General features: G+C 55.8%; 201 protein-coding genes, 2 tRNA genes, 3 other RNA genes, 5 pseudogenes and 1 other annotated feature (2 of these 212 running past the window's edge). Of the genes and pseudogenes, 121 read left to right on the top strand and 90 right to left on the bottom strand.

What is annotated here, in order from left to right:
* From KCG39_RS08340 to KCG39_RS08315, 6 genes are all read right to left on the bottom strand, one after another.
* Nucleotides 1-503, bottom strand: partial view of a fimbria/pilus outer membrane usher protein gene (locus tag KCG39_RS08340; RefSeq protein ID WP_142468187.1) — the start only. It extends 1,828 nt beyond the left edge of the window; the window shows 503 of its 2,331 coding nt (coding positions 1-503); its start codon is at nucleotides 501-503; the stop codon falls past the left edge of the window.
* A 2-nt stretch (nucleotides 504-505) separates the two neighbouring features.
* Entirely contained in the window at nucleotides 506-1,270 is a 765-nt protein-coding gene (locus tag KCG39_RS08335; RefSeq protein ID WP_142468186.1) for a fimbrial biogenesis chaperone, read from the bottom strand.
* Nucleotides 1,271-1,288: 18 nt separating this feature from the next.
* Nucleotides 1,289-1,807, bottom strand: coding sequence for a Csu type fimbrial protein (locus KCG39_RS08330; protein ID WP_004122022.1), 519 nt, complete (start codon nucleotides 1,805-1,807; stop codon nucleotides 1,289-1,291).
* 22 nt (nucleotides 1,808-1,829) lie between these two features.
* A complete protein-coding gene (locus tag KCG39_RS08325) occupies nucleotides 1,830-2,381 on the bottom strand; it encodes a Csu type fimbrial protein (RefSeq protein WP_142468185.1) in 552 nt (183 codons plus the stop codon).
* Between the two features lie 577 nt (nucleotides 2,382-2,958).
* Nucleotides 2,959-3,102, bottom strand: a complete 144-nt coding sequence (locus KCG39_RS08320; RefSeq protein WP_142445585.1) for an Ecr family regulatory small membrane protein — start codon at nucleotides 3,100-3,102, stop codon at nucleotides 2,959-2,961.
* Nucleotides 3,103-3,213: 111 nt separating this feature from the next.
* Nucleotides 3,214-4,158, bottom strand: coding sequence for a VirK/YbjX family protein (locus KCG39_RS08315; RefSeq protein WP_142445586.1), 945 nt, complete (start codon nucleotides 4,156-4,158; stop codon nucleotides 3,214-3,216).
* Between the two features lie 165 nt (nucleotides 4,159-4,323).
* Between KCG39_RS08315 and pphA the strand changes: the two genes are divergently transcribed.
* Nucleotides 4,324-4,977, top strand: a complete 654-nt coding sequence (gene pphA, locus KCG39_RS08310) for a protein-serine/threonine phosphatase (RefSeq protein WP_049114590.1) — start codon at nucleotides 4,324-4,326, stop codon at nucleotides 4,975-4,977.
* Here pphA and KCG39_RS08305 read toward each other — a convergent pair.
* From KCG39_RS08305 to yebS, 5 genes are all read right to left on the bottom strand, one after another.
* Complete coding sequence (locus tag KCG39_RS08305; protein WP_004122014.1) at nucleotides 4,974-5,165, bottom strand: YdfD/YebW family protein; 192 nt, start codon at nucleotides 5,163-5,165, stop codon at nucleotides 4,974-4,976. The two genes, pphA and KCG39_RS08305, sit on opposite strands and share 4 nt — an antisense overlap.
* 97 nt (nucleotides 5,166-5,262) lie before the next feature.
* Complete coding sequence (locus KCG39_RS08300; protein WP_004103329.1) at nucleotides 5,263-5,502, bottom strand: YebV family protein; 240 nt, start codon at nucleotides 5,500-5,502, stop codon at nucleotides 5,263-5,265.
* A gap of 115 nt (nucleotides 5,503-5,617) precedes the next feature.
* Nucleotides 5,618-7,051, bottom strand: a complete 1,434-nt coding sequence (rsmF, locus tag KCG39_RS08295; protein ID WP_075208585.1) for a 16S rRNA (cytosine(1407)-C(5))-methyltransferase RsmF — start codon at nucleotides 7,049-7,051, stop codon at nucleotides 5,618-5,620.
* 78 nt (nucleotides 7,052-7,129) lie between these two features.
* Nucleotides 7,130-9,763 carry a PqiB family protein gene (locus KCG39_RS08290; protein ID WP_004122010.1) on the bottom strand — a complete coding sequence of 878 codons (2,634 nt, stop codon included), beginning with the start codon at nucleotides 9,761-9,763 and terminating at the stop codon, nucleotides 7,130-7,132.
* Complete coding sequence (yebS, locus tag KCG39_RS08285) at nucleotides 9,732-11,015, bottom strand: membrane integrity lipid transport subunit YebS (protein ID WP_032741884.1); 1,284 nt, start codon at nucleotides 11,013-11,015, stop codon at nucleotides 9,732-9,734. The genes KCG39_RS08290 and yebS overlap by 32 nt, the downstream gene beginning before the upstream one ends.
* A gap of 132 nt (nucleotides 11,016-11,147) precedes the next feature.
* Here yebS and KCG39_RS08280 point away from each other — a divergent pair.
* The 4 genes and pseudogenes from KCG39_RS08280 (at nucleotide 11,148) to htpX (ending at nucleotide 15,613) form a co-directional block, all read left to right on the top strand.
* A pseudogene (locus tag KCG39_RS08280) lies at nucleotides 11,148-11,661 on the top strand (GAF domain-containing protein).
* An 81-nt stretch (nucleotides 11,662-11,742) separates the two neighbouring features.
* Nucleotides 11,743-12,426, top strand: coding sequence for an RNA chaperone ProQ (proQ, locus tag KCG39_RS08275; protein WP_004122005.1), 684 nt, complete (start codon nucleotides 11,743-11,745; stop codon nucleotides 12,424-12,426).
* A gap of 19 nt (nucleotides 12,427-12,445) precedes the next feature.
* Nucleotides 12,446-14,494 (top strand): carboxy terminal-processing peptidase, encoded by a 2,049-nt coding sequence (gene prc, locus KCG39_RS08270; RefSeq protein ID WP_142468184.1) that lies wholly within the window; start codon nucleotides 12,446-12,448, stop codon nucleotides 14,492-14,494.
* Between the two features lie 237 nt (nucleotides 14,495-14,731).
* Complete coding sequence (gene htpX, locus KCG39_RS08265) at nucleotides 14,732-15,613, top strand: protease HtpX (RefSeq protein WP_004122003.1); 882 nt, start codon at nucleotides 14,732-14,734, stop codon at nucleotides 15,611-15,613.
* A 74-nt stretch (nucleotides 15,614-15,687) separates the two neighbouring features.
* On the opposite strand, the gene KCG39_RS08260 is transcribed toward htpX, so the two are convergent.
* On the bottom strand, nucleotides 15,688-17,061 hold the full coding sequence (locus tag KCG39_RS08260; protein ID WP_142468183.1) for an MFS transporter: 1,374 nt from the start codon (nucleotides 17,059-17,061) through the stop codon (nucleotides 15,688-15,690).
* A gap of 177 nt (nucleotides 17,062-17,238) precedes the next feature.
* Between KCG39_RS08260 and kdgR the strand changes: the two genes are divergently transcribed.
* Nucleotides 17,239-18,030 carry a DNA-binding transcriptional regulator KdgR gene (gene kdgR, locus KCG39_RS08255; RefSeq protein WP_004122001.1) on the top strand — a complete coding sequence of 264 codons (792 nt, stop codon included), beginning with the start codon at nucleotides 17,239-17,241 and terminating at the stop codon, nucleotides 18,028-18,030.
* A gap of 44 nt (nucleotides 18,031-18,074) precedes the next feature.
* Here kdgR and KCG39_RS08250 read toward each other — a convergent pair whose 3' ends face one another.
* A complete protein-coding gene (locus KCG39_RS08250; protein WP_004122000.1) occupies nucleotides 18,075-18,314 on the bottom strand; it encodes a YobH family protein in 240 nt (79 codons plus the stop codon).
* Nucleotides 18,315-18,473: 159 nt separating this feature from the next.
* On the opposite strand from KCG39_RS08250, the gene mgrB reads away from it, so the two are divergent.
* From mgrB to rlmA, 6 genes and pseudogenes are all read left to right on the top strand, one after another.
* On the top strand, nucleotides 18,474-18,617 hold the full coding sequence (gene mgrB / locus KCG39_RS08245; RefSeq protein ID WP_002911375.1) for a PhoP/PhoQ regulatory lipoprotein MgrB: 144 nt from the start codon (nucleotides 18,474-18,476) through the stop codon (nucleotides 18,615-18,617).
* 74 nt (nucleotides 18,618-18,691) lie between these two features.
* A complete protein-coding gene (locus KCG39_RS08240) occupies nucleotides 18,692-18,982 on the top strand; it encodes a YebO family protein (RefSeq protein ID WP_142468182.1) in 291 nt (96 codons plus the stop codon).
* 615 nt (nucleotides 18,983-19,597) lie between these two features.
* Nucleotides 19,598-19,743: pseudogene (locus KCG39_RS08235) on the top strand (DUF2627 domain-containing protein).
* A 12-nt stretch (nucleotides 19,744-19,755) separates the two neighbouring features.
* The gene (gene cspE / locus KCG39_RS08230; RefSeq protein WP_001062678.1) at nucleotides 19,756-19,965 is read left to right on the top strand and encodes a transcription antiterminator/RNA stability regulator CspE; all 210 of its coding nucleotides are present in this window, start codon (nucleotides 19,756-19,758) and stop codon (nucleotides 19,963-19,965) included.
* A 190-nt stretch (nucleotides 19,966-20,155) separates the two neighbouring features.
* Nucleotides 20,156-21,901, top strand: coding sequence for a peptidoglycan glycosyltransferase FtsI (gene ftsI, locus KCG39_RS08225; RefSeq protein WP_004121995.1), 1,746 nt, complete (start codon nucleotides 20,156-20,158; stop codon nucleotides 21,899-21,901).
* 60 nt (nucleotides 21,902-21,961) lie between these two features.
* The gene (rlmA, locus tag KCG39_RS08220; protein WP_049123223.1) at nucleotides 21,962-22,756 is read left to right on the top strand and encodes a 23S rRNA (guanine(745)-N(1))-methyltransferase; all 795 of its coding nucleotides are present in this window, start codon (nucleotides 21,962-21,964) and stop codon (nucleotides 22,754-22,756) included.
* Nucleotides 22,757-22,759: 3 nt separating this feature from the next.
* Here the strand turns inward: rlmA and mntP are convergent, their stop codons facing one another.
* The 5 genes from mntP to manX all read right to left on the bottom strand — a co-directional run bounded on the left by mntP (nucleotide 22,760) and on the right by manX (nucleotide 26,955).
* Nucleotides 22,760-23,326 (bottom strand): manganese efflux pump MntP, encoded by a 567-nt coding sequence (gene mntP, locus KCG39_RS08215; RefSeq protein ID WP_004121993.1) that lies wholly within the window; start codon nucleotides 23,324-23,326, stop codon nucleotides 22,760-22,762.
* Nucleotides 23,327-23,749: 423 nt separating this feature from the next.
* The gene (locus tag KCG39_RS08210) at nucleotides 23,750-24,208 is read right to left on the bottom strand and encodes a DUF986 family protein (RefSeq protein ID WP_049114330.1); all 459 of its coding nucleotides are present in this window, start codon (nucleotides 24,206-24,208) and stop codon (nucleotides 23,750-23,752) included.
* A gap of 53 nt (nucleotides 24,209-24,261) precedes the next feature.
* A complete protein-coding gene (locus tag KCG39_RS08205) occupies nucleotides 24,262-25,113 on the bottom strand; it encodes a PTS mannose transporter subunit IID (protein ID WP_004103307.1) in 852 nt (283 codons plus the stop codon).
* Between the two features lie 12 nt (nucleotides 25,114-25,125).
* Complete coding sequence (gene manY / locus KCG39_RS08200) at nucleotides 25,126-25,926, bottom strand: PTS mannose transporter subunit IIC (RefSeq protein WP_004121991.1); 801 nt, start codon at nucleotides 25,924-25,926, stop codon at nucleotides 25,126-25,128.
* A 60-nt stretch (nucleotides 25,927-25,986) separates the two neighbouring features.
* On the bottom strand, nucleotides 25,987-26,955 hold the full coding sequence (gene manX / locus KCG39_RS08195; RefSeq protein WP_004121990.1) for a PTS mannose transporter subunit IIAB: 969 nt from the start codon (nucleotides 26,953-26,955) through the stop codon (nucleotides 25,987-25,989).
* Between the two features lie 446 nt (nucleotides 26,956-27,401).
* Here manX and yoaE point away from each other — a divergent pair, with 446 nt between their 5' ends.
* Entirely contained in the window at nucleotides 27,402-28,961 is a 1,560-nt protein-coding gene (yoaE, locus tag KCG39_RS08190; protein WP_004121989.1) for a CNNM family cation transport protein YoaE, read from the top strand.
* Nucleotides 28,962-28,997: 36 nt separating this feature from the next.
* Here yoaE and KCG39_RS08185 read toward each other — a convergent pair whose 3' ends face one another.
* The 4 genes from KCG39_RS08185 to pabB form a co-directional block, all read right to left on the bottom strand.
* A complete protein-coding gene (locus tag KCG39_RS08185) occupies nucleotides 28,998-30,563 on the bottom strand; it encodes an EAL domain-containing protein (protein ID WP_142468181.1) in 1,566 nt (521 codons plus the stop codon).
* Nucleotides 30,564-30,694: 131 nt separating this feature from the next.
* Nucleotides 30,695-32,059, bottom strand: coding sequence for an L-serine ammonia-lyase (gene sdaA, locus KCG39_RS08180; protein ID WP_004121987.1), 1,365 nt, complete (start codon nucleotides 32,057-32,059; stop codon nucleotides 30,695-30,697).
* A 162-nt stretch (nucleotides 32,060-32,221) separates the two neighbouring features.
* Nucleotides 32,222-32,800: a CoA pyrophosphatase gene (locus KCG39_RS08175; protein ID WP_004121986.1), complete on the bottom strand. Its 579-nt coding sequence runs from the start codon at nucleotides 32,798-32,800 to the stop codon at nucleotides 32,222-32,224.
* A 3-nt stretch (nucleotides 32,801-32,803) separates the two neighbouring features.
* Nucleotides 32,804-34,159 carry an aminodeoxychorismate synthase component 1 gene (gene pabB / locus KCG39_RS08170; RefSeq protein WP_211811581.1) on the bottom strand — a complete coding sequence of 452 codons (1,356 nt, stop codon included), beginning with the start codon at nucleotides 34,157-34,159 and terminating at the stop codon, nucleotides 32,804-32,806.
* Nucleotides 34,160-34,249: 90 nt separating this feature from the next.
* Here pabB and KCG39_RS08165 point away from each other — a divergent pair, with 90 nt between their 5' ends.
* Entirely contained in the window at nucleotides 34,250-34,429 is a 180-nt protein-coding gene (locus KCG39_RS08165) for a YoaH family protein (protein WP_004103292.1), read from the top strand.
* A gap of 1 nt (nucleotide 34,430) precedes the next feature.
* On the opposite strand, the gene KCG39_RS08160 is transcribed toward KCG39_RS08165, so the two are convergent.
* Both KCG39_RS08160 and KCG39_RS08155 read right to left on the bottom strand, forming a co-directional pair.
* Nucleotides 34,431-36,461 carry a heparinase II/III domain-containing protein gene (locus KCG39_RS08160; RefSeq protein ID WP_112166200.1) on the bottom strand — a complete coding sequence of 677 codons (2,031 nt, stop codon included), beginning with the start codon at nucleotides 36,459-36,461 and terminating at the stop codon, nucleotides 34,431-34,433.
* On the bottom strand, nucleotides 36,461-37,699 hold the full coding sequence (locus tag KCG39_RS08155; RefSeq protein ID WP_142468180.1) for an alginate lyase family protein: 1,239 nt from the start codon (nucleotides 37,697-37,699) through the stop codon (nucleotides 36,461-36,463). The genes KCG39_RS08160 and KCG39_RS08155 overlap by 1 nt, the downstream gene beginning before the upstream one ends.
* Nucleotides 37,700-38,224: 525 nt before the next feature.
* Between KCG39_RS08155 and KCG39_RS08150 the strand changes: the two genes are divergently transcribed.
* The 5 genes from KCG39_RS08150 to KCG39_RS08130 are packed head-to-tail and all read left to right on the top strand — an operon-like array spanning nucleotide 38,225 to nucleotide 43,568.
* Nucleotides 38,225-39,514: an ABC transporter substrate-binding protein gene (locus tag KCG39_RS08150; protein ID WP_049114342.1), complete on the top strand. Its 1,290-nt coding sequence runs from the start codon at nucleotides 38,225-38,227 to the stop codon at nucleotides 39,512-39,514.
* 11 nt (nucleotides 39,515-39,525) lie between these two features.
* Complete coding sequence (locus KCG39_RS08145; protein WP_228299432.1) at nucleotides 39,526-40,467, top strand: carbohydrate ABC transporter permease; 942 nt, start codon at nucleotides 39,526-39,528, stop codon at nucleotides 40,465-40,467.
* 9 nt (nucleotides 40,468-40,476) lie between these two features.
* Entirely contained in the window at nucleotides 40,477-41,316 is an 840-nt protein-coding gene (locus KCG39_RS08140; protein WP_004121979.1) for a carbohydrate ABC transporter permease, read from the top strand.
* Nucleotides 41,317-41,326: 10 nt separating this feature from the next.
* On the top strand, nucleotides 41,327-42,421 hold the full coding sequence (locus KCG39_RS08135) for an ABC transporter ATP-binding protein (RefSeq protein WP_004121978.1): 1,095 nt from the start codon (nucleotides 41,327-41,329) through the stop codon (nucleotides 42,419-42,421).
* A gap of 7 nt (nucleotides 42,422-42,428) precedes the next feature.
* Nucleotides 42,429-43,568 (top strand): alginate lyase family protein, encoded by a 1,140-nt coding sequence (locus tag KCG39_RS08130; protein WP_004121977.1) that lies wholly within the window; start codon nucleotides 42,429-42,431, stop codon nucleotides 43,566-43,568.
* A 171-nt stretch (nucleotides 43,569-43,739) separates the two neighbouring features.
* On the opposite strand, the gene KCG39_RS08125 is transcribed toward KCG39_RS08130, so the two are convergent.
* Complete coding sequence (locus KCG39_RS08125; RefSeq protein ID WP_004113724.1) at nucleotides 43,740-44,084, bottom strand: RidA family protein; 345 nt, start codon at nucleotides 44,082-44,084, stop codon at nucleotides 43,740-43,742.
* A gap of 132 nt (nucleotides 44,085-44,216) precedes the next feature.
* Between KCG39_RS08125 and KCG39_RS08120 the strand changes: the two genes are divergently transcribed.
* From KCG39_RS08120 to rnd, 5 genes are all read left to right on the top strand, one after another.
* Nucleotides 44,217-46,127, top strand: coding sequence for a DNA repair helicase YoaA (locus KCG39_RS08120; protein WP_087828988.1), 1,911 nt, complete (start codon nucleotides 44,217-44,219; stop codon nucleotides 46,125-46,127).
* A gap of 67 nt (nucleotides 46,128-46,194) precedes the next feature.
* Entirely contained in the window at nucleotides 46,195-46,890 is a 696-nt protein-coding gene (tsaB, locus tag KCG39_RS08115) for a tRNA (adenosine(37)-N6)-threonylcarbamoyltransferase complex dimerization subunit type 1 TsaB (protein WP_142468178.1), read from the top strand.
* 43 nt (nucleotides 46,891-46,933) lie between these two features.
* Nucleotides 46,934-47,518: a Slp family lipoprotein gene (locus tag KCG39_RS08110; RefSeq protein WP_004121973.1), complete on the top strand. Its 585-nt coding sequence runs from the start codon at nucleotides 46,934-46,936 to the stop codon at nucleotides 47,516-47,518.
* Between the two features lie 208 nt (nucleotides 47,519-47,726).
* Nucleotides 47,727-49,412, top strand: a complete 1,686-nt coding sequence (fadD, locus tag KCG39_RS08105; protein ID WP_087828987.1) for a long-chain-fatty-acid--CoA ligase FadD — start codon at nucleotides 47,727-47,729, stop codon at nucleotides 49,410-49,412.
* Between the two features lie 81 nt (nucleotides 49,413-49,493).
* On the top strand, nucleotides 49,494-50,609 hold the full coding sequence (gene rnd / locus KCG39_RS08100) for a ribonuclease D (RefSeq protein WP_004121971.1): 1,116 nt from the start codon (nucleotides 49,494-49,496) through the stop codon (nucleotides 50,607-50,609).
* Between the two features lie 66 nt (nucleotides 50,610-50,675).
* On the opposite strand, the gene minE is transcribed toward rnd, so the two are convergent.
* From minE to minC, 3 genes are read right to left on the bottom strand one after another with little or no spacing between them, the layout of a single operon-like run.
* A complete protein-coding gene (gene minE / locus KCG39_RS08095) occupies nucleotides 50,676-50,945 on the bottom strand; it encodes a cell division topological specificity factor MinE (protein WP_002910902.1) in 270 nt (89 codons plus the stop codon).
* Nucleotides 50,946-50,948: 3 nt separating this feature from the next.
* A complete protein-coding gene (minD, locus tag KCG39_RS08090; RefSeq protein ID WP_004121970.1) occupies nucleotides 50,949-51,761 on the bottom strand; it encodes a septum site-determining protein MinD in 813 nt (270 codons plus the stop codon).
* A 23-nt stretch (nucleotides 51,762-51,784) separates the two neighbouring features.
* Nucleotides 51,785-52,483, bottom strand: a complete 699-nt coding sequence (minC, locus tag KCG39_RS08085; protein WP_004121969.1) for a septum site-determining protein MinC — start codon at nucleotides 52,481-52,483, stop codon at nucleotides 51,785-51,787.
* Between the two features lie 126 nt (nucleotides 52,484-52,609).
* Here minC and KCG39_RS08080 point away from each other — a divergent pair, with 126 nt between their 5' ends.
* The 3 genes from KCG39_RS08080 to KCG39_RS08070 all read left to right on the top strand — a co-directional run bounded on the left by KCG39_RS08080 (nucleotide 52,610) and on the right by KCG39_RS08070 (nucleotide 54,108).
* The gene (locus tag KCG39_RS08080; protein ID WP_004121968.1) at nucleotides 52,610-52,891 is read left to right on the top strand and encodes a YcgL domain-containing protein; all 282 of its coding nucleotides are present in this window, start codon (nucleotides 52,610-52,612) and stop codon (nucleotides 52,889-52,891) included.
* 16 nt (nucleotides 52,892-52,907) lie between these two features.
* Nucleotides 52,908-53,567 (top strand): fumarylacetoacetate hydrolase family protein, encoded by a 660-nt coding sequence (locus tag KCG39_RS08075; protein WP_004121967.1) that lies wholly within the window; start codon nucleotides 52,908-52,910, stop codon nucleotides 53,565-53,567.
* A gap of 94 nt (nucleotides 53,568-53,661) precedes the next feature.
* Nucleotides 53,662-54,108, top strand: coding sequence for a YcgN family cysteine cluster protein (locus KCG39_RS08070; RefSeq protein ID WP_004121966.1), 447 nt, complete (start codon nucleotides 53,662-53,664; stop codon nucleotides 54,106-54,108).
* An 8-nt stretch (nucleotides 54,109-54,116) separates the two neighbouring features.
* Here KCG39_RS08070 and KCG39_RS08065 read toward each other — a convergent pair whose 3' ends face one another.
* The 3 genes from KCG39_RS08065 to nhaB form a co-directional block, all read right to left on the bottom strand.
* Nucleotides 54,117-54,461 carry a TehB family protein gene (locus KCG39_RS08065; protein WP_004121965.1) on the bottom strand — a complete coding sequence of 115 codons (345 nt, stop codon included), beginning with the start codon at nucleotides 54,459-54,461 and terminating at the stop codon, nucleotides 54,117-54,119.
* 116 nt (nucleotides 54,462-54,577) lie between these two features.
* Nucleotides 54,578-55,108 (bottom strand): disulfide bond formation protein DsbB, encoded by a 531-nt coding sequence (gene dsbB / locus KCG39_RS08060; protein WP_004121964.1) that lies wholly within the window; start codon nucleotides 55,106-55,108, stop codon nucleotides 54,578-54,580.
* A 129-nt stretch (nucleotides 55,109-55,237) separates the two neighbouring features.
* Nucleotides 55,238-56,791: a sodium/proton antiporter NhaB gene (nhaB, locus tag KCG39_RS08055; RefSeq protein ID WP_032742139.1), complete on the bottom strand. Its 1,554-nt coding sequence runs from the start codon at nucleotides 56,789-56,791 to the stop codon at nucleotides 55,238-55,240.
* A 245-nt stretch (nucleotides 56,792-57,036) separates the two neighbouring features.
* Here nhaB and fadR point away from each other — a divergent pair, with 245 nt between their 5' ends.
* Nucleotides 57,037-57,756, top strand: coding sequence for a fatty acid metabolism transcriptional regulator FadR (gene fadR / locus KCG39_RS08050; protein WP_004121962.1), 720 nt, complete (start codon nucleotides 57,037-57,039; stop codon nucleotides 57,754-57,756).
* A 58-nt stretch (nucleotides 57,757-57,814) separates the two neighbouring features.
* Here the strand turns inward: fadR and KCG39_RS08045 are convergent, their stop codons facing one another.
* Nucleotides 57,815-59,347: a SpoVR family protein gene (locus KCG39_RS08045; RefSeq protein ID WP_004121961.1), complete on the bottom strand. Its 1,533-nt coding sequence runs from the start codon at nucleotides 59,345-59,347 to the stop codon at nucleotides 57,815-57,817.
* A gap of 321 nt (nucleotides 59,348-59,668) precedes the next feature.
* Here KCG39_RS08045 and KCG39_RS08040 point away from each other — a divergent pair, with 321 nt between their 5' ends.
* Nucleotides 59,669-60,967: a D-amino acid dehydrogenase gene (locus KCG39_RS08040; RefSeq protein ID WP_004121958.1), complete on the top strand. Its 1,299-nt coding sequence runs from the start codon at nucleotides 59,669-59,671 to the stop codon at nucleotides 60,965-60,967.
* Nucleotides 60,968-60,979: 12 nt separating this feature from the next.
* Nucleotides 60,980-62,050 (top strand): catabolic alanine racemase DadX, encoded by a 1,071-nt coding sequence (gene dadX, locus KCG39_RS08035; RefSeq protein ID WP_004121954.1) that lies wholly within the window; start codon nucleotides 60,980-60,982, stop codon nucleotides 62,048-62,050.
* An 82-nt stretch (nucleotides 62,051-62,132) separates the two neighbouring features.
* Here the strand turns inward: dadX and KCG39_RS08030 are convergent.
* Together KCG39_RS08030 and ldcA are read right to left on the bottom strand one after the other, a co-directional pair.
* Nucleotides 62,133-63,800: pseudogene (locus KCG39_RS08030) on the bottom strand (potassium/proton antiporter); the annotation flags it as partial.
* 92 nt (nucleotides 63,801-63,892) lie between these two features.
* A complete protein-coding gene (ldcA, locus tag KCG39_RS08025; RefSeq protein WP_049114350.1) occupies nucleotides 63,893-64,807 on the bottom strand; it encodes a muramoyltetrapeptide carboxypeptidase in 915 nt (304 codons plus the stop codon).
* Nucleotides 64,808-64,902: 95 nt separating this feature from the next.
* On the opposite strand from ldcA, the gene emtA reads away from it, so the two are divergent.
* Nucleotides 64,903-65,514, top strand: coding sequence for a membrane-bound lytic murein transglycosylase EmtA (gene emtA, locus KCG39_RS08020; RefSeq protein ID WP_009651970.1), 612 nt, complete (start codon nucleotides 64,903-64,905; stop codon nucleotides 65,512-65,514).
* A 93-nt stretch (nucleotides 65,515-65,607) separates the two neighbouring features.
* Here the strand turns inward: emtA and KCG39_RS08015 are convergent, their stop codons facing one another.
* The gene (locus KCG39_RS08015) at nucleotides 65,608-67,356 is read right to left on the bottom strand and encodes an alpha,alpha-trehalase (protein ID WP_142468177.1); all 1,749 of its coding nucleotides are present in this window, start codon (nucleotides 67,354-67,356) and stop codon (nucleotides 65,608-65,610) included.
* Between the two features lie 514 nt (nucleotides 67,357-67,870).
* Here KCG39_RS08015 and KCG39_RS08010 point away from each other — a divergent pair.
* The 7 genes and pseudogenes from KCG39_RS08010 to KCG39_RS07980 all read left to right on the top strand — a co-directional run bounded on the left by KCG39_RS08010 (nucleotide 67,871) and on the right by KCG39_RS07980 (nucleotide 77,827).
* Nucleotides 67,871-69,229 (top strand): glycoside-pentoside-hexuronide (GPH):cation symporter, encoded by a 1,359-nt coding sequence (locus KCG39_RS08010; RefSeq protein ID WP_004121943.1) that lies wholly within the window; start codon nucleotides 67,871-67,873, stop codon nucleotides 69,227-69,229.
* Nucleotides 69,230-69,331: 102 nt separating this feature from the next.
* On the top strand, nucleotides 69,332-70,723 hold the full coding sequence (locus tag KCG39_RS08005; RefSeq protein ID WP_087829051.1) for a carbohydrate porin: 1,392 nt from the start codon (nucleotides 69,332-69,334) through the stop codon (nucleotides 70,721-70,723).
* A gap of 83 nt (nucleotides 70,724-70,806) precedes the next feature.
* Nucleotides 70,807-73,587 (top strand): annotated as a pseudogene (locus KCG39_RS08000) (beta-glucosidase).
* Nucleotides 73,588-73,881: 294 nt separating this feature from the next.
* Entirely contained in the window at nucleotides 73,882-75,321 is a 1,440-nt protein-coding gene (locus KCG39_RS07995) for a circularly permuted type 2 ATP-grasp protein (RefSeq protein ID WP_004121936.1), read from the top strand.
* Complete coding sequence (locus tag KCG39_RS07990; protein WP_004121935.1) at nucleotides 75,315-76,244, top strand: alpha-E domain-containing protein; 930 nt, start codon at nucleotides 75,315-75,317, stop codon at nucleotides 76,242-76,244. Before KCG39_RS07995 ends, KCG39_RS07990 begins: the two co-directional genes overlap by 7 nt.
* The gene (locus KCG39_RS07985; RefSeq protein WP_004121934.1) at nucleotides 76,241-77,056 is read left to right on the top strand and encodes a transglutaminase family protein; all 816 of its coding nucleotides are present in this window, start codon (nucleotides 76,241-76,243) and stop codon (nucleotides 77,054-77,056) included. The genes KCG39_RS07990 and KCG39_RS07985 overlap by 4 nt, the downstream gene beginning before the upstream one ends.
* 18 nt (nucleotides 77,057-77,074) lie before the next feature.
* On the top strand, nucleotides 77,075-77,827 hold the full coding sequence (locus KCG39_RS07980; RefSeq protein ID WP_004121932.1) for a proteasome-type protease: 753 nt from the start codon (nucleotides 77,075-77,077) through the stop codon (nucleotides 77,825-77,827).
* On the opposite strand, the gene KCG39_RS07975 is transcribed toward KCG39_RS07980, so the two are convergent.
* The gene (locus tag KCG39_RS07975) at nucleotides 77,812-78,579 is read right to left on the bottom strand and encodes an AraC family transcriptional regulator (protein WP_087828981.1); all 768 of its coding nucleotides are present in this window, start codon (nucleotides 78,577-78,579) and stop codon (nucleotides 77,812-77,814) included. The genes KCG39_RS07980 and KCG39_RS07975 overlap by 16 nt on opposite strands.
* A gap of 94 nt (nucleotides 78,580-78,673) precedes the next feature.
* On the opposite strand from KCG39_RS07975, the gene KCG39_RS07970 reads away from it, so the two are divergent.
* The gene (locus tag KCG39_RS07970; RefSeq protein WP_211811580.1) at nucleotides 78,674-79,813 is read left to right on the top strand and encodes an MFS transporter; all 1,140 of its coding nucleotides are present in this window, start codon (nucleotides 78,674-78,676) and stop codon (nucleotides 79,811-79,813) included.
* Between the two features lie 121 nt (nucleotides 79,814-79,934).
* Here KCG39_RS07970 and KCG39_RS07965 read toward each other — a convergent pair whose 3' ends face one another.
* Both KCG39_RS07965 and KCG39_RS07960 read right to left on the bottom strand, forming a co-directional pair.
* A complete protein-coding gene (locus KCG39_RS07965; protein WP_049113028.1) occupies nucleotides 79,935-80,255 on the bottom strand; it encodes an AzlD domain-containing protein in 321 nt (106 codons plus the stop codon).
* Nucleotide 80,256: 1 nt separating this feature from the next.
* On the bottom strand, nucleotides 80,257-81,000 hold the full coding sequence (locus KCG39_RS07960) for an AzlC family ABC transporter permease (RefSeq protein ID WP_004121919.1): 744 nt from the start codon (nucleotides 80,998-81,000) through the stop codon (nucleotides 80,257-80,259).
* A 129-nt stretch (nucleotides 81,001-81,129) separates the two neighbouring features.
* On the opposite strand from KCG39_RS07960, the gene KCG39_RS07955 reads away from it, so the two are divergent.
* Complete coding sequence (locus tag KCG39_RS07955) at nucleotides 81,130-81,954, top strand: AraC family transcriptional regulator (protein WP_004121916.1); 825 nt, start codon at nucleotides 81,130-81,132, stop codon at nucleotides 81,952-81,954.
* Here the strand turns inward: KCG39_RS07955 and KCG39_RS07950 are convergent.
* Both KCG39_RS07950 and KCG39_RS07945 read right to left on the bottom strand, forming a co-directional pair.
* Nucleotides 81,951-82,637, bottom strand: coding sequence for an RluA family pseudouridine synthase (locus KCG39_RS07950; RefSeq protein WP_142468175.1), 687 nt, complete (start codon nucleotides 82,635-82,637; stop codon nucleotides 81,951-81,953). The two genes, KCG39_RS07955 and KCG39_RS07950, sit on opposite strands and share 4 nt — an antisense overlap.
* 59 nt (nucleotides 82,638-82,696) lie before the next feature.
* A complete protein-coding gene (locus tag KCG39_RS07945) occupies nucleotides 82,697-83,590 on the bottom strand; it encodes a LysR substrate-binding domain-containing protein (protein WP_004121910.1) in 894 nt (297 codons plus the stop codon).
* A gap of 315 nt (nucleotides 83,591-83,905) precedes the next feature.
* On the opposite strand from KCG39_RS07945, the gene pckA reads away from it, so the two are divergent.
* Together pckA and KCG39_RS07935 are read left to right on the top strand one after the other, a co-directional pair.
* Nucleotides 83,906-85,546 (top strand): phosphoenolpyruvate carboxykinase (ATP), encoded by a 1,641-nt coding sequence (gene pckA, locus KCG39_RS07940; protein ID WP_049115016.1) that lies wholly within the window; start codon nucleotides 83,906-83,908, stop codon nucleotides 85,544-85,546.
* Nucleotides 85,547-85,775: 229 nt separating this feature from the next.
* A complete protein-coding gene (locus tag KCG39_RS07935) occupies nucleotides 85,776-86,261 on the top strand; it encodes a hypothetical protein (protein WP_004121904.1) in 486 nt (161 codons plus the stop codon).
* A 96-nt stretch (nucleotides 86,262-86,357) separates the two neighbouring features.
* Here KCG39_RS07935 and KCG39_RS07930 read toward each other — a convergent pair whose 3' ends face one another.
* On the bottom strand, nucleotides 86,358-86,885 hold the full coding sequence (locus KCG39_RS07930; RefSeq protein WP_004121901.1) for a lipocalin family protein: 528 nt from the start codon (nucleotides 86,883-86,885) through the stop codon (nucleotides 86,358-86,360).
* Between the two features lie 238 nt (nucleotides 86,886-87,123).
* On the opposite strand from KCG39_RS07930, the gene uraH reads away from it, so the two are divergent.
* Nucleotides 87,124-87,534: a hydroxyisourate hydrolase gene (gene uraH / locus KCG39_RS07925; protein WP_004121899.1), complete on the top strand. Its 411-nt coding sequence runs from the start codon at nucleotides 87,124-87,126 to the stop codon at nucleotides 87,532-87,534.
* A gap of 79 nt (nucleotides 87,535-87,613) precedes the next feature.
* On the opposite strand, the gene KCG39_RS07920 is transcribed toward uraH, so the two are convergent.
* Together KCG39_RS07920 and KCG39_RS07915 are read right to left on the bottom strand one after the other, a co-directional pair.
* Nucleotides 87,614-88,048, bottom strand: coding sequence for a PTS mannitol transporter subunit IIA (locus KCG39_RS07920; RefSeq protein WP_004121893.1), 435 nt, complete (start codon nucleotides 88,046-88,048; stop codon nucleotides 87,614-87,616).
* On the bottom strand, nucleotides 88,045-89,484 hold the full coding sequence (locus tag KCG39_RS07915; RefSeq protein ID WP_142446627.1) for a sugar porter family MFS transporter: 1,440 nt from the start codon (nucleotides 89,482-89,484) through the stop codon (nucleotides 88,045-88,047). The genes KCG39_RS07920 and KCG39_RS07915 overlap by 4 nt, the downstream gene beginning before the upstream one ends.
* A gap of 1,006 nt (nucleotides 89,485-90,490) precedes the next feature.
* Here KCG39_RS07915 and KCG39_RS07910 point away from each other — a divergent pair.
* The 3 genes from KCG39_RS07910 (at nucleotide 90,491) to KCG39_RS07900 (ending at nucleotide 94,845) form a co-directional block, all read left to right on the top strand.
* Nucleotides 90,491-93,703 carry a molybdopterin cofactor-binding domain-containing protein gene (locus KCG39_RS07910; RefSeq protein ID WP_142468174.1) on the top strand — a complete coding sequence of 1,071 codons (3,213 nt, stop codon included), beginning with the start codon at nucleotides 90,491-90,493 and terminating at the stop codon, nucleotides 93,701-93,703.
* Between the two features lie 12 nt (nucleotides 93,704-93,715).
* A complete protein-coding gene (locus KCG39_RS07905) occupies nucleotides 93,716-94,174 on the top strand; it encodes a (2Fe-2S)-binding protein (RefSeq protein WP_004121880.1) in 459 nt (152 codons plus the stop codon).
* A 65-nt stretch (nucleotides 94,175-94,239) separates the two neighbouring features.
* Nucleotides 94,240-94,845 carry a nucleotidyltransferase family protein gene (locus KCG39_RS07900; protein ID WP_139530694.1) on the top strand — a complete coding sequence of 202 codons (606 nt, stop codon included), beginning with the start codon at nucleotides 94,240-94,242 and terminating at the stop codon, nucleotides 94,843-94,845.
* A gap of 64 nt (nucleotides 94,846-94,909) precedes the next feature.
* Here KCG39_RS07900 and fdhF read toward each other — a convergent pair whose 3' ends face one another.
* Nucleotides 94,910-97,057, bottom strand: coding sequence for a formate dehydrogenase subunit alpha (gene fdhF, locus KCG39_RS07895; protein ID WP_142468173.1), 2,148 nt, complete (start codon nucleotides 97,055-97,057; stop codon nucleotides 94,910-94,912).
* A gap of 136 nt (nucleotides 97,058-97,193) precedes the next feature.
* Nucleotides 97,194-98,666, bottom strand: coding sequence for a nucleobase:cation symporter-2 family protein (locus KCG39_RS07890; protein ID WP_004121868.1), 1,473 nt, complete (start codon nucleotides 98,664-98,666; stop codon nucleotides 97,194-97,196).
* 635 nt (nucleotides 98,667-99,301) lie between these two features.
* On the opposite strand from KCG39_RS07890, the gene ygfT reads away from it, so the two are divergent.
* Nucleotides 99,302-101,242 carry a formate-dependent uric acid utilization protein YgfT gene (ygfT, locus tag KCG39_RS07885; RefSeq protein ID WP_087828977.1) on the top strand — a complete coding sequence of 647 codons (1,941 nt, stop codon included), beginning with the start codon at nucleotides 99,302-99,304 and terminating at the stop codon, nucleotides 101,240-101,242.
* Nucleotides 101,239-101,715, top strand: coding sequence for a 4Fe-4S dicluster domain-containing protein (locus KCG39_RS07880; RefSeq protein ID WP_004121863.1), 477 nt, complete (start codon nucleotides 101,239-101,241; stop codon nucleotides 101,713-101,715). The genes ygfT and KCG39_RS07880 overlap by 4 nt, the downstream gene beginning before the upstream one ends.
* A 99-nt stretch (nucleotides 101,716-101,814) precedes the next feature.
* On the opposite strand, the gene ssnA is transcribed toward KCG39_RS07880, so the two are convergent.
* Together ssnA and ygfK are read right to left on the bottom strand one after the other, a co-directional pair.
* Nucleotides 101,815-103,152 (bottom strand): putative aminohydrolase SsnA, encoded by a 1,338-nt coding sequence (gene ssnA, locus KCG39_RS07875; protein ID WP_087828976.1) that lies wholly within the window; start codon nucleotides 103,150-103,152, stop codon nucleotides 101,815-101,817.
* The gene (gene ygfK / locus KCG39_RS07870; RefSeq protein WP_142468172.1) at nucleotides 103,149-106,253 is read right to left on the bottom strand and encodes a putative selenate reductase subunit YgfK; all 3,105 of its coding nucleotides are present in this window, start codon (nucleotides 106,251-106,253) and stop codon (nucleotides 103,149-103,151) included. The genes ssnA and ygfK overlap by 4 nt, the downstream gene beginning before the upstream one ends.
* A 533-nt stretch (nucleotides 106,254-106,786) precedes the next feature.
* Between ygfK and KCG39_RS07865 the strand changes: the two are divergent.
* Nucleotides 106,787-107,563, top strand: a pseudogene (locus KCG39_RS07865) (XdhC family protein); the annotation flags it as partial.
* Nucleotides 107,564-107,675: 112 nt separating this feature from the next.
* Here KCG39_RS07865 and arcC read toward each other — a convergent pair.
* The 5 genes from arcC to ygeW all read right to left on the bottom strand — a co-directional run bounded on the left by arcC (nucleotide 107,676) and on the right by ygeW (nucleotide 113,800).
* Entirely contained in the window at nucleotides 107,676-108,608 is a 933-nt protein-coding gene (gene arcC, locus KCG39_RS07860) for a carbamate kinase (RefSeq protein WP_004121856.1), read from the bottom strand.
* Between the two features lie 12 nt (nucleotides 108,609-108,620).
* Entirely contained in the window at nucleotides 108,621-110,027 is a 1,407-nt protein-coding gene (gene hydA, locus KCG39_RS07855; protein ID WP_004121850.1) for a dihydropyrimidinase, read from the bottom strand.
* Nucleotides 110,028-110,077: 50 nt separating this feature from the next.
* The gene (locus KCG39_RS07850) at nucleotides 110,078-111,289 is read right to left on the bottom strand and encodes a YgeY family selenium metabolism-linked hydrolase (RefSeq protein WP_004121846.1); all 1,212 of its coding nucleotides are present in this window, start codon (nucleotides 111,287-111,289) and stop codon (nucleotides 110,078-110,080) included.
* A 63-nt stretch (nucleotides 111,290-111,352) separates the two neighbouring features.
* Nucleotides 111,353-112,552, bottom strand: coding sequence for a diaminopropionate ammonia-lyase (dpaL, locus tag KCG39_RS07845; protein WP_004121843.1), 1,200 nt, complete (start codon nucleotides 112,550-112,552; stop codon nucleotides 111,353-111,355).
* Nucleotides 112,553-112,612: 60 nt separating this feature from the next.
* Nucleotides 112,613-113,800: a knotted carbamoyltransferase YgeW gene (ygeW, locus tag KCG39_RS07840; RefSeq protein WP_004121840.1), complete on the bottom strand. Its 1,188-nt coding sequence runs from the start codon at nucleotides 113,798-113,800 to the stop codon at nucleotides 112,613-112,615.
* Between the two features lie 489 nt (nucleotides 113,801-114,289).
* On the opposite strand from ygeW, the gene KCG39_RS07835 reads away from it, so the two are divergent.
* Entirely contained in the window at nucleotides 114,290-116,074 is a 1,785-nt protein-coding gene (locus KCG39_RS07835; RefSeq protein ID WP_142468170.1) for a sigma-54 interaction domain-containing protein, read from the top strand.
* A 72-nt stretch (nucleotides 116,075-116,146) separates the two neighbouring features.
* On the opposite strand, the gene ychF is transcribed toward KCG39_RS07835, so the two are convergent.
* Complete coding sequence (ychF, locus tag KCG39_RS07830) at nucleotides 116,147-117,241, bottom strand: redox-regulated ATPase YchF (protein WP_049113556.1); 1,095 nt, start codon at nucleotides 117,239-117,241, stop codon at nucleotides 116,147-116,149.
* A 117-nt stretch (nucleotides 117,242-117,358) separates the two neighbouring features.
* The gene (gene pth / locus KCG39_RS07825; protein ID WP_004121831.1) at nucleotides 117,359-117,943 is read right to left on the bottom strand and encodes an aminoacyl-tRNA hydrolase; all 585 of its coding nucleotides are present in this window, start codon (nucleotides 117,941-117,943) and stop codon (nucleotides 117,359-117,361) included.
* A gap of 271 nt (nucleotides 117,944-118,214) precedes the next feature.
* Between pth and ychH the strand changes: the two genes are divergently transcribed.
* The gene (gene ychH, locus KCG39_RS07820; RefSeq protein WP_004121828.1) at nucleotides 118,215-118,490 is read left to right on the top strand and encodes a stress-induced protein YchH; all 276 of its coding nucleotides are present in this window, start codon (nucleotides 118,215-118,217) and stop codon (nucleotides 118,488-118,490) included.
* 210 nt (nucleotides 118,491-118,700) lie between these two features.
* The gene (locus KCG39_RS07815) at nucleotides 118,701-119,747 is read left to right on the top strand and encodes a MerR family transcriptional regulator (RefSeq protein ID WP_004121826.1); all 1,047 of its coding nucleotides are present in this window, start codon (nucleotides 118,701-118,703) and stop codon (nucleotides 119,745-119,747) included.
* Here the strand turns inward: KCG39_RS07815 and dauA are convergent, their stop codons facing one another.
* From dauA to lolB, 4 genes are all read right to left on the bottom strand, one after another.
* Complete coding sequence (gene dauA, locus KCG39_RS07810) at nucleotides 119,748-121,427, bottom strand: C4-dicarboxylic acid transporter DauA (protein WP_029669642.1); 1,680 nt, start codon at nucleotides 121,425-121,427, stop codon at nucleotides 119,748-119,750. It lies immediately after the preceding gene.
* A 249-nt stretch (nucleotides 121,428-121,676) separates the two neighbouring features.
* A complete protein-coding gene (gene prs, locus KCG39_RS07805) occupies nucleotides 121,677-122,624 on the bottom strand; it encodes a ribose-phosphate diphosphokinase (RefSeq protein WP_004103157.1) in 948 nt (315 codons plus the stop codon).
* Between the two features lie 182 nt (nucleotides 122,625-122,806).
* Nucleotides 122,807-123,655 carry a 4-(cytidine 5'-diphospho)-2-C-methyl-D-erythritol kinase gene (gene ispE / locus KCG39_RS07800; RefSeq protein WP_162626066.1) on the bottom strand — a complete coding sequence of 283 codons (849 nt, stop codon included), beginning with the start codon at nucleotides 123,653-123,655 and terminating at the stop codon, nucleotides 122,807-122,809.
* Nucleotides 123,655-124,266, bottom strand: a complete 612-nt coding sequence (lolB, locus tag KCG39_RS07795; RefSeq protein WP_004103154.1) for a lipoprotein insertase outer membrane protein LolB — start codon at nucleotides 124,264-124,266, stop codon at nucleotides 123,655-123,657. Before lolB ends, ispE begins: the two co-directional genes overlap by 1 nt.
* A gap of 273 nt (nucleotides 124,267-124,539) precedes the next feature.
* Here lolB and hemA point away from each other — a divergent pair, with 273 nt between their 5' ends.
* The 6 genes from hemA (at nucleotide 124,540) to kdsA (ending at nucleotide 130,068) form a co-directional block, all read left to right on the top strand.
* Nucleotides 124,540-125,796 (top strand): glutamyl-tRNA reductase, encoded by a 1,257-nt coding sequence (gene hemA, locus KCG39_RS07790; RefSeq protein ID WP_004121817.1) that lies wholly within the window; start codon nucleotides 124,540-124,542, stop codon nucleotides 125,794-125,796.
* Nucleotides 125,797-125,839: 43 nt separating this feature from the next.
* Entirely contained in the window at nucleotides 125,840-126,922 is a 1,083-nt protein-coding gene (gene prfA, locus KCG39_RS07785; protein WP_004851884.1) for a peptide chain release factor 1, read from the top strand.
* Nucleotides 126,922-127,761 (top strand): peptide chain release factor N(5)-glutamine methyltransferase, encoded by an 840-nt coding sequence (gene prmC, locus KCG39_RS07780; protein WP_087828966.1) that lies wholly within the window; start codon nucleotides 126,922-126,924, stop codon nucleotides 127,759-127,761. Before prfA ends, prmC begins: the two co-directional genes overlap by 1 nt.
* On the top strand, nucleotides 127,758-128,150 hold the full coding sequence (sirB2, locus tag KCG39_RS07775) for an invasion regulator SirB2 (RefSeq protein WP_004121807.1): 393 nt from the start codon (nucleotides 127,758-127,760) through the stop codon (nucleotides 128,148-128,150). Before prmC ends, sirB2 begins: the two co-directional genes overlap by 4 nt.
* Before the next feature lie 3 nt (nucleotides 128,151-128,153).
* Nucleotides 128,154-128,966 (top strand): invasion regulator SirB1, encoded by an 813-nt coding sequence (sirB1, locus tag KCG39_RS07770; protein ID WP_004121806.1) that lies wholly within the window; start codon nucleotides 128,154-128,156, stop codon nucleotides 128,964-128,966.
* Nucleotides 128,967-129,213: 247 nt separating this feature from the next.
* The gene (gene kdsA, locus KCG39_RS07765) at nucleotides 129,214-130,068 is read left to right on the top strand and encodes a 3-deoxy-8-phosphooctulonate synthase (RefSeq protein ID WP_004851877.1); all 855 of its coding nucleotides are present in this window, start codon (nucleotides 129,214-129,216) and stop codon (nucleotides 130,066-130,068) included.
* Nucleotides 130,069-130,158: 90 nt separating this feature from the next.
* Here the strand turns inward: kdsA and chaA are convergent, their stop codons facing one another.
* On the bottom strand, nucleotides 130,159-131,259 hold the full coding sequence (gene chaA, locus KCG39_RS07760) for a sodium-potassium/proton antiporter ChaA (RefSeq protein WP_004121802.1): 1,101 nt from the start codon (nucleotides 131,257-131,259) through the stop codon (nucleotides 130,159-130,161).
* Between the two features lie 265 nt (nucleotides 131,260-131,524).
* On the opposite strand from chaA, the gene chaB reads away from it, so the two are divergent.
* Entirely contained in the window at nucleotides 131,525-131,755 is a 231-nt protein-coding gene (gene chaB / locus KCG39_RS07755; protein ID WP_004121799.1) for a putative cation transport regulator ChaB, read from the top strand.
* Nucleotides 131,756-131,905: 150 nt separating this feature from the next.
* Nucleotides 131,906-132,586, top strand: a complete 681-nt coding sequence (locus tag KCG39_RS07750; RefSeq protein WP_004121796.1) for a gamma-glutamylcyclotransferase — start codon at nucleotides 131,906-131,908, stop codon at nucleotides 132,584-132,586.
* A 35-nt stretch (nucleotides 132,587-132,621) separates the two neighbouring features.
* Here the strand turns inward: KCG39_RS07750 and KCG39_RS07745 are convergent, their stop codons facing one another.
* Both KCG39_RS07745 and KCG39_RS07740 read right to left on the bottom strand, forming a co-directional pair.
* Complete coding sequence (locus tag KCG39_RS07745; RefSeq protein WP_002910387.1) at nucleotides 132,622-132,864, bottom strand: DUF1883 domain-containing protein; 243 nt, start codon at nucleotides 132,862-132,864, stop codon at nucleotides 132,622-132,624.
* 238 nt (nucleotides 132,865-133,102) lie between these two features.
* A complete protein-coding gene (locus tag KCG39_RS07740; RefSeq protein ID WP_004121785.1) occupies nucleotides 133,103-133,456 on the bottom strand; it encodes a DsrE/DsrF/TusD sulfur relay family protein in 354 nt (117 codons plus the stop codon).
* Between the two features lie 68 nt (nucleotides 133,457-133,524).
* On the opposite strand from KCG39_RS07740, the gene nasR reads away from it, so the two are divergent.
* The 7 genes from nasR to KCG39_RS07705 all read left to right on the top strand — a co-directional run bounded on the left by nasR (nucleotide 133,525) and on the right by KCG39_RS07705 (nucleotide 146,067).
* Entirely contained in the window at nucleotides 133,525-134,715 is a 1,191-nt protein-coding gene (gene nasR, locus KCG39_RS07735) for a nitrate regulatory protein NasR (protein WP_049112945.1), read from the top strand.
* Nucleotides 134,716-134,963: 248 nt separating this feature from the next.
* Nucleotides 134,964-136,220 (top strand): CmpA/NrtA family ABC transporter substrate-binding protein, encoded by a 1,257-nt coding sequence (locus KCG39_RS07730; RefSeq protein ID WP_049122879.1) that lies wholly within the window; start codon nucleotides 134,964-134,966, stop codon nucleotides 136,218-136,220.
* Between the two features lies 1 nt (nucleotide 136,221).
* Complete coding sequence (ntrB, locus tag KCG39_RS07725) at nucleotides 136,222-137,106, top strand: nitrate ABC transporter permease (protein WP_004121776.1); 885 nt, start codon at nucleotides 136,222-136,224, stop codon at nucleotides 137,104-137,106.
* A 10-nt stretch (nucleotides 137,107-137,116) separates the two neighbouring features.
* The gene (locus tag KCG39_RS07720) at nucleotides 137,117-137,905 is read left to right on the top strand and encodes an ABC transporter ATP-binding protein (RefSeq protein WP_004121766.1); all 789 of its coding nucleotides are present in this window, start codon (nucleotides 137,117-137,119) and stop codon (nucleotides 137,903-137,905) included.
* A 9-nt stretch (nucleotides 137,906-137,914) separates the two neighbouring features.
* Nucleotides 137,915-141,985, top strand: a complete 4,071-nt coding sequence (gene nirB, locus KCG39_RS07715) for a nitrite reductase large subunit NirB (protein ID WP_142468169.1) — start codon at nucleotides 137,915-137,917, stop codon at nucleotides 141,983-141,985.
* Nucleotides 141,985-144,585 carry a nitrate reductase gene (locus KCG39_RS07710; RefSeq protein ID WP_049112896.1) on the top strand — a complete coding sequence of 867 codons (2,601 nt, stop codon included), beginning with the start codon at nucleotides 141,985-141,987 and terminating at the stop codon, nucleotides 144,583-144,585. The genes nirB and KCG39_RS07710 overlap by 1 nt, the downstream gene beginning before the upstream one ends.
* Nucleotides 144,586-144,747: 162 nt before the next feature.
* Nucleotides 144,748-146,067: a YchO/YchP family invasin gene (locus KCG39_RS07705; protein WP_142445660.1), complete on the top strand. Its 1,320-nt coding sequence runs from the start codon at nucleotides 144,748-144,750 to the stop codon at nucleotides 146,065-146,067.
* Here KCG39_RS07705 and narL read toward each other — a convergent pair.
* Together narL and narX are read right to left on the bottom strand one after the other, a co-directional pair.
* On the bottom strand, nucleotides 146,064-146,714 hold the full coding sequence (gene narL, locus KCG39_RS07700; protein WP_004121757.1) for a two-component system response regulator NarL: 651 nt from the start codon (nucleotides 146,712-146,714) through the stop codon (nucleotides 146,064-146,066). The genes KCG39_RS07705 and narL overlap by 4 nt on opposite strands.
* Nucleotides 146,715-146,724: 10 nt before the next feature.
* Nucleotides 146,725-148,503: a nitrate/nitrite two-component system sensor histidine kinase NarX gene (narX, locus tag KCG39_RS07695; RefSeq protein ID WP_112166097.1), complete on the bottom strand. Its 1,779-nt coding sequence runs from the start codon at nucleotides 148,501-148,503 to the stop codon at nucleotides 146,725-146,727.
* 311 nt (nucleotides 148,504-148,814) lie between these two features.
* Here narX and KCG39_RS07690 point away from each other — a divergent pair, with 311 nt between their 5' ends.
* From KCG39_RS07690 to narI, 5 genes are all read left to right on the top strand, one after another.
* Nucleotides 148,815-150,203, top strand: a complete 1,389-nt coding sequence (locus KCG39_RS07690) for a NarK family nitrate/nitrite MFS transporter (protein WP_142468168.1) — start codon at nucleotides 148,815-148,817, stop codon at nucleotides 150,201-150,203.
* Between the two features lie 396 nt (nucleotides 150,204-150,599).
* A complete protein-coding gene (locus tag KCG39_RS07685; protein WP_004121749.1) occupies nucleotides 150,600-154,343 on the top strand; it encodes a nitrate reductase subunit alpha in 3,744 nt (1,247 codons plus the stop codon).
* Nucleotides 154,340-155,875 (top strand): nitrate reductase subunit beta, encoded by a 1,536-nt coding sequence (gene narH / locus KCG39_RS07680; RefSeq protein WP_087828934.1) that lies wholly within the window; start codon nucleotides 154,340-154,342, stop codon nucleotides 155,873-155,875. Before KCG39_RS07685 ends, narH begins: the two co-directional genes overlap by 4 nt.
* Nucleotides 155,872-156,582 carry a nitrate reductase molybdenum cofactor assembly chaperone gene (narJ, locus tag KCG39_RS07675; protein ID WP_004121742.1) on the top strand — a complete coding sequence of 237 codons (711 nt, stop codon included), beginning with the start codon at nucleotides 155,872-155,874 and terminating at the stop codon, nucleotides 156,580-156,582. The genes narH and narJ overlap by 4 nt, the downstream gene beginning before the upstream one ends.
* A complete protein-coding gene (gene narI / locus KCG39_RS07670; protein ID WP_004121739.1) occupies nucleotides 156,582-157,259 on the top strand; it encodes a respiratory nitrate reductase subunit gamma in 678 nt (225 codons plus the stop codon). Before narJ ends, narI begins: the two co-directional genes overlap by 1 nt.
* Here narI and KCG39_RS07665 read toward each other — a convergent pair.
* Nucleotides 157,256-158,152: a DMT family transporter gene (locus tag KCG39_RS07665; protein WP_004121738.1), complete on the bottom strand. Its 897-nt coding sequence runs from the start codon at nucleotides 158,150-158,152 to the stop codon at nucleotides 157,256-157,258. The two genes, narI and KCG39_RS07665, sit on opposite strands and share 4 nt — an antisense overlap.
* A 107-nt stretch (nucleotides 158,153-158,259) precedes the next feature.
* On the opposite strand from KCG39_RS07665, the gene KCG39_RS07660 reads away from it, so the two are divergent.
* Nucleotides 158,260-158,703 (top strand): Lrp/AsnC family transcriptional regulator, encoded by a 444-nt coding sequence (locus tag KCG39_RS07660; protein ID WP_032721858.1) that lies wholly within the window; start codon nucleotides 158,260-158,262, stop codon nucleotides 158,701-158,703.
* A gap of 105 nt (nucleotides 158,704-158,808) precedes the next feature.
* Here KCG39_RS07660 and KCG39_RS07655 read toward each other — a convergent pair.
* From KCG39_RS07655 to KCG39_RS07630, 6 genes are all read right to left on the bottom strand, one after another.
* Nucleotides 158,809-158,939: non-coding RNA, RtT sRNA (locus KCG39_RS07655), on the bottom strand.
* Nucleotides 158,940-158,983: 44 nt separating this feature from the next.
* Nucleotides 158,984-159,068: transfer RNA gene (locus tag KCG39_RS07650), tRNA-Tyr, on the bottom strand.
* 35 nt (nucleotides 159,069-159,103) lie between these two features.
* Nucleotides 159,104-159,234, bottom strand: a non-coding RNA gene (locus tag KCG39_RS07645) — RtT sRNA.
* 43 nt (nucleotides 159,235-159,277) lie between these two features.
* Nucleotides 159,278-159,362 (bottom strand) — tRNA-Tyr (locus KCG39_RS07640).
* Nucleotides 159,363-159,519: 157 nt separating this feature from the next.
* A complete protein-coding gene (gene purU, locus KCG39_RS07635; protein WP_142468167.1) occupies nucleotides 159,520-160,362 on the bottom strand; it encodes a formyltetrahydrofolate deformylase in 843 nt (280 codons plus the stop codon).
* Between the two features lie 42 nt (nucleotides 160,363-160,404).
* A complete protein-coding gene (locus tag KCG39_RS07630; protein WP_004121730.1) occupies nucleotides 160,405-160,863 on the bottom strand; it encodes a YchJ family protein in 459 nt (152 codons plus the stop codon).
* A gap of 112 nt (nucleotides 160,864-160,975) precedes the next feature.
* Here KCG39_RS07630 and rssA point away from each other — a divergent pair, with 112 nt between their 5' ends.
* From rssA to galU, 3 genes are all read left to right on the top strand, one after another.
* Nucleotides 160,976-161,875, top strand: coding sequence for a patatin-like phospholipase RssA (gene rssA / locus KCG39_RS07625; RefSeq protein WP_142468166.1), 900 nt, complete (start codon nucleotides 160,976-160,978; stop codon nucleotides 161,873-161,875).
* Between the two features lie 89 nt (nucleotides 161,876-161,964).
* Nucleotides 161,965-162,978, top strand: a complete 1,014-nt coding sequence (rssB, locus tag KCG39_RS07620; RefSeq protein ID WP_004121725.1) for a two-component system response regulator RssB — start codon at nucleotides 161,965-161,967, stop codon at nucleotides 162,976-162,978.
* Nucleotides 162,979-163,175: 197 nt separating this feature from the next.
* Nucleotides 163,176-164,078 carry a UTP--glucose-1-phosphate uridylyltransferase GalU gene (gene galU / locus KCG39_RS07615; RefSeq protein ID WP_004121722.1) on the top strand — a complete coding sequence of 301 codons (903 nt, stop codon included), beginning with the start codon at nucleotides 163,176-163,178 and terminating at the stop codon, nucleotides 164,076-164,078.
* A gap of 134 nt (nucleotides 164,079-164,212) precedes the next feature.
* Here the strand turns inward: galU and hns are convergent, their stop codons facing one another.
* On the bottom strand, nucleotides 164,213-164,620 hold the full coding sequence (gene hns, locus KCG39_RS07610) for a histone-like nucleoid-structuring protein H-NS (protein ID WP_004121719.1): 408 nt from the start codon (nucleotides 164,618-164,620) through the stop codon (nucleotides 164,213-164,215).
* 556 nt (nucleotides 164,621-165,176) lie between these two features.
* Here hns and tdk point away from each other — a divergent pair.
* Nucleotides 165,177-165,794 (top strand): thymidine kinase, encoded by a 618-nt coding sequence (tdk, locus tag KCG39_RS07605; RefSeq protein WP_049112157.1) that lies wholly within the window; start codon nucleotides 165,177-165,179, stop codon nucleotides 165,792-165,794.
* Between the two features lie 177 nt (nucleotides 165,795-165,971).
* On the opposite strand, the gene adhE is transcribed toward tdk, so the two are convergent.
* Nucleotides 165,972-168,647: a bifunctional acetaldehyde-CoA/alcohol dehydrogenase gene (gene adhE, locus KCG39_RS07600; RefSeq protein WP_004121712.1), complete on the bottom strand. Its 2,676-nt coding sequence runs from the start codon at nucleotides 168,645-168,647 to the stop codon at nucleotides 165,972-165,974.
* 478 nt (nucleotides 168,648-169,125) lie between these two features.
* On the opposite strand from adhE, the gene KCG39_RS07595 reads away from it, so the two are divergent.
* The 7 genes from KCG39_RS07595 (at nucleotide 169,126) to KCG39_RS07565 (ending at nucleotide 176,990) form a co-directional block, all read left to right on the top strand.
* Nucleotides 169,126-169,773: a YchE family NAAT transporter gene (locus KCG39_RS07595; protein WP_004121708.1), complete on the top strand. Its 648-nt coding sequence runs from the start codon at nucleotides 169,126-169,128 to the stop codon at nucleotides 169,771-169,773.
* Nucleotides 169,774-170,519: 746 nt separating this feature from the next.
* Complete coding sequence (gene oppA / locus KCG39_RS07590) at nucleotides 170,520-172,151, top strand: oligopeptide ABC transporter substrate-binding protein OppA (protein WP_004134042.1); 1,632 nt, start codon at nucleotides 170,520-170,522, stop codon at nucleotides 172,149-172,151.
* 88 nt (nucleotides 172,152-172,239) lie between these two features.
* Nucleotides 172,240-173,160: an oligopeptide ABC transporter permease OppB gene (gene oppB, locus KCG39_RS07585; protein WP_004121700.1), complete on the top strand. Its 921-nt coding sequence runs from the start codon at nucleotides 172,240-172,242 to the stop codon at nucleotides 173,158-173,160.
* Between the two features lie 14 nt (nucleotides 173,161-173,174).
* Nucleotides 173,175-174,083 carry an oligopeptide ABC transporter permease OppC gene (gene oppC, locus KCG39_RS07580; protein ID WP_004121697.1) on the top strand — a complete coding sequence of 303 codons (909 nt, stop codon included), beginning with the start codon at nucleotides 173,175-173,177 and terminating at the stop codon, nucleotides 174,081-174,083.
* Nucleotides 174,084-174,094: 11 nt separating this feature from the next.
* Nucleotides 174,095-175,108 carry an ABC transporter ATP-binding protein gene (gene oppD, locus KCG39_RS07575; protein ID WP_004121695.1) on the top strand — a complete coding sequence of 338 codons (1,014 nt, stop codon included), beginning with the start codon at nucleotides 174,095-174,097 and terminating at the stop codon, nucleotides 175,106-175,108.
* A complete protein-coding gene (gene oppF, locus KCG39_RS07570) occupies nucleotides 175,105-176,109 on the top strand; it encodes a murein tripeptide/oligopeptide ABC transporter ATP-binding protein OppF (RefSeq protein ID WP_004121693.1) in 1,005 nt (334 codons plus the stop codon). The genes oppD and oppF overlap by 4 nt, the downstream gene beginning before the upstream one ends.
* Before the next feature lie 44 nt (nucleotides 176,110-176,153).
* Complete coding sequence (locus KCG39_RS07565) at nucleotides 176,154-176,990, top strand: ion transporter (RefSeq protein WP_004121691.1); 837 nt, start codon at nucleotides 176,154-176,156, stop codon at nucleotides 176,988-176,990.
* A gap of 67 nt (nucleotides 176,991-177,057) precedes the next feature.
* On the opposite strand, the gene KCG39_RS07560 is transcribed toward KCG39_RS07565, so the two are convergent.
* Both KCG39_RS07560 and cls read right to left on the bottom strand, forming a co-directional pair.
* Entirely contained in the window at nucleotides 177,058-177,387 is a 330-nt protein-coding gene (locus KCG39_RS07560) for an HI1450 family dsDNA-mimic protein (RefSeq protein WP_004103097.1), read from the bottom strand.
* Nucleotides 177,388-177,421: 34 nt separating this feature from the next.
* The gene (gene cls / locus KCG39_RS07555) at nucleotides 177,422-178,882 is read right to left on the bottom strand and encodes a cardiolipin synthase (protein ID WP_004121688.1); all 1,461 of its coding nucleotides are present in this window, start codon (nucleotides 178,880-178,882) and stop codon (nucleotides 177,422-177,424) included.
* Between the two features lie 143 nt (nucleotides 178,883-179,025).
* Between cls and KCG39_RS07550 the strand changes: the two genes are divergently transcribed.
* Nucleotides 179,026-179,199, top strand: coding sequence for a YciY family protein (locus KCG39_RS07550; RefSeq protein WP_004121687.1), 174 nt, complete (start codon nucleotides 179,026-179,028; stop codon nucleotides 179,197-179,199).
* Between the two features lie 58 nt (nucleotides 179,200-179,257).
* Here the strand turns inward: KCG39_RS07550 and KCG39_RS07545 are convergent, their stop codons facing one another.
* Complete coding sequence (locus KCG39_RS07545; RefSeq protein ID WP_004103089.1) at nucleotides 179,258-179,554, bottom strand: YciI family protein; 297 nt, start codon at nucleotides 179,552-179,554, stop codon at nucleotides 179,258-179,260.
* Nucleotides 179,555-179,774: 220 nt separating this feature from the next.
* Between KCG39_RS07545 and tonB the strand changes: the two genes are divergently transcribed.
* The gene (gene tonB, locus KCG39_RS07540) at nucleotides 179,775-180,503 is read left to right on the top strand and encodes a TonB system transport protein TonB (protein WP_004121685.1); all 729 of its coding nucleotides are present in this window, start codon (nucleotides 179,775-179,777) and stop codon (nucleotides 180,501-180,503) included.
* Between the two features lie 19 nt (nucleotides 180,504-180,522).
* On the opposite strand, the gene KCG39_RS07535 is transcribed toward tonB, so the two are convergent.
* The 3 genes from KCG39_RS07535 to pfkB form a co-directional block, all read right to left on the bottom strand.
* Nucleotides 180,523-181,395 (bottom strand): fructosamine kinase family protein, encoded by an 873-nt coding sequence (locus tag KCG39_RS07535; protein ID WP_049114188.1) that lies wholly within the window; start codon nucleotides 181,393-181,395, stop codon nucleotides 180,523-180,525.
* 106 nt (nucleotides 181,396-181,501) lie between these two features.
* Complete coding sequence (ghoS, locus tag KCG39_RS07530) at nucleotides 181,502-181,786, bottom strand: type V toxin-antitoxin system endoribonuclease antitoxin GhoS (RefSeq protein WP_004121679.1); 285 nt, start codon at nucleotides 181,784-181,786, stop codon at nucleotides 181,502-181,504.
* 92 nt (nucleotides 181,787-181,878) lie between these two features.
* Entirely contained in the window at nucleotides 181,879-182,811 is a 933-nt protein-coding gene (gene pfkB / locus KCG39_RS07525; RefSeq protein ID WP_004121677.1) for a 6-phosphofructokinase II, read from the bottom strand.
* Nucleotides 182,812-183,099: 288 nt separating this feature from the next.
* Here pfkB and KCG39_RS07520 point away from each other — a divergent pair, with 288 nt between their 5' ends.
* From KCG39_RS07520 to btuC, 11 genes are all read left to right on the top strand, one after another.
* Complete coding sequence (locus tag KCG39_RS07520; protein WP_004121674.1) at nucleotides 183,100-183,858, top strand: DUF481 domain-containing protein; 759 nt, start codon at nucleotides 183,100-183,102, stop codon at nucleotides 183,856-183,858.
* Nucleotides 183,859-184,128: 270 nt separating this feature from the next.
* Nucleotides 184,129-184,362: a hypothetical protein gene (locus KCG39_RS07515; RefSeq protein WP_004121671.1), complete on the top strand. Its 234-nt coding sequence runs from the start codon at nucleotides 184,129-184,131 to the stop codon at nucleotides 184,360-184,362.
* Nucleotides 184,363-184,810: 448 nt separating this feature from the next.
* Nucleotides 184,811-186,739 (top strand): threonine--tRNA ligase, encoded by a 1,929-nt coding sequence (gene thrS, locus KCG39_RS07510; RefSeq protein WP_004102966.1) that lies wholly within the window; start codon nucleotides 184,811-184,813, stop codon nucleotides 186,737-186,739.
* 3 nt (nucleotides 186,740-186,742) lie between these two features.
* Nucleotides 186,743-187,285: a translation initiation factor IF-3 gene (gene infC / locus KCG39_RS07505; protein WP_071830666.1), complete on the top strand. Its 543-nt coding sequence runs from the start codon at nucleotides 186,743-186,745 to the stop codon at nucleotides 187,283-187,285.
* 96 nt (nucleotides 187,286-187,381) lie between these two features.
* A complete protein-coding gene (gene rpmI / locus KCG39_RS07500) occupies nucleotides 187,382-187,579 on the top strand; it encodes a 50S ribosomal protein L35 (RefSeq protein ID WP_001124225.1) in 198 nt (65 codons plus the stop codon).
* Between the two features lie 50 nt (nucleotides 187,580-187,629).
* Nucleotides 187,630-187,986 carry a 50S ribosomal protein L20 gene (gene rplT / locus KCG39_RS07495; protein WP_004102963.1) on the top strand — a complete coding sequence of 119 codons (357 nt, stop codon included), beginning with the start codon at nucleotides 187,630-187,632 and terminating at the stop codon, nucleotides 187,984-187,986.
* A 118-nt stretch (nucleotides 187,987-188,104) separates the two neighbouring features.
* Nucleotides 188,105-188,230 (top strand) — a sequence feature (Phe leader region).
* Nucleotides 188,110-188,154 carry a pheST operon leader peptide PheM gene (pheM, locus tag KCG39_RS07490; RefSeq protein ID WP_001386830.1) on the top strand — a complete coding sequence of 15 codons (45 nt, stop codon included), beginning with the start codon at nucleotides 188,110-188,112 and terminating at the stop codon, nucleotides 188,152-188,154. Its footprint overlaps the feature before it by 45 nt.
* Nucleotides 188,231-188,384: 154 nt before the next feature.
* Nucleotides 188,385-189,368, top strand: a complete 984-nt coding sequence (gene pheS / locus KCG39_RS07485) for a phenylalanine--tRNA ligase subunit alpha (protein WP_004119126.1) — start codon at nucleotides 188,385-188,387, stop codon at nucleotides 189,366-189,368.
* A 15-nt stretch (nucleotides 189,369-189,383) separates the two neighbouring features.
* Entirely contained in the window at nucleotides 189,384-191,771 is a 2,388-nt protein-coding gene (gene pheT / locus KCG39_RS07480; protein WP_211811579.1) for a phenylalanine--tRNA ligase subunit beta, read from the top strand.
* A 4-nt stretch (nucleotides 191,772-191,775) separates the two neighbouring features.
* On the top strand, nucleotides 191,776-192,075 hold the full coding sequence (gene ihfA / locus KCG39_RS07475) for an integration host factor subunit alpha (RefSeq protein ID WP_004102960.1): 300 nt from the start codon (nucleotides 191,776-191,778) through the stop codon (nucleotides 192,073-192,075).
* Between the two features lie 96 nt (nucleotides 192,076-192,171).
* Nucleotides 192,172-193,158 (top strand): vitamin B12 ABC transporter permease BtuC, encoded by a 987-nt coding sequence (btuC, locus tag KCG39_RS07470; protein WP_032742109.1) that lies wholly within the window; start codon nucleotides 192,172-192,174, stop codon nucleotides 193,156-193,158.
* A gap of 24 nt (nucleotides 193,159-193,182) precedes the next feature.
* Here btuC and KCG39_RS07465 read toward each other — a convergent pair whose 3' ends face one another.
* Entirely contained in the window at nucleotides 193,183-193,983 is an 801-nt protein-coding gene (locus KCG39_RS07465) for a MetQ/NlpA family ABC transporter substrate-binding protein (protein WP_004119129.1), read from the bottom strand.
* A gap of 224 nt (nucleotides 193,984-194,207) precedes the next feature.
* Here KCG39_RS07465 and KCG39_RS07460 point away from each other — a divergent pair, with 224 nt between their 5' ends.
* The 4 genes from KCG39_RS07460 to selO all read left to right on the top strand — a co-directional run bounded on the left by KCG39_RS07460 (nucleotide 194,208) and on the right by selO (nucleotide 197,624).
* Nucleotides 194,208-194,759, top strand: a complete 552-nt coding sequence (locus KCG39_RS07460) for a glutathione peroxidase (RefSeq protein ID WP_004119130.1) — start codon at nucleotides 194,208-194,210, stop codon at nucleotides 194,757-194,759.
* Nucleotides 194,759-195,508: a vitamin B12 ABC transporter ATP-binding protein BtuD gene (gene btuD, locus KCG39_RS07455; protein ID WP_049114189.1), complete on the top strand. Its 750-nt coding sequence runs from the start codon at nucleotides 194,759-194,761 to the stop codon at nucleotides 195,506-195,508. Before KCG39_RS07460 ends, btuD begins: the two co-directional genes overlap by 1 nt.
* Nucleotides 195,509-195,589: 81 nt before the next feature.
* A complete protein-coding gene (locus tag KCG39_RS07450) occupies nucleotides 195,590-196,054 on the top strand; it encodes a C40 family peptidase (protein ID WP_004119135.1) in 465 nt (154 codons plus the stop codon).
* A 127-nt stretch (nucleotides 196,055-196,181) separates the two neighbouring features.
* Entirely contained in the window at nucleotides 196,182-197,624 is a 1,443-nt protein-coding gene (gene selO / locus KCG39_RS07445) for a protein adenylyltransferase SelO (protein WP_112166903.1), read from the top strand.
* 34 nt (nucleotides 197,625-197,658) lie between these two features.
* Here selO and hemP read toward each other — a convergent pair whose 3' ends face one another.
* The 3 genes from hemP to ppsR all read right to left on the bottom strand — a co-directional run bounded on the left by hemP (nucleotide 197,659) and on the right by ppsR (nucleotide 200,038).
* Nucleotides 197,659-197,838, bottom strand: coding sequence for a hemin uptake protein HemP (hemP, locus tag KCG39_RS07440; protein WP_176690148.1), 180 nt, complete (start codon nucleotides 197,836-197,838; stop codon nucleotides 197,659-197,661).
* A 165-nt stretch (nucleotides 197,839-198,003) separates the two neighbouring features.
* Nucleotides 198,004-199,050, bottom strand: coding sequence for a 3-deoxy-7-phosphoheptulonate synthase AroH (aroH, locus tag KCG39_RS07435; protein WP_004119140.1), 1,047 nt, complete (start codon nucleotides 199,048-199,050; stop codon nucleotides 198,004-198,006).
* A gap of 154 nt (nucleotides 199,051-199,204) precedes the next feature.
* On the bottom strand, nucleotides 199,205-200,038 hold the full coding sequence (ppsR, locus tag KCG39_RS07430; protein WP_004119141.1) for a posphoenolpyruvate synthetase regulatory kinase/phosphorylase PpsR: 834 nt from the start codon (nucleotides 200,036-200,038) through the stop codon (nucleotides 199,205-199,207).
* Nucleotides 200,039-200,380: 342 nt separating this feature from the next.
* Between ppsR and ppsA the strand changes: the two genes are divergently transcribed.
* Complete coding sequence (gene ppsA / locus KCG39_RS07425; RefSeq protein ID WP_049114193.1) at nucleotides 200,381-202,759, top strand: phosphoenolpyruvate synthase; 2,379 nt, start codon at nucleotides 200,381-200,383, stop codon at nucleotides 202,757-202,759.
* Between the two features lie 81 nt (nucleotides 202,760-202,840).
* Here the strand turns inward: ppsA and rprA are convergent.
* Nucleotides 202,841-202,948: antisense sRNA RprA (rprA, locus tag KCG39_RS07420), an RNA gene on the bottom strand.
* 212 nt (nucleotides 202,949-203,160) lie between these two features.
* Nucleotides 203,161-204,282, bottom strand: coding sequence for an AI-2E family transporter YdiK (gene ydiK / locus KCG39_RS07415; protein ID WP_004119143.1), 1,122 nt, complete (start codon nucleotides 204,280-204,282; stop codon nucleotides 203,161-203,163).
* 203 nt (nucleotides 204,283-204,485) lie between these two features.
* Here ydiK and ydiJ point away from each other — a divergent pair, with 203 nt between their 5' ends.
* The 3 genes from ydiJ to KCG39_RS07400 all read left to right on the top strand — a co-directional run bounded on the left by ydiJ (nucleotide 204,486) and on the right by KCG39_RS07400 (nucleotide 208,535).
* Nucleotides 204,486-207,542, top strand: coding sequence for a D-2-hydroxyglutarate dehydrogenase YdiJ (ydiJ, locus tag KCG39_RS07410; RefSeq protein ID WP_211811578.1), 3,057 nt, complete (start codon nucleotides 204,486-204,488; stop codon nucleotides 207,540-207,542).
* Nucleotides 207,539-207,949, top strand: coding sequence for a 1,4-dihydroxy-2-naphthoyl-CoA hydrolase (gene menI, locus KCG39_RS07405; protein WP_142468165.1), 411 nt, complete (start codon nucleotides 207,539-207,541; stop codon nucleotides 207,947-207,949). Before ydiJ ends, menI begins: the two co-directional genes overlap by 4 nt.
* Nucleotides 207,950-208,286: 337 nt before the next feature.
* Nucleotides 208,287-208,535 (top strand): GlsB/YeaQ/YmgE family stress response membrane protein, encoded by a 249-nt coding sequence (locus tag KCG39_RS07400; protein ID WP_004102935.1) that lies wholly within the window; start codon nucleotides 208,287-208,289, stop codon nucleotides 208,533-208,535.
* A gap of 532 nt (nucleotides 208,536-209,067) precedes the next feature.
* Here KCG39_RS07400 and KCG39_RS07395 read toward each other — a convergent pair.
* Both KCG39_RS07395 and KCG39_RS07390 read right to left on the bottom strand, forming a co-directional pair.
* Nucleotides 209,068-209,697 (bottom strand): helix-turn-helix domain-containing protein, encoded by a 630-nt coding sequence (locus tag KCG39_RS07395; RefSeq protein ID WP_004119146.1) that lies wholly within the window; start codon nucleotides 209,695-209,697, stop codon nucleotides 209,068-209,070.
* A 78-nt stretch (nucleotides 209,698-209,775) separates the two neighbouring features.
* On the bottom strand, nucleotides 209,776-210,435 hold the full coding sequence (locus KCG39_RS07390; RefSeq protein WP_004119148.1) for a winged helix-turn-helix transcriptional regulator: 660 nt from the start codon (nucleotides 210,433-210,435) through the stop codon (nucleotides 209,776-209,778).
* A gap of 432 nt (nucleotides 210,436-210,867) precedes the next feature.
* Between KCG39_RS07390 and KCG39_RS07385 the strand changes: the two genes are divergently transcribed.
* The 12 genes from KCG39_RS07385 to ldtE all read left to right on the top strand — a co-directional run bounded on the left by KCG39_RS07385 (nucleotide 210,868) and on the right by ldtE (nucleotide 223,251).
* Nucleotides 210,868-211,398, top strand: a complete 531-nt coding sequence (locus KCG39_RS07385) for a fimbrial protein (protein WP_049114198.1) — start codon at nucleotides 210,868-210,870, stop codon at nucleotides 211,396-211,398.
* Nucleotides 211,399-211,456: 58 nt separating this feature from the next.
* A complete protein-coding gene (locus tag KCG39_RS07380) occupies nucleotides 211,457-212,134 on the top strand; it encodes a fimbrial biogenesis chaperone (protein WP_142468164.1) in 678 nt (225 codons plus the stop codon).
* Nucleotides 212,135-212,178: 44 nt separating this feature from the next.
* Nucleotides 212,179-214,722 carry a fimbria/pilus outer membrane usher protein gene (locus tag KCG39_RS07375; protein WP_142445608.1) on the top strand — a complete coding sequence of 848 codons (2,544 nt, stop codon included), beginning with the start codon at nucleotides 212,179-212,181 and terminating at the stop codon, nucleotides 214,720-214,722.
* A gap of 2 nt (nucleotides 214,723-214,724) precedes the next feature.
* Nucleotides 214,725-215,672 carry a fimbrial protein gene (locus tag KCG39_RS07370; protein WP_049114202.1) on the top strand — a complete coding sequence of 316 codons (948 nt, stop codon included), beginning with the start codon at nucleotides 214,725-214,727 and terminating at the stop codon, nucleotides 215,670-215,672.
* 11 nt (nucleotides 215,673-215,683) lie between these two features.
* Nucleotides 215,684-216,196 (top strand): fimbrial protein, encoded by a 513-nt coding sequence (locus tag KCG39_RS07365; protein WP_142468163.1) that lies wholly within the window; start codon nucleotides 215,684-215,686, stop codon nucleotides 216,194-216,196.
* A 442-nt stretch (nucleotides 216,197-216,638) separates the two neighbouring features.
* Complete coding sequence (gene sufA, locus KCG39_RS07360; protein WP_004119171.1) at nucleotides 216,639-217,016, top strand: Fe-S cluster assembly scaffold SufA; 378 nt, start codon at nucleotides 216,639-216,641, stop codon at nucleotides 217,014-217,016.
* A 2-nt stretch (nucleotides 217,017-217,018) separates the two neighbouring features.
* Nucleotides 217,019-218,506: a Fe-S cluster assembly protein SufB gene (gene sufB / locus KCG39_RS07355; RefSeq protein ID WP_004119173.1), complete on the top strand. Its 1,488-nt coding sequence runs from the start codon at nucleotides 217,019-217,021 to the stop codon at nucleotides 218,504-218,506.
* A 16-nt stretch (nucleotides 218,507-218,522) separates the two neighbouring features.
* On the top strand, nucleotides 218,523-219,269 hold the full coding sequence (gene sufC / locus KCG39_RS07350) for a Fe-S cluster assembly ATPase SufC (protein WP_004119176.1): 747 nt from the start codon (nucleotides 218,523-218,525) through the stop codon (nucleotides 219,267-219,269).
* Complete coding sequence (gene sufD / locus KCG39_RS07345; RefSeq protein WP_087828230.1) at nucleotides 219,244-220,518, top strand: Fe-S cluster assembly protein SufD; 1,275 nt, start codon at nucleotides 219,244-219,246, stop codon at nucleotides 220,516-220,518. Before sufC ends, sufD begins: the two co-directional genes overlap by 26 nt.
* On the top strand, nucleotides 220,515-221,735 hold the full coding sequence (sufS, locus tag KCG39_RS07340) for a cysteine desulfurase SufS (protein WP_142468161.1): 1,221 nt from the start codon (nucleotides 220,515-220,517) through the stop codon (nucleotides 221,733-221,735). Before sufD ends, sufS begins: the two co-directional genes overlap by 4 nt.
* An 11-nt stretch (nucleotides 221,736-221,746) precedes the next feature.
* Nucleotides 221,747-222,163, top strand: coding sequence for a cysteine desulfuration protein SufE (gene sufE / locus KCG39_RS07335; RefSeq protein ID WP_004119181.1), 417 nt, complete (start codon nucleotides 221,747-221,749; stop codon nucleotides 222,161-222,163).
* 101 nt (nucleotides 222,164-222,264) lie between these two features.
* Nucleotides 222,265-223,251, top strand: a complete 987-nt coding sequence (ldtE, locus tag KCG39_RS07330; RefSeq protein ID WP_211811577.1) for a L,D-transpeptidase LdtE — start codon at nucleotides 222,265-222,267, stop codon at nucleotides 223,249-223,251.
* A 64-nt stretch (nucleotides 223,252-223,315) separates the two neighbouring features.
* Here ldtE and lpp read toward each other — a convergent pair whose 3' ends face one another.
* From lpp to ynhH, 3 genes are all read right to left on the bottom strand, one after another.
* Nucleotides 223,316-223,552: a murein lipoprotein Lpp gene (lpp, locus tag KCG39_RS07325; RefSeq protein ID WP_003029373.1), complete on the bottom strand. Its 237-nt coding sequence runs from the start codon at nucleotides 223,550-223,552 to the stop codon at nucleotides 223,316-223,318.
* 311 nt (nucleotides 223,553-223,863) lie between these two features.
* Nucleotides 223,864-225,276: a pyruvate kinase PykF gene (pykF, locus tag KCG39_RS07320; RefSeq protein WP_004119183.1), complete on the bottom strand. Its 1,413-nt coding sequence runs from the start codon at nucleotides 225,274-225,276 to the stop codon at nucleotides 223,864-223,866.
* On the bottom strand, nucleotides 225,273-225,473 hold the full coding sequence (gene ynhH / locus KCG39_RS28065; RefSeq protein WP_418772212.1) for a protein YnhH: 201 nt from the start codon (nucleotides 225,471-225,473) through the stop codon (nucleotides 225,273-225,275). The genes pykF and ynhH overlap by 4 nt, the downstream gene beginning before the upstream one ends.
* A gap of 312 nt (nucleotides 225,474-225,785) precedes the next feature.
* Between ynhH and fumD the strand changes: the two genes are divergently transcribed.
* Nucleotides 225,786-225,998: a fumarate hydratase FumD gene (gene fumD, locus KCG39_RS07315; RefSeq protein ID WP_004119184.1), complete on the top strand. Its 213-nt coding sequence runs from the start codon at nucleotides 225,786-225,788 to the stop codon at nucleotides 225,996-225,998.
* Nucleotides 225,999-226,024: 26 nt separating this feature from the next.
* Here fumD and KCG39_RS07310 read toward each other — a convergent pair whose 3' ends face one another.
* Nucleotides 226,025-226,663 carry a TetR/AcrR family transcriptional regulator gene (locus KCG39_RS07310; RefSeq protein ID WP_004119185.1) on the bottom strand — a complete coding sequence of 213 codons (639 nt, stop codon included), beginning with the start codon at nucleotides 226,661-226,663 and terminating at the stop codon, nucleotides 226,025-226,027.
* A 126-nt stretch (nucleotides 226,664-226,789) separates the two neighbouring features.
* On the opposite strand from KCG39_RS07310, the gene KCG39_RS07305 reads away from it, so the two are divergent.
* From KCG39_RS07305 to KCG39_RS07295, 3 genes are all read left to right on the top strand, one after another.
* On the top strand, nucleotides 226,790-228,643 hold the full coding sequence (locus tag KCG39_RS07305) for a bifunctional sugar phosphate isomerase/epimerase/4-hydroxyphenylpyruvate dioxygenase family protein (RefSeq protein ID WP_142468160.1): 1,854 nt from the start codon (nucleotides 226,790-226,792) through the stop codon (nucleotides 228,641-228,643).
* A gap of 79 nt (nucleotides 228,644-228,722) precedes the next feature.
* The gene (locus KCG39_RS07300; protein WP_004119189.1) at nucleotides 228,723-230,042 is read left to right on the top strand and encodes an MFS transporter; all 1,320 of its coding nucleotides are present in this window, start codon (nucleotides 228,723-228,725) and stop codon (nucleotides 230,040-230,042) included.
* 23 nt (nucleotides 230,043-230,065) lie between these two features.
* Nucleotides 230,066-230,686, top strand: the 5' portion of a protein-coding gene (locus KCG39_RS07295; protein WP_004119191.1) for a shikimate dehydrogenase family protein. The gene runs 216 nt beyond the window's last position; 621 of the gene's 837 nt are visible here — the first part of the coding sequence; its start codon is at nucleotides 230,066-230,068; the stop codon falls past the right edge of the window.

Below are 230,686 nucleotides of genomic sequence, written 5' to 3'. Positions count from 1 at the left end.
GGCGGGCCAAAAAGACGCGTTTCGGTGAAGGTGCTGGTGGTTTGCGTGCCGCCGGATGAAAAGAGGCTGTAAGCGTCGTAGTTAAATAAAATCCCCGGACTGCCGATCGCGGCCTGGTATTGTTGTCCCGTGGTTTCCCCGATGCGCTGTTCGGGGAGCCACTGGTCCGGAACCTGAAGCTTAAGCACTTGCCCCGGCTGGTCATATTCGACCTTAACCGAGGGGAGCGCCGTGACATCCACCAGCGCATCATGGGTTTGCAGGGGAATATGCGCTTGCCGTAGAACGCTGGCCGCAACCCAGTAGTGACCAGCGTTGACCTTGACCGGAACGGCGCCGGCAAGAATATTGCCATTGACCGATAAGCTGAGGTACAGCTCATACTCCTGCCTTTCGCTGTAGGATGCCGCAGGCGCAGGCAGGGAATCATAGGTCGCGGCGCAGGCCGTCACCGACGCCACCGCCAGCAGCCCCCCGGACGCCGTTCTTTTCAGATCTCTCATTTTTAACGATTCGCCGGAATTTCCACCGCCTGACCGTTATCCGTTAACTTCGCGAACAGATGTATTCCTGATGGCGCGGAAGCGTTTCCGGCGTTCGGGAAACAGGCCTTTTTCTGCGCCAGAACGTAGCCGAGAAGGCCATTAGCCACGGGAATTTTGCCGTTGCCGCTCGCGTTCGCCCAGTAAACCGTACTGAGCCGCGCATGTTGATTGCCTCTATTATCGATGCATAGCGTCTGGCGGTTATTTTGCTGCGCGAGCGACCAGCGCAGCGTCATCCTTACCGATTCGACTGAACCCGCGTTCTTTAGCGGCGTGAGCCCCTGCCCATAGGTAAACAGCGGCAGGACATAGCGCATGCGCATTTTCAGCCCGGCGGAGTTCTGTTCCGTCTGCGTTACCGGCTGCGCGGCAGGGATCTCATCGATAACAATGCGGTAGGACTGCTCTTTGCCATTGGCGATAGGGGCAACGCGCATGAGCCTCACCAGTTGCCGCTGCCCCGGCGCTACCGTGGTAAAAGGGGGGCTGGCGACAACATCGCGCTGGTCGGCGTAGACGTCCGCTGACCCTTTTTGATCCCAGGCAAAAACGCGCAGCTGCAAATTAACCGGCGAACTGCCGCGATTCTCCAGCCACAGTTCAGAACCTTTTTCGTGGCTTTCGATAGTTTGAAAGATCGGCCATACCAGGACGGAGCTTGCGGCCAGAACCGATGAGGGAAGAGATAAAGCGAATATAAACGGCGCAAATCTACAGCGAATCATAGTTAACCTGTGGATTATCTAATAGGTCAGCGTGACGGTGACCGTGTCGGTATAGGAGCCCACCGCCGGGAAGCCATTCGTGGCAAAAAGGCGGCCATAAACCGTGTAGGTTTGCGTGGTGCTCGGAAATGATGCGACGCTCAAGGCCTGCGTACTGTTGCCCCAAACGTTAGCGCGGTTGGCGTCCTGATAAAGCTGATACGCCAGGGTGTTGTTGTTGCCGTTCGACATATAGCGCTGGCTGGCTGAGCCGCCGTTGACGCCATAGTCGAGGGCGATTGAAATAGCGGTGCCGGGCGTGCAGGTGACGATGATTGAGCCTGCGCCGGAGGTACTGGCGACATCAACGTTGTTGTAAAGCGATGACAGGGTGCCAAAACTCAGGGTACCGAAATCCGTCGTTTGGGAGCCGTCTCCGGCGCCAAGCGCGCAGCCTGCTGCGATCTGCGCGGAGACTTTGAACGTCTTCTGGACAACGGCGGCATGGGCGCCTGAGGTAAAAAACAGAATTAATGTAAGCCACTCGGGTCGAAGCATGACGCCCACTTTCCTTATGCGATTACCAGGTTAACGTCGCAGTGACGATGTCGTCATACACATCGGCCGTCGGCGCATTGACGCTCTGGTCTTCGGGGCGGATTCGGGCAAAAACTGGAATAGCCTGGGGATTGCCGGTGCCAACGATAGGTATCGTGCCGCCGGGCAAAATTTCATTACTGCGGCCGGCATCCGAATAGAGTCGATAGGCAATCTGCTGGGTGCCGGCGGCGTTTTTCATATAGCGCAGCGCTGCATCGCCAGACTGGCCGCCGTCCAGCGTCAGGGTCGAGTCAAGGTCCTCGGTGCAGGTCACTGTTAGCGCGCTTCCGCCGCCGCTGCCGGTGACTTCCGCATCAATGGAGTTGGCTAAATCGCCATAGGCGCCGAAATTAATGTTGCCCCAGCGGTTATTCTCGCCATTGCGGATGTTCGATACGCTGCACCCGCTGCCGAGCGTCACCTGGACGCCAATCTGGCCGCTTAAGGTTCCCGCTGCGAAAGCCGGTTGACTAATAACGATGGCGCTCAGTAAGCCGCCCAGCACACTGCGCGAGATGGTTTTGACGTTCATAGAGAACCTCTTAGTGGAAAGCCGCTGAAGATAAACAACAATGTAGCGATAGACGTTGGTCACCGAGTAACTGCCGCGGTTTTGTTGGTTAACGTATAACTACTCCTGCAGAATATGTGTAATTGTATATTTCTGACTGATTATTATCTTTTTATTGGATTTTTATCCGGTTTTCATGCTTTTTATTTGGAGTTAGATTCTTTATGTTAATTGATTGTTGGTTTTATGTTTTCTTTTTGCTTTTCAAAGGGGGCGTAAAAATAAGGGGATTTTTTTAAAATCACAATCTGGTGCAAACTTTGCAACAAAAAATCTGGACAAAAAGCCGGGTGTAGACACTGGGTGACTCTCAGAGAGGGAAAGGAGAAAACACCTGCACGAAATCAGGCCCATAGTGCAGGTGAAATGTACGGGCCAACATCGGAAGAGACTCAGTATACACATTTGTATGACAAATGAAATAATAGACAAGATACGGCTTTAAGTTTTTTAGCGGGTATTTATCTGACCGCCTGACGGGTTATTAGCGGATGAAAGGAAAACCGTAACTTGCGGGATAAAAATAATCGGTAAAGATTTATTCCGGCGCGACGAAGGAGGGATACAACCATGTTTCCAGAAAGCTCACCAGGAACCATATTTGTCCGCTAAAAATAAACCACAAAGCAGCGGCCAAAATAATCAGCAGGATAGCCAGCAGGAGTGTTTCAGTTTTGCTCATAACTTCATTAGCCGTCCGCAAGGAGTACAACGAAGTTATGATAGTAACTAAAGCGCCGCAGAAGATGCAAACGCCGTCGTGCTAAACGGCGTTGGCGAAGCGGCTGGAGAGCTACTCCATGAGTATCTCCATCTTAGCGGCCATATCATCCAGAAGCTGAAAGCGGCGACGATATTCAGCGCGCTTCTTGCTGGCGATGCTCTCAAGCGTCTTTCTTTCCAGCTGGAGCGGTAAGCGCCAGCGCCAGGCGCCGTCGGCGACGCCATCGATAGATTGCCAGAACTCATCATAGCTGGCGTGAAAATGACGTCCCTTGCTCAACCGATAGCGCAGCGCGCGGAAGACGTGGCCGTTGTCGCTGACCCCGTAAATGTGATTAATGTTGCTGCGCGCCGCCATTAACCAGATAAATTCCATCAGCAGGCGTTTCGGGAACAGGCCGTAACAGGCGCGGGTCGCTCGTTTAATCACTTCGTGCGGAACAGTGCTGCGCGGCCCCTGTAGACCGCCGATGGTCAACTGCCATTGCTCCTGCTGGCGGGTGACGCTAAAGGTCGCGCTGGCCAGTACAATCTCATCGCTATCGCGCAGCCACAGCGTCGTTTCGCCCTCGCGTTCGGCTTTGCCCGCCGAGGAGGCGGAGAGCGTAAACCGGCTGTCGTCTTTGCCCGTCAGCTCAAGCAGCGGTACATCTTTCGCTGCGGTCATGGCCCCGGCGAGGCACGAGCCTCCCAGAGAATCGACAAACTGGTAGTGGCTGATAATGGCCTGCGCGCGCTGGCTGGCATTTAATCCGCGGGTCAAATACTGGCGATGAACTTTGCCCGGCAGCGTCACCTGAGCGGCCAGCAGCTGATTGAAGTCCGCACGCCCCGCCAGGCTTTCCAGCATGCTGCGCGTTGGCGCATAAAATAATGCCGTGCGCAGTAAAAACTTAAGCCGGTAATGACGTTGTTGCCAGATGGGGGCTGGGGTGAGCCGACCCATCACCAGATCGGCAATAAGATTTGGGCGTCGCTCAACTACGCTGGCTGAATGCAGGCTGTTATCCGTCACGATGAATACCTCGGAGTTATTTAGCCTCTATTCTATGGATATATCGTGGAGAGCTTAATGCCCCGCCGGACTATATTTGCCTTTCGTTTAAAGTCGATTGAGGTGTCCATATTACGGGCGTTGAAGTGGCGGATTTTTCCTATAATTGTGCGAGGAGGACATAATATGTATCAGCGCATTGACGGTTCAGCCTGGCGTAATATCTGGCTGGTGGGCGACCTGCACGGCTGTTTCGCACGCCTGATGGCGGCCCTTCGCGAGCACAGGTTTGACCCTTATCAGGACCTGCTTCTCTCGGTGGGCGATCTGATCGACCGTGGACCACAAAGCGCGCAATGCCTGGATTTACTGCGCTATCGCTGGGTTTGCGCGGTACGTGGAAACCATGAGCAGATGGCGCTGGAGGCGCTTGCGGGCAGCGATATGCGGCTCTGGGAGATGAACGGAGGCGACTGGTATACGCAATCTCCGCAGAACCAGAGGCGGCGCCTTACGGAGCTTATCGCCCGCTGCCGCGACCTACCGCTGATTATCGAACTCCACAGCGGTGGGCAGGTGCACGTCATTGCCCATGCTGATTACCCCGCGGCTGTTTATTGCTGGCAGCGCGCTGTCGATGAGCATCAGGTGTTGTGGCGTCGGCAGCGGCTTGCCGACCATTTCGCCGGGCGTCACGGCGCGATTGCCGGCGCCGATCATTTCTGGTTCGGCCATACGCCGCTCAAACGGCGCTATGACAGCGATAACCAGCATTATATCGATACAGGGGCCGTATTTGGTGGAGCGCTAACCCTGGTGGCGCTACAGCTGGCGGGCTAAAAATCGCTGTATTCTCGGGCGGGGAGCCAGAAACTGTCGATAAAATCTTCTACCGGAAAGCAGCCGCCGTGGCGTATCCGCTGATCGTCCATGGCCGTTGTGCACTGCCGCTCGTTATCGTAAACATCGACAACGATATCTTCACAGCCGCCGTCCAGGTAACAAATAAACAGTACTAAGGCAAACATCCTGGCCTCATATCCTGAAAAACATATTGTTAAGTGTAGGAGATGTCAGAAAAGCGGGGAAATAAATAACCCGTCTCAGGCGACGGGTTCATTGGAATCAGGCGAGGCGCATGATCCAGGCATCGGACTGGCGATCGTAGTGCTTACGGTAGAGGACGGAATGTTCACCATCAAGTATGGCGGGCACGCTGGTGTCCGCGTCCCATGCATCAAGCTGCATGCATAAATCCGGATCGGATTTGCAGGGGATACTTAACGTTCGCTCTCCCTGCTGTTCGCCGTGCAGTTCGGCGTCGTCTATTTCAAACGCGCCGATACGTACGCTAGTTTTACTCATAAATTCACCCCGTTTGTCTGCTGATTTGTGGTACGACCAGTTGAGGCCGACATTTTTGAGCGTAGACAAACGGGCGTAAAGCGCCAGTGAAAAAGTGCTGTTTTTCGAGGCACCATCACGCTTTTTTGCTAAAAAGCTTACCGTCACGCACCAGTTCGCGGGGATAGCTGTTTTTTAAACGCGACCCGACTTTTTTCGCCAGCCCGAGCGGCGCGCCCTGATAGGTGACAATCGCATCATCCTTCTCCGGGAGCGTTTCCGGATAGACGTCGCGGCCGCGGTACCACTCTTCCGCTTCTGCCTGAGTCAGCGCAAAGGGCGCGGCCGGGGCGGCAAGCGCAATCACCGCTTCGTGCTGCCAGCGATAGCCTTTGTTGTGGGTTTCGGCGAGCCGGATCCCGATGCGTGAAAAACGCACTTTACCGAAGAGCGCTTCGAGCGCCTGTGGGAAGAGCCAAATTTCTTTATCACGCTGCCAGAGCGTATGGTCGGCGGTCCACTGCAAACCGACGGCGGCAGCGGCGGCAATAACGGCGGCGGATTCGCGGGTTTTAAGCGGCGTGAAGGGAAATTTCCCGACTTTATAGCCCGGCGCCGGGAGCGGCTTGATGGCGGCGGTTTTGCGTAAGCGGGCGACGAAGAACCCTTCGCAGTCAAAAATCTGCGGGAAGACGTGCAGGAAACCCTCGTCGGTCAGCGCTTCGCTGGCCTGGGGGAACAGCGAGCCGAGCGGCAGTACTTCCACCGCCTGCGGGTAGCGCGCTAGCAGCCCGTTGACCACGTCTTCGTTTTCTTGCCGGTTCAGGGTGCAGGTGGAGTAAACCAGCGTCCCGCCGGGGCGAAGGGCGTGAAACGCGCTGTCGATAAGTTCGCGCTGGGTTAGCGCGATCTCCGCGTTGCTTTCCGGCGACCAGTTTTTCAACGCATCGGGGTCTTTACGTACTACCCCTTCGCCAGAGCAGGGGGCGTCGAGCAGGATCGCGTCAAAGCATTCCGGTAGCGCGGCGCCGAATACCCGGCCATCGAAATGGGTTAACGCCACGTTGCTAATTCCGCAGCGGCTGATATTGGCGTGCAGGACTTTAACCCGGCTGGCGGAATATTCATTGGCCAGAATGCCGCCTTCATTGCCCATGCGCGCGGCGATTTGCGTGGTTTTAGATCCCGGCGCGGCGGCGACATCCATCACCCGCTGCGGCGTTTCACCGCCGGCAAACAGCGCGGCGACGGGCAGCATGGAGCTGGCTTCCTGAATGTAAAACAGCCCGCTAAGATGCTCGGCCGCGCTGCCCAGCGGCAGGTCGTCTTCGTCTTCACGCTCGATCCAGAAACCCTCTTCGCACCACGGAACCGGCGTGAGCTGCCAGCGATAGGGGGCGACCAGCTGCAAAAAATCAGCCACCGTGATTTTCAGCGTATTGACGCGAATGCTCCGCCGCAGCGGGCGCTGGCAGGCGGCGATAAAGTCGTCGAAAGAGAGATGCGTCGGCATTGCCGCACGCATTTGAGCGAGGAATTCTTCAGGAAGATAGACAGCGTTTTGAGCCACGGGGAGCGCACCACAACGAAAAAAGGGGGCGTAGTTTACCACAAAGGCTCCGGCGGCGGACACCGGAGCCTTTTACGCTTAGCGCGGCAGGGCGGTGCCCCATTCGCGCCACTCTTTCGGTTCGCTCTCCAGCAGCAGGAAGTGTTTGCCATCCTGCGCTTTCGGCGCCAGCGGCGTACCCGGAGGCGTCGCAAACGCGATGCCGCCGCGAATGAACTGATTAAAGGTACCGGTTTTCACCACCCCGCCAATCAGGCCAAAGTCGAGACTATAGCCGGAAGCCAGCCAGAACACCGAGTTGTTGCGCACCAGATACTGATAACGCTTGCTGATACGCAGCTGTACCATCACGCGATCCGACATCGAACCGAGCATCAGACCGGTCACCGTGCCGACTTCGAGCCCGCGGAACAGCACCGGCGTGCCGATACCCAGCGAACCCGCTTCCGGTACTTCGACGATAATGCTCAGGCCGTCGATATAACGTGAATCGCTGATCGTGGTTTCCTGAATTTCGAAATCACGGCGCGGTGAACCGCGTCCCGGCTCGACGTTGATATAGGCCTGGAATAGGGTATCCAGATGTTCAACGCCCGCCGCGGAAATCTGCGGCGTAATCACCGAGAAACGCGTCCCGGCGCGGGCAAAGGTATTGACGTATTCCGGGTAGAGCACCGCTTTCGCCTGCACTTCGTTTTTCGCGGTAATTAAATTCAGCGACTGGATCTGGCCAATATCAATCCCCAGGTAGCGAATCGGCATCCCTTCGGCGATTTTACCGGCGTCGAAGGCGTGGAGGGTTATCTGCCCACCCACCGCGCGGGCAGCGGTTTCCGAAGCATACAGCACGCGTTTATTATCGATCCGCGCGCTAGCGCTGGCGCCGCTGAGGTTATCAAAGCTAATCGCGCCCTTCAGCGCGCGGGAAAGCGGGGAAGCCTGCACCGTCAGACCGCTACCGTTAAGCTGCACTTTGGCGCCGCCTTCGGCCCAGAACACGCTGTTGCTGGTCAGCAGATGGCGATATTCCGGCTTGATATGAATATTGATTTCAAAGGCGTTTTTGCGCGGCTGCACGGTGATGATTTCCCCGACCGCAAATTTACGGTACAGCACCACGGAGCCGGCCTGCACGTCCGGCAGCGTCTCGGCTGAGAGCGTAAGCGTGGTGGTCGGCAGATCGCTCATGCTGTTTTCCAGCGCCTTTTCCTGGTTCGCATACAGCGGATAGCGGCTTTGCATCGCCCCCTTGTCGCCCGGAATAATGCGGATCCCGCCGTTGACCCATTCGCTGGCGCTGGCGCCGAGGAACTGCACGCCGTCGATGCCGACTTTGACGTCAATCCGGCTGTTGACCACGAATTTGCTATCGCCGCGAACCAGTGAACGGTACTCCGGCATAATCGCTACCTGGAACGTGACGCCATCGGCATTCAGCTTGCGCTCCAGAACCTGGCCAATCTGGACGCCGTGCAGAATTAGCGGCTGCCCGGCGTCGATACCGTAGCTCTCCGGCGCGGTGAGCGTAACGGTCGCCACATCCGGTTCTTCCAGAATGGATTTATCGGCAGGCAGCACCGCAAACTGGTTACGCGGCTCACCTTCACCGGGAACCAGTTCAAAGGTGGTGCCGGTCAGCAGGGCGCTGACGCTGGGGTTATCCAGAGAGATTTTCGGCTTCTTCATCTGAATCAGCGTCTTCTCACGCAGCAGGCTGACGACGCTCGGATCGACGGTCATTTCGCCGGTCACTTTCCCGTCGGAATTGAGATTCATCTTGCTGAGCTGGCCAACCTCGAGTCCCTGGTACATCAGCGGCGTAGAGCCGGCTTTTAAGCCCGCGCCGTCGGGAAGATCCAGTTTGACCACCACCCCACGCTGACTGTGCGCCAGGTCTTCATATAAGTGATAATCCGTGTTCTGCTGAGCCTGCGCAGAGTCATCGGGGGAATCAAAGGCAATAGCGCCGTTCACCAGCGCTGAGAGGCTATCGAGCTGGACCTTCGCGCCGCTCAGGCTGACATCCGCTTTTACGCCGGAGACGTTCCAGAAACGGCTCTCTTTTTTCACCAGGTTCGTGAAACGGCGCTCGATCAGTACGTCAATGGTGACGCCCTGATTGTTCGGATTAATCGCGTAGTCATACACCCGGCCGACCGGAATTTTGCGGAAATAGACCAGCGAGCCGCTGGTTAACGAGCCCAAATCCGCAGACTTGAGATGAATCATTAGCTCGCCGTTATTAATGTGATACTTCGGCTGGGTGTCGAGAGCGACAAAGTGATCTTCAGGCTCGCCCTGACCGGGCATCATGCCGATATAGTTGCCGCCAACCAGCGCATCGAGGCCCGACACGCCGGCGAGAGAAGCTTTCGGCGTCACCAGCCAGAACTGCGTCTCCTTGCGCAGCGCATCTTTCATATCGCCTTTGACGCTGGCTGAAACCTCAATTTTGCTCAGATCTTTACTCAGCGAGATATTCTCGACCGTACCGACTTCTACTCCCTGATAGCGGATGGGCGTGCGCCCAGGAACGATACCGTTGGCCGACTGGAAGTCGATAACGATCGTCGTACCGCGATCCTGATAGCTGGTCCATATCAGCCAACCGGCAATCAGTAGCGCAATGACCGGCAGCAGCCAGAAGGGCGAGATGCGGCGTTTAGTTTTAATTTTGGCTTCAGTCGGCGAAGCGGGCGTTTCCTGACTCATGTGCGTCCCAAAGTAAGCGGCTGTCCAGCCATTCAACAGCAAGGATAGTTAATATTACCGCGGCGCCAAAATAGACCGCGGCGGGCCCCATCGTAAACGCGAGGAGCTGATCGCGGTTGATCAGCGACATGGTTAATGCGATGACAAAAAGATCCAACATAGACCAGCGGCCGATCCAGGTAATCAGCCGCAGCAGCAGGATGCGGGTACGTAACCCCTGTTCACACTTGAATTGTATGCTGACCAGCAGGGTAAACAATACAATAACTTTGGTGAATGGGACCAGAATACTGGCGATGAACACCACTCCGGCGATGGCCACGTTGCTGCTGGCCAGCGACATAATGCCGGAAAGAATAGTGTCGTCCTGGCGCGCGCCGTTGACGTAAATAATCGAGATTGGCAGCAGGTTGGCAGGCAGCAGGAAAACCATCGACGCGATCAGCGCGGCCCAGCTCTTTTGCAGGCTTTGGCGACGTCTGTGGCGCAGAGGCGTGTGACAGCGGCGGCAGCGCCCGCGGGAATCACGATGTCCGGTATAATGACAGCCGAGACAAACCTGGAGATTATTATCCGGCCGCAGCGCCGGGCGCTGGGGATAAAAACGCTCCCACAGCTCCTCAACGTTCATATGGATAAGCGTCAGGATGCTGAGCAGGGTGAGCGCGATATAGGCAATAAGCCCGATGCCGGGCTGCAGAAAGGCGTAATCTTGTACTTTGATGGAGGCGACGCCGATACCGACCAGGTAAATATCCAGCATCACCCACTCTTTGAGCCGCTCCAGCATCAGCAGTATCGGGCGCAGATTCATGCCCAGCACGTTACCCAGCCACAGGTAGGCGATTGAGACGACCAGCAGCACTGGCGCGACGACCGCGCAAAACAGCACCATCGCCGCCGTGAGCGGATCGCCCTGGCCGGTCATTTGCCAGATGCCCTGAAGGACGTTAGCGTCGATGCGTACGCCTAAGAGATGTAAACGCAGAAGCGGTTCGCTCCAGGCAAAAGGCATCAGCAGCAGCATCGCGATCGCCATACTGCCCAGTCGGGTAAGCGACCAGTCACGGCCATCGCGCACTTTGGCATTGCAGCGAGGGCACCAGGCGCTCTGATTCTTTTTGAGGACCGGTAAACGAAACAGCAGATCGCACTGTGGGCAGCGCTGATAGTGAGCGTGCGCAACAGGCGCGCTGACCGAGTAGACGATCATCTTTTTTGCTGGCGTAACCCTGGGTGTTTTTAGTGGCATTTATAGCTTACAGAAATGAGTGTATCTCTCTATCTTAACTCAGGAATGAATTCATCTTGAGCATGAATGCATTTAAAGCTTATTTTATTAGGCTGTAAGTGTAAGGTAGTAAGACAACTAAGCGAATAAATAATGAACAAACAAGAATTCTACGCGGATCTGAACCGCGATTTTCAGGCGTTAATGGCAGGCGAAACCAGTTTTCTGGCCATGATTTCAAATACCAGCGCGCTGCTGTTCGAGCGGCTGGCTGAAGTGAACTGGGCCGGTTTTTATCTCCTGGAAGGCGACACGCTGGTCCTTGGCCCGTTCCAGGGCAAGCTGGCCTGCGTGCGTATTCCGGTAGGGCGCGGCGTATGCGGCGCTGCCGTCGCGCAGAATCGCGTGCAGCGGGTAGAAGACGTTCACGCGTTTGATGGTCACATCGCCTGTGACGCCGCCAGTAATTCGGAAATTGTCTTCCCGTTGCGGGTGAACGATCGAACTATCGGCGTCCTGGATATCGATAGCACAGCCTATTCCCGCTTCACCGCTGAAGATGAGCAGGGGCTGGCAGAACTGGTCGCGCATCTGGAAAAACTCATTTCTGCGACTGATTATCAAAAAATATTCACCCGCGTCGCAGGATAATCAACGGATAACGTAGCATTTACCGATGACGTCATTATAATGACGCCTGTTCATGCCTGCGGCTTGTTGGCTACGTCCGTTGTAATCAGGAAATTTCATGGAAAATCAACCTAAGTTGAATAGCAGTAAAGAAGTCATTGCGTTTCTGGCCGAACGCTTCCCTCAGTGTTTTAGCGCTGAAGGCGAAGCTCGCCCCCTGAAAGTCGGTATTTTTCAGGATCTCGTTGAGCGCGTTGGCGGAGAGATGAATCTCAGCAAAACCCAACTTCGCGCTGCACTGCGTCTTTATACTTCGAGCTGGCGCTACCTGTACGGCGTTAAGCCTGGCGCAGTCCGCGTTGACCTCGACGGCAACCCGTGCGGCGAGCTGGAAGAGCAGCATGTTGCTCACGCCCGCCAGCAGCTTGAAGAAGCAAAAGCCCGCGTTCAGGCGCAGCGTGAAGCGCAGCAAGCGAAAAAACGCGAAGCCGCCGCCGCCGCTGGCCAGCCGGAAGAGGGGGCTCGTCGCGAGCGTAAACCTCGTCCTCAGGCTCAGGCGCGTCGTAAAGAAGGCGCTGAGCAGCGTAAACCGCGCCCGGCACCAGCAGCCAAAGCGCCGCGCGAAGAGCGTCATACCCCTGTATCAGATGTGTCTGTATTGACCGTTGGCCAGGCACTGAAGGTGAAAGCAGGTAATAATGCAATGGACGCCACTGTCCTGGAAATCACCAAAGATGGCGTTCGTGTACAGCTGACTTCTGGTATGTCAATGATTGTACGCGCAGAACACCTGGTGTTCTGAAACGGAGGCCGGGCCAGGCATGAACAAATTCTTTAAGCTCACCGCGTTGGCGGGCCTGCTGGTAATCGCAGGCCAGTCGTTCGCCGTGGACAATATAACCCGGATTGATCAAATCCCCGTGCTGAAAGAAGAGCCGCAGCACGCAACGGTGAGCGAGCGCGTGACATCGCGCTTTACCCGTTCCCACTACCGCCAGTTCGATCTCGACAATGCCTTTTCGGCAAAAATTTTCGATCGTTATCTGAACCTGCTGGATTACAGCCATAACGTGCTGTTGGCCAGCGACGTGGCGCAGTTTGCCGCGAAAAAGAATCAAATCGGCGATGAGCTGCGCAGCGGGAAGCTGGACGTTTTTTACGACCTGTATAATCTGGCGCAGAAACGTCGTTTCGAGCGTTATCAATATGCATTGAAAGTGCTGGAACGTCCGATGGACTTCACCGGCAATGACAACTTCAACCTTGACCGCAGCAAGTCGCCCTGGCCGAAAGATGAGGCCGAGCTGAATGCGCTGTGGGATGCCAAGGTGAAGTTCGATCAGCTCAGTCTCAAGCTGGCTGGCAAAGATGATAAAGAGATTCGCGAGACCTTAACCCGTCGTTACAAGTTTGCCATTCGCCGTCTGGCGCAAACCAACAGCGAAGATGTTTTCTCGCTGGCGATGACCGCCTTTGCGCGTGAAATCGACCCGCATACCAACTATCTCTCACCGCGCAATACTGAACAGTTCAATACCGAAATGAGCCTGTCTCTCGAAGGTATCGGCGCGGTATTGCAGATGGATGACGACTACACGGTGATCAATTCACTGGTGGCCGGTGGGCCTGCGGCGAAGAGCAAAGCCATCAGCGTGGGTGACCGTATCGTTGGCGTTGGCCAGCCGGGTAAGGCCATGGTCGATGTGATCGGCTGGCGTCTTGATGATGTGGTAGCGCTGATCAAAGGTCCAAAGGGCAGCAAGGTTCGCCTGGAGATACTCCCGGCGGGTAAAGGCGCGAAAACACGGATTGTGACCCTCACGCGCGAACGTATTCGTCTTGAAGACCGCGCGGTTAAGATGTCAGTCAAAACCGTCGGCAAAGAGAAGGTTGGCGTACTGGATATTCCAGGTTTCTATGTTGGCCTGACGGATGACGTGAAGGTTCAACTGCAGAAACTGGAAAAACAGAACGTTAGCAGCATCGTTATCGATCTGCGCAGCAACGGCGGCGGGGCGCTGACCGAAGCGGTTTCGCTTTCTGGCTTGTTTATTCCATCCGGTCCGGTTGTTCAGGTGCGCGATAACAACGGTAAAGTGCGCGAAGACAGCGATACCGATGGCGTGGTGTACTACAAAGGCCCGCTGGTGGTGCTGGTCGACCGTTTCAGCGCGTCGGCTTCTGAAATTTTCGCCGCCGCGATGCAGGACTACGGTCGCGCGCTGATCGTCGGGGAGCCAACCTTTGGCAAGGGGACCGTCCAGCAGTACCGTTCGCTGAACCGTATCTACGATCAAATGCTGCGCCCTGACTGGCCGGCGCTGGGCTCCGTACAGTACACCATTCAGAAATTCTATCGCATCAACGGCGGTAGTACTCAGCGTAAGGGTGTGACGCCGGACATCATGATGCCGACCGGAACGGAACAGCGTGAGACCGGCGAGCAGTATGAAGATAACGCGCTACCGTGGGACAGCGTCAATGCGGCAACCTACGTTAAATACAGTGACCTGACGCCGTTTGGGCCGGAGCTGCTAAAACGCCACGATGCGCGTATCGCTAATGATCCTGAATTCCAGTACATCATGAAGGACATTGCTCGCTATAACGCGATGAAAGACAAACGCAACATCGTCTCCCTGAACTACGCGCAGCGTGAAAAGGAGAACGAAGAAGATGATGCGATTCGTCTGGCTCGCGTTAACGATCGCCTGAAACGCGAAGGCAAGCCGTTGCTGAAGAAACTGGAAGATCTGCCGAAGGATTACCAGGAGCCCGATCCGTATCTTGATGAAACGGTTCATATTGCGCTCGATCTGGCCCATGAGGAAAAGGATCGGCCAGCGGTAGAGCCCCCGGCCAGTAAATAAATCCCCAACGGGCACACTAATTTGTGCCCGTTTTCTTTTCTGTTCTTGCGCAACTTTGCCGGCCTGAATTCAACAAAATGTCAACGCTATTGCCCAGCGTCAGCAATATGCTACAAAATGTAAAGTTGTGTCTTTCTCGTGACTTAGCGGGGCCTGATGGTTGAAAATTGGCGCTCTACCCATACCATGTGGGTAATCGCATAGTGCGTTTTGTTAAATCGAGGTTAAAAGAAAATTATGATGCGAATCGCGCTTTTCCTGCTGACCAACCTGGCAGTGATGGTGGTGTTCGGGCTGGTGCTAAGCCTGACGGGAATTCAGTCAAGCAGCATGACCGGGCTGCTGATCATGGCGCTGTTGTTTGGTTTCGGCGGTTCAATCGTTTCGCTGCTGATGTCGAAATGGATGGCGCTGAAATCGGTGGGTGGGGAAGTCATTGAGCAGCCGCGTAATGAAACCGAGCGCTGGCTAATGAATACCGTCGCGCAGCAGGCGCGGCAGGCGGGCATTGGTATGCCACAGGTGGCTATCTACCATGCGCCGGATATTAACGCCTTCGCGACCGGCGCGCGCCGCGATGCGTCGCTGGTGGCCGTCAGCACAGGGCTGTTGCAGAACATGAGCCGTGATGAAGCGGAAGCGGTCATTGCGCATGAGATTAGCCACATTGCCAACGGTGACATGGTTACCATGACGCTGATTCAGGGGGTGGTGAATACCTTCGTTATCTTTATCTCGCGCGTTATCGCGCAGATTGCAGCGGGCTTCCTCGGCGGCAATCGGGATGAAGGTGAAAACAGCAACGGCAACCCGCTGATCTATTTTGCGGTCGCTACGGTGCTGGAGCTGGTGTTTGGTATTCTGGCGAGCATTATCACCATGTGGTTCTCCCGCTACCGCGAGTTCCATGCCGACGCCGGTTCAGCAAAACTGGTCGGGCGTGAGAAAATGATCGCCGCGCTGCAGCGCCTGAAAACCAGCTATGAGCCGCAGGAAGCCAGCAGCATGATGGCGTTCTGTATTAACGGTAAAGCGAAATCCATGAGCGAGCTGTTTATGACTCACCCGCCTCTGGATAAGCGTATTGAAGCCCTGCGCAGCGGCGAATATCTGAAGTAACGCTCCGTTCCCGGCTGTAAAAAAATAAAAATCCGCAACCTTCGGGCTGCGGATTTTTTTATGTCGATTAAGGGCTACAGCCTGGCGCGCGGCTGCGTGACGCGCAGCCCGCTGACGGCCGCGGCGACAACGGCAAGGATCCCGGCCAGCATAAGAGCGGTGTGGGTTCCGCTATTCCCTGACAGATTAAACAGCAGCGCCACCAGCGCGGCGCCGGTACTCTGCCCAAGCAGGCGCGCGGTACCCAGCATGCCGCTTGCGCCGCCGCTACGATGAGCCGGCGCTGAAGAGACGATGGTGTGATTGTTGGGCGACTGGAACAGACCAAAGCCCGCGCCGCAGAGCGCCATTCGCCAGATAATATCCAGATCCGTGGGGGCGGAGGGCAGTAAAGCCAGGCCGAACAGGCCACAGGCCATGACGAGAAGGCCAATCGCGCCCAGCAGCCCGGCGTGAACTTTCTCAATCAAATAGCCTGCCAGCGGCGCCATCACCATTGTGGCCAGCGGCCACGGCGTCAGGAGCAGACCGGTTTCCACCTCGCTGCGTCCCATCATTGACTGCAGGAAGAACGGCAGCGAAACCATGGCCAGCATCTGGGCGCAGAAGGAGCATATGGAGGTACAAATTGAAAGAGAGAACAGCGGGATACGCAGCAGGTCAATCGGCAACAGGGGGACCGGCATCCTGAGCTGACGACGGACAAAAAAGAAACCGACGACCAGCATGGCAACGATCTCCGCCGCAACCAGTTCGCCGGACTGGCCCTGGGCGAAACCGCCGAGAGCGGTAATCAGTAAGCCAAAGGTTAAGGCATTCATGATGGCGCTCGGCAGGTCGAAGCGGGTGACCTTGCTGCGGCCCACGTTGGCGGGCAGATAGCTTATCGCGAGAAGCAGGGAAATAATGCCCAGCGGAACGTTAATCAGAAACAGCCATTGCCATGAAGCCATCGAGAGAATCGCGGCGGCGATGGTCGGACCCGCCGCGGAGGAGACCGCCACCACGAAAGAGTTGATCCCCATTCCGCGGCCGAGAAAACGCTGGGGATAAATCAGGCGAATAAGCGCGGTGTTAACGCTCATCAGTGCCGCGCCGCCGAGGCCCTGCGCCACGCGCGCCAGGGTCAGCATTTCCAGGCTTGTGGAGAGGGCGCAGGCCAGCGACGTGAAGGTAAAAAGCGCCAGGCCGATTTTATAAATACGCCGATAGCCGACCATATCGCCGAGGAAAGAGAGCGGCAGCAGGGCGATAACAATGGCGATTTGGTAGGCATTCACTATCCAGATAGAGGATGCCGGGGAGGCGTTTAAATCGCTGGCGATGGTCGGTAGGGCGACGTTGGCGATCGCGCCATCCAGCACCGCCATCGACAGGCCTAATACAATGGTCAGAATGGCGCCGTAACGCTGCGGCAAAGGTAACCCATCGGAGAGGTTTTTATCCATGTGAGGTCTGTATCTTATCGGGGACTATTAACTGGGTAATAATTTTAGCATTGATTATTCAGCGGCATGTCGCAGATTTGTAACGAATAGGCAGAAGAACGATTGCGGGTCGCGGGATGCGAATTTATAATAAAAACCGGTTCTAATTTTTATAAAACAGTTGCGATGAGGTGATAAATGGCAGTTGCAGATTTGGATAAACAGCCAGATTCTGTCTCTTCGGTATTGAAGGTTTTTGGCATTCTGCAGGCGCTTGGCGAAGAGCGTGAAATTGGCATTACCGAACTGTCCCAGCGCGTCATGATGTCAAAAAGCACCGTTTATCGCTTTTTGCAGACCATGAAATCGCTGGGGTACGTAGCTCAGGAAGGCGAATCCGAGAAATATTCTCTGACCCTCAAACTCTTCGAACTTGGCGCGCGGGCTTTGCAGAACGTTGATTTGGTACGCAGCGCTGATATTCAGATGCGCGAGCTTTCACGTCTGACGAAAGAGACCGTCCACCTGGGTGCTTTGGATGAAGACAGCATCGTTTACATCCACAAAATCGACTCAATGTACAATTTGCGCATGTACTCGCGCATTGGGCGTCGTAACCCGCTGTACAGCACCGCGATCGGTAAAGTGCTGCTGGCCTGGCGCGATCGTTCCGAGGTTGAACAGATTCTGGAAGGCGTGGAGTACAAACGCAGCACCGACCGGACCATCACCAGCACCGAAGAGCTGCTGGCGGTTCTGGATCAGGTCCGCGAGCAGGGGTATGGCGAAGATAACGAAGAGCAGGAAGAAGGGCTGCGCTGCATTGGGGTGCCGGTTTTCGACCGCTTCGGCGTGGTTATCGCCGGTCTGAGTATCTCTTTCCCGACGCTGCGTTTCTCGGAAGAACGCCTGAACGAGTATGTCGCGATGCTGCACACGGCGGCACGTAAAATTTCCGAGCAGATGGGCTATAACGATTATCCGTTCTGATCGGGTGCGTGAAGCGGGCTACAGAATCTGTAGCCCGCTCGTGACTAGCCGTTATCAACAACCGTGGCGCTTTTACGCAGAATAGGGCAATCGGTGATGCCGATAATACCGCTGCTGGAATGAACATATTGTGCGGTACTGATGCCGCGAGCCGTGAGATATTTACACTGCAATCCCAGCCCTCCTGCGTTCTCACTGCTGCCCATTAATACACCATAACCGCTTAATAACACGCCAATCCACAAGATAGCCAGCACCACAATGGTACGAATGATCAATCGCATTGTTGCCTCATTATTTGTATTATCCTTGCGTCCATTCTGGCATGAACACCAGTTGAAACAAGTCTATGATTCCTAAACTTGCCTTTCGTATTACAGTTAGCCGCGGTTTAAGAAGGTCATGTTATCCTGGCGACATCTGATACTGATGCGGAGTGTGGAGTGAAAAAATTACGGTGGGTTTTGCTGATAGTCATCATTGCAGGTTGCTTACTGCTATGGACTCAGATGCTTAACGTAATGTGCGATCAGGATGTACAGTTCTTCAGCGGCATCTGCACTATCAATAAATTTATTCCCTGGTAAGACATTTTTAATATGATTGATTTTCTTCTGCTGCGCGGGTGGTAGAATAAGCGCCTTCTCTTTGAGGTGGTGAAATGAGTGAGTTACTAAATCCTGGGATTGTAAGCCTGGCATCCGTGGCGCTATCTGTTGTGCTGCTGCTTGTCGGCCTGTTGTTATGGTTTTTTGTTAATCGCGCCAGTTCGCGCGCCAATGAGCAGATAGCGCTGCTGCAGGCGCTGCTGGATCAGCAAAAGCGGCAAACCGCGCTGCTGCGTCGTCTCTGTGAGGCCAATGCGCCTGAGAAGGAGAGCGTCGCTGAACCTTCAGTAGCCGAAAAGGGAAAAGGCGACGACGATTTTATCCGTCTTGTTGCAGAGCGCTGATCCGACCGACAGGTGTGCACGTTTGCGGTGTGCGCCTGTATCTCACCCGGCTGTATAACTTAATCTTATCTATAAACCTCTTCAGCTTTTTCCGCGCGCACGGGCCAGCGGAAGCGGCTTTACCACGCCGCCTTATATTGCTTTGTTTAATTAATCAAATAAAAGAATAGTTGGACTTAACTGTCATCAGCTCTTCATTATTGTCGTGGAATATCAGTATAGACAATATTTTAAGCTCTTCAATTTACGTGTTTTGATATTATGAAATGCCCGCATTAAAGCAATTTTTCGTCTATCGTTATGAGCTTTTATATGCATCTTTATGCAGTGGTTTTTGTCTCCCCCTAAAATTGGCGGTTTCACTGCGGCCGTGGGTGGGAGCACTGAAGTTGTTGAGCTGTGACGGATAAGTGGCCGCCAGAGAGGATATCCTGGGGGGGCAAGCAGGGCGCGATAAGGATAAGCCAGAGCGAGCAAAGTCGCATAAATGTGCAGGCGATCAAATGATTCCCTTATAATCTGTGCGAGCGATCGAGACCCGTCTAAAAATGGCTTGCCATTATTTACGTAGTATGTGATAACACGTTTCGGGTTAAACGAGGTACAGTTCTGTTTATGTGTGGCATTTTCAGTAAAGAAGTCCTGAGTAAACACGTTGTCGTTGAATACCGCTTCTCTGCCGAACCTTATATTAGTGCCTCATGCAGTCATGTGTCAGTTTTATCTATGTAAGCGCCCTACGGGCGAAGAAAACAGTCTAAGGAATTTTGCAAATGGCAAAGATTAAAGGTCAAGTTAAGTGGTTCAACGAGTCTAAAGGTTTTGGCTTCATTACTCCGGCTGATGGCAGCAAAGATGTGTTTGTACACTTCTCCGCTATCCAGGGTAACGGTTTCAAAACTCTGGCTGAAGGCCAGAACGTTGAGTTCGAAATTCAGGACGGCCAGAAAGGTCCAGCTGCAGTTAACGTAACTGCTATCTGATTTAAGACCACTGAATCTTGTAAGAAAGCCTCGCAACTGCGGGGCTTTTTAGTATTTATTGCAAAACATGTCCATTTACCACCCTCCGTTGCGCTTTGTTGCAAATCAACACCATTATTAGCACTGTTTAGCAACCTGTTTTGTCTATTTCTGTTAAATCAGATGCTTGCAAAACAATGATGGAGCTAAGGTGCAAAAGAACAAACTCAAGTCAGCCGCCAACTTTACCCCGCTTAGGTTTGGGTTGTTGTGCGTGGCGATTCTTTGCTGTATGGGACTGCTGTTGGTCCGGGTCGGCTGGCTACAAATTGTCTCCCCTGACAATCTGGTTAAACAAGAGGACATGCGATCCCTGCGCGAGGAGCCTATTGATGTGCAGCGCGGCACGATTAGCGACCGCGAGGGCCGACCGCTGGCGGTCAGCGTGCCGGTGAGCGCCGTCTGGGTCGATCCGCAAACCACGCTCGAAAAGGGGGGCGTCGGCTACGGTCCGCGCTGGCAAGCAATGGCGCAAGCTTTACATCTCAACCTTAGCGAGCTGGCCCACCGCGTCGAAGCGCACCCTCACGCGCGGTTTCTCTACCTGGCGCGCCAGATCAATCCGGAGCAGGCGGAGTGGATTGATAAGCTTCATCTGCCGGGGATCAATCTGCGCGATGAGTCGCGCCGCTTTTATCCGGCGGGGCACGTTGCCGCTAACCTGCTGGGTTTTACCAATATCGATAACCAGGGTATTGAAGGCGTTGAGAAAAGCTTTAACGTTCAGTTGACCGGTCAGCCCGGGCGTCGCCTGGTGCGCAAAGACCGGCACGGCAACGTCATCGAAAATATCACCGAAGTCCCGGCGGTTCCGGCCCACAATTTACAGCTCAGTATCGATGAGCGCCTGCAAACGGTGACAGAGGACGCGCTGGATAACGCTGTTCGCTGGAACAAGGCGGAATCAGGAGCGGCGGTATTAATTAAAATCGATACCGGGGAGATTCTGTCGATGGCCAGCTACCCGGACTTCAACCCGAACAATCGCGATGATGCGAAGCTGGATGATTTTCGCAATCGCGCCATTAGCGATACTTTCGAGCCGGGGTCGACGGTTAAACCGCTGGTGCTGATGACCGCGCTCCAGCAGGGCATTGTTCAGCCGGATAGCGTGGTGGATACTCATCCGTTTGTCCTCGATGGCCACCGTATTCGCGACGTGGGTTACTATCCCGAGCTCTCCCTCACCGGTATTCTGCAGAAATCCAGCGATACCGGGGTTTCACATTTGTCGCTGGCGATGCCAATTCAGCATCTTATCGATACCTATAAAGCGTTCGGTTTTGGCGACTCTACTGGCCTGGGATTGACCGGGGAGAGCGCCGGGTTGATGCCGCAGCGCCGCTATTGGGGCCAGTTGGACCGGGCGACATTCGCCTTCGGCTACGGCCTGATGGTCACGCCGCTCCAGCTGGCGCACGTGTATGCCACTATCGGCAGCTACGGTATCGAGCGTCCGCTATCAATAACCCGTATTGATCCGCCGGTGATGGGTACTCGGGTAATGCCGGAGCAAATCGTGCATGAAGTCGAACATATGATGGAGAGCGTCGCCTTACCGGGCGGCGGCGGGACCAAAGCGGCGGTACGCGACTATCGGGTGGCGGTAAAAACCGGTACCGCCAAAAAAATTGGACCGGATGGTAAATATATCGATAAGTACGTTGCCTATACCGCCGGCGTTGCGCCCGCCAGTAACCCGAAATTCGCGCTGGTGGTAGTGATGAACGATCCCAGTAACGGTTCGTATTACGGCGGAGCGGTTTCGGCGCCGGTATTCAGCCAGATTATGGGCGATGTGCTGCGCCTGGAAAACGTCATGCCCGATGGGATGCCGCAGGGGGCGGAAAATCTTATCGTGATGCATCGTGACGGAGCCCCGTCGCCTGCGCTGTAACGGTGGCCTGGAGGGGCGAATAGCGCTACACTTTCGCCCTTTCAGCACACCGGAGTTGTCATGTCTTACAGTTGCCCCCTTTGCCACGCGCCGCTTGAGCGCCGCGATAATAGCTATATCTGCCCGCAGCGGCATCAGTTCGATCTGGCGAAGGAAGGGTACGTCAATTTGCTGCCTGTGCAGTTTAAGCGCTCCCGCGATCCGGGCGACAGCGCTGAAATGATGCAGGCCAGGCGCGCGTTCCTTGATGCGGGGCATTATCAGCCGCTTCGCGGGGCTATCTGCGCTTATCTGCAAACCTTCGCGCCGACGGATTTATTGGATATTGGCTGCGGAGAAGGCTACTACACGCACGCTTTTGCCGCCATCGCGGCCCATAGCTGGGGCCTGGATGTGTCGAAATCGGCTATCCGCGCGGCGGCAAAACGTTATCCGCAGGTCAGCTTTTGCGTCGCTTCCAGCCAGCGTCTGCCGTTTGAGAACGCGAGCCTGGATGCGATAGTACGTATTTATGCTCCCTGTAATGCCCTTGAACTGGCGCGCGTTGTCAGGCCCGGCGGCTGGGTTATCACCGCGACGCCGGGACCTCGCCACCTTATGGAGCTGAAAGGGTTGATCTACGACGACGTGCGCTTGCATGAGCAGAGCAGGGAAGAGATGGAAGGATTTACGTTACGTCACCAGCAGCAGTTGGCCTATCCGATGCAGCTTAACGGCAGCGAGGCGGAAGCTTTACTGCAAATGACGCCGTTTGCGTGGCGGGCGAAGCCGCCGGTGAGGGAAGCGCTGCGCCAGCAGGCGCTGTTTGACTGCCAGACCGATTTTGCTATTCACTGCTGGCAGCGCGATGCCTGAGGATTAGCCAGCGAAATGGCTCCAGAGGATCTGGGCGCCAATGCCGATCAGCACGATACCGCCAAGGATTTCCGCCCGTTTGCCGAGCAGCGGGCCGATAAAACGTCCTACCATTATGCCCAGCGTCGACATCATCAACGTGGCGCAGCCGATAGCCAGCGCGGTGGCGATAATATTGACCTGCAGGAACGCCAGGCCAACGCCGACGGCCATCGCATCCAGGCTGGTGGCGAAAGCGGTGGTCACCAGTAGCCAAAAACCATGACGGCGCGGAGCTTCGCACTCATCGCTATCGCCGCCGCGTAACCCTTCGATAACCATTCGACCGCCGAGAAAAACCAGCAGCACAAAGGCAATCCAGTGGTTCCATTCGAGTACGAACTGGCTGGCGAGCATCCCCAAACCCCAGCCGACAAGCGGGGTGAGCGTTTCGATAGCGCCAAAGATCAGACCCGTCCGCAGGGCTTCAGAAAATTTAGGTTTATGGAGGGTCGCGCCTTTTCCAATAGAGGCCGCAAAGGCGTCCATGGACATGCCGAAGGCAAGAAGAATTGTAGCGGATACATTCATGAGAGCGTCCTGACCGGGGATAATCCATATGACACATCGCTGCCCCCAGTAAAAATACGCAGCACACCTAATGATAAAGTGCTGCGTACAGCAGTGATGCGTCTATGGTCTCGCCTGATTGAATACGTTCTGCTTCAACCCGCACGTGCCACGTTTTGCAACGAGTATGTTGACACGGACATTTTCTGCCAGGCAGAAAATTGGCTACTCCCCAACGACGGGCGCAACCTTAACATAATTTTAGAATATAAAACAATAACAGGACGCGGTTATTTTTCCAATCAAATGATAACGATTTTCATTTCAATTTATAGGTAAATGATTAGTTAATAAATATCGTTGAAGTGAACGTCAGGAATATAGCCGTGGCTATATTCCAGACGTGGGGGAAGGGGTAAATATAGCGTTGGCTATATTTTTAAGCTATTGAGTGGAAACGAGAAGTTTGTATATACTTTCCAGATCGTCGATATTTCGTACGCGAATAAGCAGGCGCCGTTGTTCTAATTGCATGACCAGTACGCCATCTTCCGATAAATTCATCTCTTTAATACGCTTATATTCGATCCAGATATTGGCGAAAAAAAAGCCCTGCTGCTTGAAAATGATTTTGGGTGAGCGGATCCAGAACAGATATAACCCCATTAAGGCCAGGGCAGATAATAACCAGGTGGTGATAAGTTCGCCGTGGTTGGCAATATTGTTATAAATCAGGATAGCTATGAGGCCGACGAAGATAATGCCATCGACGCGGTTGCGGCGGAGCAGGGGGATAGCCAGTAAAACTGGGCCATTACGGCGCGGCATGATGAACTGGTCGTAAACCGCAAACGCGAGCAAAACGAGAATAAACAGGATTAACACCAGGTCCGTGATTGTCATCCATCCTCCAAATAAAAAAGCCGGGGGCAAGCCCCCGGCGCACAACGTGTTGATTACTGACCCAGCAGTCCGACAGCGTAGCCGGCGATACCGATGACGAAGAAGCCCACGATGATCCACAGGGCGTTAACTTTCTTACGCAGCAGCCACATACAAGCGAAGGTCAGCAGCAGCGGTACCAGGCCCGGCATCAGCTGGTCAAGGATCGTCTGCACGGTAGTGACGCGAGTCTGGCCATCCTGACCGGTGATGGTGGAAACCACCAGCGGGATGTTCACGTGCGTCCACTTGTTAACCAGCGCCCCCATGACAAACAGGCCGAGAATTGACGCCCCCTCGGTCAGTTTCTGCAGGAAGCCGCCGCCCATATCTTTAACGATGTCGATACCTTTACGGTAACCGTAAGCGACGCCGTAATAGCGGGTCAGCAGACGCACCGCGTTAAACAGGATAAAGAACAGCAGAGGGCCGAGCAGGCTTCCGCTCATGGCGATACCTGCGCCCAGTGCGGCGAATACCGGACGAACGGTACCCCAGAAGATCGGGTCGCCTACGCCGGCCAGCGGGCCCATCAGACCAACTTTGATACCGTTGATGGCGCCATCGTCGATTTCTGCGCCGTTAGCACGCTGCTCTTCCATCGCCAGCGTTACGCCGAGAACCGGAGCCGCAACGTAGGGATGGGTGTTAAAGAACTCAAGGTGACGCTTAATCGCCTGTTTGCGCGCATCGTTGTTCTCCGGATACAGGCGACGAATAGCCGGTACCATGGAGAAGCAGAAGCCCAGCGCCTGCATACGTTCGAAGTTCCATGAACCCTGGAACAGGTTAGAACGAATGAACACGCCACGAATATCACTCTGAGTGAGTTTTTTCTCGGTGGTATTTTTAGTCATATCAACCATTTCGCTCACCTGTTAGTCCAGTTCGTTGTCGAGATCGTTATTACCAGCAGCCTGCGCAGGCGCACCCGCGACGCGGTTATATTTCGGGCTCAGCTGAATGTAGAGGACAGCCATTACCGTACCAATCACACCCAGAGCAACCAGGTTGAAATCGGTGAACGCGGCGGTAACAAAGCCAAGGTAGAAGAACGGCATCAGGTAGCCGGCGCGCATCATATTGATGACCATCGCATAACCCACTACCACGATCATGCCACCCGCGATGTTCAGACCGCCGGTAACCACTTCAGGAATGGCGTTCAGCAGACCTTGTACTTCGCTGGTACCGACGGAAATCGCCACGATAACCGCAGGAATAGCGATACGCATCGCCTGCAGGAACAGTGACGAAACGTGCAGCCAGGAGATGGCCGTCAGGTTGCCATTTTCCGCCGCTTTATCCGCAGCGTGCTGGAAAGCAACGGTAATGGTACGGACGATAATGGTCAGCACCTGGCCCGCTGCCGCCAGCGGAATTGCCAGCGCGATACCGGCACCGATGCTTTGGTGGCCCGCGATAACCAGAACGGTTGAGATGATGGATGCAAGCGCGGCATCAGGCGCAACGGCGGCGCCGATGTTCATCCACCCCAGGGCGATCATTTCCAGGGTACCACCGATGATAATACCGGTTTTCATATCCCCGAGAACGGCGCCAATCAGCGTACAGGCCACCAGAGGACGGTGGAACTGAAATTCATCAAGTACCGACTCCATACCCGCAATACACGCGACGATGAACACCAGCACAATCTGAAGAAGGGTAATCTCCATTGTACTTCTCCTGTTGATTAAGTCTTAAGTTGAAAATTGAGTTGCGATCCGCAGAGAGGCTTATTTCACCTTGCCGATCAGATCCATCATTTTCAGTTTCTGGTCGGTGGAAACTTTGCGGGCTTCCAGTTCGATACCGCGGGCGTTCAACTTCTTGAACGCTTCAATATCTTTCTCATCGACCGAAATGGCGTTATTCACCTGCGTTTTGCCCTGACGGAAAGCCATGCCGCCGATGTTGACGCTGGTGATTTTCACACCGCCTTCAACAACACGTTCAACGTCCGTTGGGTTAGTGAACAGCAGCATAATGCGCTCGCCTGCGTATTTGGGGTTGTTATAGACGCGAATCATCTTCGCCACGTCTACTACGTGGGCGGTAACGCCCGGAGGAGCAACCTGGGTCAGCAGCGTTTTACGCACGGTATCCGCCGCCACTTCGTCGCTGACGACGATTATGCGCGAAACATTGGTCTCTTTGGTCCAGCGAGTGGCGACCTGGCCGTGAATTAAACGGTCATCGATACGCGCCAGCCCAATAACCATGTAGTCGTTTGGACCCATTGGCTTCAATGGCGCTGCCGCTTTCGGTGCCGCAGCCTGAACCGGAGCAGGGGCGGCCTTTTCCACCGGCTTCGCTTTCAGTGCCTTCACGCCTTCACGACCGGTTTCCACCGCCAGGGCGACCAGTTCATCAAACGAGGGGTTGTCGTCGCGCGCCATCAGCGTTTCGACCAGCATCGGGATATTGACGCCCGCGATGACTTCATAATGTTCTTTATCGACGACAATACGGCTGGCCGCGTTAAACGGGCTGCCTCCCCATGTATCGACGAGAAATAACACGCCTTTAGCCGTATCCAGCTTTGCCAACTGAACGTTGTACTTCTCGATTAACGTTTCTGCATTTTCGCCAGGAACGAAATCGATCCAGCCAACGTTTTCCTGTTCGCCCAGCAGCATTTCTGCCGTTTTTAACAGCTGTTCTGCAGCCCAACCATGTGTGCCTATTACAATAGCAATCGTCACTTGCTACCTCCTTTATAATCGTGAATGCATCATCTGTTGTGATACATCCTGAATCACTCTTGCGAACAAAATCGATTCAGTAAGGGTGTAAGATATAAAGTAATTACTACAGCGAATTATTTTAGACAGTGAAAAAATAATTAATGTGATGAAGCTCCGCTAATTATGCATCGGGTGCTAATTATTTTGCAGCGCAAAAAATAGCCTTAACTATTGCAAAGACAGGTAAATTTTTTCCAATAATGCTCTATATTTTGCTATGTTTACGTTCCGTTTAATTACTCAGGAGTATAGGGCATAGCCCGCTATATGGACCGTCACCGACGTCATTTCACCTTCCGGCACGCGCGTGCCGCAGTCACCTGCTACGTCTTTTCACCAGCAACAAGTGTCTCGTCTGTGCATGACACAGCGATGACTATGCCTGTCGTTAACTGGAGCTGCTCATGGAATTCTTAATGGATCCCTCTATTTGGGCCGGTTTGCTGACGCTTGTCGTCCTTGAAATCGTACTGGGTATCGACAACCTGGTGTTTATCGCCATCCTTGCCGACAAGCTGCCGCCAAAGCAGCGCGATAAGGCGCGCCTGATCGGCCTTTCGCTGGCGCTGTTTATGCGTCTGGGGCTACTGTCGGTCATTTCGTGGATGGTGACCCTGACGAAACCGCTTTTCAGCGTTGCCGATTTCTCGTTCTCCGGGCGCGATCTTATTATGCTGCTCGGCGGGATATTCTTGCTGTTTAAGGCGACCACCGAACTGCATGAACGGCTGGAGAACCGCCAGCATGACTCCGGTCATGGTAAAGGATATGCCAGTTTCTGGGTGGTGGTACTGCAAATCGTCGTACTTGACGCCGTGTTCTCGCTGGATGCCGTGATTACTGCGGTCGGGATGGTTAACCACCTGCCGGTGATGATGGCGGCGGTTGTGATTGCGATGGCGGTGATGCTGCTGGCTTCGAAGCCGTTGACTAATTTTGTCAACCAGCATCCGACGGTGGTGGTGCTCTGCCTGAGCTTCCTGCTGATGATCGGCCTGAGCCTGGTGGCGGAAGGATTTGGTTTCCATATACCGAAAGGTTACCTGTACGCCGCGATTGGCTTCTCGATAACCATCGAGTTCTTTAACCAGGTTGCGCGCCGTAACTTTATTCGCCATCAATCGACCCTGCCTCTGCGCGCGCGTACTGCCGATGCGATCCTGCGCCTGATGGGCGGGCGGAAGCAGAGCGCCCCGGCGCACGATAGCGACAGCTCGTCCGTGGTGCCAATACCGGAAGGCGCGTTTGCGGAAGAAGAGCGCTATATGATTAATGGAGTACTGACCCTGGCCCAGCGTTCGTTGCGCAGTATTATGACCCCACGCGGGGAAATTAGCTGGGTGAACGCAGAGCAAAGCGAAGATGAAATTCGCCGCCAGCTGCTCTCTTCCCCGCACAGCCTGTTCCCGGTCTGTCGCGGCGAGCTGGATGAAATCATCGGTATCGTACGGGCAAAAGAGATGCTGGTGGCGCTGGAGGCGGGTGACAACGTTGCCGCGCTGGCTTCCGCCTCGCCGGCGATTGTGGTCCCGGAAACGTTGGACCCTATCAACCTGCTCGGCGTGCTGCGCCGCGCCCGCGGTAGCTTTGTCATCGTCACTAACGAGTTTGGCGTGGTGCAGGGGCTGGTTACGCCGCTGGACGTACTGGAGGCGATTGCCGGTGAGTTCCCGGACGCCGACGAAACGCCGGAAATTGTCATCGATGGCGATGGCTGGCTGGTGAAAGGTTCAACCGACGTGCATGCGTTGCAGCAGGCGTTGGGCGTAGACGATCTGGTCGATGAGGACGAAGATATCGCCACGGTTGCTGGCCTGGTGATTGCCGTCAACGGCCATATTCCTCGTCCGGGCGACGTGCTTGAACTGTCGCCTCTGCAGTTCACCATCATTGAAGCCAACGACTACCGCGTCGACCTGGTGCGCGTTGTCAAGCTGCGTCAGTACAACGACGAAGAAGAGTAACGTTGATGCCCGCCGGCCTCATGCCGGCGGGCATTTTTAGGCGTTCATTTCCCGACGCTTTTCCGCCGCCAGCCACTGCGGAAAGTCCTCTACCGGCATCGGCCGGGCGTAATAAAACCCCTGCAATAAATCAACGCCGTTGCCGCGCAGATACCCTTCCTGATCCTGGGTCTCGACGCCTTCCGCGACGGTAACAATTTTCAGACGATGGGCGAGAGCAATGATCATGTCGGTCACCGTCGCATTAACGCTATCAATCCCAATTGCGCTGGTAAACGATTTATCAATTTTCAGGACATCAGGGCGCAGCTTTTCCAGCCACGAAAGGGAGCTGTTGCCGGTACCGAAATCATCGATAGCCAGCTGGACGCCTTTGAAATGAAGATGCTCGGCCATATGGTGGTCGCCATCCTGCAGTACGTCACGTTCGGTGAGCTCAACGATCAGTTGCTGTATGGGATGGGCGCTAAACCAGTAGTGATGCAGATCGCGCAGCAGCTCGCCGTTGGCAAAATGGCGGGCGGCGACGTTAATGCTGATGTGAAAATGTTTGTCCTGAGGGAAGAGGGATAATTTGTGCGCTGTTTGCGAAATGACATAGCGGGTCAGGGGGACAATCAAATTATATCTTTCCGCGATGGGTATAAAAACATCTGGTGAGATAGTCCCTCTGCGCGGATTATTCCATCGCAGCAAAATTTCCACGCCACAGCATTGTCGGGTGCGTAAGTTCTGCTGGGGCTGACACCAGAGGGCGAACTCGTGCGCGGCAATGCCGAGATTAATTTCGCGGGAAAAGCTCATTCTTCCGGCGGTCGCCAGCCAGGCGATGCCGGTCATTAACAGGCTGATTACCAGCGCCAGCGGAAGCTCGGCCGGTAGTTCATTAAGGGCGACCGCCGAGGCTCCTGGCCCGCTGACGCTAATGGTAAAGGGAAACTCGGTCGACGGCTGGCGGTAGATGATTTGCTCGCCCGGCAGGGCTTCCTGTTTACTCAGCCCTGAACCGCTAATAAAGCTTTTTTCGCCTACGCTAAGGCCAATTCCGCTGATTAGCGCTGATTTTGCGTTGAAAATTAACTCGCCCAGCAGCTCAATGTTGATCACCAGCAGCACGCCGTCAGCGCCGCTAAGCGACGCGGGATACCACTGGATAAGTACCGGCGTCCCTTTGAGCAGCGAGGAGTCGTAGCTGAAGGTGAGCAGGGGATGATGGGTTGGTAATGCCGGCTGTAGCTGGTGTATTGGAATATTGCGTTGGCCAAAAATACTCGAGCAGTACAGCAGGTTCGACTGGACCAGCGCAATTGAACGCACCGTTTGCAGCGATGCCGCCAGCTTACGTAACGTGAGGTGGACGTCCTGACAAGGCTGATTGACTAGATGCAGTAGCGCAACGTGCTGGGCCGCCAGAGGCCGCAGGATATTATCCATAGCGGCCACCATCTTGTTGGTGCTCATCTGAACGCGTTGCTGATTTAAGCTACGCTGCGAAATAAATCGTATTACTAAGGTTGTTGTCAGCGTCAGTAGTGCGACCAGCAGGCAAACCAGAATGCGTTTCCGGCGATAGGTTGTGATGACTTTTTGTGCAGTCTGCATGCGCGACGCCCTGTCGGCTAAAAGTGTTAATGAGAGTAACAGCCGTTATAGAGCAAGTGTAGAGGGCGCAGATAATAATATAGAGCGGAAAAAGGAGAATGCGCCCTTAGGCGCATTCTGTTGAGTAATGTTTAGTCGCACTGAACTTTGATAGCCAGGCCGCCGCGCGACGTTTCCCGGTATTTGGCGTTCATGTCTTTACCGGTTTCATACATGGTCTCAATAACCTTATCCAGTGAGACGCGCGGCTCGCTGGTGCGGCGCATTGCCATTCGGCTGGCGTTAATCGCTTTGACGGAGGCAATCGCGTTGCGTTCAATGCACGGAACCTGTACCTGTCCGGCCACCGGGTCGCAGGTCAGTCCCAGATTGTGTTCCATGCCGATTTCCGCCGCCACGCAGACCTGCTCCGGGCTGGCGCCAAGGATTTCAGCCAGGCCCGCGGCCGCCATTGAGCAGGCTACGCCCACTTCGCCCTGACAGCCCACTTCCGCGCCGGAAATGGAAGCGTTCATTTTGTACAGCGTGCCAATAGCCCCTGAAGCCAGGAAATAACGAATATAGATATCCGGACTGACGGGCTCGATAAAGTGGTCATAGTAGGCCAGCACCGCCGGAACGATGCCGCAGGCGCCGTTGGTGGGGGCCGTCACCACCCGGCCACCGGCGGCGTTTTCTTCGTTGACCGCCAGCGCAAACATATTGACCCAGTCCACCACGTTCATCGGGTCGTTAGAGAGCTTATCGCTGGCAACCAGCATCCGCCGCAGCGCCGAGGCGCGACGAGGAACGCGCAGCGGACCAGGCAGGACCCCTTCGGTATTCATCCCACGATCGATACAGGCGCGCATGGTCTGCCAGATATTGGCAAAATAGTCTTCAATCTCTTTTTTGCTGTGCAGCGCCAGCTCATTCTGCATCACCATGCCGGAGAGCGACATGCCGGTCTGTTTGCAGTAGCCCAGCATCTCCTGAGCGGATTTAAACGGATACGGAACGGCGAGTTCGCTGGCGCTCTCTTTGCCGAAATGTTCTTCATCGACGATAAAACCGCCGCCAATAGAATAATACGTTTTACTGTAGATCTCTTTCTCGCCAGCCCAGGCGTGAATGGTCATGCCGTTTTCATGCAGCGGCAGGTTGTCGCTACGAAAACGCATGCCGTCATTTTTCGGGAAGTCGACTTCATGTTGCCCTTGGGCCAGCAGCAGGCGTCCGCGCTCTTCAACGTCGCGGATAAACGCCGGAATCGCGTCGATATCGACCGTATCGGGCTGATTGCCCGCCAGCCCCATAATAATGGCGATATCCGTGTGGTGGCCTTTGCCTGTTAATGACAGTGAGCCGTAGACGTCAACCGCCAGGCGAGTCACTTCATTAAGCAATCCCTTTTCGACCAGGTCATCGACGAACTGTTTACCGGCCTTCATCGGGCCTACAGTATGGGAAGATGAGGGACCGATCCCCACCTTGAACATGTCGAATATACTAATCACGCTAACACTCCTGACAGGGTTGCCGCGGGTGCGGCAACGATGCAATAACTGCGCATAGTGTAAGAGGGAACCGGGCCATCAGCTTAAGTATTCACATGAATTAAACTAATGGGTAACCATGGATTTACTAATGCTGAGAACGCCGTCTCAGTTTTAGTATAGCTAAGGGCGGGAGCCTATCTGTAGCGCCAGTTCACGGATAATGCCGGCGGTCATTCCCCAGACAAAATAATGCTGATACCAGGATAGCCAGACGCGATGCGAATTGCCGCGGCGATGGATATCCAGCGGGTGGTAGCGTCCCAGGCGCAGCGCTTCGGCCAGCGGCATTTCGAAGACCGCGGCGACTTCATCCTGGCTGGCGTGATAGTGCAGGTCAGGCGGAATAATGCCCACTACCGGGGTGACCTGAAAACCGGTTACGCTATCGACCGGGGGCAGAACGCCGATCACCTCGACCGACTCCGGCGGGATCGCCACCTCTTCGTGGGCCTCGCGCAGCGCGGCGGCGATCAGGGTCGCATCGCTGTTATCCACCGCGCCGCCGGGGAAGGCGACCTGACCCGCGTGCTTGCGCATCAGCGGCGAACGCTGGGTCAGCAGCAGCCCCGGCTGCGGGCGGCGCACAATCGGTACCAGCACCGCCGCCTGACGCTGGTTGAGCGCGTGGCGCGTCGGCTGCGGGCGCAGGAGCTGAAAACGCGAAAGGAAATCGTCAAGTTCGAGGGCGCTGTCCGCCATGTGCTAGCTCTCCAGTTGATGCAGAATACGATTAACTTTATCAAAAGTTTCCTGATATTCCGCCGCCTCTTCGCTATCGGCCACAATTCCGCCGCCGGCGGAGCAGTAGATCCGCCCCTGGCAGGCCGTCAGCGTACGGATGGTAATGCTGGTATCCATATTGCCGCAGAAGCTGAGATATCCGATGCTGCCGCACCACGCATTGCGCCGCTGCGGCTCCAGTTCATCGATGATTTCCATCGCTCTGACCTTCGGCGCGCCGGTGATTGAGCCGCCGGGAAAGGCCGCGCTCAGCAGGTCGGCGGCGTGCAGATCAGCGGGCAATCGGGCGGCCACGGTGCTCACCAGATGATGCACGGCAGGGAAGGGCTCCACCACAAACAGCTCAGGAACGCGAACGCTACCGGGGACAGCAACCCGGCCAATATCGTTACGCATTAAATCGACGATCATCAGGTTTTCGGCGCGGTCTTTTGCTGAGTTCGCCAGCTTTTGCGCCTGCAACGCATCCTGCTCAGGATCGGCCAGCCTGGGCAACGTCCCCTTAATGGGCCGGGTTTGAATTTCGCCTTGCCGGAGCTGAATAAAACGCTCGGGCGACAGGCTTAATATGGCGCCCTCCTGGAGGCGAATAAAGGCGCTGAACGGTGCGCGATTGACGCGGTTTAGCTGACGGAAGGCCTGCCACTCATCCCCGCGATAGCTCGCCGTAAACCGCTGCGCCAGGTTAACCTGATAGCAGTCGCCGCTGTGCAGATAAGCCTGAACCTGGCGAAACTTCTTGCCATACTCCGCGCGGCTCATATTTGAGCGCCACCCTGAGGTGAGGGCAAAGGGAGCAGCGGCAGGCTCAGCCTGCGCTTCCAGCCACGTCAGCCGCGCCTGCGGGTCGTCATAGCTGAATAACGACACTTCCCGGCGCTGATGATCGACGACTAACGCCCAATCATAAATGCCTACCGCCATATCCGGCAGATCGATATCCGCCTCGGCCTGCGTCGGCAGATTTTCAAAGCGGCGACCCAAATCGTAACCGAACAGCCCCAGCGCCCCGCCGAGAAACGGCAGCTGCGGATGAGCGTGCGGCTGCAGGTTAAAGCGCGCCAGCTGTTGATGCACGAGGGTGAGCGGATCGGCGGCAGAGGTTGAGAGGGTATCCCCTTCGTTTATGAAGGTCATATCGCCGCGAGTCACCAGCGTTGCGCGCGGCTGGGCGACAACAATGTCAAAACGATTATGCGGATGTTCGGCAAAACCGGAGTGCAGCAGCATCGCCCAGGGCTGTGAACTTAATGGGCTAAAATAGTATTCAGCGGCATCCGGACGCCAGGGCAGGGAAATCATAGCGGGGGACAACATGGTCTTCATTAATCCTGATCGTGACCGCCCGCTGGTATACGAGAGGACGGCGTGAAATAATTACGCCCCACAATGTAGCAGGAGTAAGTGATGTTTGCAGGTTTACCTTCGCTGAGCCACGAGCAACAGCAAAAAGCAGTTGAACGAATTCAGGAGCTGATGTCGCAGGGCATGAGCAGCGGCCAGGCCATCGCTTTGGTGGCAGATGAACTGCGCGCCTCACATACCGGCGATCGGATTGTGGCGCGCTTTGAGGATGAAGACGAGTAAATTACTCTGCGTACTGAGGTGAGACGCCGCTTTCCGCGAGCGGAAGGATCGCATCAGGTCGTTTTCCTGGCTCGTCGTATAGCGTCACGTGCGTCACGCGATCGCCGCGCCAGAAGGTAATTTGCGTACCGACTGGCGTATGATGCACGTTCACTTCCGTCAGCGGCGCGCTGTTTGCCAGATCCCACAGACACACAAAACGCGCCTGCGGCAGGTGATTACGTATTACCAGATAGCTAAGATTGCGAATCGCCGGGTTATCGGGCGCCAGCCCTTGCCAGAGTTCACCATCACCGGATAGCCAGAGCGCAACGGTATCGCCGCCGCGCGCAAAGTGGCGCGGCTGACAGCCGTTCAGCGGCGTCACGGTTGCTTCGGTCATTCGCCGCAGCGGCCCGCTGAGCGAAAAAGGTTGGGCCAAGCCGCTCTGGTCCAGCGCCTGTGCCGCCAGATGCAGCGTCCAGTCGAGCTGCTGGCGATGCGGGTTCTCCACGGAGGACAGATCGATCAGCACATCTTCAAGCCACAGCAGGCGACGGCGGAAGCGCACGTCCCGCCAGGCCGTATCGTCCCACTCGACGCGGCTATGGCTGTTGAGCTCCGGCGGCGGTTTGCCCCAATCAACCTCGCTATCCAGCCACAGAAAGTCGTCATCCATATGCCAGCCCAGCACCTGCGGGTTGGCCGGAGGCTGGTTGCTCTGATTAACGCAAAGCGTATTGTGGGTGGCGCTGTTTTTGTAATAGTCGTAGTGCATTTTCGCGCCGTATCCTGTGGTGCCCATATCCGTGAGCAGCCAGCCGTCGCGATGCCAGAGCATCAGCCCCAGCCGGTCGTAATGGTCGTGCTCGCCGCCCCAGGGACTGTGCTTAATCAGCAGCGCCTGCTGCGGCCGTCGCCATAGCGTCAGACCCGCGCCCGGCGCAAACAGCGACTGCCGTGGGATGAGCGGCAGGCGGGATTCCGGCAGAGGCCGTTCGCGCCATAGCAGGGTTTCACGCTCATCGGGTGCCGTTTCGGTAAACTGCAGGACCGCGGCGTACTGCGGGTCACGCCAGATAAACCAGGCGAACTCGTACAGATCCCGGTGATGGAGTTTCTCCTGCCCGGCGAGGCAGTCATTAAGCCGGGGGAAAGTGCCGTCCGGCAGCAGCAGCGACAGTGGGAACTTCAGCATCGCCTGATACCAGGGACCGTCCAGCAGGCTCCAGCGGCTGCCGCGCGCCAGCTTTTCGAAGGCAAAAAAACCCTGCAGCGCGTAATAGTGGTAGTGAATCGAACCTTCAAACCAGATCCCTTCCGCCAGCAGGCCGTTTTCCAGCTGCCAGCGCAGGCCATACGGCTGGTTAACGGCAAACTCCAGCAGGGTTTCATCTTCGAGGACGAAACCCAGTACGCCAAGCGCCGCGCTGATTTTGACCTCATGGTTATGGATCTGCGGACTACGATGGTCGCGCAAAAACGTGGCCGCACAGCGCAGCAGGTTTTCACTGATATGCCGCTGTTCGCCGGGCGTCAGGCTGTCGCGAATAAAGTCATAACCCAGCGCCATTTCCAGAATGCAGTTGGCTTCGCACAGCGTCTGGGCGTTCATCTTTCCCGGTCCGTTGTTGGGAATATCGCCGTGAATCTCATAGCCGGGATAGACATCCGCGTAACCCATCAGCAGCGTGCGAACTTTATCGCGATACGCTGTTTCGCCGGTCAGCCGCCAAAGCAGGCCAAGCTGCTGACAGGCGCTGGCGTTTCGGCCATTCATCTCGCGCCACCAGGCGCCGTCCCACGGTTCGCCGCTAAATAGTTCCCCATCGACCGGGCAGGCATGCTGGTGGGGCGTATCCGCCCGCCACGTCAGGCGTACGCCGTGGCGCGGACAAAAGTAGTAGAGATTCCAGCTGGCGATGCCTGACTGCGGAATGCGAACCGCTGCCTGAAGTACCGGCTGCGCATCTTTCACCAGCCGCTCAAGCAGTCCGCTATTCGCGGCTGCGCGTCCGACAATGTCGGGCCAGAGCCCAGAAAATTGTTTCATTAGCGGTTATCCCTGACCTCTGACGATGCGGAAAGCGGGGCGATGAGCGTCGTGATATCGTCGGGATACTTCGCCCGCAGCCACTGCGCTTTGTCACGGAACAGCGGATCTTCCGGCCAGGCGTGCGCGGCGGTGGCGATATTGCGCAGCGCTTTCTTGTCATCCATTTTATCGAGGTCTTTCCAGGGCCATGGCGTATCGCTGTTAATAAACCCGGCGATGTACTGATAGCCTTTGCGCAGGCTATGGTCGTCGAGGGTGAAGTTCCAGATATCGACGCCCGCTTTTTCGCCCAGTCGCCCGAGGCGGTTGTAGGCTTCGAGGTTGAAATTGCTGTAGTGCCACGGACGCGTGCGTTCCAGTTCGGCCATCTGGCGGCCTTCAATATCAAATTGTCCCGCAATACGCCGCAGCTGGGTGATGTACAGGCGCTTTTTCGCCTCGTCGATTTTACCGCTGAACAGGGCGAAGGCGGCGGCCTGCATATCAAAATAGCTGCCGTGATTGTTATGCCAGTTCTCTTCTTCAAAGCCGTTCTGGCTGGTGGTCATCCAGTGGTAATAGTCACCAAACCACTGCTTTAAAGCGCTAACGTCGTTATCGTTCAGCGCAGCTGAGGATTGCAGCAGGGCGATCGCGTCAACGACGTCAACCAGCGCGCGGCTATCAATAATGCCGATACCGCGTCCGGTATTAATACCGGGAATGGCCTGGGCATGCTGCAGGTTGGGGTTCATGCGCGTTTTGGGATCGAGAAACCAGCGCTTTAACTGCGCCGCCGCTTTTTGCGCGTAGCGATCGTCGTGAGAGAAGTACCACGCCAGCGCCAGCGTTGACACGTCGTTACTCATCTTCACCAGCCGGTTCTTATCGGTAGCGTCGCTATTGGCGTCAGGGTTGGTTTGCCCATCTTTGCGGATATAGGGAAGCCCGTCCTGGGTATCAGGGTTTGGCCACCAGTAAGGTGGAAAACTGTAGTAGTCGTGCTTGTTGCCGCTGGCGGCGACCAGCGTTTTATCCATCACCGAGAACAGCGGATGTTTGAGCGCCAGGTCGGCTTTTTTTAGCAGAGCCGCTTGCGCCTGAACAAATAGCGGGTCTTTCGCGGCAATCTGCTGGCGGCTGAAGGCTAAATCCTTTACGTCTAGCGTGTACGGCTCAGCGGCATATGAGGAGGCGCTCAGGCCGGAACAAAACAGCGCAATGCCTAACAAACCTCGGCGAGGTATTGAGTTCATCGTGATAACCCTTCTGCAAATATGAGAAAAGATAACAAAAAAATTATACCTGACGCGTATTTAAAGGACGCGAAAAACAGGCGGTGTAATTAAAAGCAATATATTTAAATATTCGATGGCGAGCAGTGTAAAAGACAAAGTGATTTTTTTTGTGACCTCCTTCAAGTTTAACGCCCTGGATAAATAATGACGCTATTAATGCAGTGTGCATCACGTATTTTGCCATTTTTCTATACTTTTTGATTTTTTTAACAAAAACAGTAAATTTATAAGTTGTTGATTTTTGTTATTATTTATTTTTGGTCACTTTTATTGTCACTTTTTGGTGTGATCTGTCTCAATTTTCTGATTTTTGAAACGCAATTTCTTTTTTGCATGGTTGTATTGGGAAATACATTTCTATCTAATGAATGGAAATATTTCTTGCGTCAGCTGTATTAACGCCTGAGCGATATTCAAATTTCTTTTTATGTATTAATTGAGAATTTAATTACCTTTGTGCCCTACAATAAAGGATATGCCATCATGTCTGCCAATAAATTGCGTTCATTGTTACTTCTTACCGCGCTCGGGCTCGGCGTTAGCCAAAGCTACGCCGCGACTACGCTCAACGTCTGGATCCGCGCCAGCAATGACTCGAAGAATATCTACAAACAAGAGGCGGAAAAGTTTGAAGAAAAAACCGGTATCAAAATTGAGTATTTCAACGCCACTACCGACTTTGAACAGCGACTGGCGCGCGCTACGGCGGGAAACGCCTTACCCGATCTGATTTTTAACGATGCGGCGTCGCTGGGGCAGTTTATCCAGTTGGGTATTGCTGAAGAAATTGACCCGCAGGCGATCGCGGGCGGCGACCAGCTATTCCAGACGGCATGGAAGAGTACCCGCTATATCGACGGTAAATACTATGGCGTACCGACCTCCGCGCAAACTTTCGCCCTGTTTGTGCGCAAAGACTGGCGGGAAAAACTGGGGCTGCCGCAGCCGAAGAGCTGGGATGATATTCAGGCCCTGGCAAAAGCCTTCACCACCCAGGATCCCGATGGCAACGGTAAAAATGATACCTACGGATTTATCGTTCCCGCCTCCACGACGCGCGGCTACGCCAGCTGGTTTATGAGCAGCTTTATCTGGCAGGCGGGCGGTGATTTCGTGACGGAACGCAGCGGAAAATTCAGCGCCTCGCTCAATACGCCGGAAGTGGCTCAGGCGATGAACTTTATGCGCACTATGATGTGCGACAAAGTCACGCAGCCGGGTGCGATTAACGCCACTACCGCCGACGTTATTCCCTCCTTCCGCTCCGGGCAAAGCGGCATGTTCTTCAGCGGCCCGTACCATATCGCGCTGTTCGATAAAGACCCTGGTAAAGACAACTTTGAAGTGATTCCGGTGGTGGGGCCGAAAGGTGAGGCCACCCTCGCCGAGGGCACCACGGTCTTTATGATGAAGAGCAGTGTACAGAAAGAGGCGGCGCGTCAATTTATCGAATTTATGATCTCCCCGGAAGGTCAGGAAATCGGCATGGGTAAAGGCAGCCAGCATATACCGGTGGTGCGCCTGCCGGTGAATAAGAACGTCGACGTCAAAGCCGTTTATCAGGACGCGCGCTGGGAGACTTTCGCCCGACTTTACAATGAACAGGGGCGCTACGTACCGCAAATTCCCAACTGGACGCCGGTACGTCAGGTGGCAGCCGAAGGCTTTAACCGCATTTTTGCCGACTGCGGCAGCGATATTGCCGCTGAGCTGAAGACGCTCGACGGCAAGGTGAACGCTGAGCTGAAAAAACAAAATGTGCTGGCTAACTGAGGACATAGGTTATGACGCTGCATGAGACGAAGTCCTCGCCGATAAAGCAGGCCGCTTCGCCTGACTCGGCCGGATGGCTGAGCGCAAAGCGTAAGCGGGCGCTGATCCCGTGGCTGTTTTTAGCGCCTGCGCTAATTATTTTCAGCTGGTTTAAGTTTATCCCGATGATTCAGGGTCTGGTGATGAGCTTTTACAAAGTCAACTTTAATCAGCCGAACGAGTGGGTAGGGCTGGATAACTTCACCCGCGCTTTTGCCGACGCCGAGCTGCACGCGGCGGTGGTGAACACGCTGCTGTACGTTGTGGTAACGATGTTCGCCGCGGCTATCCTGGCCTTTTTTCTCGCCATGTTGCTGGAAGGCCCGGCGCGCCATCTGCGTTTTATTCGCACCGCCATCTTTTTACCCGCGGTCACCAGCGCAGCGATCGTCGCCGAAATGTGGCGAATTTTATTCAACCCAACGCCCAACGGCGTGGTTAACCACATCCTGAGCTGGTTTGGCGTCGCCGACCAGGGCTTTCTTGCTAGCTCCGATCAGGCGTTGGGGGTCATCATGCTGCTGCATATCTGGAAGGCGGTGCCTTACAACATGGTGATTTTTATTGCCGGCCTGGCGGGGATCAGCCGCGATTTATACGATGCGGCGAACGTCGACGGCGCCAGCTGGTGGAACCGCCTGCGCTGCGTCACGCTGCCTGGCATGATCCCGGCGCTCTCGGTGGTGCTGATGCTCTCCTTTATTCGTGGTTTTCGCGTGTTTGCCGAGGTGTATGCCACCACCGGCGGGGGACCGTCTAACGCCACGGAAATGGTCATGACCCACATCTATAAATTGGGTTTTGAGCAGTTTGACTATGGCTACGCTTCGGCGGTGTCGTTTCTGCTGTTCACCTTCACGGTGTTGTTAACCATTTGTCATCTGACGCTGAAAAAACGTATCGCCCGTTACTAAGGAGCCGCGATGTTAAGTAAACGTTGGGATACCGCAGGACGCTGGTGCATCTACGCGCTGCTGCTGATTGTCTTTGTCGGTCCGTTCTGGGGCATCGTCGCCACGGCATTCAGCGGTGCGCCGGTGAAACCGGGCGAACTGCTGGCCTGGCCGAATCAGTTCTCATTTGAAAACTTCATCTTTGCGTGGATGGATATTGGCGTCTGGCAGTATCTGCTGAACTCCATTCTGGTGGTGTTCTTCGGCACCGTTCTGCAGGTGTCGGTCAGCGCGCTGGCGGCCTATGCGCTGGCGCGTAAGAAGTTTCGCGGCGTGGCGCTGGTGAGCCTGGTGATTTTGTCCACCATGATGCTGCCGGAAGAGGTTATCGCCATTCCGCTGTACATGATTATTAACTGGCGGCTGCCGTTCATCGACGCCTCGCTGTACAACAGCTACCTCGGGATGATTTTACCGGTTGTCGGCTGGGCGTTTTCTATCTTTGTCCTGACTGAATTTATGTCGGCGATTCCGAAAGAGCTGGAGGAGGCGGCGCGGATTGATGGCGCTAACGAGTGGCAGATTTTCTTCCACGTCATCCTGCCGCTGGTGAAACCGGCGCTCGGAACGGTGGTGACCTTCGGCTTTATTATGATTTGGGACCAGTACCTGCTGCCGCTGATCGTGGTCAACCAGGACAGCCTGAATACCATTCCGGTGATCCTTGGTACGCTGCGTACCGATGAGAGCATCACGCCGAACATTTTTATCGCTATAACGCTGCTGGCGATGCTGCCCAGCATCATCGTCTACCTGGGTCTGCAAAAACATTTCAATCGCGGGATTATGTCCGGCGCGGTCAAAGGATAAGGAGTTACCGATGGGATCTGTTGTACTGAATAGCGTCCGTAAATCGTATGGTGATGCGCACGTGATTAAAGACGTGTCGTTGACAATCCCGGACGGCGAGTTCTGTGTCCTTGTGGGGCCCAGCGGCTGCGGAAAGTCAACGCTACTGCGCATGATCGCCGGACTGGAGGAGATCTCCGGCGGGGACGTGCACATCAACGAGCGTAACGTCACGGAAGTGGAGCCGAAGCTACGCGACATTGCGATGGTGTTCCAGAGCTATGCGCTCTACCCGCAGATGACGGTGCGTGAAAATATGGGCTTTGCCCTGAAGATGGCTAAACTGCCAAAAGCGGAGATCAATCAGAAGGTTAATGAAGCGGCGGCGCTACTGGGGCTGGAGCCGCTACTGGAGCGCCTGCCCAAAGATCTCTCCGGCGGCCAGCGCCAGCGCGTGGCGATGGGGCGGGCGATCGTGCGTAAGCCGCAGGTGTTTTTATTCGATGAACCGCTCTCCAACCTGGACGCCAAGCTACGTACCCAGGTGCGCGGCGAGATCCGCGAACTGCATCGTCGACTGAAAACTACCTCGGTGTACGTCACCCACGATCAGATTGAGGCCATGACCATGGGACAGATGATCGTCGTCCTGCGCGATGGGCGAATTGAACAGGCGGGTACCCCGCTGGAGCTGTACGACCGGCCGGCGAATCTGTTCGTGGCCGGATTTATCGGTTCGCCGGAGATTAACCAGCTTCCCGGCGAGGTTGTGCTGAACGGCAACGCGACCAGCTTGCGTCTGAAAGATGGCTCGCTGCTGGCGTTGCCTGCGGGTTTACGGGTGATCGACGGCCAGCAGGTGGTGTACGCCATTCGCCCCGAGCAGGTCAACGTGGTCCATGAAGCGCGCGACGATGCGCTGGCGGCGACGGTGACGGCGGTGGAGAACACCGGTTCGGATATGCAGCTGTTCTGCGATACCGGCGGCGGGGCGTTTACCTCGGTGTTCAAACAGCGTCTGGCAGTAAAAGAGGGGGATAAGATCTGGCTACAGCCGAAACTCTCGGGCGTGCACCTGTTCGATGCGCAAAGCGGTCAACGCATAGCGTGCCGGGAGGTAAATTAAGGTGGCGATGAAGCTGTACACCCTTGATGAAACCTGCCTGGAAAACGCCCGGGCGGGCTTAAAACAGCCGTTTTCGCCGCTGCAGCTGGCGCTGAGCAAGCTGGTGTCGGAGGCTGACATTCTGCGCCGTGAAGCGCCGGAAAGCGTGGTGCACAAAAAACTGCGCCCGGCGAGCGGCGATGCGCACGATTACTACAGTCTGGGGACCTACTGGTGGCCAAACCCGCGGCGTCCCAACGGGTTACCCTATATTCGCCGCGACGGGCATATTAATCCGCAGTGTGAGAACAACGATACCGACACCTCGCGCATTATCCGCATGTGTGAACGGTGTCTGACCCTGGGACTGGCGTGGTACTTCACCGGCCAGCGCCAGTACGCGCAGGCGGCGGCCGCGCAGATCCGCTGCTGGTTCCTCGATGCCGACACGCGAATGAATCCGCATCTGAACTATGGCCAGGCAATCCCGGGGATTGTTTCCGGCCGCGGCACCGGGCTGATTGACACCCGCTTAATGTGGATGGTGGTGGACACCATCGGTTTGATTAACACGGCGAGTGTGCTTGATACCGACGATATAATCGGCCTGCACCAGTGGTTCCGCGATTTTAACCACTGGATGTACTACAGCGACATCGGCCACTCAGAGTACGTCTGGCACAACAACCACGGCACCTGGTACGACGCCCAGCGGACGGTTAACGCGCTTTTCTATGGCGATAAAGGGCTGGCGGCGCGGATCATCGAGCAGGGGATCACCCAGCGGATGGCGGCGCAGATTGATCAGGATGGCAAACAGACCATGGAGCTCGAACGTACCATCCCTTTCCACTACTCGTTGTTTAACCTGGAAGCGCATCTGCTGCTCAACCGCTATGCCGAGCACGTCGAGTTTGACCGTTGGAACGCCATCCGCGATGGGCGAGGCGTGAAGCAGGGGATCGATTACCTGGTGCCGTTTATTCGGGAACCGGATCTCTGGCCCTACAGCGACCTGCAGGGAATCGTGTGGGATAGCGCGCTGCGCGTGCTGCTGCAGTCAGTGAGGGGCTACGCAAAACAATCTGCCAGCTATCGTGAAGCGCTGAAATGTGTGCCGCAGGAGACGCTGCAGCTGAAGGAACAGCTCATGTGGTGTCCGGGCTGATAGAACAATGCTTCTTGCCTCCTGACGGCGCCGTGGCTGGTCGGCCTGGCTGGTATGTAGCCCGTAAAAGGCGTTTACGCCGCTATCCGGGGAATGCGCCGGATAGCGGCTTTGGCGCGGCTTCTTCCCGGGCGGCGCTACGCTTGCCCGGGCTACGGGGCCACGGCTGTCTTACACTGCGGCGATGATTTTAATCTCGACTTTGTACTTAGGATTCATCAGCTTCGCCTGTACCGTACAGCGCACCGGGGCATGACCGGCGACGACCCACGCATCCCACGCCTGGTTCATCGCCGCAAAGTCTGCGCCATCGGCAAGGAAAATCGTCGCATCAAGAATACGCGACTTGCTGCTGCCCTGTTTCTCCAGCACCGCGTCAATCTGCGCCAGGGTATCGGCGGTTTGCGCGCAGGCGTCGGCATCCAGGTTGGACGGCACGCCGGTGTAGTACAGCGTCTGGTTGTGGATCACCACATCAGACCAGCGGGCTTCGGCATCAATACGCGTAATGGTCATGTTTATTTCCTCTTTGTTCCGGTTCATTAAGCTGCGGCAAGACTGCCACAATGTTGCACCTGCGTCACTACCCGCACTGGCGAAAACCCCTCCACCCTGACATAATCACTGTCCAAATAACCAGGGGGTAATGTGATCGACGATTTTGCAGCAGACGGCCAGCTGGCCAGCGCGATTGCGGGATTTAAACCGCGCGAGCCGCAGCGCCAGATGGCTTTTGCCGTCGCCAGCGCGATTGAAGAAACCCGTCCGCTGGTGGTTGAAGCGGGCACTGGGACCGGGAAAACCTACGCCTACCTGGCGCCGGCGCTGCGCGCCAACAAGAAAGTCATTATCTCCACCGGCTCGAAAGCGCTACAGGATCAGCTCTACAGTCGCGATTTGCCGACCGTCGCCAAAGCGCTGAAGTACACCGGCAAGCTGGCCCTGCTGAAAGGGCGGTCGAACTACCTGTGCCTTGAGCGTCTGGAGCAGCAGGCCCTTGCCGGGGGAGACCTGCCGGTGCAAACCCTCAGCGACGTTATTCTGCTGCGTTCATGGTCTAACCAAACCGTCGATGGCGATATCAGCACCTGCGTTAGCGTCGCCGAAGATTCCCAGGCCTGGCCGCTGGTCACCAGCACCAACGACAACTGCCTCGGCAGCGACTGCCCGTTATATAAAGACTGTTTTGTAGTTAAGGCGCGGAAAAAGGCGATGGATGCCGACGTGGTCGTCGTCAACCATCATTTGTTCCTCGCCGATATGGTGGTCAAAGAGAGCGGCTTTGCCGAGCTGATTCCCGAAGCGGAAGTGATGATCTTCGACGAAGCGCATCAGCTACCGGATATCGCCAGCCAGTACTTTGGGCAATCGCTCTCCAGCCGCCAGCTGCTGGACCTGGCGAAAGATATCACGATTGCTTATCGTACCGAGCTCAAAGACACCCAGCAGCTGCAGAAGTGCGCCGACCGACTGGCCCAGAGCGCGCAGGATTTTCGCCTGCAGCTGGGGGAACCAGGCTATCGCGGCAATCTGCGCGAACTACTGGCTGACCACAACATTCAGCGCGCGCTGCTGCTGCTTGATGATGCGCTCGAACTCTGTTACGACGTGGCAAAGCTGTCGCTGGGCCGCTCGGCGCTGCTTGATGCCGCCTTTGAGCGGGCAACCCTTTATCGCGGCCGCCTGAAGCGGCTAAAAGAGACCAGCCAGCCGGGCTTTAGCTACTGGTATGAGTGTACTTCACGTACCTTCACCCTGGCGCTGACCCCGCTGACGGTGGCGGATAAATTTAAAGAGGTGATGGCGCAAAAATCGGGAAGCTGGATCTTTACCTCGGCGACGCTCTCGGTCAATGACGATTTACGTCATTTCACCGATCGCCTGGGCATCGGCGAAGCGCAAACGCTGCTGCTGCCCAGCCCCTTTGATTATGCCCATCAGGCGCTGCTGTGCGTGCCGCGAAATCTGCCGTTACCCAACCAACCTGGCGCGGCGCGGCATCTGGCAGCGATGCTCAAACCGCTGATTGAGGCCAACGACGGGCGCTGCTTTATGCTTTGCACTTCCCACGCCATGATGCGCGATCTGGCGGAGCAGTTTCGCGCCACCATGACCCTGCCGGTGCTGCTGCAGGGGGAAACCAGTAAAGGTCAGCTTTTACAGCAGTTCGTCAGCGCCGGAAATGCGCTGCTGGTGGCGACCAGCAGCTTCTGGGAAGGCGTGGACGTGCGCGGCGATGCCCTCTCGCTGGTGATTATCGACAAACTGCCGTTCACCTCGCCGGACGATCCGCTACTCAAAGCGCGGATGGAGGATTGCCGTCTGCGCGGCGGCGATCCCTTTGATGAGGTGCAACTCCCGGACGCGGTGATTACCCTTAAACAGGGCGTGGGGCGTCTGATCCGCGATGTTACCGATCGTGGGGTACTGGTTATCTGCGACAACCGTCTGGTGATGCGTCCCTACGGTGCGACCTTCCTCGCCAGCCTGCCGCCCGCGCCGCGCACGCGCGACATCCGCCGGGCGGTACGCTTTCTTGCGGTGCCGCCGGCGAGGTAATCCGACGCAAAATGTGATAAGCTGCGCGCCATTTTGTCAATCTGCTAGAGCGAGAGCGCGACAACCCATGCGAATTTTAGCTATCGATACCGCCACGGAGGCCTGCTCCGCGGCGCTGTGGAATGATGGCACCCTCAGTGCTCATTTTGAAATCTGCCCCCGTGAACATACCCAACGTATCCTGCCTCTGGTGCAGGAGGTCCTCAATGAAAGCGGCACGCAATTAACCGACCTTGACGCGCTGGCTTTTGGCCGCGGGCCGGGGAGCTTCACCGGCGTGCGTATCGGTATCGGTATCGCCCAGGGGCTGGCGCTGGGAGCCGAGCTGCCGATGATCGGCGTGTCCACGTTGGCAACCATGGCGCAGGGCGCGTGGCGCAAAACCGGCGCAACCCGCGTACTGGCGGCCATCGACGCCAGAATGGGCGAGGTCTACTGGGCGGAATATCAGCGCGATGAGCAGGGCGTCTGGCACGGCGAAGAGAGTGAAGCGGTGCTTAAGCCGGAAGCGGTTCGCGAGCGTCTGCAGCAGCTGGAAGGCGAGTGGGCCACCGTTGGCACCGGCTGGCAGGCGTGGCCGGATCTGGCTAACGGCTACGGTTTAACGCTCGCCGATGGCGCTATTCAGCTGCCTGAAGCGCAGGATATGCTGCCGCTGGCCTGCCACCTGTTTACGGCGGGAAAAACCGTGGCCGTCGAACACGCTGAACCGGTTTATTTACGTAATGAAGTGGCGTGGAAGAAACTTCCTGGCCGCGAGTGAATCTCAGTAACTATAAGTCTGAGAAGAAGGAAGGGGTCGCGTCATGGCGGGTCAAAAAAGGGTAGTGCGTTGGTTAGTCGCGGCGGCAGTGGTCGCTGCGCTGAGCGGGTGCGCTTCGGTACCGGATGCCATAAAGGGCACCACTCCGACGCCGCAGCAGGATTTAGTCCGGGTGATGAACGCGCCGCAGCTGTATGTCGGTCAGGAAGCGCGTTTTGGCGGCAAGGTGGTTAGCGTGCAGAACCAGCAGGGTAAAACCCGCCTGGAAATTGCCACCGTTCCGCTCGACGGCGCCGCGCGCCCGGAGCTGGGCGAACCGTCGCGTGGGCGTATTTTTGCCGACGTGAACGGCTTTATCGACCCGGTGGATTTTCGTGGGCAACTGGTCACCGTGGTTGGCCCCATCGTCGGCGTCGTCGACGGCAAAGTGGGGAATACGCCGTATAAATTCATGCTGATGAATGCGACCGGCTACAAGCGCTGGAACGTTGTGCAGCAGGTGGTCATGCCCCCGCAGCCAATGATGGACCCGTGGATGTTCGGCCCGCGGCCTTGGGGCTACGGTTACGGCGGCTGGGGCTGGTATAACCCGGGCCCTGCCGAAGTCAGAAACGTCGTAACAGAATGATTTTGTAGATATTGTAAGCAAAAAGAAACAGCGGCTGGTCCGCTGTTTCTTCGTTTTCAGTCAAATAAGAAAAATAAATAGTGACGCGCTTCGCAACCTGTACAACGCCTAATTAATAAACTGGTACGCTGAGTTAATATAATGTTAACAGAATGTTTGTTGATCAGGGGCTGTGATGACGACGAATAACTATTTCAGAGGTGATGCAGTGAAAAAGGTTTGGCTAAACCGTTATCCCGCGGACGTTCCTGCGGAGATAAACCCTGACCGCTATCAATCCCTGGTTGAACTGTTTGAACACGCCGTGCGCCGCTATGCCGACCAACCGGCATTTATCAATATGGGCGAGGTGATGACCTACCGTAAGCTGGAGGAGCGCAGCCGGGCGTTTGCCGCTTACCTTCAGGAAGGGTTGGGCCTGCAAAAAGGCGACCGCGTCGCCCTCATGATGCCGAACCTGTTGCAATATCCGGTGGCGCTGTTTGGTATCCTGCGCGCGGGGATGATTGTGGTGAACGTCAATCCGCTCTACACCCCACGCGAACTGGAGCACCAGCTCAACGACAGCGGCGCCGCCGCCATCGTGATTGTCTCTAACTTCGCGCATACCCTGGAAAAGGTGGTCGATAAAACCCAGGTTAAGCACGTGATTTTAACCCGTATGGGCGATCAGCTTTCCCCGGCGAAAGGCACTCTGGTTAACTTTGTGGTGAAGTACATCAAACGGCTGGTGCCAAAATACCATCTGCCGGACGCCATTTCGTTTCGCAGCGCGCTGCAGCACGGCTACCGTATGCAGTACATCAAGCCGGAAATCGTCTCTCAGGATCTCGCCTTTCTCCAGTATACCGGCGGAACAACCGGCGTGGCGAAGGGGGCGATGCTGACGCATCGCAATATGCTGGCGAACCTTGAACAGGTCAACGGCACCTACGGACCGCTGCTGCATCGCGGCAAAGAGCTGGTCGTTACCGCGCTCCCGCTGTATCACATTTTTGCGCTGACCATGAACTGCCTGCTGTTTATCGAGCTGGGCGGGCAGAACCTGCTGATCACCAACCCGCGCGACATTCCGGGCCTGGTCAAAGAGCTGGCGAAATATCCCTTTACCGCGATGACCGGGGTCAACACCCTGTTTAACGCGCTGCTCAATAACAAAGAGTTTCAGCAGCTCGACTTCTCCTCCCTGCATCTCTCCGCCGGCGGCGGCATGCCGGTGCAGCAGGTGGTGGCCGAACGCTGGGTTAAGCTGACCGGGCAGTATCTGCTTGAAGGCTATGGCCTGACCGAGTGTGCGCCGCTGGTGAGCGTCAACCCGCACGATATTGACTATCACAGCGGCAGCATCGGCCTGCCGGTGCCCTCCACCGAAGCGAAGCTGGTGGATGACGACGATAATGAAGTGCCGCCGGGGGAGCCGGGGGAGCTGTGCGTGAAAGGGCCGCAGGTGATGCTGGGATACTGGCAGCGTCCTGATGCCACCGCGGAAATTATTAAGGACGGCTGGCTGCATACTGGCGACATCGCGGTGATGGATGAAGAGGGCTTCCTGCGCATCGTCGACCGCAAAAAAGATATGATTCTTGTCTCGGGCTTTAACGTCTATCCGAATGAAATCGAAGATGTGGTAATGCAGCACGCCGGGGTACAGGAAGTGGCCGCGGTAGGTGTGCCGTCCGGCAGTAGCGGTGAAGCAGTGAAAATTTTCGTGGTCAAGAAAGACCCGACGCTGACGGAAGAGATGCTGATTACCTTTTGCCGTCGGCAGCTAACCGGCTACAAGGTCCCGAAGCTGGTGGAGTTTCGCGATGAGCTGCCGAAATCTAACGTCGGGAAAATTTTACGTCGAGAACTGCGTGACGAAGCCCGCGCTAAAGTAGACAATAAAGCCTGAGCTAAGAGTGAATCGCCAGACGCCGGCTAAGCCGGCGTTTTTTATGGGCGCAAGTTAAGAGAGTATGATTTGAACTATCAGATGATCACCACCAACGATGGCCTTCGCGCCGTCTGTGACGCGGCAAGCGCGGTTTCCGCCATTGCGCTGGATACGGAGTTTGTCCGTACTCGCACCTACTACCCACAGCTCGGTCTGCTCCAGCTGTTCGACGGCAACCAGGTTTCGCTGATCGACCCGCTGGTCATCACCGACTGGGAACCGATGCGCGAACTGCTGCTGAATAAGGACGTGACCAAATTTCTGCACGCCGGTAGCGAGGATCTGGAAGTATTCCTTAATGCCTTTCATCTGATGCCGCAGCCGCTGATCGATACGCAAATTCTGGCCGCCTTTTGCGGTCGCCCGATGTCCTGGGGCTTTGCGTCGATGGTGGAAGAGTTTACCGGCGTGGCGCTGGATAAAAGTGAATCCCGTACCGACTGGCTGGCGCGTCCGCTAACCGAACGCCAGTGCATTTATGCCGCCGCCGATGTCTGGTACCTGCTGCCGATTGCCGAAAAGCTGATGGCCGAAACCGACAGCGCAGGCTGGCTCTCCGCCGCGCTGGATGAGTGTCAGCTGATGCAGCAGCGTCGCCAGGAGGTGCAGGATCCTGCCGAGGCGTGGCGCGATATCGGTAACGCCTGGCAACTGCGGACTCGCCAGCTGGGCTGCCTGCAGCTGCTGGCGGACTGGCGCTTGCGTAAAGCGCGGGAGCGCGACCTGGCCGTCAACTTTGTCATTCGAGAAGAACATTTGTGGAACGTGGCGCGCTATATGCCTGGCAGCCTGGGGGAACTTGATAGCCTGGGACTGTCGGGCAGCGAAATTCGTTTCCACGGCAAGACGCTGATCGGCCTCGTCGAGAAAGCGCAGGCGCTGCCGGAAGAGGCGCTGCCTGAGCCGCTGCAGAACCTGATCGATATGCCGGGCTACCGCAAGCTGTTTAAAGATATTAAAGCGCTTGTGCAGACCGTGAGCGCCGAGAAAGGCGTCAGCGCCGAGCTGCTGGCCTCAAGAAGGCAGATTAACCAGCTGCTGAACTGGCACTGGGGATTAAAAAGCGGCAACGGGCAGCCTGAGCTGGTTTCCGGCTGGCGCGGCGCATTAATGGCCGATCGCCTGAATGCGCTATTAAGCGAGTACCCGCGCTAGCGTGTAGTCTGCAAAGTAAAAAACCGGCTACGCATCGCGTTGCCGGTTTTTTTAACGCTTACAGGCTCAGGATTTCGACTCTTCAGTTTCCGGCAGGGTCACGTTCAGCTCCAGAATCGAAATATCACCGTCTCTCTGCTCAAGCTGCACGCTGACCATCTCCGGGTCGATTTGCACATATTTGCAAATCACTTCAAGAATGTCTTTACGCAGCTGCGGAAGATAGTGCGGTTCCGCGTCGCCGCGACGGCGCTCCGCGACGATGATTTGCAGGCGCTCTTTCGCAATGTTGGCCGTGTTCTTTTTCCGCGAGAGAAAAAAGTCGAGTAATGCCATAATTTATCCTCCGAACAGGCGTTTGAGGAAACCTTTCTTCTCTTCTTCTACGAAGCGGAAAGGACGTTCTTCTCCGAGCAGACGTTCAACGGTATCGGCATAGGCTTTGCCCGCGTCCGAGGTATCATCCAGAATAACCGGTTCGCCCTGGTTAGACGCGCGCAACACGGACTGATCTTCCGGAATCACGCCCACCAGATTGATGCGCAGAATTTCCAGCACGTCTTCCATGCTCAGCATGTCGCCTTTGTTGACGCGGCCTGGGTTATAGCGGGTCAGCAGCAGATGCTCTTTAATCGGATCTTCACCTTTTTCCGCACGGCGGGATTTAGAGGCCAGGATGCCGAGGATACGGTCGGAGTCGCGAACGGAGGAGACTTCCGGGTTGGTGGTGATAATGGCTTCATCAGCGAAGTACAACGCCATCAGCGCACCGGTTTCGATGCCTGCAGGGGAGTCACAGACGATAAAATCAAAATCCATTTTTTTCAGTTCTTCGAGAACTTTGTCTACGCCTTCACGGGTCAGGGCGTCTTTGTCACGCGTCTGGGAGGCCGGGAGGATATAGAGGTTCTCCGTGCGCTTGTCTTTGATAAGCGCCTGGTTCAGCGTGGCATCGCCCTGGATGACGTTGACGAAGTCATAAACGACCCGGCGTTCACAGCCCATGATCAGGTCAAGGTTACGCAGGCCGATGTCGAAGTCGATAACGACCGTTTTCTTTCCCTTCTGGGCCAAACCAGTAGCGATGGCCGCGCTGGAGGTGGTCTTGCCAACGCCTCCTTTACCCGAAGTCACAACAATAATGCGTGCCATAGAAATTCCTTGTTAAAAAGGGATTAATTCAACGATTGAATCGTCAAAGCGCTATCGTCTAAACGTAGACGTGCCGCTTTGCCATAAAATTCGGCCGGAATGTTATCACTCAGCCAGTATTCCCCAGCGATGGAAACCAGTTCCGCCGAGAGGTTCGTACAAAATATTTGGGCTTCTCTGTCGCCACCAGCGCCGGCAAGCGCTCGTCCCCGCATCATGCCATATACATGGATATTACCATCGGCAATAAGTTCAGCCCCGGCACTCACATGGTTTGTAACAATTAGATCACAGTGTGGCGCATAAATACGCTGACCGGAACGTACCGGCTGATCAATCAAACGCGTTTTTGTGATCTGATTAACAACTGGCGGCGGTGCGACAGGTTCTGGCGGGGCCTGACGGGTGGTTTTTTCTTTCCCTTCGGTTAATAACGGTATCCCGGCGCGGTCAATTTCGGTTTTCAACCGAGGAAGTTTACATCCGCTTACGCCCATAATACGCAGCCCGGTGGCCGCAATAGCTTCATGGAGAGGGCGCCAGTCGACGTCATCTTCAATGCTGCTGATATTCACTACCACGGGGGCATGACGTAAAAAGGCGGGAGCCTGGGCGATTTTGTCTTCTAACGCCTGACGAATAACCTCGGGATTTGCATCGTGCAAATGAACCACAGATAAGGTGAAGCTACTGCCCTTAAGTTCGATTGGCGTATTTGACATCCTGGCCTTACTCAATTTGCTGTTTATCACTCGCTGAAGTGCGGTGATATTCCGAAGACTAAAAGGCATGTTATAGTCACTCATATATAGAGGCAAGTGACCGCAGGTCTAATTCCGAGTAAAACTATGTTTTGTGTGATCTATCGAAGTACTAAACGTGAACAAACCTATTTATATGTCGAAAAAAAGGACGATTTCTCCCGCGTTCCTGACGAATTAATGTATAGCTTCGGTACGCCTAAACTGGCAATGATTCTGCCGCTTGATGGACGAAAAAAACTCATCCACGCCGATTTGGATAAAGTGAAGCAGGCGCTGACCGATCAGGGCTATTACCTTCAACTCCCTCCGCCATCTGAAAATTTACTCAAGAAACACCTGGCGGAACAGGGGAATAAATCTGATTAACCCACAGAGGTAAAAAATGTACCAACATCATAACTGGCAGGGTGCGCTACTGGATTATCCGGTAAGCAAAGTGGTTTGCGTGGGCAGCAACTATGCAAAACACATCAAGGAGATGGGCAGTGCGACGCCGGAAGAGCCGGTGCTGTTTATTAAACCTGAGACGGCGCTATGCGATATCCGCCAGCCGTTGGTGCTTCCTGAGGGCCTGGGTTCGGTGCACCATGAAGTTGAGCTGGCGGTGCTGATTGGCGGCACGCTGCGTCAGGCGACGGAAGATCACGTGCTCAAAGCCATTGCCGGCTATGGCGTGGCGCTGGACCTCACCCTGCGCGATCTGCAGGGTAAACTGAAAAAGGCCGGTCAGCCGTGGGAAAAGGCGAAAGGCTTTGATAACGCCTGTCCGATTTCCGGGTTTATTCCCGCCGCCGAATTTCACGGCGACGCGCAGAATACGCCGCTGAGCCTGAAGGTAAATGGCGAGGTGCGCCAGCAGGGCACCACGGCCGACATGATTCATAAAATTGTGCCGCTGATCGCCTATATGTCGCGCTTCTTCACCCTGAAAGCCGGTGATGTGGTGCTGACCGGTACCCCGGAAGGCGTGGGGCCGCTCGCCAGCGGCGACGAGTTGGAAGTGGGTTTTAACGGCTTATCGCTGACCACCCGCGTACTGTAACGACCTCTTGCCGCCATCTCCGGGCGGCAAAACTTGCAACGGCGTGCCAGACTGGTTATAAGGTGCACCCTGAATTGCAATGACGGACATCCCAATGAGCGAACAACCTTTCTGGCAACAAAAAACACTGGATGAAATGAGCGATGCGGAGTGGGAATCACTTTGCGACGGCTGCGGACAGTGCTGCCTGCATAAGCTGATGGATGAGGATACCGACGAAATCTATTTCACCAACGTCGCCTGCCGTCAGCTGAATATCAAAACCTGCCAGTGCCGTAACTATGAGCGCCGTTTCGAATATGAACCGGACTGCATTAAGCTAACCCGCGACAACCTGCCTACGTTTGAATGGCTGCCGCCGACCTGCGCCTATCGTCTGCTGGCGGAAGGTCAACCGCTGCCGCACTGGCACCCGCTGTTAACCGGTTCGAAGGCGGCGATGCATGGCGAACGCATCTCGGTGCGCCATATTGCGGTGAAAGAAGCCACCGTGGTTGACTGGCAGGATCATATTTTAAATAAACCAGACTGGGCGCAGTAGGCGCTCAGTTAGTTTTTCTTCGCGTGGAACAGCCCGCTTTCACCGTCGGTGTCGTCAGCAACCCAAAAGTTAATATTGAACTGCGCGTCGTCGCTGAGCTCAATGCGGTGCCAGTACTGCGGCGGGCTGGTTGCGAACTGCCCGGCGTTGATCACCACTTTTGCCTCCGGTTCTGTCGCCTGTTCATCGGCGAAACCATAGTAGGTTACCGTGCCTTCCATCACGCAAAGCTGGCCGAAAACACCCGCAGCGGTGTTGTGATGCGTCAATAGAGCGGCAGGGACAGTCTGTTTGGTAAAGAATGGCGTGGAGCGTTTTACTTTCCAGCTAGCGGGAATACGCAGATGAGACATGATTTGCTCCTTGGTTGATATCTATAAGATGCATTTAATATGCATCTTTATCTAACTGACGTCAACGCGCGGGCAAAAAAAACGCTCCCGGAGGAGCGTTTTATCAGCAATCGTTTTTAGCGACCGAACAGATCGCGTTTTTTAGGTTTAAACGGCTGAGCGATAAGCACCAGCGCGCCGACAACCAGATAGGCGGCGAAGATGCCGACCAGCCACTGCGGCATTTCCAGCGTCAGGAATTCCCACTGGCGCACGGAGCAGTCACCGGTCGCGACGAAGACCTGAGGCAGCCATTTATCCAGCGGCAGCCACGTTGGGAAACGGGCGGCGAAATCGCAGGTCTGGAAGGGGGAAGGGTGAAGCTGAATCATGGTGTGTTCCCATGCCAGCTGCAGTCCGCGCACGGCGCTGTAGAGCCAGATAATTATCGCCACATAGCGCAGAGGCGATTTCGGCGCGATGGCGCCAACAATGCCCGCCCCCATAATGCCAAATAGCGCACAGCGTTCGTAAATACACAGTACGCAGGGTTGCAGCAGCATGACGTGCTGGAACCACAAAGCAACCAATTCAAGAATAAACGCGGTTAGCGCCATCAGGAGCCAGGCACCGCGTCCCCTTGAGCACTGGTTTAAATATCGCAACATAATCATTTCCCTGGAACATGCTAAATCATGGCAGTGTAAACGAAAACCGAAGCGACGCCAGCAGCTAGTCTGAAAATATTACGTAAGCGAATATAGAATACCCGGGTTTTTGATCCGGGCATTGCTTTTTTATTTGAGCAACTGAGGCGTCACCAGCCAACCATGCTCCAGCATCCACTGGGTAGCCGGCATCAAGGTAAACTCGACGCATGCCAGTCCGACCAGGGTCAGAACGATGGTATACGGCAGCGCCATCCACACCATACGGCCGTAGGAGAGACGAATCAGCGGGGCCAGCGCGGAAGTCAGCAGGAATAGAAAAGCGGCCTGACCGTTCGGCGTGGCGACCGATGGCAGGTTGGTGCCGGTATTGATCGCGACTGCCAGCAGCTCGAACTGCGACAAACTGATGGTTCCCTGCTCCAGCGCAGACTTGACCTCGTTGATATAGACGGTGCCGACGAAGACGTTATCCGAAATCGACGACAGCAGGCCGTTAAACAGGTAAAACAGCGACAGCTGGGCGTGCGGCGAGGCCTGGAGAACAAATTCGATCACCGGCGCAAACAGGTGTTGATCGATAATCACCGCCACAACGGCGAAAAAGACCGTCAGCAGCGCGGTAAACGGTAGCGCTTCGGTAAACGCTTTGCCGATGGCGTGTTCATCGGTGACCCCGGAGAACGTGGTCGCCAGAATGATAACCGACAGGCCAATCAGGCCGACTTCCGCAAGGTGTAGCGCCAGGGCGATGATTAGCCAAACGCCGATAACCCCCTGGGCGATAAGACGCAGGCGATCCTGACGGCTGCGGCTCAGACGGCTACGATCGTCAAAATCCTGGAGGACTTTACGCACCGTTGGCGGCAGCGGTTCGCCGTAGCCAAACAGGCGGAATTTCTCAAGCATCATGCAGGTGAGCAGGCCACCGAGCAGCACCGGTAAGCTTATCGGCAGCATCCGCATGAAAAATTCGCCGAAGTGCCAGCCCGCGGCTTTGGCGATAATGAGATTCTGCGGTTCGCCGACCATCGTCATTACGCCGCCGAGCGCGGTGCCGACCCCGGCGTGCATCATCAGGCTGCGCAGGAAGCCGCGAAACTGCTCCAGGACATCGCGATAGTGCTGCTCAATATGGCTGTCGTCGAGCATATTGTCATCGTCCGGCCGCGCCGAAGCGACTTTGTGATAAATACCGTAGAAACCCACGGCAACGCTGATCACGACCGCGACAACGGTCAGCGCGTCGAGGAAGGCGGAGAGGAAAGCGGACGCGATGCAAAAGGCCAGCGACAGCAGCATTTTGCTGCGGATGCCAAGCAGCAAACGGGTGAAGATGAACAGCAGCAGTTGCTTCATGAAGTAGATCCCCGCCACCATAAACATCAGCAGCAGCAGGACTTCAAGATTAGCGGCAACTTCTTCGCGAATATGCCCGGGCGTGGTCATCCCGATAAATACAGCTTCGATTGCCAGCAGGCCGCCCGGCAGCAGCGGATAACATTTGAGCGCCATCGCCAGGGTGAAAATAAATTCGATAACCAGCAGCCATCCGGCAAAAAACGGATGAAGATAAAAGACCAGCGGATTAACGATTAAGAAAATGATAAGAGTGAGTTTGTACCAGTCCGGGGACTGACCAAGAAAATTGCGCCACAGGGCGCGGCCATACGACATTTCCACGACAGACATCCTTTCTCCGCCAAATTCTGAAACATGATTTTATGCGTAACTATACGCAAGATTACCAGTTGCGCAAAACAGGGCGCAACTTTCTTCGCATCACATTCTTTAGCCGTAGATAGTGTGAAATGAAAAGTTGAAAATGAAACGGCGATCCCTTTTTAATTACTTTCTGGCGCTATCTGCCTTATGGCCGCTCTGGTATGATGAGTCGAATAGCAACGCTGTGTAATGGAAATCTTATTATGGTCATTAAGGCGCAAAGCCCTGCGGGTTTCGCTGAAGAGTACATCATTGAAAGTATCTGGAATAACCGCTTTCCTCCTGGTTCAATTCTTCCCGCTGAACGTGAACTTTCTGAACTGATTGGTGTTACCCGTACAACCTTACGTGAAGTGTTGCAGCGTCTGGCGCGCGATGGCTGGTTAACCATTCAGCACGGTAAGCCTACCAAGGTGAACAACTTCTGGGAAACTTCAGGCCTGAATATTCTCGAAACCCTGGCGCGTCTCGATCATGACAGCGTACCCCAGTTGATTGATAATCTGCTGTCCGTACGAACCAATATTTCGACGATTTTTATCCGTACCGCTTTCCGCCAGCATCCTGACAAGGCGCTGGAAGTTCTGGCGAGCGCGCGTGAAATTGAAGATCACGCCGACGCTTTTGCTGAACTCGATTATAACATTTTCCGCGGTCTGGCCTTTGCTTCAGGAAATCCCATTTACGGCCTTATCCTCAATGGAATGAAAGGCTTATACACTCGGATTGGCCGTCACTATTTTGCCAACCCGGAAGCGCGTAGCCTGGCGCTCGGCTTCTATCACCAGCTGGCGAAGGTATGTGAAGAAAAGCTTCATGAACAGGTTTATGAAATCGTGCGCCGCTACGGGCATGACAGCGGTGAGATCTGGCACCGTATGCAGAAGAATTTGCCGGGTGACCTGGCGATTAATATGCGCTAGACCCGCCAATGAATAAAAAACGCCCGGCGCTATCACCGGGCGTTTTGCTTATCAGGCGCTACAGCGGATTGGGCCGCGGCGGCGTGCGTTCTAGCAGCTCAACGCTACCATCGGCGTTTTGCTGCTCAAGAAGAACGTCAAACCCCCACAGGCGGTGGACGTGTTTAAGCACCTCTCGACGGCCTTTATCCAGCGGCACGCGGTTATGCGGCACATAGCGCAGGGTGAGCGAGCGGTCGCCGCGCAGGTCAACGTTCCATACCTGAATATTCGGCTCGAGGTTGCTCAGGTTGTACTGCGCTGAAAGCTTCGAACGAATCTCACGATATCCCTCTTCATTATGAATAGCGGATATTTCCAGATAGTTGTTGTGATCGTCATCGAGCACGGTAAAGAAGCGGAAATCACGCATGATTTTCGGCGACAGGAACTGGCTGATAAAGCTCTCATCTTTGAAGTCGCGCATCGCGAAGTGTAGGGTTTCAAGCCAGTCTGAACCGGCAATATCCGGGAACCAGTATCGGTCCTCTTCCGTCGGCGACTGACAAATACGTTTGATATCCTGGAACATGGCGAAACCCAGCGCGTAGGGGTTAATGCCGCTGTACCACTGGCTGTTATAGGGCGGCTGGAACACTACGTTGGTGTGACTGTGCAGAAACTCCAGCATAAAGCGCTCTGTCACTTTTCCTTCGTCATAGAGATGATTAAGGATGGTGTAATGCCAGAAGGTCGCCCAGCCTTCGTTCATGACCTGAGTCTGCTTCTGCGGATAAAAATACTGGCTGACCTTGCGCACGATGCGCAGGATTTCACGCTGCCAGGGTTCCAGCAGCGGCGCGTTTTTCTCCATAAAATAGAGCAGATTTTCCTGCGGCTCTGAAGGATAGCGGCGCGCCGCCTCAATCGTCCTTTCCTCTTCGCGCTTTGGTAGGGTGCGCCACAGCATATTCACCTGACTCTGGAGATACTCTTCCCGGCTTTTTTGCCGCGCCTTCTCCTCCTGCAGGGAGATTTTCTGCGGACGTTTATAGCGGTCAACGCCGTAATTCATCAGGGCGTGGCAGGAGTCGAGCAGCTTCTCGACTTCATCTACGCCATAGCGCTCTTCACATTCGGTGATGTATTTCCGCGCGAAGATGAGATAGTCGATGATTGAACTGGCGTCGGTCCAGCTGCGAAAGAGGTAGTTATTTTTGAAAAACGAGTTATGCCCGTAACAGGCGTGCGCCATGACCAGCGCTTGCATGGTGATGGTGTTCTCTTCCATCAAATAGGCGATACAGGGGTTGGAGTTAATGACGATTTCATAGGCCAGTCCCTGTTGACCGTGCTTATAGGCCTGTTCGGTCTCAATGAATTTTTTACCGAACGACCAGTGCGGATAGTTAATCGGCATCCCGACGCTGGAGTAGGCATCCATCATCTGTTCAGAAGTAATGACTTCGATTTGGTGCGGATAGGTGTCAAGACGATACAGCTTCGCCACCCGGTCGACTTCTGCCAGATAGGTCTCCAGCAGCTCAAAAGTCCAGTCGGGTCCATCGCTTAAACGGGTTGTGTCCTTGTTCATGGAATCAATCGTAGCCATTAGCGCGCCCTCGTTGTTGATGGTTCTCTCTGTACGGAAAACCTCTTAACAAGCATAGAACACGGCGTCGCAAACTGCGTCCATCCGCATTTTCTTTTCTTCGCGATTTCACCATCTGAAACGCGATATTCCACGATTTAAACAGAATTTTATTCTGTAGAAAAATGAGGCGCAGCAGGAGATGGTAAACCGACGGGGGCTGCGCTGGCGCAGAACCCTGTGAGATAAGTCACCATAAATAAAGCGTATGTTGAATAATATTTTCATCTGAGTTATCAATTTGTAATCAGATGATTGTTCTTTAACGATTACGGAGCCGCTATGCGCGTCGTCATACTGGGAAGTGGGGTAGTAGGAGTCGCTAGCGCCTGGTACTTAAGCCAGGCAGGACATAAAGTGACGGTTATCGATCGTCAGCCGGGGCCGGCCGAAGAAACCAGCGCCGCTAACGCCGGGCAGATCTCTCCCGGCTATGCCGCGCCGTGGGCGGCGCCGGGCGTACCTTTGAAGGCGATAAAGTGGATGTTCCAGCGCCACGCGCCGCTGGCCATCGGGCTGGATGGCACCCCGTTCCAGCTGAAATGGATGTGGCAGATGCTGCGCAACTGCGACACTCGCCACTATATGGAAAATAAAGGACGCATGGTGCGCCTGGCGGAGTACAGCCGCGACTGCCTGAAGGCGCTGCGCGAGAGTACCGGTATACAGTATGAAGGCCGGCAGGGCGGCACGCTGCAGCTTTTTCGCACCAACAAGCAGTTCGAAAATGCCACACGCGATATCGCGGTGCTGCAGGATGCGGGCGTGCCTTATCAGCTGCTGGAGGCGAACCGCCTGCTGGAAGTTGAACCGGCGCTGGCTGAAGTGAGCCACAAGCTGACGGGCGGTTTACGCTTACCCAATGATGAAACCGGCGACTGCCAGCTCTTCACCACGCGTCTGGCCCGGATGGCGGAACAGGCGGGCGTGACCTTCCGTTTTAATACCCCCGTGGATGAACTGCTCTATGAAGGGGATCTCATCTCCGGTGTGAAGTGCGGCGCTGAAATCATTAAAGCCGACGCGTACGTGATGGCGTTCGGTTCATATTCGACGGCCATGCTGAAAGGGCTGGTGGACATTCCGGTTTATCCGCTAAAAGGCTATTCGCTGACCATACCGATCGCTGAAGAGGACGGCGCGCCGGTATCGACTATCCTTGATGAAACGTACAAAATCGCCATCACCCGTTTCGACAGGCGTATTCGTGTTGGCGGAATGGCGGAAATTGTCGGTTTTAATAAAGAACTGCTGCAGCCGCGGCGTGAAACCCTGGAGATGGTGGTGCGCGATCTGTTCCCGCGCGGCGGTCACGTTGAACAGGCGACCTTCTGGACCGGACTGCGTCCGATGACCCCGGACGGTACGCCGGTGGTGGGCCGCACGGCGTATAAAAATCTGTGGCTGAATACCGGCCACGGTACGCTGGGATGGACCATGGCCTGCGGTTCAGGGCAACTGATTAGCGACCTGATCTCCGGGCGTACGCCGGCGATCCCGTATGACGATCTTGCCGTCGCCCGCTACGGCCGCGGCTTTACACCGGCCCGCGCTCAGCATCTGCATGGCGTCCACAATTAACAAGGAGCTTTCATGTCTCGTCCTGTAAAGGCCAGCATTGATATGTCAGCCTTACGCCAGAATCAGCACATTGTTCGTCGCGCGGCACCCGGTTCGCGCCTGTGGGCGGTGGTCAAAGCCAATGCTTATGGCCACGGTCTGGCGAGGGTCTGGAACGCGCTTAGCGCCGCGGACGGTTTCGCGATGCTGAATCTTGAAGAGGCGATCCTGCTGCGCGAGCTGGGCTGGAAAGGGCCAATACTGATGCTGGAAGGCTTTTTCCACGCCGATGAGCTGGCCCTGTTTGATAAGTACCGTTTGACCACCAGCGTGCACAGTAACTGGCAAATCAAGGCGCTGCAGCAGGCGAAGCTGCACGCGCCGCTCGATATCTACGTCAAGGTGAATAGCGGGATGAATCGGCTGGGGTTTATGCCGGATCGTCTGCACGTCGTCTGGCAGCAGCTGCGAGCGCTGCATAACGTCAGTGAAATGACGTTAATGTCACATTTTGCCGAAGCGGAAAACCCGGACGGCATCGTGGAGCCGATGCGGCGTATTGAGCAGGCGGCGGAAGGACTGGATTGCCCGCGCTCGCTGGCGAATTCGGCGGCCACCCTGTGGCATCCGGAGTCGCATTTTAACTGGGTGAGGCCGGGGATCGTGCTGTACGGCGCTTCGCCTTCCGGCCTGTGGCAGGATGTGGCCAACACCGGGCTGAAGCCGGTGATGACGCTAAGCAGCGAAATTATTGCCGTACAGAACCTGAAAGCCGGTGAAGCGGTCGGCTACGGCGCAACCTGGCGTACGGCGGAGGAGCGGCGCATCGGCATCGTTGCCTGCGGCTACGCCGATGGCTACCCGCGTCTGGCGCCAAGCGGTACGCCGGTGCTGGTTGACGGCGTTCGCACCGCGACGGTAGGGCGCATCTCGATGGATATGCTGGCAGTGGATTTGACTCCCTGCCCGCAGGCAGGGATCGGTGCCCCGGTCGAGCTGTGGGGCAAAGAGATTAAAATCGACGATGTCGCATCCGCCTGCGGCACCGTCGGGTATGAGTTAATGTGCGCGCTGGCGCCGCGCGTACCGGTTGTGACGGTGTAACATGTGCTGAGGCGGATCACTCCGCCTCATCTCCCGCCATACGTACGCCCACCCTCAGGACATGATCCTCTTCTTTTTCCGCCACCGTCCACACCATGCCGGCAAATTCCACCTGGTCGCCGACGACCGGCGCGGCGCCCAGCAGCTGTTGCACGACATCACCCAGCGACTGCTGGCGATCGCGGAACTCCTCTCCGCCATCGATGCCGTAAATCTGCGCGACGTCGGCGAACTTGGCATTAGCGTCAAGGATAAAATCACCAAAGAAGCGCTGATCGAGCGCGACCGGCGGGGACTGGCTGAACAGTTTACCCAGCGCGGGTAAATCGCGCTCGCGGCCGATAACGCAGAGAATATCGCCCTCCAGCAGGCGGGTGCTGCCGGTAGGATGCAGGAGTACGTTGTCGCGGAACAACGCGGCAATCCGCGTTTCCGGCGGCATATGCAGGTCGCGCAGCGCTGCGCCGACGCACCATTTTTCGGCGCTAAGCTGGTAAACGAACTGCTCCCACGGGTTTTCCGGGTGAATATCCAGCCCGACGCGAGAGATGGGCGAGCCGACCGGCGGCACCACCACTTTGGCTTTCTTCGCCGCCCAGGAGAGCGAGGTCCCCTGTAAAAGCAACGACACCAGCACCACGAAGAAAGCCACGTTAAAGAACAACCGCGCATTGTCCAGACCGGCCATCATCGGAAAAACGGCGAGAATAATCGGTACCGCGCCGCGCAGGCCCACCCAACTGATAAATATCCGTTCGCGCAGGTTAAAGCCGCGAAACGGCAGCAGGCCGGCAAATACCGACAGCGGACGGGCGATAAAGATCATCCACATCGACAGAATGAGCGCCGGGATAGCGATAGGCCACAGGTCGGACGGCGTCACCAGCAGCCCGAGCACAAGGAACATGGCGATCTGCGCCAGCCACGCCAGGCCGTCGAAGTTTTGCAGGATGCCGTGGCGGTTGCGAATCGGCCGGTTGCCGAGCAGGAAGCCGCACAGGTAGACCGCGAGAATACCGCTGCCGTCCAGCGAAGTGGTCGCGGCAAAAATCATGATCCCGCCGCTCAGCGCCAGCAGCGGGTAAAGCCCGGCCGGCAGCACAATGCGGTTAATCATCTGCAGCAGTAGATAGCCCCCGCCGAGGCCGATAGCGATACCCAGACCGAACTGCTGCACGATATGCACCGCGAACATCCAGCTCAGGCCGGTCTCATGCTGCTGAATCATCTCGATAAGGGTGATGGTCAGGAACACCGCCATCGGGTCATTGCTGCCGGATTCAATTTCCAGCGTTGAGCCGACGCGTTCATTCAGCCCTTTACCGCCGAGCAGGGAGAACACCGCCGCCGCATCGGTCGAGCCGACGATAGCGCCGATCAGCATTCCTTCGATCAGGTTGAGATGAAACAGCCAGGCCGCCATCAGTCCGGTCAGGGCGGAGGTGATCAGCACCCCGACCGTGGCGAGCGACAGCGCGGGCCATAGCGCTACGCGAAAGGAGCTGGCCTGAGTGCGCATCCCGCCGTCGAGCAGGATAACCGCCAGCGCCAGGTTACTCACCATATAAGCGAAAGGGTAGTTGTCGAACGGAATGCCGCCAATACCGTCAATGCCCGCCAGCATCCCGATCGCCAGGAAGATAACCAGAATCGGGATGCCGAGGCGTGAGGAAAAGGAACTTAATAAGATGCTACAGGTTACTAAAACAGAACCCAGGATAAACAGACTGATGACCGCAGCGGCGTCCAATGTTGACGTACTCCTTACCGGCGTGAAGATAAATTAAAAACTACACCATTTTAACAATCCGACGCCGATCGGGATATGTGTTAGAGGAATTTTTATTCTGCCAGAACCGGGTGGCCGCTGATGCTTAACGTGGTGATGGATGCGTTGTTGACCAGCAATGCTCTGGCGCCTAGCGGCAGGGTGACAGTACGCTGTTCGTGGCCAAAATCCAGGCCGCTGATGACCGGAATGTTAAGCTGCTGGCGAAGGTAGTCGTATACCATCGGCAGATCGTAACCGGCATCGTAATCGTTAGCATTGGCGCCGGTGAAACTGCCGAGGATAATCGCCCGCTGGCGCGCCAGAATACCGCTGCTAAGCAGCTGTAATAGCATTCTTTCCACGCGGAACGGGTGTTCGTTAATATCTTCCACCACCAGAATTCCGTCGCTAATTTGCGGCATCCACGCGGTGCCGATAAGCGAGGTCAACATCGCCAGGTTACCGCCCCACAGAGTGCCATCGGCGCGGCAGTCCGGGCCTTCGCCGTGCCATTCGAGGGTAAACGCCGGGTCGCGCAGCGCCTGCCAGAAATGGTGTTCAGTAAATTCGTTCAGCGTTTCGGCGCCGAAGTTTCCGGCCAGCATCGGCCCGCTAAAAGTGATTATGCTACCCTTTGCCAGCAGGCCCATCTGAACGGCGGTGAAATCGCTGTGGCCGCAAATAAGCAGCGGATCCTGCTGCTGGCGGGCGATCAGCGCCTGCCAGTCAATGTGCGGCAGCAGGCGAGTCGCGCCGTAGCCGCCGCGTACCGCCAGCACGATACGGTTTTTGCCGTCGAGGGCGGCGAGCTGGTTGATATCGTCAAGGCGTTCATTCTCAGTTCCGGCAAACCGCAGCGCCCGGCGGGGAATGACCTGCTGGTGCGCGACCTGATGCCCGGCCTCCTGCAGACGCTGCACGCCGCGGTACGCCGCCTCTTGGTTGATGCAGTAACCGGAAGGGGCGATGAGATAAAACTGAGACATGACAATTCCTTGCTAAGAATGAAAGGGTTATCATGCCGCCTGGAGCGTTTATTGTCATCTCCGTGCGGCAAACTTCAGCCAATAAGGATAGATGTGTGAAATTGAGATGGTGTGTTTTTTTATGTGTATTGTTGGCCGGTTGTAGTTCAAAACACGATTATCGTAACCCGCCGTGGAACCCGGAAGTCCCGGTTAAGCGGGCGATGCAGTGGATGCCAATCAGCGAAAAAGCCGGTGCGGCGTGGGGCGTTGACCCGCAGCTGATTACCGCGATCATCGCCATTGAGTCTGGCGGCAACCCGACGGTGGTCAGCAAATCCGGCGCGGTTGGCCTGATGCAGCTGAAGCCCTCGACCTCCGGTCGCGATGTTTACCGGCGGATGGGCTGGAGCGGGGATCCTTCGGTGAGCGAGCTGAAAAATCCCGAGCGTAATATATCCATGGGGGCCGCTTATTTAAGCATTCTCGAAAACGGTCCGCTGGCGGGAATTAAAGACCCGCAGGTGATGCGCTACGCGGTGGTCGTCTCCTATGCCAACGGCGCGGGCGCGCTGCTGCGGACGTTCTCGTCCAATCGCCAGGATGCGATCGAGGAGATTAACGATATGGACGCCGATGATTTTTTTGAGCATGTCGTGAAGAAACACCCGGCTCCGCAGGCGCCGCGCTATATCTGGAAGCTGCAAAAAGCGCTGGACGCGATGTAAGGGGGCTCTCACCCGGCATCGTTTGCCGGGGAGTCATCAGCTTACACGTATAAGATGAAGAAAGATGCGCGGCGGGGCCCGCCGCGCAAAGGTTTACCGGGTGGCTTTTTCATCCCCAGGCGCAACAGGATCGTTGGCCGCGGGCTGAGCCGCCTTATCTGTCGCCTTACTGGTATCGTCATTCGCTGCCGGGCGGGTGGCTGGAACCGAATCACAGGGGTTCTCTTTCGGGCACACCAGGTCCAGCATCTTCAGGGTGACGCCGTTGGTCCAGCCAAAGCCGTCCTGTAGCGGATACTCTCCGCCACCGCCGCCGGTTCCGGTCGAGCTGACATCATATTTTTCCACCAGCTTCTGTTCGCTGTTGTAGGTATGCTGAACGTTGCTGAGGAAACGCCAGCTCACCTCCATTGCGATCTTCTGCTGGCCATACTTTTGCAGGCCTTCAGCGGCGACCCACTGCAGCGGCGCCCAGCCGTTCGGCGCATCCCACTGCTGGCCGCTATTGACGGTCGTGGTGGTCAGGCCGCCGGGTTTGAGCAGGCGCGCTTCGGTGGCGGCGGCGACTTTAGCGGCGCGCTCGCTGGAGGAGGCGTTGACGTACAGCGGGAACAGCGCCGCGGCGGTTAGCTGATTGCGCACCTTATGACTTTTCAGATCGTAATCGGCGTACCAGCCCTCTTTATCGTTCCACAGGTATTTCTCCAGCGCTTTCTGTCGGGCGTTGGCCAACGCGTCGTACTGCGCGGCTTTCGCGTTATCGCCAGCTGCTTTACTGGCGCGGGCGATGGCTTTTTCCATATGGAACATCAGCGAGTTGAGGTCGACCGGTACAATCGAGGTGGTGCGGATGGTGCCGAGCTGCTGCGGATTATCCATCCAGCGGGAGCTGAAGTCCCAGCCGGATGCTGCGGCGGAGCGCAGATCGCGGTAGATTTCAGTGGCCGGGCGGTTGGGATTGTTTTTAGCGGTGGTGACATCGTCCAGCCAGGATTCCGGACGCGGCGTGTCGTTATCATCCCAGTAGCGGTTCAGCAGCGAACCATCGGCCATACGCACCACGCGCTTACTGGCGCCGCCGGGCTCAAGCGCTTCGGCGCCATCCATCCAGTACTGGTACTCTTTCTCCATCTGCGGCAGCCATTTTTTGAGCGCCTCATCGCCATCGTGCGTGGCCAGCAGTTCGACCATAAACGGGAAGAACGGCGGCTGCGAGCGGCTCAGATAGTAGGTACGGTTGCCGTTGGGAATATGGCCCCAGGCGTCGATTTCCGCGGCAAAGTTAGTCACCATATCTTCAATTTTATCCCAGTGGCCGCTCTCCGCTAGTCCTAGCATCGTGAAGTAGCTATCCCAGTAATAGACTTCGCGAAAGCGTCCGCCGGGCACCACGTAGGGTTTTGGCAGCGGCAGCAGAGAATCCCACTTTTCCACCTCGACGGTGCTGCGGGTCAGCACCGGCCATAAACCGTTGATATGCTGGCGCAGCGTTTGTCCTTTTGGCGGAACGTACTGGTCGTTTTCGCGGGGCAGGGTAAAGTTGAGCTCGACGAAGTGCCGCAAATCAAAGCTGGTCTGACTTTTCTGCATACGATAATCGGCCAGGATCATCAGCGGGTCGCCGTTAGGGATGGCGTCGGCAAACGTCTTCTGGTCGGAAAAAAGTTTTGCGCTTTGCACATCGTTAAATAGCGGACCAAGCAGAATATCGGGTGATTGCGGGATTGGGCGGGTTTCTTCAGCCTGAGCCGTCAGCGTCGCCAGGGCGACAAACGCGCCCCCCAGCGCAAGACGAAGAGCATAGGGCAGGGTGGCTGGGCGACGGGAAACGTGACTCGTCATAGGTTGTTCTCCTTATCATTGCAGACTATGTGCCACTGCATTCGGCCATCAGAAAACCTTAGACGAATATCCGCCGCTGCGCGTGTCGAAGCTAACATTTTGCAGTAAAACAGAGAAATTACCTGCCTCGGAAGACACCCGGGAGGCCATATCCTGAACAGTACAATATTATATTTTTAATTATATGAAATCAGGTGATTTATATTTGCGGTGTGAATATTTTGTATAAATAAAAAACGCCGTTCCTGCCTCAAGTGAAAAATAGAGAACGGGCTGATGTTTATATATACGGGTGCTGTTTTCACTTGTCGCGTATTAAAAAATGCGCAAAGGAATAAAAGCTGTGATCTGTCAGGCAAAAAGCCTCGGGATAATACGGCTGAAGGTTGACCGGATCACATAAATTAAAAAACATAAATAATTAATAAAAAAACATAATGGCGCCAGCATAGCGGATAAGTAAAAAATGCAGACATGACCGAAACCGGTTTCATTTTACATAAAGGAGTGGTGTATGTCCGCTGGCGACAAAATTTCAGTCAGAGAAAAAGTAGGCTATAGCCTCGGGGACGCGGCAAGTCACATCGTGTTTGACTCGTCCGTGGCTATCCTCGCTTACTTTTATACCGATATTTATGGCCTGCCGCCCGCCGTAATGGGGACAATGTTTTTGCTGGTTCGTCTGCTGGATGCGATTACCGATCCGATCATGGGGGCGATTGCTGATGCCACCTCTACCCGCTGGGGACGCTTCCGTCCGTGGCTGCTGGCGATCTGCGTGCCCTTTGCGGTGAGCTGCGTGCTGGTGTATTCCATTCCGTCCTTTTCCGACTCGGGGAAAATTGTCTACGCCGTTGCGGCTTATATATTCATGACGTTGATGTATACGGCGATTAATATTCCCTATTGCTCGCTGGGGGCGGCCCTGACCTCCGATCCGCGCGAGAGCCTCTCTCTACAATCCTGGCGTTTTGCCATTACTCCGATCGGCGGCGCGCTCGGTACCGCGTTTATTTTGCCGCTGGCTGATTTTCTCTATCCTGGCGACCGCGCTACCGGTATTCAGGTCTCCATGGCGTTATTCGGCGTGATTGGCTGCCTGATGTTTGTTACCTGCTTTGCCACCACCAAAGAACGCGTGCAGCCGATCAAAGAAGAGAACCTGAATATCGCTCGCGATGTGAAAATTCTTTTTCGTAACGATCAGTGGCGTATTCTTTCCGTTTACAACTTTATGATGCTGGTTGCCGTGGTCATTCGCGGCGGTGCGGTGGTGTATTACGTTAATAACGTGCTGAATAAAGGCTCGGACGTTATTACGATATTCATGCTCGGCGGCATGTTTGCCTCAATGCTGGGGTCGGTGCTGGCCAAACCATTCGGTACCCGTTTCTGTAAGGTCAGATTTTCGTTCTGGATTAATCTGCTCACCGCTGCGCTGGGCGTCGTATGCTTTATGCTGCCGGTGCAATACTGGATTGCGGTTCTCGGCGTGCATATTCTGATTTCCATCATTCAGGGCGGCAACGGCGCGCTGCAGTGGTCGATGATTACCGACGTCAATAACTATGGCGAATGGAAAACCCAGCGGCGTATAACCGGTATGAACGTCGCGGCAAATATCTTTGTCATTAAGCTGGGCGTGGCGGTCGGCGGGGCGATTCTTGGCTGGGTGCTGGCCTATTACCACTACGCCGCTAATACCGCGGCGCAGCCAGCCTCAGCCATCCAGGGCGTGGTGCTGTTATTCACGTTAGTCCCTTCCGCTTTTTATGTTCTTACCGCTATCTCTATTAAATTTTATGGCTTAACGGAAAATAGAATGAACGGCATCGTTGATGACTTGAAACACGGAACCTTCGCCGAATCCTGATAATTCAACGCTGTATTAAAAGGGCTATGCAGGTTATTTCCCTGGATAGCCCCGGTTATACCCAGGATGAAACAAATAATAATGTAATTAGGGATGTTAATCATGAAAGTAAAATATATAGCTCTGGTTATTAGTGGCGTATTCTCCTCTGGTCTTTTGGCAGCGACAAATTATCAATCTGCGGATATTGAAAATCGGTTAGCCCAACTGGAACAGCGTTTAATGAACGCTGAGCAACGGGCGGCCGATGCGGAAGCGAAAATCCAGACGTTAACCCGGCAGCAGGCCGTCGCGGCGAAAAGCGCGCCAACGGTGAAGGTGCAGTCCGCGGAGCCTGCCGCACCGGGCGCTGAGCCGACGAAACTGACGCTCTCCGGCTACGGCGATATCAAGTTTTATGGCGATGTCGAATTCAATATGGACGGCGCCAGCAGCAGCGGAAGCCTGACCTCGGTAAAAACCACGGCGAATAAAGACTGGGCGCCGGGCAATAACGAACGCTGGGATATTAACGGCCGACTGCTGTTAGGTTTTGACGGCATGCGCAAAATGGATAACGGCAATTTCGCCGGTTTTTCCGTCCAACCGCTGGCGGACCTGAACGGCAAAATGAACCTTGATGATGCGGTGTTCTTCTTTGGTCAGGAAAATGACTGGAAGGTGAAGGTTGGGCGCTTTGAGGCTTACGATATGTTCCCGCTGAACCAGGATACGTTCGTGGAATACTCCGGGAACACCGCCAACGATCTTTACAGTGACGGCTACGGCTATATCTACATGATGAAGGAAGGGCGCGGCCGTAGCAGCAGCGGCGGCAACTTCCTGGTCAGCAAAACCCTTGATAACTGGTATTTCGAACTCAATACCTTGTTGGAAGACGGCAGCACGCTGTTCCAGGATAAGCAGTATCACGGGACTGAGTTGGAAAATGAGAAAAATGTGGCCTATTTGCGCCCGGTCGTCGCGTGGAACAGCGGGCGCTTCTCCACCGCCATCGCGATGGAAAGCAACGTGGTCAATAACGCCTATGGCTATCACGATGCGAAAGGGCACTGGGTCGATCAGTCCAGCCGTACCGGCTATGGCTATACGATGACGTGGAACGGGCAAAAAACCGATCCGCTGGATGGCGTGGTGAGCAACCTTAACTTCGCCTGGATGGATGCCGAGGATGAAACCGACTTCACCGTGGGGGTGAATTCTCTGTGGCGCGGCTTCGAGCTTGGCTACATTTACGCGCATAACAAGATCGACAGCTTTAACACCGCTAATTTTATCGCTGACTGCGACGATAGCTGCTGGATCGCCGATCCGGGCAAATACGATATCCACACGATTCATGCGTCGTACCTGTTCCCGAACGTCATGAATATGAAGAACTTCAACATCTATCTTGGCGCCTACGCCTCGTGGATTGAATCCAATCCGACCAGCGGCGATGGTCAGGAAGACTCCCGCTACGGCGGTCGTCTACGCTTCAAATATTTCTTCTGATCAAAGCAGAGCCCGCATCGTGCGGGCTCTGTTCATTATGTGATTAAGCCTCCCGCAGAGGCATGAGTTAACAGGACAACACCATGTTTGACAGTAAAGCGGGGACCCCGCTGGAAGGGTTTGCCGAATTTGCCGCCGCCGCTGCCGCCGAAGGCGCGGTGCTGCTGAGAAACGATCGCCAAATGTTGCCGCTCGATCCCGAGCAGCCGGTTTCGTTGTTTGGCCGTACGCAGATTGACTACTATCGCAGCGGCACCGGGTCAGGCGGGGCGGTTAACGTGGTGAGCCGGACAACCCTGCTGCAGGCGATGCGCGCGCGAAACGGGAAGAGGCTGAATGAGCAACTGGCCGGGCTCTATGAACGCTGGATTGCGCAGCATCCTTTTGACAACGGCGGGGGAGCCTGGGCCGCCGAGCCCTGGCATCAGCAGGAGATGCCGCTTAGCGACCAGCAGATTCGCCAGGCGCGCGCCGTCTCCAGCCAGGCGGTGATTGTGCTTGGCCGTACCGCGGGGGAGGACCAGGACAACGCCGATGTAGAAGGCGGCTATCGGCTAACCGCAGACGAGATAACGCTGCTGCGCCAGGTCTGCCGCGAGTTTGATGACGTGGCGGTGGTGCTGAATACCGCCGGGCTAATCGATCTCTCGTGGGCTGACGATCCTCTGTTGCGTAAACGCGTTCGTGCGCTGCTGTACGTCTGGCACGGCGGCGCCGACGGCGCCCGGGCGGCTGCATCGCTGCTGTACGGCGATGTAACGCCGTCCGGTAAGCTGGTGGGCAGCATTGTCGCCTCCCTGGACGACCACCCGGCATCGCCCTGCTGGGGAGCACAAGCGCAAAACCTCTATCAGGAAGATATTTACGTCGGATATCGCTACTTCGAAACCTTTTGTCCCCAGCGCCTGCAGTATCCTTTCGGATTTGGTCTCTCATACACCCGCTTCACCCTGTCATCGGCGCGGGCGCAGGCCTTCGGCGATCGGATCAAGGCGACCGTTACCGTCACTAACCGCGGCGACCGCTTTGCCGGCAAAGAAGTGGTGCAAATCTACCTCCAGGCGCCGCAGGGAGCGCTCGGCAAACCGGCCCGGGCACTGATGGCCTTCGCTAAAACCTGCCTGCTGCAGCCGGGTGAAAGCGAAACCTTAACGCTATCGATCCCGCTGGAGCGTTTTGCATCCCTGGACGATAGCGGGGCGACAGGTCACCCGCATTGCTACGTGATGGAACCCGGCCTTTACCGTTTGCTGATCGGCAACAGCGTGCGCGAACTGCAGCCGTTACCGATTGACGGAGAGGCGGGGTATTCGCAAAAGACGCTGCGGGTGCTGTCCCGTCACCAGCAGGTGCTGGCCCCGACGGTGCCTTTTGTCCGTATTAAACCGGTTGCCGATGGTGACGATGGCCGCTATGAGATCGAATGGGAAGACGTGCCGCGCCGGGAGATTAATCTGCGCTCAAGGGTTGAGGCGCGCCTGCCGGAGACAATTTCCCTCACCGGCAACCAGGGGCTTACCCTCAGCGACGTTGCTGAAGGGCGCGCCACGATGAATGCCTTTATTGCTCAGCTGTCAGTGGAGGAGCTGGCCTGCCTGGTGCGCGGAGAAGGTATGTGCAGCCATAAAGTCACCCCCGGCGTCGCGTCGGCCTTTGGCGGAGTGGCCGATAGCCTGCTGGAAAAAGGGATCCCGCTGGCGTCCACCGCCGATGGGCCTTCCGGCATCCGTATGGATAACGGCGCGAAGGCCACACTGCTCCCCAGCGGGACGCTGCTGGCCTCCAGCTGGGATCCGATCCTCGTTGAGCGTTTATACGTGATGGAGGGAAAAGAGCTACTGCGCAACGGTATTGACCTGCTGCTGGGGCCGGGGATGAACATCCAGCGCCATCCGCTCAACGGGCGTAATTTCGAGTACTTTTCCGAAGACCCGCTGCTTACCGGAATGATGGCGGCGGCGGTGGTTCGCGGCATTCGCAGCGGCGGCGGGATAGCGACCCTTAAGCACTTCGCCTGTAATAATCAGGAATTCGCCAGAGCCAGGGCGGACTCGGTGGTATCGGAGCGCGCGCTGCGCGAAATCTATCTGAAAGGTTTCGAATACGCGGTGAAAACCGGCGGCGCCAGCGCGGTGATGACCGCCTATAACCCGCTCAACGGCTACCATGCCGCATCCAACTACGATCTCACCACCACCGTACTGCGCGAGGAGTGGGGCTTTCGCGGAGTCGTCATGACCGACTGGTGGGCTACGATGAACGACCCCATCGATGGCGGGGCGGCGAGTACCCACAACACCGCGGCGATGATACGCGCGCAGAACGATCTCTATATGGTGGTCAACAATAACGGCGCGGAGATTAACGCGGCCGGGGATAATACTCTTACGGCGCTGGCGAAAGGTGAACTGACGCTCGGCGAACTGCAGCGGTGCGCGGCAAACATCCTCAATTTTATGCTGCAGACCCAGGTGTTTAAGCGCGGGGAGAAGCCGCGCGCGGATATCATTCGTCTGGCGGCGGAACCTGGCTGCGTCGCAGACTGCGAGGGGGCGATAAAAATCGCCGAGCAATCGCGTCTGCGCTGCGACGAGGATCTGGTGCTAAGCGTTGAGCAGGCCGCGCGCTACGATGTTCTGGTCAATGTACACGCTAACGGCGCGCCGCTGGCGCAAACCGCCTGAAATCTGCTGCTCAATAACCAGTTTGTGGCGACCATTCAGACCAACGGCACTCTTGGCCGTGAGAGCGTGCAGAAGCTGTGTCGGATCGAGCTGCAGCCGGGGAAATATCGGGTGGGCTTTGATTTTATCAAACCGGGTCTGGTGGTGCATTGGCTGGAGCTAAGGCATGTTAACGACTGACCGCAGCTGATGTTTGGCCAGAGTAGCGCCTTTTGCCGGATGGCCCGACGGGTGGGGTACTCTCGGCGATGTGGGACGGGCGCAGGCGGCAAAGCCGAAACGGACGCCCCATATTGGTGCATTTCGGGCGTCCAACAAACCATAAATAAGCAAAGCATCTGGTTGTTTTTTATTCAATTCGGCGCGGCGGCGCGATAACGTTACGCCCCATCGCCGCGCTGCGCTACCTGGCATAATTAATGCTTATCTCTTACCGGGATTACCTCAAAGTGAGTACAACCGGAGGAGACGGCCATGATAAAAATAACGCTTCCTGACGGGCATTATTATGATGAGATGCTTACCGCACAGGGAGAGCAGCGTCAGCACTATAACGCCTGGTGGCAATGGTTTCGCAGCACCGATCAATTCTCTATCCGGCAGAAAAAAGAGCAGGCGGAGCTGCTCTTTCACCGTATCGGCATCACCTTTAACGTCTACGGTGAGGATGAGGGCACCGAACGACTGATCCCTTTCGACAGCGTGCCGCGCATTATTCCCGCCGGCGAGTGGCAGCGGATTGACCGCGGCATCCGCCAGCGGGTGAAAGCGCTCAACGCTTTCCTTTATGATATTTACCACGATCAAAACATCCTCCGCGCCGGGCTGATCCCGGCCGAGCAGGTGCTGGCTAACGAACAGTATCAGCCCTGTATGCAGGGGATAAATTTACCCAATAACACCTATGCCCATATCACCGGGGTCGATATGGTGCGCAACAGCGACGGCCAGTATTACGTGCTGGAGGATAATCTGCGCACGCCTTCCGGCGTCTCCTATATGCTGGAAAACCGCAAAATGATGATGCGGCTGTATCCTGAAATGTTTGAACAGCACCACATTGCGCCAGTCGAACGCTACCCCAGTTATCTGCTGCAAACGCTGCGTGAAAGCTCGCCGGTGGACGATCCGTGCGTGGTGGTGATGACGCCAGGACGATTTAACAGCGCCTATTTTGAACACAGCTTTTTGGCCCAGCAGATGGGCGTTGAGCTGGTGGAAAGCGCGGATCTGTTTATTAAAACCGGGGCGGTGTACATGCGTACCACCGAGGGGCCGCGGCGGGTGGACGTCATTTACCGGCGTATCGACGACGCGTATCTTGACCCGCTGGCCTTCAAGGCCGACTCCATGCTAGGCGTTCCGGGCCTGCTGTCGGTATATCGCGCTGGGGGCGTGGTGCTGGCCAACGCCATCGGCACCGGCGTCGCCGACGATAAATCGATCTACCCCTTCGTGCCGGAGATGATCCGCTTCTATCTGGGCGAACAGCCGATCCTGAGCAATATTCCCACCTGGCAGTGCCGTAAAGCGGAGGATCTCAGCTACGTGCTGAGCAATCTTGAACTGATGGTGGTGAAGGAGGTTCACGGCGCGGGCGGCTACGGGATGCTGGTCGGTCCGCGCTCGACTAAAGAGGAACGCGAAGCGTTCCGCCAGCGCCTGCTGGCGAATCCGGCCAACTATATTGCCCAGGACACCCTGGCGCTCTCGACCTGCCCAACCTTTGTCGACGAGGGGCTGGCGCCGCGCCATATCGATTTACGTCCCTTCGTGCTCTCCGGCCAGGAGATCCGCCTGGTTCCCGGCGGCCTGACCCGGGTGGCGCTAACCGAAGGCTCGCTGGTGGTGAACTCGTCGCAGGGCGGCGGCACCAAGGATACCTGGGTGATGGAGGATGATGAATCATGTTAAGCCGCACAGCGAGTGAACTCTTCTGGATGGCGCGCTACCTTGAGCGCGCGGAAAGCTATGCCCGGGTGCTCGACGTGACCTGGAAGCTGTCGATGATCCCCCGCCACAGCCAGCAGTCGCGGGATTTAGCCTTACCGCTCAATTTGTCGCTGACTCACGAGCTGTTTCAGGCGCGCCACGCGCGTTTCACTATGAGCAACCTGCTCAATTTTTTCGCCCTCGACGGCAACAACCCGTACAGCATTTTCAGCTGCGTCGAGATGGCGTGGAACAACGCCCACGCGGTGCGCGGCAGCCTGTCGGCGGAGGTGTGGGAAAGCATCAACGCCACGCGTATTGAGCTGCGGAAACTGCGCCAGCAGGGGATCGGCGAGCTGGGCAATGACGCTTTTTTTGAATGGGTCAAAGAGCGGGTGCATCTGTTTCGCGGGGCGATTCTCGGTACGCTGCTGCGCAATGACGCCCTGAGCTTTATCGGCATCGGGACGCTGATCGAACGGGCGTCCGCCACCGCGCAGCTGCTGTTGATTAAGGATCAGCAGTTGACCAGCGATCCTGACCCGGTACGCGAGTACTACCGGCTGGATACGCTGCTCAACGCGGTCAGCGCCCGCGAGGCCTATAACAGCATCTACCGCCAGCCGGTAAGCCGCGAGACGGTAATGGAACTGCTGATCCTGCGCGATGATGTACCGAGATCGCTAAGAGCGAGCATCTCCGACCTCGTCGGGCAACTGGAGCAGATTGCCAACGATCGCTCGCACCTGCCGCTGCGCCTGGCGCACCAGCTGAACGTCGACCTGCGCTTCAGCACCCGTGACGATCTGGCGCAGGCCGATTTACAGATCACCCTTAATGCACTGCTGGCGCGGATTAACGCGCTTTCTGACAGCATCAGACAAACCTATCTGGAGGCGTTATGAAACTGGTTATCGATCACCTGACCCGCTACGGCTATGATGAAGAAGTGAAGTTTTCGACCCAGTATCTGCGCCTGACGCCGCGCAGCACCGGCCGCCAGAAGATCACCGCCTGGTCATTGACCTTGCCGGACGGTTCCGCCGTCGCTACCACCGACGCGTGGGGCAACGTGCTGCACGTGCTGACGCTGGATAATCCGCATAAAGAGATAACCATTCGCGCCAGCGGGATCGTCGATATCGCGGAAGAGGGGGACGATATCGGCGCGGAGCCGCAGGAGCTGCTTTCGCCGCTGGTTTTCTTGCGTTGTACGCCGCTTACGCGCGCTGACGGCCCGATCCGCGAATTCGCCCAGCGCTGGTATCAGCCCGAGGCGCAGGAAGAGAGCCTGAACCAGTTAATGGGCGAACTACTGTTGAGAATGCCCTATTCGCCGGGCGCCACGCAGGTGCAGGATTCCGCCGCCGATGCCTTTGCGCGCGCGAAGGGCGTTTGCCAGGATCACACCCATGTGTTTCTCGCCTGCTGCCGGGCGCTGGAGATCCCGGCGCGCTACGTCAGCGGCTACGTCTACAGCGATAATGCCGAGCACGTCGCCATGCACGCGTGGGCCGAAGTATGGCTCAACGAGCGCTGGCAGTCGTTTGATATCACCAATAACACGCGCAGCCTGAATCAACATTTGCGGCTGGCGACCGGGCTGGACTATCTTGATGCGTGCCCGGTTCGCGGCACCCGCCTCGGCGGCGGGGGAGAAATCATGTTAACTAACGCTGAAGTGCGCGAGCATTCGCAGCAGGCGCAGCAGCAATAACGGCAGGAACGAAAAACGATGACCTACTGTGTGGCCATGTGTTTGTCAGATGGACTGGTATTTGCCTCAGACTCCCGCACCAACGCGGGAGTGGACCATATTGCAACGTTTAAAAAACTGCACGTTTTCCATCAGGATGGCGAACGGGTCATGGTGCTGCAGTCGGCGGGAAACCTGGCCACCACGCAAAGCGTGATTAGCCTGCTCAGCGGCCGCATTCGTACCCAGCAGGAGCCCAATCTGATGCAGGTGACCTCGTTATACGACGCGGCGATGCTGATCGGTAAAACCTTGCAGGAGGTGATTCAGCGCGACAGCAGCAATCAGCAGAACTGCGGCAATACCAACTTCAACTGCAACCTGCTGCTCGGCGGGCAGATCGCCGGGGAAACGCACCGGCTGTTTCATATCTACCCGGAAGGCAACTTTATCGAAGCCACACGCGACACGCCCTATTTCCAGATTGGCGAGAGCAAATACGGCAAGCCGATCATCGACCGGGTGTTGACCATCGATACTCCGCTGGAGCAGGCGATGTGCTGCGCGCTGATTTCGATCGACTCCACCCTGCGCAGCAATCTTTCGGTGGGGCTGCCGCTGGACACGCTGCTGTACCGCAGCGGGAGCCTGAGCAGCGCCGAACAGCATCGGATCACCGAAAGCGATCCCTATTTCAATACCATTCGCAAAGCGTGGTCCGAGGGGCTGCAAAGCACCTTTCTCAAGCTGCCGCCGTTTACGCCGGGCGGCCAGAATCAGGCGGAAAAATAACGCCCCGGCGTCATGCCGGTCATGGTGCGGAAAAAGTAGATAAAAGCGCTATCGCTGGCGAAGTCGAGCGCCTGCGCCGTATCGGTGATGCGCTCCCCGGTTGCCAGCATCTCGACCGCTTTCATTAATCGCCACTGTTGTCGCCACTGCTGGTAGGTCATCCCGGTATCGCGGCGGAACAGGCGGCTGATGGTTTTTTCGCTGGCGCCGCAGCGGGCAGCGAGCGCCCCAAGCGCCGGCGGCAGCGCGTCGCCGCAAAGGCTTGCCAGCCGTTTATCCTGTGGCAGCGCGAGCATCATCGGCTCCTGGGCCGCGAGGCGAATTTCCGCCTGGCACAGGGCGGCAAGATGCCGCGCCGGTTCGGCTTCCCAGTCGGTATCCCAGGGGCTGGCGCTGATGCGTTCTAATAGTTCGCGCAGCAGCGGCACCACGTTGAGTATCGCCGACTGTGTTGGCAACTGAGGGTAACGCTGCGGCTGAAACCAGACGGAACGATAATCGACAATGTTTTTCATCTCCGCGCGATGGCTGACTTCAGCGGGGATCCAGGCCGCGCGTCCCGGCGGAAGCAGGCACAGAAGGGCGCCATCGTTGAGGGTCAAACGAACGCATCCCTGACGGGTAAACAGGATCTGCGCCATCTTATGCCGGTGGCTGCCGGAATCGTGATCCCCTAACGCCGACTGTACGCCAATCAGGCGAGTTTTTAAGGTATCCGGATCGAATGCGGCATCAGCGTCAAGCCAGGCCATAATGTCTGATTTCCGATATTTAAAGTCATTATGTTTATAATGTTCGAAAAACGGCCTGCCTACAATAGCGCCTCTTGTTTATCCGGAGGTGGATATGTTGGGACGTGCCGCGCTGGTGCTGGTTACCGCGCTACTGATGTTTCCGCAAATAGCGGAAACGATTTATAGCCCGGCGTTGACCGATATCAGCGCCCAATTTTCCGTGAGCGCGCCGCAGGCGGCGCAAACCCTCTCCGTCTACTTTATCGGTTTTGCCGTCGGCGTACTGCTGTGGGGCGGTTTCAGCGATCGCTACGGCCGGCGTCCGGCGCTGCTGGCCGGGCTGGGCGTTTATGCGATGGGATGCCTGATGGCGCTGTGGGCTGCGGATTTTTCGTTGCTGTTGGCGGCACGGATAGTGACGGCTATTGGCGCGGCAACCGGCTCCGTAGTGACGCAGACGGTCCTGCGGGACTGCTATAGCGGGCGGCAGCTGGCGGGGATTTTTTCTTTTATCGGCATGGCGCTGGCGGTGAGTCCGGCCGTCGGAGTCTATATCGGCGGCGCACTGACCGCCATCTGGGGGATGCGCGGCGTCTTCAGCGCGCTGGCGCTTCTGGCCGCCGCGCTCCTGCTGGGCTGCCTGCGGCTGATGCCGGAAACGCGTCCGCAAAATCGCGCTGGGGAACCGTTTCTTCGCGTGATGCGGCGGATGGCGGGGGATAAATATGTCGCGCTGGCGGCAATACTGGTGGCGGCATTTAACGTCAGCCTGTTCAGCTACTACAGCCTGGCCCCGTTTCTGTTCGCCCGATTCAATCTTGATGCCCTGGCCTTTGGCTACAGCGGCGTGGCGCTTGCCGCCGGTTCGCTGCTCCGCGCGCTGCTTAACCGCCTGCTGCTGCGTCAGCATGTCCCACTGGGCCGAATACTGTCGATTGCCTGCATTCTGCACTTCGTCGGCGGCGTCGCGGTGTACGTGCTGCGGGAATCGATCTGGTTTGTGGCGCCAGTGGTGCTGGTGACCCTTGCCTATGCCATGGCGATCCCGCTGGTGCTGGGGTCAGCGCTGAGCGCCTACGGCGACTGTCGGGGCACCGCTGGCGCCTTTTTCGGCCTGTTTTATTATGTGCTGATTGGCGCCGGTCTGCTGGCGGCCGGGTGGGGGCAATCGCTGGGAGCGTCGCTGCTGGTTTGCGCAGGCGTGAGCATTTTTGCCGGGTGGCGCTATATCACCGTGTTCGACAGAGAATAAGGTCAGTTTCTGGCAAAGCTAAGCGATTTAACTTCTTTGTTATTTAACGCGATATCTCACACTTCGGGGGAGTAAAACGGTTAACGCGAAAAGGCAGTGGCAGATGACCACTGCCCGGAGGCTAGAGCAGGAAATAGCTGAAGGATGAAAAGGCTACCATACCAACGATCACGGTGGCGAAAAGACTGCGCGTGATCAGCCCAACAAGCGTCGCGGCAAGAGCGGCCAGCGCTGAAATACTGATACCCGATGGGGTTAATACCGGCTTGCCAACCAGTTCTGCCGTCACAATAGCCGCCATAATGGCAGATGGAATAAAGCTAAGCCATTGCTGCTGAGCCGATGGCAGACGAAAGCGTGAAAGGAGAAGAATCGGCGCCGTACGCATGAGCGCCGTTACCAGCGCTGAAGCAAGAATGGCCAGGATAATATTGCGATCCATTTTATTTCTCCTCTTTGTTACTGAACAGATACAACCCAGCGGTAGCCAGCGTTGCCGCTACAGAGGCTGCGGCGATAACGACGAGACTCATATCGATATGTCCAGAGGTAAATAGCGTGATGAGGACCGCGATACTAATGCTGAACAGTTCCAGCATTTTACGTTGGCTGGCAAACCACAGGGCCAAAACCAGGCCGATGAACATCGACACCAGACTAAAGCTCAATCCTTCCATCAACGATGATGGAAGCGCTGAGGCTAATACGGCGCCTGACACGCAGGCGAGGATCCAGTTTAACCATGCAGTCAGATTGAGTCCGAGCATCCATGGGTAAGTGATACTGTTTTTCCCTCCACCATGTTGTACCGCTACGCCGAAGGTTTCATCCGTCAGCAGCAGTCCGCTGATGATTTTTTGCAGCACCGTGTAGGGACGAAAGAAGATGCTTATGGCTGAACTCATCAACAGATAGCGCAGGTTAACCAGCAGTATGCTTAACACAACGGATGCAATTTCTGCACCGGTCGCCCAAAGCGAATAAAACAGGAACTGCGCCGAACCTGCATACAGGGCGCTGGCCAGCAGCGCTGTTTGAAGAGTGGAAAAACCGGATAGTGTCCCGATAGCGCCGGCGGCGAAACCGATGCTCCAGTAACCGGGAATGGTGGGGAGACAAGCGATGACGCCCTCACGGAATTGCGCTGATGCCCCATTCTTTGCCGAAGTTTTGATTGTAATTAACATTGATGACTTCCATTTTATGCGTTGCTGAATGGTAATCTTAAGAATTGGCCAGGGGCGCGATAGTAAAATCCTGCGCATTTGCGCAACGATCACGATATATATGGGAAAGGTACAAACTGGGGAGATGAGATGCGTGACGATATCAAACTCTGGCGGGACAGCAAACTCCACGGTGGTATGGAGATCCTGCGAGCATCCTGCTATGAACATAGCTATCCGCCGCATTTCCATAATGAATATGTGATCGCTGCTTTTGCACGCGGCGCACAGCGTACCCGTATTTGCCGTGAACGAGGCGTTGCGGCTGCGGGTACGGTGATGGTCATCATGCCTGGCGAGGTGCATACCGGTGAAGCAGTGCAGCGCGATGAGGGGTGGGATTACTGCGCTTTTTATCCCTCCGCAAGCCTGATTGACGAAGTCGCGGAAACGGTGATGGGTGGAAAGGGAGAAGTCAATTTCGGTGGTGAAGGAATGCGATACGATCCGCTTATGGCACGGAGCGTACTTAAGGCTTCCGCCGTGCTAGGCGCCAGCCGCGATTCACTGGAAAAAGAGTGCACTCTCTATCAGGTGCTTAATCAACTAGTGGGGCGCTATGCCGAACGCAGCGTGCGCGGAGGGCGACGACCCGCTGTGAGGGCTGATATTCGTCGGGCGATAGATTTTTTGCACTGCGCATATCAGCAGTCGCTGTCGGTCAAAGAGATCGCAACGGTCGCCGGGCTGAGCGAGTTTTATTTTATGCGCACTTTTCAGGCGCAGACGGGGTTATCGGTGCATCAATATTTGACCCAACTGCGACTGGTCAGAGCAAAAGGATTATTAGCGAAAGGTGCAGGTGCTGCGCAGGTCGCAACGGAGGTCGGTTTTTATGACCAAAGTCATTTGATTAAGTACTTCCGCTTGCATTTTGGCACCACTCCGGGCCTCTTCGCCGCCGCGTCTATTTAAAACCCGCTGGAACTTATCGCATCGATCCGCTCTCCGCTAACCGGATGCACGAAATGCAGTTCGCTGGCGTGTAGCATCAGGCGCGGCGCCTGTTCTGTTCCCGGAAGTAGCAGACCGCCGTACAGGTCGCAGCCCAGAATAGGGTGGCCAAGCTGCTGGCAGTGAATACGCAGCTGGTGGGTGCGGCCGGTTTCCGGCGTCAGTTGGACCCGCGTCACCGGCACGCTATCTTGATAACGCAGGCGCTCAACCACCCGATAGCCGGAACGGGCTGGCTTGCCGCGGCGCGGGCAAACCGTCATCAGCGGAAACAGCGCCGGATCTTTGGCTATCGGGGCGTCAATGGTACCTTCATCGTCCACCAGATGCCCGCACAGCAGCGCGCTGTAAACTTTGCTCACCGTACGCTGGCTGAACTGCTGGCAGAGGGCGGCGTTGATGGCCTTGTTGCGCGCAATCACCATCAGCCCGGAGGTGCCGAAATCAAGACGATGCGCCAGAGTGCAGCCGGGAAACTGCTGTACCAGCCGATAATGTACCGAGTCGAGATTGCGCGGGTTTTTCCCTGACAGGCTGAGCAAGCCTGCGGGTTTATCGATCAGCAGCAGATGCTCATCCTGATAGAGAATGTCAATTTCAGCGTGGCACGGCGGGGCGATAAAGGTATCGATAATCGTAGACATCAGGCTGCGCGAATAGTAAGTGGAGGCGGATGATAGCGAATTTTCCACCGCCAGGCGAATTATGCGCTCACGGCGCTCGTAGACTTAATATGCTGCCAGAAACGCTCGGCGGACTGATTAAGCCGCGCGCCGGAGCGATAGATGTAGGCGCCGATGGGCAGCGAGAGGCTCTCATCCATGATCGCCAGGCGGCCTTCCTCAAGCTCACGTTTGATCGAGTACTGCGGCAGCCAACCCACCCCGTCGCCGTTGAGGATCATGCGTTTTAATAGCTCGCTCATGGAGGATACGAAGGTCAACGAGAAGGTAATCTCCGGCTTGCGGTCGATAACCTGGTTCACCTGGCGACCCATATAGCTGTCGTTGGCATATTTCATCAGCGGCAGCACCCCGCGGTGCAAATTAAAAAGCGGCCTGCCGTGTTTATCACAGGGGGAGACGAGATGCAGCGCCGAGTCGAATATTTTGTGATTGATAAACGGATAGTTCATCAGTTCTTCATTATAAAACGACAGGATAAAATCACTCTTGCCTTCTTTCAGATTGAACACGGCGTCGTTAACGTTAATCGATTCAACATGAAAAGTTTTATTCTTTCTGTCGGTATAACCGGCGATAATTTCGGGGAGCAATAAAACGGAAAGGGAAGGCGCCGCGTCGATTCTTATTTTCTGGGTCGTGTTGTTCAGCCCTTTAATTCGGCTGATCTGGAAATCCATATCATCGAGCATATTACGCGCATAGCCGACAAATATCTTCCCCCGGTTGGTGAGCTGGAGCGGGTTCGCCGAGCGGTCGAAGATGCTGAAGCCCAGCGAGGCCTCAAGCGCCTGAATCCGGCGGCTGAAGGAGGATTGTGAGATATTCCGGCTTTTTGCCGCCAGCGTAAAGCTTCTGGACTCCTCAAGGGCAATCACATCGTAAAGCCATTTTACTTCAAGATTCGCCAGCACAGACTCTTTCCCCACCCCTGCAATAATAGCTATGCAATTTTAGCATAACGCATAGAAACTATGCAATTAACATAATTATCTACAGGTGTTAACATTTTCTGCAGAGTTAGCTTATGACTTATTCGTGCAAGCGATATTTCTAAAGTACAGGCGACACCCTACACGAGCACGATTTTACATCGCCGGCTCTGGTCTTCTCATCCTGTTTATTTAATTTTACGATGGTTTTTTTATTAAAATAAATCCATCCGTTTCACTGACAGGTTGAAATAGCCTAATAGCATCTTATCCAGCCAATAGTTTGTCAGGAGTGCCATGTCACGTATTGAATCAGTAAAAGACGCTCTTCTTTCGCTCGGTATTCAGGAGAGCAGCGAGCTGTTTTATAACCCCGATTACGACTTGCTGATTACGCATGAAACCAGCCCGGAATTAACCGGCGCGGCGCGCGGCGTCATGACCGAGTCCGGGGCGGTTGCTGTGGATACCGGGATCTTTACCGGGCGCTCGCCGCGCGACAAATATATCGTCAGAGACGAGCTGACGCGTGATACCGTCTGGTGGGCCGATTCTGGTCTGGGTCGCAACGATAATAAGCCGCTGAGCCGCGAAATCTGGGCTGACCTGAAGGCGCTGGTCGCCGGGCAATTGAGCGGCAAGAAACTTTATGTTGTTGATGCCTGGTGCGGCGCCAGCCCGGCGACGCGGCTGGGCGTCCGCTTTGTCACCGAGGTGGCCTGGCAGGCGCACTTTGTGAAAAACATGTTTATTGCGCCGAGCGCAGAGGAACTGGCTGAATTTACGCCGGACTTCGTTGTCCTCAATGGCGCCGGCTGCACCAACGATAAATGGCAAGAGCAGGGGCTTAACTCCGAAAACTTTGTCGCATTTAACCTGAGCGAAAAAATTCAGCTGATCGGCGGCACCTGGTACGGCGGCGAGATGAAGAAAGGCCTCTTCTCGGTGATGAACTATCTGCTCCCGCAGCAGGGAATCGCCTCGATGCACTGCTCGGCGAACCGCGGCGAAGCGGGCGACGTGGCGCTGTTCTTCGGCCTTTCCGGCACCGGTAAGACCACGCTTTCCACCGATCCGCTGCGTCAGCTGATCGGCGATGACGAGCACGGCTGGGATGATGATGGCGTGTTCAACTTCGAAGGCGGTTGCTATGCCAAGACCATTAATCTTGACCCGCAGGCCGAGCCGGAAATCTATCGCGCGATTCGCCGTAACGCGCTGCTGGAAAACGTGGTGGTCAGAGCCGATGGCAGCGTGGATTACGCCGACGGCAGTAAGACTGAGAATACCCGCGTCTCTTATCCGTTATCGCATATTGAAAACATCGTGAAACCGGTGTCGCGCGCGGGCCATCCGTCGAAGGTGATTTTCCTCGCCGCCGATGCGTTTGGCGTGCTGCCGCCGGTATCCCGCCTGACGACCGATCAGATGCAGTATCACTTCCTGTCCGGTTTCACCTCGAAGCTGGCCGGCACCGAGCGCGGCATTACTCAACCGACGCCGACGTTTTCCGCCTGCTACGGCGCGGCGTTCTTGCTGCTGCACCCGACGCAGTACGCCAGCGTTCTGGCGGCCAAAATGGCGGAGGCCGGCGCTGAAGCCTGGCTGGTTAACACCGGCTGGAACGGCGAAGGCAAGCGTCTTTCGCTGCGTGATACGCGCAATATCATCAGCGCGATTTTAAACGGTACCACCGGCGAGCTGCGTGAAGAAACCGTGCCGGTGTTCGGTCTCGCTATCCCGCAAAGCGTGCCTGGCGTCGACAGCACGCTGCTCGACCCGCGTAGCGGCTGGCCTTCTGCCGATAAATGGCAGGAGAAGGCCGAGAGCCTGGCGCAGTTGTTTATGGATAACTTTAAGCAATATAGCGATACCGACGCCGGGGCCCGGCTGGCGCTAGCCGGCCCGACGCTGGTCAAATCCGCCGTCTCCGCATAAGCTATTTTTTCCGCGTACAAGCCCGGGCAGCCGCCCGGGTTTTTTTATATCCGCAGCGTCCCTGGACCAGGAACTTGACTCTGCCTGGTTAGCGATTATAAATAAAGGGATGCGGGGTTAAGTATTGGGGCTAAATAACTTCATGGCACAATTGTCATGAGAATTATCCTGGCAATCCTGCTGCAATGCTCTCCCCGCTACGGGGGTACGGATAAATAAAGGAATGACTATGAAACTCTGGAGTAAAACGCTGATCGCTTCTGCCGTATGCTTATTTCTTGCAGGCTGTGATGATTCATCAAAAGTTGATGCCAATCTGGATAAAGCTAAAGATAATGCGCAACAAATTAAAGAGGCGGCGGCCGATAAAGCCGAGGCAATTAAGGATCAAGCCGATAAACACATCGACGCGATAAAAAAACAGGCGGCGGACGAGGCGAACAGTCTCAGCAGCCAGGCCTCCAGCATCAAGGCGGAAGCGGATAAAAAAGCGGAGGCTATAGCCCAGCAGGCGCAAGCTCAGGCTGATGCGGTTAAGCAGGATGCCCGACAGAAAAGCGACCAAATTGTCCAGGAAGCGGGAAAAATTAAAGACAACGCGATTGTTGACGCGAATAATCTTGCCAGCGACGCCGCGAATAAAACCAAAGAGATTAAAGAGAGTATCGCTCCCGCGAAAAGCGCTGACGATGCGACTGCAACTCCCCAACAATAACTCTGTCATTATCACCACCTTTTACGACATTATCTTCAGACCTCAGGTTGGCTGAAGATAATGTTCGTAAAAGAGGCCCGCGAACTATCCCCGGCGTTATCGATGATTCACCCAGACGAGCTTTTCGACCGGGAAACCGAGTTCCCGCGCAATGCTGAGATACTCCTGCTTCACGGATTCCGGGATGGTCGGCGTGCGCGACAGGATCCATAAATAGCCGCGATCGGGGCCGCTGACCAGCGCATATTGATACTGGCTATCCAGCGCAATCACGTTGTAGCCGCCGTAAAACGGACCAAAAAAGGAGACTTTCAGCGCGGCAGTGGTCGGCGCGCCGGTGAAATACGCTTTACCTTCGCTCTCGCTCCATTTCTGTTTCCGCGGATCGTAACCGCGGTTGAGAACGCTGATTCCGCCGTCATTCCGTTGACCGTAGGTTGCGGTTACCCGTTCCAGGCCCCGTTCAAAGCGGTTTTCAAGCCGGGCAATCTCATACCATTTCCCCAGATAACGGCTCGCGTCAAAGTTATTTATCGGCTGAACGCCCTTGGGCGGCGTAGGGGATTTACAGGCGACGAGCGTTAATGCAATAGCAACACCCGTCAGAACAGGCCATATCTTCATGAGAAGTCCTTTTGTGAACGCGGAGGAAAATAAGTATAGCGCAAACGAGCGGGCCTTTATTCACGCCCCGGGGATGCACATTATATTCAGATAATTCTATAACTTCGAATGGGCTGTTGCCCTGCTCGCTATTTTCCTCGTCCTGCTTTCGTTAAGGTGATTATCACAAAAAGTTGAATATATTTTAGCGGCCCAGGTGCTAACGTTTGAACGTTATTATTCACAACGGGAAAACATCGTGAAAAAATTATCCAGTTTGATTCTGTTATCTGCTATGTCTGTCGCTCCAGCCGCGTTTAGCGCCCCTGTCGGGACGCTCAGCGTGCATATTCTCAATCAGCAGACGGGGCTGCCTTCGTCGGGTGTGACCGTTACCCTCGAAAAACAGCAGGCGGATAAATGGACGGCGCTGGCGAGCGCCGTCACGGATAATGATGGACGTATTAAATCGCTGTATCCAGCAGAAGGGGATATGCAGCCGGGGATTTATAAAGTGACCTTTAAAACCGGCGATGATTTCAGCAAACAGAAGCTGGCGACGTTTTTCCCTGAGATCCCGGTACTGTTTACCGTGACGCGTACCAATGAAAAGCTGCATATTCCGCTGCTGCTCAGCCAGTACGGCTACTCCACCTACAAAGGCAGCTAATCGCTACGTCCATCCTGAATAAGCAAAAGCCTGCGCGAAAGCAGGCTTTTATCGGGCGACTATCGGGAGAGAGCCGTGCTTAGTGATTCTGCTGGAGGATCCTTAAAAAATCCTCTTTATTGGCAATCAACGACAGCGCTCTGGCGATGACTTCGTCGCTAAAGATCGACGCCACCTCTCGCAGCACATCAATATGCTCACTCTCTTTGGCGATCACGCCAATGGCAATAAACATAACGTTATTTCTGTCCCAGATCACACCGTCAGGGAACTGATAAATCTCCACTCCCGTTTTGACAATGATGCTGGTGGCTGATTTAGGCAGATGCGGTAGCGTAATGCCGTTACCTAAAAAGGTGGAGACCTGGCGCTCTCTTTCGGCAAGAAACGCCACGCAATCTTCGCTGACATACCCTCTGGCTTTGAAGTCCGCGCCGATCATGGCCAGCACTTCCGCTTTATTTTTCGCCCGGCACGACAGATGGAGATTATCCTGCGTAATAGTATCGATCATAATCCGCTTTCCTTGGTGGCCGTATTGAATCCTGCAGTAGATTTATTTGCCGACAGCTCCTCTTCCAGCTGCTCCAGCGATTTATTCGATGTTTCTGGCAGCGCCGTTATCACAAAAATAATCGCCAGGTAGTTGATCGCGGCAAAAATCAGGAAGACCGGACCTAAACCGAGCTTGGCCTGCAATAATGGGAACAGATAGCTGACGATGGCGTTCATCACCCACATGAAAAATACCGATATGCCCATCGACAGTCCGCGAAACTTCAGCGGGAAAAGTTCCGCCAGCACCACCCAGGTGATAAAGCCCATGGTGCCCTGCATCACGCCAACGAACATCGCGCCGAGCAGCCAGATTGCCGTTGCTTTGATGTCGCCGACCAGCATGTAGTCTACACCGGCAATGATAAGGTGCAGGGTGGCCATCAGCGCGAAACCATAAATAATGATGGTTTTACGTTTAAAACGGTCAACGAGGAACAGCACCCCAAAGAGCATGCCGCCGACGGAGAACACGCCATTGAGTACGTTGCAGATTAAGGACGTTCTTTCTGAGAAGCCGGCGCTGCTGAGGATCTCAGTACCATAGTACATGATGACGTTGACCCCGGTAGTTTGCTGCAGCGCCGCCCAAATCACGCCGACCAGCAGGAGTTTCAAAATCCACGGCGTCTGGAGAATGGTGATAAAGGCGTTCTGGGAATGCAGCTTTTTGTCCGCCTCGGCCTTAATCAACGTGGTGATATCGTTGAACTCTTTGGTTGCACGTTCAAGTGGGCGGATTTGTTTTAATATTTCCAGCGCTTCTTCATGGCGGTTTTTACTGATTAGCCAGCGCGGGCTTTCCGGCGACCGCAGCATACCGATAAACAGGCAGATGGCGGGGATTGTCTGCACCATCAGCATATAGCGCCAGACGTCCGGTAGATGGCCCCAGAGAATGCCAATAATGGCGTTGATGGCAAAGGCGGCGAGCTGTCCGATAACAATGGCGACTTCGTTTAAGCCGGTCAGCTTACCGCGCATTTCGGTGGGCGCCACTTCAGAAATAAAGGTGGGGGCGGTGACCGAGGCTCCGCCAACGGCATAGCCGAGGATGAAGCGTGAAATCAGCAGTACGGTAATGTCCGGCGCCAGCGCGGACATTAAGGCGCCGATGAAAAAGATGAAAGATAAAAAGAGCAGGTACTTTCTTCTGCCAAAGAAATCCGCGAATTTTCCGCCGAAAACGCTACCTAGCGCGGCGCCGATCAGCAACACGCTCATGACCAGGCCTTCTGTGGTTGGGGTCAAGGCCATATATTGTTTCAGTGAAGAAAATGCGCCATTAATAACGCCGGTGTCATAACCGAATAACAGGCCACCGAATGTCGCTACTAAGGTTATTTGGTGTAGTCGCTTTCTCTGCTGTAGGTTCAGATTCATAATAAGAGACATTTTTATACCTTTTGTTTTGATTAACGGCACGAGATAAAAATGTGTCATCCCATCCCAACCACGCTCTGTCTTTTCGCTTTATGAAGCCTGGCTGACATAAAATGGTTTTTTGCCCTGAGTGCTCCTATCCAGCGCGATTGCAGCGCGCTAAATAAAACCGGTTAAAGAGGTTTCTTTTTGATGAATGAGGAATCATCGGTATACGCGGGGTTTTGTCCTCCGGGATGGGTGAGGTTCAACATGTCCCGGGCAGCGTTGTGGTATGAACGGATGGTATGGCATGGGCCAACATAAACGGTTCTGATAACTCCTGATCTCACTTCCTTCATTGCATCCTCCGGGGTTAGGATTTCTGCTGCACCATCAAGGTGGTCAGGGTGCGTTTAGTGAGAAGGTATTATTACCGCTGCAACTGAAACAAAAATACAAACAGATCACATTTTGAAAGTTTTATTTCGATTTGTCGTTGTGGCTTATCTGTAACATCTATGTGTCTATAATAGCTATTTTTATAATTAACTGATATATAAAGTAATTTTTAGGATTGATTATGCCCTTTAACGGCGATAGCAGGGAAGTGAATTGTTAAAATTATGATATATATCACATTTGTTAGTATGCCTGGTTATGGAATTTAAATTTCATTATTGAGTTTATTTTATTTTTTATTCGAAATTTGAGAGGTGCAGCGGTAAGGGAAAATTTCAACGCATCGCGCCATCTGCGCGCTTTTTGACGCCGGTTGATGGGGTGAATAATACTTATGGTCAATATCTGGCGGTAGACCCCCTCTGAGTAATACCATCGAGAAGCGCCAATTATCATTGTGATACGCACGCTCTCTTTTTGATAATCCCTCTGACGATATCATCCGCCTTCGATGGTTTAACCTGCCGCTATTTTTAGAGACGCCTCACATAACTCAGCCTGAAATAACCCTTTATTTATAGATGGCATAGCCATTGCTTGATTCCGTTATCTTTCTTTGTGAGTGGAGACTGAAAATATGGATACATTGCTAGTTGGCAGTGAGGTGCCCCGCGTCGATGGGCTCGCCAAGGTGACGGGTAAAGCGGTCTATGGCGATGACATTATTATGAACAATATGCTATATGGCGTATGCCGCTACGTGGATATACCCGCCGGGCGCATCGATGCGCTCGACCTGTCGGAGGCGGAAAAAGTGCCCGGCGTCGTGCGTATTGCCACCTGGAATGATATCCCCGGCCAGCGCAAACTGGGGGCGATCGTTCCCGATCATCCGCCGATTATCGACAAGGAGATCGCCTATCGCGGCGACGTGGTTGCCGTGGTGGCGGCGGAAACCTACGAGGCAGCCTGCATCGCGGTCGATAAAATCAAAATCACCTACACCCCGTGGGAGCCTATTACCTCCCCGGAAGAGGCGATGAAGCCCGGGGCGCGCCTTATTCACAGCGAACTCGATAGCAACATCATTAACCGCCACCATACGGCGAAGGGCGATATCGACGCCGGATTCGCCGCCTCCAGCCATATTTTCGAACGCGAGTATGAGGTGGGTTTCCAGGAGCACGGCTATATTGAGCCGGAATCGATCACCGCCTACCTGGATAATAATGAACAGATAATGACCATCGAGGGGTCGATTCAGAATGCTCACCGTACCCGGGCGGTGATTGCCAAATACCTCGACCTGCCCCAGGCGAAGGTGAACATTAAGCGCTCCGTGCTGGGCGGTTCCTTCGGCGGCAAGGATGACATTATTGATAACGTCTCCTGCCGCGCGGCGCTGCTGGTGCACCTGACCGGGCGGCCGGTTAAGATCTCATATAACCGCGAACAGTCGATGCGCGAGAGCTACAAGCGCCACCCCTATAAAATGAAATACCGCATTGGCGTGGACGACGACGCGCACATTCAGGCGATTAAAATCGACATTATCGCCGATGGCGGCAGCTACTGCGGCCAGACGGTGTTTGTCACCTGGCGCAGTTCCGTGCAGGCCGCGGGCCCCTACAACATTCCTAACGTACGCGTCGATCTGGTGGGCGTTTACACCAACAACAACTACACCTCGGCCTACCGCGGCTACGGCGCGCCGCAGGTCATTTTCGCCAACGAATCGCTGATGGATGAGGTGGCGGGCGAACTGGGCCTGTCGCCCGTCGAATTCCGCCTGCGCAACATACTGAAGCAGGGCGATACCAGCATGGCCGGACAGGTCTTCAGCGAGCATACCGTCTCCGCGCAGGAGGTGCTGGAGAAAACGCTGCTCAAGGCCGAATACGAGGCCAAACGCGAGCACTACAAAAAGCTTAACGCGGAAGGCGGCCCGATCCGCTACGGGATTGGCTTCGCGCTGAGCCACCGCGGCTGCTCTCTGGGGGCCGAGGGGCTGGATGCGTCCTCGGCGCTGATTCAGGTGAATGCCGACGCCAGCGTCAACATCTCTACCTCGGTATCCGAGAACGGGCAGGGACTGCAGACCACCATGTCGCTGCTGGCGGCGGAAGCGTTCGGTATTGCGCTCGATCGGGTAATGTTTAGCGAACCGGCCACGGCGATGATCGCTGACGGCGGCTCAACGGTCGCTTCGCGCGGTACCCTGATGGGTGGCCAGGCGATTCTGAGCGCGGCGAACAAAATTAAACAACGCATGGCGGACGCCGTGAGGGAAACGCTGAAAGCGCAGAGCCTCGACGATATCGCCTGGCAAAATGGCAAAGTGTTCAACCGTCACAGCCCGGCACTTAGCCTCAGCTTCCAGCAGGTGTGCGATATGACCCGGGCTACCGGGGCAAACCTCTCCGCCTACGGCTGGCACGTGGCGCCGAATATTCACTGGGATGAGGAGAAGGGTTGCGGCAGCCCCTATTTCACCTGGGTGTACGGCTGCCAGTTGGCCGACGTGGCGGTGGATACGCGCACCGGTAAAATCACCGTCAATAACGTCGTCGCCACCCACGATGTCGGTAAAGTCATTAACCCGGTTGGTTTTAGCGGCCAGGTTTACGGCGGCGTGCTGCAGGGGATGATCGGTTACGGCATGCTGGAGGATTTCAACACCGAGCACGGCGTGGTGAAATCGGAAAACTTCGATACCTATCTGCTGCCGACCATCAAGGATATGCCGCACATCGATATCATTGCGGTGGAAAACTACGATCAAGCGGGGCCAATGGGGGCGAAGGTTATCGGCGAACCGGTACTGGAACTCGGCGCCGCGGCCCTCAACAACGCGGTGAGTTTCGCCATCGGGCGGCCTAACCGGACCCTGCCGCTAACCCTCGAGCAGGTTCGCCTGGGTTACAACCTCAAAAAACCGGAGCGCCAGAGCGAGCAGATGCTGGAGTCGGGTGATAAGAAACAGGTTCATCGCCTCAATACCCTGTCGCTGAGCGTACCGCAAACCCTGAAACAGGCCCTGACGCTGATGGCCGAGAAGGGGGCGATGCCCATCGCCGGCGGCACCGATGTGCTGGTGCAGGCGCGGATGCTGTCCGGCGAGGTGCCGCTTGTCAATATCGCCGGGCTGGCGGAGCTGAAGGAGGTCTTTGACGTGGAGGGCGGCGTCTCGATTGGCTCCGGTGTCTGCTTTACCGACCTGGTTAAGCATCCGTTGATTCAGCAGCGCTATCCGCTGCTGGTTACCGCCTGTAAAACCGTCGGCTCCCTGCAGCTGCGCAACCGGGCGACAATCGGCGGCAATATCGTTAACGCCGCCCCGTGCGCGGACTCCATGCCGCCGTTGATTATTTACGAGGCGGAGGTGGAGCTGCGCAGCGCGCGCGGAACGCGCCGGATGCCGGTCAGCGAATTTGTCGTGGGCGGCTATCGCACCCTTCTTGAGCCCGATGAGCTGGTTGTCCGCTTTATCCTGCCGGCGCCGACGCAGCAGCCGCTGATCAATCGCTATCTGCAGCTTGGCCGGCGCAATGCGTTGAACATTACGCGCCAGAGCCTGACCGGGCAGTTTATGGTCGATAAAGGCGTGGTTCGCCTGTGCCGTCTGGTGGATGGCGCGCTGATGGCCAAACCGCAGCGGCTGCTCGAGGTTGAGCAGGCGCTCATCGGCCGGACGCTGGACGCCGCCACCATTGACTATGCGGCCGGGGTGCTTCACGACAAGGTAGAGAAAGCCATCGGGGGACGCTGGTCAGCGCCTTATAAGGTCCCGGTATTTATCGATATGTTCCGGCAGATGCTGCAGGAAGTTATGACAGAGCAGAAAAAATAAGGAGCCATGAACATGAACCATATTGAGCTAAAAGTGAATGGCATCCGCATTGCCCGCGATGTGAAAGACAATGTCCGCCTGATCGATTTTCTCCGTGAAGATCTCAAGTTAACCGGCACCAAAGAGGGCTGCTCGGTGGGCGAGTGCGGAGCCTGCACCGTCATTATGGACGGCAAATCCGTCTGCTCCTGCCTGCTGCTGGCCGCCCAGTGTAACGGGGCGGAGGTTACCACCGTCGAAGCGCTGCATCACGATCCGGTCGGTAAAAAATTGCAGAACGCCTTTATTCGTCACGGCGGCGTTCAGTGCGGCTTCTGCACGCCCGGCGTGTTGATGAGCGCCAAGGCGCTGCTGGATGCTAACCCTAATCCCAGCGACGATGAGTTGAAAGAGGCGCTGGAGGGGAATATCTGCCGCTGTACGGGATATCAGCCGATCATTACCTCGATTAAAGCGGTGCTGAAACCCTGATCGCCGCAAGCGCCGCCTTCGCCAGCCGACGGCGGCGCTTTTTCGGCTGCAGGAGGAGGATGACGATGAGCAAAAAAATGGATAAACAGTGCATTATACTAGCCGCCGGGCTCTCCAGCCGGATGGGGAAATGGAAAATGATGCTGCCGTGGGGCGAAGGAACGATTCTGGATAGCGCCCTTGCCGGCGCCCTGGCGTTCTGCGATCGGGTGGTGCTGGTGACGGGGTTTCGTGGCGATGAGTTGGCCGCATGCTATCAGGATCATCCGGGCGTAGAGGTGGTCTTTAACCCGCGATATCAGGACGGCATGTTCTCTTCGATTCAGTGCGGGGTGGGCCATATCAGCGCTTCGCGTTTCTTTCTGGCGCTGGGCGATATGCCGGAGGTGACGCCGGGCGTCTACCGCCGGCTGTGGGACAACGCCGACGCCGAGAGCTGTCTTATTCCGGCCTACGAGCGCGGCAAAGGCCACCCGGTTCTTCTGCCGAAGCGGGCGATCTCGCTGATTCGTCGCGCCCCGCAAGGGGCCACCCTGCGGGACGTTATCGGTCAGATGGCGGTGCGCGTTATTCCCGTGGCGAGCCAGGGGATTCACTGGGACGTTGATACTCCGCAGCAGTATCTTGAGGTCGCGCGACGCTGCCGTAAGGATCAGGTCGCTTTCGGTTAGCGTTGGAGAAGGGAATAAGAAGAGACAATATCGCCCCGGGGTGCGCGCCGCGGGGCGATATTTTTTACCCCGCGGCGCTTTCGCGCAGGCGGGTTTTCAGCTGGTTGTATTGATCAATAACGTACCGTTCGGCGGCTTGCCGATCGGCAATGCGCTCAACGTTAACCGCGCAGTACTTGTACTCGGGGGTTTTGGTTATCGGGCTGAGATTCTCGGTGACCAGCTCGTTGCAGGCGCCGATCCACCACTGATAGGTCATATAAACCGCCCCTTTATTCGGCCTGTCGCTGACCTTCGCCCGGGAAATCACCTTGCCTTTGCGCGAGTTAACCCACACCAGTTCTTCGTCCTCAATGCCGAGCCGTTTGGCGTCGGCGGTGTTGATCTGGATGTAGCCCGGTTCGTCCGCCAGTTTGGCCAGCGCCGCGCAGTTGCCGGTCATCGAGCGGCAGGAGTAATGGCCCACTTCGCGCACTGTGGAGAGCACCAGCGGATACTTGTCGCTCAGCGTATCGATCGGCGCCTGCCATTCGCAGGTGAAGAACTGCGCCAGTCCGTTTGGGGTGGAGAAGCGCTCCGCAAACAGATACGAAGTGCCCTGATCCGCCTCGGACTCGTCGCGGCACGGCCACTGCACGTAGCCCAGCTCTCCCATCTTCTCATAGGTCGCGCCGAAGAAGTTGGGGCACAGCTGGCGGAGCTCATCCCAAATCTGCTGCGTGTTGTCGTACTTCATCGGATAACCCATGCGGGTGGCGATCTCGCAGATGATCTGCCAGTCGGTCTTCAGATCCCACTTCGGCTCAACCGCCTTGAAAAAGCGCTGGAAGCCGCGGTCCGCTGCGGTATAGACGCCCTCATGCTCGCCCCACGAGGTCGAGGGCAGAATCACATCGGCCGCCGCGGCGGTTTTGGTCATGAAAATATCCTGGACGATAACCAGTTCCAGATCCTCGAAGGCCTGACGCACGGCGGAAAGCTCGGCGTCGGTCTGCAGCGGATCTTCCCCCATGATATATGCCGCCCGCACTTCACCGTGCGCCACGCGGTGTGGCAGCTCGCTGATGCGGTAGCCGGGGTTCTCCGGTAGGCTCTCGACGCCCCAGGCGTTGGCGAACTTTTCCCGGTTTTCCGGGAATTTCACATACTGATAGCCCGGAAAGGTGTCCGGCAGCGCGCCCATGTCGCAGGCCCCCTGAACGTTGTTCTGACCGCGCACCGGGTTAACGCCGACGTGCGGTTTCCCCAGGTTGCCGGTGAGGATCGCCAGGCTGGTCAGGGAGCGTACCGTTTCGACGCCCTGCCAGAACTGTGTCACCCCCATTCCCCACAGAATCATGGCGTTTCCGGCGGTGGCGTACAGCCGCGCGCATTCGCGAATCTGCCCGGCGCTGATGCCGGTGATGGCTTCCACCGACTCCGGCGTATAGCCTTCGACGATGTTGCGATACGCTTCGAAGCCTTCGGAACGCCCGGCGACGAAGGGTTTATCGTACAGATCCTCTTCGATAATGACGTGCCCGAGGGCGTTGAGCAGCGCAATATTGGAACCGTTTTTCAGGGCAAGGTGCAGATCGGCAATGCGCGCGGTTTCGATTTTGCGCGGATCGCAGACGATAATTTTCGCCCCCTTGCGTTTGGCGTTGAGGATATGATTCGCCACGATAGGGTGCGAATCCGCCGGGTTATAGCCGAAAATAAACACCAGATCGGTATCATCGATCTCGGTGATAGCATTACTCATCGCGCCGTTGCCGACCGACTGGTGCAGACCTGCAACCGAAGGGCCGTGTCAGACGCGTGCGCAGCAGTCGACGTTATTGGTACCAATAACGGCGCGCGCAAATTTTTGCATGATGTAGTTGGTTTCATTGCCGGTGGCGCGCGAAGAGCCGGTGGTCTGAATCGCGTCCGGGCCATATTTCTCTTTAATGGCGCTCAGACGGGTGGCGACGTAATCGAGCGCCTCATCCCAGGAGACGGATTCTAGCCTGCCGCCGCGCTGGCGGCGGATCATCGGGGTTTTCAGGCGCGGCGTGAGGATCTGGGTATCGTTAATAAAATCCCAGCCGTAGTAGCCCTTCAGGCACAGGGTACCCTGATTGTTTTTTCCCATAGCGGCATCGGCGCGGGTAATCTTTCCCTCTTCTACCGTGAGCTGCATTTTGCAGCCGGAGGCGCAGTAGGGGCAGACGGTCGTTACTTTCTTCATAGTAAGGGTCCTTAATCTTAGAACAGCAGGGCAAAACTAAAGCGGCCGTTCAGGCCCTGCGCGATCCCCTGCTGTACGACGGGGATCGCCAGCAGCAGAAGGGTTAGCAATGCGAACAGGAGTCTGGTGAGCATCGTTACCCCTCCTGGGCTTCTTCCGGCTGTTTCTCCTTTTGAACTTTGCGCAGCAGGAGCCACATTCTGACGGTTCTGACGGCCATGTTGCGTGCCGCCGAACTTGGCGGGGCCGGATCGGGGACCGGCGTTTCGTGGTTAACGCGCAAAGGCACGCTGCCGTTGAGGGTGAGGTTGGCGACAATAGCCGTCAGGGTACCGATCGTAATCCCGCTGTGCAGAAACAGCTGAACCATCGGCGGAAACTGGGTGAATAAGTTGGGCACCAGTACCGGCATCATGCCGAGGCCGAGCGTTAATGCCACCACCATACCGTTATTATTGTTGCGGTAGTTGACCTGTCCCAGGGTACGAATACCAGACACCGCCACCATACCGAACATGACAATGCCTGCGCCGCCGAGGATCGGTTTCGGTATCAGCACCACCAGCGCCGCCATCCTCGAGAACACGCCCATCAGAATCAGAATGATGCCGGAGACCGACACCACAAAACGGCTGCGCACCCCGGTTAAACCGATCAGGCCGACGTTCTGCGCGAACGCGGCGTAGGGAAACAGATTGAAGAAGCCGCAGATGGTGGTCGCGATACCGCAGGTGTTGAGGCCGTTGCGCAGCATCTTCGCGTCCACCTTTTTCCCGACGATATCCCCGGTCGCCATCATCGAGGACATGGTTTCCACCATCACCACTACCATCACCATCGACAGCAGGGCGACGGGGATAATATGAAACTCAGGTTTGGCGAAGGGCATCAGGGTCGGCAGATGGAGCCAGGGAGTGGCGTGGACCAGACTGAAGTCGAGAGGCTTAAAGCAGCTCCAGAGTACGGTGCCGATAATAAGACCGATCAGCACCGACGTGTTTTTCACGACGCCGGAGGCGAAGGTGTAAATATTGAGAATAATCACCAGCGTAATCGCCGCCATCAGCAGCGAGAAGGGGGCGCCAAAGCCGCTCATTTCGCTGCTGCCGCCACCAATCCACCCGCCTGCCACCGGCATAATTGACATGCCGATAAGCGTGACGATACTGCCCATCACCACCTTGGGAAAGAAGCGGATAAGCTTACTAATCCACGGCGCGCAGCAGAGGATGAATATACCGGACACGATCACCGCCCCGGAAATCCCGCCGATCCCATACTCCTTACCGATCAGCACCATCGGAATCAGCGCCGCGAAGGTACAACCCTGGATAAGCGGCAGCCGGCAGCCGAGCCATTTACCAACCCCCAGCGACTGCACGATGGTGGCCGCGCCGCAGATAAACAGGTCGGCGCTGATGAGTAAAATAATGTGTTCCGGCGGGAGCCCTACCGCGTTGCCCACTACCAGCGGAACCGCCACGGCGCCGGCGTACATCACCAGCACGTGCTGTAGCCCATAAAGAATCATTTGCGTAACGGGTAAAACTTCATCGACCGGCGCGGTCGAGCTCCCGTTTCGTGAGGCGGAATTGGCGATATCTTTCATGAAGTTGTTATCTCCTGTACGACTTCACTCCGTATATACCCTTCATACTTCAAGTTGCTTGTGCGTTGGCTTTCCTCGCTCACCCCAGTCACTTACTAGAGTAAGCTCCTGGGGATTCGCTGTGTCGCCGCCTTCCTGCAACTCGAATTATTTTGGGTATAAGCGTGAACAGAGCCGAAGTTACGATTCGAAGGCCGCTGCCTCCCTGAGCTGATGCGTTCACCAGCGTGTTGCGCGCACGTTGAGTGATATGCGTAAGCTGTGCCAAAAATAAACATCCGGAGAAACGAAGAGGAATTGTGTGAAATAACTCACGGGAAAAAGGGCGGAATATCTCTCTGAGGGCAATATCTTTAAATAAGACGCGTTGGCAAAAAATGTGCGCTATCACATTGAGATAGGGACAATCTCATTTTGGTATTACGCACGATACGTTGAATTATCAACATGATTAAATCCAGAACGCAGCGAATAATCTTCGCTCAGCGCGCGTGGATAATTATCTCGCCGTTACGCTGAGGGGCACTTTTTTTTGAGGTGGCTCGCAAAAATGAGCAGCATATGAATACCCTGAAAAAAATCGCCTGATTATTGCATCGCTTCCCGGTGAGTCCTGAAATAATAAAGGGAAGCAAATGAATAAATTTATCGTTGCCGATTCTGCAAACTGTATTGGCTGCCATGCCTGTGAAGTGGCCTGCGTCACCTCTCATCGCCAGGACCGCTGGCCCCAGCAGCGCAGCGACTTTCTTCCACGCATCCGCGTGTTCTTCAACCGTAAGGCCAGCAGCGCGACGACCTGCCGCCACTGCAACGACGCGCCCTGCGTCGGCTCCTGTCCGACCCAGGCGCTGCGCGTGGCGAACGACAGCGTTCAGTTTACAGAGGCGCTGTGCATCGGCTGTAAAAACTGTGTCATCGCCTGTCCCTTTGGGGCCATTGAGATGGTGGCCAACGATGACGACGCGCCGCAGCTGGCGCAGAAGTGCGATCTTTGCAGCCAGCATCCTTCCGGTCAGCAGGCGTGCGTGGCCAGCTGTCCAACCCAGGCGCTGCGCCTGATGGATGAGGCTGCCGTTAACCAACTGCGCAACGCGCGGCAGATCCGATCCGCGCTGGAAAGACCGCTGAAGGGCGTTCGCGGCGCGAGACGTAACGCGATACTCAATAAACCTCCGCGCGTTGGGGCGAAAAAAGTGCCCGCCGATGACCGCCTGCGGCATTTCGGCGAAATCTATCAACCGCTGGGCGAGCGTGACGCGGAATATGAGAGCGAACGCTGCCTCTACTGTGCACAGAAGGCGTGGTGCAACTGGACCTGTCCGCTGCATAACCACATTCCCGATTTCATCCGCCTGGTGAACGAAGGCAAGATTATCGAGGCAGCGGAACTGTGTCATCAGAGCAGCTCCCTGCCGGAGATTTGCGGCCGCGTCTGTCCGCAGGACCGGCTGTGCGAAGGGGCCTGTACCTTAAAGAACGAGGGCGGCTCGGTCGCCATTGGCAATCTTGAGCGCTATATCACCGATACCGCGCTGGCGATGGGCTGGCGACCGACAATCGACAACGTGGCCCCGCGCCGGGAGCGGGTGGCGGTGATTGGCGCCGGGCCCGCCGGACTGGGCTGCGCCGATATTCTCGTGCGCGCGGGCGTGCACGTTGACGTCTTTGATCGCCATCCGGAAATCGGCGGCCTGCTGACTTTCGGTATCCCGCCGTTCAAGCTGGATAAAAAGGTGCTTGAGATGCGCCGCGACATTTTTAGCGCCATGGGCGTCAATTTTCATCTCAACCAGGAGGTGGGTCGCGACGTGGCTTTTGCCGATCTGCTGAAAAACTATGACGCGGTTTTCCTCGGCGTGGGTACCTACGGTCTGATGGCCGCCGGTCTGGCGGGAGAGAACGCCCCCGGCGTGATTCAGGCGCTGCCGTTTCTGATTGCCAGCACCCGCGAGGTGATGGGGCTTGAAGAGAGCGCCGAGTATCCGCTGACCGACATTAAGGGGAAACGGGTGGTGGTGCTTGGCGGGGGAGATACGGCGATGGACTGCCTGCGTACCGCCGTTCGCCGCGGCGCAGCGAGCGTGACCTGCGCCTACCGTCGCGATGAGCTAAGCATGCCCGGGTCGAAAAAAGAGGTGGTGAACGCGCGGGAAGAGGGGGTGAAATTTGAGTTTAACGTGCAGCCGCAGCGCATTCAGCTCAACCGTAAGGGGCAGGTCTGCGCGGTAGAGATGATCCGCACGAAGATGGGCGAGCCGGGCCCGGACGGCCGCCGTCGGCCGCAGCCGATCCCGGATTCCGGGTTTGAACTTAAAGCCGATGTGCTCATTATGGCGTTTGGCTTTCAGGCTCACGAGATGCCGTGGCTGCGCGGCCACGGGATTAAGCTGGACCGCTGGGGGCAGATAGTGACCGGTGGCAAAGGGCGCGGAACGACGCAAACCAGCCATGACAAAATTTTTGCCGGCGGCGATGCCGTGACCGGGGCGGACCTGGTGGTCACCGCCATGGTTGCTGGGCGGCAGGCGGCCAGCGAGATGCTGACGCAATTCACGGCCCGGGAGGAGATATGACCCGTTTTATCGTTGCCAGTTCGCAGGCCTGCATCGGCTGCCGGACCTGTGAGGTAGCCTGTGCGCTGGAACACGTGGCGCCGGGGGCGGAGTTTCACCCCCGCCTGAAAGTGATGCGCCTCGACGATGTTAGCGTGCCGGTGATGTGTCATCAGTGCGAGAACGCGCCCTGCGTGGGCGCCTGTCCGACCGGGGCGCTAAGTATGGGGGCGGAGAAGGTGGAAGCTGACGGCGGGCGCTGCATTGGCTGCCAGAGCTGCGCGATCGCCTGCCCGTTTGGGGCGATTACCATCGAGGTGAAGGCCGGTCTGACGCCGGTTATCGTTAAGTGCGATCTTTGCGGTACCCGCGAGCGCGGCCCCGCCTGCGTTGACGTCTGCCCGACGGCGGCGCTGAGTATCATGACCGAAGAACAGCTTAACGCGCTGCAAAAGCAGCGCAATATCGCCACCGCCGCGCTGCTGTCGCTGTAAACGTTGCGCCCGGCGGCGCAGAAGCCGCCGGGCAATTTCACGCGCGTTCTGTCAGCAAAAAAAACCGGCTTGCCAGCCGGTTTAGCATTTTTACGCGGGCTACGCGGGGAGCGCATCCATTCGCGCCCACATTTTTTTCGCCACTTTCTGCGCTTCGCGGAATATCGACTCGCAGTCAAAGCTGAACTGGCGATCCTCGTAGATCATCACGCCGTTCACCATGACGCTGCGCACGCTGTTTGCCCCAAGGCCGAAGGCGATATGTCCGGCGATGTTTTCCGCGATCAGCGGCGTCGGCGCCATATAGTCGCAAATAGTGAGGTCCGCTTTATAGCCCGCCTCAAGGCGGCCAAAGTGGGCGTTGAAGTTGCGATTCAGCAGTTCGTTGCCGTTGCTCAGCGCCTTCGCGAAGCTGTCCGGCCACAGCGGCCCGCCGGCGTCGCGGTGTTTAAAGAAGGCAAACTTCATCTCCTCGAACATGTCGGAACCGATGCCGTCGGTGCCGAGCGCCAGATTGCGCATCTGCGGCAGGCGGGGGTTGTAACCGACGTGGTTGTTCATGTTGGAGCGGGCGTTGTGCACCAGGAAGCCGTCCTGCGCGTTGAGCAGCTCGACGTCGGCATCGGAGATGTACAGGCCGTGGGCAATCAGCGTTTTACTGTTGATAAGGTCGAACTCCGCCAGCCGCACCAGCAGGTCCTTGCCGTAAAGGTGATGGCTGTGAGAGACATCGTAGCGGTCTTCCGCCGCGTGAATATGCAGGCCGCGGCCGGTGGCTTTTAGCGCTTCGCGCAGCATCGCCAGACCTTCATCCGGCACGGTGAACGGGGCATGGGCGCCGATATGGGCCTCGACCAGATAAGGCTGGTCGCCCTTTTCACGCGCGGCGTCGATCTCTCTGGCGAAGCGAATGTTCTCCTCAACGCTGTCGCGCAGCTCGCGGCTGCCAAAGTTGCGGTCGGTGGTTTCGAAGCAGGTCATTCCGCGCAGCCCGATTTTGAGGAAGGCGTTGCGCAGCTGGCTCAAGGAGCCCGCAATATAGTGAGGCGACGCATGATGATCGATCACCGCCGTACAGCCGCTGCGCACGGCCTCCATGGCGCAGATCAGCCCGCTGTAGTAGAGCGACTCCTCGTCCAGCGCCCGGTCAAGGCGCCACCACAGGTTTTTCAGCGTGGAGATAAAGTCCGGGCTGGGGGCGATATTGGCCTGAATCCCCCGGGACAGGCCGGAATAAAAGTGATTGTGGGAGCAGACCATGCCGGGCATCACCAGCTGCCCGCGCATCTCTTTCACCTGCGCCTGCGGATAGCGCTGGCACAGGCCGGGGCCGACAGCGAGAATTTTATCATTCTCAATGGCGATATCGACGTTCTCCCACACTTTCGCCGGATAGATCTGCGCGGCGGTGGCATTTTTCAGGATCAGGACACTCATACTTCAACGCCTCCCAGAAGATAGCTTTGGTGCTGATGAATATGGCTTATGATGCGGCACATGGCGTCCAACTGGGCCGGTACCTCGCTAAACTGGCCGCGGTCGTTTATTTCCAGCTGCCACGTCTGGTCGTCCTGACGCACTTTGACGCTGGCGCCCGCGACGAAGAAGCCTGGATTGGTGCTGTTGACAAAATCCTGCTCCAGGCTGAACACGGTGATTTTGTCTTTATACGGTTTTCCCTGCCACGGGCAGAACTGAGCGCAGTTGCCGCATTCGTTGCAATAAGCGTCCAGATGCAGGGTCTGGAAGCGATTCTGGAAGCCCGGCACGGCCACGGAAATATTGGCGCGGTTCGGACAGACGTCGACGCACTTGCTGCACACGTAGTTACACTCCAGGCAGCGGCTGGCTTCCTGCTCGACAAAAGCCTCGCGCTGGTTTTTATCCACCAGGGTGACGGCGATAGCGCCTTTACGCTGGTACACCTTCGCCGGATCGACATTGTTCCAGACTTTGTTTCCGTAGCGGCTGGCGATATTTTCCCGGGCCAGGATCGCGTCCGTGGCCCGTCGCGCGTTGCCGATAGCGGAGACGATAGATGAGGGGCCGCGCTGAACGTCGCCGATCAGGAAGACGTTCGGCTTGCTGGTCTCGCCATCGGCGTTGACCACCGGCCAGCCCTGTGGGTCGAGCGGGATCCCCATTGCCGACAGCGCTTCGCCGTCCTGCTGCTCGCCGATGGCGGTAATCAGAGAGTCGACTTGCAGGGTGCGAATCTCATCGGTTTCCACCGGGCGGCGGCGGCCTTTCTCATCCGGCTCGCCGAGCTTCATGACGCGTACGACGAGCGTCCCGTCGGCGTTAAACTGTTCCGGGTTACATAGCCACTCGAAGTCGACGCCGTCGAGCAGCGCCTCATCGTACTCTTCGCGCCAGGCGGGCATCTCTTGCTGCGAGCGGCGATAGACGATGGTCGCGCTCTGCACGCCCGGTACGCGCAGCGCCGCGCGGGCGCAGTCCATCGCGGTATTGCCGGCGCCGACCACGGCCACATGTTTGCCCAGATTCAGCTCGGCGCCGCGGTTAAACTGGCGCAGGAACTGCAGCGATTTATGCACGTTCTGGTTGTCGCCGCCCAGCTTCACGCCGCTGTTTTTATCGGTGCCGGTGCCGACCAGCACGTAACGAAAACCTTTCGCCTGCAGTTTTTCCACGCTCAGATGCGGATCGCAGCCGTACTCAATTTTGACGCCGTGGGCGACGACAAAATCGATATCGTGCTGAATAAGCTCGCCGGGAATGCGGAACTGCGGAATGATATTTTGCACCACGCCCCCGGCGTTGGCTTCGCGTTCAAATACCGTGACCGGATGCCCGGCGCGGGCGAGGAAGTAGCCGGCGGCGAGACCGGCAGGGCCTGCGCCGATCACCGCTACCGGGTGCCGGGAGCCGGATCCCGCGGGCTTATGCCAGCGGCTACGGTACTCGTCCCAGCCTTTCTCCAGCGCCACTTTTTTCAGTTCGCGGATGTTGAGCGCGCTGTCGTAATCCAGCCGCGTACAGTTGTACTGGCACTGGTGATCGCAGATATGGCCGGTGATGGCCGGTAAAGCGTTGCGCTGATAGATCAGCTCCAGCGCGTCGGCGTAGCGATGCTCGCCCAGCAGGCGGATATACTCCGGAATATCCTGCTTGATGGCGCAGGCCGTCACGCAGGGGGCGACGTAGCAGTCCAGCAGCGGCAGCGGCTCGCCGGTATCAATGCGCTCTTCCGGCTTCCACTGTTTCTGGGTGTAGTCCATGCTCACCGCTTTTTCCGCCAGCGCGTTGAGGCGCTCGACGTCGATCTGCGTCATGTTCCAGCCGTCGGCTTTCTCCAGCTCGCGCATGCACTCGCTCAGGCGCAGATATCCTCCCGGCTTCAGCAGGTCGGTGGCCATGGTGATAGGGCGAATGCCGGTGTCGAAAATCTCGCGAATGTTGAGCTGGCTGGCGCCGCCGGAGTAGGAGATCGGCAGCTTGCCGTCAAACGCCCGCGAGAGCAGGGCGGCCACGTTGATAGAGAGCGGGAACAGCGCGCGCCCGGACATATACATTTCCTCTCCCGGCAGCGCGCCTTTGTTGTTGATGGTGCCGAGGGTGTTGGTCAGCTTGACGCCAAAGCCGAGGCTGCGCGCTTTCGCCAGCGCCATCAGGCGCGTCAGCATCTCCAGCGCCCGGTCAATCTTAAGGTCGTGATCAAACGACGCTTCGCTAAGGCCGATATAGCCGAAGCCGCAGGTGTCGAGGATCTCGCGCACGCGCGGATAGCCGAGCAGGGTTGGGTTGAGCTTCACAAAGGTATTGAGGTTTTTCTCCGTCAGCATATAGCGACAGATGGCTTCGATCTCGTCCGGCGGGCAGCCGTGCATCGTCGAGAGGGTGACGCCCTGGACCAGCCTGGCCGGTATGCGCTGCGCCAGGTTGTCCAGCCCGTCTTTGCGTGCGCAAGTTGGCAGGCTGTCGATAAAGGGTTTATTTTGCAGCCAGCGGTTCAGCGTGTCGCGGTACTGGGCGAATTTAGGATGGGCGGAGGCGTCCATCATGTTGTCGATAAATTCCTGCATTGGCGGCTGCTTAATACCATCAAGGTTGTAGCCGACGCTCATATTGAAAATAAACGACTTGCTCTCTTTATTCGTCGCCAGCGGAAAGATCTGCTCCAGCAGATGCAGAGCGAACCAGGCTTTCAGGTACTCATCCCAGGCTTTTTTCAGGGTAAATTCAGTGGACCACTCGGTATTGAAGCACTCATCTTCCGCGTCGATACAGGGCTTTTCCAGCTCCAGACGGTCAAGGATCTGTACGGTTTTCAGCTCGATAAACCGCCCGCCGGTTAGCCAGGCGGTAATGATGTTTTGCGCCAGCTGGGTATGCGGCCCGGCAGCGGGGCCGAGAGGCGTGGCGCAGCTTTCGCCAAATACGCCGATCGAACGCTGCGCCTGCGGCGAATAAAACTGTTGTTCAGGAATGCCAAAAATAGATCCCTGACTCTGATACTCATCGAAAATGCGCGTTAACAGCTCCTCAAACGGCACGGGACGCATTATATCTCCCATAACCCTCTCCTTAGATATCATTGTAAGATCGACATTGCCGGTGGTAATAATCCCGACGGATAAAGAAAGAGGAGCAACAATCACACCAGTTATTCAAACGGCGGCGGCGGAATAATTAATTTGTGAACCAGGTCGAAACTCAACGCCGCGGCGTGAATAATTCCATAGCGGGTAAATGAGAACTCAAATCAATACGCTTTATCATTCGGCGAGATTTCTCAAAATCAGATCCGGAATATCAGAATGATAATTTATGTCGGCTATTCGGCGGTGATTTCAGCGGGCGGTGGGAATTTGGCCCGGCGGTTGACGAAATAATCGGCGCGATAGCCCAATTTCAACGTCGCCAGGGCTAACAAAATGACCTGATTCACAATTCGCGATAAAAAACGGCGGGGCAGTATAAATATTGCATAGCCATAATCGGTCGCTGCGACGGTATTTTCAACGGAGGGTGAGCTCTCAAACTGAGAAGCCGGTCGACATCGCAGACAATCCCCAAAACCGTAAAAGAAATTGCCTTTGAGGTTGGTATGAATATTTTCGCAGAAGCAGCACGGCTTGAAGAACAGAACTGCCCTTTTGCCCTCGCGCAGATTGTCGAAAGTCGGGGCTCCACCCCCCGACACGCCGCTCAGATGCTGATCCGTGAGGACGGTTCGATTGTGGGCACCATTGGCGGCGGGATGGTGGAACGTAAAGTTATTGATGCGGCGCAGGCGGCGCTGCGCGAGCGGGAATCGCGAATGTTTCACGGCCGCATGGCGCGCACCGGCAGCGACGCCGTGGGCTCCGACTGCGGCGGCGCGATGTCGGTATACATCAGCGTTCACGGCCTGCGCCCGCGCCTGCTGCTGGTCGGCGCCGGGCACGTTAACCGCGCGGTTGCCCACGCCGCGGCGCTGCTGGATTTTGATATCTGCGTCGGCGATACCTACGCCGCAAGCCTCTGTCCCGATGCTTTCCCCGCTTCGGCGCGGCTGGCGCATGCTGCCAGCTTCACGGATGTGGTGGACGCGATGGCGGTACGGCCGCAGGATTTCGTGCTGATTGCCACCAACAACCAGGATCGCGAGGCGCTGGACAGGCTGATAACCCAACCGGTGGCGTGGCTGGGGCTGCTGGCCAGCCGGCGAAAAGTGCAGGCCTTTGTACGTCAGATGCGGGAGAACGGCGTGCCGGAAGCGGATATCAGCCGCCTGCGGGCGCCGATTGGCTATGACATCGGCGCCGAGACGCCAAACGAGATCGCCATCAGCGTGCTGGCGGAGATCCTGCAGGTGAAAAACGGCGCGCCGGGGGGGCTGATGAACCAGGTTAAACAGGCGGGTCGGCAGGAATATGCCGTGGAGGCGGCGGAAATCTGAGGTTCTGCCAGGGGAAATGTTGCCGGGAGGTTCCCGGCAACCCGTGGCGTACAGCTTACTGGCTAATCATGGTGCCGGTTTTCCCTTCAATGCCCTCTTTGGCTTTGCTTAACATGGTGATCAGCGCCTGGCGTCCCGGCCGGGAGCGGGCGAAGGCGGCGGCGGCTTCCACTTTTGGCAGCATTGAGCCTTTGGCAAAGTGACCCTCTGCGATAAAGCGTTCGGCATCGCGCAGGGAGAGGTTATCCAGCCACTGCTCCTCAGGTTTACCGAAGTTGATCGCCACCTTTTCCACGGCGGTGAGAATGATCAGCAAGTCGGCGTCGATCATCTCCGCCAGCTTCGCGCTGGCCCAGTCCTTGTCGATAACCGCGCTGGCTCCGCGCAGATGGTTACCCTCGCGAATCACCGGAATGCCGCCGCCGCCGACGGTGATCACCACGTGGCAGTCATCCATCAGCGCTTTTACCGTTTGTTTCTCGATAATATCTACCGGCATGGGCGACGCGACGACGCGACGGTAGCCGCGCCCGGCGTCCTCTTTCATGATGTAGCCGTTTTGGCTCAGCTTTTCGGCCTCTTCTTTGCTGAAGAACGAGCCGATGGGCTTGGTCGGATTAAGAAATGCCTTATCGTTAGCGTCCACTTCCACCTGGGTTATCAGGGTCGCCACTGGAATATCCAGCTGGCGCGACAGCAGCTCTTCGCGAATCGCGTTCTGCAGGTCGTAGCCGATGTAGCCCTGGCTCAACGCCACGCAGACCGACATCGGCAGCATCGGCGTGTGGGCCTCGGTTTTGGCCGCGGCTTCAAAGGCCTGGTTGATCATGCCCACTTGCGGGCCGTTACCGTGAGTCACCACCACCTGATGGCCAAGGGCGATAAGATCGACGATCGTCCGCGCGGTGTGCCGTACGGCCTGCATCTGTCCGGCGAGATCGTCGCCCAGCGCATTCCCGCCGAGAGCGAGAACAATTTTTTTACTCATAGCATCCTCTCATTACGTTTCTGTTCCGCTGACGGCCAGGTGAGCGGTGGAAAAGGGTTGTCGGCGTAAAAAACGGCCCTGACCGGCGGTGCCAGTAAAAGTGCCGTTATCAAAAATCACCCTGCCGTGGGAGAGCGTCTGGCGAATCGCGCCCTGGCAGATAAAGCCCTCATAGGGTGAATAGTCAGCGTTGTCGTGCAGCATGTCGTGGCGAATGGTGGTGGTGCGTTTGGGGTCGATGATGACCACGTCGCCATCGGCGCCGGGCGCCAGCAAGCCCTTCTGCGGCCATAGGCCAAACAGCTTCGCCGGATTGGTGCTGGTGAGCGCCACAAAGCGCTCGGGGGTGATGCGCCCGGTCATGACCCCATGCGAGAACAGCAGCAGCAGGCGGTTTTCCACTCCCGGCAGACCGTTCGGGCAGCGGCTAAAGTCGCCGCCGGAGATCTGCCTGCGCTGCTGCGCAGAGAACGCGCAGTGGTCGGTGGCGACCGTGTCAATGTCGCCATTGCTGATGCCGCTCCAGAGGGCGTCGTTGTTGCTGGCGTTGCGCAGAGGAGGGCTGAGCAGATAGTTAAGCGCGTCTTCGCGCTCGTAGCAGCGCTCGTCCAGCAGCAGATACTGCGGGCAGGTCTCCACCCACACCGGCTGGTGGCGTCTTCTGGCCAGGCGTAGATAGTCCAGACCCAGGGCGTTGGAAAGATGCACGATATACAGCGGCGCGTTCCCCGCCAGCTGCGCGAGATTGATGGTTCGGGCGATGGCTTCCGCCTCGCACTCCAGCGGGCGGCTCAGGGCGTGATAGCGCGGCGCGGTTTTACCGGCGTTGATAAATTCCGCCCGGCGCTGGGCGATGGCGGCATCGTTTTCGGGATGAACGGTGGTTAGCGCGCCGGCGCGCTGGAGGTGGCGCATCGCCTGCAATATCTCATCATCGCTGAGTTTGTACTGGTAGGTAAGATAGAGCTTAAAGCTGCTGATGCCGCTATCCACCATCATCGGAATCTCGTCGAGAATGCCGTGGTTAACGTGCTGGATAACGCCGTGAAAACTGTAGTCGATAACGGCTTTATAGGCGGCGTAGCCGCGATAGACCTCGAACTGGTGGCGCAAATGGCAGCCGACGGGCCCGAAGCCCATATGATCAACAATGGTGGTGGTACCGCCGCAGGCCGCGGCCCGGGTGCCGGTAAAGAAATCATCGCAGCTGCGGGCGAGACCCACGTCAATATTGAAATGGGTATGAACGTCGACGCCGCCGGGCATCACGTAGCAGCCCTCGGCGTCAATTACTTCGCAGGGTTGTTCGGCCTCAATTGAATCGGCAAGGCGCTTGACGAGGCCATCTTCGATAAGCAGGTCCTGCTTCACCTGGCCGTCGGCGTTGACGACGAGGCCATTTTTAATCAGTACGCGCATAGAAACCTCAATATGCCGCCGCAGGACGCAGCGGCAGACAGGACGAACGATTACTCCGTGGCCAGCCAGCTCAGCGGGATGGCGGCATACATCGCGGCGCAGGTCACCAGATGCGATTTCCAGGTTTTCTCATTCGGCGCATGCGCTTCCGGCTCTTTCCCTGGCCCAAAGCCGATAACCGGAATGCCGTGGCGGCCCATAATGGAGACGCCGTTGGTGGAGAAGGTCCACTTATCCACCACCGGCGCTTTGCCGAACAGCCCTTCATAGGCGTTGCTCAGGGCGCGGACGGTAAAGTGGTTCTCTTCCACTTTCCAGGTCGGGAAGTAGCATTCGGTCGGGTAGACCAGGCCAGTCCAGGAGGGACGCTCGTAGTTGTACATCGAGACCACCGCGGCGGCTTTTTTCACTGCCGGCAGCGCGCGGATCTCATCCAGCGCGCCTTCCCAGGTTTCGCCCCAGGTCAGACGGCGGTCAATGGAGACGGCGCAGCTATCCGCTACCGCGCAGCGGCTCGGCGAGGTGAAGAAAATCTCGGAAACGGTCAGGGTGCCTTTGCCGAGGAATTCGTCATCGCCCAGCTTGTGCGAAAGCTGTTCCAGCTCGGTGAGAACGGGCGCCATTTTGAAGATGGCGTTATCGCCGCGCTCCGGGGCGGAGCCGTGGCAGCTGACGCCCTGAACTTCCACGCGGATCTCCATACGCCCACGCTGGCCTCGGTAAATCTGGCAGTCGGTGGGTTCGGTGCTGACGACAAATTCAGGACGAATGCCGGATTGTTCAATAATGTACTGCCAGCACAGGCCGTCGCAATCCTCCTCCTGAACGGTACCGGTCACCAGCAGGGTATATTCATCTTCCAGGCCCAGATCTTTAATGATTTTACCGGCGTAAACCATGGAGGCCATTCCGCCCTCCTGGTCAGACGCGCCGCGTCCGCCGATCAGCTCATCGGTCTCCATACCTTCGTACGGGTCAAAATTCCAGTTTTTGATATTGCCAATACCGACGGTATCAATGTGCGCATCCATTGCCAGCAGACGCGGACCGTGGCCGATGTAGCCCAGCACGTTGCCCATCGGATCGATTTCAACTTTATCGAAGCCGACTTTTTCCATCTCTTCTTTAATGCGGTGTACCACGCGCTTCTCATCGCTGCTTTCGCTGGGGATAGCGATCATATCGCGCAGGAAACGGGTCATCTCTTTTTCGTACTGTTTTGATTTTGCCAGGATTGCGTTGAACGGAATTTGCTTAGCCATAACGATGTTCTCCAGTTCTGAATACGGACTTCCCGCGCGGCGGGAGGAATTTTGCTAAGTCGGCTATTGCGCCGCCGGATGCCTGCCTTCCCAGACGACTTCGCGATAGTGCTTAACGTCGGTGTCGCCTTCGGTGCTAATCACCAGCACCACGGAGCGGCTGTCCAGCTTGAGCTTGTGCATCAGGGCTTCGCGCTGCGGATGGAAATGAATCGCCGCCAGCAGGCCGAGACCGACGGCGCCGGATTCGCCGGAAATAATGCGCGGATCCTGGCCCGCCGGGTTTCCCAGCACCCGCATGCCGAGGGCGGCGACGGCGTCCTGACAGGAGACGAACTGCGTGGCGCAGTTGCGCAGCACTTCCCAGCCCAGCGGGTTAGGCTCACCGCAGGCAAGGCCGGCCATAATGGTGGCCATATCGCCGCTGACGTTGACCATCTGGCCCTTCAGCGCAGAGCGATAGAGGCAGTCGGCTAGCTCCGGCTCGACGATAATGGAATGGAGATGCTTTGCGCCGTAGACGTCGGCCAGATAGCCCAACACGCCGCCGGCCATCGCCCCCACGCCGCCCTGCAGGAGCACGTGCGTCGGACGAGCGATACCCATTGAGGAGAGCTGTTCTACCGCTTCATCAGCGAGGGTGGCGTAGCCCTGCATAATCCAGGTCGGAATTTTTGTGTAACCTTCCCAGGCGGTGTCCTGTACCACCTCCCAGCCGTTTTTCTGCGCGGTCTGCATGGTAAAGCGGACGGTGTCGTCGTAGTTCATGTCGGTGACGATGCATTCCGCGCCGAGGCGCAGAATGGCGTCAACCCGCTCCTGCGCGGAGCCTTTCGGCATATAGATCACCGCGTTCTGGCCTAACTGGCGGGCCGCCCACGCCACGCCGCGGCCGTGGTTGCCGTCGGTGGTGGTGGCGAAAGTCATCTTCTCTTTAATGCTGGATTTAAGCGTTTCGAAGGAGAGGTCGTTGATATCTAAATGATATTTTTCACACAGCAGCCGGGCGATGGCGTAAGAGCCGCCGAGCATTTTGAAGGCGTTGAGGCCAAAGCGCCGGGATTCATCTTTAACGAGGATTTTTTGTACCCCAAACAGCGCGGAAAGTTCGTTCAGCGCCACCAGCGGCGTAGGCTTATAGCCGGTAATCTTTTGATGAAAGCGGCGAGCCTGCTGCGCCTGCTGGCGTGAAAACAGCGGTGAAGTCTCCGCGTTAAAAAAACGGTTTTCGGCAATATCCATTTTCAATGAGAAAGCAGACATACTCGATCCTTATCCTTTAGTTCGACAGTCGTGGGGCTGGCCCGCGGGCCAGCCGGGAGATTATTTGATGCGTTTCTGCGCGTCCTTGAGCAGTTGCTCCAGCACCTTGCCTGGGTTCGCGTATTTGCGGCAGACGATCATCGCGGCGATGATGTACGGCTTCCAGCTTGCCTCTTTGTAGGTCGGGATCCGGTACTTCTCGAAGACGCCTTCGGTGACTTCGCCCGCCTCGCAGGAGACGCCGGTGATATCCGCCGGCAGACAGTGCATGTACAGCGCTTCGCCGTCACGGGTATGCTTCATCATCTCTTCCGTACAGTGCCAGTCTTTATGCCCGGCGTTCTGCGCCAGGCAGGCTTTCTCCAGCGCCTTCAGCCCTTCGTGGTCGTTAGCGCGCAGCAGTTCGGTGCGTTTTTCCATCACTTTGTACGGCGCCCAGGATTTCGGATAGACGATATCGGCGTCTTTAAAAGCTTCCTCCATGCTGTTGACCTGGCGGAAGCTGCCGCCGGAGGCCTGGGCGTTGTTTTTCGCCACTTCGATAACGTCCGGGATCAGGTCGTAGCCTTCCGGGTGGGCGAGGGTGACCTCCATACCGAAGCGGGTCATCAGGCCGATAATGCCCTGCGGCACCGAGAGGGGTTTGCCATAGCTCGGCGAATAGGCCCAGGTCATGGCGATCTTCTTGCCTTTCAGGTTCTCCAGCGAGCCGAAGTGCTCGCGCAGCCAGGCGAGGTCCGCCATGGACTGCGTTGGGTGGTCGATATCGCATTGTAAATTGATCAACGCCGGACGCTGCGGCAGAACACCCTGTTTGTGACCGTCATCCAGCGCTTCGCCGACTTCGCGCATATAGGCGTTGCCCGCGCCAAGGAACATGTCATCGCGAATGCCGATGGCGTCGGCGCAGAAGGAGATCATGTTGGCGGTTTCACGCACCGTTTCGCCGTGGGCAATCTGCGATTTCCCTTCATCCAGATCCTGCTGCGCCAGCCCTAACAGATTGAGGGCGGAGGCATAGGAGAAGCGGGTACGGGTTGAGTTATCGCGGAACACGGAAATGCCCAGGCCGCTGTTAAACACTTTGGTGGCAATATTTTCAGCGCGTAGCGTTTTCAGCGCGGCGGCGACGTCCAGCACCTGTTTCAGCTCATCCGGCGATTGTTCCCAGGTCAGCAGGAAGTCTTTCTCACTGAGATGCGAGTTAAGTTTATTGATATCCTTAATCAGTTCGTTAACAGTTTTCATGTTTCAATCCTGGTCGTGAATGACGGCTTATTGATTGCTGTGCGGTCGGATATGCAGAGTTGCCGAATTAGCGACTGCCAGCGCTGTATTACCACTAACAATAAGCGTGCCAAATCCTCCGGGAGAGGCGGCGGAGAGGATTGAATAGTTAAGATTATGCCAGGTCTATCACGAATTCAGGCGAGTTATTACGAGAAAGGAAAGGTGAAATTTCTCCCCCGCCGTCCATTTCAACGAGACAGGCGCGGGTTGCCGCCGCAAATAATGCGATTATCATCTTCACATTGCGCCAATATGATAAAAATCGCTGCAAATTTATCATAATGATAAGAAATTGTGATAGCTCTTGCATATTTAAGATAAGGTGGGGGAATTGGCCCTATCTATATCAACGCGGGTAGCTGGAAGGAGTGTTATCATTCCCCGGAGATAAATAAAGCCGCTTCGCTTGACGCCGAACAGGTGAGCAATAATAGAAGGCCGATAGACATGATACCGTCCAAAGCACCCTCCATTTTAATGCAGATTCAGCCTACAATTCAAAAGTTTGCAAGGATGTTATCCAGCGTGCTGCAGCTGGAGGTCGAGATTGTTGATAACGAATTATACCGGGTCGCCGGAACCGGCGCTTATAGTAAACAGATTGGCTATAAATTAAATTCCAATTCGCGGCTTCTTCGTTACATTATTGAAACACAGACCGAGAAAGTCGTCACCCATTCCCGCTTCGACCCCCTCTGTAAAGACTGTAGCAATAAGGAGAAATGCGAGGAGAAAGCGTTTCTTGGCACGCCGGTGATGTATCACGACCGCTGCGTCGGCGTTATTAGTCTGATTGCGCTGACGCGCGAGCAGCAGGAACGTATAAATGCGAATATCCAGGAGTTTTCTGATTATGTTCGTCATGTCTCAACCATATTCGTTTCCCGCTTTTTGCAGGAGCGGGCGGTCGGCGACAATATCCATAAAATATTTTTAACCATGATCGAAAATATGGATCAGGGCGTGCTGGTGATGGGCAATGATCAAAGAGTCAAATTTGCCAACCAGGCCGCATTGAAAATAATGAACGTCACTCAGGGGCAGGTGATTGGTAAGTCAATCCAGTTTCAGCCGTTGACCTTCGAAGATAATTTCAAGCACGGACATATGCAGCACATTATCTCCTTTGACGATCGCAAGGAGCTCATTATCGGTCAGCTGCACGCGGTGCAGGATCAGCGGTTATTTTTAATGGCGTTCCATCAGTCGCACTCTTCGGCCGATTTCAGCTGCGGGCAGGAAGGGCCGCAGATTGAGGCGATGGTGGGAGAATGTCGACCTATGCGGCAGCTTAAAAAGCTGATCAGCCGCGTGGCCCCGAGCCCATCCAGCGTGATGATTGCCGGCGAGAGCGGCACCGGCAAGGAGGTTGTTGCCCGCGCAATCCACAAACTCAGCGACCGCCACGCAAAGCCCTTTATCGCGATTAACTGCGCCGCGATCCCCGAGCAGCTGTTAGAAAGCGAACTGTTTGGCTACGTGAAGGGGGCGTTTACCGGCGCATCGGCGAACGGCAAGACCGGCCTGATTCAGGCGGCCAATAGCGGCACGCTGTTTCTTGACGAAATTGGCGATATGCCGCTCACTCTGCAGGCCAAGCTGCTGCGGGCCATTGAGTCACGTGAGATTCAGCCGGTGGGCGCCAGCCATCCGGTCCAGGTCGATATTCGTATCATATCGGCGACTAATCAAAACCTGGAACAGTACATCGCGGAAGGGAAGTTCCGCGAAGATCTCTACTATCGTCTGAACGTGATTCCGCTGCGCCTGCCGCCGCTGCGCGAACGTCAGGACGACATTGAGCTGCTGATTCACTATTTCCTGCATCTGCATACCGGTCGCCTCAATCTGGTATATCCTGGCGTGGCGCAGGACGTGATCGATTTCCTTAAACGTTACCGCTGGCCGGGCAACATTCGCGAGCTCAGCAACCTGATGGAGTACCTGGTCAACGTGGTGCCGTCGGGAGAAATCATTGATATGTCGCTGCTGCCGCCCAATTTGCTGAGCAGCAGCGAGCTGGCGAGTCAGCCGCCGTCTTCTGCTTCCGCGGCAGCGCCCCTCGCTCAGGAGGAGAACGTGACGGCGCTAGAAGAGATGGAGCGGCAGATGATCCGCGATGCGCTCTCGCGCTACAGTAATAAAAAACAGGCGGCGGACGAGCTGGGGATTGGTATCGCCACGCTGTATCGTAAAATAAAGAAATATTCGCTGGCGGCGGGTCAGAACTGACGGCAATGGCGGGCAATAAAAAATCCACGCGAGTGCGTGGATTTTATGGATGATATTTCTGCGAAGGAGAGCTTAGACGTTAAACAGGAAGTTCATCACATCGCCATCTTTCACGATGTAGTCTTTACCTTCAGCACGCATTTTCCCGGCTTCTTTGGCACCCTGCTCACCTTTATAGGTAATAAAGTCTTCATAAGCGATGGTCTGCGCGCGGATAAAGCCTTTTTCGAAGTCGGTGTGGATTTTACCCGCGGCCTGTGGTGCAGTGGCGCCGACCGGGATGGTCCATGCACGGACTTCCTTCACCCCTGCGGTGAAGTAGGTCTGCAGGTTCAGCAGCTCGTAGCCGGCGCGGATAACGCGGTTCAGGCCCGGCTCTTCGAGACCCAGCTCGGCCATAAACTCATCGCGGTCGGCATCGTCCAGCTCGGCGATGTCGGACTCAACGGCGGCGCAAACGGCGACCACCACGGAACCTTCGGCGGCGGCGATTTCGCGAACTTTATCAAGATAAGGGTTGTTCTCAAAACCGTCTTCGTTGACGTTGGCGATATACATGGTCGGCTTCAGGGTCAGGAAGCTCAGGTATTTAATCGCTGCTTTGTCTTCGTCGGTCAGGTTTTTCAGCGCACGCAGCATACCGGCGTTTTCCAACTGCGGCAGGCATTTTTCCAGCGCCGCAAGTTCGGCTTTCGCGTCTTTATCGCCGCCTTTGGCTTTTTTCTGCACGCGGTGGATGGCGCGCTCGCAGGTATCCAGGTCAGAGAGCGCCAGCTCGGTGTTGATCACCTCGATATCGTCAGCCGGATCCACTTTATTGTTAACGTGAATGATGTTGTCGTTTTCGAAACAGCGTACCACGTGACCGATAGCTTCGGTTTCGCGGATGTTGGTCAGGAACTGGTTGCCCAGGCCTTCACCTTTCGACGCGCCTTTAACGAGGCCGGCGATATCAACGAATTCCATCGTGGTCGGCAGAATACGCTGTGGTTTGACGATTTCAGCCAGTTTGTCCAGACGCGGATCGGGCATCGGCACGACACCGGTGTTCGGCTCAATGGTACAGAAGGGGAAGTTGGCCGCTTCAATACCCGCTTTGGTGAGCGCATTGAACAGGGTGGATTTGCCGACGTTGGGCAAACCGACGATACCGCATTTGAATCCCATGATTTAAATCACCTTAATCTTTGGATAATCAACCTGTTACAGTGAACAGATTGCAGAAAAGTAAATAGCTTCGCCTATTATACACGGTGCGTGACAAAAATTCCGCACGCCAACCGGTTATTGCGCTTTAAAAGCGTGTAAACGGTTGGTCGCTTTCGTCAGGCCATCTTTCAGCCACACCTCAGTGCAGCGTGCCGCTTCGTCAACGGCCTCATCAATCAGCTTCTGTTCGCTGGCGGGCGGTTTACCCAAAACAAAACCGACAACTTTATTTTTATCGCCCGGATGGCCGATTCCCACGCGTAAGCGGTGAAAGTTCGGGTTATTGCCCAGCTTACTAATGATATCTTTCAGGCCATTATGGCCGCCGTGTCCGCCGCCCAGCTTGAACTTCGCCACGCCTGGCGGTAAGTCGAGCTCATCGTGGGCGACGAGGATTTCGTCCGGGTTAATACGAAAGAAGGTCGCCATCGCGCCGACGGCTTTGCCGCTCAGGTTCATAAAGGTGGTCGGCACCAGCAGGCGGACATCTTCGCCGGCAAGGTTTATCCGCGAGGTGTAGCCGAAGAATTTGCTCTCTTCGCGCAGCGGCGCACGGTGGCGTTCCGCCAGTAAATCCACGTACCAGGCGCCAGCGTTATGTCGGGTCGCTGCGTATTCAGCGCCGGGGTTCGCCAGGCCGACAATTAATTTTATGCTCACTTTTTTATCCTGCTTGGTCGTTCTCTGGCGCGTAGTGTACTGTCTGCGCGCGCGGTTGACAAAGTTCTGCCAGCGAAGCGCGGCTGACAGAGATAATAACAGGTTTGAATAATTAGAATTTGATGTTGTTCAGAGGGTTATTTGTAAACTTTTGTTGGCAAGATGTTCGCTTCTGTGATCCTTCACGCAATCGGTATATTGCTCATTGTCTATACTACACCTATAAGATTTGGGGATATTCCCATGCAACCCAAGGTTCCGGAGGTGACATATGAAACGCAGAAACGCTTCGTTACTCGGTAATGTGCTGATGGGGTTGGGGTTGGTCGTCATGGTTGTCGGCGTTGGTTATTCTATTTTAAACCAGCTTCCGCAGCTTGACCTGCCGCAGTTTTTCGCGCACGGCGCGATCCTGAGTATCTTTGTCGGCGCTGTGCTGTGGCTGGCAGGCGCTCGCGTCGGCGGTCATGAACAGGTTAGCGACAGATACTGGTGGGTTCGTCACTACGACAAACGCTGCCGCCGCGATCAGCATCGCCACAGCTGAGTGAATTCCATACCACCAGCCGTTGTGAACGGCTGGTGCGTTTTAATGCCGTCCGTTCAGGCCGCCCGCATGTTGTTGTCTCAAATCCTCCTTATCTCTCTTCATCTTTCATCGGCACAGTCTGCCTAATACAATTCGCGTACTGAGCGCTTGACCCTGACGTAACGTCAGGCTGCAGAGTGGCGCCACTGGTCGATGAAAGGAGCAATCATGTTAATTCAGGTGGGAGAACTGGCGAAGCGCGCCGGAATGACCGTCCGTACGCTACATCATTATGAACAAACGGGATTGCTGACGCCTTCGGCCAGAAGCGCGGCGGGTTACCGGTTATATAATCTGGCGGCCGTAAAGCGGCTGCATATGATCAAAGCGCTGGCACAGGCCGGGCTGGAACTCGCCACTATCAAGGACTATCTCGACCGGGACGCTTTCTCGCTGTCCGACCTGCTGGTTAAGCAGATAACCACCCTCGACCGGCAGCTACAAACTCTCTCAACGTTGCGCCAGCGCCTGGCGCTGCTGCGTGAAGAGCTGGACAGCGGAGGCGAACCCGACCTGGAGTCCTGGCTACAAACGCTGGAGTTAATGAAAATGTACGATCGCTGGTTTAGTCAACAGGAGTTACAGGTGCTGCCGTTCGCGGAGCAGGATGAGCAGCGCAATCAGACCTGGCTGGAGCTGGTTAGCGAAGCGCAGCAGCTCATGCGCCAACGCTGCCCGGCAGACGCGCCGCAGGCAATGGCGCTGGCAACCCGATGGATGGAACAACTGGAGCAGGATACCGCCGGAAGGCCTGAGTTTCTGACCCGGCTGAATGAAATGCACGCCGCTGAGCCGCAGATGCGCGAGCAAACCGGAGTGACTCCTGAAACGATTGATTTTATTACCCATGCCTTTGCGGAAAGCAAGCTGGCCATCTGGGCGCGCTATCTGAATGCAGAAGAGCTGGCGTTTACGCGGCAGCACTATTTCGATCGCCTGATGGAATGGCCTGCGCTGGTGGCCGACCTGCATCGGGCCTGTCGTGAAAAGCAGGACCCGGCATCCGTGGAAGGTCAGCAGCTGGCGCAGCGCTGGCTGGGGCTATTCCAGTCATATGCGGGAACGGATCCTCATACGCAGCAGAAGTTTCGTTATGCCATGGAGCGGGAGCCGCATTTGATGAAGGGAACCTGGATGACGGCGGAGGTGCTTGGCTGGCTTCAGCAGGCGATTGGCGTGATGATGCGGCAGGCATCAGGGCCTGCCGCCGGGTAATTAAATATCCGCCAGCGCGGCGTTGCGGTCCGGGTAGAAGCTCAGACGGCCCGGAATCGGTTTAACGCCTGCCCGCGCCAGGGTGCGCAGCGGCTGAAATTCCAGGTTCGACACGCGCAGCTCACAGCCTTCCGGCAGCTTCTTCACGAAACGCTGGAAGGCATCCAGTCCGCCGGCGTCCAGCACCGGCACCGCATCCCATTTCAGCACCACAATACGCTTGCCTGCGACCCGCGTTTCCAGATCGGTAAACAACCCTTCCGCGGCGGCGAAAAACAGCGGACCAATGACGCGCAGCACCAGCACATCATCCGGAACCTCAACGTTGACCGGCGCCAGACGGGTCATCCGCGCGATCCGGCGCATAAACAGCAGGGAAGCCAGCACGATGCCGACACTAATCGCGATGACCATATCAAACAGTACGGTCAGCGACATGCACATCAGCATGACGATAATGTCGTCTTTCGGCGCATAGCGCAGCAGGTTAACGACCTTGTGCGCTTCGCTCATATTCCATGCCACCATCAGCAGCAGCGCCGCCATCGCGGAAAGCGGCAGCCAGGAGAGCAGAGGGGCAAGCACCAGCAGCGCCATAATCACCAGTAGCGCATGGATCACGGCGGAAACCGGCGAGGTCGCGCCAGCGCGGACGTTGGCCGCCGAGCGGGCGATGGCGGCGGTGGCAGTAATGCCGCCGAAGAACGGCGCCACGATATTGCCGAGCCCCTGGCCAATCAACTCGCTATTGGCCTTGTGTTTGGTGCCGGTCATGCCGTCCAGCACCACAGCGCACAGCAGGGACTCAATCGCCCCGAGCATGGCCATGGAAAACGCCGCCGGCAGCAGCGCCTGCAGCGAAGACCAGCTGAGGGTGAAGTCTGAACCCGGCATATCCCACGGCAGCACCAGCTGCGGCAGCAGCTGCGGAATACCGTTGCCCTGGCTGCCGTCGGCGAGAATATAGTGGAACTGAGAGCCAATGGTGGCGACGTGCCCGCCAAGCAGGTTGACCACGCCCATCACCGCGCAGCCCGCCAGCAGGGCCGGCAGGTGGCCCGGCAGACGAATCCCCAGACGCGGCCAGATAATCAGCGTGCCCAGCGTGACCACGCCGATGGCGGCATCGCCGGGATTAATGGTCGGCAGCGCCATCGCCAGCGCGCCGACTTTTTGCAGATAATGTTCAGGCACGTGCGCCATCTGCAGGCCGAGAAAATCTTTAATTTGCATGGTACCGATGGTGATACCGATCCCGGAGGTGAAGCCGAGAGTGACCGATAGCGGAATATACTCAATCAAGCGGCCAAAGCGCGCCAGGCCGAAAAGAATCAGGAAGATCCCCGACATCAAGGTGGCGACCAGCAGCCCGGCAAGTCCGAACTGCTGCGAGACTGGGTAGAGGATCACCACGAAAGCGGCGGTAGGCCCGGATACGCTGAAGCGTGACCCGCCGGTTAACGCAATGACGATCCCCGCCACCGCTGAGGTATAGAGACCGTACTGCGGCGCCACCCCGCTGCCAATTGCCAGCGCCATCGCCAGTGGGATAGCGATAATTCCGACGGTAATCCCGGCAATCACATCACGAGTAAACCGCGAAGCGGTATATTTTTCTTTCCAACAAGCGTCGATGAGGGCGCGGAAAGGCATCACATGTGAGGAAAATAATCTGTTCACAATAATGTTTCATCCATGAGCGCATCATCTGTCAACTAAATGGCAGGTGAAGGAGGCATCGGTCATTTCCACGTCATCCTTCGGGATGCCTCTGCGTTGGCTGCGTTCATTGACCCCGATCCTGTACTGCCTGTACGTTGCCGGAGATTCATTCACTTGCCGCCATGACGCATGCCGAATGATTTTGTGGAGAATAAAAGGTTTAGAGACAAAAAAACCCGCCGCAGCGGGTTTTTGTGCCGGGCTCGATTAATGTTCGAACATAGCAGAGATAGATTCTTCGTTGCTGATACGACGAATCGCTTCGGCCAGCATACCAGACAGCGTCAGGGTACGGACTTTTTCCAGCGCTTTGATTTCCGGCGTCAGCGGAATAGTATCGCAGACGACGAATTCGTCAATCACTGAGTTCTTGATGTTCTGGATAGCATTGCCGGAGAAGATCGGGTGCGTCGCGTAGGCGAATACGCGTTTAGCGCCGCGCTCTTTCAGCGCTTCAGCCGCTTTACACAGGGTGCCGCCGGTATCGATCATATCGTCAACCATTACGCAGTCGCGACCGGCGACGTCACCGATGATGTGCATCACCTGAGAAACGTTAGCGCGCGGACGGCGTTTGTCGATGATAGCCATATCGGTATCGTTCAGCAGCTTGGCGATAGCGCGAGCGCGAACTACGCCGCCGATGTCCGGAGAAACCACGATAGGGTTGTCCAGGTTCAGCTGCAGCATGTCTTCCAGCAGGATCGGGCTGCCGAATACGTTATCAACCGGAACGTCAAAGAAGCCCTGAATTTGTTCTGCGTGCAGGTCAACGGTCAGAACGCGGTCGACGCCGACGCTGGACAGGAAGTCAGCAACCACTTTCGCGGTGATAGGCACACGAGCAGAACGAACACGACGGTCCTGGCGAGCATAACCGAAGTAAGGGATAACAGCGGTGATACGACCTGCCGAAGCACGACGCAGAGCATCAACCATAACAACCAGTTCCATCAGGTTGTCGTTGGTGGGAGCACAAGTGGACTGGATGATGAAAATATCACCACCGCGTACGTTTTCATTGATTTGTACGCTGACTTCACCGTCGCTAAAACGACCTACGGCGGCGTCGCCAAGAGAAGTGTACAGGCGGTTGGCAATACGTTGTGCTAGTTCCGGGGTGGCGTTACCAGCAAAAAGCTTCATATCAGGCACGAGAAGAACCTCAGGCATGCGTCCAGTGGTGGATGAAATGGGCCAAAAACTGTGCGGGTGGGCACGATTTCATCCAGGCGGTGTATTAAAGAGCCCGATGCAACGTCTGGAACAGGGTGACGTTGTCACCGTAACTCAGTTTCCCCGGCGTTTTCGCCAAATTTGCTATAGTTTAGCAGAACTTAGCGCAGCGCCTGCTTGAGCGGAGAGATGTTAACACCTCGCGCCACGAAGCCATGCAGCCATGCCGGGGCTTTTTCAAGCACCTGACGAGCGGCGGATTCAGTGTCAAATTCAGCAAATACACATGCACCGGTGCCAGTCAGGCGCGACGGCGCATATTCTAACAGCCAGGAAAGCGCCGCATCAACCTCACGAAAACGTTTTCTTGCGATAACCTCGCAATCATTGCCGAATTTACATTTTAATAACGTATTAATTGACCTGACCGGGGTATCGCGAGGCAGTTGCGGATCGCGAAAAATGATCGGCGTTGGAATGCTGACTCCCGGATGCGCTACCAGATACCATTTTTCCTCCGGTTCGGCCGGGGTCAGAATTTCCCCAATACCTTCGGCAAAGGCCGCGTGCCCGCGAACGAACACCGGCACGTCGGCGCCCAGCTGCAGACCCAAAGCCGCCAGCTGATCTTCCGAGAGATGGCAGCCCCATAAGTGATTCAGCGCCACCAGAACGGTTGCGGCGTTGGACGAGCCGCCGCCGAGGCCGCCGCCCATCGGCAGCACCTTGTCGATGCTGATATCGGCGCCGCTGCCCGGGGGAAGCGTCCCGGCCTGCGCTGCGGCCTGCATTAATAGCCTGGCCGCGCGGATGATCAGGTTCTCTTCATCCGGCACGCCTTCAACCGGCGTCAGCAGACGCAGTTGACCGTCATCGCGCGGTTCAATCGTCAGCGTGTCGCCATAATCCAGAAACTGAAACAGCGTCTGCAGCGTGTGGTAACCGTCGACGCGCCGCCCGGTAATGTACAAAAACAGGTTCAGCTTTGCGGGAGAGGGCCAGCGGGTCATCATTTCACAATCCAGTTATCCATTTTCAGCTTGATGCGCTGGCTGCCGTCGTTAAGCTCCATATTGGCCGGCAGCGACGGTTTTGTGTCGGAGGTGTAACCGCCCCAGGTGACGTGCCAGGTCTTGCCGTTTTGCGTGTAATTCAGTTCGCGCAGGCGGTACTGGTCATCAAGCGAGTAGTCGGTGGCTTCGCCAGGCAGGCCAATAATCCACTGGCGCAGGCTATTGAGCGGAATCGGCATGCCGGTCAGCCGGCCAATCATCTCTTCGGCATCGGTCGCCGTGTAGGTCTGTCCTTTATTATCAATCAGCTGCACGTTGCCCGGCTGGGCGGTTAACGACAGCTCGGTGCTACCGAGCGGGTTAGTCAGCAGCAGGCGATAGCGGTCCTGGCCGGTTTGCTGCCAGAAGAAGCGGGCATACACCTTTTGCTCATCCGAAAGATAAGCGAAAGCGCCGCGCGTCTGAAACTGATTGAGATTGCGGACATCTTGCTGGTGCTGACGCCACTGTGGAGAATCCGGGCTTTTACCCGGCCCTTTCGGAGCATTAATCGCACAGGCGGTCAGGACGAGGCTTGCCAGCGGCAACAGGCGGAACAGTCGATTCATAATGATGACAAATCCTTGATGTCTACAGTGAAATGCGGCAAATGAGAGTAACAGCTGGCCGATTTGTGTAGCGGGTTACAATAATAACCATTAATGCTAGCGTTGCCGGGCGGTAGCGTCTACGTTCAAGTTGTCTGAAATCAAAAAATTACCGTTAATGGCTATTACAGATTAGCTATTACTCCAAAAGGGGAGCCTCTCTTTTATTGATTACGCGCATCCTGTATGATGCCTGCAGACTAACCTTAGCAACGCTGGTACTACTCCCTCACAATGACGCTTTTAGCTCTTGGCATTAACCACAAAACAGCTCCTGTAGCGCTGCGAGAACGCGTAACGTTTTCGCCGGACACGCTCGACCAGGCGCTGGAGAGCTTGCTGGCTCAGCCAATGGTGCAGGGCGGGGTGGTGCTGTCGACCTGTAACCGCACGGAACTCTACCTCAGCGTCGAAGAGCAGGATAACCTTCAGGAAGTTCTTATCCGCTGGCTGTGCGATTACCACGGCTTAAATGAAGACGATCTGCGCAAAAGCCTCTACTGGCATCAGGACAACGATGCGGTCAGCCATCTGATGCGCGTCGCCAGCGGTCTTGATTCGCTGGTGCTGGGCGAGCCGCAGATCCTCGGGCAGGTAAAAAAAGCCTTTGCTGATTCCAGCCGCGGGCATCTTAACGTCAGCGAGCTGGAGCGCATGTTCCAGAAGTCGTTCTCAGTGGCCAAACGCGTGCGTACCGAAACCGATATCGGCGCCAGCGCGGTCTCCGTGGCCTTTGCCGCCTGTACTCTGGCGCGGCAAATCTTTGAATCCCTCTCCAGCGTTACCGTGCTGCTGGTTGGCGCCGGTGAAACCATTGAGCTGGTGGCCCGCCATCTGCGCGAGCATAAGGTGCGCAAAATGGTGATTGCCAACCGCACCCGCGAGCGCGCTCAGGCGCTGGCCGATGAGGTTGGCGCGGAGGTGATCGCCCTGAGCGACATCGACGAGCGGCTTAAAGAAGCGGATATCATTATTAGTTCTACCGCCAGCCCGCTGCCGATTATCGGTAAAGGGATGGTGGAGCGTGCGCTGAAGGCGCGCCGCAACCAGCCGATGCTGCTGGTCGATATTGCCGTTCCGCGCGATGTCGAACCGGAGGTTGGCAAACTGGCGAACGCCTATCTCTACAGCGTTGACGATCTGCAAAACATCATTCAGCACAACCTGGCGCAGCGTAAAGCCGCGGCGGTGCAGGCAGAAACCATTGTTGAGCAGGAAGCCAGCGAATTTATGGCCTGGCTGCGCGCCCAGAGCGCCAGCGAGACTATCCGCGAATATCGCTCCCAGGCCGATCAGGTCCGCGAGGAGCTGACGGCTAAAGCGCTGGCGGCGCTCAATCAGGGCGGCGATGCGCAGGAAATTATGCAGGATCTGGCGCGCAAGCTGACTAACCGCCTGATCCACTCGCCAACCAAATCTCTTCAGCAGGCCGCCCGTGACGGGGATGATGAACGCCTGCATATTCTGCGCAACAGCCTCGGGCTGGAATAGCGCACCTTTCTCTCTTTTTTTAGGACAGGGTGAATTCACGCCTATGAAGCCTTCTATTGTTGCCAAACTGGAAGCCCTTTACGAACGCCATGAGGAAGTTCAGGCGCTACTCGGCGATGCCGCGACTATCGCCGATCAGGATAAGTTTCGCGCGTTATCCCGCGAATACGCGCAGCTGAGCGACGTCGCCCGCTGCTATACCGACTGGCGCCAGCTGCAGGATGATATCGAAGCCGCGCAGATGATGCTCGATGACCCGGAAATGCGCGAAATGGCGCAGGAAGAGCTGCGCGAAGCGAAAGAGAAGGGTGAACAGATGGAGCAGCAGCTGCAGGTTCTGCTGCTGCCTAAAGACCCGGACGACGAGCGTAACGCGTTTGTTGAAGTTCGCGCCGGTACCGGCGGCGATGAAGCGGCGCTGTTCGCGGGCGATCTGTTCCGTATGTACAGCCGTTACGCGGAATCGCGCCGTTGGCGCGTGGAAATCATGAGCGCCAACGAAGGCGAGCACGGCGGCTTTAAAGAAGTGATCGCCAAAATCAGCGGCGACGGCGTTTATGGTCGGCTGAAGTTCGAATCCGGCGGCCATCGCGTACAGCGCGTACCGGCCACCGAATCCCAGGGACGTATTCATACCTCCGCCTGCACCGTGGCGGTGATGCCAGAGTTGCCGGAAGCCGAAATGCCGGACATCAACCCGAGCGATCTGCGCATCGATACCTTCCGTTCCTCCGGCGCGGGCGGTCAGCACGTTAACACCACCGACTCGGCGATCCGTATTACTCACCTGCCGACCGGCATTGTCGTCGAGTGTCAGGACGAACGTTCTCAGCACAAAAACAAAGCGAAAGCGCTGTCGGTGCTTGGCGCGCGCATCCGCGCCGCCGAAGTCTCCAGGCGCCAGCAGGCGGAAGCTTCCGAGCGTCGTAACCTGCTGGGCAGCGGCGATCGCAGCGATCGTAACCGCACCTATAACTTTCCGCAGGGCCGCGTGACCGATCACCGCATCAACCTGACGCTCTACCGTCTGGACGAAGCGATGGAAGGCAAACTGGATATGCTGATTGAGCCGATCGTTCAGGAATATCAGGCCGATCAGCTGGCCGCCCTTTCCGAGCAGGAATGATGACTTTTCAGCAGTGGCTGATCCAGGCTATCGCCCGCCTGAGCCAAAGTGAAAGCCCGCGCCGGGATGCCGAAATCCTGCTGGGTCACGTGACCGGCAGAGCGCGAACCTATATTCTCGCCTTTGGCGAAACGGCGCTGACCGCGGCGCAGGCCGCAGAGCTGGAAACGCTACTCAGCCGTCGCGCCAGGGGCGAACCGGTAGCTCACCTGGTGGGCCAGCGCGAATTCTGGTCGCTGCCGCTGTTCGTCTCTCCCGCGACGCTGATTCCGCGTCCGGATACCGAGTGCCTGGTTGAACAGGCGCTGGCGCGCTTACCCGGTGAGCCGTGCCGCATTCTCGATCTCGGCACCGGCACCGGCGCGATCGCTCTGGCGCTGGCCAGCGAACGCCCGGACTGCCGCGTCACCGCCGTCGACGTGATGCCCGATGCGGTCGCGCTGGCCGCGCGCAACGTTGAACATCTCGCTATGCCTAACGTTAGCGTGCTGCAAAGCGACTGGTTTAGCGCGCTCGCCGGGCAGCAGTTCGACATCATCGTCAGCAATCCGCCCTATATCGACGAAACTGACCCGCATCTGGCGCAGGGCGATGTCCGCTTTGAGCCGAAAACGGCGCTGGTCGCCGCCGATGGCGGTCTGGCCGATCTGGCGCATATCATCCGCGAAGGCCGCCGCTATCTTGCTGCCGGCGGCGTGATGCTGCTGGAACATGGCTGGACGCAGGGCCTGGCGGTGCGGGAGCTCTTTCGCGAGGCGGGTTATGGTAATATTGCCACCTGCCGCGATTATGGAGACAACGAGCGCCTGACGCTCGGGCATTATCAGGGAGAGGTATGAATCTGTTTAACGCGGTACTGTATTTGCATATCGCCTGCGTAGTGGTCTCGGTCAGCCTGTTCGTGCTGCGCTACTGGTGGAGCTGGAGCGGGAACCGCCTGCTCGACCAGCGCTGGGTCCGCATTGCGCCGCACTGTAGCGATACGCTGCTGTTTCTCAGCGGCGCGGGATTAATGGCAATAACGCACTATCTGCCGTTTACCGAAGAGGGTACATGGCTGACTGAGAAGCTGTTTGGCGTTATCATTTATATCGCATTGGGATTTATCGCGCTGGGCCGTCGTCGCTCGCGCAGTCAGCAGAGCCGGTTTGTCGCCTTTCTGCTGGCCCTGGTGGTGTTGTTTATCATTATTCAACTCGCCATCACAAGAATACCGTTATTGGGGTAAGGCATGAGGTCGTTAGCTGATTTCGAATTTAATAAAGCGCCGTTATGTGACGGCATGGTCCTCATTTCTGAATTAATCCGCGACGATTTTCCGACGCACTATGTGCAGGATGAGCTGGAGCGGCTGCTGGCCCTGGCGCAGGAGGAGATTGCCTCTTCCTGGGACCAGGAACGTCAGATAGAGCGTCTGCTGGAGCTGTTCTATCACGACTGGGGCTTCAGCGATTCACGCGGCGTTTACCGTCTGTCCGATGTGCTCTGGCTTGATAAGGTCCTCAACAACCGTCAGGGTAGCGCGGTGTCGTTAGGCGCAATCCTGCTGTGGATCGCTCAGCGTCTGGCGCTGCCGGTGGTTCCGGTTATTTTCCCGACCCAGATGCTGCTGCGCGCCGATCCGCAAGAGAGCGAAGAGATGTGGCTCATTAATCCGTTTAACGGCGAAACGCTGAACGAGCATATGCTGGAAGTGTGGCTGAAGGGTAATATTAGCCCGGTCGCCGAGCTGTTTAACGAAGATCTCGACGAAGCCGATAACGCGGAAGTGATCCGTAAGCTGCTCGACACCCTGAAATCGGCGCTGATGGAAGAGCGGCAGATGGAGCTGGCGTTACGCACCAGCGAAGCGCTGCTGCAGTTCAACCCGGAAGATCCGTACGAAATTCGCGATCGCGGGCTGATATACGCCCAGCTCGATTGCGATCACGTGGCGTTGCAGGACCTCAGTTACTTCGTTGAACAGTGCCCGGAGGATCCCATTAGCGAGATGATCCGCGCGCAGATCAACACCATTTCGCACAAACAAATTACTTTGCATTAAAGCCAATCCCAGCAGGCGCTCCTGGCGCAGCCAGTTTGGACACGGACAGCGCTTCGATCCCGGAGCGTACACGTAGTACGTGAGGATTGACTCGCGACGCTCGCCCTCCGGGCCGCCCTGAAGGGCGTTCAAAATACTTTCGTATTTTGTCGAGCACTGCCCAGGTCCAAAATGGCAAGCAAAATAGTCCTGATTGGATAGGCTTTAGTCTGAAACCATTCCGGTTACACCCTGATAAGGCGAACTTATGAAACAAAAAGTGGTTAGCATTGGTGATATCAACGTAGCAAACGACCTGCCATTCGTGCTGTTTGGTGGCATGAACGTGCTCGAATCCCGCGACCTTGCGATGCGTATCTGCGAACACTACGTGACCGTCACGCAGAAGCTGGGTATTCCTTACGTGTTTAAAGCCTCTTTTGATAAAGCTAACCGTTCTTCCATCCACTCCTATCGCGGGCCGGGGCTGGAAGAAGGGATGAAGATTTTTCAGGAGCTGAAGCAGACTTTCGGCGTGAAAATCATCACCGACGTTCACGAAGCCAGCCAGGCTCAGCCGGTGGCTGACGTGGTTGACGTTATTCAGTTGCCAGCGTTCCTCGCCCGCCAGACCGACCTGGTTGAAGCGATGGCGAAAACTGGCGCGGTGATCAACGTGAAAAAACCGCAGTTCGTGAGCCCGGGCCAGATGGGCAATATCGTCGATAAGTTCATCGAAGGCGGCAATGACAAAGTCATTCTTTGCGATCGCGGCGCGAACTTCGGCTACGATAACCTGGTGGTCGACATGCTGGGCTTCGGGGTGATGAAAAAAGCCTCCAATAACTCACCGGTTATCTTCGACGTTACCCACGCTCTGCAGTGCCGCGACCCGTTTGGCGCCGCGTCCGGCGGACGCCGCGCGCAGGTTGCCGAGTTGGCGCGCGCCGGGATGGCGGTGGGTATCGCTGGCCTGTTTATTGAAGCGCACCCGGATCCGGAACACGCGAAATGCGACGGTCCGTCCGCGCTGCCGCTGGATAAACTGGAGCCGTTCCTCAAGCAGATGAAAGCCATCGACGATCTGGTCAAAGGTTTTGATGAGCTGGATACCAGCAAGTAACCGCGCCTGAAATGACAAAAGCCTGCCCGTTGCAAAACCGGCAGGCTTTTTTTATCTCCCCGGCAGAGGTATACGCCGCCGGGGGGAGGCTCAGGCAAAAATGGTCATCAGGTACGCGGCGAACAGCGCCAGGTGCGCCGCGCCGTTCAGCACGTTGGTGCGCCCGGTAGAGAACGAAATCTGGCACAGCAGCAGGGAGGCAACCATCACCACCATTTCCGGCGCGCCAAGGCCAAAGCGCAGTTCATTGCCGGTGAGGAAGGCGATAAGCGTTACCACCGGCACCGTCAGAGAAATGGTGGCCAGCACGGAGCCGAAGAACAGGTTCATCGCCCGCTGGACCTGATTGTTCAATACCGCTTTCAGCGCGCCAAGGCCTTCCGGAGAGAGGATCAGCAGCGCGACCAGGAAACCGGTAAAGGCCACGGGGGCGTTCATGCTGGTCAGCAACGTCTCAAGCGGATTAGCGTTCATTTTGGTTACGGCGATTACCGCAACCAGGTGTACCAGCAGCCAGGCGGTATGCCACTTGCTGCTATGCGCCGACGGTTTTCCGTGGTGCGGGTCATCGTCGTCGCCGTCATCTTCATGCTCGTAAACAAACAGGCTCTGGTGTGTTTTCGTTTGAATTAGCAGGAACACGCCGTACATGGCGGCGGAAATCAGCGCAACCAGCAGCGCCTGGCCGGTGGTGAAGTTAGCCCCGGGCAGCGCCATCGGGAAGACCAGCACGATAATCGCCAGTGGAAAAAGGGCGATCAGGTACTGTTTAAGGCCGAACAGATTCATATACTGGGTGGCGAATTTGCGCCCGCCCAACAATAAAGAAAAACCTACCAACCCGCCGGTGACAATCATGATGATTGAATAAAGCGTATCTCGCATCAGGGTCGGCGCGGCGTCGCCGGTGGCCATTAATGCGGAAATCAGGCTGACTTCAAGTATAACCACTGAAAGGCTTAAAATTAATGAGCCGTAGGGTTCGCCAAGGCGGTGCGCCAGAACGTCGGCGTGGCGAACAACGCTGAATGCGCTGCTCAGAATCCCGACCAGCGCCAGGATATTAATAGCAACGACCACTGGCAGTGACTGGCTGCTTCCCCAGAAAAACAGCACCGCCAGCGCCAGAACCGGAAAGGCGAGGGTGGTCTCCTTGTGGCGGGTTTTCACCGCCTCATGTGCATCGGTCATGAATTATCTCCAGGTATGCAGGTGTTATAATTATAGATACTGTAAGTTAATAAAATAACAGACATTGCGCGGACTATTTTGTTTTTTTACTTAAATTTACTACTCTGGCTCTATAAAAGTGGTAGATTGCCATAAAATGCGGTTACTATTTTTTTGTATCTATTATTCAGATAATTACTAAAACATCTTTCTCATTTATCTGTCGCCTTGCCAGCCGATTGAACCTCTACCAGACTCACTATTCACCCTTAAACCGGAGGTTGCCATGCCCTATAGCAACAAAAGTGAATTGCCCGACAGCGTTCAGCACGTTCTCCCCGCGCATGCCCAGGAGATTTACAAGGAAGCCTTTAACAGCGCCTGGGAACAGTATAAGCATAAAGAAGACCGACGCGATGACGCCACCCGTGAAGAGACGGCGCACAAAGTCGCCTGGGCGGCGGTGAAAAATGAGTACCAAAAAGGCGATGATGATAAGTGGCATAAGAAGAAGTAATCGCTCATGATACGCTCTCTGCTGCCTGAACCCTTGCCCGCGGCTCGTTCATTGCTTATTGTCGAATAAAGCTGGATAATAATTCGGCAATACTTCACGGATGGCACCAGATCATCGCCGGGAAGCGGGCAGTGGCGGAGGTAGTAGAAAGTGTTAACTCGTGATTTCTTACTGAATGCGGATTGTAAAACAGCGTTTGGCGCTATTGAGGAATCGCTTCTTTGGTCGGCAGAGCAGCGGGCAGCCTCTTTAGCGGCGACCCTGGCTTGTCGTCCGGACGATGGCTCGGTGTGGATCTTTGGCTACGGTTCGCTGATGTGGAACCCGGCGCTGGAGTATCGTGAATCCTGTACCGGTACCCTACCGGGCTGGCACCGCGCGTTTTGCCTGAGGCTCACCGCCGGGCGCGGTAGCGCAACTCAGCCTGGCCGTATGCTGGCGTTAAAAGAGGGCGGGCGTACCACCGGCGTCGCCTATCGCTTGCCTGATGAAACCCTGGAAGAAGAGCTGACCCTGCTGTGGAAGCGGGAGATGATCACCGGCTGCTACCTGCCGACCTGGTGCAAGCTGGATCTGGACGATGGCCGCACCGTCAACGCATTAGTTTTTATTATGGACCCGCGCCATCCGCTGTTTGAAGCCGATACCAGCGCGCAGGTCATTGCGCCGCTAATTGCACGCGCCAGCGGGCCGCTTGGCACCAACGCTCAGTATCTGTTCTCGCTCGATCAAGAGCTGCGGAAGCTCGGTATGCATGATGCCTGCCTCGACGATTTAGTCGGCAAGGTGCGTCATCTGCTAGGGGAAAGCAGCCAGCCCGGGCTGGCTTAAGAGTAGATCGCCCGGGTTTCCCCGGGCGTTTGCTATCAGGCGGGAACGTAGCTTATCGAGTGCTCCAGCGACTGGCTGTGGCTGTCGATAAGAACGTTCCAGGTGCCGCTGTAAGGCACGGTCAGATACGCGCTATCTCTGTCCTGTACGCTCAGAATATCCGCATGACTATCGCCAGGCACTTTGGCGCTCATCAGGTGAATGTGGCAGCGTTCGGAACAACGTACCACCAACGTATCACCGCCAAACAACGTTAAACTTGCTTTTACCATTGCCATTTAATCTTAACCCCGTTTCTGTCTACAGCATCCTGCCAGCCCATTAATCCGCGTGATATTGTTCACACTTTGCTCTGTGCATAACACCAAAGGGGAGGGAGGCGGATGCTGATTTTGATCAAAAAAAAGAATAAAGATTAAACAAAAATGACGTTGTTCCTGAAAGCTTTCAGCTGGCGTTGTTTTCGGTTAACAAACGCCGCCAGCTTAATATTTAATCCCGTTGAATGGTGGATTTTTAGAAGGTCAGGACTTTATCCGCCGCCAGCGTCCACTGCGCCAGCTCGACGAGGGTGCCAATCTCCACGCCATCAATCAGCGGCAGCGCGCCGACTCCCCGGCCATCGGCGCAGGTTTTACACAGCTTCACCGGCACGTTTTGCGCGGTGAGGATCTCTAGCATCTGCTGAATGTTGTAGCCTTCCGCAGGCTTCTGGCCGCGCAGGCCGGCGGTCACCGCATCGGACATTAAAAACAGCTTCAGTTCGAGGTCTGCCTGCTGCTCGCGCAGGGCGATAGCCAGGCGCAGGCTATTAAACAGGGATTCACTGCCGTAGGCGGCACCGTTCGCGATAATCACAATACGTTGCATAAGGACTCCTTCTATAAGGCACGGTTATTGCTTGGCTGAAGTATAAAGCGTTAAGCCGGGAGAGGGGTATGAATAATATGGCGAGCAATCCGCCAGAGGTGGTCGACTGGTTTGCGCGCGCGCGTCGCTTACAGAAGCAGCAGCTGCACCAGCTGGCGCAGCAGGGGGCGCTGGCAGGACAGATAAGCGCGCTGGTGCATATGCTGCAGTGCGAGCGCGGCGCGTCAAATATCTGGCTGTGCTCGGGCGGTAGACTGTATGCGGCGGAGTGCCGGGCGGGCGCGGCGCTGGTCGATGAGCAGATCACGCGGTTTTATGTGGCACTGGAGCCTGCACGCGATGCTGCCAGCAGCGCGCTATGTTGGCGCATTGCCTGCGCGGTGTGGTATCTGCCCCAGCTTGCGGCGCTGCGTAAACGCGTGCGTGACCGGGAGATTGCCGCCGAAGAGGCCACCGGGCAGTTTAGCCGCATTATCCGCCACCTGTTGAATATCATTCCGCAGCTCAACGACAGCATCGACGATCCGCAAATCGCCGGACGCATGGTTGCGCTTTACAGCTTTATGCAGGGAAAAGAGCTGGCCGGTCAGGAGCGCGCGCTGGGCGCGCTGGGCTTTGCCCGCGGGCAGTTCAGCGACGATCTGCGTCAGCAGCTGGTGGACCGCATCGACGGCCAGCAGCCCTGTTTCGACAGTTTTCAGGCCCTGGCCCAACCGCCGCAAACCGCCCTGTTCGCTGAACAGTGCCAGGCCAGCCTGGAGATTGAACAGCTACGGCGGATTGCCTGCACCCGTCAGCCGCCGGCGGACGAGGGAGAAACGGCGCTGCGCTGGTTTTGCGCTCAGACTCAGCGCCTCGAACAGCTGCGCGGCGTGGAAGAGCTGCTGATCGCTGATTTGCTTAATGCGGCGGACGCGCTGCTCGAGGGCGAGGCGCCGGAGGCTCAGCTGCCGCCCGCTGACTGGCAGGAGGAGAGTATTGCCCTGCGGCTGGATAAGCAGCTGTTGCCGCTGGTGCGCCAGCAGGCCCATGAGCTGCAGCAGCTCTCCGGCCAGCTTGCATCATTAAAAGATGCGCTTGAAGAGCGCAAGCTCATTGAAAAGGCCAAAAGCGTGCTGATGACCCACCAGGGAATGCAGGAGGAGCAGGCCTGGCAGGCGCTGCGTAAAATGGCGATGGACAAGAATCAGCGCATGGTTGAGATAGCCCGCGCGCTGCTGACGGTGAAGTCGCTATGGCGCGTAACCCCAAAGGAGTAGATGCACAATCAGCGGGCATTTATTGCCAGCCGACGGTGCATTTTTCGCTTTAAACGCGCCCGGGTAGTGAGCCAGGGCGCGTGAAATGGACTTCTGCAAAACTGGCATTAGCTTTGCATTAGATAAAATGAGTGAATCAAAGGTTTTGGGCAGCGCGCCAATGGCGGCGCGTATGTCCAGGGATAAAGGCGTCCAGCGGTGCGTAAGCACCGCCGGGCGCTTTTTTTTTGCGCGTTTCTGGAGTGGTTATGGGCGATAAGTTTTCGATTTCACGGCGGCGTTTATTACAGGCGGGGGCGGCGCTGGGCGGCGCGATGCTGCTCCCCGGCCTAATGCAGGCGGCGTGGGCGGCAGGGTCGGATAAACCAGAACAGACCACCGTGCGGGTGGGGTTTATTCCGCTAACCGACTGCGCTCCCTTAGCCATTGCCTCCCTGAAGGGGTTTGATAAAAAGCACGGTATTACCCTCGTGCCGAGCAAAGAGGCCAGCTGGGCGGCGGTGCGCGACAAGCTGGTCGCCGGAGAGCTCGATGCGGCGCACATTTTGTACGGCATGCTCTACGGCCTCGAGCTGGGTATCGCCAGTAAACCGCAGGCGATGGCCAACCTGATGACCCTTAACCGCAACGGCCAGGCGATTACGCTCTCCAGCGAGCTGCAGGAACAGGGTGTCACCGACCTGAGCGGACTAAAAAAACGGATCGGCCAGCAAGCGCCGGGCAGCTACACCTTCGCCCACACCTTTCCCACTGGTACCCACGCGATGTGGCTTTACTACTGGCTGGCGAGCGGCGGAATTAATCCCTTTGAGGATGTGCGCACCGTGGTAGTGCCGCCGCCGCAAATGGTGATGAACATGCGTATCGGCAATATGAGCGGCTTTTGCGTCGGCGAGCCGTGGAACGCGCGCGCCATTAACGATCGTATCGGCTTCACCGCCGCCACTTCTCAGGATATCTGGCCGGAGCACCCGGAAAAAATTCTCGGCACCCGCAGCGAATGGGTTACGCGTCATCCAAACACCGCGCGCGCGCTGGTGGCGGCGCTGATGGAGGCCCAGCGCTGGATTGAAGCCTCCGCCGACAACACCCGCGAAACGGCGCGTCTCCTTGCCAGACGCGCATGGCTGAACACCAAAGAGCAGTACCTCACCGGACGCATGCTCGGCGAATACGACAACGGTATCGGCCGCCGCTGGCAGGACGCGCACCCGATGCGCTTCTATGAACAGGGGGAAGTGAGTTTTCCGTGGCTCTCGGACGGCATGTGGTTTTTGACCCAGTTCCGCCGTTGGGGATTGCTGAAGTCGGCGCCGGATTATCTGGCGGTGGCCCAGCGCATTAACCGGATTGACGTCTGGAAAGAGGCCGCCCAGGCGGTCGGCGGCATCAGCGCGCCGACGCAGGCGATGCGCAGCAGTACGCTGATCGATGGCAAGGTCTGGAATGGGGTCGATCCGGAAGGTTACGCCCGCAGTTTCGCGATTCAACGTAAGGGGGCATGAGATGAAACACGCATATAAACCGCAACCGCCGGCCAGCGCCGATAAAGCGCCCGGCGAAATCATTACCCTGCCGCCGCTGCAGGTGCGCAAAACCACGCCTCCGCTCAGCCGCTGGCTGCGCGATGTTACCCAGCGTCTTCTGCCGCCGCTGCTCGGGCTGGGATTACTGCTGCTGGGCTGGCAGCTGGCGGCGATGAACAGCAAAGGTTTCCCGACCCCGCTTAGCACCCTGGATTCGGCGTTGACCATTTTTGCCGATCCGTTTTATCAGGACGGGCCCAACGATATGGGCATCGGCTGGAACGTGCTGGCGTCGTTGCAGCGGGTGGCGGTGGGATTTGGACTTGCCGCGCTGGCGGGAATTCCGCTCGGCTTCCTGATTGGCCGCTCGCTGTTTTTCGCCCGGATGTTTAACCCGCTTATCGCACTGCTGCGCCCGGTGAGCCCGCTGGCCTGGCTGCCCATTGGTCTGCTGCTGTTCCAGAAAGCGGAACCGGCCTCCAGCTGGACCATTTTTATCTGCTCGATCTGGCCGATGGTGATTAACACCGCCGAGGGCGTGCGGCGTATTCCTGAGGATTACCTCAACGTCGCCCGGGTGCTGCAGCTTTCCGAATGGACGGTGATGCGCAAGATCCTCTTTCCGGCGGTATTGCCGGCGGTGCTGACCGGGGTTCGTCTCTCCATCGGTATCGCCTGGCTGGTGATTGTCGCCGCCGAAATGCTCACCGGCGGCTTAGGGATCGGCTTCTGGATCTGGAACGAGTGGAACAACCTCAACGTCGAAAACATCATCATCGCCATCGTCATTATCGGCGTGGTCGGGCTGCTGCTGGAACAGGGGCTAATGCTGCTCGCCCGTCGTTTTAGCTGGCAGGAAAAATAAGGAGTCGCAGATGAAACCATTAATTCAGGTCCAGGGCGTCAGCCAGCGTTTTAACACCGCCAGCGGCGAATTCCTGGCATTGCAGAACGTCTCCTTCGACATCTACGAAGGGGAAACCATCAGCCTGATCGGCCACTCCGGCTGCGGTAAATCAACCCTGCTGAATCTGATAGCCGGGATAGCCCTGCCGACGGAAGGCGGCCTGCTGTGCGACAACCGCGAAATCGCCGGGCCGGGGCCGGAACGCGCGGTGGTGTTTCAGAACCACTCCCTGCTGCCGTGGCTGACCTGCTTTGACAACGTGGCGCTGGCGGTGGACCAGGTCTTTCGCCGCAGCATGAGCAAAGGCGAGCGCCAGGAGTGGATTGAACACAACCTCGAGCGTGTACAGATGGGCCACGCCCTGCACAAGCGTCCGGGGGAGATCTCCGGTGGGATGAAGCAGCGCGTTGGCATTGCCAGGGCGCTGGCGATGAAACCGAAAGTGTTGCTGCTGGATGAACCCTTTGGCGCCCTTGATGCCCTGACGCGGGCGCATTTACAGGACGCGGTGATGCAGATCCAGCAATCATTGAATACCACCATCGTCATGATTACCCATGATGTGGATGAGGCGGTGCTGCTTTCCGATCGGGTGCTGATGATGACCAACGGACCGGCGGCGACGGTCGGGGAGATCCTCGACGTCAATCTGCCGCGACCGCGCAATCGCGTGCAGCTGGCGGACGACAGCCGCTATCACCATCTGCGCCAGCAGATCCTGCACTTCCTCTATGAAAAACAGCCGAAAGCGGCATAGGGGGCGGCGATGACGCGGCAACTGGTGATTATCGGCAATGGCATGGCGGCCACGCGTCTGGCGCAGGCGCTGGTGGAGCGGGATGCGCGGCGGTTTAGCATCACCATTATCGGCGATGAACCTTGCCAGGCCTATAACCGCATTCAGCTGTCGCCGGTGCTTGGCGCGGAGAAAACCGCAGGCGCGACGCGACTGCTGCCCGCGGAGTGGTATTCGCAACAGAACGTCACGGTACGTGCCGGTGAAACGGTTACGGCGGTGGATATGGCGGCGCGTACGCTGCAAACCAGCGCAGGCGAACTTGGCTGGGATGAACTGGTGTTTGCCACAGGTTCGCTGCCGTTTCTGCCGCCGCTGCCGGGCATCACGCTGCCGCACGTTTTTGCTTTCCGCACCCTGGCGGACGTTGATGGCATCCTGGCCATCGACGGCCCGGCGGTGGTTATCGGCGGCGGCATTCTCGGCGTGGAGGCCGCCGCGGCGCTACGCCGTCATGGTGACAGTGTCACTTTACTGCACCGCGGAAACTGGCTGATGGAGCAGCAGACTGATGCCTTTGTTGGCGAACAGCTGCAAATACTGCTCGCCGAGCGTGGGATCGGCTGCGTGATGGAGAGCCGTATCGCCGCCATTGATGAACGTCAGGTACTGCTGGAGGACGGGCGCGCGTTTGCCGCCTCGCGGGTGGTACTGGCGACCGGCGTGCAGCCGAACAAAGGGCTGGCCGAGCGCAGCGGGCTGGCGTGCGGTCGCGGAATTCTCGTCGATCGCCGGCTGGCAACCGCGCAGCCGGGGGTTAGCGCCCTCGGCGAGTGTTGTGAAATCGACGGTCAGACCTGGGGGCTGGTGGCGCCGTGCCTGCGTCAGGCGGAGGTGCTGGCGGATCGCCTGTGCGCGATCCCTGGCGAGGATTTCAGCTGGCAGGATAGCGGCACCCGCCTGAAGGTCACCGGCATTGAACTGTTCAGCGCCGGCGCGCTGCGGGCCGATGAGCAGGATGACGTATATACCAGTTGGGATCCGCTGGACCGCCACTACCGTCGCCTGCTGCTGCGCGACGGCAAGCTGCGCGGCGTACTGCTGCTCGGTGATTGCAGCAGCGCCGCGCCCCTGACCGCTCTGCTGGGGGCGCATGCGCCAGCGCCGGCAGAGTGGCTCTTCAATCCCTCTTCAACGATGCAGCCGCGCGCTGCGGGACAAACGACGATGACAAAACCTGTATTAGTGCTGGTCGGACACGGTATGGTCGGCCACCATTTTCTTGAGCAATGCGTCAGCCGTGACCTTCACCAACAGTACCGGATTGTGGTGTTCTGCGAGGAGCGCTATGCCGCCTACGACCGGGTTCATCTGACGGAATATTTCGCCGGACGCAGCGCGGAATCCCTGTCGCTGGTGGAAGGGGATTTTTTTACTCAGCACGGTATTGAGCTGCGCCTGAGCGAATCGGTCGCCAGCATCGACCGCGAAGCGCGGGTGGTGCGCGATGCCTTCGGCCACGAAACCCACTGGGATAAGCTGGTGCTGGCGACGGGCTCTTACCCGTTTGTTCCGCCGGTGCCGGGCCATAATCTTGAGGGCTGTTTTGTTTACCGTACGCTGGACGACCTCGACCAGATTGCCGCCCGCGCCGCAACCGCCCAACGGGGCGTGGTGATCGGCGGCGGCCTGCTCGGGCTGGAAGCGGCCAACGCGCTGAAGCAGCTGGGGCTGGAAACTCACGTTGTCGAGTTTGCGCCGAACCTGATGGCGGTGCAGCTGGACAACGGCGGCGCGGCGATGCTGCGGGAAAAAATTAGCGAGCTGGGCGTCGGAGTGCATACCAGCAAGGCGACGACGGAAATTGTTCGCAATGAGCAGGGGCTGCAGCTGAACTTCGCCGACGGCAGCTCGCTGGCGACCGATATGCTGGTGTTCTCCGCCGGTATTCGCCCGCAGGACGCGCTGGCGCGCAGCGGCGGACTGAGCGTAGGCGAACGAGGCGGGATTTGCATCGACAACCAGTGCCGCACCTCCGACCCGGACGTGCTGGCGATCGGCGAATGCGCCTTGTGGGACAACAAAATTTATGGTCTGGTGGCGCCAGGCTATCAGATGGCGCGCGCCGCGGCGGCTACCCTGGCGGGCGAAGCGGGCAGCTTTAGCGGCGCGGATATGAGCACTAAGCTGAAGCTGCTTGGCGTTGATGTCGCCTCGTTCGGCGACGCCCAGGGGCGTACCCCGGGCTGTCAGAGCTATCAGTGGACTCACGGGCCGCAGCAGATCTACAAAAAAATCGTGGTCAGCGCGGATGGCAAAAACCTGCTCGGCGGAGTGCTGGTCGGGGATGCCAGCGACTACGCCACGCTGCTACAGATGATGCTTAACGGGATGGCTTTACCCAAACACCCGGAAAGCCTGATCCTTCCAGCGCTGGAGGGTGCCGCGCCGAAGGCGCTCGGGGTCGCGGCGCTGCCGGACGGCGCGCAGATTTGCTCCTGTCACAACGTCAGCAAAGGCGATATCTGCCAGGCGGTGAGCGGCGGCGCGGGCGACATGGCGGCGATAAAAAGTTGCACCAAAGCGGCGACCGGCTGCGGCGGCTGTAGCGCGCTGGTGAAACAGGTGATGGAGTACCAGCTTGCCGAGCAGGGCGTCGAAGTCAAAAAGGATATCTGCGAGCACTTTCCGTGGTCGCGCCAGGAGATCTATCACCTGGTACGCGTCAACCATATCCGCACCTTCGAACAGCTGATTGCCCGTTATGGACACGGCCACGGCTGTGAGGTCTGTAAACCTCTGGTGGCTTCGGTGCTGGCCTCCTGTTGGAATGAATATCTGCTGAAGCCGGCGCATTTGCCGCTTCAGGACACCAACGATCGCTACTTCGCCAATATACAGAAAGACGGCACCTATTCGGTGGTACCGCGCATGGCGGCAGGAGAGGTGACGCCCGACGGTCTGATTGCGATCGGCCAGATCGCCAAACGCTATCAGCTGTACAGTAAAGTGACCGGCGGTCAGCGTATCGACCTGTTCGGCGCGCGCCTGGAGCAGCTCCCGGCAATCTGGCGCGAGCTGGCCGAGGCGGGATTTGAAACCGGCCACGCCTACGGCAAATCCCTGCGGACGGTGAAATCCTGCGTCGGTTCGACCTGGTGCCGCTACGGCGTCCAGGATTCCACCGGCCTGGCGGTCACCCTCGAACATCGCTACAAGGGGCTGCGCGCGCCGCACAAAATTAAAATGGCCGTCTCCGGCTGTACCCGTGAATGCGCGGAAGCCCAGGGGAAAGATATTGGGGTTATCGCCACGGAGAAGGGATGGAACCTGTACGTTTGCGGTAACGGTGGCATGAAACCGCGCCATGCCGACCTGTTCGCCAGCGATCTTGATGAAGCCACGCTTATCCGCAGTATTGACCGGCTGCTGATGTTCTACATTCGTACCGCCGATCGCCTGCAGCGCACCAGTACCTGGATGGATAACCTTGAAGGCGGGGTCGACTATCTGCGCGAGGTAATCCTCGAAGACAGCCTTGGCATCGGCGAAGAGCTGGAGCAGGAGATGATGCGGGTGGTCGAGAGCTACCAGTGTGAATGGCAAACCACCCTTAACGATCCGCAGCGGCTGGCGCTGTTCCGCTCCTACGTGAACAGCGATGAACCGGACGAAACCGTACAGCGGCAAACCCTGCGCGGCCAGCCGCAGCTGGCCCCCTTCGCGGCGCAGGGCGAACCGACGCTGCCGTCCCGCCCGTGGCAGGTTATTTGCGATCTCGACGCCATCCCGCAGCAGGCGGGGATTGGCGCGCGGCTCGGCGAGCGGCAGATTGCGCTGTTCCGCTTTGGCGATCAGGTGTATGCCCTTGATAACCTTGAGCCAGGCAGCGAGGCCAACGTTCTGTCGCGCGGTCTGCTTGGCGATGCGGGCGGCGAGCCGATCGTGATTTCGCCTCTGTATAAGCAGCGTATCCGTCTGCGCGATGGCCGCCAGTGCGACGGCAGCGAACAGGCGGTGCGCGCCTGGCCGGTTAAAGTGGAGAACGGCAAGGTGTGGGTTGGCAACCAGCAGCTGCTGGCGCGCGCGGAGGCCTCTTGATGACGGAAACCAGAACCACATGCCCCTATTGCGGAGTTGGCTGCGGGGTTATCGCCAGTAGGGGACCTTACGGTCAGGTTACCGTGCGCGGCGATGAGCAGCACCCGGCAAACTTTGGCCGCCTGTGCGTTAAGGGAGCGGCGCTGGGCGAAACCGTCGGCCTGGAGGGGCGAATGTTATTCCCGGAAGTCGACGGCGAACGCGCGACCTGGCCGCAGGCGCTGGCGGCGGCAGGTTCGCGCCTGCGGGAGATTCTCGATCGGCACGGGCCGCAGGCGGTGGCGTTTTACGCCTCCGGCCAGTTGCTGACCGAGGACTACTACGCGGCGAATAAGCTGATGAAGGGGTTTATCGGCGCGGCGAATATCGATACCAATTCGCGGCTGTGTATGTCTTCAGCGGTGACCGGCTACAAACGGGCGCTGGGCGCTGATGTGGTGCCGTGCAGCTATGAGGACGTGGAAAACAGCGATCTGGTGGTGCTGGTCGGGTCAAACGCCGCCTGGGCGCATCCGGTGCTTTATCAGCGGCTGGCGCAGGCGAAGCGCGACAATCCGCAGATGCGGGTAGTGGTCATCGATCCGCGTCGGACCGCCACCTGCGATATCGCTGACCGACATCTGGCGCTGGCCCCCGGCAGCGACGGCGGGCTCTTTGTCGGCCTGCTGAACGCCATTGCCGCCAGCGGCGTCATCAGCGACGATTTTAGTGATGCCCAGCGGGCGCTGGCCATCGCCCAGGACTGGGACCTCGACAAAGTGGCGCAGTTCTGCGGCCTGCCGCGACAACAGATCGCCGATTTCTACCGCGAGTTTATCGCCGCCCCGCGCGCCATCACGCTCTATACCATGGGAATCAATCAATCCGCCAGCGGCAGCGATAAATGTAACGCTATCATCAACGTACACCTGGCCTGCGGTAAATACGGGCGTCCGGGCTGCGGACCGTTTTCGCTGACTGGTCAACCCAACGCCATGGGGGGGCGCGAAGTGGGCGGCCTGGCGACCATGCTGGCGGCGCATATGAACTTTGAACCCGATGATTTACGGCGCCTGGCGCGATTCTGGGGCAGCGAACGTCTGGCGCAAACGCCGGGGCTGACGGCGGTGGATCTGTTCGCCGCCATTGGCCGCGGCGAGGTAAAAGCGGTGTGGATTATGGGCACCAATCCGGTGGTGTCGCTGCCGGACAGCCACGCGGTAAGCGAAGCGCTGGCGCGGTGTCCGCTGGTCATCGTTTCCGACGTCGCCGCCGCTACCGATACCGGACGCTTCGCCCATATCCGTTTTCCCGCGCTGGCGTGGGGAGAGAAGAGCGGCACGGTGACCAACTCCGAACGGCGGATCTCCCGCCAGCGTGCTTTCATGCCGCCGCCGGGAGAGGCCAGGGCCGACTGGTGGATCGTCGCCCGCGTGGCCGAGGCGCTGGGCTTCGGTTCCGCCTTTGCCTGGCAGCATCCGCACGAGGTGTTCAGCGAACACGCCGCGCTTTCAGGATATGAAAACGATGGCCAGCGGGCGTTTGATATCGGCGGACTGGCGGATCTTAGCCGCGAAGCGTGGGATGCGCTGGAACCGGTGCGCTGGCCGGTGAGCCGCAGTGAAGCAGCCTGGAGTGTGCATAAGGGCTGGCATCGCGACGGTAAACTGCGGATGGTGCCGGTCGCACCGCAACCTACCCGGGCGACCACCGATGCGTTCTATCCGCTGATCCTCAACAGCGGGCGGATTCGCGATCAGTGGCACACCATGACCCGCACCGGCGCGGTGCCGCGTCTGATGCAGCATATTAACGAGCCGGTGGTAGAGGTCGCGCCGGCGGACGCGGAGCGCTATCACCTGCTGGAAGGCGAACTGGCGCGGGTCCGCTCACCGAATGGGGTGATGGTAGCAAAAGTGACGATCGGTGACGGTCAGCGGCCCGGATCGCTGTTTGTGCCGATGCACTGGAATAATCAGTTTGCTCGCCAGGGACGGGTGAATAACCTGCTGACGGCGGTCACCGACCCGCACTCCGGGCAGCCGGAAAGTAAACAGACGGCGGTGGCGATAGCCGCCTGGTTGCCGGCGTGGAAAGGCGAGCTTTTTTCACGCCAACCGGTTCCGCTCCCCGCTTCGCTGCACTGGCGGCGGCGGGCGGCGCAGGGCATTATCCATCTTTCGCTGGCGGGGGATATCCGCTCCCGCGACTGGCTGGTGGAGTGGTGCCAGCAGCAGGGATGGCAGATGCAGGTAGCCGAGGGCGGCAAGGTCTGGAACCTGTTGGCGTGGCGGGAGGGAGAGCTGATGCTCGGCTGGTGGAGCGACGCCAGCGAGCCGCCTATCGATGCCGAATGGATTTACGCCGCGTTTCACGTCCCGCCGCAGAACGCCGCCCAGCGCCACGCGTTATTGAGCGGCAGAAAGGGCGGCGATGAGATGCCGCGCGGGCGTATTATTTGTAGCTGCTTTAGCGTGGGCGAACGGGCGATAGGCGAAGCTATCGCCGGCGGCTGCCGTACGCCCGGCGCGCTGGGGGTGAAACTGAAATGCGGCACCAACTGCGGCTCCTGCATCCCGGAACTGAAAGCGCTGCTGGCGGCGAAGCTGGCGCAGGCCTGAGATTCAGCATATTCCTGGAATCGTCCTCAGGGCTGCGGGGGAGCGCAAAAAACGATAAACTCATATTTTGCCGCCACCACTTCGTGAGTAGATGTAACCGATTTGAGCTCTCTGCCGTTCCGCGTAACCCCGTTTTTACCGCTTCTCCTGCTGCTGACAGGCATGCCCGCCCGCGCGCTGCAGGATAACCAGGCATTCTCTAAGGGTCCTGAGACCTTACCCGACCTCGGCCTCGCGCCGCAGGTGGATGACGACGCAAAGCACTTTGCCGAGATGGCGAAAAAATTTGGCGAAGCCAGTATGAGCGATAACGGGCTGACAACCAGCGAACAGGCGCGAGTATTTGCCATCGGTAAGCTGGGGAACGAGGTCAGCCACCAGCTGGAGAACTGGCTTTCGCCGTGGGGCAACGCCAACGTCGATCTGCTGGTCGATAAAGAGGGAAATTTTACCGGCAGTAAGGGGAGCTGGTTTGTCCCGTTGCAGGATAACGGCGACTACCTTACCTGGAATCAGTACTCGGTCACCCAGCGGGATACGGGGCTGGTCGGCAATATTGGTCTCGGGCAGCGCTGGCGGATGGGCTCCTGGCTGCTGGGCTACAACTCTTTCTACGATAAAGCCCTGGACGATCGCATGGCGCGCGGCAGCGTCGGGGCCGAAGCCTGGGGCGAGTCGCTGCGCCTGTCGGCAAACTACTACCAACCGCTCGGCGGCTGGCAGCAGGGGAGTAGCCTGACCCAGCAGCAGCGCATGGCGAACGGCTACGATGTGACCGCCCAGGCGCGGCTGCCGTTTTATCAGCACATTAATACCAGCGTCAGCGTGGAGCAGTATTTTGGCGATAGCGTCGATTTGTTCCATTCGGGTACCGGCTACCACAACCCGGTCGCGGTGTCGGTGGGGCTGAATTACACTCCCGTTCCGCTGGTGACGGTGACGGCTAAGCATAAGCAGGGCGAGAGCGGCGTCAGCCAAAATGATGTCGGGCTGAAGCTGAACTATCGCTTCGGCGTCCCGCTGAAGCAGCAGCTGGCGGCCGATGAAGTCGCCGTTAGCCGATCGCTTCGCGGCAGCCGCTACGACAGCCCGGAACGCGATAACCTGCCGGTAGTTGAATATCGCCAGCGTAAAACGCTGTCGGTTTATCTGGCGACGCCGCCCTGGGATCTTCAGCCGGGGGAGACGGTGCAGCTAAAACTACAGATTCGTAGCCTGCACGGCATTAAGTCGCTGAGCTGGCAGGGGGATACCCAGGCGCTAAGCCTGACCTCGCCGATTGAAGCCAACAGTACGGACGGCTGGACCGTGATTATGCCGCGCTGGAGCAGCGAAGCCGGGGCGAGCAACCGCTGGCATCTTTCGCTGGTGGTGGAGGATAAAACGGGTCAGCGCGTCTCATCCAATGAGATCGCACTGGCGCTGACGGAGCCGTTGGTACACGTACCGGCCGAGGGCGTTTCGTGGCCGCAACAGCCCTAGAATACCCGTTCCTGATGGACCCAAACCGCCGCTTCCACGCGCGATTTTAGCTTCATTTTCTTCAGCATATGCTTAACGTGCACTTTGACGGTGCTTTCGGTGATATCCAGACGGCGGGCGATCATTTTATTCGGCAGGCCCTGGGCAATCAGCTTGAGAATGTCGCGCTCGCGCGGGGTCAGCTGGCTGATGTCGCGGTCCGAGGTGGCGCGATTGGCGCGCAGGCTGGCCGCCAGTACCGGGGTTAACGCTTCGCTAAGCACCATTTCGCCCGCCGCCGCCTGCTGCAGCGCTTTCAGCAGATCTTCCGGTTCCATATCCTTCAGCAGATAGCCGTCGGCGCCGCGTTTCAGGGCGGTCACCACATCTTCTTCATGATTGGAAACGCTAAATACCACCACGCGGCCGGAAAGCGTCTTCTCGCGCAGCTTGTCGAGGGTTTCCAGACCGTTCATGCCCGGCATATTGAGATCCAGCAGAATTAAATCCGGATCTAAGGCTTCCGCCATCGCAATACCCTGCTCGCCGTTGCTGGCTTCACCGATCACCTGGATATCCGGTGCCATGCTGATCAGCTGTTTGACGCCGGTGCGCAGCATGGGGTGGTCGTCGATGAGAAGGATGGTTGCCCGTTCCTGTTGACTCATGGAGTTCTCCTTATTGAATTGAAAACGATTTTTCAGGGATAAAAGTGACCACCACTTCGGTTCCGCCGGTTTCCCGACGCCGGACCTGGCAGTCCCCGCGCAGGCTCTGCGCGCGATCGCGCATGATAATCAAGCCGTAGTGGTTGCTGCGTTCCGCGTGGTCCGGCACACCGCGGCCGTTATCGGCGACCACCAGGCGGACCTGATTGTCCCGCAGCGTCACGCTGACGCTGACCTCAGTGGCGCTTGCGTGCTTCAGCGCGTTGCTAAGCGCTTCCCGGGCGATTTGCAGCAGATGAATGGCCTGGTGTGACGGCACAAAACGCGGCGGCAGCTGGTAATCCAGGCGCACCGTAAAACCGAAGTGGGCGCTGTATTCCTGGCAACTGGCCTCCAGCGCCGGGCGCAGCCCCGGTTCGGTGAGCTGTAGCCGGAAGGTCGTCAGCAGTTCGCGCAGCTGGGCCCAGGAGGTATTGAGTTCATTACGGATTTGCCCCAGCAACTGGCGGCTCGCTTCCGGCAGATCGTCGCCCTGCATCTGCAGGCAGCTGACCTGCATTTTCATACAGGAGAGCGACTGGGCGATGGAGTCGTGGAGTTCGCGGGCGATGGTGGCGCGCTCCTCCATGACGATAAGCTGCTGCTGGTGCTCCTGATGCCGGTCAAGGGCGAGGGTGCCGGTGAGTTGCTCCACCAGCGTATCCACCAGCTGCTGCTGATCGTGGCTCAGATGCCGCCCGGCGGGCAGGGTGGCCAGCAGAATACCGTACTGATTATGGGCATCCGACAGCCGCCATTTTAAGGTGGTGCCGGTATCTGGCAGCGGCGGCAGGTCGCGCGGGCAGAGGTAGCAGCCTCTGTCGTCACACTGAATATCGGAGTGGCAGGAAAACTCCTGATGATTGTCTTCATCTTCGAGGTCGTAAACGCGAACTTCAATATCGCGCAGCAGGGTTAACCCCTGCAGCCCGTTCAGAACCGGAGAAATGCGCTCGCAGAGCGGCGCGTTCGAGTGCAGACGGCGGTTGGCTTGCCACAGGAAGGCGAGGATCTCGTTTTTCTGCTCCAGGCCCGCGGTTTTTTCCTGCACTCGGCGTTCCAGCACCGAATAGCTCTCTGCCAGCTCTTCAGACATATTGTTCAGCGCCATGCCGAGCGTCGCCATCTCGTTGCGCCCGCTAATCTGCGCGCGCTGGGTAAAATCGCGTCGGCTTACCGCGCGGGCCATACCCAGTAGCTGTTTCCACGGGCGCAACAGGCGCGCGCGCAGCCAGACGATGGTGAACACCAGCAGCAGCGCCATTCCTACGGCCATGATGCGCTGGATCCAGACAACGTGTTTAATTCGCTCTTCGGTGGTGTGATCGAAGGCGGTAACCAACTGGTCTATACGGTCGACAAACCCGGCGACATCGGTCGCTACCGAGGCCTGGTTTTGCGCGTTGCGCATGCCCGGCGCCAGCTCCAACTGCCAGTAGTGCTGCAGCGCCTGGAGCTGCCGCTGCTGATCGTCATGGCGCGCGGCGTACTGCAGTTCCGGGCTAAAGACGGTTGTCGTCATTTCATCCAGCAGCTTTTCATCGTTTTCGCCCAGCGGCACAGCCGCCAGCAGGCGATAGCTCTGCATGCGCAGCGAACCGGCTTTGTTAATGGCGTGCGCGCTGCCCTGGACGCCGTGCACCAGGCGAGAAGAGATCGCCATTCCGGCGACGCCGATGATGGTAGCCAGCAGAACGATCAGCGCGAGTTGATTCACCAGCGTCAGCGGCGTAAAAAGACGTTTCAACATGGGGTACGGGGCTCCTGACCGGCAAATTATCCGGGAGTGGCGCTTATTCTCGGCCATCCCCCGGAGTATACCCATACCCCTAAAGGATTACCCCTTAATTGTCAGGATGGGGTGGGCTGGTGGCAGGCGTTCGGGTAATTCCAGCACTGGCGTGAAAAACCACACTTTTTTTCGCAGAAACAGCTACTCACTTCGGGTGATACGTTTTTTTTAGCCAAATCGACGCCAACTTTTCCTTTGATTTATATCAACTTACCGCCGCCTGTAACCCATAAGGTAGCCAGGGTTAATACGAATTATCAGAGGTGTCTATGAGTCACTCTTCAATCCCGGAGAAGACTACCAGCTCAGTCATTAGCGACTGGCGTCCCGAAGATCCTGAATTCTGGCAGCAGCGCGGTCATCGCGTCGCCAGCCGCAATCTGTGGATCTCCGTTCCATGTCTTTTGCTGGCATTCTGCGTCTGGATGTTGTTCAGCGCCGTTGCCGTCAACCTGAATAAAGTCGGCTTTCAGTTTACTACCGATCAGTTGTTTATGCTGACCGCGCTCCCGGCGCTCTCCGGCGCGCTGCTGCGCGTGCCTTACGCGTTTATGGTGCCGCTGTTCGGCGGCCGTCGCTGGACCGCATTCAGTACCGGGATCATGATCGTCCCCTGCGTCTGGTTGGGCTTCGCGGTGCAGGATACCGCTACGCCATTTAGCGTTTTCGTGATTATTTCTCTGCTGTGCGGCTTTGCGGGGGCGAACTTTGCTTCCAGTATGGCTAACATCAGCTTCTTCTTTCCGAAACAGAAGCAGGGCGGCGCGCTGGGTATCAACGGCGGCCTTGGGAATATGGGCGTCAGCGTAATGCAGCTGGTTGCCCCTCTGGTGGTATCGCTATCGATTTTCGCCGTCTTTGGCGGAACCGGCAGCGAGCAGCCGGATGGCTCCATGCTGTATCTGGAAAACGCGGCGTGGATCTGGGTGCCGTTCCTGATTATCTTCACCCTGGCGGCGTGGTTCTTTATGAACGACCTGTCGGCGTCGAAGGCCTCGCTGAGCGAGCAGCTACCGGTACTGAAACGCGCGCATCTGTGGATTATGGCGCTGCTCTATCTTGCCACCTTCGGCTCGTTTATCGGCTTCTCTGCGGGCTTCGCCATGCTGTCGAAAACCCAGTTTCCGGATGTGCAGATTCTGCACTATGCCTTCTTCGGGCCGTTTATCGGCGCCCTGGCGCGCTCAACCGGTGGGGCGATCTCCGACCGCCTGGGCGGGACGCGCGTGACGCTGGTGAACTTTGTGGTGATGGCTATCTTCTGCGGCCTGCTGTTCCTGACGCTGCCGACCCACGGCGAGGGCGGCAACTTTATCGCCTTCTTCGCGGTGTTTATGGTGCTGTTCCTGACCGCCGGTCTGGGCAGCGCGTCGACCTTCCAGATGATCTCGGTTATCTTCCGTAAAATGACCATGGATCGCGTTAAGGCGCAGGGCGGCAGCGAAGCGCAGGCCATGCGTGAAGCGGCGACCGATACGGCGGCGGCGCTGGGCTTTATTTCGGCAATTGGCGCGATTGGCGGGTTCTTTATTCCCAAGGCATTTGGTATTTCGCTGGATCTCACTGGGTCACCGACCGGCGCCATGAAGGTCTTCCTGGTGTTCTATATCGCCTGCGTGGTGATTACCTGGGCGGTCTACGGACGTAAGCAGAAATAATATTTCTATTTGAATTTCTGCAAAGGGCGCAACGATATTTGCGCCCTTTTTATTGGTTATTACTTAGTTACAACATACTAGTGGTTCTGGGGAATATTAAAAGCCGCCTGAAGTCACAAAAATAATGACGTCAGGCGCGTCTACCCCTTAATACCGTGGGGAATAACAAAACCAAGGTTCCTGCAGCCTTTTTAATTAAATATCTTTATTTATCAATAAAATAATAAACAGAAATAAATACTACTTTGGTGGTAATAAGCGTTTTGCCTCGCGTTCATAAGCCCTATGCTCTTGATCGTTATCAATTCTCACCCTCTTTCATAGCGTTACCTTCGCTGCAAATCCAGCAATGTCGATTTATCAGAGAGCCGTCAGGCTCCACACAGGAGAAACCCGATGAGTAAATTCCTGGACCGGTTTCGCTACTTCAAACAGAAGGGTGAAACCTTTGCCGATGGGCACGGCCAGCTTCTAAAAACCAACCGGGACTGGGAGGATGGATACCGTCAACGTTGGCAGCACGATAAAGTTGTGCGCTCCACCCACGGCGTCAACTGCACCGGCTCGTGCAGCTGGAAGATTTATGTCAAAAATGGTCTCGTCACCTGGGAAACCCAGCAGACCGACTATCCGCGCACCCGTCCGGATATGCCAAACCACGAGCCGCGCGGCTGCCCGCGCGGCGCCAGCTACTCCTGGTACCTCTACAGCGCCAACCGCCTTAAGTATCCGCTGATGCGCAAACGCCTGATGAAGATGTGGCGTGAAGCGAAGGCGCAGCACAGCGATCCGGTTGACGCCTGGGCCTCAATCATTGAAGACGCCGACAAAGCAAAAAGCTTTAAGCAGGCGCGCGGCCGCGGCGGCTTTGTGCGTTCCTCGTGGAAAGAGGTGAACGAGCTGATTGCCGCCTCTAACGTCTATACCGTCAAAACCTACGGCCCGGACCGCGTGGCAGGCTTCTCGCCCATTCCGGCGATGTCGATGGTCTCCTATGCCTCCGGCGCGCGCTATCTGTCGCTGATCGGCGGCACCTGCCTGAGCTTCTACGACTGGTACTGCGACCTGCCGCCTGCCTCTCCACAGACCTGGGGCGAGCAGACCGACGTGCCGGAATCGGCCGACTGGTACAACTCCAGCTACATCATCGCCTGGGGTTCCAACGTTCCGCAGACCCGTACTCCCGACGCGCACTTCTTTACCGAAGTGCGCTATAAAGGCACCAAAACCGTTGCCATCACCCCTGATTACGCCGAAATCGCCAAGCTTTGCGATCTGTGGCTGGCGCCGAAGCAGGGTACCGATGCGGCGATGGCGTTGGCGATGGGCCACGTGATGCTGCGCGAATTCCATCTCGATAAACCGAGCCAGTATTTCACCGATTACGTGCGCCGCTATACCGATATGCCGATGCTGGTGATGCTCGAAGAGCGCGACGGTTATTACGCGGCGGGGCGTATGCTGCGCGCGGCGGATCTGGTCGATGCGCTAGGTCAGGAAAAGAATCCGGAATGGAAAACCGTCGCTTTTGATGAGAAGGGCGAAATCACCGTACCCAACGGTTCTATCGGCTTCCGCTGGGGCGATAAAGGCAAATGGAACCTTGAACAGCGCGACGGTAAAACCGGCGAAGACCTTGAGCTGTGCCTGAGCCTGCTGGGTAGCCATGACGATATCGCCAACGTCGGCTTCCCGTATTTTGGCGGCGAAGGTACCGAGCACTTTAATAAAGTCGAGCTGGAAAACGTGCTGCTGCACAAACTGCCGGTCAAACGCCTGCAAAAAGCCGACGGCTCTAGCGTGCTGGTCGCCACCGTATACGATCTGACCATGGCCAACTACGGTCTGGATCGCGGTCTGGGCGATGAAAACTGCGCCAGCAGCTATGATGACGTGAAAGCGTATACCCCGGCATGGGCGGAGAAAATCACCGGCGTTTCCCGGGCGCACATTATCCGTACCGCGCGTGAGTTTGCCGATAACGCCGATAAGACCCACGGCCGTTCGATGATCATCGTCGGCGCCGGTCTGAACCACTGGTTCCACCTCGATATGAACTATCGCGGTCTTATCAATATGCTGATCTTCTGCGGCTGCGTCGGTCAGAGCGGTGGCGGCTGGGCGCACTACGTGGGCCAGGAAAAACTGCGTCCGCAGACCGGCTGGCAGCCGCTGGCGTTTGCCCTCGACTGGCAGCGTCCGGCGCGTCATATGAACAGCACATCGTACTTTTATAACCACTCCAGCCAGTGGCGCTATGAAACCGTCACCGCGCAGGAGCTGCTGTCGCCGTTAGCGGATAAATCCCGCTACAGCGGCCACCTGATTGACTTCAACGTGCGCGCTGAACGTATGGGCTGGCTGCCGTCGGCGCCGCAGTTGGGCACCAACCCGTTGCGCATTGCGCAAGAGGCGAAAAAAGCGGGCATGACGCCGGTTGATTACACCGTCAAATCGCTGAAAGAGGGCTCCATTCGCTTTGCCGCTGAGCAACCGGAAAACGGTAAAAACCATCCGCGCAACCTGTTTATCTGGCGTTCTAACCTGCTGGGCTCCTCCGGTAAAGGCCACGAATACATGCTCAAGTACTTGCTGGGTACGGAAAATGGTATTCAAGGCAAAGATCTCGGCAAGCAGGGCGGCGTGAAGCCGGAAGAGGTGGAGTGGAAAGATAACGGTCTCGACGGCAAGCTGGATCTGGTGGTGACCCTCGACTTCCGTCTGTCGAGCACCTGCCTGTACTCCGACATCGTGCTGCCGACCGCCACCTGGTATGAAAAAGACGACATGAATACCTCGGATATGCATCCATTTATTCATCCGCTGTCTGCCGCCGTCGATCCCGCCTGGGAATCGAAAAGCGACTGGGATATCTACAAGGACATCGCGAAGAAATTCTCTGAAGTCTGCGTAGGGCACCTGGGCAAAGAGACCGACGTGGTCACGCTGCCCATCCAGCACGATTCCGCCGCCGAACTGGCGCAGCCGCTGGACGTTAAGGACTGGAAAAAGGGCGAATGCGATCTGATTCCGGGGAAAACCGCGCCGCATATTCTGACCGTCGAACGCGATTATCCGGCGACATACGAACGCTTTACCTCTATTGGCCCGCTGATGGAGAAAATTGGTAACGGCGGTAAAGGCATCGCCTGGAACACCCAGAGCGAGATGGATCTGCTGCGTAAGCTCAACTACACCAAAGCGGACGGTCCGGCGAAAGGTCAGCCTTGTCTCAATACGGCAATTGATGCGGCAGAGATGGTCCTGACCCTGGCGCCGGAAACCAACGGCCACGTCGCGGTGAAAGCCTGGGCGGCGCTCAGCGAGTTTACCGGTCGCGACCATACGCATCTGGCGAAGAATAAAGAGGAAGAGAAAATTCGCTTCCGCGATATTCAGGCCCAGCCGCGTAAAATTATCTCCAGCCCGACCTGGTCCGGACTCGAAGATGAGCACGTTTCCTACAACGCTGGCTACACCAACGTTCATGAGCTGATCCCGTGGCGCACGCTTTCCGGCCGCCAGCAGCTGTATCAGGATCACCAGTGGATGCGCGATTTCGGCGAAAGCCTGCTGGTCTATCGTCCGCCAATCGACACTCGTTCGGTGAAGGCGGTAATGGGCGCGAAATCCAACGGCAACCCGGAAAAAGCGCTGAACTTCCTGACGCCGCACCAGAAGTGGGGTATCCACTCCACCTACAGCGACAATCTGCTGATGCTGACGCTGTCCCGCGGCGGCCCGATTGTGTGGATGAGCGAAGCGGATGCTAAAGACCTGGGGATTGAGGATAACGACTGGATCGAAGTGTTCAACAGCAACGGCGCGCTGACCGCCCGTGCGGTCGTCAGCCAGCGCGTGCCGGCCGGGATGACCATGATGTATCACGCCCAGGAACGTATCGTAAACCTGCCGGGTTCCGAGATCACCGAGCAGCGCGGCGGGATTCATAACTCCGTGACCCGTATTACGCCGAAACCGACCCATATGATTGGCGGCTATGCGCAGCTGGCTTACGGTTTTAACTACTACGGCACGGTAGGGTCTAACCGCGATGAGTTCGTGGTGGTACGTAAGATGAAGAATATTAACTGGTTAGATGGCGAAGGTAACGACCAGGTACAGGAGAGCGTAAAATGAAAATTCGTTCACAAGTCGGCATGGTGCTGAATCTCGATAAGTGCATCGGCTGTCATACCTGCTCGGTCACCTGTAAAAACGTCTGGACCAGCCGTGAAGGTATGGAATACGCCTGGTTCAACAACGTGGAAAGCAAGCCGGGCACCGGCTTCCCGACCGACTGGGAAAACCAGGAGAAGTGGAAGGGCGGCTGGATCCGTAAGATCAACGGCAAGCTGCAGCCGCGGATGGGCAACCGCGCGATGCTGCTGGGTAAAATCTTTGCTAACCCGCATCTGCCGGGCATCGACGACTACTACGAGCCGTTTGACTACGACTACCAGAACCTGCACAACGCGCCGGAGGGCAAACATCAGCCGATCGCCCGCCCGCGCTCGCTGATCACCGGCCAACGGATGAATAAAATCACCAGCGGCCCGAACTGGGAAGAGATTCTGGGCGGCGAATTTGAAAAACGCGCCAAAGACCAGAACTTCGAAAACATGCAGAAGGCGATGTACGGCCAGTTCGAAAACACTTTTATGATGTATCTGCCGCGCCTGTGCGAGCACTGCCTGAACCCGGCGTGCGTCGCGACCTGCCCGAGCGGCGCGATCTATAAACGTGAAGAAGACGGCATCGTGCTGATCGACCAGGACAAGTGCCGCGGCTGGCGCATGTGCATCACCGGCTGTCCGTACAAGAAAATCTACTTCAACTGGAAGAGCGGGAAATCGGAGAAGTGCATCTTCTGCTACCCGCGTATCGAATCCGGGATGCCGACCGTTTGCTCGGAAACCTGCGTGGGGCGTATTCGCTACCTCGGCGTGCTGCTGTACGACGCGGACGCCATTGAAAATGCCGCCAGCGCGGAGAATGAGAAGGATCTCTATCAGCGCCAGCTGGACGTGTTCCTCAACCCGAACGACCCGAAAGTGATTGAGCAGGCGCTGAAGGACGGCGTGCCGCAGGGGGTTATCGAAGCCGCCCAGCAGTCGCCGGTGTACAAAATGGCGATGGACTGGAAGCTGGCGCTGCCGCTGCATCCGGAATATCGCACGCTGCCGATGGTCTGGTACGTGCCGCCGCTGTCGCCGATTCAGTCGGCCGCCGACGCGGGGGAACTGGGCAGCAACGGTATTCTGCCTGACGTGGAAAGCCTGCGTATTCCGGTTCAGTATCTGGCCAACCTGCTGACCGCGGGCGATACCCAGCCGGTGCTGCTGGCGCTGAAACGCATGCTGGCGATGCGCCACTTCAAGCGCGCGGAAACCGTGGACGGTGTCGTGGATACTCGGGCGCTGGAAGAGGTTGGACTTACCGAAGCCCAGGCGCAGGAGATGTATCGCTATCTGGCTATCGCTAACTACGAAGACCGTTTCGTGGTGCCGAGCAGCCACCGCGAGCAGGCCCGCGACGCCTTCCCGGAGAAAAGCGGTTGCGGTTTTACCTTCGGCGACGGCTGCCACGGTTCTGACAGCCAGTTCAATCTGTTCAACAGCCGCCGTATCGATGCTATCGACGTCACCAGCAAAACGGAGCCGCACCCATGATTGAACTCGTCATTGTGTCGCGTCTTCTCGAGTACCCTGACGCTGCCTTATGGCAGCATCAGCAGGAGCTGTTTGACGCTATCGCCGCTTCGGAAAAACTGGCGCCGGAGGATGCCCATAAGCTGAGCGTTTTCCTGCGCGACCTCACGGCCCAGGATGTACTGGACGCGCAGTCTCGCTACAGCGAACTGTTCGATCGCGGCCGCGCGACCTCGCTGCTGCTGTTTGAGCACGTGCACGGCGAATCCCGCGATCGCGGCCAGGCGATGGTCGACCTGATGGCGCAGTACGAGCGCCACGGTCTGCAGCTGGACAGCCGCGAACTGCCGGATCATCTCCCGCTGTATCTGGAGTATCTGGCGCAGTTGCCGGAAGCGGAAGCGCGCGGTGGATTGCAGGATATCGCGCCGATACTCGGCCTGCTCAGCGCTCGCCTGCAGCAGCGCGAAAGCGGCTACGCGGCGCTGTTTGAGCTGCTGCTCAAGCTGGCTAACGCGCAGGTTGATAGCCGGAAAGTGGCGGAAAAAATCGCCGATGAAGCCCGCGACGATACGCCGCAGGCGCTGGACGCCGTCTGGGAAGAAGAACAGGTGAAATTCTTTGCCGATCGGGGCTGCGATGATTCGGAGATCTCCGCTCACCAGCGTCGTTTTGCCGGAGCCGTTGCCCCGCAATATTTGAATATCTCTAACGGAGGACAGCAATAATGCACTTCCTTAATATGTTCTTCTTTGACATTTATCCGTACATCGCCGGGACGGTGTTCCTCGTCGGCAGCTGGCTGCGCTACGACTATGGGCAGTACACCTGGCGCGCGGCCTCCAGCCAGATGCTGGACCGTAAAGGGATGAATCTGGCTTCGAACCTGTTTCATATTGGGATTCTGGGGATCTTTGCCGGCCACTTTCTCGGTATGCTGACGCCGCACTGGATGTACGAATCCTTCCTGCCGATCGACGTGAAGCAGAAGATGGCGATGATTGCGGGCGGCGCCTGCGGCGTAATGACGCTGGTGGGAGGGCTACTGCTGCTGAAACGCCGTCTGCTGAGCCCGCGCGTTCGCGCCACCACTACCGGAGCGGATATTTTGATCCTCTCCTTGCTGATGGTGCAGTGCGCCCTCGGCCTGCTGACCATTCCGTTCTCCGCTCAGCATATGGACGGTAGCGAAATGATGAAACTGGTGGGCTGGGCGCAGTCGGTGGTGACCTTCCACGGCGGCGCTTCACAGCATCTGGACGGCGTGGCGTTTATTTTCCGCGTGCACCTGGTCTTGGGGATGACATTGTTTGTGCTGTTCCCGTTCTCCCGTCTGGTGCATATCTGGAGCGCACCGGTCGAGTACCTGACGCGCAAATACCAGATTGTTCGCGCCCGTCGCTAATTCGCTGTTTTGATACCAACCCCGCATTGGCGGGGTTTTTTTTCGCCCCAGCCCAGATTGTTGCCTGCCGCGGCCAACAGGATCAGCGCGCCGCCGAACAACTGTACCAGGTTTAGCGAATGACCAAATACCCGGTTATCGACAACGATCGCCACGACGGGATAGATAAATGACAGCGAGCCGATAATAGGGGTGGGAAGCTTCTGTATCGCGCTGTACAGCAGTTGATACATCACGCCGGTATGCACGATTCCCAGCGTGAATAGCATCACCCAAGGGAAGGGAGGCGTGAGCGACGGCATATGCGCCAGCGGTAAAAGCATCACCACGCCGGTGAGCACCTGAATAAAGGCGATATGCTGCGGCGCGAGGGATTTGAGCTTGCGGGTAATTAGCGCCGTGAGCGCGTAGAAGAAGGCCGCGGCCAGCGCCAGGCCGATTCCGGCGAGCCAGTCGGCGCCACGTGCGCCGGTTAACTCGGTGGAGAGCAAAATGACCACGCCGCCAAAGGCGAGGAACAGCCACCCCCATTTTACCAGGCTGACGCGCTCACCGAAAAGCATCCCCATCAATACCAGCATAAACGGCTGGGTGTTATACACCACGGTAGAAAGACCAATAGAGATCCGTTCATAGGCTGCGAAGAGCAGCAGCCAGTTCACCACTAAAGCTATGCCGCCGAGGATAGCCAGCAGCAGCGTAATGCGGGTGAGAGGGCTAAACGGTTTTCGACTCATCCCAATAAAAATAAACAGCGCAATAGCCCCGATAAGACAGCGCCAGAACACGACTTCCGTCACCGGCAGGCCGGAAAGTAAAACAAACGCGCCAATCGATCCGGAAATTAGCATTGCCAGAATCATTTGCCAGACGCCTTTATGTAAATCACGCATCATCCACCTCCTGATTAATGACGCTATTGTCGAAAATTGTTGTCGGTTTTTACAGGGGTGATATAAGGGTGAAAACGTAAATGGTTTTTTAAAATTAGGTGAAAATGATGGATAACCTTATTGATGATATCGACCGACAAATTTTAGCCTGTCTGGTGGAGGATGCGCGCGTATCGCTGAAGGTGCTGAGCGGCCGCATTGGCCTGACATCGCCCAGCACGGCGGAGCGTCTGAAAAGGCTTGAGGAGCGCGGGGTGATTCAGGGATATGGCGCGCGGGTGAATCTTGCGGCGTTAGGCTATACGCTGCAGGCGCTGGTGCGCGTACGGCCGTTGCCTGGGTTGTTACATAAAGTTGATAAGTATATTCAGGCGATGCCGGAGTGCATTGAAAGCGACAAAGTGACCGGCGAAGATTGCTTTGTCATCAGGCTGGTGGTGCGGTCGATAGAGCAGTTGGATACGCTGCTCGACGGCCTGGCGGAGCATGCCCAGTGCAATACCTCTATCGTGAAGAGTTCGCCGGTTAAGCGCCGGCTGCCGCCGATGTAGCCGTGCATCGCCGGGTGGCGGCTGCGCCTTACCCGGCCTACGACAAGGCAACGGCACAACGGGTGGCAACGTATTTTTCAGGGATAATTGAGCTACAGAAGAAGTGAGGGTGGGGGGAAGGATTACTCGGCGCGTTGCGCCTCGCCCTTCGGGTCGTTGCCTGCGGCAACGCTTTCTCGCTTCGCTCGAATCGAACCTTAGTCGAAGCTTCTCATCCTTCCCGCATGGGATGAATATGGGTCAGTGAGCGGAGGGGGTATTCAAAACGATATGCAAGTGATGGTGGTGGGGGAAGGATTCGAACCTTCGAAGTCGATGACGGCAGATTTACAGTCTGCTCCCTTTGGCCGCTCGGGAACCCCACCAGGGGTAATTCAAATTTTGAAGTAAAGCTGAGAGATGGCGGGGGGGAAGGATTATTCGTCGCTTCGCTCCTCACCCTTCGGGCCGTTGCCTGCGGCAACGTTGTCTCGCTTTCGCTCGACTCGAACCTTGGTCGAAGATTCTCACCCTTCCCGATCAGTGCAAACATCGTTTACGTTCATCGGTATTACCACAACAACATGGTAAAGAATGGTGGTGGGGGAAGGATTCGAACCTTCGAAGTCGATGACGGCAGATTTACAGTCTGCTCCCTTTGGCCGCTCGGGAACCCCACCACGGGGTAATGCTATTTACTGGCCTGCTTCCTACTGGAAGCGGGGCGCATCATATCAAATGACGCGCCACTGTAAAGTATTCCTTTGATAAAAATAAACTGGTTGCCTGATTTTTATGCGTAAAGACGCAAAGCTAACCAGCTAATTTCATTATCGATTAAAGAATAATCGTCCGGTTACCGTAAACAAATACCCGCTGAGCAAGAACCTGATACAGCGCGCGACTCAGAACGTTTTTCTCGACGTCGCGTCCTGCGCGCATCATATCTTCCGCGGTGTAGGTATGATCGACGTGAATGACATCCTGCATAATGATTGGACCTTCATCCAGATTATCGTTCACGTAGTGCGCGGTGGCGCCAATGATCTTCACCCCGCGGTCATAGGCCTGGTGATACGGACGCGCGCCGATAAAAGCAGGCAGGAATGAGTGGTGGATATTAATGATTTTATTCGGGAAGCGAGAGACAAACTCGGGGGTCAATACCCGCATGTATTTCGCCAGCACGACGTAATCCGGCTCAAGGGCGGCGATAGCATCTCCCATCTGTTTATCATGCTCTTCGCGAGTTAATCCCTCATGGCTCACCAGGTGGAAAGGGATATCAAAACGTTCTACAAGCGAGCGCAGCGTTTCGTGATTGCCGATAACCGCGGCGATTTCTACATCCAGGCCGCCATAGTTGGCTTTCATCAGCAGATCGCCGAGGCAGTGCGCTTCTTTGGTGACCAGAATGACGACCCGACGGCGTCCTGCCGGGTTGAGCTCACGAATTGAACCTTCCGGCAGCGCGCTGTCGAGATCAGCCAGTAGAATAGAATCATTGAAAATACCCTCGAGCTCGGTTCGCATAAAGAAGCGGCCGGTTCGGTGGTCAACAAACTCATTATTCTGCACGATATTCAGTTCGTGCTTATAGCAGATATTAGTGATACGCGCGATGAGGCCTTTCTGATCAGGGCAAATAGTGCGTAGTACTTTACGTTGTTGTGAATGCATCGCGGGGAAAATCCTGTAGTGTTTGCTATTTCTGCTGCTGGCTTACCGATCGCAGCATTTTTTAAATTTTTTACCTGAACCGCAGGGGCAGGGATCGTTACGACCGATTAGCGGTCGCGTGCCGTCAATATAATACCACTGTCCGTTTTCTTTTAAGAATCGGGATCGTTCAATAATGGCCCCGGAACGGTTATCGTCAGCGTAACGAGCGATAAAGCTGACGAAGCCTTCATCGGGGTTCTTGCCTTTATCGGCGGCAAAGACGGTGAGACCATGCCACTGCGTGCGGGTAAAACCGTTCTCAAGGTCAGCGCGAAACTGCTGCGCCTGGCAGGAGGGATGCCAGGTTTTAATCAGATAGTCGGCGTCTTTCATAACAAACGCGCTATAGCGGGAGCGCATCAGCTGTGACGGATCGGGCGCCAGCTGCGCGCCAGCCAGATAACGCTGACAACATGAGCTATACTCCAGAGCGCTGCCACAGGGGCATAATGGCGACAAAACGGCCTCCATGGGAAAAAGAGAGACGGCGCTACGCCGCCAAAACGCATTATGTTAACTGAGGTATGGCGATGATGCCATGCCCGGAGTGGAAGGATATGTTTCGGCACTAATGAGAAAGCTTAAAATTGGACTGGCGCTAGGGGCTGGCGCCGCTCGCGGATGGTCTCATATCGGCGTGATTAATGCATTACAGCGGGCGGGTATCGATGTTGATGTTATCGCTGGGTGCTCCATTGGCTCACTGGTAGGGGCGGCGTACGCCTGCAACCGGCTTCCGGCGCTGGAGAAATGGGTATGCTCTTTCAGCAACTGGGACGTCCTGAAATTAATGGATCTCTCCTGGCAGCGGGGCGGCCTGTTGCGGGGTGAGCGCGTATTTAGCCAATACCGTAAGCTGATGCCCGTCAGCGAGATTGAGCGCTGCGAGCGCCGGTTTGCGGCGGTCACCACGAATTTAAGCACCGGTCGTGAACTGTGGTTTACGGAAGGGGATCTGCATCTGGCGATCCGCGCGTCCTGCAGTATGCCCGGCCTGATGGCGCCGGTGATGCATAATGGCTACTGGCTGGTGGATGGCGCGGTGGTCAATCCTGTGCCAGTATCGCTGGCCCGCGCAATGGGCGCAGATATCGTCATTGCCGTTGATTTGCAGCACGATGCGCATCTGATGCAGCAGGATTTGCTATCCATGGAGGTACCACGTCCGGAGAGCGAAGAAGATTTCTCGTGGCATTCACGGTTGCGCTCTCGCCTGGCGCGTATGACTTCACGACGGGTGACGAGAGCGCCAACGGCGATGGAAATTATGTCGACGTCTATTCAGGTTCTGGAGAATCGCCTCAAGCGAAACCGCATGGCGGGCGACCCGCCTGATATTCTGATTCAGCCCTTTTGCCCGCAAATCTCCACGCTTGATTTCCATCGGGCTGGCGAAGCTATCGCCGCCGGGCATCTGGCAGTGGAAAAGAAAATGGATGAACTATTACCTTTAGTGCGAACCTCCGTGTAGCACATTTGATGCATACTTAAGTAAATTCTGACAGGCGGTAGCGTGAATATCATGCCACTATTATATTATCGTCAGTCAGGGGAGAGATCATGACGCAGCCATTGGCGGGAAAACAGATTCTGATAGTTGAAGACGAACCCGTTTTCCGCTCTCTTATGCACGCCTGGTTGGCTTCACTTGGCGCGACCATCGTCCAGGCTGAAGATGGTTTGGATGCACTGCAAAAAATGGCCGAGTCAAAACCCGATTTGATGATTTGCGATATCTCAATGCCGCGAATGAACGGTCTGCAGCTGGTAGAACATGTGCGTAACCAGGGCGAGCAGTTGCCGATTCTGATGATTTCAGCGACGGAAAACATGGCGGACATCGCCAAAGCGTTGCGTCTGGGCGTTCAGGATATTCTGCTAAAACCGGTAAAAGATTTCGATCGCCTGCGAGAAACCGTTTATGCCTGCCTCTATCCCAATATGTTTAATTCACGTGTTGAAGAAGAAGAGCGCCTGTTTGAGGACTGGGATGCGCTGGTTAGCGATCCTACCGCAGCGTCAAGGCTGCTTCAGGAGCTCCAGCCGCCGGTGCAACAGGAGATGTCGCGTTGCCGGATTCACTATCGGCAGCTTGTCTCCGTCGATAAGCCTGGATTAGTACTCGATATTGCGCCGCTATCAGAAAACGATCTGGCGTTTTATTGTCTGGATGTCACACGAGCAGGCGATAATGGGGTCCTGGCGGCCTTATTGCTGCGCGCGCTGTTCAATGGGTTGCTGCAGGAGCAGCTTGCCCATCAGGGGCAGCGTTTGCCGGAGATGGGAAGCCTGCTAAAACAGGTTAACCAATTGCTGCGGCAGGCTAATCTGCCGGGGCAGTTTCCATTATTGGTAGGGTATTACCACAGTGGCTTGAAAAATTTAATTTTAGTCTCTGCGGGTTTGAATGGCACGCTGAATACGGGAGAGCACCAAATTCAGATTAGTAATGGCGTTCCGTTGGGAACATTAGGTAATGCATATCTCAACCAAATTAGTCAACGCTGCGCATCATGGCAGTGCCAAATTTGGGGGGCTGGTGGACGTTTACGCCTGATGTTGACTACGGAGTGAACAATTGTACTTATTTTTAGGCTCGCGGGATTACCACGCGATCTTTTGTGGTGGTACTATCGCCGGGTTTAATGCGTAAAATTCCTAATTCGAAGATATCTAATCCTTTTCGGAACAGGTTTGACTGAGCAGGCTGATATACTCGATACCATATTATTAACGAGAAGTTTAAAAAACGAACAGTCCAGGAGATTTCAATGGCTGCGCTTAATTCAAAAGTAAGAAAAGCTGTCATCCCGGTTGCGGGATTAGGCACCAGGATGTTGCCCGCTACTAAGGCTATTCCGAAAGAAATGCTGCCGCTGGTAGATAAGCCATTAATTCAATATGTTGTTAACGAATGTATTGCCGCCGGGATTACTGAAATTGTTCTGGTTACGCACTCTTCGAAAAACTCTATCGAAAACCATTTCGATACCAGTTTTGAACTGGAAGCGATGCTGGAAAAACGTGTAAAACGCCAGCTGCTGGAGGAAGTACAATCTATTTGTCCGCCGCACGTGACTATTATGCAGGTCCGTCAGGGGCTGGCTAAAGGTTTGGGGCACGCTGTGCTTTGCGCGCACCCGGTTGTGGGCGATGAGCCGGTTGCGGTTATTTTACCGGACGTTATTCTTGATGAATATGAATCCGATCTGTCTCGCGACAACCTGGCCGAAATGATGGCTCGTTTTGATGAGACCGGCGCAAGCCAGATCATGGTTGAACCGGTTGCTGACGTTACCGCGTACGGCGTTGTCGATTGCAAGGGCCTGGCTCTGCAGCCGGGTGAGAGCGTGCCGATGGTTGGTGTCGTTGAGAAACCGAAAGCGGACGTGGCGCCATCTAATCTGGCGGTTGTCGGTCGCTACGTGCTGAGCGCGGATATTTGGCCGCTTCTGGCAAAAACGCCTCCGGGAGCCGGGGATGAGATTCAGCTGACCGATGCCATCGATATGCTGATCGAAAAAGAAACGGTAGAAGCCTATCATATGAAAGGCAAGAGCCACGACTGCGGTAATAAACTTGGCTATATGCAGGCTTTTGTTGAATATGGCGTACGCCACAAGTCGCTGGGCGAAGAATTTAAAGCCTGGCTGGAAAAAGCCGTAGCGAAGTAATCGTTCGCGACAGAATGCGAAACCGGGAGCGAGATTCGTTTCCCGGTTTTTTTATGCCCGACCGGGACCGATCTCGAATAACGGATAAAAAAAATCCCGCCGAAGCGGGATTTTTAAACGGATACGATAGCTTATTACAGCAGGAAATCGTCCAGAGATTTACCTTGCTCGTCCATCGCTTTCTTGATCACTGCCGGAGTACGGCCCTGACCAGTCCAGGTTTTAGTTTCGCCATTCTCGTCAACGTAGCTGTATTTAGCCGGACGTGCAGCGCGCTTGGTTTTCGTTCCTGCTTTAACTGCAGCCATGGTGCTCAGCAGTTCATTAGGATCAATACCGTCTGCAATCAGCATTTCACGGTATTGCTGCAGTTTACGAGTGCGTTCTTCAATTTCCGCAGCCGCAGCGCTTTCTTCTTCACGACGTTCGTTAACGACAACTTCTAATTTTTCCAGCATTTCTTCGAGCGTTTCAAGGGTGCATTCTCTTGCCTGCGCACGAAGAGTACGGATGTTGTTCAAAATTTTAAGTGCTTCGCTCATTGTAGTAATCTCAAACTTATATTGTGGGGTGGTTTGTTGGACTAATAATAGAGCGATAAATTCAGATGTGCAATAGGGGAGAATGTAAGGAAGTCAAAATAACTTGTTATTTGTCTCGGGAATTAATTCATTTAACTTAAATTTTATGTGCGGGTTCACATCTTTTTTGCTTATAGGGTGGCGGAAGGCATTAGCTAAAACCCTGAGATAGTATGATTTTTCCTATGCGCGGTGGGAAAAATTATACTGTGTGTGGATAAATATCTTTGTGGGTATTAGCGCAGCAGCGGCGATGATGTTTAATATAAAACACTTGTCCACAGCGGTTATAGCTATCAGAAAATGCCCGATAAGCACAAAAGGGCAATAGTGACGTCAGCGTGGCCGCTTGGGTCGTACGAATAACAGGCATTTCCATTCAATTAAAAGGCTTAATCTTTCGGGTATCCACACACTGAACATGGCCGGCAATACCCACACGGCGAGGGCTGATAGTGTGTGAATATATGATACAATTTTACGGCGAAAAAACACATTGATTGGGGTTACGCGGCCGATGGCACAACTTTATTTCTACTATTCAGCAATGAATGCAGGCAAGTCTACCGCTCTGTTGCAGTCTTCATACAATTACCAGGAGCGAGGGATGCGCACGCTGGTTTATACCGCGGAGATTGATGACCGCTTTGGGTCGGGGAAAGTGAGTTCAAGGATTGGCCTCTCATCGCCAGCGCGGTTGTATAATACCCAGACGGCGTTATTTGCAGACATTGCGGCCGAACATGAGCGTCAGCCGATTCACTGCGTATTAGTTGATGAGAGCCAGTTCCTGACCCGTGAGCAGGTACGTGACCTGTCTGAGGTGGTGGACCAGCTCGATATTCCGGTGTTGTGTTATGGGTTGCGAACAGATTTTCGCGGCGAACTTTTTACGGGCAGCCAATATTTGTTGGCGTGGTCCGATAAGCTGGTTGAATTAAAAACTATCTGTTTCTGCGGCCGTAAGGCGAGTATGGTTTTGCGCCTCGATCAGGAAGGGCGGCCGTACAATGAAGGGGAACAGGTCGTGATTGGCGGTAATGAACGTTATGTCTCGGTATGCCGTAAGCATTATAAAGAGGCGCTAAGCGAAGGTTCTCTGACCGCTGTACAGAACAAGCAGCACATTTGCTAATTCTCCCCCGCTAGACCCTCTCAGGCGCTTTTACAGCGCCTTTTTTCCATCACTAAGCTTAGCTGCCTGGATTATACGTTTCGGTTGTCTGAGGCGATTTGGCGGCTGCTGCAAGACGGATAAAAAAAGCCCCATCAAAAGATGGGGCTTTGCGACACTGATTTTACAGCTGTTGGATTAAGCGGATTTTTTCGCTTTCTTCTCAGCTTTAGCCGGCGCGGCTTCTTTTTTCTCTTCCACGCCGCCCTCTACGTAGTTACGTCCGTAGAAGGTATCCAGCAGAATCTGTTTCAGCTCGGCGATCAGCGGGTAGCGCGGGTTAGCGCCGGTGCACTGGTCGTCAAAAGCGTCTTCAGACAGCTTATCAACGTGGGCCAGGAAGTCAGCTTCCTGTACGCCAGCTTCGCGGATAGACTTAGGAATACCCAGTTCAGCTTTAATTTCGTCCAACCAACCAAGCAGTTTTTCGATTTTCGCTGCGGTACGGTCGCCCGGAGCAGTCAGACCCAGATGGTCAGCGATTTCAGCGTAGCGACGACGAGCCTGCGGACGGTCGTACTGGCTGAAAGCCGTCTGTTTGGTCGGGTTGTCGTTAGCGTTATAACGAATTACGTTGCTGATCAACAGGGCGTTCGCCAGACCGTGAGGAATGTGGAACTGAGAGCCCAGTTTGTGCGCCATTGAGTGACATACGCCCAGGAAGGCGTTCGCAAACGCAATACCGGCGATGGTCGCAGCACTGTGAACACGCTCACGCGCTACCGGGTTTTTAGACCCTTCATGGTAGGATGCCGGCAGGTTTTCTTTCAGCAGCTTAAGCGCCTGCAGAGCCTGGCCGTCAGAGAACTCGGAAGCCAGTACGGAAACGTAAGCTTCCAGGGCATGCGTCACCGCATCCAGACCACCGAAAGCACACAGTGACTTCGGCATTTCCATAACCAGGTTGGCGTCAACAATCGCCATGTCCGGAGTCAGCGCGTAGTCTGCCAGCGGGTATTTCTGACCGGTTGTGTCATCGGTAACCACGGCGAACGGCGTAACTTCAGAACCGGTGCCGGAAGTCGTAGTGATCGCTACCATCTTCGCTTTGACGCCCATTTTCGGGAACTTGTAGATACGTTTACGGATATCCATAAAGCGCAGCGCCAGTTCTTCGAAGTGGGTTTCCGGATGTTCATACATGACCCACATAATTTTCGCAGCATCCATCGGGGAGCCGCCGCCCAGCGCGATAATCACGTCTGGTTTGAAGGAGTTGGCCAGCTCAGCGCCTTTACGTACGATGGTCAGGGTCGGGTCAGCTTCAACTTCAAAGAAAACTTCAGTTTCTACGCCAGCGGCTTTCAGCACAGAAGTGATCTGGTCCGCATAGCCGTTGTTGAACAGGAAGCGGTCGGTCACGATCAGCGCGCGTTTGTGACCATCAGTAATCACTTCATCCAGCGCGATTGGCAGTGAGCCACGACGGAAGTAGATAGATTTCGGAAGTTTGTGCCACAACATGTTTTCAGCTCGCTTAGCAACGGTTTTCTTGTTGATCAGGTGCTTAGGACCAACGTTTTCCGAGATGGAGTTACCACCCCATGAACCACAACCCAGAGTCAGGGAAGGTGCGAGTTTGAAGTTATACAGGTCACCGATACCACCCTGAGAAGCCGGGGTGTTGATCAGAATACGCGCGGTTTTCATCAACTGGCCGAAGTAAGCAACGCGTTCTGGCTGGTTGTCCTGGTCGGTATACAGGCAGGAGGTGTGGCCGATGCCGCCCATTGCCACCAGTTTTTCAGCTTTATCAACTGCGTCTTCGAAATTCTTCGCACGATACATCGCCAGTGTCGGAGACAGTTTTTCGTGGGCAAACGGTTCGCTTTCATCAACGTCGGTGACTTCACCAATCAGAATTTTGGTGGAAACAGGGACGGTGAAGCCAGCCAGCTCAGCGATTTTATAGGCTGGTTGACCAACGATCGCGGCGTTCAGCGCGCCGTTTTTCAGGATGATGTTCTGCACAGCCTTCAGTTCCTGGCCCTGCAGCAGGTAGCCGCCGTGGCTGGAGAAACGTTCGCGAACGGCATCGTATACGGAATCAACAACCACAACAGACTGCTCAGAAGCACAAATCACGCCGTTATCGAAGGTTTTTGACATCAGTACGGAAGCGACAGCACGCTTGATATCAGCCGTTTCGTCGATGACAACCGGGGTGTTACCCGCGCCAACGCCGATGGCAGGTTTACCGGAGCTGTACGCCGCTTTAACCATGCCTGGACCGCCGGTCGCGAGGATCAGGTTGATATCCGGGTGGTGCATCAGCGCGTTCGACAGTTCAACGGAAGGCTGATCAATCCAACCAATCAGATCTTTCGGCGCGCCGGCAGCGATCGCAGCCTGCAGGACGATGTCAGCTGCTTTGTTGGTTGCATCTTTAGCACGCGGATGCGGAGAGAAGATGATGGCGTTACGCGTCTTCAGGCTGATCAGAGATTTAAAGATCGCGGTTGAAGTCGGGTTAGTGGTTGGAACGATGCCGCAGATAATACCAATCGGTTCAGCGATGGTGATAGTACCGAAGGTGTCATCTTCAGACAGGACACCGCAGGTCTTTTCATCTTTATAGGCGTTATAGATGTATTCAGAAGCAAAGTGGTTTTTGATCACTTTATCTTCGACGATACCCATGCCGGATTCGGCAACGGCCATCTTAGCGAGAGGGATTCGAGCATCAGCAGCGGCCAGAGCGGCGGCGCGGAAGATTTTGTCGACTTGTTCTTGAGTGAAACTGGCATATTCACGCTGGGCTTTTTTTACGCGCTCTACGAGTGCGTTAAGTTCAGCGACATTAGTAACAGCCATAATGCTCTCCTGATAATGTTAAACTTTTTTAGTCAATCAGTAGCTCGATTCGACAGTATAGACATTGTGTTAACGGCTTGCATGTAAATGTTAACGTAAAGAATTTTGTGCTTCTGACTTCACCGATTGACTAAAAAAGCTTTGCTCTATTCGTTCAGGTACCGCTGTTTTGCCTCCTCGCTGGGTGTAAATAAGGTTACTCACTTCTGGGTACAATTTATGTGATCTAAATCAATAATCAGCCAAGCTGATACCTTTCAGCAGGTCGTTTTTTGACCTGTTTGATCAAGTGTAATGATTAGGTATGCTAATTAAAGGATTAAATAGCATTGCGGAAACAAATAAGTAACATCCGAGCGTAATTATGAGCTTATGCGTCAGTAGAGATGAATTATGCCATCAAACAGCGTATCTTCTCGCGAATATTTTATGCTGGTAACTATCAACAGCCATTTTTAATGATGCTGCGGAGCACCCTGTGATTCAGTCGATGTTTGATTTTTCAGCTTACTTTAAGTTTTTTATTGGATTATTTGCGCTGGTCAACCCGGTAGGCATCATCCCGGTCTTTATTAGTATGACCAGCTACCAGACGGCGGCGGTGCGTAACAAAACCAACCTGACAGCCAACCTGTCGGTGGCCATTATCCTACTCACGTCGCTATTTTTAGGCGACGCGATTCTCCAGGTCTTCGGGATTTCCATCGATTCATTCCGTATTGCTGGCGGAATCCTGGTCGTCACCATTGCCATGTCGATGATCAGCGGCAAGCTAGGGGAGGATAAACAGAACAAGCAAGAAAAATCAGAAACGGCCATCCGTGAAAGTATTGGCGTTGTTCCGCTGGCGCTGCCTCTGATGGCGGGACCCGGCGCCATCAGCTCAACCATTGTCTGGGGAACCCGCTACCATAGCATCGCTCATTTTGTGGGATTTTCAGTCGCGATTGCTCTTTTTGCGCTGTGCTGCTGGGGGATTTTCCGTATGGCTCCCTGGCTGGTTCGCTTGCTTGGCCAAACCGGCATTAACGTCATTACCCGTATCATGGGGCTGCTGCTGATGGCGCTGGGGATCGAGTTCATCGTTACCGGTATTAAGGCGCTCTTTCCTGGCCTCGTGAATTAACCTGCGTCCGACTCGCGGGACAATCTGTTCCGCGTTTGCTCATTATTAGCAAAACATATTAAAAAAAGTGATTTGCCGGCCTGCAATACGCTTTTCTAATCCTTTAGTATTATCGTTATTTATCAATTAGTTACTAATCCGTTTCATCACGCTCGCCGCTTTCTACCTACATTAATCACTGTTATTTTCCTCACATCATTCTCTGGTGCTTGCCGTCTGATAATCGAAATGATATTAGTAATTTTCCCGATGAAGCAGATGAATGTGCTAAATAATAAGCAATTGTTAAATTTTCGTACAAAAAAGAAGCTATTTGGCGCGGGATGACGCATAGCGTGAGATATTTATCACAATTCTTTGATAGTAATAGGATTAATGAACTACGCCGTGGGAAGAGGGGAATAAAACTCCGCCGCCAGCAGGCCACAAAAGAGAATTCGGTAACATATTTGCAAATTGCATTGGCGGACAATAAAGCGTTTTGGTACTTTCCGGCGTGATCTTTGGCGGAATACTTACGCAAATGAGAATTTTTATTATATAGCTCCTCGGGACTAAAATTGCCTCCGGACAGGGGGGAAGAATCGACGTCAAGGCTGCCGTTTGAGCGGTCGTAATAAATAAGTCGGTGATAGCAAGCAGTACTCTCTGACAGCAGCATAAACTCCTGCACTGTTCAGAATCCAGAAAAGAGAAAACAGGCTGGTTAAATAACCAGTAATTATAATGATTGGAGTAACAAACACATGACCATCATCACTAAAAAAAGCCTGGTAGCCGCAGGAGTACTCTCTGCGTTAATGACCATCAACGCCGCCGTTGCGGCAGATGTACCGGCAGGGGTACAGCTGGCGGACAAACAAACGCTGGTACGTAACAACGGCTCCGAAGTTCAGTCCCTCGATCCGCATAAAATTGAAGGCGTGCCGGAGTCCAATATTAACCGCGATTTGTTTGAAGGGCTGCTGGTAAGCGACCTCGACGGCCACCCGGTCGCGGGTGTTGCGGAAAAATGGGACAACAAAGATTTTAAAGTCTGGACCTTCCATCTACGTAAAGATGCAAAGTGGTCCGACGGCACGCCGGTTACGGCACAAGATTTCGTTTATAGCTGGCAGCGCCTGGCGGATCCGAAAACCGCTTCTCCTTATGCAAGCTATCTGCAGTATGGTCATTTAGCCAATATTGACGACATTATCGCCGGGAAAAAACCGGCGACCGATCTGGGCGTAAAAGCGCTTGACGATCATACCTTTGAAGTGACCCTTAGCGAACCGGTGCCGTACTTCTACAAACTGCTCGTTCACCCATCTGTTTCGCCGGTACCTAAATCCGCCATTGAGAAATTCGGTGACAAATGGACCCAGCCGGCCAATATCGTCAGCAATGGCGCGTATAAATTAAAAGATTGGGTTGTTAACGAACGCATTGTTCTGGAGCGTAATACCAACTACTGGGATAACGCCAAAACCGTGATTAATCAGGTCACCTTCCTGCCGATTTCTTCAGAAGTCACCGACGTTAACCGCTACCGCAGCGGTGAAATCGATATGACCTATAACAACATGCCGATCGAGCTGTTCCAGAAACTGAAAAAAGAGATCCCGAAGGAAGTTCACGTCGATCCGTATCTGTGTACTTATTATTACGAAATCAATAACCAGAAAGCCCCGTTTACCGACGTTCGCGTGCGTACGGCCCTGAAGATGGCGCTGGATCGCGACATTATTGTTAATAAAGTGAAAAACCAGGGCGACCTACCAGCCTATAGCTACACGCCGCCTTATACCGATGGCATGAAGCTCATTGAGCCTGAGTGGTTTAAATGGTCGCAGGAAAAACGCAATGAAGAAGCAAAAAAATTGCTGGCCGAAGCTGGCTATAGCGCTGATAAGCCGCTGACCTTCAATCTGCTGTATAACACTTCCGATTTACACAAAAAACTGGCTATCGCAGTGGCGTCCATCTGGAAGAAAAACCTCGGCGTAAACGTGAAGCTGGAAAACCAGGAATGGAAAACCTTCCTCGATAACCGCCATCAGGGCACCTTTGATATTGCGCGCGCCGGCTGGTGTGCGGACTATAACGAACCGACCTCCTTCCTCAATACGATGCTGAGCGACAGCTCAAACAACACATCACACTATAAGAGCCCGGCTTTCGACAAGATTATCGCTGAAACGCTGAAAACCAGCGACGAAGGGAAACGCGCGGACCTCTATGCACAATCTGAGCAGCAGCTGGATAAAGACTCCGTCATCGTACCGGTCTTCTATTACGTCAACGCCCGTTTGGTTAAACCGTGGGTAGGGGGCTATACCGGCAAAGATCCGCTGGATAATACCTATACAAGAAATATGTACATTGTGAAGCACTAATGGCAATACGTGGGGCGGGCGTTAACGCTTGCCTCACGGTGTCTTATTTCATCGCACTATTAAAGGCACACGCCAGAAGGTACGGGCAATGTTAAAATTCATCTTTCGTCGCTGTCTGGAAGCGATTCCGACGCTATTTATTCTTATTACTATCTCTTTCTTCATGATGCGTCTTGCCCCGGGAAGCCCTTTTACCGGTGAACGTACGCTGCCGCCGGAAGTCATGGCGAATATTGAAGCAAAATACCATTTAAACGACCCCATCATGACTCAGTACTTCAATTACCTGAAGCAACTGGCGCACGGTGATTTCGGTCCTTCCTTTAAATATAAAGATTACTCGGTTAACGATCTGGTCGCTTCCAGCTTTCCGGTATCAGCCAAATTAGGCTTCGCCGCGTTTTTTCTGGCGGTTGTGCTTGGCGTGAGCGCCGGGGTTATTGCGGCTTTGAAGCAAAATACAAAATGGGATTTTGCCGTGATGGGGGTGGCAATGACCGGGGTCGTGATACCGAGTTTCGTGGTCGCGCCGTTACTGGTCATGATATTTGCTATCACCCTGCACTGGCTGCCGGGCGGCGGATGGAACGGCGGGGCGCTGCAATATATGATTTTGCCGATGGTCGCCCTGTCGTTGGCCTATATCGCCAGTATCGCGCGTATTACCCGTGGCTCTATGATCGAAGTTCTCCACTCTAACTTCATTCGTACCGCCCGGGCAAAAGGCTTACCGATGCGCCGCATTATTCTGCGCCACGCATTAAAGCCCGCGCTGCTGCCGGTGCTTTCCTATATGGGGCCCGCATTTGTCGGCATTATTACCGGCTCAATGGTTATCGAAACCATTTATGGCCTGCCGGGAATCGGTCAACTGTTCGTAAACGGCGCGCTGAACCGCGACTACTCGCTGGTCCTTAGTCTGACCATTCTGGTTGGCGCATTGACCATTCTGTTTAACGCGATTGTTGACGTGCTGTACGCCGTTATCGATCCGAAGATCCGTTACTAACGCTGGGGTTCGCCATGATGTTAAGTAAGAAAAACAACGAGGCGCTGGAAAACTTCAGTGAAAAGCTGGAAGTCGAGGGGCGCAGCCTCTGGCAGGACGCCCGCCGCCGCTTTATGCATAACCGCGCTGCCGTCGCCAGCCTGATTGTGCTGGTGATTATTGCGCTGTTTGTCACCATCGCGCCGATGGTATCGCAGTTTTCCTATTACGATACCGACTGGGGCATGATGTCCAGCGCGCCCGATATGGAGTCCGGGCACTACTTTGGTACCGACTCTTCCGGCCGCGACCTGCTGGTGCGGGTGGCGATTGGCGGGCGTATCTCATTAATGGTCGGCGTGGCTGCTGCGCTGGTGGCGGTGATTCTGGGGACGCTTTACGGGTCACTTTCCGGCTATCTGGGCGGCAAAGTGGATTCGGTAATGATGCGTCTGCTGGAAATCCTCAACTCCTTCCCGTTTATGTTCTTCGTCATCCTGCTGGTGACCTTTTTTGGTCAGAATATCCTGCTGATTTTCGTTGCCATCGGGATGGTCTCCTGGCTGGATATGGCGCGTATCGTTCGCGGCCAGACCCTGAGTCTGAAGCGTAAAGAGTTTATTGAAGCTGCGCAGGTTGGCGGTGTTTCAACGGGCAATATCGTTATCCGCCATATCGTGCCTAACGTGCTTGGCGTGGTTGTGGTGTATGCCTCACTGCTGGTGCCGAGCATGATTCTGTTCGAATCCTTCCTGAGCTTCCTCGGCTTGGGTACCCAGGAGCCGTTAAGCAGCTGGGGCGCGCTGCTCAGCGATGGCGCCAACTCTATGGAAGTTTCGCCGTGGCTACTGCTGTTTCCTGCCGGTTTCCTGGTGGTAACGCTGTTTTGTTTTAACTTTATCGGCGATGGCCTGCGTGATGCCCTCGACCCGAAAGACCGCTAAGGAGCGCCGACATGAGTACGATGGAAACGGCGAAAGCGCCGCAGGCAGCACAACAATCCGGACTGCTTCTGGATGTGAAAGATCTCCGCGTCACCTTTGGTACTCCCGATGGCGATGTGACTGCAGTCAACGATCTCAATTTTAATCTGCGGGCAGGGGAAACCTTAGGCATCGTGGGCGAGTCCGGTTCCGGTAAGTCGCAGACCGCGTTTGCGCTGATGGGCCTGCTGGCGGCGAACGGCCGCATCGGCGGTTCTGCGACCTTTAACGGTAAGCAGATCCTCAACCTTCCGGAGCGAGAACTGAATAAGCTACGCGCCGAGCAGATCTCAATGATTTTTCAGGACCCGATGACCTCGCTAAATCCGTATATGCGGGTAGGGGAGCAGCTTATGGAAGTCCTGATGCTGCATAAAGCGTTGGGCAAAGCCGAAGCCTTTGAAGAGTCGGTGAAAATGCTGGACGCGGTCAAAATGCCCGAAGCGCGCAAACGGATGAAAATGTATCCGCACGAATTTTCCGGCGGGATGCGCCAGCGCGTGATGATCGCGATGGCGCTGCTGTGCCGGCCTAAGCTGCTGATTGCCGATGAGCCGACAACGGCGCTGGACGTGACCGTACAGGCGCAAATCATGACGCTGCTTAATGAGCTCAAGCGCGAGTTCAATACGGCGATCATTATGATTACCCACGATCTCGGCGTCGTCGCCGGGATCTGCGATAAGGTGCTGGTGATGTACGCCGGGCGTACGATGGAATATGGCCAGGCGCGCGACGTCTTTTATCAACCATCGCACCCTTATTCTATCGGTCTGCTCAACGCGGTACCGCGGCTGGATGCGGAAGGCGATGCCCTGTTAACGATTCCAGGCAATCCGCCAAACCTGCTGCGTTTGCCGAAGGGGTGTCCATTCCAGCCGCGCTGCCCGCATGCGATGGAAATTTGCAATAGCGCTCCTCCTCTGGAGGAGTTTGCACCGGGCCGCCTGCGCGCCTGCTTTCAACCGGTGGGGGATTTGCTATGAACGCCGTAACGGAACAAAGAAAAGTCCTGCTCGAAATCGCCGATCTGAAAGTGCACTTTGATATTAAAGACGGTAAACAGTGGTTCTGGCAGCCTTCGAAAACGCTGAAAGCGGTGGATGGCGTAACGCTGCGTCTGTATGAAGGTGAAACTCTGGGCGTGGTCGGCGAGTCCGGATGCGGAAAATCGACCTTCGCGCGCGCGATCATTGGTCTGGTCAAAGCCACCGACGGTAAAGTCGCCTGGTTAGGTAAAGATTTGCTGGGAATGAAGGCCGACGAATGGCGTGACGTGCGCAGCGATATTCAGATGATCTTTCAGGATCCGCTGGCGTCGCTAAACCCGCGCATGACTATCGGGGAAATTATCGCCGAGCCGCTGCGTACCTATCATCCTAAAATGCCGCGTCAGGAAGTTCGCGATCGCGTTAAGGCGATGATGATGAAAGTGGGGCTGCTGCCGAACTTGATTAACCGCTACCCGCATGAATTTTCCGGCGGCCAGTGTCAGCGTATTGGTATTGCCCGCGCGCTAATTCTTGAGCCGAAGCTCATTATTTGCGATGAACCGGTTTCGGCGCTGGACGTGTCGATTCAGGCTCAGGTAGTGAATCTGCTGCAGCAGCTGCAGCGTGAAATGGGACTATCGCTGATTTTTATCGCCCACGATCTGGCGGTGGTGAAGCACATTTCTGATCGCGTACTGGTGATGTATCTCGGGCATGCCGTGGAACTGGGCACCTACGATGAGGTATACCATAATCCGCTGCATCCCTATACCAAAGCGCTGATGTCGGCGGTGCCGGTGCCGGACCCCGATAAAGAAAAGAATAAAACTATCCAGCTGCTGGAGGGGGAATTACCATCGCCGATTAACCCGCCGTCTGGATGCGTATTTCGCACGCGGTGCCCGATTGCCGGGCCGGAGTGCGCTAAGACGCGACCGGTGCTGGAGGGCAGTTTCCGACACGCGGTTTCCTGCCTGAAGGTAGACCCGTTATAATCTCTGGGGCTGACGTAAGTCAGCCCTTTTTTAGTGAGGTTAACGTGGCTTTTCATATTCATGCCGCTCGTCTGCGGCTGTATCATTTATTCTTTGATCAAAACCGACGCTCCGGCCGGCATTTTGAGGGATTTTGCGGTCTCTTCGCGCTGCTTAGCGTTCTGGTGATATTTATCGAGTCCGGATTGGGAACGCAATATCATCTGACGGTGGACGAATGGCATGTTTTTGTCTGGCTTGAGCTTATTGTTACTGTGGTTTTTACCTGTGAGTATATTCTGCGCATTATCAGCTGGCCGAATCCGCTAAAGTATATTTTTAGCTTTTGGGGAATTATTGACCTTGCCACTATATTACCGCTCTACGTAATGTGGCTATGGCCAGAGATCAGTATTGAGTACGTGTTCGCCTGGCGGGCCATGCGCGCGATACGCGCGCTGCGTATTCTTAAACTGCTGCGCTTTATGCCGTCGCTGAATATTTTTTGGACCGCCATCGTCAGCGCTCGCCACCAGCTGATCCTGTTCTACTCTTTTATTGCCATCGTGATGGTGATTTTTGGCGCCTTGATGTATCTGGTTGAGGGGCCGCGATATGGGTTTACTACGCTGAACGCGTCAGTTTATTGGGCGATTGTGACGATAACGACGGTGGGATATGGCGACATCACGCCGCATACGCCGCTCGGGCGAATTCTGGCGTCCATCCTTATCTTAATCGGCTACTCAATTATTGCGATTCCCACCGGCTTAATTACCACCCACATGACCACGGCCTTTCAGAATCGCCGTACTCAGCGCATATGTTCGAATTGTCAGCATACAAATCATGAAAAAGGCGCCCGCTACTGCAATGCCTGCGGCAGCGAACTGCCCGAATGAATAAAAAAGCCTGCCCTGGTTAAACCAGGCAGGCTTCTTCTGTATCGTTATTTACTTGAGAAAGAACTTATTCACGCCACAGAATATGGCAGAGCTTATGGTCTTTTTCACGGCACAGCAGCACGCGCGCAAAAATATCGTTAATCTCGCCGCCATCTTCATCGGCCAGGCCAATGACCACTTCCGCGAAGAAGTCAGGGTTGAGGTCAAAATCGACGTGCTCTTCCCAGTCAGGCGCCGGGTCAAAGAGCTCGGCGCCGCCGCGTTCTTCAAACTGCAGATTGAACAGAATGACATCTGCCGGGTCGAGGTTGTCCACGGCCAGCTCGAGGAAAATGTCGTAAGCCTGTTCAAGCGTTTCGTCTTCGGTCAGGCGATTATTTAAATCCATATCCATGATTGCTACCCATTAAACATCTGATTGGCACGTTTTACAGCAACGGACTGAAGAAGTAAAACAGTCGCTCGGCGATTCGCTGCCACAGCGGACGTTTTAGCCATAGCCTGGCGTCCAGCAGACGCGAGCGGGAGATATAATCATCCTGCACCGCGGCCAGATCGCTGCCAAATCCGGCATCGTCAATTACCAGCGTAATCTCGAAGTTCAGCCACAGGCTGCGCATGTCGAGGTTAACGGTGCCCACCAGGCTGAGCTCGCCGTCAACCAGCACGCTCTTGGTATGCAGCAGGCCGCCTTCAAACTGGTAGATCTTCACTCCGGCAGCCAGCAGCTCGGTAAAGAAGGCGCGGCTGGCCCAGCCCACCAGCAGAGAGTCGTTCTTGCGCGGCAGGATGATGCTGACATCGACGCCGCGCTGGGCGGCGGTGCAGATGGCATGTAGAAGATCGTCGCTGGGCACAAAGTAGGGGGTCGTCATGATCAAATGCTCTTTGGCCGCGTAGGCGGCAGTGAGCAGAGCCTGATGGATCAAATCTTCCGGAAAGCCCGGGCCCGAGGCGATAGTGTGAATCGTGTGCCCGCTGGCCTCTTCGAACGGCATAATGTTCGCGTCCGGCGGCGGAGGCAAAATACGTTTGCCGGTTTCAATCTCCCAGTCGCAGGAGTAGACAATGCCCATCGCTGTCGCTACCGGACCTTCCATTCGCGCCATCAGATCGATCCACTGGCCAACGCCGGAGTCCTGCTTAAAGAAACGCGGGTCGACCAGATTCATACTGCCGGTATAGGCAATATAGTTATCGATCATGACCATTTTACGATGCTGACGCAGATCCATACGGCGCAGGAAGACGCGCATCAGGTTGACCTTCAGGGCTTCGACGACATCAATGCCAGCATTACGCATCATGGCGGCCCAAGGGCTACGGAAAAAGGCCACGCTCCCGGCGGAGTCGAGCATCAGCCGACAATGTACGCCGCGTCTGGCCGCCGCCATTAATGATTCTGCGACCTGGTCGGCCATGCCGCCGGGCTGCCAGATATAGAACACCATCTCAATATTGTGACGAGCGAGCTGGATATCGCGGATGAGCGCCTGCATGACGTCATCGGATTCAGTGAGCAGCTGGAGCTGATTGCCTTTGACGCCGCCAATGCCCTGCCGACGTTCGCAGAGCTTGAACAAGGATTCCGCGACCGGACTATTCTCCTCGGCAAAGATATGCTTGCAGGCTTTGAGGTCTTTTAACCACTTGGCCGTTGAGGGCCACATGGCCCGCGCACGCTCGGCGCGGCGTTTACCCAGATGCAGTTCGCCAAACGAAAGATAGGCGATAATTCCTACCAGCGGAAGAATATAAATGACAAGCAGCCAGGCCATCGCTGACGGTACCGCGCGTCTTTTCATTAATATCCGTAATGTTACACCGGCGATAAGTAGCCAGTAACCGAGTATAACCAGCCAGTTCACCACCGTGTAAAAGGTTGTCATAGATGAAAAATCCTTTTGAATGACTTGATGACATGAGTTTACGCATCAACATCCATCTGGCAAATAAAAACGCAGCGAAAGCGTTGGTTAGCCAGATTCATCGGTCTATAATGCAGGCTGTTTTCACTCGTAGAGTAGTTGTAATGAAGCGTAGTAGAACGGAAGTAGGGCGCTGGCGCATGCTTCGGCAGGTGAGCCGCCGTAAAGCACGCTGGCTGGAAGGACAGTCGCGTCGTAATATGCGCATCCTCGCCATCAGAAAAGAGCTGGTTAAGCGGCAACGACACTCTCTGCTGTTCACCTTCTCTGAGTTTTGAGGGTCAAAACAAAAGGCACCGCTCGCGGTGCCTCTGTTTTTTGCCAACATTTGGTGCTTTAGAATACTTTTTTATACGGTTTTACAGATACTTTCTGATAAACCCCTGCGGCAATATACGGATCGTCATTGGCCCATGATTGTGCCGCTTCCAGTGATTCAAATTCCGCAATGACCGTTGAGCCGGTGAAGCCCGCCGCGCCGGGTTCATTACTGTCGACTGCAGGCATTGGGCCGGCGGTCAGTAAACGACCTTCATCATGTAATAATTGCAAACGCGCCAGGTGGGCGGGACGTACCGACGTCCGTTTTTCCAGAGAGTCGGCGATATCTTCAGCGTAGATAACGTAAAGCACGGCATGGCTCCTTATCAATAAATTGGCGAATCACGTTAAGTGAAACCGTCGTTGACTGCAATGCAAAGATGCTCACGATCCCCAGAATGCCACGTCCCGTCGGCTTTTTGTCAGAAATCAGGGCAAATTTTGATACAAGCCAACAACCCTAGTTGAATATGATTGCTATTTGCATTTAAAATCGGGGCATCATTTTTCAACAGAAACGACTATGAGCGCAATGACCTTTGATTTACCTCGCCGCTTTCCGTGGCCCACGCTACTGTCTGTGGTCATCCACGGCGGTGTTGTCGCGGCGCTGCTCTATACTTCGGTACATCAGGTAATTGAACGGCCGTCACCCTCACAGCCCATTGAGATTACTATGGTGGCCCCGGAAGATCTGGAACCGCCTCAGGCGGCTCAGCCGGTCGTTGAACCCGTTGTTGAGCCGGAACCTGAGCCGGAACCGGAGGTGATTCCTGAACCGCCAAAAGAGGCGCCGGTCGTTATCCATAAACCGAAACCTAAACCGAAGCCAAAGCCTAAACCGAAGCCGGAAAAAAAGGTTGAGCAACCGAAGCGTGATGTGAAACCGGCGGAAACGCGCCCGGCTTCGCCGTTTGAAAATACGAATACGGCGCCAGCGCGCACCGCGCCGAGCACCTCAACCGCGAACGCTAAACCGACCGTCACGGCGCCGACCGGACCGCGAGCGCTAAGCCGTGGGGAGCCGAGCTATCCGGCTCGTGCGCAGGCGCTGCGCATTGAAGGGAATGTTCGGGTTAAGTTCGACGTCACGGCGGACGGGCGCGTGGATAACGTGCAGATCCTCTCCGCCCAACCAGCCAATATGTTTGAGCGTGAAGTGAAAAACGCTTTACGTAAATGGCGTTATGAACCGGGTAAACCGGGGAACGGCATTACCATGACCATTCAGTTCCGCCTGAAAGGCGTACAAATCAGCTAATCTGCGTAAGCAAGGCCCCTTACGGGGCCTTATCCATGAACACGTCATCAAGCGCTTTCTGCGCCGTCACAAGATGTTGTCCGCCAAACAGAATCGCGCGATTCAGCAGCGTATAGAGCTGGTAGATGGGTTGCCGCTCGAGAAAGCCGGACGGCAGCGGCGAAACGGACTGATAGCCATCATAGATTTGCGGCGGCTGTTCCTGATGCAGTGGGAGCATTGCCAGATCGCATTCGCGATCGCCCCAGTAGCAGGCCGGGTCGAAAATATAGGGCCCGTTTGGACCGAGCGCGCAGTTACCGGACCATAAGTCACCGTGGAGCAGCGACGGCTGCGGCTGATGATTGCTCAATCGCTGCTGAATAATATCAACAAGACTATCGATATCGCCAAAATGCAGACCTTTCTCGGCGGCGAGCTCGAGCTGCCAGCCGATGCGCTGTTCGGCAAAGAACGTGGACCATCGACGCTGCCAGGCGTTCGGCTGGGGAGTGGTGGAAAGGTCATTGTCAAAATCCAGACCAAACTGCGGCTGATCGCTCCATTGATGCAAATGGGCGATTTGCTGGCCTAACAGGAAAGCGTTGTGCGCATCCAGCGGGCGAGGGGGGAGATATTCCATGACCAGAAAACTATAATCACGGTCGCTGCCTACGGCAAAAACCTGCGGTACATTCACGGTTTTACTTCGTGACAGCAGCTCAAGCTGGTCTGCCTCGGCCGTGAAGATGGGTAAAAGCTCACGTTCATCGCATTTTACGAAGTAATCTCGCCCGCCAAAGCGTAAATGCCAGGCGGCGTGGATCTCTCCACCGGGTAGCTCGTTTCGCAGTTCGATTTCAGCTGCTTCGGTATGCAAATCGCTTAACAAATTGCTGATAGCTTGCCACATGCCGTCTCTCCCCATGTCTTCCAACATTTCATAAGGTTAGCGCATAACCCCGGCGTAAAATTCGAACTGACGCACAACTGAACGTTTTCCGTTGCGTCAATCGCACTTATTGAGCTTCTATCCACTCGCTGAATGTTGACACGGTGACGTCAACGGCTCGTCCCAGCGCGGTTTCGGCTAAACCCGCGCTTAACGCTTTAACTTCATCGGCATTCTGTATGGAAAGCAGGCCGAAGGTATTGGTGCCGAGCTCGTGGACGTTCCCTTCATCATCGTTTAAGACAAGGGTAAATCCGGCGCGGGTGAGATGATTACTGAGTTCGTTAATTTCCGTTAACGTCTCTTCGTGAAAACGAACCGTGACGACCCAGGCGTTAATTTCGCTACTCATTTTTCACCCCATTGTTATCCATGGCATTTTTAGCATAGACCATCATGCTGATTTGGCGACACCCTCCGTTTTGCCAGAGGGAGCGAAGGAGATTATAAACCGCGCAGATAATCGTAGATTTTTTGCGTATTTTCCAGCGAGCAAAGGCGGGTGCCCTGATTGATGGTGGCCGCGCTGCCCGCAGCGACGCCAAAGCGAACCATATCTTCAAGCGAGGCATTTTCCGCCAGCCTTAAGGTCATCGCACCAACCATGCTGTCACCGGCGCCGACAGTACTCTGGCTTTTCATCGGCGGCGGTACGACCTGAACACTACCATCGGCATCAACACCAAGCGCTCCCTGTGCTCCCAGGGAGACGACGACGCGCTGGACTTTACCGGAACGAATTAACTCTTGCGCGGCGAGCCGCACATCATCTGGCTGACTCAGATCCCGCTGGACCAGCGCACTTAACTCTTTCTGGTTCGGTTTAACCAGTTCAATATTGCCGACATCAAGCGCGGCGGCGAGGGCATCACCGGAACTATCGACAATACAGCGCAATCCATGCCGCTGCGCGTTTTTCACCAGCTGCGTCAGGTTCTCGACGCTGATGCCCGGCGGCAGACTTCCGCTAATTACCAGCAGCGAGCCGGGGGCGATAGTGAGCACTTTTTCCTCAATGAGCCGGAGCTCATCCGCAGTTAATGCGGCGCCAGGCATCACGAAACGATATTGCTCGCCGCTGGCGTTCACATGAACGTGAAGATTCTGCCGCGTCCAGTCATGAGTCTCTACCGTATCGACGGGAACGTGTTCATCCGTCAGCAGCGCCGTCAGGTGTTCGCCGGTTGCCCCACCGACGGGAAAGATAGCCGTGGCGCTGCCGCCAAGAAAAGTGATGGCGCGCGCAACGTTAATTCCGCCCCCGCCGGGTTCAAACACGGGAGCGCTACAGCGTAGCTTGCCTTCCGGGTAAATTTGCGGGGTCTGCGTGGCGCTGTCGAGCGAGGGGGCTAACGTGAGCGTATAGATTTTGGTCATCCAGTTTCCTCCATAATACGAGTTTAGCGGCTCTGGTTTTAAGCATGGCACTTAAAGGAGGGAAGGGGAAGCGACGCGTAGCTTATGCACCGGTACCCCTTTTATCTTTATGAAATAAAAATTGTTTTGAGAAGCGTCTTATACAAAAAACGAAAGAGTAATTGATTGCTAAGTTAATCGTGCTTTTTTATAATTTACTCCCTTTCTTAGGACCGGCTATTAGCGATCCTCGCGAAAGCTCCCGGGACCCTCCTGGTCTCCTTATAGGTTGTACGGACTTAAAATTAAATGAAGCTTTTGAAGACAGTACCCGCAGCGGTGATGCTGGCGGGAGGGCTCTTTGCGTCTGCGTGCGCAATGGCCGATGATTCCGTTTTTACTGTCATGGATGACCCTTCTTCTGCAAAAAAACCTTTCGAAGGTACTGTTAACGCCGGTTATCTGGCGCAGTCCGGCAATACGAAAAGTTCCTCAATGACCGCCGACTCAACGTTGACCTGGTATGGCGATACCACCGCATGGTCGCTGTGGGGGAATGCCAGCAATACGTCGTCGAACGATCAGCGCTCTTCGGAAAAGTACGCGGTGGGCGGACGTAGCCGTTATAACCTGACCGACCAGAATTATCTTTTTGGTCAGGCGAGCTGGCTGACGGATCGTTACAATGGTTATCAGCAGCGTGATGTGTTCACCGCGGGTTATGGTCGTCAGATCATGAACGGCCCGGTACACAGCCTGCGTTTTGAATTTGGTCCTGGTGTACGCTATGACGAGTATACCGATGGTGATAATGATACTCAGCCACTGGGCTACGCTTCCGGCACCTACGCCTGGCAGATGACCGATAACGCCAAATTTACCCAAGGCGTCTCGGTATTCGGCGCCGAAGATACGACGCTGAACTCTGAAAGTGCGTTAAACGTTGCGATTAACGCGCACTTTGCCCTCAAAGTAGCCTATAACCTGACGTGGAACTCTGAACCGCCGTCATCGGCGCCGGAGCATACCGATCGCCGCACCACGCTATCGCTCGGTTATAAAATGTAATCTTTTCAGGCCGGATATTCCGGCCTGATTGTTTTAAATTTAGCAATAAGTGGCATTATTATTTTTGGTCTCTTGTTTTGTTTTTTATAAAAAGAAATGGTCTCCATAATTTCTTCATGATCGCTATTTTGCTGACAAATATGTAGTTAATTTGACACGAAAAGATAAATATTGGGTCGGACAAAAATGTGATCTGGATCTATACTGTTCACCACAGGCGGAGATAACGAATCCGTTCTATTATCTGAAACAAATAAGAGAATGACTATCATGAAAAATAGTAAAATCGCACTCGCGGCCGCGATGCTGTGCACGCTGTCTTTTGGCGCATTTGCCGCCGCTCCCGCACCGCAGCCGGGTAATCACGATCGTACGCAAGTGGGCATAGCCAAAGCGACCGATGTCGAAGCGGGCTCTAATATTGCACCGGGCTCCCAATCAACCGGACAGTCAATGAACGACGCGTTTGATGTTCATAAACTTGTCGCCGGCGAATGGTCCTGATATTTAAACGCCATTCATAATTTCTCTTTTATTATTTCGTCAAGCAGTAAACCGGGTAATGTTGTACCGGTTTCGCTTTACGCGTTTGGTGTAAAATCTTCATAATTTATGTGAAATCATAAATATTCTTTATGCGTCATATCGCGCTGTCGCCGTTTCTTCCGATCTATCGCTGAAGCAATTATGCAACGTTTGTTACACCTCCCCTTTTTTTCCCATCAACAATAACCATTTAGTCTTATGTGACTTTTATCACGCACTAATGATGTGTAAACTAACCCTCGGTGTTATCAACAGGCGGCTGCAGGTGGGGACGTGTCGTTGAACGAGCGTGCACACATTTTCGCAGAGTGAAGCGGGAACTGGGTCTGAACTTGTTGATAATTATGATTATATTGTTTTGTATGTGCTCTTTCGTGTGGGGCACCACTGCAAATAAGGACATGAAATGCCTGTAATTACGCTTCCTGATGGCAGCCAACGCCATTTTGATCACGCTGTGAGCCCGATGGACGTCGCTCTGGATATTGGCCCCGGTCTGGCGAAAGCCACCATCGCTGGTCGTGTCAATGGCGAGCTGGTTGACGCCTGTGACTTAATTGAAAACGACGCAACGCTCTCTATCATCACCGCGAAAGATGAAGATGGACTTGAGATTATTCGTCACTCCTGTGCGCACCTTTTGGGACATGCGATTAAACAGCTGTGGCCAAATACCAAAATGGCGATCGGCCCGGTTGTCGACAATGGTTTCTACTATGATGTCGATCTGGACCATACCCTGACCCAGGAAGATATCGACGCGCTCGAAAAACGCATGCATGAGCTCGCCGAGAAAAACTACGACGTTATTAAGAAGAAAGTCAGCTGGCACGAAGCGCGTGAAACCTTTGTGAAGCGCGGCGAGAGCTATAAAGTCTCTATTCTTGATGAAAACATTGCTCATGATGATAAGCCCGGCTTGTATCATCACGAAGAATATGTCGACATGTGCCGTGGGCCGCATGTGCCGAATATGCGTTTCTGCCATCACTTCAAACTGATGAAGACCGCGGGCGCCTACTGGCGCGGCGATAGCAACAATAAAATGCTGCAGCGCATCTACGGTACCGCCTGGGCAGATAAAAAAGCGCTTAATGCCTATCTGCAGCGTCTGGAAGAAGCCGCTAAGCGCGATCACCGTAAAATCGGTAAGCAGCTCGATCTGTATCATATGCAGGAAGAGGCGCCGGGTATGGTGTTCTGGCATAACGACGGCTGGACTATCTTCCGCGAACTGGAAACTTTTGTGCGTTCTAAGCTGAAAGAGTACCAGTATCAGGAAGTTAAAGGCCCGTTTATGATGGACCGCGTGCTGTGGGAAAAAACCGGCCACTGGGACAACTATAAAGATGCGATGTTTACCACTTCTTCCGAGAACCGTGAATACTGCATCAAGCCGATGAACTGCCCGGGTCACGTGCAGATCTTCAACCAGGGCCTGAAATCCTACCGCGATCTGCCATTACGTATGGCTGAATTCGGTAGCTGCCATCGCAATGAGCCGTCAGGCGCGCTGCATGGCCTGATGCGCGTACGCGGATTTACTCAGGACGATGCCCACATTTTCTGTACTGAAGATCAGGTTCGTGATGAAGTTAACGCCTGTATTCGTATGGTCTACGATATGTACAGCACCTTCGGCTTCGAGAAAATCGTCGTCAAGCTGTCAACTCGCCCGGAAAAACGCATCGGTAGCGATGAGACATGGGATCGTGCTGAAGCGGATCTGGCGGTGGCGCTTGAAGAGAACAATATCCCGTTTGAATATCAACTGGGTGAAGGCGCCTTCTACGGCCCGAAAATTGAATTTACCCTGTATGACTGCCTCGATCGTGCATGGCAGTGCGGTACTGTACAGCTGGACTTCTCCTTGCCGCAGCGTTTAAGCGCCTCCTATGTTGGCGAAAATAATGAACGCCAGGTACCGGTAATGATTCACCGTGCTATTCTTGGTTCGCTGGAGCGCTTTATTGGCATCCTGACCGAAGAGTTTGCCGGCTTCTTCCCAAGCTGGCTTGCGCCAGTGCAGGTTGTGGTTATGAATATTACTGATTCTCAGGCTGAATACGTTAACGAATTGACGCGTAAACTACAAAATGCAGGCATTCGCGTAAAAGCAGACTTGAGAAATGAGAAGATAGGCTTTAAAATCCGCGAGCACACTTTACGTCGTGTCCCTTACATGTTGGTCTGTGGCGACAAAGAGGTAGAAGCTGGCAAAGTTGCCGTGCGTACCCGTCGTGGCAAAGACTTGGGCAGCCTGGACGTAAATGAAGTTATCGAGAAGCTGCAACAAGAGATTCGCAGCCGCAGTCTAAAACAACTGGAGGAATAAGGTATTAAAGGCGGAAAACGAGTTCAAACGGCACGTCCGAATCGTATCAATGGCGAGATTCGCGCCCTGGAAGTTCGCTTAACAGGTCTGGAAGGCGAAGCTTTGGGTATTGTGAGTCTGAGAGAAGCTATCGAAAAAGCTGAAGAAGCTGGAGTAGATTTAGTTGAGATCAGCCCTAACGCCGAACCGCCAGTTTGTCGTATCATGGACTACGGCAAGTTCCTTTATGAAAAGAGCAAGTCTTCTAAGGAACAGAAGAAAAAGCAAAAAGTTATTCAGGTCAAGGAAATCAAATTCCGACCTGGCACCGATGATGGCGACTACCAGGTAAAACTCCGCAGCCTGGTTCGCTTTCTGGAAGAGGGTGATAAAGCTAAGATCACGCTGCGTTTCCGCGGCCGTGAGATGGCTCACCAGCAGATCGGGATGGAAGTGCTTACCCGCGTCCGTGACGATCTGAGTGAACTGGCAGTAGTCGAATCCTTCCCAACGAAGATCGAAGGCCGTCAGATGATCATGGTGCTCGCTCCTAAGAAGAAACAGTAAGGCCTTCAAGTAGCAATGTCTGTGGAGCCTTTAGGTTCCGCAGCTGTTGCTCGCCTATGTTTCGTTTATTAACAATGCGAAGTGGAAGTTATTAAAATGCCAAAAATTAAGACCGTACGCGGTGCTGCTAAGCGCTTCAAAAAAACCGGTAAAGGTGGTTTTAAGCACAAGCACGCTAACCTGCGTCACATTCTGACCAAAAAAGCTACTAAGCGTAAACGTCACCTGCGTCCGAAAGCCATGGTTTCTAAAGGCGATCTGGGCCTGGTCATCGCGTGCCTGCCGTACGCATAAGTCGTTAACCCTTTTAACTTTTTAATTAGAATAGATACAGGAGAGCACATATGGCTCGCGTAAAACGTGGTGTAGTTGCCCGTGCACGTCACAAGAAAATTTTGAAACAAGCTAAAGGCTACTACGGTGCGCGTTCTCGCGTATACCGCGTTGCCTTCCAGGCTGTTATCAAAGCTGGTCAGTACGCTTATCGTGACCGTCGTCAGAAAAAGCGTCAGTTCCGTCAACTGTGGATTGCGCGTATCAACGCAGCAGCACGTCAGAACGGTATTTCTTACAGCAAATTCATCAACGGCCTGAAAAAAGCCTCTGTTGAAATCGACCGTAAGATCCTGGCTGACATCGCCGTATTCGACAAATTAGCGTTCACCGCGCTGGTCGAAAAAGCGAAAGCAGCTCTGGCATAAGCCAGTTGAAAGAGGGAGCTTGTCTCCCTCTTTTCGTTTCAAGGCTATCAATCCATTGACTTTTATTCGCGTAGGCTTTTCAATACCAGTCTTACGTTTTTTATCAGACAAGGTAATGCAAGCATGAATGCTGCTATTTTCCGCTTCTTTTTTTACTTTAGCACCTGAACTCAGGAGGCTAGCGCGTGAAAGAAGAAACGGAAAACAGCGCCAAAAAGCCTCCCCCTGTGGAGGCTTTTTTTGTATCTGAACTGGCTCGTTCTATTTCAAGCTCCAGACGCGTGGGTTGACCTGAATCATTCGGTCAAATGAAGGATTACCTACGGTCTGCGGCTCGAAATAGTGAGAGCAAAATAATAACCATAACCGGTGTCTGCACCGACATAATGAGGAAAACCATGTCACATCTCGCAGAGCTGGTTGCCAGTGCGAAGGCAGCCATTAACGAGGCATCAGATGTTGCTGCGCTGGACAACGTCCGCGTGGAATACCTGGGTAAAAAAGGGCTTTTGACCCTTCAGATGACGACCCTGCGCGAGCTGCCTGCTGAAGAGCGTCCGGCAGCCGGCGCGGTTATCAACGAAGCGAAAGAGCAGGTCCAGCAGGCGCTTAACGTGCGTAAGTCAGCGCTTGAAAGTGCTGCGCTTAACGCGCGCCTGGCCTCGGAAACCATCGATGTCTCTCTGCCGGGTCGTCGTATTGAGAACGGTGGCCTGCATCCGGTGACCCGTACTATCGACCGTATCGAAAGTTTCTTCGGTGAGCTCGGCTTTACCGTCGCGACTGGTCCGGAAATCGAAGATGACTACCACAACTTCGATGCGCTGAATATTCCTGGCCACCATCCGGCACGCGCTGACCACGACACTTTCTGGTTTGATGCGACGCGCCTGCTGCGTACGCAAACCTCAGGCGTACAGATCCGCACCATGGCTAACCAGCAGCCGCCGATCCGCATTATTGCGCCAGGTCGCGTCTATCGTAACGACTACGATCAGACCCACACCCCAATGTTCCATCAGATGGAAGGCCTGATTGTTGATACCAACATCAGCTTCACCAACCTGAAGGGAACGCTGCACGATTTCCTGCGTAACTTCTTTGAAGAAGATCTACAGATTCGTTTTCGTCCGTCCTATTTCCCGTTCACCGAGCCCTCTGCGGAAGTTGACGTCATGGGCAAAAACGGCAAATGGCTGGAAGTGCTCGGCTGCGGTATGGTGCATCCAAACGTACTGCGCAACGTGGGTATCGATCCGGAAATCTATTCCGGCTTTGCCTTCGGCATGGGTATGGAGCGTCTGACCATGCTGCGCTACGGCGTGACCGACTTACGCGCGTTCTTCGAAAACGATCTGCGTTTCCTCAAACAGTTTAAATAAGGGCAGGACAGAACAATGAAATTCAGTGAACTGTGGTTACGCGAGTGGGTTAACCCAGCTATCGATAGCGAAGCGCTGTCGGACCAGATAACGATGGCCGGGCTTGAGGTTGACGGCGTTGAGCCGGTCGCGGGCAGTTTTAACGGCGTTGTTGTTGGCGAAGTGGTCGAGTGCGCTCAGCACCCTAATGCCGACAAGCTGCGCGTGACAAAAATCAACGTCGGCGGCGAACGTCTGCTGGATATCGTCTGCGGCGCGCCGAACTGCCGTCAGGGCCTTAAGGTTGCCGTTGCGACCATCGGCGCCGTACTGCCGGGCGATTTTAAAATTAAAGCGGCAAAGCTGCGCGGTGAGCCGTCGGAAGGTATGCTGTGCTCCTTCTCGGAACTGGGTATTTCCGACGATCACAGCGGTATTATTGAACTGCCCGCCGATGCGCCGCTGGGTACCGACATCCGTGAATATCTGAAGCTCGACGATAACACTATCGAAATCAGCGTCACGCCGAACCGTGCCGATTGTCTCGGTATTATCGGCGTGGCTCGCGATGTCGCCGTGCTCAACAAGGCGCCGTTGAATGTCCCGGAAATGCCCCCGGTAGCCGCCACCGTCAATGACGTTCTGCCAATCCAGGTCGATGCGCCGGAAGCATGTCCGCGCTATCTGGGGCGCGTGGTAAAAGGCATTAATGTCAAAGCACCGACCCCATTATGGATGAAAGAGAAGCTGCGCCGTTGCGGTATTCGCTCCATCGATGCGGTGGTTGATGTGACCAACTACGTATTGCTTGAGCTGGGTCAGCCGATGCACGCCTTCGATAAAGACCGCATTGAAGGCGGAATTATCGTGCGTATGGCGCATGAAGGGGAAACCCTGGTTCTGCTGGACGGCTCCGAGGCTAAGCTGGACACCGATACTCTGGTGATTGCTGACCATCAGAAAGCTCTGGCAATGGGGGGGATTTTCGGCGGCGAGCACTCCGGCGTAAACGATGAAACGCAAAACGTTCTGCTGGAATGCGCGTTCTTCAGCCCGCTGTCCATTACCGGTCGCGCCCGTCGCCATGGTCTGCATACCGATGCTTCCCACCGCTACGAGCGCGGCGTGGACTCCGCGTTGCAGTATCAGGCTATGGAGCGTGCGACCCGCCTGCTGATGGATATTTGCGGCGGCGAAGCTGGCCCGATTATTGACGTCACCAACGAAGCGACCCTGCCGAAGCCTGCGACCATCAGGCTTCGCCGCAGCAAGCTGGATCGTCTGATCGGTCACCACGTTGAGGATGCGCAGGTGAGCGATATTCTGCGACGTCTGGGCTGTGAAGTCACCGAAGGCCAGGACGAGTGGCATGCCGTCGCGCCGAGCTGGCGTTTCGATATTGCCATCGAAGAGGACCTGGTCGAAGAAGTCGCCCGCGTCTATGGCTATAACAATATTCCTGACGAACCGGTGCAAGCGGGCCTGATCATGGGCACCCACCGCGAAGCGGATCTGTCGCTTAAACGCGTGAAAACGCTGCTCAACGACAATGGCTATCAGGAAGTGATTACCTACAGCTTCGTTGATCCGAAAGTACAGCAGTGGATCCACGCCGGCGAAGAAGCGCTGATTCTGCCGAGCCCGATCTCCAGCGAAATGTCGGCGATGCGCCTATCATTGTGGACCGGCCTGTTAGGGACGGTGGTCTACAACCAGAATCGTCAGCAGACTCGCGTGCGCATCTTTGAGAGCGGTTTACGCTTTGTTCCTGATACTCAGGCTCCGCTGGGCATTCGTCAGGATGTGATGCTGGCTGGCGTGATTTGCGGTAACCGTTATGAAGAACACTGGAACCTGGCAAAAGAAACCGTCGATTTCTATGATTTAAAAGGCGATCTGGAGTCGGTCCTCGACCTCACCGGTAAGCTGTCCGACATCGAATTCCGCATCGAAGCCAATAATGCGCTTCATCCGGGCCAGTCGGCGGCGATTTATCTGAAAGGTGAACGTATTGGTTTTATTGGGGTTGTTCATCCTGAGCTGGAACGTAAGCTGGATCTGAACGGTCGCACGTTGGTCTTTGAACTGGAGTGGAACAAGCTTGCAGACCGCGTGGTGCCTCAGGCGCATGAAGTTTCTCGCTTCCCGGCGAACCGTCGCGACATCGCCGTCGTTGTGGCAGAAAACGTTCCCGCTGCCGATGTTTTAGCCGAGTGTAAGAAAGTTGGCGTAAATCAGGTAGTTGGCGTAAACTTATTTGACGTGTACCGCGGCAAGGGCGTAGCAGAAGGTTTCAAGAGCCTCGCTATCAGCCTTATCCTCCAGGATACCAGCCGTACACTCGAAGAAGAGGAGATTGCCGCTACCGTCGCCAAATGTGTAGAGGCATTGAAAGAGCGATTCCAGGCATCATTGAGGGATTGAACCTATGGCGCTTACAAAAGCTGAAATGTCAGAATATCTGTTTGATAAGCTTGGGCTTAGCAAGCGGGATGCCAAAGAGCTGGTAGAGTTGTTTTTCGAAGAGGTCCGTCGCGCTCTGGAAAACGGAGAACAGGTAAAACTCTCCGGGTTCGGCAACTTCGATTTGCGAGATAAGAACCAACGCCCGGGCCGTAACCCGAAAACGGGAGAGGATATCCCTATTACAGCCCGGCGAGTGGTGACTTTCAGACCTGGCCAGAAGCTAAAAAGCCGTGTCGAAAATGCGTCACCCAGAGACAAATAATCTGAACTAACTAAAAAGGCCGCTATGCGGCCTTTTTTCTTTTCCTGGCCGAATACCGTAAAATCAATCACATCCTTTTTCTCGATTCAGAAAACTATGCTGACCTTTGCTCAAATTCAACGGCGCCGCAATCGGCGTTGGCTTGCGGTATTAACGTTGCTGCTGTTGGTTACGTCGACCATCAGCCTGTGCGCGGGCGACCAGTGGATTGGCCCCGCCGAGTGGTTTAGCGCCAAAGGTGAGCTGTTTATCTGGCAGATCCGTCTGCCGCGCACTCTGGCCGTCCTATTAGTGGGGGCCGCGCTGGCGCTGTCCGGGGCGATTATGCAGGCGCTGTTTGAAAACCCGCTGGCGGAGCCCGGGCTGCTGGGGGTATCAAACGGCGCTGGGGTTGGCCTGATAGCCGCCGTCTTGCTGGGAAAAGGGCTGCTTCCGGGCTGGGCGCTGGGGCTGTGCGCCATCGCTGGCGCGCTGGTCATTACTTTTATTTTACTGCGTTTTGCCAGGCGGCATCTCTCGACCAGCCGCCTGCTGCTGGCGGGCGTGGCGCTCGGTATCATATGCAGCGCGCTGATGACCTGGGCGGTCTACTTCTCAACTTCTTTCGATCTCCGCCAGCTGATGTACTGGATGATGGGCGGCTTTGGCGGCGTGGACTGGCAGCAGCTGTGGCTGATGCTGGCTCTGCTGCCGGCGCTGGCCTGGGTGTGCCTGCAATCGCAGCCTCTTAATCTGTTAGCGCTGGGGGAGGTTTCCGCACGCCAGCTGGGGCTGCCGCTGTGGCTATGGCGTAAAGTGCTGGTGGTGGCGACCGGTTGGCTGGTGGGCGTCAGCGTGGCGCTGGCGGGCGCGATCGGCTTTATTGGTCTGGTTATTCCGCATATTCTGCGCTTATGTGGTTTAAGCGATCACCGCGCGCTGCTTCCGGCCTGTTTGTTAGCGGGGGCCAGCGCGTTGCTTGGGGCGGATATCGTCGCGCGTCTGGCGCTCTCGGCGGCGGAATTGCCGATTGGTGTGGTCACCGCCACCCTGGGTGCGCCGGTGTTCATCTGGTTATTGTTAAAATCAGGCCGCCCGCAGTAACGGGCGGCCGTAAGCGGTGGCTAATTACCAGCCCTTAATCGCATCGCCTTTGTAGACTTCCGCTGCCTTATCGGCAACTGCTTGAGTCTGGAAGGCCTCTTTCAGCTCCTGAACCTTTTTGCTGTCTTTATTCTCTTCGCGTGAAACGATGGCGTTGACGTACGGAGAGTCAGGACCTTCCATAAATAAGCCATCGCGGGCGGCCGACAGGCCGGCCTGGGCAGAGAAGTTGGTATTAATAATCGACAGGGCGACATTCGGGTCGTCAAGGGTACGGGTCAGCTGCGGCGTGTCGACTTCGACGATTTTTAGCTGTTTAGGATTGTCGATAATATCCAGCGTCGTAGGCAGGTAGCCTGTCCCTTCTTTTAGCTTGATTAAACCTTGCGCCTGCAGCAGCAGCAGGCTGCGGCCCAGGGTTGTGGTTTCGTTAGAAATGGAAATCGTCGCGCCGTCAGGCAGTTCGCTGATATTTTTGATTTTCTTCGAGTAGGCGGCGATCGGGAAGACGAAGGTTTTACCGACAATCGCAAACTTATAGCCGCGCTCTTTTGATTGCGCCTCAAGGTAAGGCAGCGTCTGGAAGGCGTTAGCATCGACGTCTTTATTGTTCAGCGCTTCGTTCGGCAGTACGTAATCATTAAATGAGATAACCTCCACGTCGAGGTTATATTTCTCTTTGGCCACTTGTTCTACGACTTTCCAGATAGCCTCATCCGGCCCGGTATTAATGGCGACTTTGATCTTATTATCTTCATCCGGTGAGCAGGCTGCCAGCAGCGCGACGGAGGCCGCAATTAACACCGTGCTAAACATCTTCTTCATCAATAAAACTCTCTTAAATTAACAATTAACGAAATGCTATTACATCCATTCATCACTGTACACTGAATTGCGCGCTCCCGGTGTTGAGATGAATTCATGTTGTGTGGCCTGTTACATCAAGAGACACTCCGGGGGGATTCAAAGTAGAATGACCCGGTCTGAATCCGCTACAGTAGATAGGGATCACCTGAAGCAGAAATCGGTTTATTCATTGAGGGAAGGCTATGCAACACGATATTCTCAATACTGAAGTCACCACCATCGATGGTGAAAAAACAACGCTTGCCCCATGGGCGGGTAAAGTGCTGTTGATCGTTAACGTTGCTTCAAAATGCGGCCTGACGCCGCAGTATGAGCAGCTGGAAGCGCTGCAAAAAGGGCTTGAAAGTGAAGGGTTTAGCGTGCTGGGCTTCCCGTGCAACCAGTTCCTGGGGCAGGAGCCGGGCAGCGAAGAAGAGATAAAAACCTTCTGTAGCACCACCTACGGCGTGACTTTCCCGATGTTCAGCAAAATTGACGTTAACGGCGAGCATCGCGCGCCTCTGTATCAGAAGCTGGTTGATGCCGCCCCGCAGGCTGTCGCGCCGGAAGGCAGCGGTTTTTATGAGCGCATGGCCAGTAAAGGCAGGGCTCCGCTGTATGTAGATGATATTCTTTGGAACTTTGAAAAATTCCTGATTGGCCGGGACGGACAGGTTATCGGTCGTTTCTCACCGGATATGACGCCGGATGACCCGCAGCTGGTGGCCGCCATTAAAGGAGCTTTAGCGAAATAATGCCGTTTTTGATGCAGCTACAGGACGTAGAAGAGGCGGGGCGGCTGGCGCCGTTTTCAGCGGAAATCCGGCCGGGAGAGATTATTCACCTGGTGGGGCCAAACGGCGCGGGGAAAAGCACGCTGTTGGCGCGTATGGCGGGACTCTCTACAGGGCCGGGGCGGGTCAAACTGAATGAACGCCCTCTGAAGGATTGGCCTGCTCAGGAGCTGGCCCGTCATCGGGCCTATTTAAGCCAACACCAGATGCCGCCTTTCGCAATGCCGGTCTGGCATTATCTGTCGCTGCATCTGCACAACGACGCGCAAAACGCGCTGCTGACGGCTGTCGCGGAGAAACTGGGCTTAGGCGATAAGCTTGGGCGCCAGGTGAATCACATTTCTGGCGGGGAGTGGCAGCGCGTGCGGCTGGCGGCGGTAATACTGCAGATTCATCGGCAGGCTAATCCGGCCGGGCAATTGCTCTTGCTGGATGAACCAATGAACAGCCTGGACGTGGCGCAGCAGTCCGCGCTCGATCGCGTATTAAATGAGCTCTGTGCATCCGGGGTTGCTATCGTGATGAGCAGCCACGACCTTAATCATACCCTCCGACATGCCCATCGCGCCTGGCTGATCTGCCGGGGGAAAACCATTGCCTGCGGTAGTACCGCTGAAGTTCTTAACGAAGAAAACTTGACCGCCGCCTACGCCATGGACTTCCAGAGAGTTGAGGTGGCTGGTCATCTTATGCTCGTTCCGTCACAGTAGCACGCAGTCAGCTTGCCAGCGAATTGATAAACAAGCTAAATTATTCTGCTAACAGGATAAGGAACAGAGGATTCGTCTGAGATGCGTTTCTGGCTCGTTTTGTGTGTTGCGTTATTTCTGGCGGGTTGTAGCAGTCACCGGGCGCCGCCGCCAAATCCACGGCTTGCTGATTCGATTACCGTTGTGGCCAACCTGAATGAGCAGTTAAGGAACTGGCGGGGAGCGCCTTATCGCTACGGCGGGATGTCGCCGCGCGGCGTCGATTGCTCCGGGTTTGTGCTAATGACCTTTCGCGATAAGTTTGCGCTGCAGCTTCCACGCGAAACCCGTGAGCAGGCGGAGGTCGGCACCAAAATTGATAAGAGCGAACTGCTGCCCGGCGATCTGGTCTTTTTCAAGACCGGCTCCGGAGAGAGTGGTCTGCACGTCGGTATTTACGACACCGACAACCAGTTTATCCACGCCTCCACCAGCCAGGGCGTGACGCGCTCATCGCTGGATAATGTCTACTGGCATAAAAAATTCTGGCAGGCGCGAAGGATCTAACGCCAGCCGTCACCGGGCAAAGGCTGAAGCGCGGCCAATCCCCCGTGCGGCTTATTATTGCAATAACCCCGTACTTGCCCCGTGTTAATAATTTGTTGAAAGCACTACACTGAAGGCAGGAGGAACCATGACCCTGTCTTTTACTACCCACTGGCGTGATGAACTGCCGGATTTTTACACTGCTTTAGCCCCCACGCCGCTGGAGAATGCGCGGCTTGTCTGGCACAACGCGCCGCTGGCGCGATCGCTGGGCGTCGCCGATTCGTTATTTAGCCCGGAGAAGGGCGCTGGCGTATGGGGCGGCGAAACGCTGCTGCCGGGAATGTCGCCGCTGGCGCAGGTATACAGCGGCCACCAGTTCGGCTCCTGGGCCGGGCAGCTCGGCGACGGGCGCGGCATTCTGCTCGGCGAACAGCAGCTCGCGGACGGTCGTCGCTTTGACTGGCACCTGAAAGGTGCCGGGCTCACTCCCTATTCACGGATGGGTGACGGACGGGCGGTACTGCGCTCAACGATCCGCGAGGGGCTGGCCTCGGAAGCAATGCATGCGCTGGGTATTCCCACCACCCGCGCGCTGGCGATAGTGGCCAGCGACACCCCGGTATACCGTGAAACCGCTGAACGCGGGGCGATGCTGATGCGGCTGGCGGAAAGTCACGTACGTTTTGGCCATTTTGAGCACTTTTACTACCGCCGCGAGCCGCTCAAAGTACAGCAACTGGCGGATTACGTGATTCGTCACCACTGGCCGCACCTGCAAAATGAAGCGGATAAGTACATTGTCTGGTTCAGCGACGTGGTCACTCGAACGGCTGAGATGATTGCCAGCTGGCAAACGGTCGGCTTTGCGCACGGGGTAATGAATACCGATAACATGTCGATCCTCGGCCTGACGATGGACTACGGTCCGTACGGTTTCCTTGACGATTTCCAGCCGGGATTTATTTGTAACCATTCCGATTATCAGGGGCGCTATAGCTTTGATAATCAGCCGGCGGTAGGGCTATGGAATCTGCAACGCCTGGCGCAGACGCTGTCGCCGTTTATCACCGCGGAGTTACTGAACGGCGCGCTGGATGGCTACCAGCACGCGCTGCTCACGGCATATGGCCGCCGCATGCGCGACAAGCTTGGCCTGTTTACCCAGCAAAAAGGAGATAACGAGTTGCTGGACGGTCTGTTTGCCTTAATGGCGCGCGAGGGCAGCGACTATACGCGGACCTTCCGGATGCTCAGCGCCAGCGAGCAGGCGAGCGCCGCCTCGCCGCTACGCGACGAATTTATCGACCGCGAGACCTTCGATAGCTGGTTTGCCGATTATCGCGCGCGCCTGCGCGATGAACTGGTTGACGATGAGCAAAGGCAGGTGAGGATGCGCAGCGTGAATCCGGCGCTGGTGCTGCGCAACTGGCTTGCGCAGAGGACAATTGAGCTGGCGGAGCAGGGAGATATGAGTGAACTGGAACGTCTGCATAATGCGCTATCCCAGCCCTTTATCGACAGGACGGATGATTATGTCAATCGTCCTCCTGACTGGGGAAGGCGTCTTGAAGTGAGCTGTTCCAGCTAGTCGTTATTATCCCTGCCTTAATCGGCGGGGATAATTATTTGGTCAGGATCAGCTTACCCGAATGGGTCTGGCGCAGCAGATAGCGCTGACCGTCGTGTTCAATCACCACTCGTCCCTCGGTGCCTAATAATGTGCGACTGCTTATCTCTCTGTCGGTCGGAACAGGATGCAGGGCATTGTCTTTAGTTTTTTCTGCTGTGGCAGTGTTATCCATACGCGTCATAGCACTAAAAATAAAAATAAAGGTAACAATGATAATCATTATCAATAATGTTGTTTTTCACGGCAAGCATTATTTATCGAAATAGCCGATTTAGCCGGTGAGCGAGCGGACGAGGGAAGGAAATAACCCCGCCGCGGAGACGGCGGGGAAGGGGAACTACAGGCGGGTGGCGGTGGCGGCGGCTAATTCACCCAGCAGCCGTTCGCTATCGTCCCAGTTCAGGCAGGGATCGGTAATCGACTGCCCCCAGGCCAGCGGCTGGCCGGCGACCACCTTCTGCGTGCCTTCCTGAAGGAAGCTCTCGGCCATGATCCCGGCGATAGCGGTCGAGCCAGCGCGGATCTGCTGGCAGATATCGGCGCACACCTCCAGCTGACGGCGGTGCTGTTTCTGGCAATTGCCGTGGCTAAAATCCACCACCAGCTGTTCCGGTAGGTCGAACTCAGCCAGCGCTTGCCCTGCTGCGGCGATATCGGCAGCATGGTAATTCGGTTTTTTGCCGCCGCGCATAATGATATGGCCGTAAGGATTACCGCTGGTCTGGTAGATCGTCATTTGCCCCTGCTTATCCGGTGACAGGAACATGTGGCTGGCGCGGGAAGCGCGGATAGCGTCTACGGCGATACGGGTATTGCCATCGGTACCGTTCTTAAAGCCTACCGGGCAAGAGAGCGCAGAGGCCATTTCGCGGTGGATTTGGCTCTCGGTCGTACGTGCGCCGATTGCGCCCCAGCTTATCAAGTCGGCAATAAACTGCCCGGTCACCATATCGAGAAACTCGGTGGCGGTCGGTACGCCCAGTTCATTGACCTGCAGCAGCAGGCTACGCGCCAGCTCGAGGCCGTGATTCACCCGATAGCTGCCGTTGAGGTCGGGGTCGGAGATCAGCCCCTTCCAGCCGACCACCGTGCGCGGCTTCTCAAAATAGGTGCGCATCACGATTTCCAGCTGCGGCTGGTAACGTTCGCGCATGCCCTGCAGGCGGCGCGCATACTCCATCGCCGCATCAATGTCGTGGATGGAGCACGGACCTATCACCACCAGCAGGCGGCGGTCCTCACCGTTGAGAATTCTCTCGATGCGGCGGCGCGAAGCGGAGACGTGAGCTGCAACTTCGGCAGACACAGGATGCCGCTGAGCCAGTTCCGCGGGCGTTACCAGGCTTTCAATGCGCGCGGTACGCAATTCGTCTGTTTTATTCATTGGGGTCTCAAAAATCTGTTTCTTCCGCGGCGAAAATGCCGGGAAGTGATGCGCATCACGATAAACCAATCCCCGCTTATTGCAAGAGCAGGGCATGATCCTGTATAGGCCACGGGTGATAGCATAAACAAATTTTTAATAGTGTACTAGTGTGTTAGTACATTCTGCGGCTCAACCCCATAATATCCATGATTTTGGTGGCGATCTCTTCTACGGAATAGTTGGTACTGTTCAGGCAAGGTATCTTGTTTTTGCGGTAAAGCGCTTCAACTTCGGTCACTTCCATTCGGCACTGACGCATAGAAGCATAGCGGCTGTTTTCCCGTCGCTCTTCACGGATAGCCGCCAGGCGCTCCGGATTGATCGTTAAGCCGAAGAGCTTGTGCTGTAGCGGCTTGAGGGAGGCCGGAAGAATCAGATTGTCCATATCATCGGCGATAAACGGGTAGTTGGCGGCGCGGATACCGTACTGCATCGCCAGGTACAGACTGGTGGGGGTTTTCCCGCAGCGCGAAACGCCGAGTAGGATCACCTGAGCTTGATCGAGGTTGCGCAGCGAAATGCCGTCATCGTGGGCAAGGGTATAATCGATAGCGGCGATGCGTGCGTCGTATTTATTGAGGTTGCCCGGCGTCAGGCCGTGGGTTCGGTGAGCGATTGGCGTCGGGTCAAGGCGCAATTCCTGCTGCAGAGGGGCCACCAGCGCCTGAACGATATCCTGACAAAAGCCTTCACTTTGTATGATGATGTCGCGGATTTCCGGCAGCACGATGGAGTAGAACACCAGCGGTCGAATACCGGTCTGCTGGAAAATCGCGTCTATTTGCTCCTTCACGGCGCGCGCGCGGCTGATATTTTCGACAAACGGCAGGGTTACACTGCTGGTGGCGACCGGGAATTGCGACATGACCGCATGACCCAGAACTTCCGCCGTAATAGCGGTACCGTCGGAAATATAAAAGACGTGGCGATCTACAGCACTTTCCATTTTGACCATCCGGTATAATGAGTTTAATTGTCTGAAAGCAGATATTAAATTTAAGCATAACGCTCCAGGCTTTGTCTCATATTTAAAAAATGAAACGCTATTTTTATTTTTAATGAAAAGGTGAGTTCATTTTTTGCAACTGCGTATCTTTTGTATCAAATTTGATCAGATTTCTGAAGAATCATTAGCTTAGCTATATCTGGCAAAGAATCCTAAAAACGAAAAAATAATTTGCTTGAACGATTCACCGTTTCTTTCAGCTGGATAAATATGTCAGGATAAATCTCGTAGTCGATCGTGAATTATTTATCACTGGTATTAAATCACAAAAGGATTGTCTCGATGTCCAACAATGGCTCGTCACCGCTGGTGCTTTGGTATAACCAACTCGGCATGAATGATGTAGACAGGGTTGGGGGCAAAAATGCCTCCCTTGGTGAAATGATTACAAATCTGTCTGGTATGGGCGTTTCCGTACCGAACGGGTTTGCCACCACCGCTGATGCCTTTAATCAGTTTTTGGACCAAAGCGGTGTTAACCAGCGCATTTATGAACTGCTGGATGAAACCGACATTGACGACGTTTCCGCATTAGCGAAAGCGGGCGCACAGATCCGTCAGTGGATCATCGATACGCCGTTCCAGAGCGAACTGGAAAATGCGATTCGTGATGCCTATACCCAGCTCTCCGCCGATGACGCTGAGGCCTCTTTTGCCGTTCGCTCCTCGGCGACGGCGGAAGATATGCCAGATGCCTCCTTCGCCGGTCAGCAAGAGACATTCCTTAACGTGCAGGGCTTTGACGCCGTGCTCGTCGCGGTGAAGCACGTATTTGCTTCGCTGTTTAACGATCGCGCCATTTCCTACCGTGTGCATCAGGGATACGATCATCGCGGGGTGGCGCTCTCCGCCGGGGTGCAAAGGATGGTCCGTTCCGATCTGGCCTCGTCCGGCGTGATGTTCTCTATCGATACCGAATCCGGTTTTGACCAGGTGGTGTTTATCACCTCCGCCTGGGGGCTCGGCGAAATGGTGGTGCAGGGGGCGGTGAACCCCGATGAGTTCTACGTCCATAAACCGACGCTGGAAGCGGGCCGTCCGGCCATTGTCCGCCGCACCATGGGGTCGAAAAAGATCCGCATGGTTTACGCCCCTACCCAGGAGCACGGTAAGCAGGTGCGTATCGAAGACGTGCCGCAGGCGCAGCGCGACGTTTTCTCGTTGACCGATGCGGAAGTGCAGGAGCTGGCGCAGCAGGCGCTACAAATCGAAAAACACTACAACCGCCCGATGGATATCGAGTGGGCGAAGGATGGTCACACCGGCAAGCTATTTATCGTGCAGGCCCGTCCGGAAACCGTTCGTTCGCGCGGCCAGGTCATGGAGCGTTATACCCTCCATGCACAAGGGCAGATTATTTCGGAAGGGCGCGCTATCGGCCATCGTATCGGCGCGGGTCCGGTAAAGGTCATTCACGATATCAGCGAAATGAACCGCATCGAGCCCGGCGACGTGCTGGTGACCGACATGACCGACCCGGACTGGGAACCGATCATGAAAAAAGCGGCGGCGATCGTCACCAACCGCGGCGGGCGTACCTGTCATGCGGCGATTATCGCGCGTGAGCTGGGGATCCCGGCGGTAGTTGGCTGCGGCAACGCCACCGATCGCATCCAGGAAAACCAGAACGTGACCGTCTCCTGCGCGGAAGGTGATACCGGCTACGTGTATGCCGAAATCCTCGACTTCAGCGTGAAGAGCTCCAGCGTTGGCGAGATGCCGGATCTGCCGCTGAAAATCATGATGAACGTCGGTAACCCGGACCGCGCCTTTGACTTTGCCTGCCTGCCAAACGAAGGCGTAGGCCTGGCGCGTCTGGAGTTCATCATCAACCGTATGATCGGCGTCCACCCGCGCGCGCTGCTGGAGTTCGACGATCAGGAGCCGGGTTTGCAGAACGAAATCCGCGAGCTGATGAAAGGCTACGACTCGCCGAGAGAGTTCTACGTCGGCCGCCTGACGGAAGGGATCTCGACGCTGGGCGCGGCATTCTTCCCGAAACGAGTGATTGTGCGTCTTTCCGACTTTAAATCTAACGAATACGCCAATCTGGTCGGTGGCGAACGTTATGAGCCGGAAGAAGAGAACCCGATGCTGGGCTTCCGCGGCGCCGGTCGCTATGTGTCCGAAAGCTTCCGCGACTGCTTCGCGCTGGAGTGTGAAGCGGTTAAACGGGTGCGTAACGACATGGGGCTGACCAACGTCGAAATCATGGTGCCGTTTGTCCGCACCGTCGCGCAGGCAAAAGCGGTGGTTGATGAGCTGGAACGCCAGGGCCTCAAGCGCGGCGAAAACGGCCTGAAGCTGATTATGATGTGTGAAATCCCATCGAATGCACTGCTGGCTGAACAGTTCCTCGAATACTTCGACGGCTTCTCTATCGGTTCTAACGATATGACGCAGCTGGCGCTGGGCCTGGACCGTGACTCCGGCGTAGTCTCAGAACTGTTCGATGAGCGTAACGACGCGGTGAAAGCGCTGCTGTCGATGGCCATTCGCGCGGCGAAGAAACAGGGCAAATATGTCGGTATCTGTGGGCAGGGTCCGTCTGACCACGAAGATTTTGCCGCCTGGCTGATGGAAGAGGGGATCGATAGCCTGTCCCTGAACCCGGATACGGTCGTGCAAACCTGGCTCGGACTGGCGGAATTGAATAAGTAAGTTTGCGCCGGATTCTCGCTCAAAAGACCATCCCCGCCAGCAGTGGCGGGGATTTTTTGTTTTTAGCCGACAGGCTTACGGACAAAAAAAAGCCCATCGTGGGAGATGGGCAAAGACTACACACAGCAATTCGTTGTTTCACTCAGGGGATTTCCATGCTTATAAATCAATATGTTGATTTATAACCGTGAGCTAATACTAGGCACTGAGGCTTTTTGCGTCGATCGGATTCCTCTCAATAGTTAAATTACGGTAAAGAATCTGTGCAGCAAATAGGGTTAGCAGGCAGAGAAATGCGGGATGTGGTGAGAGATAGATTAGTCTTTCTTAATATTTTAGATTGTCCCGCCCGACGGTAATCAGGGGCGTAATGGGGAAAGGCGGGTTTCCCCGCCTTTTGCTTACTTATCCTGCGAGGCTCGCGTATTCAGCTCGCTCAGTTCTTCAAGCACCAGATCGGGGTCTTTCGGCGGCGGCGGCGCTTCGTTAACCCACGCATCATACAGCCGCCAGGAGACCGCAAGCAGTACCGGACCGATAAACAGTCCTATCATGCCGAACGCCACCAGGCCGCCGATAACGCCGGAAAGGATCAGAATCATCGGCAGGTCGGCGCCCATGCGAATCAGCAGCGGACGAATAAAGTTATCCATGGTGCCGACGACGCAGCTCCAGACCAGCAGCACGGTGCCCCAGGTGGTATCGCCGCTCCAGTAAAGCCAGATAATTGACGGTACCAGGACCAGCAGGGGTCCCAGCTGGACGAGGCAGGTGAAGATCATCACCACGGTGAGCAGCGCGGCGTAGGGCACGCCGCTGACCGCAAGGCCAATACCGCCAAGCACCGCCTGGGCCAGCGCGGTAACGACCACCCCAAGCGCCACAGCGCGAATCGCCTGTCCGGCGAGGATCACCGCCGCGTCGCCGCGTTTGGACGCCAGGCGTGTGGCAAAGTGACGGAAGCCATAGGCGACCTGTTCGCCGCGCCAGTACAGCAGGGCGCTGAACAGCAACATCAGTCCGCAATAGACCAGCAGCTTGCCAATATGCGCCGCCTGGCCGACAAACCACGTGGTGGTGGTGCCAAGATAGGGGCGAATTTTGACCATAATCGCCGTTCCCCCCATCTCCAGTAAGTTATGCCAGCCGGTATACAGTTTATCGCCGATTAGCGGAACACTATTTAGCCACGCCAGATCCGGCGGCGTAAAGTTGCCGCTGGTAATCACTTTTATTAATGGCGTGCTGTTATCGACCAGGCTGTTGACCAGCAGCGCAATAGGGATAACGAACAGCAAAAAGAGCAGTAGCGTCATCACCAGCACCGCCAGGGCGCGCTTGCCGAAAAGCAGGCGCTGCAGGCGCAACAGTACCGGCCAGGTGGCGATAACCACGGTACCGGCCCAGGCGAATGACAGGATAAATGGCTGCACGACCCACAGACAGGAAATAATAATCAGGGACAAAAACAGCACCGACAGCAGAACTTGCGGTATGTCCCGGGGCTGATTGGGGTTAATCATAGTGAAGTTTTACCTTTGCAGTCGCGTCAAAAGGCTGACGCAGCGTAATTCCATGTACTGATAATAATATCAATATGTTCGCGCGCCTGATTTTGCCCTTAATTCTGGCGGGCGCATATGAAAAAAATGTGATAAAAAGTTGAGGGCACTACGCAAACGTTTAATCACTTACAACACAACATAGTCAGGCAGGGTCGAGCGTCATGATCCCACAGATTTCTCAAGCGCCAGGTGTCGTTCAACTGGTGCTGAATTTTTTGCAGGTACTGGAGCAACAAGGTTTTACCGGGGATACCGCCACCAGCTATGCCGACAGGCTAACGATGGCGACTGATAACAGTGTCTATCAACTGTTGCCGGATGCGATTATATTCCCTCGTTCCACGGCGGACGTGGCTCTGCTGGCCAGGCTGGCGGCGGAAGAACGTTTTAAATCACTGATCTTTACCCCGCGCGGGGGCGGTACCGGCACCAACGGCCAGGCGCTGAACGCCGGGATCATCGTCGATATGTCCCGCTATATGAACCGCATTATAGAAATCAACCCGGAAGAAGGGTGGGTGCGGGTGGAAGCCGGGGTCATTAAAGACCAGCTGAATCAATTCCTTAAGCCGTACGGCTACTTTTTTGCGCCGGAGTTGTCAACCAGCAACCGCGCCACGCTTGGCGGGATGATCAACACCGATGCTTCCGGGCAGGGCTCTCTGGTCTACGGCAAAACGTCCGACCACGTGCTGGGGGTGCGCTCGGTGCTGATCGGTGGCGATATTCTTGATACGCAGCCGATTCCGGTAGCGCTGGCGGAAACGCTAAGCGCCCAGCAGTCGGCAATCGGGCGTATTTACCGCACCGTCTATCAGCGCTGTAAAGCGCAGCGCCAACTGGTTATCGATAAATTCCCCAAACTTAACCGCTTCCTCACGGGCTACGATCTGCGCCACGTCTTTAATGACGAGATGAGCGAATTCGATCTCACCCGCATCCTGACCGGTTCCGAAGGGACGCTGGCGTTTATCACCGAAGCGCGGCTGGATATCACCCGTTTGCCGAAAGTGCGTCGACTGGTCAACGTGAAGTACGACTCCTTTAATTCCGCGCTGCGTAACGCGCCGTTTATGGTTGAAGCCAGGGCGCTCTCGGTCGAAACCGTCGACTCGAAAGTGCTTAATCTGGCGCGGGAAGATATCGTGTGGCATTCGGTCAGCGAGCTCATTACCGACGTGGCGGATAAAGAGATGCTGGGGCTGAATATCGTCGAATTCGCCGGTGACGACGTCGAGCTGATTGATAGCCAGGTGACGGGGCTATGCCAGCGTCTGGATGAGCTGATGTCGCGCAATGAAGCGGGCGTCATCGGCTGGCAGGTTTGTCACGATCTCGACGGCGTGGAGCGCATCTACGCGATGCGTAAAAAAGCGGTCGGCCTGCTGGGTAATGCCAAAGGAGCCGCCAAGCCGATACCGTTCGCCGAAGATACCTGCGTGCCGCCGGAGCATCTGGCTGACTATATTGCGGAATTTCGCGCGCTGCTCGACGGCCACGGGCTGAGCTACGGCATGTTTGGCCATGTGGATGCCGGCGTACTGCACGTGCGTCCGGCGCTGGATATGTGCGATCCGCAGCAGGAGATGCTGATGAAGCGCATTTCAGATGACGTTGTGGCGTTAACCGCTAAGTATGGCGGCCTGCTGTGGGGGGAACACGGGAAAGGCTTCCGCGCCGAATATAGTCCAGCGTTCTTTGGCGAAGCGTTATTTGGCGAGTTGCGCAAGATTAAAGCCGCCTTTGACCCGGATAACCGCCTGAACCCGGGTAAGATCTGCCCGCCTGAAGGCGTTGACGCGCCGATGATGAAGGTGGATGCGGTTAAGCGCGGTACATTCGATCGGCAGATCCCTATCGCCGTGCGCAGCTCATGGCGCGGGGCGATGGAGTGTAACGGCAACGGCCTGTGCTTCAACTTTGATGCTAAAAGCCCGATGTGTCCGTCGATGAAGGTTAGCAATCACCGTATTCACTCGCCGAAAGGCCGGGCTACGCTGGTGCGCGAATGGCTGCGGCTGCTGGCGGACCGCGGTATTGACCCCAATCAGCTGGAAAAAGATCTGCCGGAAAAGCGTGCCAGCCTGCGTACCCTGGTGGAACGTACCCGCAATAGCTGGCACGCGCGGAAAGGAGAGTACGATTTCTCGCATGAGGTTAAGGAGGCGATGTCCGGCTGTCTGGCTTGTAAAGCCTGCTCGACCCAATGCCCGATTAAAATTGACGTCCCGGAATTCCGTTCGCGTTTCCTCCAGCTTTACCATAGCCGCTATTTGCGCCCGGTCCGCGACCATTTGGTGGCGACGGTTGAATCCTACGCGCCGCTGATGGCGCATGCGCCGAAGACCTTTAACTTCTTTATTAACAAACCGTGGATGCGCAAGCTGTCGGAAAAGCATATCGGTATGGTCGATCTCCCGCTGCTCTCCGTGCCGTCGCTGAAGCAGCAGATGGTCGGCCACCGTTCGGCGAACACCACGCTGGAGCAGCTGGAAGCGCTGAGCGCAGAGCAGAAAGGGAAAATGGTGCTGGTGGTTCAGGATCCGTTTACCAGCTATTACGATGCGCAGGTGGTTGCCGATTTTGTTCGCCTGGTTGAGAAGGTCGGCTACCAGCCCGTACTGCTGCCGTTTTCACCAAACGGTAAGGCGCAGCATATTAAGGGCTTCCTGACGCGATTCGCGCGCACCGCGCAGAAAACCGCCGATTTCCTTAACCGGGTGGCCGAGCTCGGCATGCCGATGGTGGGGGTCGATCCGGCGCTGGTGCTTTGCTACCGCGATGAATATAACCAGGTCCTCGGCGAGAAGCGCGGCGATTTCCGCGTCATGCTGGTGCACGAGTGGCTGCCGCAGGTGCTGTCGGAAACCGCAGCTCAAGATAAAGGCGGCGAATCGTGGTATCTGTTTGGCCACTGTACCGAGGTGACGGCGCTTCCCGCGGCCACCCGGCAGTGGGCGGATATCTTTGCCCGCTTTGGCGCGAAGCTGGAAAACGTTAACGTGGGCTGCTGCGGCATGGCCGGGACCTACGGTCATGAAGTGAAGAACCACGCCAACTCGCTGGCCATCTACGCGCTCTCGTGGCAGCAGGCGATGGAGCGCTTGCCGCGCAATCGCTGCCTGGTCACCGGTTACTCCTGTCGTAGCCAGGTGAAGCGTATTGAAGGCAGTGGCGTGCGCCATCCGCTGCAGGCGCTACTGGAGATTATGGGATGATTTGGAAACGTCACAGCACCCTGGAACAGCTGAACGCGATGGGCGAGGGGAATATGGTCGGTCTGCTGGATATCCGCTTCGAGGCGATGACCGACGACGCCATCATCGCCACGATGCCGGTAGATAGCCGCACCCATCAGCCGTTTGGCCTGCTACACGGCGGCGCGTCGGTGGTTTTAGCGGAAACGTTAGGTTCGGTCGCGGGCTATCTGTGCAGCGAAGGTGAGCAGAAGGTGGTGGGGCTGGAGGTGAACGCCAACCACATTCGTTCGGTGCGCAGCGGAAGGGTTCGCGGCGTGTGCCGGGCGCTGCACGTTGGCGCCCGTCACCAGGTGTGGCAAATCGAAATCTCTGATGAACAGGGGCGCCTTTGCTGTTCGTCACGGCTAACCACTGCCGTGATCTAAGTTAACAAAGGGGGGATTCCCCCCTTACTGCTTTTGTATCGCCTGAACCACTATCATCGCAACACCCGGGCGTTTTTGCTAAGCCTCATTCCATTGCCACTTCAACTATTCATACGAAAATTCCTGGTATATCTCCTTTCCGCGCAAGTTTTAATTGCCCGCAGCGCGATGCTTACGCTTGCCGCTTATTAGGCAGCCACCTTCGCAAGGTGTAGACCATTATCTCTCGGGTGGCAAGTATATAAATATCAAATATAAATTTTTCAAACATCACTATTAATTATGCTAATCTTTTATATACCAGAGATTTACAAGTAACGAGAGGATGGAGTTAGCTATGGGTATCATTTCATGGATCATTTTTGGCCTTATTGCCGGTATTTTAGCCAAGTGGATTATGCCGGGGAAAGACGGCGGCGGATTTATCGTTACCGTAATTCTCGGTGTCATCGGTGCAGTTGTCGGGGGGTGGATTAGTACTTTCTTCGGCTTTGGTCGTGTAGATGGTTTTAATTTCGGCAGCTTTGTCGTAGCGGTGATTGGCGCGCTGGTGGTCCTGTTTATCTACAGGAAGATCAGGAGCTAATTCGCGCTACGTTTTAGCTATGCCATAAAGTGAAGAGGCTGCCGCCATTGTCGGCAGCCTTTTTTAATATCCTGGCAATGCCTGTCCGGGCAATATCGCCTCTCTGAATCTTTGACCCAATATGCGCTCGTCGGCCCGGCGCAGCGGGGCTGGCACGACGTCGGCAAGGGCCAGTTTCTTCATCAACATAAAGATCTGTCCGGCGACGGCGAGGCTCACGGATTTTTCGAGGGAAGAGGTTAATCGAGCAAAACGCTAATAATTAACAATACGACCATACACATCGACATGACATCTGTTTCTATTTCCATAATTCAGTACTACACAGGTTCCCGAACGGTCGCCGTTGCGACATTGCGTTAAAAGATGAAGGAAATTTAGCAGCGCATTCTACATGAGCCAGCCAGCAGTGAATAAATCTTTATTTCTGTGAAACGACAATACCTATAATGAAAACGAATAGAATTCGTTGCATGAAGGTATTGGGTGTGGCGACCGGATTGAGAGAAGAGCGCAAGCTCAATCCTGTTAATCAGTATTTGGCAGGAAGCTTGTTGATTTTTATCAGTTTTCCCTCTTCCATTTCGATGAAGCCGCCGGTTTTCAGAGCGGCCAGAATGCGCATTACACCGCTGCGGGAAAGCCGGGTTTTCTCTCTGATATATTTTTCAGCCGTCACGCTGTAGCGATAACCCTCCTCTTCCTCCATTAACTTGATCAACTGCTGGCGAATCATTTCATACGCCGTTGGCACGCCCTGAGGCATGACGTTATGATAGAGGCGGTTATAGACAAACATCAGTTGTTTAGAAAGCAGTCCCCATAGCGCCTTCTCTTTAATGATTTCCTCGACGCGGCGGGTCGTGAGTACGCCTATCAGGCACGGCGTGACGGTTTTAAAATAATCGTTGAAATAGATATCCGTCATGTTCGCAAGGCCGAAAATGGCCGGGCTGCGCGCGGTGGTAAGCATCATGCCGTCATTCCTCCTGTAGAACGCAATTGTCCCCTCCAGCAGGAGATAGCACATCCCCTGACCGTTAACCTGGAGGTCAAACTGCTCGCCACGTCCCGCTTTGTACGTCGTGCTGTAAGGCTGCAAATGAGAAATAAATTCCTGTGCATAAGGGGAGCCGCGGAAGGATTGATTTGCCGATGACATAGTCAGAACATCCTGAAGGAGATCGAACTTATTATAACCTCGCGCCTCTCTCTTGCCACCCCATAGATACATTAACCGTCAGTACTTTCGCGGCAGATGGTGGATGTCAATCAGCACTCCGCGCTCCATAGTAATGTATTTACCCGTTCGTAGCTCTGCCAGGATACGCATAACGCCGCTGCGGGAAAGATAGGTTCGACTTTTGATATAGGCCGCCGCGGTGATATTTTGCCGGATAGCTTCGGGCTCTTGCATTAATTCAACGAGTTGAAAACGGATGATATCATAGGCTGACATTTGCGATATCTGGGCGCAGTGTTCATAAACTCTTGATGCGGTATAGATCAGCAGCTTTGAAAAATGCTCCCATAAGTTCTTTTGTGCCACTACGTGATTGAATGTTTCCAGAGAAACTGCCGCTATTTCCGACGTTTCCAGTACCCTGACATACAGACGTTCAGAGGAAAACTGGCTACATACGCCGAGAAGAAATGGCGATGACTCTGAGTTTAAAACAATACCGTCTCCGCGACGATGCAGAGCCACGCTGCCCTGAATAAGTAAAAAACACTGCCGAACGTCATTATCATAATAATGGACGATATCGCCCTTTGATACAATTCGCCTCTCGGCATATGGCAGGGTATTATCGATTAATCTTTCAATATGCTTAAAGGGTTTTATACTCAACACCTCTGCAGGCTCATTGTAGAGTTCAGGAATAATTCGCGTATTCATAAGATACCTCACTAACTTATGCGATCGTTTTTTGATCGATGTTGGGAATTATCTTAAAAAACATCATTCCAGGGAACGTTCGCGCCAGGTCTATTAATAGACTTAACGTAATTTTCATTTTAAGTGATTGATTTTATTGTGTTCATTTTTTAGTCCAAAAGTAGACCGGGACGTTTTAGATTAAGGAATTTCTGAATTTAATTGTTCTATTTTTGTTAATTTCGAGTCTACATTTAGACCACGAAATAGATTGTGTGCTGAAAAATAGTTGTATAAATTTTGTCTCGTCGGCAGGGGTAATCCGGTTTGAATAAAGCGTTTCAGTGGTGGCTTATTTACCATTGATTCCCGGCAACATATTAAAGCAATGGTAAAATACGGACATTAAGTGTTTTGCCTGAATGTCAATAAAGTAAAACAGGATATGGCGTTATGAAAAAGACAATTGTTATTGCTATGCTTGCAGCAGGTTCTGCATTATCTATGACTCATGCTTTCGCAGCAGCGGGTACCGTTAATTTTAATGGCAATATTTTGGATTCCGCTTGCGACGTCGATGTGGCGTCTCAGAACCAGGTGGTTGTTTTAGGCGATTATTATAAAACTGAATTTCCAGCGGCTGGTTCGCGAACCGCCGCGACGAAATTCGATATTATTCTGAAAAACTGTCCGGTAACCGTTGTGAATGCCAAAGTGCGTTTCGATGGAACTCCTGATTTAAGCAATTCCAACCTGCTGGCCATTGACTCGTCGGTCGCTGGCGCCGCCACCGGTGTCGCGATTAATCTGATGACGGCGGATAAAGCCGATCTGCCTCTGCACGGCAGCAACGGTTACTCCTACCCACTCAGCAGCACCGCTGATAATACGCTGAATTTCTATGCTCAGTATGTGTCGACCACTGCGACGGTGGTTGCCGGCCCAGCTAACTCGGTCGCGAATTTCTCCGTAGTTTACAACTAAGTCTTTTGCAGTAATCAGTAGGGGGCCGGCCCGGCCCCTTTGTTTTAAGAGGTATTAAATGCGTTTTATCAGAAGAATTGGCCTGGCGATAACAATGTTTACGCTGGTGCAGGCAACCGCCACTGCCGGGGTAATTATTGGCGGCACGCGGATTATTTTCGATGGTGCAAAAAAAGAAGCCTCCATCAGCGTTAATAATCCCGACGCGACGCCTTATTTAATTCAATCATGGATAGATGAGCAAGAAGGGGGGTCTGGTAAAACGCCTTTTATTATTACGCCTCCGCTGTACCGCCTCGATAGCGGACAAAAGAATATTGAACGAATTGTCGCGACAGGTTCGCTGCCTCAAACGCAAGAAAGCTTATTCTGGATGAATATTAAAGCGATTCCCTCGGCATCAAAGCAGATGAACTCCCTGCAAATTGCCGTAAAAACGCGTATCAAACTGATTTACCGGCCCGTCACTCTTCGTGGATCAACGCCGGAAGAGCAGGCGAATAAGCTCACCTGGCAAAGAAGCGGCAATGAAATTCAGGTGAATAACCCGACGCCTTACGTCATTAACTTCAATGAAATTAGCGTGGGCGGGAAAACGCTGGCGCAGGTGTCGTATGTTTTGCCTGCTTCGACAGCCCGATTCCGCTTACCGGACGGGGTCTCCGGCAATGCCCTGACATTTAAAATCATTAATGACTATGGTAGCCCCGGAGCATCACATCAAGCCAATTTGTAACCCCTGAACAAATGGCCCGTCCCGCGTTAAATAGGTTAATAGCGATGACAATAAAAAATAATAAATTGCGACCTGCGCGTTTGGCGACTCTTATCGCCTTAGCGTTTACCGGTATTCCACATGAGCTTTATGCAAGTGATTCGTTTAATACGGCGCTGGTAGAACTGGATAACCCGGGGGTGGGCAAAGCGGATTTATCTGCTTTCGAGTCTGGCTCCCAGGCGCCGGGAAAATACCACGTGGATATTATTCTTGATGACCAGCTAATGGACACCCGGGATATTTCTTTTGCGATGGCAAAGACCGCTGACGGTAATGAAGCATTACAACCCTGTCTGAGCATTGAACTCTTAAAACAATGGGGCGTGAAAACCGATCTTTTTCCGCAACTGGCGGTAGAAAAAAGTGATTGCGCCAATCTCCAGGCGATTCCGCAGGCCAGCGCCGATTTTCAGTTTGGCGCCCAGCGACTGGTTATCAGCATTCCCCAGGCAGCGATCGACCTGCCGGCAAGGGGCTATGTGCCGGCGGAAATGTGGGATGAGGGCATTACTGCGGCATTGCTCAATTACAGCCTGAGCGGGGCGAACGCTCGGGCGAAAACGGGCCAGGGCGCTAGCAGCGACAGCCAGTATGCGAACCTGCGTCCGGGAATCAATATCGGGCCGTGGCGTTTTCGCAACTATACCACCTGGTCACGGGAGTCCTCAGGCCAGGATAAATGGGATACCGTTTATACCTACGCGCAGCGCGCCATTATTCCGCTGAAAGGTCAGCTTACCGTTGGAGACAGCTCCGCGCCTGCCGATGTGTTTGACAGTATGCCGTTTCGCGGCGGCCAACTGGCGTCAGATGACGATATGTTACCGGATTCTCTTAAGGGCTATGCGCCCGTGGTGCGCGGCATCGCCCGAACCAATGCGCAGGTCGTGGTGCGCCAGAACGGCTATCAGATCTACCAAAGTTACGTTGCGCCGGGGGCGTTTGAGATTAGGGATATGTATCCCACCGGCGGCGCGGGCGACCTCGACGTGACGATTAAAGAAGCCGATGGCAGCGAACAGCACTTCACGCTGCCCTATGCCTCGCTGCCAGTATTGCAGCGGGAAGGCCGCTTAAAATACGCCATCACCGGTGGACAATATCGCTCCTATAACAGCAGCGTGGATAAGACCCCTTTCGGGCAAGCCACCGCAATTTATGGTCTGCAGCACGGCATTACCCTCTATGGCGGCCTGCAAGAGTCAAGCAAATACCAGTCGCTTGCTTTTGGCGTGGGCAAAAATATGGGGGCGTTAGGCGCTATCTCCGCCGACGTTACCCAGGGTTGGTCAACGCCGGATAAAACGGAAAAATCACAGGGCCAATCCTGGCGAGCGCGTTACAGCAAAAACTTCGCCGAGACGGGGACTAACTTTTCCATTGCGGGCTACCGCTATTCGACCAGCGGCTATTATGGGATGCAGGAAGTCCTGGATTCCTATGGCGACAGCAGCGCGCTGCAGGACCGCAGGCGCAACCGCGCTGAGCTGACGATGAGCCAGACGCTGAGTCGTGAGTTGGGGTCGCTTACCCTCAGCGCGGCGCGGGAAGACTACTGGAATTCTGCCAGGTCGATGGCTTCCTGGAGCGTCGGATATAACAACTACTGGCACAATATTAGCTACGGTGTGACCTGGACATACAGCAAAAATGGCAGCGCTGCGTTATACGACGGCGGGCGCGCGACAAACAGCGACCATGACCAGCAACTGGCGTTTAACGTCAGCGTGCCGCTGGAGAAATTCCTCCCGCAAACGTGGGCAAGCTATGGCATGAACGCCAGCAAGAATAACGGAACGACGCACAATATCGGCATTAACGGCGTCGCGCTGGAAAATAACTCGCTGAACTGGAACGTCCAGCAGGGTTACGGTACGAATGGCGTGGGTTACATCGGCAATATGAATGGTGACTATAAAGCCACGTACGGTGAAGTGACGGCGGGCTATAGCTACGACAGAAATAGCGAGCGGCTTAATTATGGCCTGCAAGGAGGCGTTATCGCCCATGCCGACGGCATTACGCTTTCTCAACCGCTCGGTGAAACCAACGTCTTAATCAAAGCTCCGGGGGCGCACGGCGTGAATATTCGCAATCAACCCGGCTCGCGCACCGACTACAGGGGATATACGGTAGTCAGCAATATTTCCGTCTACCGAAAAAACGACCTGACGCTCGACCCGCAAAATATGCCTGATGATGTCGAGCTGGAGATCAACACCGATACGGTCATACCGACGCGAGGCGCGGTGGTGAGGGCCGATTACCTTGCAAAAGTGGGGCGCCGGGTACTCATGACCTTAACAGACAATAACCACTTTGTGCCGTTTGGCGCCGTGGTGACATTTGCAGATGGTAATAAAAGCAGCTTTATCGTCGGCGATCGTGGGCAGGTATTTTTAAGCGGAATGCCCGAGCAAGGGGCGATAGTCGCAACATGGGGCCGCCAGTCCAGCCAACAGTGCCGTGCTGATTTCAGCCTGCCGAAACAACCAACCTACGCTGGAATAACCGAGGTTAGCGCCAGTTGCCATCAGGAACGTTAAAAATGAGATTGATTTATTCTATTATTTTGCTCGGCTTAATGGCCGGTTGGAATAACGCGCGTGCCGGAACCTGCACGACAATTACCCCGCAGCTCTCCACGCTGTCTGTAGGAACGATTACCGTACCGCGTGATGCACCGGTCGGGACCGTTATTTATTCGGCAGGCGGGACATTTACGGGCTCTTACCTTTCAGGTTGTACTAACCCAATCATGCTGGGTTTCAGCATGAGATATAATAATGCGACGCTGAGCAGCTACGGTAATCACGTTTACAACACTAATATTAGCGGTATTGGTATTCGTTTTTCATCAAACGCTTATTTTGAAAACCCGAGTAATACATTCTCCTATAACGCACAGACCTCATATGTCGACTGGTACGGGGGCAACATGCAGCTGGTGGTCACCGGCCGGGTATCATCGGGCGCATTAACGCCGGGAACGATCGGAGTTGTGATGCTACAGGGCAGCGACGGCGTCTACCGTGATGGCCTGACCGCAACGCTGACCGATGGGACAATCAACGCGCTGGCCTGCAGTATTACTACGCCTCAGCTGACCTTCCCGATTGGCGATATTTCAGCATCAACGTTCGGCTCGACGGTAGGCACCACGCCCGCAGGCGCGCAGAATACGCAAAATCTGGGGTTAAGCTGCAACGCCGATACCAATATCACCGTTTCGCTGAGCGGCGTACAAAATCCGGATAGCGCCAATACCAGCGTAATGGCATTAACGGGGCAGGGCAGTGCCGGTACCGCGAAAGGTGTCGGAGTCCAGCTTTTATATAACGGCGCGCCGTTGGCCATCAATAGCCCGCTGTTATTAAAACGGTCATCGGGCGGGCAAGAAACGCTGCCGTTGACGGCCCGTTATTATCAGACCTTAACGTCCGTTGAGTCAGGCTCGGCAAATGCAACCGCCACGCTTAATTTGACGTACCAGTAACAGGTGAAAAAATGAAAATACACCACAAAAAAATGCTTCTTCTGGCTTTTCTGTGCTGGAAAGCTTTTGCTGCCGACAGCGTGAGCGTAGGCGTTACGGGAAATATTGTTGCATCGCCCTGTATATTTAATGGTGGAAATAGCAACCTCGATGTCAATCTTGGCGATATTCAGGCAAAAAATATGGTTACTCCGGGGTCATCATCCGACCCTGTGGCCTTTAATTTGCGGTTTACCAACTGCCCGGCGGGAACACGCAACGTAACGGCCTCCTTTAGCGGAATCCCGGATCCGGTTGCCGGCCCTGACTATTATATGAATAGCGGTACCGCATCAAACGTGGCGGTTGCGATGAGCGAAGCGGACAGCGGCGCGCTTAAGGGGACGGGTTCAAGTATTATGGGCAACATCGCGGCAGACAGAACCGCTACCCTCGCCATGCAGGCCTCGGTAAAATCTATGTCAGGAGGAGCGACGCCCGGAAGCGTGAGTGCCGTTGTCGTCATGACACTACAGTACAATTAAACGGGCAACCGTTTCTGCGCGACGCCGGTTGCATATTTCTTTATGAAATCATGGTAACGCTGCGTCGTACTATTTCCGTCGTGAGCCAGGCCTTGTTTGCCTCATAGCCGGTAAAGATCCCTCTCTTTTACCCGTAATAGGCGTCGGTCAGTCTATTGCCTTCCACGGCGGGTTATATGCAAGGCAAAAAATCTATCTCAAAAATAGGTATTTTCGATGCATATTTTAATTTTCCAGCAACATCTGCCTCCCAATCCATAAAATACATTATTAATCAATGTATTGAACAATTTGTCGCATCTCCGATATCTCTCCTGTCAGGGTCTATGCTTATAAAAAGAGCCTGATAGGGGAATACCCCTTCTCCGGATGGGTTGAAGTGATAATCATTATCACTAACATAGCGGTATGTCCCGATGGCGTCAACCTATGAGGTAGAGCGATGAATTCACATGCAGGAACTTTCAATCCCGAAGATTTTAGCTGGCGTGGACTGGTCATGACTCCAGCCGCCGCCGCCCATATTCGCGATCTGGTCCGCAAACAGCCGGATATGCAGGGGCTGCGCCTGGGGGTTAAAACCAGCGGCTGCGCGGGTTTTGGCTACGTTCTCGAATTAATCGCCGAACCGGCGAAAGACGACCTGCTCTTTGAGCGCGACGGCGCGAAGTTATGGGCGCCGCTACAGGCCATGCCGTTTATCGATGGCACCGAACTCGATTACGTTCGCGAAGGCTTAAATCAAATCTTCAAATTCCATAATCCCAAAGCCCAGCACGAATGCGGCTGCGGCGAAAGTTTTGGCGTTCAGGCGGAGTAACTATGTCTCGTAATACTGAAGCAACCGACGATGTCAAAACCTGGAGCGGCGGGCCACTCAACTATAAAGAAGGCTTTTTCACGCAGCTGCAGACCGATGAGCTGGCGAAAGGCATAAACGAAGAGGTGGTCAGGGCGATTTCCGCGCGCCGCAATGAGCCAGAATGGATGCTGGAATTTCGTCTGAACGCGTTTAAGGCCTGGCAGACGATGGAAGAGCCGCACTGGCTGAAGGCGCACTACGACAAGCTGAACTATCAGGATTACAGCTATTACTCGGCGCCCTCCTGCGGCAACTGCGATGACGCCTGCGCCTCTGAGCCTGGCGCTTTGCAGCAGACGGGCTCCAGCGCGTTTTTGACCAATGAAGTTGAAGAGGCGTTCAATCTCCTCGGCGTGCCGGTGCGCGAGGGGCGGGAAGTGGCCGTCGACGCCATTTTTGACTCGGTTTCCGTCGCCACGACCTATCGCGAAAAGCTGGCGGAGCAGGGGATTATCTTCTGTTCGTTCGGCGAAGCGATCCACGATCACCCGGAGCTGGTGCAGAAATACCTCGGTACCGTGGTGCCGGGTAACGACAACTTCTTCGCCGCCCTCAACGCGGCGGTGGCCTCAGACGGGACCTTCATCTATGTCCCCAAAGGCGTACGCTGCCCGATGGAACTGTCGACCTATTTCCGCATCAACGCGGAAAAAACCGGCCAGTTCGAGCGCACGATACTGATCGCCGATGAGGGCAGCTACGTGAGCTACATTGAAGGCTGTTCGGCGCCGGTACGCGATAGCTACCAGCTGCATGCGGCGGTGGTTGAAGTCATTATTCATAAGGACGCCGAGGTGAAGTACTCCACGGTACAAAACTGGTTCCCCGGCGATAACAACACCGGCGGGATCCTTAACTTCGTCACCAAGCGCGCGCTGTGCGAGGGTGTGAACAGCAAAATGTCGTGGACCCAGTCGGAAACCGGCTCGGCGATCACCTGGAAATATCCAAGCTGTATTCTGCGCGGGGATAACTCTATCGGCGAGTTCTTCTCGGTGGCGCTGACCAGCGGTCATCAGCAGGCGGACACGGGGACCAAGATGATCCATATCGGTAAAAACACCCGCTCGACGATTATCTCGAAGGGGATTTCTGCCGGCCACAGCCAGAACAGCTATCGCGGGCTGGTCAAAATCATGCCCACAGCAACCAACGCGCGCAACTTCACCCAGTGTGATTCGATGCTGATTGGTCCGGACAGCGGGGCGCATACCTTCCCTTATGTGGAATGCCGGAACAACAGCGCGCAGCTGGAGCACGAAGCGACCACGTCGCGGATCGGCGAAGACCAACTGTTTTACTGCCTGCAGCGCGGCATCAGCGAGGATGATGCGATTTCGATGATCGTCAATGGTTTTTGTAAGGACGTTTTCTCAGAGCTGCCGCTGGAGTTTGCCGTGGAAGCGCAGAAATTACTGGCGATTAGTCTTGAACACAGCGTCGGCTGATAACAAAGGAAATAAGATGTTAAGTATTAAAAATTTGCAGGTCGCCGTCGAAGATAAAGAGATTCTGCGCGGGCTGAATCTGGACGTTCGTCCCGGCGAAGTGCACGCCATTATGGGGCCGAACGGGTCCGGCAAAAGTACCCTGTCCGCCACCCTGGCCGGACGTGAAGACTATGAAGTGACCGGCGGTAGCGTGGAGTTTAAAGGCAAAGATCTGCTGGAGCTCGCCCCGGAGGATCGCGCCGGCGAAGGCATCTTCATGGCCTTCCAGTATCCGGTGGAAATTCCCGGGGTCAGCAATCAGTTTTTCCTGCAAACCGCGCTGAACGCCGTGCGCCGCTACCGCGGCCAGGAGCAGCTTGACCGCTTTGACTTTCAGGACCTGATGGAAGACAAAATTAAGCTGCTGAAAATGCCCGAGGATTTGCTGACCCGCTCGGTTAACGTCGGCTTCTCCGGCGGTGAGAAAAAGCGCAACGATATCCTGCAGATGGCGGTACTGGAACCGGAGCTGTGTATCCTCGACGAGTCCGACTCCGGGCTGGATATTGACGCGCTGAAGATTGTCTCTGACGGCGTTAACGCCCTGCGCGACGGTAAGCGCGCGTTTATCATCGTTACCCACTATCAGCGCATTCTCGACTATATCAAGCCGGATTACGTCCACGTGCTGTACCAGGGGCGGATCGTCAAATCCGGCGACTTTACGCTGGTCAAACAACTGGAGGAGCAGGGCTATGGCTGGCTTACCGAACAGCAGTAACGCGCTGCAACAGTGGCACCATCTGTTTGAGTCGCAAAGCGGGCAGCGCAGCCCGCAGGCGCATCAGCATCTGCAGCAGCTGCTGCGGCTGGGCCTGCCAACGCGTAAACATGAAAACTGGAAATATACTCCGCTGGACGCGTTACTGAATCAGACCTTTGTCGCTGCTCCTCCGCAGGCGCTGACGGCGGCCCAGCGTGACGCGCAGGCGCTAACAGTGGAGGCATGGCGCCTGGTGTTTGTCGACGGCCAGTTTAGCGACAGCCTGAGCGACGATCTGGCCGCCAGCGGCTATGACGTGCAGGTGGATAACGAGCGTCAACAACTGCCTGACGCCGTTCAGCCCGAAGTCTTTCTGCATTTGACCGAAAGCCTGGCGACCACCGTCACCCGCATTCGGGTCAGGCGCAACCAGCGCCCGCAAAAACCGCTGCTGATTATGCACCTGACGCGCGGGCTGGCGGGCGATGAAATGAATACCGCCCACTATCGCCATCATCTGGAACTGGAGAGCGGCGCGCAGGCGACCATCATCGAGCACTATCTGAGCCTCAACGACCAGCGCCACTTTACCGGCGCAAGGCTGACGATGGCCGTGGCGGATAACGCCCACCTGCAGCATATCAAGCTGGCGTTTGAGAATGCGCAAAGCTACCACTTTGCCCACAACGACCTGGCGATCGGGCGTGACAGCTCCGCCTTCAGCAGCAGTTTTCTCCTCGGGAGCTCGGTGCTCCGCCACCACACCAGCACGCGGCTGAACGGAGAAAACAGCAACCTGCGAATTAACTCGCTGGCGATGCCGGTCAACGGCGAAGTCTGCGACAGCCGCACCTGGCTCGATCATAAAGTCGGATACTGCAACAGCCGCCAGCTGCATAAAACCATCGTCAACGACAAAGGGCGGGCGGTGTTTAACGGCCTGATTAACGTCGCGCCGCATGCGATCAAAACCGATGGCCAGATGACCAACAACAACCTGCTGCTCGGCCGCTTATCGGAAGTGGATACCAAACCGCAGCTGGAGATTTACGCTGACGACGTGAAGTGCAGCCACGGCGCGACCATCGGGCGTATTGATGACGAACAGCTGTTTTATCTGCGCTCGCGCGGCATTACGCAGCAGGCGGCGCAGCAGATGATTCTTTACGCCTTTGCCGCCGAGCTCACCGAAGCGATCGGCGATGAGGCGCTCAGGCAGCAAATACTGGCGCGTATCGGCCAGCGTCTGCCGGGAGGTAACCTATGACATTTTCTGTGGAACGCGTGCGCGCCGATTTTCCGCTACTCCATCGCGAGGTGAACGGCCAGCCGCTGGCCTATCTCGACAGCGCCGCCAGCGCGCAGAAGCCGGAAGCGGTGATTAACGCCGAGGCGGAATTTTACCGCCACGGCTATGCGGCGGTGCATCGCGGCATTCATACCCTCAGCGCGGAAGCCACGGCGAGCATGGAGCAGGTGCGCCAGCAGGCGGCGACGTTCCTCAACGCCCGCTCGGCGGAAGAGATGGTGTTTGTTCGCGGCACCACGGAAGGCATTAACCTCGTGGCGAACAGCTGGGGAAACGCCAACGTCGGCGCGGGCGACAACATCATCGTCAGCGCGATGGAGCATCACGCCAATATCGTGCCGTGGCAGATGCTGTGCGCCAGAGTGGGGGCGCAGCTGCGGGTGATCCCGCTGAATCAGGACGGAACCCTGCAGCTGGATGCGATCCCCGGCCTGTTTGACGATCGCACCCGCCTGCTGGCCATCACCCAGGTGTCTAACGTGTTGGGAACCGAAAACCCAATCGCCGCCCTGGCGGCTTTAGCCCATCAGCACGGCGCGAAGGTACTGGTGGACGGTGCGCAGGCGGTTATGCACCATCCGGTGGATGTTCAGGCGCTGGACTGCGATTTTTACGCTTTCTCCGCGCACAAGCTGTATGGCCCTACCGGGATTGGCGTGCTCTACGTCAAACAGGACATTTTGCAGGCGATGCCGCCGTGGGAAGGGGGCGGGTCGATGATCGCCACCGTCAGCCTGACGGAAGGCACCACATGGGCAAAAGCGCCGTGGCGCTTCGAGGCGGGAACGCCGAATACCGGTGGTATTATGGGACTGGGCGCGGCGCTGGATTACGTCAGCGCGCTGGGGCTGACGCATATCGCGGAATATGAACAAACCCTGATGTGTTACGCGCTGCAGGCGCTGGAGAGCGTGGCGGATTTAACCCTTTACGGCCCGCCAAATCGTCTGGGGGTGATTGCCTTTAATCTCGGCAAACATCATGCCTACGATGTCGGCAGCTTCCTTGATAATTACGGTATCGCGGTGCGGACTGGGCACCACTGCGCCATGCCGCTAATGGCGTTCTACGGGGTTCCGTCCATGTGCCGGGCATCGCTGGCGATGTACAATACCACGGAAGAGGTGGACCGGCTGGCGGCGGGGCTACAGCGGATCCGCAAATTACTAAGCTAAAGGAAGCGACTATGGCGGCGTTACCGGACAGAGACAAACTGCTGCGCAACTTTAACCGTTGCGCGAACTGGGAAGAGAAATACCTCTATATTATTGAGCTGGGACAGCGCCTGGCGCCGCTGAGCCCGGAGGAACACACCGCCCAGAATATCATTCAGGGTTGCCAGAGTCAGGTGTGGATCGTGATGGCGCAGGAGCAGAGCGGGGCTATCGCGCTTCGCGGCGACAGCGACGCGGCTATCGTCAAAGGACTCATCGCGGTGGTATTTATCCTTTATGACCAGATGACGGCCAAAGATATCACCGCTTTTGACGTGCGTCCGTGGTTTGAAAAAATGGCCCTGACGCAGCATCTTACCCCCTCGCGGTCGCAAGGACTGGAAGCCATGATCCGCGCAATTCGCGCGAAAGCTGTAAATCTTAGCTAGAATAAAACAGTAGATTTCATTCTGTTATGCACGACGGGAGGCTAGCCTCCCGTCGTGCATAACAGGCCTGGCGTTTTATCAGCGAAAGAAGGAATCTCAGTATGAAACGCGCTTCTCTCATCACCATAGCTCTTCTGAGCGCCCTCAGCGCGTCACACGCAGCCTGGGCCGTTGATTATCCTCTTCCTCCAGCCAATAGTCGTCTGATTGGTGAGAACCAGTTCTGGACGGTACAAGAGGGCGACCGCAACCTGCAGGCGATTGCCCGTCGTTTTGATACGGCGGCAATGCTGATCCTCGAAGCGAACGATACCATTGCGCCGGTGCAGCCTAAACCGGGTACTCAGGTGCTGATACCTTCGCAGATGCTGCTGCCGGACGTGCCGCGTGAGGGCATCGTCGTCAACCTGGCGGAACTGCGCCTCTACTACTTCCCGCCGGGCGTCAATCAGGTGCAGGTCTATCCCCTGGGGATTGGTCAGCAGGGGCTGGAAACCCCGGAGATGACGACCCGTATCGGGCAGAAAATCCCGAACCCCACCTGGACGCCGACGGCGGGTATCCGCGCCCGTTCGCTGGAGAAGGGGATTAAACTGCCGCCGGTGGTGCCCGCAGGGCCGAATAACCCGCTAGGTCGCTATGCGCTCCGTCTGGCGTACGGCAACGGTGAATATCTTATTCATGGCACCAGCGCGCCGGACAGCGTCGGCCTGCGCGTAAGCTCCGGCTGCATGCGCATGAACGCAGCGGACATCCAGGCTTTATTCAATCAGGTGAAAAGCGGCACGCCGGTGCGGATAATCAACCAGCCGGTCAAATTCGCCGTGGAGCCGGACGGTAAGCACTATGTTGAAGTTCATCGCCCGTTGACGCCTGATGAGACCAGCAACGCGCAGACTATGGCCTATACGCTTCCGGCGGAGTTTCATCAGTTTGCGGGGGATAACGCGGTTGATGAGGCGCAGCTTAAACGCGCGCTGACCCGGCGGGCAGGATATCCGGTGGTGGTATCCGCCAGCGGAAGCACTGCGTCGAGCCTGTCGGTGCAGAATAATACGCCGGTAGATGAAGCGAAAAGGGTGCAGTAGGCGGGAAAAGATAAGGCAAAAAAAATGGCGCACAGTGTGCGCCATTTTTATTACACAGATACTATTACTTACGGTATTTAGTAGCTGCGTTGTCCAGACGCTGGTTAGCGCGAGCTGCGTCATCTTTAGCAGCCTGAACGTCGGAACGCATTGCGTTCACGTCGTTGCTCAGCTGGTCAACTTTAGCGTTCAGAGTCTGAACGTCAGAAGACAGCTGATCGATTTTAGCATTGCTGGAGCAACCAGCCAGCAGAGTAGAACCCAGGATTACCGCGCCCAGTACCAGTTTAGTACGATTCATTATTAATACCCTCTAGATTGAGTTAATCTCCATGTAGCGTTACAAGTATTACACAAACTTTTTTGTGATGAGAATATTTTTTTACCTGAATACGCTTATTTTTGATCGTTCGCTCAAAGAAGCATCGAAATCATCACGTAACTTTAAAAAGGCGAGTGAAAACAGCGCGCTTCCATCGGATTCATCTTAGATAATCTCGCGTTAAATAGTAAATTCCGATTTGCATTTTTATTAATAGCGGCTAGTGCCGGAATAAAAAAAAGCGCCCCGAGAGGCGCTTTTAAAGGAAATACTAATTAACCTGTAAATTATTACAGCACGTGCACGGAAGCGGTATTGGTGGTTCCGCTCGGGACTAACGCGCCGGAAACCATAACAACCACGTCGCCTTTACGCGCCAGGCCGCTCTGCAGCGCCAGTTCTTTACCCTGGATGTAGAACGCATCGGTAGAGGAGATATCTTCAACCAGCTGCGCCACAACGCCTTTGCTCAGCACCAGCTGACGCGCGGTGGTTTCGTTGGTGGTCAGCGCCAGGATGGTGGCATCCGGGAAGTATTTACGTACGGCGCGCGCGGATTTACCGCCCTGGGTTGCCACAACGATCAGCGGCGCTTCCAGTTTCTCAGCCGTTTCTACCGCACCGCGGCACACCGCTTCGGTGATGCGCAGCTTACGGTTGTCGTTATTGTACTCAAGACGGCTGGTCATGACGCGGTCGGTACGTTCACAGATGGTCGCCATGATGGTGACCGCTTCCAGCGGGTATTTACCTTTCGCGGATTCGCCGGACAGCATAACTGCGTCGGTGCCGTCGAGGATGGCGTTGGCCACGTCGCCTGCTTCCGCACGGGTCGGACGCGGGTTTTTGATCATTGAATCCAGCATCTGAGTCGCGGTGATAACGACTTTACGCGCGCGGATACATTTTTCGATCATCATCTTCTGCGCGAAGATCACTTCTTCAACCGGGATTTCAACGCCCAGGTCGCCACGCGCAACCATGATGCCGTCAGAGGCTTCGAGGATTTCGTCGAAGTTGTTCAGGCCTTCCTGGTTTTCGATTTTGGAGATGATCTGGATCTTCTCGCCGCCGTGGGCTTTCAGGTGCTCACGGATTTCAACAACGTCAGAACGCTTACGGATAAAGGATGCCGCAACAAAGTCAACGCCCTGCTCGCAACCGAAGATCAGGTCCTGTTTATCTTTTTCAGCCAGCGCCGGCAGCGCGATAGATACGCCCGGCAGGTTAACGCCTTTGTTCTCGCCGAGGTCGCCGTTGTTCAGCACTTTACAAACAACTTTGTTGCCTTCGATAGCGGTCACTTCCATACCGATCAGACCATCGTCAACCAGTACCGTATTGCCAACGCTCAGGTCGCTGGTGAAGCCTTCATAGGTCACCGCAACGATTTCGTTATTACCGACAACGGATTTATCGGTGGTGAAGGTGAAGGTCTGGCCCGCTTTCAGGGAGACGTCGTTGCCGCCTTCCAGCTTAATGGTACGGATTTCCGGACCTTTGGTGTCCAGCAGGATTGCCGCTTTCTTACCGGTTTTACTCATCACATTGCGCAGGTTCTGGATGCGCTGACCGTGTTCCGCATAGTCACCGTGAGAGAAGTTCAGACGCATAACGTTCATGCCCGCGTCCAGCATTTTGGTCAACATCTCTTCGGATTCGGTTTTCGGACCGATGGTGCAAACAATTTTGGTCTTTTTCATGACAGTTTAATCTTTAAGTTGTGAAGGATAGGGATGGGGAATCTGACTCCGTGGGCGCACTGCCGCAGAGTTAAACCTGTATTACGAAAGTTGCTATGCCACGCTCTAAGGATAGGTGACAACAAAAGAGCGTGCAGAAGAATGTGTGCTGGCGGTTCAGCCCATGAAAAGAGGCAACGTGTTATGCGTTTAGTCATGCAATCCAATGCGCTGAAACCATTCAATAAGAATTTGCCGGGCATTATACGTTGCCAAATCCAAAAAAGAAAATGAAAACGATGTTTCATTTCTATAGTTACATACTTAACAAAATGCAAACTAATCCTATGCTTATGCGCAACACATTTTTTCATCATCTGACAAGATAAACAGAGTAGAAACGCGGGTTTATTCACAAGTTTGCCCGGGAAAAGCGGTCTCTGACGCGGAAACGGCACGCTGGTTTGCTTTAATCGGGAAATATATCAATAATGATTTGATTGATAATGAAAATTTGAGAGCGGAATACGATGGGAAACACAGCCAAAGATGAGGCGCTGTATCAGGAAATGTGCCGGGTGGTCGGTAAAGTCGTGCTGGAGATGCGCGACCTGGGCCAGGAGCCGAAGCATATCGTTATCGCCGGCGTGGTGCGTACCGCCCTCGCGAACCCAAAGATCAAGCGTTCCGCCCTGGCGCAGGAAGCGATGGAGAAAGTTGTCCACGCGCTTTCTGGAAACTAGCCGCCGCTGAGCACTACCCGCGTGCTTCAGGAAATCACAAAGCGAACCACCGCTTTCACCGCAATCTCGCAGTGGTGGGCAACCATCGCCTCATCATCAATCGCCGGCATCGGATCGTCCAGGTACAGGCTGCTAAAGGTGTAAAAGTTCGACACCTGATAGAAGCTAAAGCTGCTGATCAATCGATGCACATCGCGCGCTTCCAGCCCCGCCTGAAACACTCCCTGCCGCTGGCCGCGCTGCAGAATATCTTCCAGAATCGACAGGGCGGTGCGGTTTAGCGGTTTCAGCTGGCCCGAGCTTTTTAGCCACTTCCCGCGCTGCATGTTTTCCATACAGATGACCCGCATATAGTCGGCGTGAGTGGCGTGATAGCGCACGCTCCACTTCACCAGTTGCACCAGCGCCTCGACCGGCGGCACGTTTTCCAGCCCAAGCTGCTGCTCGGTTTCGCGGATCCTGGCGTAGACGTGCTGCAGCACGGCCTGATAAAGCTGCTCTTTCGTCTTGAAGTAATAGACCACCATGCGTTTGGTGGTCTGCGCTTCGGTGGCGATTTGCTCCATCCGCGCCCCCGACAGTCCATGCTCGGCGAAAACGGTAATGGCGGCGGCGAAGATCCGCTCTTTCAGAGACTGCGCTTCGTCATGAGCAACGACGGACATAACGGCTCCTTTTCTTGAGATGCAAAAAATACACATATTGATCACAATTTAGCAACCAACCATGGCGCGATTGAACCAAATGATACATATTCAGGTCATTACCTCAGCCAATGACCCGAGGACACTATGTTGCGCTCCATCGCCACCGTCTCGATCTCCGGTACCTTACCCGAAAAGCTCCATGCCATAGCAGCGGCGGGCTATCAGGGCGTCGAAATCTTCGAAAACGATCTGCTCTATTATACCGGTACGCCGGCCGATATCCGCCATCTGGCGGTAGATTTAGGGCTAAAAATCACGCTTTTTCAACCGTTTCGTGATTTTGAAGGCGTCAGCCGCAGCCAGTTCGCCGCCAATATGGAACGCGCAAGGCGCAAATTTGCGCTTATGCATGAGCTGGGCTGCGACACTATGCTGCTGTGCAGCAATGTTCAGCCGGACTGTTCCGCCGACGTCGAGCTGCAGATCGCGGATTTGCGCGATCTGGCTGAACTGGCGGAGCAGGAACAAATCCGCATCGGCTACGAGGCGTTGGCCTGGGGTACCCACGTCAACCGCTGGCATCAGGCCTGGTCACGGGTCAATAGCGTCAACAGTCCGGCGCTGGGCATTGTGCTCGACAGCTTCCACGTACTGGCGCGCGGCGATACGCTGCAGCGACTGGGGGAAGTGCCGCCGGAAAAAATCACCTTTGTGCAGATGGCCGATGCGCCGCTGATGAAAATGGATATTCTGGAGTGGAGCCGGCACTTCCGCTGCTTTCCCGGTCAGGGGCAACTGCCGCTGGTGGATTTTGCCTGCGATCTTACCCGCTGCGGCTATCGCGGTCCCTGGTCGCTGGAAATTTTCAACGACAGCTTCCGGGCGTCGCCCAACGGCGCGACGGCGAAAGATGGCTATCGCTCGCTGCTGTGGCTGGAAGAGCAGGTCCGTCAGCGGCTGCCGGAAAGTCAGGTGCCGCTATTTTCGCCCGCTGAACTCCCCCTCTACGCCGGGCTGGAGTTTATCGAGTTTGCCGCTACGCCGGCGCAGGCGGACGAACTTGGACAAAGGTTGACGCAGCTCGGCTTTGCCGAGGAGGGGAGCCATCGCTCAAAACGAGTCTCCCTCTGGCGCAACGGCGGGGCGCGGGTGATAGTCAACGCACAGCCGCACAGCTGGGCCGACCATTTTCACCAGCGTCACGGGGTCTCCCTCTGCGCCATGGCGCTGCGCGTCAGCCAGAGCGCGGCGATCGTGGAACGCGCCCGCGCATACGGCTACGCCACCTGGCAGGGCGATGCCGGGCCGAATGAAAGCCCGATCCCGGCGGTTTGCGCGCCGGACGGCAGCCTCATTTATCTGATTGAGGTGGGGGACGACATCTATACCCGCGATTTTCATCTGCGCGCGAACCTCACGCCGCGCGACGATTATCGCGGTATCGATCATCTGGCTCTCGGCATGGAAGCGGACAGTCGCGATAACTGGATTATCTTTTTTCGCAGCGTATTCGGTTTTACGCTCGAACATGAGCAAACCCTGCCCGATCCTTACGGGCTGGTGCGCAGCCTGGCGGTGCGCAGTCCGCAGGGCGACATTCGCCTCGCGCTCAATATTTCGCAAAGCCGCGCCACGCAAATTGCCCGTTCGGTCGCCTGTTATCAGGGCGCCGGTTTACAGCACGCGGCGTTTGCCTGCCGCGATTTACCCGCCACCCTCGCCGGCCTGCCGCTGATTGCGGTCGACGCGCTGCCCATTCCGGCGAACTATTATGAAGATCTGCTGGCCCGTTTTGGCGAAGGTGCTCAGGTTAACCTTTTGAAGAATCATCAAATTCTTTATGACCGTGACGGCGACGGCGGGGAGTTCCTCCATCTTTATACCCGCCCATTTTCTGCCGGACGCTTTTTCTTTGAATTGACCGAGCGGCGCAACGGTTACGCACTTTATGGTGCTGTAAATGCAGCTGTACGCTTGTCAGCAATGCAGTACACCTAGTAATGTAGCAGATGGTTCACAACCCAATGTCGCAAACACAATAACAACATCCGGCTGTACCCTATGACAGGAAACGACTATGAACTCTTATAGCCACAATCAGACGACGGCCGCCGCCGCGTCCGACGTGCGGCCTTCCCGGCGGCGTATCGGTATTCTTGCGCTGCTGGCCGTCGGCACCATGATCAACTATCTCGACCGCACGGTGCTGGGTATCGCCGCGCCGCAGCTGACCGCTGAACTGGGGATTGATGCCGCAATGATGGGCATCGTGTTCTCCGCCTTTGCCTGGACCTACGCGCTGGCGCAGATCCCCGGCGGCATCTTCCTTGACCGCTTCGGTAATAAAGTCACCTATTTTCTGGCGCTGACCCTGTGGTCGCTATTCACCATGTTCCACGGCCTGGCGGTTGGCCTGAAGAGTCTGCTGCTGTGCCGCTTTGGCCTCGGCGTCAGCGAAGCGCCCTGTTTCCCGGTTAACAGCCGGGTAGTGAGCGCCTGGTTTCCGCAGCAGGAGCGCGCCAAGGCGACGGCGGTCTATACCGTCGGCGAATATCTCGGGCTGGCCTGTTTTGCGCCGCTGCTGTTCTGGATTATGGGCAGCTTCGGCTGGCGGGCGTTGTTTATTAGCGTCGGCGCCGCCGGGGTGTTGTTTGCGCTGGTGTGGTGGCGTTGTTACCGCGAGCCGCATGAGGATAAGCATCTTAATCAGCTGGAGCGCGAGCACATCGTCAACGGTGGCGGAATGTCCACCGGCGCGGAGCAGCATACCGCCTTTAGCTGGCCGCTGGTTCGCCAACTGCTGGCTAAACGGCAGATTCTTGGCGCCAGCATCGGGCAGTTTGCCGGTAATACGGTGCTGGTCTTCTTCCTCACCTGGTTCCCGACCTATCTGGCCACCGAGCGCCATATGCCGTGGATCAAAGTCGGCTTCTTCGCCATCATGCCGTTTCTCGCGGCGGCGGGCGGCGTCATGTTCGGCGGCTGGGTTTCGGATAAGCTGCTGAAGGCCACCGGCTCGGCAAACCTCGGGCGTAAGCTGCCGATTATCACCGGTCTCCTGATGGCGAGTACCATTATTGCCGCCAACTGGCTGACCAGCGATCTGGCGGTGATCATGGTGATGTCGTTCGCCTTCTTTGGTCAGGGGATGGTCGGGCTGGGCTGGACATTAATCTCCGATATCGCGCCGAAGGGCCTTGGCGGTCTGACCGGCGGCCTGTTTAACTTCTGCGCTAACCTTGCCGGGATCCTTACGCCGCTGATTATCGGTTTTATCGTTGCGGCCTCCGGCAACTTCTTTTACGCGCTTATTTATATCGGCGGCGCCGCGCTGCTGGGCGTAGCGGCCTATCTGTTTATTCTCGGCGATGTTAAACGTATCGAACTTTCGCAGTAGCGCAGTAGCAAAAGGAGCAGCAAATGGTGATTAGTGGAAATACGCGGCTGATAGCGCATCTTGGCTACCCGACCGCGAAGTTTAAAGCGCCGATGATTTACAACCCGTGGTTGGTTCATCAGCAGGTTGACGCCAAAGTGGTGCCGATGGGCGTCAAGCCCGAGGATTATGCCGCCTTTGTGCCGATGCTGTTTAAGATGACTAATATTATTGGCGCACTGGTCACCATGCCGCACAAAATCGCCACCTGCGGGTTGGTGCAGCGTCTGAGCCCAACGGCGGCGATAGCGGGGGCGTGCAACGCGATTCGTGCCGAAGCCGACGGTACGCTGAGCGGCGATATGTTTGACGGCGAAGGCTTTGTCCTCGGTATCAAACGTAAAGGATTCGCGACGCGCGGCGCCCGGGCGCTGGTGGTAGGCAGCGGCGGCGTCGGGTCGGCCATTGCCGCTTCGCTGGCGGCGGCAGGGGTTAGCGCCCTGACGTTGTACGACGTCCAGGCACAGACGGCTGAAGCGCTGGCCGGGCGTCTGCTTCAGCACTATCCTCGGCTGGATATTACGCTGATGCAGCGCGATCCGCAGGGGCACGATCTGGTGGTCAACGCCACGCCGCTGGGGATGAAAGAGGGCGATCCGCTGCCG

It is taken from the genome of Klebsiella pasteurii, from assembly GCF_018139045.1.
Lineage (GTDB): Bacteria > Pseudomonadota > Gammaproteobacteria > Enterobacterales > Enterobacteriaceae > Klebsiella > Klebsiella grimontii.
The sequence above is the reverse complement of the archived record's forward strand: the minus strand, read 5'-3'. Positions and strand labels throughout refer to the sequence as shown.

Coding starts and splice junctions, on each gene's coding strand:
- KCG39_RS08165 (WP_004103292.1), top strand. CDS start 34,250: ATGTTTGCAGGTTTACCTTCGCTGAGCCACGAGCAACAGCAAAAAGCA.
- KCG39_RS08145 (WP_228299432.1), top strand. CDS start 39,526: ATGACGCTGCATGAGACGAAGTCCTCGCCGATAAAGCAGGCCGCTTCG.
- arcC (WP_004121856.1), bottom strand. CDS start 108,608: ATGAGTAAAAAAATTGTTCTCGCTCTCGGCGGGAATGCGCTGGGCGAC.
- narH (WP_087828934.1), top strand. CDS start 154,340: ATGAAAATTCGTTCACAAGTCGGCATGGTGCTGAATCTCGATAAGTGC.
- minD (WP_004121970.1), bottom strand. CDS start 51,761: ATGGCACGCATTATTGTTGTGACTTCGGGTAAAGGAGGCGTTGGCAAG.
- KCG39_RS08210 (WP_049114330.1), bottom strand. CDS start 24,208: ATGACAATCACGGACCTGGTGTTAATCCTGTTTATTCTCGTTTTGCTC.
- KCG39_RS07685 (WP_004121749.1), top strand. CDS start 150,600: ATGAGTAAATTCCTGGACCGGTTTCGCTACTTCAAACAGAAGGGTGAA.
- pabB (WP_211811581.1), bottom strand. CDS start 34,159: ATGTTGTCCCCCGCTATGATTTCCCTGCCCTGGCGTCCGGATGCCGCT.
- pykF (WP_004119183.1), bottom strand. CDS start 225,276: ATGAAAAAGACCAAAATTGTTTGCACCATCGGTCCGAAAACCGAATCC.
- btuD (WP_049114189.1), top strand. CDS start 194,759: ATGCCGTTTTTGATGCAGCTACAGGACGTAGAAGAGGCGGGGCGGCTG.
- sirB2 (WP_004121807.1), top strand. CDS start 127,758: ATGAATCTGTTTAACGCGGTACTGTATTTGCATATCGCCTGCGTAGTG.
- KCG39_RS08260 (WP_142468183.1), bottom strand. CDS start 17,061: ATGGATAAAAACCTCTCCGATGGGTTACCTTTGCCGCAGCGTTACGGC.
- KCG39_RS08075 (WP_004121967.1), top strand. CDS start 52,908: ATGTACCAACATCATAACTGGCAGGGTGCGCTACTGGATTATCCGGTA.
- KCG39_RS08065 (WP_004121965.1), bottom strand. CDS start 54,461: ATGTCTCATCTGCGTATTCCCGCTAGCTGGAAAGTAAAACGCTCCACG.
- btuC (WP_032742109.1), top strand. CDS start 192,172: ATGCTGACCTTTGCTCAAATTCAACGGCGCCGCAATCGGCGTTGGCTT.
- proQ (WP_004122005.1), top strand. CDS start 11,743: ATGGAAAATCAACCTAAGTTGAATAGCAGTAAAGAAGTCATTGCGTTT.
- ldtE (WP_211811577.1), top strand. CDS start 222,265: ATGAAACGCGCTTCTCTCATCACCATAGCTCTTCTGAGCGCCCTCAGC.
- sufA (WP_004119171.1), top strand. CDS start 216,639: ATGAATTCACATGCAGGAACTTTCAATCCCGAAGATTTTAGCTGGCGT.
- KCG39_RS07990 (WP_004121935.1), top strand. CDS start 75,315: ATGTTAAGCCGCACAGCGAGTGAACTCTTCTGGATGGCGCGCTACCTT.
- ntrB (WP_004121776.1), top strand. CDS start 136,222: ATGAAACACGCATATAAACCGCAACCGCCGGCCAGCGCCGATAAAGCG.
- KCG39_RS08305 (WP_004122014.1), bottom strand. CDS start 5,165: ATGTTTGCCTTAGTACTGTTTATTTGTTACCTGGACGGCGGCTGTGAA.
- pheS (WP_004119126.1), top strand. CDS start 188,385: ATGTCACATCTCGCAGAGCTGGTTGCCAGTGCGAAGGCAGCCATTAAC.
- kdsA (WP_004851877.1), top strand. CDS start 129,214: ATGAAACAAAAAGTGGTTAGCATTGGTGATATCAACGTAGCAAACGAC.
- KCG39_RS07520 (WP_004121674.1), top strand. CDS start 183,100: ATGAAGCTTTTGAAGACAGTACCCGCAGCGGTGATGCTGGCGGGAGGG.
- pfkB (WP_004121677.1), bottom strand. CDS start 182,811: ATGACCAAAATCTATACGCTCACGTTAGCCCCCTCGCTCGACAGCGCC.
- rnd (WP_004121971.1), top strand. CDS start 49,494: ATGATCACCACCAACGATGGCCTTCGCGCCGTCTGTGACGCGGCAAGC.
- KCG39_RS08005 (WP_087829051.1), top strand. CDS start 69,332: ATGAAAGTAAAATATATAGCTCTGGTTATTAGTGGCGTATTCTCCTCT.
- ghoS (WP_004121679.1), bottom strand. CDS start 181,786: ATGAGTAGCGAAATTAACGCCTGGGTCGTCACGGTTCGTTTTCACGAA.
- sufC (WP_004119176.1), top strand. CDS start 218,523: ATGTTAAGTATTAAAAATTTGCAGGTCGCCGTCGAAGATAAAGAGATT.
- KCG39_RS07915 (WP_142446627.1), bottom strand. CDS start 89,484: ATGTCTCTTATTATGAATCTGAACCTACAGCAGAGAAAGCGACTACAC.
- KCG39_RS07460 (WP_004119130.1), top strand. CDS start 194,208: ATGCAACACGATATTCTCAATACTGAAGTCACCACCATCGATGGTGAA.
- KCG39_RS08250 (WP_004122000.1), bottom strand. CDS start 18,314: ATGCGATTGATCATTCGTACCATTGTGGTGCTGGCTATCTTGTGGATT.
- minC (WP_004121969.1), bottom strand. CDS start 52,483: ATGTCAAATACGCCAATCGAACTTAAGGGCAGTAGCTTCACCTTATCT.
- KCG39_RS07550 (WP_004121687.1), top strand. CDS start 179,026: ATGAAGCGTAGTAGAACGGAAGTAGGGCGCTGGCGCATGCTTCGGCAG.
- kdgR (WP_004122001.1), top strand. CDS start 17,239: ATGGCAGTTGCAGATTTGGATAAACAGCCAGATTCTGTCTCTTCGGTA.
- ynhH (WP_418772212.1), bottom strand. CDS start 225,473: ATGACTAAACGCATAACACGTTGCCTCTTTTCATGGGCTGAACCGCCA.
- ygfK (WP_142468172.1), bottom strand. CDS start 106,253: ATGGGAGATATAATGCGTCCCGTGCCGTTTGAGGAGCTGTTAACGCGC.
- KCG39_RS07705 (WP_142445660.1), top strand. CDS start 144,748: ATGCCCGCCCGCGCGCTGCAGGATAACCAGGCATTCTCTAAGGGTCCT.
- KCG39_RS07910 (WP_142468174.1), top strand. CDS start 90,491: ATGGATACATTGCTAGTTGGCAGTGAGGTGCCCCGCGTCGATGGGCTC.
- narL (WP_004121757.1), bottom strand. CDS start 146,714: ATGAGTCAACAGGAACGGGCAACCATCCTTCTCATCGACGACCACCCC.
- KCG39_RS07950 (WP_142468175.1), bottom strand. CDS start 82,637: ATGTCTACGATTATCGATACCTTTATCGCCCCGCCGTGCCACGCTGAA.
- nasR (WP_049112945.1), top strand. CDS start 133,525: ATGAATAATATGGCGAGCAATCCGCCAGAGGTGGTCGACTGGTTTGCG.
- KCG39_RS07395 (WP_004119146.1), bottom strand. CDS start 209,697: ATGTCATCGGCAAATCAATCCTTCCGCGGCTCCCCTTATGCACAGGAA.
- ygeW (WP_004121840.1), bottom strand. CDS start 113,800: ATGAAAACTGTTAACGAACTGATTAAGGATATCAATAAACTTAACTCG.
- pckA (WP_049115016.1), top strand. CDS start 83,906: ATGTCACGTATTGAATCAGTAAAAGACGCTCTTCTTTCGCTCGGTATT.
- nirB (WP_142468169.1), top strand. CDS start 137,915: ATGACGCGGCAACTGGTGATTATCGGCAATGGCATGGCGGCCACGCGT.
- KCG39_RS07995 (WP_004121936.1), top strand. CDS start 73,882: ATGATAAAAATAACGCTTCCTGACGGGCATTATTATGATGAGATGCTT.
- pphA (WP_049114590.1), top strand. CDS start 4,324: ATGTATCAGCGCATTGACGGTTCAGCCTGGCGTAATATCTGGCTGGTG.
- KCG39_RS07955 (WP_004121916.1), top strand. CDS start 81,130: ATGCGTGACGATATCAAACTCTGGCGGGACAGCAAACTCCACGGTGGT.
- KCG39_RS08080 (WP_004121968.1), top strand. CDS start 52,610: ATGTTTTGTGTGATCTATCGAAGTACTAAACGTGAACAAACCTATTTA.
- KCG39_RS07660 (WP_032721858.1), top strand. CDS start 158,260: ATGGATAACCTTATTGATGATATCGACCGACAAATTTTAGCCTGTCTG.
- KCG39_RS08240 (WP_142468182.1), top strand. CDS start 18,692: ATGAGTGAGTTACTAAATCCTGGGATTGTAAGCCTGGCATCCGTGGCG.
- narX (WP_112166097.1), bottom strand. CDS start 148,503: ATGTTGAAACGTCTTTTTACGCCGCTGACGCTGGTGAATCAACTCGCG.
- ydiK (WP_004119143.1), bottom strand. CDS start 204,282: ATGATTAACCCCAATCAGCCCCGGGACATACCGCAAGTTCTGCTGTCG.
- htpX (WP_004122003.1), top strand. CDS start 14,732: ATGATGCGAATCGCGCTTTTCCTGCTGACCAACCTGGCAGTGATGGTG.
- KCG39_RS08155 (WP_142468180.1), bottom strand. CDS start 37,699: ATGAACTCAATACCTCGCCGAGGTTTGTTAGGCATTGCGCTGTTTTGT.
- KCG39_RS07710 (WP_049112896.1), top strand. CDS start 141,985: ATGACGGAAACCAGAACCACATGCCCCTATTGCGGAGTTGGCTGCGGG.
- ppsA (WP_049114193.1), top strand. CDS start 200,381: ATGTCCAACAATGGCTCGTCACCGCTGGTGCTTTGGTATAACCAACTC.
- KCG39_RS07535 (WP_049114188.1), bottom strand. CDS start 181,395: ATGTGGCAAGCTATCAGCAATTTGTTAAGCGATTTGCATACCGAAGCA.
- KCG39_RS08040 (WP_004121958.1), top strand. CDS start 59,669: ATGCGCGTCGTCATACTGGGAAGTGGGGTAGTAGGAGTCGCTAGCGCC.
- KCG39_RS07310 (WP_004119185.1), bottom strand. CDS start 226,663: ATGTCCGTCGTTGCTCATGACGAAGCGCAGTCTCTGAAAGAGCGGATC.
- purU (WP_142468167.1), bottom strand. CDS start 160,362: ATGCATTCACAACAACGTAAAGTACTACGCACTATTTGCCCTGATCAG.
- KCG39_RS07920 (WP_004121893.1), bottom strand. CDS start 88,048: ATGATCGATACTATTACGCAGGATAATCTCCATCTGTCGTGCCGGGCG.
- tonB (WP_004121685.1), top strand. CDS start 179,775: ATGACCTTTGATTTACCTCGCCGCTTTCCGTGGCCCACGCTACTGTCT.
- ychF (WP_049113556.1), bottom strand. CDS start 117,241: ATGGGATTCAAATGCGGTATCGTCGGTTTGCCCAACGTCGGCAAATCC.
- KCG39_RS07370 (WP_049114202.1), top strand. CDS start 214,725: ATGAGATTGATTTATTCTATTATTTTGCTCGGCTTAATGGCCGGTTGG.
- KCG39_RS07375 (WP_142445608.1), top strand. CDS start 212,179: ATGACAATAAAAAATAATAAATTGCGACCTGCGCGTTTGGCGACTCTT.
- oppA (WP_004134042.1), top strand. CDS start 170,520: ATGACCATCATCACTAAAAAAAGCCTGGTAGCCGCAGGAGTACTCTCT.
- lpp (WP_003029373.1), bottom strand. CDS start 223,552: ATGAATCGTACTAAACTGGTACTGGGCGCGGTAATCCTGGGTTCTACT.
- prc (WP_142468184.1), top strand. CDS start 12,446: ATGAACAAATTCTTTAAGCTCACCGCGTTGGCGGGCCTGCTGGTAATC.
- KCG39_RS07400 (WP_004102935.1), top strand. CDS start 208,287: ATGGGTATCATTTCATGGATCATTTTTGGCCTTATTGCCGGTATTTTA.
- KCG39_RS08130 (WP_004121977.1), top strand. CDS start 42,429: ATGAAGCTGTACACCCTTGATGAAACCTGCCTGGAAAACGCCCGGGCG.
- KCG39_RS07745 (WP_002910387.1), bottom strand. CDS start 132,864: ATGGCAATGGTAAAAGCAAGTTTAACGTTGTTTGGCGGTGATACGTTG.
- KCG39_RS08185 (WP_142468181.1), bottom strand. CDS start 30,563: ATGCAGACTGCACAAAAAGTCATCACAACCTATCGCCGGAAACGCATT.
- rssA (WP_142468166.1), top strand. CDS start 160,976: ATGAGAAAGCTTAAAATTGGACTGGCGCTAGGGGCTGGCGCCGCTCGC.
- dsbB (WP_004121964.1), bottom strand. CDS start 55,108: ATGTTGCGATATTTAAACCAGTGCTCAAGGGGACGCGGTGCCTGGCTC.
- KCG39_RS07450 (WP_004119135.1), top strand. CDS start 195,590: ATGCGTTTCTGGCTCGTTTTGTGTGTTGCGTTATTTCTGGCGGGTTGT.
- KCG39_RS07665 (WP_004121738.1), bottom strand. CDS start 158,152: ATGCGTGATTTACATAAAGGCGTCTGGCAAATGATTCTGGCAATGCTA.
- KCG39_RS08290 (WP_004122010.1), bottom strand. CDS start 9,763: ATGAGTCAGGAAACGCCCGCTTCGCCGACTGAAGCCAAAATTAAAACT.
- sufS (WP_142468161.1), top strand. CDS start 220,515: ATGACATTTTCTGTGGAACGCGTGCGCGCCGATTTTCCGCTACTCCAT.
- narJ (WP_004121742.1), top strand. CDS start 155,872: ATGATTGAACTCGTCATTGTGTCGCGTCTTCTCGAGTACCCTGACGCT.
- ispE (WP_162626066.1), bottom strand. CDS start 123,655: ATGACCCGCTGGCCCTCTCCCGCAAAGCTGAACCTGTTTTTGTACATT.
- yoaE (WP_004121989.1), top strand. CDS start 27,402: ATGGAATTCTTAATGGATCCCTCTATTTGGGCCGGTTTGCTGACGCTT.
- KCG39_RS07465 (WP_004119129.1), bottom strand. CDS start 193,983: ATGAAGAAGATGTTTAGCACGGTGTTAATTGCGGCCTCCGTCGCGCTG.
- KCG39_RS07985 (WP_004121934.1), top strand. CDS start 76,241: ATGAAACTGGTTATCGATCACCTGACCCGCTACGGCTATGATGAAGAA.
- KCG39_RS07890 (WP_004121868.1), bottom strand. CDS start 98,666: ATGAAAGATATCGCCAATTCCGCCTCACGAAACGGGAGCTCGACCGCG.
- tdk (WP_049112157.1), top strand. CDS start 165,177: ATGGCACAACTTTATTTCTACTATTCAGCAATGAATGCAGGCAAGTCT.
- KCG39_RS08300 (WP_004103329.1), bottom strand. CDS start 5,502: ATGAGTAAAACTAGCGTACGTATCGGCGCGTTTGAAATAGACGACGCC.
- KCG39_RS08205 (WP_004103307.1), bottom strand. CDS start 25,113: ATGGTTGATATGACTAAAAATACCACCGAGAAAAAACTCACTCAGAGT.
- lolB (WP_004103154.1), bottom strand. CDS start 124,266: ATGAATCGACTGTTCCGCCTGTTGCCGCTGGCAAGCCTCGTCCTGACC.
- KCG39_RS08150 (WP_049114342.1), top strand. CDS start 38,225: ATGTCTGCCAATAAATTGCGTTCATTGTTACTTCTTACCGCGCTCGGG.
- rplT (WP_004102963.1), top strand. CDS start 187,630: ATGGCTCGCGTAAAACGTGGTGTAGTTGCCCGTGCACGTCACAAGAAA.
- ygfT (WP_087828977.1), top strand. CDS start 99,302: ATGAATAAATTTATCGTTGCCGATTCTGCAAACTGTATTGGCTGCCAT.
- cls (WP_004121688.1), bottom strand. CDS start 178,882: ATGACAACCTTTTACACGGTGGTGAACTGGCTGGTTATACTCGGTTAC.
- KCG39_RS07390 (WP_004119148.1), bottom strand. CDS start 210,435: ATGAATACGCGAATTATTCCTGAACTCTACAATGAGCCTGCAGAGGTG.
- KCG39_RS07965 (WP_049113028.1), bottom strand. CDS start 80,255: ATGGATCGCAATATTATCCTGGCCATTCTTGCTTCAGCGCTGGTAACG.
- KCG39_RS08110 (WP_004121973.1), top strand. CDS start 46,934: ATGGCGGGTCAAAAAAGGGTAGTGCGTTGGTTAGTCGCGGCGGCAGTG.
- KCG39_RS07905 (WP_004121880.1), top strand. CDS start 93,716: ATGAACCATATTGAGCTAAAAGTGAATGGCATCCGCATTGCCCGCGAT.
- sufD (WP_087828230.1), top strand. CDS start 219,244: ATGGCTGGCTTACCGAACAGCAGTAACGCGCTGCAACAGTGGCACCAT.
- KCG39_RS08010 (WP_004121943.1), top strand. CDS start 67,871: ATGTCCGCTGGCGACAAAATTTCAGTCAGAGAAAAAGTAGGCTATAGC.
- minE (WP_002910902.1), bottom strand. CDS start 50,945: ATGGCATTACTCGACTTTTTTCTCTCGCGGAAAAAGAACACGGCCAAC.
- aroH (WP_004119140.1), bottom strand. CDS start 199,050: ATGAATAAAACAGACGAATTGCGTACCGCGCGCATTGAAAGCCTGGTA.
- KCG39_RS08175 (WP_004121986.1), bottom strand. CDS start 32,800: ATGGCGGACAGCGCCCTCGAACTTGACGATTTCCTTTCGCGTTTTCAG.
- selO (WP_112166903.1), top strand. CDS start 196,182: ATGACCCTGTCTTTTACTACCCACTGGCGTGATGAACTGCCGGATTTT.
- KCG39_RS08140 (WP_004121979.1), top strand. CDS start 40,477: ATGTTAAGTAAACGTTGGGATACCGCAGGACGCTGGTGCATCTACGCG.
- tsaB (WP_142468178.1), top strand. CDS start 46,195: ATGCGAATTTTAGCTATCGATACCGCCACGGAGGCCTGCTCCGCGGCG.
- hns (WP_004121719.1), bottom strand. CDS start 164,620: ATGAGCGAAGCACTTAAAATTTTGAACAACATCCGTACTCTTCGTGCG.
- KCG39_RS07300 (WP_004119189.1), top strand. CDS start 228,723: ATGAACTCTTATAGCCACAATCAGACGACGGCCGCCGCCGCGTCCGAC.
- KCG39_RS07740 (WP_004121785.1), bottom strand. CDS start 133,456: ATGCAACGTATTGTGATTATCGCGAACGGTGCCGCCTACGGCAGTGAA.
- hydA (WP_004121850.1), bottom strand. CDS start 110,027: ATGCGCGTACTGATTAAAAATGGCCTCGTCGTCAACGCCGACGGCCAG.
- KCG39_RS07880 (WP_004121863.1), top strand. CDS start 101,239: ATGACCCGTTTTATCGTTGCCAGTTCGCAGGCCTGCATCGGCTGCCGG.
- narI (WP_004121739.1), top strand. CDS start 156,582: ATGCACTTCCTTAATATGTTCTTCTTTGACATTTATCCGTACATCGCC.
- KCG39_RS07835 (WP_142468170.1), top strand. CDS start 114,290: ATGATACCGTCCAAAGCACCCTCCATTTTAATGCAGATTCAGCCTACA.
- oppC (WP_004121697.1), top strand. CDS start 173,175: ATGATGTTAAGTAAGAAAAACAACGAGGCGCTGGAAAACTTCAGTGAA.
- KCG39_RS07690 (WP_142468168.1), top strand. CDS start 148,815: ATGAGTCACTCTTCAATCCCGGAGAAGACTACCAGCTCAGTCATTAGC.
- KCG39_RS08330 (WP_004122022.1), bottom strand. CDS start 1,807: ATGCTTCGACCCGAGTGGCTTACATTAATTCTGTTTTTTACCTCAGGC.
- rpmI (WP_001124225.1), top strand. CDS start 187,382: ATGCCAAAAATTAAGACCGTACGCGGTGCTGCTAAGCGCTTCAAAAAA.
- sufB (WP_004119173.1), top strand. CDS start 217,019: ATGTCTCGTAATACTGAAGCAACCGACGATGTCAAAACCTGGAGCGGC.
- KCG39_RS08045 (WP_004121961.1), bottom strand. CDS start 59,347: ATGGCTACGATTGATTCCATGAACAAGGACACAACCCGTTTAAGCGAT.
- dadX (WP_004121954.1), top strand. CDS start 60,980: ATGTCTCGTCCTGTAAAGGCCAGCATTGATATGTCAGCCTTACGCCAG.
- KCG39_RS07960 (WP_004121919.1), bottom strand. CDS start 81,000: ATGTTAATTACAATCAAAACTTCGGCAAAGAATGGGGCATCAGCGCAA.
- ssnA (WP_087828976.1), bottom strand. CDS start 103,152: ATGAGTGTCCTGATCCTGAAAAATGCCACCGCCGCGCAGATCTATCCG.
- KCG39_RS08335 (WP_142468186.1), bottom strand. CDS start 1,270: ATGATTCGCTGTAGATTTGCGCCGTTTATATTCGCTTTATCTCTTCCC.
- oppF (WP_004121693.1), top strand. CDS start 175,105: ATGAACGCCGTAACGGAACAAAGAAAAGTCCTGCTCGAAATCGCCGAT.
- fadR (WP_004121962.1), top strand. CDS start 57,037: ATGGTCATTAAGGCGCAAAGCCCTGCGGGTTTCGCTGAAGAGTACATC.
- prfA (WP_004851884.1), top strand. CDS start 125,840: ATGAAGCCTTCTATTGTTGCCAAACTGGAAGCCCTTTACGAACGCCAT.
- KCG39_RS07935 (WP_004121904.1), top strand. CDS start 85,776: ATGAAACTCTGGAGTAAAACGCTGATCGCTTCTGCCGTATGCTTATTT.
- KCG39_RS08325 (WP_142468185.1), bottom strand. CDS start 2,381: ATGAACGTCAAAACCATCTCGCGCAGTGTGCTGGGCGGCTTACTGAGC.
- KCG39_RS08160 (WP_112166200.1), bottom strand. CDS start 36,461: ATGAAACAATTTTCTGGGCTCTGGCCCGACATTGTCGGACGCGCAGCC.
- ychH (WP_004121828.1), top strand. CDS start 118,215: ATGAAACGCAGAAACGCTTCGTTACTCGGTAATGTGCTGATGGGGTTG.
- manY (WP_004121991.1), bottom strand. CDS start 25,926: ATGGAGATTACCCTTCTTCAGATTGTGCTGGTGTTCATCGTCGCGTGT.
- oppB (WP_004121700.1), top strand. CDS start 172,240: ATGTTAAAATTCATCTTTCGTCGCTGTCTGGAAGCGATTCCGACGCTA.
- prmC (WP_087828966.1), top strand. CDS start 126,922: ATGACTTTTCAGCAGTGGCTGATCCAGGCTATCGCCCGCCTGAGCCAA.
- rssB (WP_004121725.1), top strand. CDS start 161,965: ATGACGCAGCCATTGGCGGGAAAACAGATTCTGATAGTTGAAGACGAA.
- cspE (WP_001062678.1), top strand. CDS start 19,756: ATGGCAAAGATTAAAGGTCAAGTTAAGTGGTTCAACGAGTCTAAAGGT.
- dpaL (WP_004121843.1), bottom strand. CDS start 112,552: ATGTCTGCTTTCTCATTGAAAATGGATATTGCCGAAAACCGTTTTTTT.
- ppsR (WP_004119141.1), bottom strand. CDS start 200,038: ATGGAAAGTGCTGTAGATCGCCACGTCTTTTATATTTCCGACGGTACC.
- menI (WP_142468165.1), top strand. CDS start 207,539: ATGATTTGGAAACGTCACAGCACCCTGGAACAGCTGAACGCGATGGGC.
- sirB1 (WP_004121806.1), top strand. CDS start 128,154: ATGAGGTCGTTAGCTGATTTCGAATTTAATAAAGCGCCGTTATGTGAC.
- KCG39_RS08135 (WP_004121978.1), top strand. CDS start 41,327: ATGGGATCTGTTGTACTGAATAGCGTCCGTAAATCGTATGGTGATGCG.
- KCG39_RS07560 (WP_004103097.1), bottom strand. CDS start 177,387: ATGGATATGGATTTAAATAATCGCCTGACCGAAGACGAAACGCTTGAA.
- KCG39_RS07980 (WP_004121932.1), top strand. CDS start 77,075: ATGACCTACTGTGTGGCCATGTGTTTGTCAGATGGACTGGTATTTGCC.
- KCG39_RS08070 (WP_004121966.1), top strand. CDS start 53,662: ATGAGCGAACAACCTTTCTGGCAACAAAAAACACTGGATGAAATGAGC.
- yebS (WP_032741884.1), bottom strand. CDS start 11,015: ATGCCACTAAAAACACCCAGGGTTACGCCAGCAAAAAAGATGATCGTC.
- KCG39_RS07975 (WP_087828981.1), bottom strand. CDS start 78,579: ATGGCCTGGCTTGACGCTGATGCCGCATTCGATCCGGATACCTTAAAA.
- pheT (WP_211811579.1), top strand. CDS start 189,384: ATGAAATTCAGTGAACTGTGGTTACGCGAGTGGGTTAACCCAGCTATC.
- rlmA (WP_049123223.1), top strand. CDS start 21,962: ATGTCTTACAGTTGCCCCCTTTGCCACGCGCCGCTTGAGCGCCGCGAT.
- mntP (WP_004121993.1), bottom strand. CDS start 23,326: ATGAATGTATCCGCTACAATTCTTCTTGCCTTCGGCATGTCCATGGAC.
- KCG39_RS07305 (WP_142468160.1), top strand. CDS start 226,790: ATGTTGCGCTCCATCGCCACCGTCTCGATCTCCGGTACCTTACCCGAA.
- KCG39_RS07900 (WP_139530694.1), top strand. CDS start 94,240: ATGAGCAAAAAAATGGATAAACAGTGCATTATACTAGCCGCCGGGCTC.
- KCG39_RS07970 (WP_211811580.1), top strand. CDS start 78,674: ATGTTGGGACGTGCCGCGCTGGTGCTGGTTACCGCGCTACTGATGTTT.
- sufE (WP_004119181.1), top strand. CDS start 221,747: ATGGCGGCGTTACCGGACAGAGACAAACTGCTGCGCAACTTTAACCGT.
- ldcA (WP_049114350.1), bottom strand. CDS start 64,807: ATGTCTCAGTTTTATCTCATCGCCCCTTCCGGTTACTGCATCAACCAA.
- adhE (WP_004121712.1), bottom strand. CDS start 168,647: ATGGCTGTTACTAATGTCGCTGAACTTAACGCACTCGTAGAGCGCGTA.
- ydiJ (WP_211811578.1), top strand. CDS start 204,486: ATGATCCCACAGATTTCTCAAGCGCCAGGTGTCGTTCAACTGGTGCTG.
- KCG39_RS07730 (WP_049122879.1), top strand. CDS start 134,964: ATGGGCGATAAGTTTTCGATTTCACGGCGGCGTTTATTACAGGCGGGG.
- KCG39_RS07930 (WP_004121901.1), bottom strand. CDS start 86,885: ATGAAGATATGGCCTGTTCTGACGGGTGTTGCTATTGCATTAACGCTC.
- thrS (WP_004102966.1), top strand. CDS start 184,811: ATGCCTGTAATTACGCTTCCTGATGGCAGCCAACGCCATTTTGATCAC.
- KCG39_RS07850 (WP_004121846.1), bottom strand. CDS start 111,289: ATGGCTAAGCAAATTCCGTTCAACGCAATCCTGGCAAAATCAAAACAG.
- hemA (WP_004121817.1), top strand. CDS start 124,540: ATGACGCTTTTAGCTCTTGGCATTAACCACAAAACAGCTCCTGTAGCG.
- fumD (WP_004119184.1), top strand. CDS start 225,786: ATGGGAAACACAGCCAAAGATGAGGCGCTGTATCAGGAAATGTGCCGG.
- KCG39_RS07815 (WP_004121826.1), top strand. CDS start 118,701: ATGTTAATTCAGGTGGGAGAACTGGCGAAGCGCGCCGGAATGACCGTC.
- KCG39_RS08125 (WP_004113724.1), bottom strand. CDS start 44,084: ATGACCATTACGCGTATTGATGCCGAAGCCCGCTGGTCTGATGTGGTG.
- KCG39_RS07385 (WP_049114198.1), top strand. CDS start 210,868: ATGAAAAAGACAATTGTTATTGCTATGCTTGCAGCAGGTTCTGCATTA.
- KCG39_RS08320 (WP_142445585.1), bottom strand. CDS start 3,102: ATGAGCAAAACTGAAACACTCCTGCTGGCTATCCTGCTGATTATTTTG.
- chaA (WP_004121802.1), bottom strand. CDS start 131,259: ATGACCGATGCACATGAGGCGGTGAAAACCCGCCACAAGGAGACCACC.
- KCG39_RS07365 (WP_142468163.1), top strand. CDS start 215,684: ATGAAAATACACCACAAAAAAATGCTTCTTCTGGCTTTTCTGTGCTGG.
- KCG39_RS07380 (WP_142468164.1), top strand. CDS start 211,457: ATGCGTTTTATCAGAAGAATTGGCCTGGCGATAACAATGTTTACGCTG.
- hemP (WP_176690148.1), bottom strand. CDS start 197,838: ATGGATAACACTGCCACAGCAGAAAAAACTAAAGACAATGCCCTGCAT.
- galU (WP_004121722.1), top strand. CDS start 163,176: ATGGCTGCGCTTAATTCAAAAGTAAGAAAAGCTGTCATCCCGGTTGCG.
- chaB (WP_004121799.1), top strand. CDS start 131,525: ATGCCCTATAGCAACAAAAGTGAATTGCCCGACAGCGTTCAGCACGTT.
- oppD (WP_004121695.1), top strand. CDS start 174,095: ATGAGTACGATGGAAACGGCGAAAGCGCCGCAGGCAGCACAACAATCC.
- KCG39_RS07720 (WP_004121766.1), top strand. CDS start 137,117: ATGAAACCATTAATTCAGGTCCAGGGCGTCAGCCAGCGTTTTAACACC.
- KCG39_RS07515 (WP_004121671.1), top strand. CDS start 184,129: ATGAAAAATAGTAAAATCGCACTCGCGGCCGCGATGCTGTGCACGCTG.
- KCG39_RS08015 (WP_142468177.1), bottom strand. CDS start 67,356: ATGACGAGTCACGTTTCCCGTCGCCCAGCCACCCTGCCCTATGCTCTT.
- ihfA (WP_004102960.1), top strand. CDS start 191,776: ATGGCGCTTACAAAAGCTGAAATGTCAGAATATCTGTTTGATAAGCTT.